This is a genomic window from Streptomyces griseomycini (genome assembly GCF_014203535.1).
In the GTDB taxonomy this organism is placed as follows: Bacteria; Actinomycetota; Actinomycetes; order Streptomycetales; family Streptomycetaceae; genus Streptomyces; species Streptomyces griseomycini.
The window spans coordinates 1-230,686 of sequence record NZ_JACHJI010000005.1; the positions used below are offsets into that span (position 1 = coordinate 1).

Consider the following 230,686-nt stretch of genomic DNA (forward strand, 5'->3'; position numbering starts at 1 on the left):
GGCAGCGGCTCGCTGCTGGTGACCAGCTCCCGCAGCGGGTACCGGGCCAGCACCGCGTCCACCCGAGGCGTCAACGCCGCCGCCAACCGGGTGGCACAGGGCAGGGAGTCGTCGCGCAGGGTCCGTGCCGCGGCGAGGACCACGTCCTGCCCGTCGTCCTGCGGGACGCCGGCGGCCGCCCGCTCGTGGAGGTCGGCGCCCTCCTCCAGGACCAGACCGGTGTCGATGCCCGCCGGAACCTTGATGGCGGCGGTCCTGCGCCAGGTGGCCACGGGGTCGCCCCAGGCCTCGACGCGGTAGGTCCACCGGCCCACGGCGTCCGCGGTGATCTCCGCGCCCCACCGGTCCGTGCCGGGCGCCAGCTCCCGCATCCGGGTGAACGGCCCCGGCCGTCCCTCGGGGTCCTTCAGGACGACATTGGCGGCCACCGCGTCGTGCCCCTCGCGAAAGAGGGTGGCCGTGACCTCGAACGTCTCGCCCACGACGGCCTTGGCCGGACGCCGGCCGCAGTCGACGGACGGCCGGACGTCCCGTACCGGGATACGGCCGATGGCCCGGGTCGTCTTCATGGGTCTGCACCTCCGCCGTGCTCGACGCCGGGCCGGCGCCCGGTCGTGGGGACCAAACTGCGGCGGGAAGGCCCTTACCTTCCCGCCGGGGAGCGCCGCTGAGTCGCCGGCGGGCCCCGTCTGACCGGTGCGACCGGACGGGGCCGGTCGTTCTGCTCCTGCAGATAGGCGGTGGGGGTCGTGCGCAGGTACCGCTCGGCGGCGTCCGCCGCCTCCCGCGCGCAGCGCTTTCCCATCAGGACGCAGAGGGTGTAGCCGGAGTCCTCGAAGGTGGCCCGTACGGTGCGATCGGCCGGTGCGGCGAGCATCACGCGTTCCCAGGCCCGGTAGCGACGCAACTGCCGGGCGACTTCGGCTTTGGCGGGTAGCAGCATGGCGCCGTTCACCTTTCCGTGGCTCGATGGGGGCGCGTTGTCCCGACGGTCGGGCGGTGGCCGTGCGTGCAGCGGCACGGACCCGTAACGGCGATCGAGGTCTTCACACATGGTGCACGGGGGATGACCCGCCGTCTTGTTGGCCTTTCAACCAGCTCGGAGGGCCGCACGTGCCCACCTGTCGGCGCATCCGCCTCAGCCGTGCGCTCGTGTTGCACGAATGGACCAACCCCCTCACTCTGAATGGTGACTCAGAAGCGATGCCCGCTCACGTTCCGTGTCAGGGGTTCGTCCCGCGGGGGCGAAGGAGGAACGGGAGCTTCGCGGTGAGGAGCCGACGACCATGAAGACCGCAGTGCCCTGCTACTACCACCTCGACGTGGAAGTCAGCCCGGAGAGGGTGGGACAGGTCAGCCGCATACTGGCCGCTCACCTCCGGTTCTGGGACCTCGAGAACCTGATGGAGCCCGTCTGCAGCGGCGCCGAGATGCTGCTGCGGGCCATCGACGAGCACGCCACCGACAAGAACACGTCGATCGAGATGTGGTGGAACGGCCAGCACCTCATCACCGCCGTCGGGGACAACGACCGCGCCCTGCGCCCCGACCAGGAGCTGCGCGGCTGCCTGCAGCACATCGCGGCGAGCAGCGACGGCTGGGGCTGCTGCGCCACCGAGACCGGCAGCAAGGTCATCTGGTTCTCGCAGCGCGCCCGCGCCGGCGAGCGCGTCCCGCTGGTGCCGACCACCCCCGACCCGCGCGAGAGCGAGGGCCTGGACCTGCCCCGCGAGGTGTCCGTCGCCCAGCTGACCGGACGGGTCCGTACACCGAACGGCATTCTGGAGGAAGCCCGGTGACCCGGCCGCACGACCGGAAAGGGGCGCCCGTGTGGAGCGGGCGCCCCTACCCGCTGGGTGCGGCCTTCGACGGCGAGGGCACCAACTTCGCGCTGTTCAGCGAGGTCGCCGAACGCGTCGAGCTGGTCCTGGTGGACGACGAGGGCCACCACGACACGGTCCGGCTCGCCGAGGTCGACGGCTTCGTCTGGCACGGCTACCTCCCCGGCGTCGGCCCCGGACAGCGCTACGGCTACCGGGTGCACGGACCGTGGGCCCCGGCGGCCGGCCACCGCTGCAACCCGGCCAAACTGCTCCTCGACCCCTACGCCACGGCCGTGGACGGCCAGGTGGACAACCACCCCTCGCTCCACGAGCGCGACCCCCACGGCCCGGACCCGGCCGACAGCGCCGGGCACACCGTGCTCGGCGTGGTGACCGACCCGGCCTTCGACTGGGGCGGCGACGTCCGGCCCTGCCGCCCGTACGCCGACACCGTGATCTACGAGGCCCACGTCAAGGGCCTGACCCGCACCCATCCCGACGTCCCCGAGGAGCTCCGCGGCACGTACGCCGGGCTCGCGCACCCCGCGGTCGTCGAGCACCTGACCTCGCTGGGCGTCACCGCGGTGGAGCTGATGCCGGTGCACCAGTTCGTCCAGGACGGCGTGCTCCAGGGCCGCGGCCTGGCCAACTACTGGGGCTACAACACCATCGGCTTCTTCGCCCCGCACAACGCGTACGCCGCCCGCGGCACCCGCGGGCAGCAGGTCACCGAGTTCAAGGAGATGGTGAGGACCCTGCACGCGGCCGGGCTCGAGGTGATCCTGGACGTCGTCTACAACCACACCGCCGAGGGCAACGAGAAGGGCCCCACGCTCTCCTTCCGGGGCATCGACAACTCCTCGTACTACCGCCTGGTGGACGGCGACTGGTCGCACTACTACGACACCACCGGCACCGGCAACAGCCTGCTGATGCGCCACCCGTACGTGCTCCAGCTGATCATGGACTCGCTCAGGTACTGGGTCACCGAGATGCACGTCGACGGCTTCCGCTTCGACCTCGCGGCCACCCTGGCCCGGCAGTTCCACGAGGTGGACCGGCTGTCGGCGTTCTTCGACCTGATCCAGCAGGACCCGGTGATCAGCCGCGTCAAGCTGATCGCCGAACCCTGGGACGTGGGCGAGGGCGGCTACCAGGTGGGCAACTTCCCGCCGCTGTGGTCGGAGTGGAACGGCAAGTACCGCGACGCCGTACGGGACTTCTGGCGCGGCGAGGAACACACCCTCGCCGAGTTCGCCTCCCGGCTGACCGGCTCCTCCGACCTGTACGCGCACAGCAGGCGCCGGCCGCGCGCCAGCGTCAACTTCGTCACCGCGCACGACGGTTTCACGCTGCGCGACCTGGTCTCGTACAACGACAAGCACAACGAGGCCAACGGCGAGGGCAACCGGGACGGCGAGAGCGCCAACCGGTCCTGGAACTGCGGCGCGGAGGGCGAGACCGACGACCCGGCCGTGCTCGAGCTGCGCGCCCGCCAGCAACGCAACTTCCTCGCCACGCTGCTGCTGTCACAGGGCATCCCGATGCTCTCCCACGGCGACGAACTGGGCCGCACCCAGCGCGGCAACAACAACGCCTACTGCCAGGACAACGAGATCTCCTGGATCGACTGGCGGCTGACCGGCGAACAGCGCGAGCTGCTGGACTTCACCCGGCGCGTCATCGCCCTGCGCACCGCCCACCCCGTGCTGCGCCGGCGCCGCTTCTTCCGCGGCGAGACCGTGCGGCACGCGGACCAGCCGCTGCCCGACCTGGTGTGGCTGCTGCCGGACGCCCGGGAGATGGCCGACGACGACTGGCAGCGCTCCGACGCCCACTCGGTCGGCGCCTTCCTCAACGGCGACGCCATCGCCGAACCCGACCCGCGCGGTCGGCTGCTGGTCGACGACTCCTTCCTGCTGCTGCTCAACAGCCACTGGGAGGCGGTCGACTTCCGCCTGCCGGACGCCGCCTACGGGGAGCGCTGGACGGCACTGATCGACACGGCCGATCCGGAGGGCGCCCCCGACGAGTCCGAGTACAAGGCCGGCGCGGTCCTCACCGTGGGCCCCCGCAGCCTGGTCCTCCTGTCCCGCCCGTCCCGCCTGTCCCGCACGGCGCGGTGACCGGCCGCGGTCCGGACGGGAGGCGCACCCGGGTCAGCGCTCGCGGCGCGAGGTCACGGTGAACTGGGCGCCCTCGTTGTCGCGCAGGACGGCCTCGTCGTCGGCGAGGGACAGCACGCTGCCGCCGTGCAGCTCGGCCGTGCGGGCGCAGGCGGCCACGTCCTTCACGGCGAAGTGGACCTGCCAGTGCGGCCGGATCCTGGGGTCGGGAGCCGACTCCACCGCCCCCGACCCGATGCGCGCCACCAGGTCCCCGCCGCTGCGCAGCACCACCTCCTCACCCTCGTACTGGACCTGGCAGCACCCGGGTTCGTCGGACGCCCAGTCGAAGACCTGGCCGTAGAAGATGGCGGCGTCGAACGCGTCACGGGTGTGCAGCCTGACGAACGCCGGTTGCGCGCGGCGCCAGGTGGGCCAGTCGGTGAACAGCTCGCCCTCCCAGATGCCGAACGTCGCCCCGTCGCGGTCGGCCAGCAGCGCCGCGCGCCCGGGAGCCAGGGAGATCGGGCCGACGGCCAGGGTGCCGCCGCGCTCCTGCACCCGCGCCGCGGTCTCGTCGGCGCTGCGCACGGCGAAGTACGGCGTCCACGCCACCGCCATCTGCCACATGCCGGCGACCCCCGCGATGCCGGCCACCGGGGCGCCGTCGGCCAGGGCGATCCGGAACCGGTCGCCGAGGCGGACCGGCCGCCATTGCCAGCCGAGCACGGCCCCGTAGAACTCCTCGGTCGTCTTCACGTCACGGCTGGTCAGGCTCACCCAGCAAGGCGCCCCGAACACGGAGTGCGTCGAGAAGACGTCCGTCGCGCCGGCGGGGGAGGGCATGTCGTGGTTCATGGCAGTCGCGTCCTGATCTCGTCGGGCCTGGCAGCCACCGGAATGCCCCCAGTGTCCGCCGTGGTCCGGTCCGGGCGCCTGCCGAGTACCCCGGCGGGGGTGCCGAAACGGTGCGCCGGGCCGCCCTCGGCCCACCCCGGTGGCACAGGACGGGAGGAGTGGCGACGATGGATGGATCGGACACTGGGTGAAGGCACTCAAGCACCATGCGAAGGCACCATGAGAGCGGCACACCGGACCCGGAGGTGACCATGCCCACGGACGGGGGTTCGGACCGGATCCTCCAGCTGGAGGAAGAGGTACAGCAGCTGAGGGACGCGGTCGTCTCGCACGCGGTGGTCGACCAGGCGATCGGCATGATCGTCGCGATCGGGCGGGTCTCGCCCGACCAGGGGTGGACGGTGCTGAAGGAGGTGTCCCAGCACACGAACATCAAGCTCCGCAACGTCGCCGAGATGATCCTCGTCTGGGGGCGCACCGGACTCCTGCCGGCCGAGGTACGGGCGGTGCTGGAGGACGTGCTGGACCGGTTCGGCCCCACCCAGATCCCGGGTGCGCCGCCGGAGCGCTGATCCGCCCGGCGGCGCCGCCCCGTCCGGTCGGCCCCCGTTCAGCCGGCCTCGGCCAGCAGTTCCTCGCGCAGGTGGGCGAAACAGCTGCTGAGCAGCCGGGAGACGTGCATCTGCGAGATGCCGAGCTGCTCGGCGATGGTGCTCTGCGTCATCCCCCGGAAGAACCGCAGGTAGAGGATGAGCCGCTCGCGCTCCGGGAGCGCCTCCAGGCAGGGCCGGACCGCCACCCGGTCGACGACCGTGTCGAACGCCGGGTCCGGTCCGCCGACCGCCTCCCCGAGGGCGTAGCCGTCCGTGCCGGGCATCTCCGCCTCCAGCGACAGCGCGGAGAAGCACTCCAGCGCCTCCATGCCGGTGCGCACCTCGTCCTCCGTCAGCCGGGCGTACGCGGCGATCTCGGGGACCGTGGGGGCCCGTCCCGGCGTGGTCTGCGCCAGCTCCCTGACCGCGTACCGCACGCGGTTGCGCAGGTCCTGCACCCGGCGCGGGACGTGCAGGGTCCACATGTGGTCGCGGAAGTGGCGCTTGATCTCCCCGGTGACGGTCGGCACGGCGTACGCCTCGAAGGCGTTGCCGCGCGCCGGGTCGTAGTGGTCGACGGCCTTGACCAGGCCGAGGGCCGCCACCTGGTACAGGTCCTCCAGAGCCTCGCCGCGTCCCCGGAAGCGGACGGCGATCCGTTCGGCCATGGGCAGCCAGGCCTCGACCAGCTCGTCGCGCAGCATCTTGCGCTCGGGCCCTTCGGGCAGCCGGGCCAGGCGTGCGAAGGCCCCGGCGGTGTCGGGGGCGTCGTCGTGGGGGTGCGGCTTCGTGGGACTGCCGGTACGCATGATGCGCACCTCCCTGAGCAGGTGCCGGGTGGACAGACACCGCGGGAAGCGCCGGCTCGGACCCCGGCGCCGGCTCGGACCACGGCAGGTCCGGGGCCGGCGAGCCGGTTCCCGCGGACGTGCCTCCTGTCCGAAGCACTGAGAATTCCTTTCCCGTGCGCCGCCATGGTGAAACGGTTTTCCGAATGCGGGGGCCGGCATTCAAGAAAGTGCACGTTCCGAGATCGAGGGAATTCAGGGCGTGAATTCCCGGCGGGCGCGGCGCGGGCGGCCGCGCCCGCCTCGCGGCGCACCGGACCGACCGGTCCCCGGCGCCGGTGATCACGGCGCCGGACGTGATGTGCGGCACGCCGTCGCGGTGAGCGGGGCGGCCGGTCCGGGGGATTCCTCCAGCGCAGCGCTTGATCACCGATCAGATGCGGGCGAAGTGCCTGACCACGGCGCATTCCGCTCATTTGACAGTGCCCTGAGCCCACAGATAGGAAGCAGCCACGGAAGTCGAGAGGTGCACTGTGTACGAGCCGAACGTGGTCGGGGACTGGCAGGAGTACGACGAGCATGCCGGTCTGCGGGTCCGCGTCCACCGCCTGGAGGCGGGCGAGCCGCCGCGCGGCCGGGACGACGCCGCCGAGGGGCTGACGTATTTCAGTGTCCGCGTGACCGTCGAGAACCGCGGCGACAGGGCCGTCGGAATTCATCTCGAGGACGGTCAGATCGACGTGCGGATCGGCCCCGACGGGGAGAGCGCCTTCATCGACTGGCGCAACTCGCAGTTCATCGAGGGCTTCGACGTCTACCCGCTGCGCCGCGCCACCGCCGTGCTCTACGCGGCCGGTCCCGAGGCGGCCCTGAGCCATGTCGACGTCCAGGTGCAGCTGCGGGTGGACGAGGAGTGGGCCGGGCGGCGGCTGTGGGCGGGCCGCGTCGGTGTGCCCGGGAGCGCGGCCGGGGCCCCCGTGGGCGCGTGCCGGGACAGCCTCGCGCACCAGGTGAGCGTCTTCCTGCAGGAGCAGGCGGAGGAGGGCACCGCCTGAACCGGCGGCAGCCCGGTCCGGTGTCAGTGCGGGATGCCGTCGATGATCTCGCGGGCGCCCTGACGCAGCAGGGCCACGGCGACCGACGTGCCGAGCGTGGCCGGATCGAGGCGGCCGGCCCATTCGTGCGCGTTCAGCCGGGTCTTGCCGTCCGGGGTGAAGACGCAGGCCCGCAGGGACAGTTCGCCGCTCCGGTCCGCGCGTGCGTACCCCGCGATCGGGCTGTTGCAGTGTCCCTGCAGCACGTGCAGGAACATGCGTTCGGCGGTGGCCTCCCGGTGGGTGTCCGGATGACCCAGGGCACTGACCGCGTCGATGAGCTCGGTGTCGTCCTCGCGGCACTGCAGCGCGAGGATGCCCGCGCCGATGGGCGGCATCATCGCCTCGGGGGAGAGGACCTCGCTGATCACCTCGCTCCGGCCGATGCGTTCCAGGCCGGAGACCGCGAGCAGCAGGGAGTCCACCTCCCCGGCCGCGAGCCTCGCCAGCCGCCGGTTGGCGTTGCCGCGCAGCGGCACGCACCGCAGGTGCGGGTGGGTGGCGGCCAGTTGGGCGACCCGGCGCACCGACGAGGTGCCGATCCGGGTGCCGGCCGGGAGCTCGTCCAGGGTGAGTCCGTCCGGGTGCACGAGGGCGTCCCGGATGTCGTCCCGCTTCAGGAACGCGGCGAACACCGTGCCCGCCGGGAGCGGCCGGTCGGCGGGCACGTCCTTGACGCAGTGCACCGCCACGTCCGCCTCACCGGCCAGCAGCGCGGCGTCCACCTCCTTGGTGAACGCGCCCTTGCCCTCCACCTTCGACAGGTCGCCCAGCCACTTGTCCCCGGTCGTCCGCACGGGGACGACCTCGGTGCGCACACCGGGACGGGCGGCCGCCAACTCGGCCCGGACCCGCTCCACTTGGGCGAGCGCCATGGGCGAGTCGCGGGAGACGATACGGATCAGCTCGGGTAAGGACATGCCGACACGATAGACCCTCCCCGTCGCCTCCGTACCGGACGTGCGGAGAAGACGCGACCGGCCCCGGGCCCCTGCCCCGGGTGCGGTCAGGCGTTCGGGTCGAACGGGATGCCCGCCGGCTTGGCCGCGGCGAGGTGGGAGGCGAAACTCCCGTCCTTGAGGCCGAAGTGGGCGCTGCCGAAGTCGTGGGAGGCGAGCTTGTCCCGCAGTCCGGCCGGGTAGCCGTCCCAGCCGACCAGCGCCGGGTACTGCCAGCGGCCCTCGTGGTTCTCCGGAGGCTCGTCGCCCGGCCCCGCGAGGCGGAAGCAGTGCGTGCCGATGCCGTCCTTGTGGTACACGATCTTCGGGTGCGTCCCGTCGAAGCGGACCGCCGAACGCGCGTGGACCGAGAACGAACCGTGCCGGGACGTCGAGACGTACTGCGCCGTGTTGTCCCGCACCCACACCACGACGTGCTCCCAGTCGTGACGGTGGCCGCCCAGGCTGGTGCCCGGCAGGGCCTGGTCCTTCTCGAAGTACAGGGCGTAGACGATGGCGCACCAGCCGTTGTTGCAGGTGGAGCGCGCGTAGCCGTTGGTGTTGGCCAGGTCCGAGGCGTCACGGCAGTCGCCGTTCAGGGCGCCGGTCGGCTTGAGGCCGGCGTTGACGGTGCCGTCCGGGCCGATCGCCGGTGCGGGGTAGCAGCCGTCGGTGTCGTAGTCGTAGGCGGGCTGGAAGGCCTGCTCGAGGGCGTCGACGTCGGCCGGCAGGGCGGGCGGCGGTGCGGCGAAGGCGGTGGCGGGGAAGGCGATGACGAGGGCGGCCGCACCGGCGAGGCCGGTCAGCCATCTCCTGCGGCGCGTGCGGAACGTGCTCGACGGCACTGCGTCCTCCTCCTGGTCCGGGCGCATCCCAACGGCTTTGGGCGGCAAGGGAGTTCAGCATCCCGGCTGGGCGTGTACGTGCCAAGAGGTCGCAGGTGTACCGATGGTGAAGCCTGGTCCGACGCTCGGTGAAGCCGGCGCCGGGTCGGACCGGGTCGCCCGGAACGCCGGCCGTCACGTGCCCGCCCGCGGGGTCCCGCCGGGACGACGGGGGCGCAGGCACCCGGGCGCGGGCCGGGAGACGGGCTCCGCGATTGATCGCGTCACGCAACGAGACGGTGAAGTGAGGTGCATGTCCACACCCCGCTCCCCGACGCGTCCGCCTCCGCGGAGGCGGACGGGGCCGAGCGTGCGCTCAGCGGCGTCACCTGTCCGATCTCGCGCGCCCGTCGGCACGAGCAGCTGACGGCCCTGGCGGGTGTGCCGCTGGACCGCGCCGCCGTCGCACTGCTGCGGCAGGCGGCCGGCGTCGAGCCGATGCGGCCCGGGGGGCCGGCCGACAGGCCGTCGCCCGGATCCGCGAGGCCGGGGCCCGGGCCGTGCAGGTGACGCCGGCCGACTGGTCGCCCGAGGACCCGCAACAGCTCGCCATCCTCTTCCACCGCATGGTCGACGACTTTCTCGCCCGCTCCGCCGTCGGGGAGGCGGAAGCCGCCCGGCCCCTCTGCCCCCGGCGCCCACCGTGCCGTCCTGCGGGCGACGCCGACGGGCTCCCCGTGGCCGCCGTCGTGCACCGCTGCGGCCGCGACACACGCCGGGTCGGCGGCCCCGCACCTACTTACCGTCCGGTAATATCGCGCGGCAGCCCATCGGAGGAGGAACCGTGCCCCGGTCCGAACGCTCGCCCCTGCTGCTCGCCGGCCTGCCGGCCGCCGCGGGCACCGCCCTCCCCCACAGCCTTGAGGGCATGGGCGGTGCCCCCGTCGCCGCCCCGCGCCAGTTCGACCGCACCGTGCCGCGCTCCCTGCCCGGCTCGCCCCGGACCTGGACCCGCGCGAGCGGCGCCGCGGAGCTCGCGCCGGCCGCCGGCGCGACGCTGCCCCGGACCCGCAGGGCCGCCGCGCCGGCCTTCTTCGTCGGGGTGTTCCCCGCCCACGTGAAGAGGGCCGTCGGCCGGCGGCACCGGCCCGCCCCGCAGCGGGCCGCGGCCTTCGGACGCCCGCCCCTGCACCTGCCGCCGGAGCCGTGGGCGCGGGGCGTCGCCGAGGGCGCGGGGGGCCGGTCGTGAGCGGACGCCCGGAGAAGGGGGACACGGTCGAGGACTTCGCGCTGCCGGACGGGACGGGCACCGTCCGCCGGCTGTCCGAGCTGCTCGCCGACGGGCCGGTGGTGCTGTTCTTCTACCCCGCCGCGCTGAGCCCCGGCTGCACCGCGCAGGCCTGCCGCTTCCGCGACCTGGCCGCCGATTTCGCCGCGGTCGGCGCGCGGCCGGTGGGCGTCAGCGGGGACGCCGTCGAACGGCAGGCGGAGTTCGCCGGACGGCACGCCCTCGGCATGCCGCTGCTGTCCGACACCGACGGTTCGGTCCGCGAGCGGTTCGGCGTGAAGCGGGGGATCTCCCTGGCGCCGACCAGGCGCGCCACGTTCGTCATCGGCCGGGACCGCACCGTCCTCGAGGTCGTGCGCAGCGAGCTGCGGATGAACGCGCACGCCGACCGGGCGCTCGCCGCGCTCCGCGCCCACCGCGCCTGAGACCGCCCGGGGCGCCCGGCCGCGGTTGAGACGGCGCGGCGACGGGATGATCCTGGACCAATGGAGGACGCCTCCGCCGCGGTGGTCGTCGATGCCCGCGGCATCGTGACAGGGTGGAGCGAGGGTGCCCGGCGGCTGACCGGCTACCCGGCCGAGGAGGCCGTGGGGCGGGCCGCGCGGGAGCTGCTCGCCGAGGACGTGCCGCTCGGCACACCGCCCGTGCCGTCGGGCGCCGTGGTGCTGCGCCACCGCGACGGCCGGCTCCTACCGCTCCACCTGACGCTCTGCCCCGTGTCCGGTGCGGGGGGCGCACCGGGCGGGTACGTGATCACCGCCGAGCCCCCCGGCCCCGCCGAGAGCTCACTGGCGGGACAGGCCTTCCAACAGGCGCCGACGGCGATGTCCGTCTTCGACACCGAGCGGCGCTTCCTGCGGCTCAACGATGCCGCCCGCGAGGCGATGGGCCTGCCCGAGGAGAACCTCCTCGGGCGGTTCTTCCTGGACACCGTGGGGCGGACCGAGCACACCCTGGGCATCGACCGGCAGCTGCGCCGCGTCGCCGAGACCGGCGAGCCCCTGCACCACGAGAGCTTCGGCCGGGCGCCCTCCGACCCCCGCCTCCACGCATGGAAGGTGGAGATGTGGCCGGTCCGGAATCCCGCCGGCGAGGTCGTCGGCACCGCGATGGCGGGATCCGACAGCACCGAGCAGTACCGCGCCCGCCAGCGGCTGGCCCTGCTCAACGAGGCGTCCGCCGCCATCGGCACCACCCTGGACGTCGTCCGGACGGCCGAGGAGCTGGTGGAACTCCTGGTCCCGGCGTTCGCCGACTTCGCCGCCGTCGACCTGCCCGACTGGGCCCTCGGCGCCGAGGGCCCACCGGTTCTCCCGGACAGCGGGACCCCGCTGCGCCGCGTGGCGCACCGCTCCGCCGAGGAGGGCGCCCCCGGGACGGCCGTGCACCTCGGCCAGGCGGACGTCCACCCGCCCTTCTCCCCTCCCGCGCGGGCGCTGCGGGAGGGCAGGGCGGTGCTCGGGCGCGCCGGCGAGCCGGACTTCGACCGGTGGGTGCGCGAGCGCGGTGCGTCGCACCCGGCGGACGACGCCCCGGCCCCCGCCGGCGCCCACTCGCTGCTGGCCGTGCCGCTGCGCGCCCGCGGCACGACGCTCGGCGTCGCGCTCGCCGTCCGCACCACCCACCCCGACGCGTACACCCCGGACGACACCGTCCTCGCCGAGGAACTCGCCGGCCGCGCCGCCGTCTGCGTCGACAACGCCCGCCGCTTCGCCCGCGAACGCACCACCGCGCTGACGCTCCAGCACAGCCTGCTGCCGCGGGGACTGCCCGGCCAGGCGGCCGTCGAGGTCGCCCACCGCTATCTGCCCTCCGGGTCGGCGGCCGGCATCGGCGGCGACTGGTTCGACGTCATCCCGCTGGCCGGCAGCCGGGTCGCCCTGGTCGTGGGCGACGTCGTCGGCCACGGCATCCCCTCCACGGCGGCCATGGGCCGGCTGTGCACGGCCGTGCGCACCCTCGCCGACGTGGACCTCCCGCCCGACGAGCTCCTCACGCACCTCGACGACCTGGTCACCCATCTCGCCACCGGCGACCGGGACGACGTCGGCGAACTCGGCGCGACCTGCCTGTACGCCGTCTACGACCCCGTCTCGCGCCGGCTGACCGCGGCCTCCGCCGGACATCCCGCCCCCGCTCTCCTGCCGCCCGGCGGCGTGTGCCGGCCCGTCCCCCTGAGCGCGGGGCCGCCCCTGGGCGTCGGAGGGCTGCCGTTCGAGGCGACGGAGCTCCAGCTGCCCGAGGGCTCCGTCGTCGCCCTCTACACCGACGGCCTCGTCGGGGGCCCCGACCGCGACGTCGACCACGCCGTCGACGAGCTGTGCCGTGTCCTGGCGGTGCCCGCCGACTCGCTGGACTCCCTGTGCGACAGCGTGCTGAAGGCCGTACCGCCGGAGGAGCCCGGCGACGACGTGGCCCTGCTGCTGGCGCGCACCCGGGCGCTCGGCGCCGAGCAGGTGGCCACGCGGGACGTGCCGTCGGACCCCGCCGAGGTGCCCGCCGCCCGGCAGTGGGCCACCGAGCGGCTGACCGCGTGGGGACTGGACGAGGTCGCCTTCGTCACCGAACTCGTCGTCAGCGAGCTGGTCACCAACGCCATCCGGTACGGCGTACCCCCCGTCCAGCTGCGGCTGATCCGCGACCGCACCCTGATCTGCGAGGTCGCCGACGCCAGCTCCACCTCACCGCACCTGCGCCGGGCCCACGCCTACGACGAGGGCGGCCGCGGCCTGCTGCTGGTGGCCCAGCTCACCCAGCGCTGGGGCAGCCGCCAGACCGGCGGCGGCAAGACGATCTGGGCGGAGCAGCCGTTGCCGGACGGGTGATCCCCCGCCCACCCGGTCAGAACTCCTCGTGCGCCTCCGGATCCCCGCCGATCCGCCGGTGGGCGCGGTCGGCGATCGTCCGCATCTGGGCGGCGTCCAGCTCGAACCCGAAGACGTCGAGGTTCGCGCGCTGCCGTCCGGGGTCCGACGACTTGGGGACGGGGAGCGCGCCGAGCTGGATGTGCCAGCGCAGCACCGCCTGGGCCGGGGTGACCCCGTGGGCCTCCGCGACGGCGGCGACGGCCAGGTCGTCCAGGAGCTTCGAGCCCCGGCCGAGCGGGCTCCAGCTCTCGGTGAGCACGCCCTTGTCCGCGTGGTAGGCGCGCAGTTCCTCCTGGGGGAAGAAGGGGTGCAGCTCGACCTGGTTGACCGAGGGCAGCACGCCGGTCTCCTCCTCCAGCCGCTCGATGTGGGCGGGCGTGAAGTTGGAGACGCCGATCGACCGGACGAGCCCGTCGTCGCGCAGCTTGATCATGGCCTTCCAGGAGTCGACGTACCGGTCGACGCGGGGGAGCGGCCAGTGGATCAGGTAGAGGTCGACGTACTCCAGGCCGAGCCGGGCGCGGGACTCCTCGAAGGAGGCGAGGGTCTCCTCGTGGCCGTGGTGCCGGCCCGGGAGCTTCGTCGTCACGACGATCTCCTCGCGCGGGACGCCGGCGCGGGCCACGGCACGGCCGACGCCGGTCTCGTTGCGGTAGTTGGCCGCCGTGTCGAGGAGGCGGTAGCCCGTCTCCAGGGCCGTGGTCACCGCGCGCTCCGCCTCGGCGTCGTCCATCGGCCAGGTGCCCAGGCCCAGGGCGGGGAGCGTCGTACCGTCGTTGAGGGTGTGGGTCGGGATGCTGATCACGACGAGGCCTTCCCGTTGACAGTGTCGTGCGTCCAGCCTCGGGGACGCGGTGGGAACGATCAAGCGGACGGACGGCTGTGCGGACCGGCCGTACGGCCGGCCTCCCGCCGGCGCCGCTCCGTGACGCCCTGTCGCCACGGCGCCGTATCGCTGCCACGATCTTCCCGGGGAGCCGGTCCGTACGGGGGGCCGTACGGACGACGACGGAGCGGACGGAGCGGACACGCATGACGACGGACAGGGACCGCGCGGCGGACGGGGAGCAGCGGGCCGCGGCGGTGGAGGTGCGTCCGGTCGCCGGGCACATCGGCGCCGAGGCCACCGGAGTCGACCTCGCCGGTGAGCTCGACGACGCCGTGGTCGCCGCGATCAGGACGGCGGTGCTGCGCTGGAAGGTGGTGTTCTTCCGCGGGCAGCGCCTCGACCACGCCGGACACGTGGCGCTGGCGCGCCGGTTCGGCGAACCGGTCGTGCTGCCCCGGCGCGGCAAGGCCTCCCCGCCGGACTTCCCCGAGATCGAGACGACCGCCGACCGGCTGGAGCTCGGCGGGCGGTTCGGCATGGAGCACGACGAATGGCTGCGGCGCCGGCGCCACACCCTCCTGCGCGGCTGGCACTGCGACCACGGCGCCCGCGTCGACCCGCCCGCCGCGACGATCCTGCGCGCCGAGACCGTTCCGCCCTACGGCGGTGACACCACCTGGTCGAACCTGGCCGCGGCCTACGCCGGACTGTCCGCCCCGGTACGGGAGTTCGCCGACCGGCTGCGCGCCGAGCACCGGCTGGGAGTCGGCTACCAGCCCCGGCCCGGCGACGACGCCTACGTGCGCCACCTGCTGGTCCGTCAGACCGCCTCCGAGCACCCGCTGGTGCGCGTCCACCCGGAGACCGGTGAGCGGGTGCTGTTCGTCAACGGCTACTACGTCGAGCAGATCTCCGGCCTGTCCCGGCCGGAGAGCGCGGCCGTCCTGCAGATGCTGCTGGAGCAGGCGACCCGGCCCGAGTACACCGTGCGGTTCCGCTGGGAGCCGGGCAGCGTGGCGTTCTGGGACAACCGGGCCACCATCCACCTGGCCCCGGGCGACACCGCCCACCTCGACCACCCGCGGATCATGCACCGGGTGATGCTCGCCGGCGACGTGCCGGTCGGCGTCGACGGCCGCCCCTCGAAGCCTCTCGCCGGCACCGCACCGGGACGCTGGTGACCGGCAGCGCTCCGGGGCGCAGGTGACCGGTCGGGCCCGTGCGCCCGGGCGCGAGCCGCCGCCGTGCCGGACCGGGTGCGGCCGTGCCCGGCCCGGCGCCTACTCGAACCGCGTGATGTCACCGGCGCCGCGCCGCACGATCTCCGCCTCGCCGCCCGAGAAGTCGACCACCGTCGTCGGTTCGGTGCCGCAGTCGCCGGAGTCGAGCACCGCGTCCACCACGTGGTCGAGCCGGTCCTTGATCTCCCAGCCCTGGGTCATCGGCTCGTCCTCGCCGGGCAGCAGCAGGGTGCTGGACAGCAGGGGCTCACCGAGCTCCGCGAGCAGGGCCTGGGTGACGACGTGGTCGGGGATGCGCACGCCGACCGTCTTCTTCTTCGGGTGCTGCAGCATGCGGGGCACCTCCTTCGTCGCCGGCAGGATGAACGTGTAGCTGCCCGGGGTCGACGCCTTGACCGCGCGGAACACGTCGTTGTCGATCCGTACGAACTGGCCGAGCTGCGCGAAGTCCCGGCACATGAGGGTGAAGTGGTGCCGGTCGTCCAGCTTGCGGATCGTGCGGATCCGGTCGATGCCGTCGCGGCTGCCCAGACGGCAGCCGAGTGCGTAGCACGAGTCCGTGGGGTACGCGATCAGGGCGTCGGAGCGGATGCCGTCGGCGACCTGGGCGATGGTGCGCGGTTGGGGATTGTCGGGGTGCACGTCGAAGTACTTCGCCATTCACCGAGCTTATGCCGCCCGTGCGGGACACCCGCACGCACCGGACCGTACACGCCGGACCGTGCCACCGCTCCGGGGCGGGCGCCCGCGCGGCCTGAGCTCCGCGCGCGGGTGGGGTAACGTCCCTGACCTGGGCCGGGGACGGCGGACGAGCGAGGGGAAGGCCGAGGTGACAGGCGGCGGCATCCGGAGGACGGAGACGGCGGTCGGGGAGCCCCCGACGTGGGCTCAGGAACTGCTCGAGCACCTGCGGCCGACCGGGCGGGACGTCCGCAGGCTCGTCGACTGGCTGGCCGCCACCGCGCAGGCGGCGGTGTCCCTCCAGGACTCCGCGGGCACGCTCGTCGCCGGGACCCGGCTGCCGCTGGACGAGGCGCCGGTCGCCGACATCACCTCCGGCCGGATCGCCTCCGCCGCCTGGGAGGGGGAGGGACGCCACCTGCGCCTGGTGAAGGTCGCGCACCCCTCGCGGATCTGTGTCCTGGCCGTCTCCCGCGACGTCCCCTTCGACCGGAACACCTCCGACGTCGTCACGCACACCGCCCAGGTGATCGAACTCCTGCTGGCGGCGCACGAGTCCACCGCGGCCGGGCACCGGCTCCGGCGGGCCACCGCCGATCTGCGGCTGGCGATCCTGCAGCTGCTGATGGTCGAGGACACCGTCGCGGCCCGCCGGGTCGCCGCGGGACTCTGGCCGGGCCTGCTCGACGCCGACACGGCGTGCGTCTACGTCGTCGAGTCCGACCCGGGCCGGCGCGACCGGCTCGTGGAGGAGTGCCTGGACACCACGGGGGAGGAGGCGCTGGTCGTGCGGTGCCCGGCCATGGACGGACACGTGATCGTCGTCAGTCCCCGCGAGGCCACCGCCGGCGAGCTGCGGTCGCTGGTCGAACGGCACCCGGACACCTTCCTCGGCGGCAGTGCCCGGCAGAGCCTCGCCCGGACCGCCACCGCCTACGGGCAGGCCGTCAGCGCGCTCGCGGTGGCGCACTTCCGGACGGACAAGACGGCCGTGTACGCCGAGCGCACCCATCCCGAGCGGCTGGTCGACCCGGCGGCGCTGCGCGGCTGGACGGCCCGGGTGCTGCGCCCGCTCGACGCGCTGCCGCACCACACCCGCGCCGAACTCCTCGCCACCACCCGCCTCGGCCTGGAGTTCACCGCCGTCAACACGGCCAAGGTGCTCGGCGTGAGCCGCAACACCGTGCGCGCCCGCATGGAACGCGTCGAGGTCATGCTCGGCACCGACTTCGACGACCTCACCGCCCGTGCGGTCGTGCACCTGGCACTGCACACCCAGGTCAACCTCCTGGACGGGCAGGCGGGTGCCGACCCCGGAACGGCCTCCCCGTGCCTCGCCGACCTGCTGGCCGGCCCCGCCGTGCGTGCCTGGGCGCAGGACCTGCTGGACCGGCTGAACCGGGACACCCGGAACCTGCGCCGCACCCTGCGCACCTGGATCGCCGCCGGAGGCAACGCCGAACGGGCCGCGCAGGCCCTGGGAGTCCACGCCCAGACCGTCCGCGAGCACGTGCGCGGCGCCGAACCGGTCCTCGAGCGCCAGCTCCTGGCGGCCGGGGCCGACCTGTACGAGGTCGTCCTGGCCCATCTGGCGGTGGGTGACCTGGAACAGCCGGTGCTCACGGGTGCGTCACAGGCGTCCCCACCTGCGTGAACGGCCGGTACCGGCCGGTTCTCCCCGCGCGCCGCACGGGACGAAACCGGGCCTTTCGGACTCAGTTGTGCACGGATGAGCCTTTCGGCCGCCGCAGCGAGCACCGGTGCGATACCCACGCCGTCCCCGGTCCGCATAGGTTCGGGACATCGCGGGGGCACGACCGGAGCGGGGGACCGGTCGGTGCCCCCGCCGCTTTCCGGCCACGCGGCCGCTCGCGTCGATGCTGTGTGCCCCCGGTGAGGGCGGGTACCCGGCCGACGCTGTGGAGGGCCGCCGTCCGGACATCGCGGATCGGGACGGCGGACCCGTGACGAGCACCGCGAACAGGAGGCCTCAATGACCAGTGAGACGGAGACCGGCGGCGTGACCGGTACGCAGGACAAGGACTACAACCTGATCTGGTACGTCGAAGCGTGCCTGAGCAACGCGCTGCGCCTGGAGAGCTACATCCAGGACGCCGAGCGAGCCAAGGACACCGAGGTCGCCGACCTCTTCCGCAAGGCCCAGGCGGACAGCCGCAAGGGCGCCGAACTGGGCAAGGGGCTCCTGCGCGCACGCCTCAACGGCGGCTGAGCACGCCGTTCCTCCGGGCCCGGCCACCGCGGACGGCGCGGTGGCCGGGCCTTCGCCGTCCCGGGGAGCGCGGGGCGCGGCGGGCGGGCGCTGCCCTGCCGGCCGGCAACCGGCCGTGCCCCGGGGGCGACGCCCGTGCCGCGGTCCGCCGTCGACGGCGCGGAACCGGCGTACGACGACGGGGGCCCGTGTGACCCGGAGGGCGTGTCCTGGTGTCCGTCCACGGCTGGACCGCCGACCGGCACCGCCGGGACCACCGGCCGGACCGCTCCTCCGCCGACCGCCGGGTGGTCCGCCCCGGCCTGCGCGGCCACGGCGGGAGCGATCACCCGGGCGGCCGCGCTCGCCCACCCCGAGCGGGTCGTACGCACGGTGCTGGCGGACTCCCCCGGCCGGATGACCCGCAGCCGGGGGGCGAGGGCCGCCGACCGGGCGGTGCGTCCGCGCCTGCGCGGCCACGCCCCGCGAGGCCGGCAAGACCCCGTACGCCGTGATGCGGGCCTGCGGCGTCCTCGACCGGAACGGCGGAACCCGCCGCGACGCCGGACCGGTTCCTCTCCGGGTGGACGGCCGGGCGCGCCCGCGGGCGCGATTGCGGAGCGCGACCCGTCGGGTGCTCCGAGTCGCCGTCCCGTGTGATCCGCGGCAGCATGGCCCTCGTACGCACGCCACCGGCGAAGCGGGCGGCGCCCCCTGCGCGGGCCGCCGGCCCGGACTCCCCGCACGCGGACCGCCGTGGTGTGAGTGACGCGCGGCACCGGGTACCCGGGCTGTCCGCCACGACGGGCCGGCGGCCGGTACCGCACGTTCCGGCCCGCCCGCCACCAGCCATGAGCAGCCGAAGGAGCCCACGATCATGACGGACGTTTCGAGCCAGGGCCCCGCTCCCGGCGACGAGCGCAAGGTACTCACCAACCGACAGGGCCACCCGGTCTACGACAACCAGAACCAGCGCACGGTAGGCGCCCGCGGCCCGGCCACGCTGGAGAACTACCAGTTCCTGGAGAAGATCAGCCACTTCGACCGGGAACGCATCCCCGAGCGCGTGGTGCACGCCCGCGGCGTCACCGCCTACGGCTACTTCGAGGCGTACGGGAAGTGGGGCGACGAGCCGATCTCCCGCTACACCCGCGCCAAGCTCTTCCAGGAGGAGGGCAAGCGCACGGACCTGGCCGTCCGCTTCTCCACCGTCATCGGCGGACGCGACTCCTCCGAGGCCGCCCGCGACCCCCGCGGCTTCGCGGTGAAGTTCTACACCGAGGACGGCAACTGGGACCTCGTCGGCAACAACCTGGGCGTCTTCTTCATCCGGGACGCGATCAAGTTCCCGGACGTCATCCACGCCCTCAAGCCCGACCCGGTCACCTTCGAACAGCAGCCGCGCCGCATCTTCGACTTCATGTCGCAGACGCCCGAGTGCATGCACATGCTGGTCAACCTGTTCAGCCCGCGCGGCATCCCGGCGGACTACCGCCACATGCAGGGCTTCGGCGTGAACACCTACAAGTGGGTCAACGCCGAGGGCGAGACCAAGCTGGTCAAGTACCACTGGATGCCCAAGCAGGGCGTCCGCAGCATGACCGCCGAGGACGCGGCGAACGTCCAGGCCGAGGGACTCGGCCACGCCACCAAGGACCTCTACGAGGCGGTGGCGCGCGGCGAGTACCCGGAGTGGGAGCTGCTGGTCCAGATGATGGACGACCACGACCACCCGGAACTGGACTTCGACCCGCTGGACGACACCAAGACCTGGCCCGAGCAGGACTTCCCGCCGAAGCCGGTGGGCCGGATGGTGCTGAACCGGATGCCGGACAACTTCTTCGCCGAGAACGAGCAGATCTCCTTCGGCACGGGTGTCCTCGTCGACGGCCTGGACTTCTCCGACGACAAGATGCTCGTCGGCCGGACCTTCTCCTACAGCGACACCCAGCGCTACCGGGTCGGCCCGAACTACCTGCAACTGCCCGTCAACCAGGCCAAGAACGCCGAGGTGCGCACCAACCAGCGCGACGGCTTCATGACCTACCACCAGGACGGCGCGGGCGAGAACCCGCACGTCAACTACGAACCGTCGATCACCGGAGGCCTGCGGGAGGGCCAGTACCCGACGCACGACGAGCAGGGCCCGGAGATCCGGGGCCGGCTCACCCGCAAGCGCATCCCGCGCACCAACGACTACCTCCAGGCGGGCCAGCGGTACTGCCTGATGGAGGACTGGGAGCGCGACGACCTGGTGAAGAACTTCGTCACCCTGATCTCCCAGTGCGACCGGGAGGTGCAGGAGCGCATGGTGTGGCACTTCCTGCTGGTGGAGAACGACCTCGGCCGCAGGGTCGGCGAGGGACTCGGGATCATGCCGGAGGACGTCGCCCACCTGGAACCGCTCGCGAGCCAGGACCTCACGGACGAGGACCGCAAGCGACTGGCCAACCTCGGCGACAACCCGCCGCGCGACGTGGAGGGACTCACCATGACCCACTGCGTGCCCGACGAACGGCACGTGGTGACCCGATGAGCGGTCATCCGGCCGCGACCGACCGCGCCGCGGCGAGCGCCTGCTCGGCGTAGCCGCGGCCGAACAGCACGGCGTGCACCAGCAGCGGGAACAGCTGGTGCACGCCGACGCGTGTCTCCCACCCGGCGGCGAGCGGCGCCGTCTGCCGGTAACCGTCCAGCACCGCGTCCAGATGGGGGCAGCCGAACAGGCGGAGCATCGCGAGGTCGGTCTCCCGGTGCCCGCCGTGCGCCGCCGGGTCGATCAGCCGGACGTGTCCGTCGGCGCCCCACAGCACATTGCCGTTCCACAGGTCGCCGTGCAGTCGCGCGGGCGGCTCGGCGGGCCCGGCGAGCTCCGGCAGCCGCGCGCAGACCCGCTCGACCACGCCCGCCTCGTCCGGGCGGACGGTGCCCCGGTCGACCGCCTCGCGCAGGTACGGCAGCACCCGGTGCTCGGCGTACCAGCGGGGCCAGTCGCCGCCGGTGACGTTGCGCATCGGGGCGAGCCCGATGAACGCCTCCACCGGACCGCCCGGCGGCGGCGCCCCGAACGCGGGCGCGCCGGCGGCGTGCAGCCGGGCCAGCTCGCGGCCGAACCGGACCGCCGCCCGCTCACCGGGCCGCCCCCGGGCCACCCGGTCGACGACCAGCCGGCGGGCGTCGTGACCGTGCACGGCCGGCACCCGCACCGTCCCCGTCTCCGCCAGCCAGCGCAGCCCCGCCGCCTCGGCCCGTACCGCGTCCGCGTCCTCGGCGCGCTTGACGATCACCACCCGGCCGTCGTCGAGAGCGACCTCGGTGAGCGAGCCGGACAGCGCGCGCTCACCGGTGACCGTACGTCCGGTGAACCGCGCCGCGACGGCCCCCGGCCCGTCGCCGTCCTGGGCCGCCGAACCGGGACGTACGGTCATGGGCGGGACTCCTCACCTGCGCGGACGGGACGGGCACGGCCCCAGGGTACGAGGCCCTCGCCCCCCACATGCGCCGCCGACCGGTCACGCGGGACGGTGAAAAACCCGCCGCCCGCCGATCGAACGGGACCGTCCCGGGGAGCACTCCGGTATGACGAGTTCACCGTTCCAGCGCACCCTCACCCTGCCCGCCTCCGTGTGCGAGCAGGCCGTACAGCACCTGGAGCAGGCCGCCCGGCGCACCGTCGACGGAGCGGGGATCCCGCTGAAGGCGTTCCGCGCGGCCGCCGACAGCGACTACACCCTTCCGGTCTCCGTGGTGGAGCAGGCGGCGGGCTGCCTGCTGGTCCTGGCCACCGAGACCGCCCAGAGCGTAGGGCCCTCGGCCCTGCGCGCCACCATCGCCGTCGCCCTGCGCCTGCGCGACGCCGCCGAGGCGGTCCACCAGCCCGCGCTCACCACCCGGTTCTGGTGAGGACGCCCACCGCCGTGTGTGGCGGCGGTGCCGGGGGGCACTCCGGCCGTACGGCGGCTGCCGGGGAGGTGTCATGACGGCGCAGGTATCCGGTCACGACGGGGGCGAGGCGCCCCCGGGCGGCTACGCCGCGCTCGCCACCACGTTCGCGGCGGGCGTCGGCCTGTCCGCGGTGGTGGTCCGGCTCCGCGGGGTGCGGCTGCCCGGGACGGTGCCGCCGTGGGACCTCGTCCTGCCGGCGACGGCGACGCTCAAGGGGTCCCGGCCGCCGTCCAAGGACAGGATCACCAGCTTCCTCCGGGCGCCGTTCACCCGCCGGGAGAGGGGGGCCGGGGCCGGTGAGGTGATGGACGCGTCCCGCCGGAACGGGGCGCGCCGGGCCGTGGGCGACCTGGTGACCTGCCCCTCCTGCACCTCCGCCTGGGTGGCAGGCGGCCTGGTCGGTCACCACGCCTGCGCGCCGAGGGCGGCCCGCCTGCTCTGCGCCGGCCTGACCGCCGTCACGGCGGCGGACCGGCTCCAGTACGCCTGGAGCCGGACGGAGCAGTCCGCGGAGGGCTGAACGGACCGGGCCCGCGCCACCGGCATCCCCGCCCGCATTCCCCACCCATCCGCAGCACCACCGACACCCCCAGGAGAAGGCATGAGTCTGTTGCGCGTCGTCGGCCGCCCGATGCTGGCCTCGATGTTCCTCGCGGGCGGGCTGGAGTCCGTCCGCAATCCCCGGGAGGTCGCCCCGGCCGCCGAGCCCGTCGTGCGGCCCCTCGTCGACCGCGTCCCGGTGCTGCCGGACAGCACCGAGCAGGCCGTACGGCTGAGCGGCGCCGTCCAGATCGCGGCCGGGCTGCTGCTGGCCGTCGGGCGCATGCCCCGCCCCGCCGCGCTCGCGCTCGCCGCCACGCTCGTGCCCACGACGCTCGCGGGCCACCGCTTCTGGGAGGAGGAGGACCCGGGCCGACGGGCCCAGCAGCGCATCCACTTCCTGAAGAACCTGTCGATGCTCGGCGGTCTGCTGATCGCCGCCGACGACACCGGTGCCGCCCCCTCGCTGCTGTGGCGGAGCCGGCACGCCGCCCACGACCTGCGCCGCGACGCCCGCCTCGTCCAGCGGTCCCTCCGGGCCGGGGCCCGCCCCGCCTCGGCGGTCGGCCGGGTCCGGGCCGCGCTGCCCCGCTGACGTCCCGCCGCGTTAGCCCTCCGGGGTCCGGGGGACCCGGGTCCGGGTGGGCCCGGCCGGGTGCCACCACGTACCGGAGGTGAAGAGCATGGGACACGGCGGGAACGTCATCGACGAACTGGTGACCGATCACCGGGAGGTCGAGGAACTCTTCGGCAAGATCGAGGCGCTGCCCTCCGGCCACAAGGACCGCAAGACGTACGCGGACCAGGCCACGATCGAGTTGATCAGGCACTCGGTGGCCGAGGAGGAGTACCTCTACCCGGCCGTGCGCGAGCACGTGGACAACGGCGACGCCCTGGCCGACCGGGAGCTCCAGGACCACGCCGAGGCCGAGCGGATCATGAAGGACCTGGAGGGCTGCGACGCGGGCGACGCCGAGTTCGACCGGCTCATCGGCATGCTGATGAGCGAGATCCGCGAACACATCGCCGACGAGGAGCAGAACCTGTTCCCGATGCTGCGCGCCTCCTGTTCCCCGGACAAGCTCGACCAGCTCGGTGACAAGGTCCGGCAGGCCAAGAAGACGGCTCCGACCCGGCCGCACCCGGCAGCCCCGGACAAGCCCCCGGCGAACAAGCTGCTGGCACCCGGGGCCGGCATGGTCGACCGGATCCGCGACGCGCTGAGCGGACGCGGCAAGCTCGACTGACACGACCCGGACACACGTGGCCCGGGACACACGAGCCGGGACGCCGGCCGGCACATCGGACATCGGGGAAGGGGCCCGTCGCTTCGGCGACGGGCCCCTTCCCCGTGCCCTCGCCGCCCCCGGGCCCGGCTACTGTGTCCAACCCCACTCACCGCCCAAGTCCCCGGCACGACGGCGTATTTGATGCGCACGCCACAGTGACGCCAGGGCGTTCGGAACCGACTCGGCGGTCCCTTCTGCCACGATGGTCCGCGCCCTGTCCCGGTGACGGGAGCCGCCGCGCAGCGCAGCCGGCGTTCCGCTTCCCGCACCCTCCCCGCAGAGTCCTCCGACTCGTCTCCGAGTAGCGCACTGTGTCTTCCTCGCCCACCCCTGCCCAGTCCACCCCTGCGCCGGTGCCCGCCGCCCCGGCCGCGTCACGCTCGCCCTGGCGGTCGCTGAGGCACCGCAGCATGCGCTGGTGGTCCGTCGCGAACTTCGTGTCCAACGCCGGTACGTGGATGCAGCTCACGGTCCAGAACCTGCTGGTCCTCCAGATCACCGGATCCGCCGCCGCGACGGGTCTGTCCATGTCCGTCCAGGCCGCGCCGGCCCTGCTCATGAGCGTCCTCGGCGGCGCGGCGGTCGACCGGTGGCCGCGGAAGCTGACGGCCGCCGTCAGCCAGGCGCTGCTCGCCGCCATCGCGTTCACCACGGCCGTCCTGGTGGCGCTGGACCGGCTCGACATGACGTCCCTGATGGCGCTGGCCGCCGTCACCGGCATGGTCGCCACCGTCGACAACCCGGCCTGCGCCCTGCTGGGCAACGACCTCGTCCCGGCCGAGGACGTGCCCTCCGCCATCGGAGTGGGCGCGCTGGTGTTCAACGCGGGCCGGCTCGCGGGCGCCGCGCTCGCCGGGGTGACGGTCGGGTTCCTCGGCACCTCCGCCGCGTACTTCGCCAACGGGTTCTCCTTCCTCTTCGTGACCGCGGTCATCCCGTTCCTGCGCCCGGCGCCGGGCGCGGCCCGGCGCGTCGCCCGGGAGGGCGAGCGCCCGAAGCAGGACATGAGCGTGCGGGAGGGGCTGGCCTTCTTCGCGCGCCGGCCGCGCCTGCTCGCCCTCGCCGGGGTCACCGGGATCAGCGCGGTCTTCGGCCGCAACTACGGGCTCACGCTCGCCGTCCTGGTCACCGGGCCGCTCGCGGGCGGCGCCGGGGCGTTCGGCACCGTGTCCACCGTCCTCGCCGTCGGCGGGATCATCGGCGCGGTGCTCGGCGCGCGGCTGCGCAGGCCGTCCGTGCGCCTCGTCGGCGTGCTGGCGGCGGCGGGCGCGCTGCTGCAGGTGGTGGCGGGGCTGTCCCCGTCGCTGGCCGTGCTGCTGGCGCTCGTCCTGCCCATGGCCGTCGTCGAGTCCGTCTCGGACACCGCCGGAACGGCCGTCCTGCAGACCGACCCGCCCGCCCACCTGCGCGGACGCGTGCTCGGCGTCTGGAGCAGCATCGGCACCGTGTGGAGCCTGGGCGGCCCGCCCGCCCTCGGCCTCCTCATGGAGCTGGCCGGACCGCGCGGCGCCCTGATCAGCGGTGGACTGGTCATCGCCGGGGCGATCGGAGCGGGCCACCTGCTGCGGGCCCGGCGTACCACCACGCCGGTGGCGCTGCGGGCGGGGGAGGGCGGCCTGACCGGCCGTGCCGCACTGGAGACGGTCGCCTGACCCGCTCGGGGCCGCCCCGGCCCCGCCCACCGGGCGACCGGGCCCGCCGCCGTCCGTCCGCGCCGACGGCCGGGGCGGGCCCGTCCCGTTCCACGGCCCGGGGCCCGGTCAGGAACCCGAGGCCTTCAGGGCCACCGTCGCGGCCTTCGCCGCCCTGCGGGCCAGGAGGGTCGTCGAGCGGCCGTCGAGGTAGGGCAGGACGACCGCCTGACCGCCCCAGGTGCGCAGCAGCGCCGCCTCCGGCAGGTCCCGCACGGAGTAGTCCCCGCCCTTGACCCACACGTCGGGACGCAGCCGCGCCAGCACCGCCTCGGGCGTGTCCTCCTCGAAGACCACGACCGCGTCCACGCTGCCCAGCGCGGCCAGCACCCTGGCCCGGTCCGCCGCCGGGTTGAGCGGGCGGCCCGGCCCCTTGCGGCGGGCGACGGAGGCGTCGGAGTTGAGGCACACGATCAGGCAGTCGCCGATCCGCCGGGCGCTCTCCAGCAGGCCGACGTGGCCGGCGTGCACCAGGTCGAAGCAGCCGCCGGCGGCGACCACGGTGCCGCCGCGGGCCCGGACGACCTCCGCCAGCTCGAACGCGTCGGCCGCGGGATCCCCCGCGGGACCGGGACCGGTCCGCGGCCGCCACAGCTCCGGGTTCCCCGCCCCGCCCGCCGAGACGAAGGCGGCGGCCTCGGCGACCGCCCGTTGCAGCGCCTCCTCGGGAAGCAGGCCGTCGGCGAGCGCCGCGGCCGTCGTCGCGGCGAAGCAGTCGCCCGCGCCGCACGGATCCCCCTCCGCCCGGAACGGGGCCGGGACCAGCATCGGCGTCCCCCCGCCGGGCCGGGTCAGCAGCACCCCGCGGTCGCCGAGCGTGACGGCGACGCCCGCCGCCCGCCAGCGCACCGCCAGCTCGGCCCCCCGCTCGGCGTACGCGCCCAGCGAGGACCCCCCGGCACCGGGGCACAGGGCCATCGCCTCCGCGGCGTTGGGGGTGACGATGCGCGCCCCGGGCACGGGCGGATCGCCCCTGGGATGCGGGTCCCACACCAGGGGGGCGCGCCGGGCCACGTCCTGGAGGTGCGCCCGCACGGCCCCGGCGGTGTGCCGCCCGTAGTCCGCGACGAGGACGGCCCGTGCGCCCGCCAGCGCCTCCCGCACCGCCTCGCCCGGTTCGCCGGGGGTGCCGCCGCCCCGGTCGATGCGCACCACGGGCCGCCCGCCCGCCAGCACCCGGGTCTTCACCGGCAGCGTGCCGTGCAGCGGGAGCTCCAGCAGCCGGACCCGGCCGCTCAGGCCCCGGCGTACGGCCTCGCTGGCCGGATCGTCGCCGAGCGCGGTCACCAGGACCACGTCCCGGCCGCCGCGGGCCGCGAGCGCGGCGGCCAGCCCGGCGCCGCCCGGGTGCCGGCGGTCGGCGGTGACGTCGACGACCGGGGCGGGGGCGTCCGGGGCCAGCCGGGTGGCGACCCCCTCGATGTCCTCGTCGAGCAGCACGTCGCCCACCACGGCGAGGGGTGCGGGTCCGGTCACGACGTCCTCCCGGGGGTGGCCGCCGCGCGCCGCGCGGGGGGAGCAGCGCCGAACAGGCCGGTGCGGGTCATGACCGCAGCCGTTGCCCGGCCGCCGGGCGGTGCGCGGGCGCCGGACTCCCGGACCGGCGCGGGGCGCGGGGCGGCGCGGCGCGGTGGACGAGCTGTCCGCGCAGCCAGTGCCAGGCCGCGGCGGGCGGGACGAGCACGCTGGTGAGCACCATGGTGGCGATCTCCTCCGGGGTGCGCGGCCCCGGCAGGATCCGGGCGAGGGCGAACTCGGCGGTCCCCGCCAGCCACCCGGCGGCGCACGCCGCCGCGGCGCGCGGCCGGCCGGACAGGGCGCAGCCCACGGCCGCCAGACCGGCCGACGTCACCGCCAGGTGCGCCGGCAGACGTCCCCGGGGGGCCTCGGCCCGGCGCCACCAGCCGCGTCCGTGCAACCGGGTCATCAGCACGTCGTCGGCGTTGCCCGCCTGGAGCCGGACGGAGATCCAGCGCCCGGCCGGCCGCACCGGATGCGTGGTGGTGCGGCGGCCCTCGGCCAGCGTCCACCCGGCGTCGAGCACCCGCAGGGCGAGGTCGGCGTCCTCCCGGAACGCCCGCCGGAACCGTTCGTCGAAACCGCCGACGGCCTCCAGCACCCGACGCCGGTACGCCATGTCGGCGGTGATCCAGCGGGCGCCGGCGAGACCGGCGGTGTTGCGTTCCCAGTCGGTGGGCCGGCGGTGCGGGGGCAGCGGCACCTCGATCCGGGCGGCGATCCCGGCGGTCGCGACACTCGCCCCGGCCAGGTCGAGGGCCAGGTCGTCGGCCCAGATGGGGCCGGGGACCACGTCGTCGTCGAGGAAGACGATCCACGGCACGTCCCCGGCCGCCCGCCACCCGGCGTTGCGCGCGGCGGCCGGCCCGCGCGCCCCGCCGGGCACGACGAGGGTGCGCGAGCGCAGCGACGGCGGGACGGCGGCGGTCAGCGGCGCACCGGCGGGGTCCGGGCGGTCGTCGACGACCACGACCCGGGACGGGCCGGGCCCCTCGGCCTCGGCCAGCGCCCGCAGGCACACCCCGAGGCCGGGCCGGCCGAGCGTCGGCACCACCACCGCGTACTCCCCGCTCGGGGCGGCGGGCCCGCTCATCGCAGGACCTCGCCGTCACCGACGGCACCGTCACCGTCGCCGCCCGCGCGGAAGAGCCCGCCGCGCCGGATCGCGTACGGACCGATGGCCAGCAGGTCGACGGGGGAGGAGCCGAAGCACTCCAGGGCGTCGCGCGGGTCGTCCACCATCGGCCGGCCCGCCGTGTTGAGGCTGGTGTTGACGACCACGGGCAGCCCGGTCAGTCGTTCGAACTCGTCCAGCATCCGCGCCACCAGGGGCTCGCGCGCCGGGTCGACCGTCTGGATGCGGGCGGTGCCGTCGACGTGCACCACGGCCGGGACGCGGTCCCGCCAGGCGGGGGCCACGTCGTGCACGAACAGCATGTACGGGCTGGGCAGCGGACCGTCGAAGATCCCGGCGGCCCGGTCGGCGAGCACCATCGGCGCGACCGGCCGGAACTGCTCGCGGCCCTTGACGTCGTTGAGCCGCTCCAGGTTGCCCGCGTGCCCGGGGTGGGCCAGCAGCGAGCGGTGGCCGAGCGCGCGGGGGCCGTACTCGCTGCGCCCCTGGAACCAGGCGACGATGCCGTTGTCCGCCAGCGTCCGGGCCACGGTGGCGGCGATGTCCGCCGGCCGCTCGAACGGCACGGCCGCCGTCTTCAGCCACGCGCCCAGCTCCGCGTCGGACCAGTCCCGGCCGAGGTCGGCGCCGGTCATGGGCTCCGGCTCGTCACCGGCGCCGGCGGACAGCAGCAGGGCGCCGCCCAGGGCGGTCCCGGCGTCACCGGCCGCCGGCTGCACCCACACCCGGGAGAACGGACCCTCGCGGGCGATGCGGGAGTTGGCGACGCAGTTCAGGGCGACGCCCCCGGCGAGGGCGAGCACGCTGTGGTGGGTGCGGCCGTGCAGCCAGCGCACCAGGTCCAGCAGCGTCTCCTCCAGAACGGCCTGCGCACTGGCGGCGGCATCGGCGTGGTCCCGGGTCCACGGCTCGTCCGGACCGCGCGGTGCGCACAGCTCGTGCCAGGGCACGCCGGTGGCGTGGAAGCCGCCGTCCCCGGTCGGGTACACGTACCGGCGCAGTTCGTCCCGCATGCGCGGGGTGCCGTGGGAGGCGAGGGCCATCACCTTGAACTCGTCGGAGGACCGCAGGAAGCCGAGGTGCTCGGTGAGTTCCTCGTAGACCAGGCCGAGCGAGTGCGGCAGGTCCTGCGCGTGCAGGGGCTCGAGCCGGTCGCGCACGCGGCGGGCGGCGAGGTGGGAGGCGCGTTCGCCGCGGCCGTCCAGCACGAGGACGGAACAGTCCCCGGCGTCGGGCGCGGCGAAGGCGCCGGAGGCGGCGTGCGCCATGTGGTGCGGCACGTAGCGGACGGCGCCGGGGTCCAGACCGGGCAGCGCGGTGCGCAGGAAGGCGGGGGCCTCGCGGGCGTAGGTGAGCCGCAGGTGGTCCCACGGATCGTCCAGGCCCATCGCGTCGGCGGGGCGGGCGAGGGCGGGGTCGAAGGAGTAGGTGACCGCGTCGAGGTCCTGCGGCCGCAGCCCGGCCCGTTTCAGGCACCAGGCGGCGGCCTGCTCGGGCAGCTCCCAGGCGGAGAACGGCAGCGGTCGCTTGCCGTGCTTGCGGCGGGAGAACCGTTCCTCCTCCGCGGCGGCGACGGTCCGTCCGTCGACGACCAGCGCGGCGGCGGGGTCGTGGAAGAGGGCGTTGATTCCGAGGATGCGCATGGACGGGCGGGCCTTTCGCGGATCGGGGCGGCCGGTGGGACCGCGGTGTCCTGGACCGGGGACGGCCGTGCTCAGTGATCGCCCTGGGCCCGGAACCAGTCGATCGTGCGCCGCAGCCCCTCCCCGGCGTCCACCCTCGGCTCCCAGCCGAGCTTGTCCCGGGCCAGCGTGATGTCCGGGCAGCGCACCGCCGGGTCGTCCACCGGGCGTTCGATGAAGCGGATCTCCGACGCGGAGCCGGCGAGTTCGACGACGAGGCGGGCCAGGTCCAGCATGGTGATCTCGCCGGGGTTGCCGATGTTGACCGGGCCGCGCATCCCGTGGGCGGCGGCCGCGAGGACGCCGGCCACCGTGTCGTCGACGTAGCACAGCGACCGGGTCTGCTGCCCGTCCCCGGTCACGGTGAGGGGCTCGCCGGCCAGCGCCTGCCGCACGAAGGTCGGCACGGCGCGGCCGTCGTGGCCGCGCATCCGCGGGCCGTAGGTGTTGAACAGCCGCACGATGCAGGTGTCGGTGCCGTGGGTCTCGGCGTGGGCGGTGGTCAGCGCCTCGCCGAAGCGCTTGGCCTCGTCGTAGACGCTGCGCGGGCCGACCGGGTTGACGTTGCCCCAGTAGCGCTCGTCCTGCGGGTTCTGCTGGGGGTCGCCGTAGACCTCCGAGGTCGAGGCGAGGACGAAGCGGGCCTCGGCGGCCTGGGCGAGCCGCAGGGCGTTGCGGGTGCCGAGGCTGCCCGTCTCCATGGTGTGCAGCGGCAGCCGCAGGTAGTCGGCGGGGGAGGCGGGGGAGGCGAAGTGCAGCACGAGGTCGGGCGGCCGCCGGACCGGCAGCTCCTCGGCCACGTCGGCCTGTACCAGCGTGAACCCGGGCCGCTCGAGCAGCGGGGAGACGTTCTCCGGCCGACCGGTGCTGAAGTCGTCCACGCAGGTGACGGCGGCGCCCGCGTCCAGCAGGGCGGCGCACAGGTGGGAGCCGACGAACCCGGCGCCGCCGGTGACGACGGCGTGCTCCCAGTTCCGGGATGTGGCGGTGGTCATGTCGCTCGGCCCTCCGTCGGAGGCATCGGGAACCCTTCGGCTCAGCGTGGGCCGACGACGCGACCGAGGCACGGTCGCGTACTGCGATCGGGTGAACGGCGGAGCGTGACGACGCCGGTCGGTCCGCCGTCTCCGCAGGTGGGGCGGGGGGTGGGGCGTCCGCGGTGCACGGCGGGTGAGGGCCTCGGACCCGCCCGGCGCCGACGTGGACGGCGAGCGACGCGCGGGCGCCGGGCGGCAGCCGATGACGGGCGACCGCACCGGACACGGGCGGCCCGGGGGGACCGGAACGCGGCGCAGGGCTTCTTCCGACGCGGGGCGCGGGGCGCGGGCGCGGGGCGCGGTCGGCGCGGGAGGAGGGAGCGGGTGCCGGGGACTCTCCCGGTACGCCCCGGGCGTGGGGGCCGGGTGGTGGTGCGGCCGGTGCGGGCGGGTCCGCCCGGGGCGGGGTGACGGTTCAGGCGATGAGGGTGTGGTCCGGGTCGAGCCGGTCGAGCAGACCGGAGTGGTGGAGCCCGGCCACGGGCGCGAGCAGGTCCGGATGGCGCAGCAGCGCCGCCGCGCGCCGGTCGGCCTCGTCGGGGGCGAGCAACCGCCGGAACTCGGTCGGCATCCCGCCCGCGTGCCCGCCGTCCCGGGCGAGCGCGGCCACCGCGCGGGAGGCCAGCTCCGGGTCGGCGAGCAGGCAGGCGGCCCAGCTGGCCACGACCTCGTCGACCCAGGTGCGCCAGGCGTCCGCCGTGACACCCTCGCCCGTGTCGGCGCCGGTGACCCAGTCGAGCCGCGCCGAACCGCCCGGGCCGGCCAGTCCCAGCAGGGCCGCGTCCATCGCCGTCGGGTACCTGAGCCACGCCGCGACCGTCACGGCCTGCCGTGCCTGCGCCTCGCACAGGGCGGAGGCGAGCGCCCCGCCGGGGGCGGGGAAGGAACGGGTCAGCCACTGCGCGGTCGCCGCGATGACCGGGGAGAGATCTGCTTGCACTGCCGGGCCGTCCCAACGGGTGGGGTAAGGGGAACCTCACCGGAACGGTAGTCCCCGGCTCGCCCGTCCCGACGTGACCCGGACCTCGTTCGGCACGTGGTCTCCGACACACCTGTTGGGGCGACCCGTCCGCTCCCGGAGTGTCCCGGCGGTCCGGCGGGGCACCCGGCGACCATGGACGTACTCAGCCGCCCCTTGATCGACCGCACCCTGCCGCTGCTGGCCGAGGGCTACGCCTGGCTGCCCAACCGGATGCGCGACAGCGCCGGCCCGGTGGTGCGCACCCGGCTCCTGGGCCGGCCCGCGCTCGCGCTGCGCGGACCGGAGGCGGTGCGGTTCTTCTACGACGAGCAGAACGTGCACCGGCATCGCGCGATCCCCGAACCCGTGCTCTCCACCCTGTTCGGCCACGGGGCGGTGCACACCCTCGACGGCGCCGCCCACCGCGTCCGCAAGGCCCTGTTCCTGCCGTTGCTGGACCCCGACCGCATCGCCGGACTGGTCGAGCAGACCACCGCCGCCTGGGACGACGCCGTGACCGCGTGGAGCCGGCGCGGTTCCGTCGTGCTCTTCGACGAGGCGAGCACGGTGCTCACCCGCGGTGTCCACCGCTGGGCGGGGATACCGCTGGACGACTCCGACGCCGGGGCGGTGGCCCGCGACATGATCGCCATGGTCGACGGCTTCGCCACCGCCGGACCGCGTCACCTGCGGGCCCGGCGCGCCCGTGCCCGCCAGGAGGAGCGGCTGGCCCGGCTGGTGCGGGACGTACGGTCCGGCGAGGTCACCGCCCCCGCGGACTCGGTGCTCGACCAGGTGTGCCGGCACCGCGACGCGGACGGCGGGCCGCTCGACGAGAAGGCGGCCGCGGTGGAACTGCTCAACGTCGTCCGCCCGACGGCCGCCGTCGCCTGGTTCGTCGCCTTCACGGCGCACGCCCTGCACCGGTGGCCGGAGCACCGCGCGCCCCTGGCGGACGGCGACACCGCGTTCACCGCGGCGTTCGCGCACGAGGTGCGCCGTTTCTACCCGTTCGTGCCCTTCCTCGGCGGTCTCGCCGCGCGGGACCTGTCCTGGCGGGGCGAGTGGATACCGGCCGGGGGACTGGTGGTGCTCGACGTGTACGGGCAGAACCACGACGCGTCGCTGTGGGGCGACCCGTACGCCTTCCGCCCGCAGCGCTTCCTCGAGCGGCCCGTCGAACGCGACGAGCTGATCCCGCAGGGCGGCGGCGACCCGCGCGCCGGCCACCGCTGCCCCGGCGAGGGCATCACCGTCGGGGTGCTGGAGGCGCTCGCGGTACGGCTGGCCCGGCTGGAGTACACGGTGCCGGAGCAGAACCTCACGATCGCGCTCAACCGCGTGCCGACCCGCCCGCACAGCGGCGTCCTCCTCGCCGACGTGCGCCGGCCCGCCGACGGGACCGGCCTCCGGGCCGGCCGCGGCGCCCGGGCGGTCCGGTAGGCCGGACCCCGGCCGGACCGGGCCTCGGCCCGCACGCCCCTCGCGATGCCGCGCCCGGGCCTCCTGCCGCGGCGCGGGGCGGAGCAGCACGTCCGCCGCCGTGCACGCCAGGGCCTCGGTCGCGGCGGCGAGCACCGCGCGGGCCCGTGAGGAGGCGGCGGCAGCGGCGAACTCGGGAGCGTGGTCGGAACCGTCCGCACCCGTGATCGCGACGAGGGGGGTGGATCGCGGGCACCCGGGCGCTGGCGTTGCCGGTGTCCGAGGACCCGAGGTACCCGCCGGGGCGGGCGGGGCCAGCGCGATCCCCGGCCGGGACAGGCGCGCTGCGAACCGCTCGGGGAGCACCCCGCCGTCACGGAAGTGCTCGTAGCGCACGGTGGCCCGCTCCACCTCGGCGGTGGCGCCGGTGGCGCGGGCGGCACCGCCGGCGCACACCCGCAGCCGGTCCGTCAGCTCCTCCGGGGCCCGGGTGGTGGCCGCGCGGGGCCCGAACAGGCCCTCGGCTCCGCGAGGGCCGCGAGCGCGTCGGTCCCCTCGGTCGGATCGCCGGTGGGGTACGCCGCGCGCCCGTGGAGGGCCACCCGGTGCTGCACCTGCGCGGTCAGCGGCGCCCGGGCGGAGCACCAGCGCCGCGTCGGCCTCGTCGAACACCCCGGCCTCCACCTCGACGGCCTTCCCGCCGCCCTCCCCGGCGGGCGTCCCCACCGCCGGCGCGCCTCCCGCGCCGGTCGCCTCCGGCACGGCCCGCAGGGCGAGCGCGGCTCCCAGCCCACCGGCACCGCGTGGGAGGCCCTGATCACCGGACGGCTGCTCGAACCCCTCGGCCCCACCGGCACGGCGCTGCGGGCGGAGGCCACCGGGCCCGACGCCACCGGGCACGGCAAGGACGGCAGGACACCCGCGCCCGCCACCCGTTCGCGGCCACCGCCCACGCCCTGCTCGCCGAGGAGCGACGGCCGGACCCTCCCGGGGAACGGGCCGGCGCCGGCCGCGGCACGAGGCCGCCGCCGGCGCCGGGGGCCGTACCGGTCACGGGGTCACAGGCGCTGCCACAGGGCCGGTGTGCCGGCGGGCGTCCACGCGTCCTGGGCCTGGTGGGTCTGCAGGCACTGGTAGCGCACGCCGTCGCGGGTCACCGTGGTCCCGGCCTCGTAGACGCGGCCCGCGGCCCACTCCTGCGCGGTGCCGTCCTGCGGGGCGGGCGCCGTCGCCCGCGCGGCGGCCGTGGTCAGGGCGAGCCCGAAGTCCGCGAGGATCGGGTTGACCGGCTGGTAGAACGTCGTGCCGCCGCTGGTGCAGTTCCCGGAGCCGCCGGAGGTGACGCCCTGCGCCTGGGTGCCCGCGACGTACGGTCCGCCGGAGTCGCCCGGCTCGGCGCACACCGTCGTCCGGGTCAGCCCGTCGACCCTGCCCTGTTCGTAGCTGACGCTCGCGCCGTGCTGCTCGATGGTCCCGCAGCGCCATCCGGTGGTCGAGCCGGAACGGCACACCGCCGCCCCGACGAGCGCCTGCACCGAGCCGGTGACCTGCACCTCCTGCCCGCCCTGCGCCTTGACGTCGGGCGTGGGCGTCCACGGGGCGTCGACGGCCACCCACGCCATGTCCTCGCCGGGGAACGTGGAGGCCCGGAAGGTGCCCTGCGCCGTCCGGTCGTACCCGGTCGTCGTGTCGCCCGGACCGCCGCAGTGGCCGGCGGTGACGAAGCCGCCCTGCTCGCCCCTGGTGACGGAGAAGCCGACGGAGCAGCGCGCCGAGTCGTCGATGTAGAAGGCGTCACCGCCGGTGACGTCCTGCAGCAGGCGCGGCCGGTCCTTCGTCATGCGGATCCCGACGTCCTCGCCCTCGAGCCCCGCGGCCTTGACGAAGGCGGATCCCGCCTTCTGGCTCGTCGCCTGCACCACGACCCGGTTCTTCGGCACGTCGACGTACCACACGGGCGTGTCGAGGGTCCGGACGCGGCCGGCCGCCGCGTCCAGCTTCTCCTTGGCCGCCTCGAGCTCGGCCAGTGCCCGCTCCACGACCGCGGCCCTCGCGCCCTGGGCCTCGATGGCCGGCACGTCCTCGGCGTCGGTGGTCGCGACCGTGAGCTCCTGGGAGGTGTCGCCGCGCACCCAGGCCCCGGCGAACCGGTCGCCCAGGGCGAGGCGCAGCCGGCCCGCACGGGTGCCCGCCTCGGCCTCGTTGACCAGCCGTTCGGACGCCTGAGTCGGCGTCAGTCCCAGGTCGCGCCGGAGGGCGTCGAGCAGGTGGGGCGAGGGCCGGTCGGCGCGCAGGGTCTGCGCGGCGCCCGGCACGGGCCCCGCCGCGGCGGCGGGGCCGGCCGCCGCGGCGGAGGGGAGGCCGGCGAGCACGAGGGCGCCGATCGCGGTCACGGCCGACCGGCGCGCCGTCCCGGCATGTCTGTGGGCCATTCGGTACGTCTCCTTCGTTCGGGGTGGGGCCGCACGCCCGGCGGGAGGCGTCGGACACCCCCTAGGCCTAGCCCGCCGCGCCGGGGGTGATGTCGCGGACGGTGCGCTTTCGCGCTTTGGTGGGGGAACGGGCGCCATGTGCAGTACCAGGGCGTGACGGGACACACCCCGGGGCGTCAGGCGGGCTGCAGACCGGGCGAGCCGGCCTCGACGACGAAGGAGGCGGCCGTGGAGACGGGCGCGCCGGGCGTCGTCACGAAGGGGACGATCCGGAAGTCGGCCCGGGCGTGCTCCCGGCCCAGCTCGACCCGCACGAAGCCGCGCCGGCCGTCGTAGAACCTCAGGTGGGGATTGGCCCGCATGAAGGTGTCCCAGTTGGCCGGCCGCTCCGCGCCGTTCCGTCCGCTGGAGACGGAGGAACAGGTCAGCTCGGTGCCCAGGGTGGCGGAGGCGGGGTCGTCGAAGTCGTCCTTGATGTCGAAGGCGTACCCCACGTGGACGTCACCGGTGAGCACCAGCCAGTTGGCGACGCCGGCCGCCTTCGCCCCCGCGACGAGACGGCCGCGGCCTGCGCGGTAGCCGTCCCAGGCGTCCATGGAGAGCCTCGCCCCGGCGCTCAGGTCGAACTTGCGCTGGGAGAAGCACACCTGCTGGGGCATCACGTTCCACAGCGCCGTCGAGGTGGCCCACCCGTCGAGCAGCCAGCGCTCCTGGGCGTCCCCGGTGAGGGTGCGCGCCGGGTCGTCCGACTCGGGTCCGGGCACGTGCAGTCCGTCGCCGTAGGCCTGGTCGGAGCGGTACTGGCGGGTGTCGAGGACGTCGAACTGGGCGAGCGTGCCCCAGTGCAGCCGGCGGTACAGCAGGGCGTCGGGGCCCTGGGGGAGGTGGACGGCGCGCAGCGGCTGGTTCTCCCAGTACGCGCGGTAGGCGGCGGCGCGGCGCACCAGGAACTGCTCCGGATCGCTGCCGTTCTCGTCGACGGCGCCCGCGTAGTTGTTCTCCGTCTCGTGGTCGTCCCAGGTGACGACGAACGGATGGGCGGCGTGGGCGGCACGCAGGTCGGGGTCGCTCTTGTAGAGCGCGTGGCGCATCCGGTAGTCCGTCAGGGTCGTCGCCTCGCGGGCGAACACGTCCGGCAGCACGACGTCGGTGTAGCCGCGGGCCCCGCCCGCGGAGTCCACGGCGTACTCGTAGAGGTAGTCGCCGAGGTGGAACACCACGTCGACGTCCTCCTGCGCGAGATGCCGGTGCACGGTGTAGTAGCCGTCGTGGTACGCCTGGCAGGCGACGGCGGCCAGCCTCAGGCTCGCGGGGTCGCCGCCCGGGGCGGGAGCGGTGCGGGTGCGTCCGGTGGGGCTGATCCAGGTGCCGGTGCGGAACCGGTAGTAGTAGTGGCTGCCGGGGGCCAGGCCGGGTACGTCGACGTGCACGCTGTGGCCGTACTCCGGGTGGGCGGGGGCGGTGCCCCGCTGCACGACCGTGGCGAAGGACTCGTCCAGGGCGACCTCCCAGGAGACCTCGACCCGCTGCTGCCCGAGCCCTCCGTCCGCCTCGAAGGGGGCCGGGGCGAGCCGGGTCCAGATGAGCACCGAGTCGGGCAGCGGGTCCCCGGAGGCGACGCCGAGCGTGAACGGGTCCTGGGTGATCCGGGCCGCCGGGAGCCCGGGTGCGGCGAAGGCACCGCGCGCGGGCGGGTCGGTGGCGAGGGCGAGGGCGGCGGCCGCCGCGGTGACGGTCAGGAACCGACGGCGCGCCAGGTACCGTGCGGCGGCGCGCAGTTCGGTCCCGTGCGGGGGGAAGGCGTGCTCGGACGGTGGCCGGAGACGGCCCGACGGCGCCATCTGGTGTCCTCTCGTACGGGGTCGGGGCGGATCGGTGGACGAACGGCACGACGAGCGGACGGCCCCGGCCCTCGCCCCGCGCGGGCCGACGGCGGGCGCGGGCCGGCGAGCGCGGTCCGCGCCCCGGGCTGTGGTGTGGCGACGCCGGCCACGGGACGCGGAATCTGCATCAAATCAGACAAAATGCATAAAGTGTGCACGCCTTGCGGGGTGTTCACACAAGAGGCGTACGCGTCCGGGAACGTGCCGGAACAGCAGGAAGCGCCGCCGGTGGACACCGGCGGCGCTGAGGGCCGGGAGGGGCGGCGGCCGGGCTCAGCCGGTCGCCGCCCGCGCGCCGGCGCCGGCGCTCACGCGCTCCGGGGCCGGCAGGTGGTAGACGTGGAAGGCGCGGCCGATGACCGGCTGGGCGACGTTGCGCACCCTGACGCCCCCGGTGGTCATGCCGTGCTCCGTGCCGGCGTGCGCGTGCCCGTGCACGGCGAGGTCGGCGCCGGCCGTGTCGATCGCCTCGGCCAGCAGGTAGCTGCCGAGGAACGGGTAGATCTCCAGCGGTTCCCCGGCCAGGGTCTCCGGCACGGGGGAGTAGTGGGTGAGGGCGATCCGCACGTCGCAGCCCTCCCCCTCCAGCCGCTCCAGCGAGGTCCGCAGGCCGTCGGCGCACCGGCGCGAGTGCCGGACGAACTCCTTCATGACCGGCTCGCCGAACTCCCCGGCGCTCCCCCCGACGAACCCGCCGCCGAAGCCCTTGGTGCCGGCCACCCCGATCCGCGCGCCCCCGGTGTCCACGACCGTCCCCTCCCCTTCCAGTACGTGGGCACCGGCGTCCCGCAGGAGGGCCGTGACCTCGTCCGGCCGGTCGTCGTGGTGGTCGTGGTTGCCGAGCACGGCGACCACCGGCACCCCGAGCCCCCGGATCTCGTCGGCCACCACGCGGGCCTCCTCGGGCGTGCCGTGCCGGGTGAGGTCCCCGGCCAGCAGCAGGAGGTCGGCGCACTCCGGCAGGGTCTCGAACGCGGGACGCAGCGCGCCCCGGGTCTCGGGCGCCATGTGGATGTCCCCGACGGCGGCGATCCGGATCATGACAGCTCCTCCGCGTGGTCGGGCGACGAGGTGTCGCTGACCATGATGTCGCAGTGCACCTCGAGCCCGACGAGTTCCTCGCGCACGGAGCCCAGGACCTCCTCGCGGCACTGGGCCGAGGGCACGGTCCCGGTGACCAGCACGGCCCCGCCGCGGACCTCGATGCGCACGCCGAGCTCGCCGAGTTCGCCGGAGGCGAGCCGGTCCTGGAGGTGGGCGACGCGGTACTCCGGGCTCCGCGCCGGTGGCGTGCCGCCTGCGGATCCGGCGTCGTGGGCGTTCATGAGCGTTCCTTCCGCGGACGTGTCAGATGACGTTCAGGCGTTCCAGGAGGAAGAAGAAGGCGGCGGGCATGGGCTCGTCGCCGCAGTCGCGCCGCACCCGCTCCCAGTCGACCTTCTCGCGCAGGGCGCGGGCGATGGGCAGCACCGCACCGAAGTCGCAGTGGTGCTCGGAGAAGGCGGCCATCAGGCTCCACAGCAGATCGGTGGGCGCCAGGACCGGCATCCGCACCGACTCCACCGAGAGCTCCTCCGCCCGGTCGAGCATCTCCAGGGAGACGGGCCGGTGCGCCAGCTCGAAGATGATGTCGACGTCCTGGCCGAAGCACGTGGCCTTGATCAGCCAGTCCTCCGGCGGGGTGTAGACCGTCAGCCCGGCCTCGCGCAGCGTGGCGGCCACGGGTTCGGCGTCCTCGGGGCGGACGCAGAAGTCGACGTCGTGCTGGAGGTTCCCGCTGCCGCCGTGGGCGTAGACGGCGACGCTGCCGGCCAGCGCGAAGTGGTGGCCGCCCCGCTTCAGCACCGCGCCCACCTGCTTGGCCGCCTCCAGGATGGCCTGGTTGCGGTCGCGGGGCAGGTCCGCGCACTCCTCCTCGGGCCGTCCGCCGGGGGCGTCCGTGGCCAGACGGAGGTCCGGGGGCCCCGGGTGCCGGACGAGCGTGGTGTCCTCACCGTTCTGCGTCATGACCGCTCCCTTCACCGACCGGACGGGTCCGCACGCCCGCCGTCCGGTGTCCCTGCCCGGACGGCCCTGTGTGCCGCACTGAGTACCCGGCGCGCCCGCCTCGACACGGGCCGGGGCGCACGGCGTGCGGAGCGCTCGCCGCCGCACCCGGCGCAGCCGCCTCGGGCGTACAAGAAAAGCGCCGGGACGGGTCACGGCTGAATATGGGGCAAAAGGCAGGGAACGTGAAGAACGACCCTGGGTAATGCGCTGGTGGAGGTCGTCATGGACCAGAACACGTCTCGTTCGTCGGATCTTCCGCAGCCGCTGCGGGTCGTCGCCTCGGGGCTGCGGCATCTGCCGGGTGCGGAGCAGGTGGGCAGGGTGGCCGGCGGCGCCCTGGACGCGATCGGCGCCGTCTCCCCGCGCGGGCGCCGGATGGCCGTCTACACGGGAGCCGGCGTGCTCGGTGTGGCCGGCGTCGTCGAGTGGCCGGTGGCGCTGACCGGCGCGGCCGTCGCCTGGCTCACCCAGCCGCGCCCCGGACCGCGCCCGCAGGACGCGGAGTCCTCGGACGGCGGCGCGCCGCCGTCCGAGGACGGCCGGCAGGACTCCCCCACGTGGTCCGGACAGGAGCCGGAGGACGCCTCCGAGCCGCCCGCCGACCGAGGCCCGAGCGACCGGCTGGCCCCCTCCCACCACCGGCGCGAACCGGCGGAGCACCACGTGCACGAACAGCCGGCCAAGGTGGGCGACACCGTCACGGCGTCGGCGCTCAAGCAGGTCGCCGAGGCCACCACGCACCACGGCTCGCCCACCGTCCAGCACCCGCAGCGAACCGGTGCGCACGGGCAGCCGCACGACGACCGGCACACCGGCTGAGCCGGGATCACGGGACGGTCTCCGATGTTCATACGATTCGACATCGCCCCCCTCGCCGGAGCCGTGGCGGGCGCCGCCGCGGGCGCCGCCCGCTCCACGGCCCAGGGCGTGACGTCCGTCCGCGACACGACGCGCCGCGCCCGGCACGTCGCCGGCAACGCCCTGGGCGGCGGCCGGCACTGGCGGGCCGGACACCGCGTCCACCTGGCCCTGCGCAACCCCGACGGCGCCGTCGGCCCGCTCGCCCGCAAGGCCGCCGCCGAGCTGCTCGACCACCCCGACGTCCTGACGGCGTACTGGGACGAAGGGCTGTCCCGCCTGGTGGTGACCGCGGTGACGGACGCGGCGGGCGACCGCGTGACCGAGCGGGCCGTCGCGCTCGCCACCCGCCTCGGACTGACCGAGGACGCCGGCCCGGAAGAGGAGGAGGACGAGGCCGCCCACCCCGGCGACCCCCGCGAGGCGCGGGTCGCCGCCACCGCGCTGCTGCTGGACGCGGCCGGCGCGGCCGGCGCCCTGGCCGGCCGGTCACTGCGCCTGCCGCGCAGCCCCAAGGCGGTCACCGCCGCCGTCACCCTGCTGCGCGAGAACCCCCGCTTCCGCGCCCTGCTGCGGCAGCGGTTCGGCCGCAGCGGCATGGAGCTGGTCCTCGCCGCGGCCAACGCCGCCGCGCACGGCGCCGGGCAGTCCCCGGTGTCGCTGGTGCTCGACGGGCTGCTGCGCACCGGCCAGCTGACCGAGGCGGTCACCAGGGCCGCCGCCTTCGAGACCCTGCACGACGACATCTGCCTCGAACAGCGCACCAGCATCCCCTGCCCCACCGGCATCCGCCCGCCGTTGCGGGTGACGCCCGCCCAGGCCTACGCGGCCAACGCCGGCACCGGCAGCGTCGCGGGCGCCGCCGCCGCCCTCCTCGTCACCCACGACACCCGGGAGGCCGCCGAGGCCGTCCTGGCCGGATCGCCCAAGGCCGCGCGCTACGGTCCGGCCGCCTTCGGCGCGGCCCTCGGGACCCATCTCGCCCGGACCGGTGTCCTCGTGCGCAGCAGGGAGCGGCTGAGGCAGCTGGAGATCGCCGACTCCCTCGTCCTGCACGCCGACGCCCTGCGCAACCGCCCGCGCCGCGACGCCGCCCCCGACGGGGCGCCCGCCGCGTTCCGGGACCCGGTCGACCCCTGCGCCGAGGCCGTCCTCGACGCGGCCCGCAGGGCGGGACTGCACGTGGTGATCACGGGCGGCTCCGACCTGAAGGACATCACCCGCCTGGCCGACGAGGTCGCCCCGGCCGACCTGCCGTTCGCCGACGTCGTCCGGGCGCTGCAGAACGACGGGCGCATCGTGGTGAGCGTCGCCCGCGCGGCCGCGGACGGGGCCGGCGACGTGGCGGAGGGGCTGCCCGCCGGCGACGTGGCCATCGCCCTCACCGACGCGGGCTCGGCCGTCGCCTGGGGCGCCGACGCGCTCGCCCCGAACGGACTCGGGGACGTGTGGCGCCTGCTGACCGCGATCCCGGCGGCACGCCAGGTGGGCCGCCGCTCGCAGGCGCTGGCCCGGGCGGGCGCCGCCCTGTCCGGGCTCATGGTGGCCCGCGGCGGCACGCCCGGCGGCCGTCTGTGGCGGCGGCTCACCCGGCACGCCCCGGTGAACATCGCGGCGGCCACCGCCCTGCTCGCCGGCGTGACCGCGGCCGTGCGCGTGGCCACCGCCACGCCGCCCGAGCCCCGGCTGCACGTGCCCTGGCACGCCCTGGAACCGCACGAGGCCCGCGACCTGCTCAGCACCCCCGAAACCGAGGCCGAGCCCCGCGGACTCGCCCTGATCGCCGACCGTTCGTGGCAGCGGGCGGCACGGCTCACCCGCACGCCCGCGGCGGCCCCCGCCCGCTGGGCCTGGGAGGCGGCCGGCGCCGTCCGCCGGGAGCTCGACGACCCCCTCACGCCCGTCCTGGCCACAGGCGCGGTCGCCTCGGCGCTGCTCGGCTCGCTCGTCGACGCGCTGCTCGTCGTCGGCGCCATGGACATCAACGCGGTGGCGGGCGGTCTGCAGCGGCTGCGCGCGGAGCGGGCCCTGGCCCGGCTGGCCGCCCGGCAGCAGCCCAAGGCACGCCGGCAGGACGCCCGCCGGGGCACGGTCACCGTCGACGCCGCCCGGCTGCGGCCGGGGGACCGGATCAGTCTCGGCGCCGGCGACGTCGTACCGGCGGACGCGCGACTGCTGGAGGCGGACGGGCTGGAGGTCGACGAGTCGGCGCTCACCGGCGAGTCGCTGCCCGTGACCAAGGCCCTCGAACCCACCCCCGGCGCACCGGTGGCCCAGCGGACCTGCATGGTCTTCGAGGGCACCACCGTCGTGGCCGGCCGGGGCGTCGGGCTCGTGGTGGACACCGGCGACCGCACCGAGGCGGGCCGGGCCGTCGCCCTGGCCGCACGCACCCCGCCGCCCGCCGGCGTCCAGGCACGGCTGCAGGAGCTGACCCGCAAGGCCCTGCCGGTGACCCTCACCGGCGGCGCGCTGGTGACCGGGCTGTCCCTGCTGCGCGGCAGCCCGATCCGGCGGGCCGTCAGCGGCGGTGTCGCCGTGGCCGTCGCCGCGGTCCCCGAGGGCCTGCCGCTGGTCGCGACCGTCGCCCAGATGGCGGCCGCGCGCCGGCTGTCCCGGCGCGGCGTCCTGGTCCGCACCCCGCGCACGCTGGAGGCGCTCGGCCGGGTCGACACCGTCTGCTTCGACAAGACCGGCACCCTCACCGAGAACCGGCTCCGCCTGGTCAAGGTGGCCACCGCCGACGGCGCCGTGCTCGCCCCCGACGCCGAGCGGGCCGTCCCGGTCGTACGGCTGGCCGCGCGCGCCTGTCCGCAGGAGGAGACGGGCGAGGGGCGCCGGGTCGCGCACGCCACCGACGAGGCGGTCCTCGACGTCGCCCCGCCCGACGACGCCTGGACCGCCGACGGCGAACTGGCCTTCGAGGCCAGCCGGGGCTACGCGGCGGCGGTCGGACGGGACACCGCCGGCGACGGCGCGGACGCCGGCGGGATCCTCGTCGTCAAGGGCGCCCCCGAGACGGTGCTCCCCGCCTGCCGGGACCTCCCCGACGACGCGACCGGGGCGGCCCACGACCTCGCGGGGAAGGGGCTGCGCATCCTCGCCGTCGCCCGGCGCCCGTGCCGGACGGACGACGCCGACGCCGAACTCGACGCCGACCTCGCGGACCTGGAGTTCGTCGGCCTGATCGCCCTGGCCGACGTCCCGCGCGAGACCTCGCAGGAGCTGCTCACCCAGCTGCGCCGCTCCGGCATCCTGCCCGTCATGCTCACCGGCGACCACCCGGAGACCGCCCGTGCCATCGCCGTGCAACTGGGCTGGCCGGAGGAGACCGAGGTGGTCACCGGGGACGAACTGGTCGCCATGGGCCGGCGCGACCGGGTCCGCGCCCTGCACGGCGCCGCCGTCGTCGCCCGGGTCGCGCCCGAGCAGAAGCTCCACGTCGTGGAGGCCCTGCAACAGGCCGGCCGGGTGGTGGCGATGGCCGGCGACGGAGCCAACGACGCCGCCGCCATCCGTGCCGCCGACGTCGGCGTCGGCATCGAGGCCCGCGGCTCGGCCGCCGCCCGCAACGCCGCCGACATCGTGCTCACCACCGGCGACCTGTCCGTCCTGGTGGACGCCGTCGGCGAGGGCCGCGCCCTGTGGCGCAGCGTCGCCGACGCGGTGAGCATCCTCATCGGAGGCAACGCGGGTGAGGTCGGCTTCAGCGTGCTGGGCACCCTGCTCGCGGGCTCCTCGCCGCTGTCGACCCGTCAGCTGCTGCTGGTCAACCTGCTGACCGACATGTTCCCGGCCATGGCGGTGGCGGTCACCCCGAGCGACGACCCCGCGACGGAGGCGCACGCCGCGACCGGCCCGATGGGGCTCGACGTGCTCGGCGCGCCCCTGCTGCGCGCCATCCGGCGCCGGGGCGTGACCACCTGCCTGGGCGCGGTCACCGCCTACCTGATCGGCCGGCTCACCCCCGGAACCGAACGCCGCTCCACCACCATGGCCCTGTGCGGCGTGGTCGGCGCGCAGCTCGTGCAGACCCTCTCCGGCCGCCGCCACAGCCCTCTGGTGTGGGTGACGGCACTGGGCTCCGCCGCCGTGCTCGCCGCCCTGGTGCAGACCCCCGGCGTCAGCCACTTCTTCGGCTGCGTCCCGCTCGGCCCCCTCGCCTGGGCCGGCGTGGCCCTGGCCATCGCCCTGTCGGCCCTCGCGCCGCGCCTGGAACGCCTGGAGCAGGTACGGCACCTGTACGAGGCGGCGTCCCGGCTCGCCCTGCGCCTCGGCGGCTCCGTGCAGCAGGTCCGCCACCTGCTGCACAGCGGCATCGCACGGCCGGTGGCGTGACGGCACCCGTGGGCCGGCCGTCACCGGCCCACCGGGTCGCCCTCGGCGCCGCCGGACCGGGCGCGCAGCACGACACGGCCGCCGCGCCCGGTGCACCCCCTCGCCCGTGGCCGCGAACACGGTGCCGCCGTACGGGTCGTGGGCGTCCCCGTGGCCGTCGGCCGGCAGCGGGAGTTCCGCGTGCGGGGCAGCCGGGCGGGGCTCCGAGCAGGCCGGCGAAGCGGTGGACGGCGAGGGCCCCGGGTTCCCGGTGCCGCAGGACGACGAGGGGCTCCTCGCCGCCGAGCACCGTCACCCCCGGCTCACCCACGCGCGTGCGGACCCTGGCCGCCTCTCCCGTGGCGAGGTCCACGACCGTCACCGGGTCCGACCACGGCGCGGCGTTCCTCCCCACCCCGGTCGTGACGGCCGGCAGGCGTCCCGAGGGGTCCGCGGCGGGGTGCTCGGCCGGTACGGCGACCGGGACCACGGCCGCGACGGTCGCGCCGCCGAACGGGTCGAGCACCAGCGGCTCGCCCCTGCGGTCGTCGACGCGGGCCACCCGGCCGCCGGGAGGTGCCAGGAGACCGGCGTGCCCGGAGAGGTGACGGACCGTCAGGCGGTGGACCTCGGTTCCGTCCGGCACGGTCAGCACCTGCACCCCCGCCTCGTGGCCGGAGACGAGCAGGAGCGGATCGAGGGTCATCGGGGCCTCCGGGGCGAGAAGTGATCTACTGAAAACGATTATCATGTATCTTCAACGGCGTTCCGGCTCCTGAGAAGAAGCGAGGGCACGCCATGCTGCGCCCCCTGTCGAAACCCGCCCGAAACCGGCTCGCCGTCGCCCTGGCAGGCGTCCTGCTGGCCGGATGCGGAGCGTCCGCCGAACCCGCGAGCCAGGAGAAGGCCGCGGGTGAGAAGACCGACGTCACCGTGGAACCCATCAAGGCGACGCGGGAGTTGACCGACGCGAACGGCGTCAGGATCTCCCTGCCGGAGGAACCCCGGCGCATCGTCTGCCTGTTCGCGCTCTGCGACGACATCCTGACCGAACTGGGCATCGTCCCGACGGCCACGAACAGCCTCCTCCTCGCCCACGAGGACTTCCTGGGGAAGGAGAAGGCCGCGCAGGTCGAGGTCGTCCCCGGCGGGTTCATCGCCCCCGAGGTGGAGGCGATCCTCTCCCACGACCCCGACCTCGTGATCGGCCTGGAGGACACCCACGGCAAGCTCGCCCCCGCACTGGAGGGCGCCACCACCTTCTGGGCCATGCAGCCGGAGACCTGGCAGGACAGCGTGGGCTACCTGCGCGACGTCGCCGCGCTCACCGGGCGCACCGCCGAGGGGGAGAAGGCGGAGAAGGCCTTCCGCACCAAGCTGGCCGCCGCCGAGCGGGCGAGGAGCGACAGGACCGCGCTCGTCATCTACGGCAGCGACGAGAACTTCGGCGTCGCCACCCCCGAGGGGGACGTCGCCGCCAGCCTGTTCCCGAAGATCGCCGACTACCCCTGGAAGTCCCGCGGCGTGGAGGGCAGTTACAGCCTCGAGGAGATCCTCGCGCGGGACGTCGACGTGCTGTTCGTCGAGACCATGAGCTTCGGCGAGCCGGACGGCAGGCTGTCCGAGAAGCTGGCGGAGAACCCGCTGTGGGGCAAGATCCCGGCCGTGCGCAACGGCGACGTCCACGAGGTCGACTCCGAGGTGTGGGCCAAGGGGCGCGGCACCCGTTCGCTCGGCATCGTCCTCGACGAGGCCACGGCCGCACTGCGGTGAGCGCACCCACCGCGACGGGCGGCGCGAGGACGGCCGGCCGGCGGGGACGGTGGCGGCTCCCCGCCGTGCTCGTCCTGCTGGCCGCGGCCTCCGTGTGCGCCCTGTCCCTGGGCACCCCGTACGTGCCGGTCCACCGCCTCCCCGCGGCACTCGCCGACGGGGACACCACACTCGCCGGCGTCGTCGTCGGTGAACTCCGCGTGCCCAGGCTGGTGCTGGCGCTGCTCGCCGGTGCCTGCCTGGGCGCGGCGGGACTCGTGCTGCAGGAGGCCCTGCGCAATCCGCTGGCCGTCCCGGAGATGCTGGGCGTCTCCTCCGGGGCCGCGCTCGGGGTCGCCGCGCCGCTGGTCCTCGCGGTGTCCGTCCCGGCCGCGGCGCAGCCCCTGCTCGCCATCGGCGGGGCCGCGCTCGGCGGCGGGCTGACCCTGCTCGCCGCCGGGCTGGGCCGCAGTCCGTCGGCGGTGCTCCTGACGGGGGCCGCGGTCGCCGCCGCGCTGCAGGCGGCGCTGCTGGTGCTGATGGTGATGGCCGACCAGCTCGATCTCCAGATCGTCTACCGCTATCTGCTCGGTTCCCTGTCCGCCCGCACCTGGGACGACGTGACCGGACTGTGGCCCTGGCTGCTCGTCGCGGTGCCCGCGCTGGTGCTGTGCGCACCGGTGCTCTCGGTGCTGCGGCTGGGCGACGAGGACGCCGAGGCGCTGGGCGTGCGCGCCCGGCGGGCCCGGTTCGCGGCGCTCGCCATCGCCGTCGTGCTGATCGCACCGGTGACGGCGGTGTGCGGGCCGGTGGCCTGGGTCGGCTTCCTCGCCCCGCACCTGGCCCGCCGGATCGACCCGCGGGCGGGCGCGGTGCGGTGGCTGCCCTGGTCGGCGGCGTGGGGAGCCGTCGTGGTGGCCGTCGCCGACCTCCCGGCCCGGCTCGCGCTGGCCCCCGTGGAGACCCCGGCCGGCGCCTGGACGGCGCTGCTGGGCGTCCCCGCGGGCGTCGCCCTCCTGCGTTCCGGGAACCGGCGGCCGGGACGCCGGCGGCGGGGCGGCGCGGGCGCGGCCCCCGGGCCGGGCACGGACCCCCGCCCCGTCCCCCCGGAACAGGTCCGGACGGAACAGGCCCGGGCGGAGGAGGTCCGGTGAACCGGCGCTTCGCCGCGCTCGTCGCGCTCGTCGTCGTGTGCGCCGGCGCCGGACTGGTCGCCGGACGCGGCATGTCCCCGTCCGCGCTCTGGGACGTCGTCGGGGGAGGGGGCAGCCTCACGGAGCGGCACATCCTGTTCCAGCTCCGCCTGCCCCGCCTCCTGGTGGCCCTCGGGGCCGGGGCCTGCCTCGGTGTGGCCGGCCTGGTCCTGCAGTCGGCCCTGCGCAACCCCCTCGCCGGACCCGAGGTCACCGGGGTGACGCCGGGCGCGGTGCTCGGCGCGGTCACCGCGACCGGACTCGGGTTCGCGGGCTGGGAGTCGCCCCTGGCCGTGGTCGTCGCCGCCTGCCTGGGCGGCTGCGCCGGAGCGGCGCTGCTGTGGCTGCTGGCCGGGCGGAGCGCGGGCGATCCCGCGCAGACCGCCGTGCACGGCGTCCTCGTCTCGGCGGTGCTCGGCGGACTCACCGCCATGGTGCTGCTCGTGGCGCCGGGACAGCTGGGCAGCGTCGTCCAGTGGCTCGTCGGCACCACCGAGGGCCGCGTCTGGCAGCACTGGCACCTGCTGTGGCCCTGGGCGCTCGCCTGGACGGCGGCGGCCTGGCTGCTGGCCGGCCCGCTGACCCTGCTGCGCTGCGGCGACGACATCGCCACCGCCGCCGGTCTGGCCACCGGCCGGGCCCGCCGGCTCGCCCTGTTGTGCGCGGTGGCGCTGACCGCGGGTGCCGTCGCCGCCGTCGGGGCGCTGGGCTTCGTCGGGCTGCTCGTGCCGCACCTCGCCCTCGCCGTGTTCGGCGCGGACCTGCGCAGGTCCCTGCCGGGTGCCGCCCTCATCGGGGCGGTCGTGGTGTGCGGGGCGGACGCGGCGGCCCAGCTGGCCACGCGGCTGCTGGCGGCGGCGCCGGACGGCGGCGCGCTCACCCTGCCCGTCGGGGCGCTCACCACCTGCGTCGGGGCCGTGCTGCTGCTGGTCGTCGTGCGCCGCGCCCCGGACCGAACGTTCTGATCGATGTGCCGACGAAGGACAGAGCATGACCGAACCCATGGGGATCCGCGTCGAAGGGGTCCACTTCGGCTACCCGGACCGACCCGTGCTGCGCGGTGTCGACCTGACCGTGCGGCCGGGCGAGCTGACCGCCCTCATCGGCCTCAACGGCTGCGGCAAGTCGACGCTGTTGCGCCTGACCGCCGGCCTGCTGCGGCCGGCGGAGGGGCGCGTGCTGCTCGGCACCGACGACCTCGCCCGGCTCTCCCGGCGGGACACCGCCCGGCGGGTCGCGCTGCTGCACCAGTCGGCCCCGGCCGTTCCGGGCATGACCGTGCACCACCTCGTACGGCAGGGCCGGTACGCGGCGCGCGGCCCGCTCGGCATGCTGCGCGAGGGCGACGACCCCGTCGTCCGGCGGGCGTTGCGGGACGTGGGCGTCGAATCGTGGGCGGAGCGGCCCGTGGACGCGCTGTCCGGCGGCGAGCGGCAGCGGGTCCGGCTGGCGATGGCACTCGCCCAGGACACCCGGATCCTCCTCCTCGACGAACCGACCACCTACCTCGACCTGCACCACCAGCTCGACGTGTTGCGGACCGTGGTGCGGCTGCGCGAGGAACGGGGTCTGACCGTCGTGATGGTGCTGCACGACCTCGCCCACGCGGCCCGGTTCGCCGAGCGGATCGTGGCCCTGCGGGACGGTCGGGTGGCCGCCGACGGGCCGCCGGCGGAGGTCGTGACGCCCGGGCTGCTCGCGGACGTGCTCAAGGTGGCCGGCCGGGTCGGCCGGGACCCGGAGGGCGGGTGGCCGGTGTGTTACCCGGATCACCCTCTCGCGGCACTAGGCCATGAAAATCATATTCATTAGAGTGTGGTGCGGCGGCGGTCATCCGGACGCCGCAGCTCTCCTACGAACAAGGGGGGTTCACGGACGACGGGCAGGTCCTCGCGCCGATCGCCGACCCGGGCCGGCTGGCCCGCGACTCGGCCTCCCACGCCAACGCCCTCGTCGCGAACCCCTTCGACGACACCGAGGAGTGGGGGAGCCGGCCTCCCCCGTCCGCGGGCCCGCCCGTCACCTGCCGGGCGGGCCCACGCCCTCCCCAGGCCCCTCGCCCCTCGTTCCCCGCAGGAGATCAGACGTGTCGCCCAGTCAACCCGCCCCCGGTGCCGAGATGGTCGCCGTACCCGGCCGGGGCCTCGCCGTCCGCACGGCCGACGGGGGGTTCCTCACGGTCAGGACCGGGGACGCGGACGAGGACGCCCTCCTCGGCAGGCTCGCCGGCACCGTCACCGGCCCCGAAGTCGGCCGGCCGGTCCGGGCCTTCGACTCCGCCGGATGCCTGACAGCGGATCAGGGGACCTCCGCGTGGCTCTGCGGGCCGCTGACCGCCCACCTGCGCGCCGCGGGGGCCGAGCCCCGTCCGGGGAACCCCGAGGACCCGGCCGCCGGACCGCCCGCCGTCGTGTGGTGCCTGAACGGGCCCGTGCCCGAAGGGCTCCGGGACGCCGCCGACCGGCTGCCCGCCCGGGCCGGCTGGTGGGCCGCGCACGGCGACCGGCGGGACTCCGACGGGGCGGCCCTGGACAAGGCCCGCGCCCTCGACCCCGGCCTGCTCACGCACCTGCCGCTGACCGGCCCGCCCCGTCGGCTGGGTCGCGCGCTGCCCTCCTGGCCGGGGACCCGGCAGCACCGCGAACGCGGCCGGCTGATCGCACGGGCGGCCGGTGCCCGGGTCCCGCTGCTCGCGGTGGGCGGCCGCCACGACCGCTTCACCGAGGACACCGCCGCCCCCTGGCGGCACGGGAACGGCCCCTCGGCCCGGCTGCTGCTGGGTCCCTGGGGACACGGCCTCGTCACCGCTCTCGCCCGCGCCCGTTCCGCCGAGGAGCCCGGCCCCGACACGCCCGCCGGGCCGGGACCTCGTCGTCCACGGCCTGGCCCCGGCACCACCACCGACGAGGAGAGGACCTCGTGATCGTCCACCCCGAACTGCGCCGCGCCGCACGCCACGCCCGGCGCCCGCTGCTCGCGGCCACCCTCCTGCAGGGCGCCGTCACCCTCACCCACCTCGCCCAGGCCGCCCTGCTGGCCGTCGCCCTCGCCGACGTCGCCCGGGGGGCCGCGGACCGGCTGCCGGCCCTGCTCGGGGCCGTGCTCGGGCTCGTCGCCGCCCGCGCCCTGCTCGGCCACCGGCAGCGGCGCACGGCCGCCCGCGCGGGCGCGGCGGTCAGGGTGCGGCTGCGGGACGAACTCCTCGCCCACCTCGGGCGGCTCGGCCCCGCGCACCTGACGACCGCGCGCGCCGGAGCCGTCCGCACCACGCTCGTCGACGGCGTCGAGGGCGTCGACGCCTACGTCTCCCGCTACCTGCCCCAGCTCCTGGTCACCCTCGCCGTACCGCCCCTGCTGCTCGCCGCCCTCGCCCTGGTCGAACCGCTCGCCCTCCTCGGCCTGGTCCCCGCCCTGCTGCTCGCCCTCGCCGGACCGCGGGCCTGGGACCGGCTGCTCGCCCGGCGCGGCAAGGAGCACTGGGACACGTACGAGTCGCTGGGCGCCGACTACCTCGAGGCCCTCCAGGGCATGCCCGCGCTGCGCGCCGCCGGCGCCGTCGGCCGGACCCGGGAGCGGCTGGAGGAACGCTCGGCCCACCTGCACCGGGCCACCGTCGCCAAGCTCCGCGTGTCCCTCGTCGACACCGGGCTCACCGACCTGGCCGTCCAGGGCGGCACCGCGGCCGCCGCGCTGCTCGCCTGCGCCTCGGCCGCCACCGGCTCCACCGCGCCGACGGGCACCTACCTGGTGCTGCTGCTCGCCGCCGAGTGCTTCCGGCCGGTCCGCGACCTGTCCCGCGAGTGGCACGCCGGGTACCTGGGCGTCTCCGCCGCGGACGGCCTCGCGGCCCTGCGGACCGCGAGGCCCGCCGTCGCCGACACCGGAACGGTCCCGGCCCGGTGGCCCTCCCCGCCCGAACTGCGCTTCGAGAACGTCGAGTTCCGTTACGACGGCGCCGACCGGCCCGCCCTGCGGGGCGTCGGCTTCACCGCCGAGGCGGGCCGCACCACCGCCGTCGTGGGCCCCTCCGGCGCCGGCAAGTCCACCCTGCTCGCACTGCTGCTGCGCCACCACGAGCCGCGGTCCGGCCGGATCACCGCGGCCGGGCGCGACGTGGGCGCGTACACCCTCGACTCCCTGCGGCGCGGCATCGCCGTGGTCTCCCAGCACACCCACCTCTTCCACGCCACCGTCGCCGACAACCTGCGCCTGGCCCGCCCGGACGCCACCGACACCGACCTCGTGCGGGCGGCCCGCACGGCCGGCGTCCACGACGAGATCGCCGCCCTCCCCGACGGCTACGCCACCGTCCTCGGCGAACGCGGCGCCACCCTCTCCGGCGGCCAGCGCCAGCGGCTCGCCCTCGCCCGGGCCCTGCTCGCCGACGCCCCGGTGCTCGTCCTCGACGAGGCCACCAGCGCCGTAGACGAGCGCCGCGAGGCGGACATCGTCCGCGCGCTCCTCGACACCGCGGGGGAGCGCACCGTCCTGGTGATCGCCCACCGCCTCGCCGCCGTCCGGCACGCCGACCGCATCGTCGTCCTCGACGACGGCCGCGTGGACGCCGTGGGCACCCACGCCGACCTCGTCGCCGCCGGGGGCGTCTACGCCGGCCTGGTCCGGGCCGGCCACGCCCACGGAGGAGAACGCGCCGCATGACCGACACCCTCACCACCGGCGCGGCACCGGCCCGCGGCTCCCTGCGCGCCCTGCTGCCCGCGCTCGCCGGACACCGTGCCATGATCGCCCGCACCTGCGCCGCCGCGCTCCTCGAACAGGGCTCGCTGGTCGCGCTGCTGACACTGGCCGCGCACACCGTGGGCACCGCCGTCATCGACGGCCGCGCCCCGTCGTCCGGCACCGTCGCCGCCCTGGCCGCGCTGGTCCTGGTCCGCGCGTGGACGACCTGGCGCGAGATGGACCTCTCGCACGACCTCGCCTACCGGGTGCTGGCCGAACTGCGCGTGCGGATCTTCGACGGACTCGCCCGCAGCGCGCCGGCCCGCGTGGCCGGCCGGCGCAGCGGCGACCTGGCCGCCACCGCCATGGCCGACGTGGAGGCGCTGGAGTTCTTCTACGCCCACACCACCGCCCAGCTCCTCGCCTCCGGCGTCGTGTTCGGCGCGGGTACCGCGGTGCTGGCCGGGGTGGAACCGTGGCTGCTGCTCGCGGTGGCGCCGGCGGCCGCGCTGCTCGCCGCCGCGCCGTTCGCCGACGCCCGCGCCCGCGCGGCGAACGGGGCCCGCACCCGGGCCGCCGCCGCACGGCTGTCGGCCGACACCGTCGAGACCGTGGACGGGCTGCCCGAGCTGCTCTCCTTCGGCCGCCTGGCCGAGCGGCGCGACCGGCTCGCCGCACGCGGCCGGGAACTGGCGCAGGCCCAGCGGTCCGAGGCCGGCCGGGAGGCCGTGGCGGCCGCCGTCCGGGACGCGCTGACCGTACTCGCGGTGCTCGGCGTGGTGGCCGTCGCCGCCCACTGCGTGACCTCCGGCCGGCTGCACGGCGCGTGGGCCCCGGCGGTGATGGCGCTCGCCCTGGCGGTGCTCGGCCCGGTCGCCGAGTCCGCCCGGGCGCTGAGCCAGGCGGTCGCCCTGCGCGCCGCCGCCGCCCGCGTCGACGCCGCCCTGAGCGCCCCCGCCCTCGCCCCGCCGCCCGCCGCGCCCCGGACCCTGCCCCCCGGGCCGCTGGGCGTACGACTGCACGGCGTGCGCTTCGACTACGGCGGGCGGCCCGTCCTCGAGGGGGTGGAGCTGACCGTCCCGGCGGGGCGGACGCTCGCCCTGGTCGGCGCCTCCGGCGCCGGCAAGACCACCTGCGCCCATCTGCTGGCCAGGTTCTGGGACCCGTCCGCCGGAGCCGTCCAGCTCCTCCCGGACGCGGGCGAACCCGTCGACCTCCGCGACCTGCGGGACGCCGACCTGCGCCGGGCCGTCGCCGTCGTCGGCCAGGACACCCCGCTCTTCCACGGCACCCTCGCCGAGAACCTCCGCCTCGCCGCCCCCGAGGCGGACGACGACCGGCTCCTCGCCGCGGTCCGGCGGTGCGGCATCGACCGGTTCGCCGCCCTGGACACCCCGGTCGGAGAGCGCGGCGCCACCCTCTCCGGCGGCCAGCGGGCCCGGATCGCGCTCGCCCGCGCCCTGCTGGCCGAGCCCAGGGTGCTCGTCCTGGACGAGACGACCGCCCATCTGGACAACACCGGCGACGCGGAACTCGCCGCCGCGCTCGGCGGGAGCGGCCGGACGACGATCGTCATCGCCCACCGCCCGGCCACCATCCGCCGCGCCGACCGCATCGCCGTCCTCGAGTCCGGGCGCATCGCGGAGGAGGGCACCTGGCGGGAGCTCACCGCCCGCCCCGGCGGCGCGCTCACCCGGGTGCTCCGGCGGTAGCGGGGCCCCGGGGCCCGGGAGGGGATCCGCCGGGGGTGCGGACGGTGCCCTCCGCGCCCAGCGGATCCCCGGCCTCCGCGCCCAGCGGATCCCGGCCTCCGCGCCCAGACTGGAAGAGGCAGGGCGACGGCCCCGGCACCCCCGGGCCGTCGCGGACGCAGGCGGGTGCGGGCACGCCCGGCGCCCGGGTCCGCCGCAGAGCAGAAGGGGTGAGCACCGGCATGAAGGGTTACGTCTTCCACGGCCCCGGGCAGTCCGCCTGGGAGGAGGTCCCCGACCCGGCCGTCGAGGAACCCACCGACGCGATCGTGCGGGTCGACGCCGTCACCATCTGCGGGACGGACCTGCACATCCTCAAGGGCGACGTTCCCGAGGTCCGCCCGGGCACCGTCCTGGGGCACGAGGCGGTCGGCGAGGTCGTCGAGACCGGGGGCGACGTCCGCACCGTACGCCCCGGCGACCGGGTGCTGGTCTCCTGCATCTCCGCCTGCGGGCGGTGCCGCTACTGCCGCGAGGGCGTGTACGGCCAGTGCCTGGACGGCGGGGGCTGGATCCTCGGACACCTGATCGACGGCACCCAGGCCGAGTACGTCCGCGTCCCGTACGCCGACCTCTCGGTGCACCCGGTGCCCGGCACGCTCACGAACGAGGACGCCGTGCTGCTGGCCGACATCTTCCCCACCGCCTACGAGGTGGGCGTGCTCAACGGGGGGGTGCGCCCCGGCGACACCGTCGCCGTGGTCGGCGCCGGACCGGTCGGGCTCGCCGCGATCGCCACCGCCCGGCTGTTCTCCCCCGAGCGCGTCATCGCCGTGGACCTGGCCGCGCCCCGGCTGGAGGCGGCCAAGGCGTTCGGCGCCGACGCCGTGGCCGACGCGAACGAGGACCCCGGGCAACTGGTCGCGGACCTCACCGGCGGACTCGGCGCGGACGTGGTCGTCGAGGCGGTGGGCGTCCCGGAGACCTTCGAGATGTGCACCCGCATGGTGCGGCCCGGCGGGCGCCTGGCCAACGTCGGCGTGCACGGCGGCCCCGCCACACTGCACCTCGAGGACCTGTGGATCAAGAACGTCACCATCACCACGGGGCTGGTCGACACCCGTTCCACGCCCACCCTGCTGCGGATGGCGGCCGCCGGCCGGCTGCCCACCGGGCAACTGGTCACCCACACGTTCCCGCTCGACCACATGCAGGAGGCGTACGACGTCTTCGGCAACGCCGCCGAGACCGGAGCGCTCAAGGTCGTCCTCGGCGTTCCGCAGCACGAGGTCGTCCCCGTCCACCCGACGTCCTGACGGGCCCGCCGCCGGCCTCGGCGGCCGGGTCCGCACCGCGCCGCGGAACGGGCCGCTCGGCCCATGCCGGTGCGGGCCGCGAGGGTCCACCCTGGAGGAGTGACGCCGTGGTCCCGGCGGGCCGGCCCCGGCCCGGGCCCGCCGCGACGTCCGGTGCGTGCGCGAGGAGGTGACGTCCCATGGCGAGGACGCACGGGACGGGGGTCCGCAAGGTGCGGCTGTGGCGCTGGCGGAGGAACCCGCTGCGCCGCCGCAGCGATCTGGTCGAGGCCTGGGTCCTGCTCGCCGTACTCGTCCTCACCCTGTCGGCCGCGGTGCTCGTCGGCCTGGCCGCGGCCGCAGCGGTGGACGACTCGCTCGCCGAGCGCCGGGACCGGACCCGCACGGTCCCGGCCGTGCTGGTCGAGGACGCCGCCCACGCGGCGCCCGCGTCCGTGTCCGAGAACGGGGACGGCGCCGTGTGGGCCCCGGTGCGGTGGACCGCCCCGGACGGTACCGACCGCACGGGCCGGACGGAGGTCGAACCGGGGAACAGGGCGGGCACCGCGGTCACCGTGTGGACGGACCCCGGGGGCCGGCTCGTCCCCCCGCCGCCCGGCGGCGCGGAGGCCCGGTTCCAGATCGTCATGGCCGGAGTCACGACCGGCGTCGCCGTCGCGGGTCTGGGGCTGCTCGGCGGACGGCTCGTCCGGAGCCGGCTGCAGCGGCGGCGCCTGGGGGAGTGGGAGGCCGAGTGGCGGCTGGTCGAGCCGTCGTGGCGGAAACGGATGACGGGCTGAGGGAGGGCCCGCGCCCGTCCTCCGGGAACCGTCGGCCCGCGTCCCACACTCTCCCGACCTGCTGAATTGCAAAAATTAGCAAGTAACTACATGCTTGCCTCGTCCTACCGTCGTAGGTCATGCGGCTCCGTCCCGTCTCCGCGCGTCCCGTGCGACGGGCGCCCCGGTCGTCGGGAAGTCGAGGAGCCGTGTCCGTACCGCTGTCACCGGCCGGAGTCCGGTCCCGGATCACATCGCTGCTGCCCACCCGTGCCGACGTGGCCCAGGCGCGGCGCGATCCGCGCCGGGACCTGCTCGCCGGTCTGACCGTCGCCGTCGTCGCGCTGCCGCTCGTGCCCGGTTTCGGTGTCTCCTCCGGACTGGGCGTCGAGGCGGGACCGGCCACCGCCGTGGTCGCCGGGGCGCCGGCGGCCGTGTTCGGCGGTTCCGGCCTCCGGGCCTCCGGGCCTCCGGGCCGACCGGGGCGATGACGGTGGGGCTGGTGCCCGTCGTCGCCGGCCACGGTCCCTCGGGGGTGCTCACCGTCGGGCTGACGGCGGGCGTGATCCTGGTCGCGCTGGCGCTGCTGCGGCACGAGGGCCGGGAGTACGCCACGACGCCCGAGGCGATCGCCGCGGCCCGCGACCACCTGGAACGCACCGGTGCCCTGACGGAGGCACCGGTGCCCGCGCCCGCCCGGGAGGCGCCGTGACCCGCGCACGCCTCCGGCCGCGGGCCGTGCCGCGCCACCCCCTGCCCGCGGAGCGGCCGTGACGCCCCGACTGGACACGCTGCCGTACCGCCACGTGCTCACCCTTCCCACCGAGCCCGCCGCCGTCCGTCTCGCCCGGGAGACCGCCGAACAGGCCCTGGCGGAGTGGGGCGTCGCCGCACACCATCCCGTGGTGGGCCCGGCACTGCTCATCCTGAGCGAGCTGGTGACCAACAGCGTCCGGCACGCGGCCGCGCCGCAGACGACCGTGATCTACGCGGCGAGCCCCGAGTGCCTGGTGTTCGCCGTGCACGACCGCCACCCCCACCGGCCCCGGCTGTACGGACCGTCCGGCACCGGCGCGGGCGGACTGGCCACCGTCGTCGAGCTGACCCACGGACCGGGCGGCACCGCGGTGGTCAGGGGCGACGCCGACGGCCTGGGAAAGAGCGTCTGGATCACGCTCCCGCTGTGACGTCACCGGGCACGGCCCCGGACGGCGCGGACGTATGAAGTTGCTGATGTCGGAAAACGTCGAGGCGGGTGTCGACGAACAGATGAGGCCGGGGAACCGGGGTCCGGCCGTCCGGGCCGTGCTGCCGCGCCGGAAAGGGGACGGCACGATGACCACGCCGCTGTACCAGCTGAAGGCCGAGTTCTTCAAGACGCTGGGCCACCCCGCCCGCATCCGCGTGCTGGAACTGCTCGGCGAGCGCGAGCACGCGGTGGGGGAGATGCTGCCCGAGGTCGGCATCGAGCCGGCACACCTCTCCCAGCAACTGGCGGTGTTGCGGCGGGCGAACCTGGTGGTCGGCCGCAAGGAGGGCTCCACCGTGTACTACTCGCTGACCAGCCCGCACGTGGCGGAGCTGCTACGGGTGGCGCGCACCATCCTGTCCGGCGTCCTCGCGGGCCAGGCGGAACTGCTCGCCGACCTCCGGGCCGCGCAGGGCGAGGGCGGGCCGCTGCCGTAGCGAAGCCCGCGGCCCCCGCCGGAGGGCGGGGGCCGCGGGCGCACGGGCCGCACAGGACCGGGGCCGGGAACGCCGGCGCCCGGTCCCGGGGGGTCACACCTCGCCGCGCCAGGCGCCCGTCTCCTGCCCACGGCGCTCGATGAACTCCTTGAACCGCCTCAGGTCCCCGCCGACCTGCCGCTTGACGAAGCCGAGCTTGTCACCGGCGCTTTCGGCCACGCCCTGGGGATCGAAGTCCATCTGCAGCATCACCTTGGTGGTGGTGTCCCGCAGACGGTGGAAGGTGACGACACCGGCCTGCCTCGCCTCGCCGTTCACCGTGGTCCACGCGACGCGCTCGTCCGGGATCTGCTCGGTGATCTCGGCGTCGAACTCCCGCTCCACGCCCCCGACCTTCGTCACCCAGTGGGTGAGCCTGTCGGTGCGCTGCTCGACGCGCTCCACGCCGTCCATGAACTCCGGGAAGCTCTCGAACTGGGTCCACTGGTTGTAGGCGGTGCGGACGGGGACGTCGACCTCGATCGATTCCTCTACCTGCGACATGGATCAGGTACCTCGCTTTCCGATGGGGACACAGGTGCGGGTACCGGGTTCCGCGCCGATCAGTCATGGCGATCTCGTCGACCGGTCGTCCCCGCCCGGGCCGTCAGCCGGTCCTCCCCGCCCGGGCCGTCAGCCGGCCGGCTCCGTCCCGTCGCGGCGGCAGTGCAGGAAGAGCTGGGGCTCCGGCCGGGCGTCGGGATGGGTCGGGGTGAACATCACGCTCTCCTCCCGCAGCACCGTCAGCCCCGCTCCACGCGCCAGGGCGCTGACGTCCCGGGCGGCGAAACTGGTGACCCGCACGGCCTGCCCCATGAACACCCCGTCGAAGTCCTCGACGTCCAGCGGCACGGTGGCCAGCACGAGAAGCCCGCCCGGCCGCAGCGCCCGGACCAGCCGGCGGACGAGACCGGACTGCTCCGCCCGGGACATCTGGAGCAGCGCGAAGTAGACGCAGACCGCGTCGAACGCCCCGTCCTCGAGCGGCATCCGACGGATGTCGGCGCACCGGAACTCGCCCTCGGGCACCTGCCGGGAGGCGATCTCCACCATGACCGGGGACACGTCGACGCCCAGCACCCGGTGACCGGCCCCGGCGAGCGCGGCGGCCGTGGGGCGTCCCGTCCCGCTGCCCACGTCCAGCACCCTGCTGCCGGGCCCGAGCCGTTCGAGCAGCCACTTCAGCGACGCCCGGTGGGCGGCCGAGCCGGCGAACGCCTTCTCGTACTCGCCGCCCAGCGCGTCGAACACCGCCGCCGCCGGTGACCTGCGATCCTCGTCGACCACGACGCACCCCGTCTCCGTGTACCGATGCGGGGCATCGTGCCATCTCCGGACCGCCGTCACAACGGCACACCGGCCCGGACACGGTCCCCGGGCCGGCTTGCGGGTGCGGGGACCGGCACGGCAGGGTCGGGGTGTGCCGACTCTGCTGATCGTCCACCACACGCCCTCGCCCCACTGCCAGGCGATGTTCGAAGCCGTCCTCTCCGGCGCCACGGCCCCGGAGATCGAGAACGTCCGTGTGGTGCGGCGGGCGGCCCTGTCCGCCACCGCCACCGACGTCCTGGACGCCGACGGCTACCTCCTCGGCACCCCGGCCAACCTCGGCTACATGTCCGGCGCGCTCAAGCACTTCTTCGACCAGGTCTACTACCCGTGCCTGGACACCACCCGCGGCCGGCCCTTCGGTTTCTACGTGCACGGCGGGAACGACGTCACCGGGGCGGTGCGGGGCGTCGAGGCGATCACCACGGGCCTCGGCTGGCGCCGCGCCGCGGACTTCGTGACGGTCACCGGCGAACCCGGCAGGGCCGACGTCGAGCGGTGCTGGGAACTGGGCGCCACGCTCGCCGCCGGCCTCATGGAGTGAACACGCGCGAGGGCCGTCAGGTCTCGTCCATCCGGCGCCGGTCCTGCTCGTCCCAGGCCCGGGTGTCGCGCGGCTGGGTGTACGGCTCCGCCTCGGGCGGATGACCGCCGGCGATGGCCCGCTGCCGGGCGATCTCCGCGTCGAACTCCAGCCCCAGCAGGATCGCCAGGTTGGTGATCCACAGCCAGACCAGGAACACGATGACACCGGCCATCGTGCCGTACGTCTTGTTGTACGAGGCGAAGTTGGCCACGTAGAACGCGAACCCGGCGGACGCGATCAACCAGATCACCAGGGCCAGGAAACTGCCCGGGGTGATCCAGCGGAACCCCCGGATCCTGGTGTTCGGGGCCGCCCAGTACAGCAGCGCGATCATCATCGTCACCAGGAGGACCAGCACCGGCCACTTGGCGATGGACCACACCGTCATCGCGGTGTCGCCCAGGCCGAGCATGTCGCCCGCCCGGCGGGCGATCCCTCCGGTGAAGACCACGATCAGCGCGCTGGCCACGGCCAGCACCATCAGCACCACGGTCACGCCGACCCGCAGGGGCAGCACCTTCCACACCGGGCGCCCCTCGGGGATGTCGTAGACCGCGTTCGCCGCGCGGATGAACGCCGCCACGTAGCCGGAGGCCGACCACACGGCCAGGACCAGACCGACGACCGCCACGATCGAGCCGACGCCCGAGGTGCCCTGCAGCTGCTCGACCGCCTGGGTGATGATGTCGCGGACCGCCCCGGGAGCGAGCTGCTGGAGGTTCTCCATCACCTTGTCCGTGGCCGACTCGCCGGCGACGCCCAGCAACGACACCAGCACCAGCAGCGCCGGGAACAGCGACAGCACGCCGTAGTACGTGAGCGCGGCGGCCCGGTCGGTCAGCTCGTCGTCCTGGAACTCGCGCAGACTGCCCTTCAGCGCCGCGCCCCACGACCGCTTCGGCAACTTGGCCGGTGAGTCCGGCGCCGCCCGTTCCACCTCGTCGCTCGGCCCGGGTTCCTCCGTAGCGCGCTCGGCCGGGGAACCCGGATCGGGCTCGTTCGTCGCGGATCCGCCGTCGGTCCGGCCGTTCCGCCCCGGGATATGCAGCTTCATGGCCGCCGGGTAACCAGGGAGCGGCCCGCTAAGCCACGGGCCCGGGCGGGCCCCCCGCCCACAGAGGTTGTGGGAGCGCTCCCAAGGCAGGCAGGATCCCGGGCATGACCGCGTCTCCCGTGATTCGCCCGTACCGCCCCGACGACCGGCCGGCCCTCGACGACATCTGCGTCCGCACCGCGCACAACGGCGGGGACAGCCGCCCCTTCTACTGTGACCCCGGCATCTTCCCCGTCACCTTCGCGGCTCCCTACGCCCACCTCGAGCCGGAGCTGGCCTTCGTCCTGGACGACGGTCGGGGCCGAGCGGTCGGTTACATCCTCGGCACCGCCGACACCCCCCGCTTCGCCGAGGCCTTCCGTACCGCGTGGCTGCCCCTGGTCGCCGACCGCCACCCCGAGCCGTCCGGACCGCCGGACACCCCGGACGAGGCGATCGCCTGGCTGCTGCACCACCCCGAGCGGATGGTCGTCCCGGAACTGGCCGCCTATCCGGCGCACCTGCACATCGACCTGCTGCCCGAGTGGCAGGGGCGCGGATACGGCCGGGAGCTGATACGGACGTTCCTCGCGGCCCTGCGGGACGGGGGAGTGCCGTCCGTCCACCTCGTCATGGCGACCGCCAACGAGCCGGCCCGGGCCTTCTACGACCGCATGGGCTTCCACGAGATCGACGCGCCGCTGGACGATTCGGTCGTCTGCCTCGGGCGTGCGACGGAGGGCGCCGACCGGCTCTGACGCACCGGTCCCGGCCGGCTCCGGCGGGCCGGGACCCGGCGTCGAACGCATCGAACGCGCCACGGCCCGTCCGGAAGTGGCGCAAACGAGCATTGCCGCTTCCGCTTCAGGGGCGCAGCCTGTCCGCCGGGAGCGCTCCCATGCTCCCGCGATCCGATCACCCCACACCCCTGCACCGGAGAGAAGGTCCTCGTGACTTGGCATGGTCATGACTTACTAACCGCCCGGTCCCGGCTGATGCTCGCCCTGAGCGCCGCCGTCGCGGCGCTGCTGTGTCTGATCCCCTGGAGCGGCACCGCCGTCGCCCACGGCTCGGTGGTCGATCCGGCGTCCCGCAACTACGGCTGCTGGCAGCGCTGGGGGAGCGACTTCCAGAACCCGGCCATGGCCCAGGAAGACCCCATGTGCTGGCAGGCGTGGCAGGACAACCCCAACGCCATGTGGAACTGGAACGGCCTCTACCGCAACGGCTCGGGCGGCGACTTCCGGGCCGTAGTCCCCGACGGCCGGCTGTGCAGCGGCGGGCGCACCGAGGGCGGCCGTTACAACTCCCTGGACGCGGTGGGCGCCTGGAAGACGACGAACGTGGGCGACGACTTCACCGTGCGGCTGTACGACCAGGCCAGCCACGGCGCGGACTACTTCCTCGTCTACGTCACCCGGCAGGGCTTCGACCCCACCACCCAGCAGCTGGGCTGGGACGACCTCCAGCTGGTGGCCCGCACCGGCGCGTACGCCCCCAGCCAGAACTACTCGATCCCGGTGAGCACGTCCGGGCTCAGCGGCCGGCACGTGGTCTACACGATCTGGCAGGCCTCGCACATGGACCAGACGTACTTCCTGTGCAGTGACGTGAACTTCGGCTGAGCCGGGGGAACCTCACCGCAGCCGTCCCCGAGTCCCCGCCGGAGCAGGAGAGTCCGGCGGGGACTCGACGTGCGCGGGCCCGGAACCTCCGGGATTCCGCGAAGAAACCGCGGGCCCTTTGAACGCGCGGCGGCCCGTCTGCGTATGGGGCGTGGGAATTCCCTGCCGTCCCCCGCGACAGAAGCGTAGGAGTACTGCCTTGGCACGCAACACACGCAGACGCCCCAAACAGCGCGCGACTCTCGCCGCGTTCGCCCTGATCCTGGGTGGAGGCGGGATGATGGCGGCCAACGTCTACGCTTCCGCGACGGAGGAGGGCGGGACGGGCGCCGGTCAGGCGCAGGTGTTCTCGGGCGCCACGATCGACTGCCCGGACGTGGCCACCGAGCTGACGTCGGTGCCCCAGGAGGCGCGGGCGGAGGTGGACAAGGAGCTCGCCGCGCTGGACGCGCAGATCGCCGATGCCTACAAGCGGCTCGGCGAGTCGGCCGACGCACTTCGGCAGGACCCGGCGTTCGCGGACAACGCGATCGCCAAGCCGCTGGAGGAGAAGCGTTCCGCGGTCCTCGCCCGCATCGCGACCGCCATCGACCGGGTGGGCGACCGGCCCGAGGGCCTCGAGGAACTCGCCGCCTGCGCCGTGCGCGAGTCCGGCAACGCCCCCGAGCAGCAGAACGCCGGACAGGGAGGCGACGGCGACGAGGGCGAGCGGGCGGGCGACGGAGGCGGCGGCCAGGACCAGCAGGGCCAGGACCAGGGCGGGAACGGCGGCCAGGCCGGCAACGGTCCCGTCGCCGGTGACTACGTCGACATCAAGAGCGTCCAGCCCAACGTCTCCGAGCCGAAGCAGACCGCGAACGCCTCCCGCGGCACCTTCACCAGCGAGTGCGGCGTCAACGAGAACGGCCTGTTCAACTCGGACAACGTGATCGCCGCCCCGGGCGTCAGCAACGGCGCCCACCACTTCCACGACTACATCGGCAACCAGGCCACCAACGCGTTCTCCAGCGACGAGGAGCTGGCGCAGGCGGACACGAGCTGCGAGGACCAGGGCGACAAGTCGTCGTACTACTGGCCGGTGCTGCGCCTGCAGAACGGAACCCGGGAGCAGGACGCCGACTCCCCGGGCGGCGGCATCGAGGGCAACGTCGGTGAGATCGTCACGCCCAAGGAGGTCACGCTGACCTTCGTGGGCAACCCGCAGGGCGAGGTCACCGCCATGCCCCGGCTGCTGCGCATCATCACCGGCGACGCCAAGTCGTTCGTCAACGGCCCCGCCAACGCCAACGCGTCCTGGAGCTGCACCGGCTTCGAGGACCGGCAGCTGACGGACAAGTACCCGCTGTGCCCGCAGGGCAGTGACGTGGTGCGCACGTTCGACTTCCAGAGCTGCTGGGACGGCCGCAACATCGACAGCGCCAACCACCGTACGCACATGGCGTTCACGGACGCCGAGGGCAACTGCCCGTCCGGGTTCGAGCCCGTGCCGCAACTGGTGCAGCGCATCGTCTACGACGTCGACGCGCCGAGCCTCGAGGACGGCGGCAGGACCACACCGCTGTTCGCGGTCGACTCCTTCCCCGAGCAGCTGCACAAGCCGATCACGGACCACGGCGACTTCATCAACGTCTTCGACGAGGACCTGATGAACGAGATGGTCGACTGCATCAACGAGGGCCGCACCTGCGGTTCCGGCGCCGGTGGTGGCGGCAACGGCGACGGCGGCGACGGCGGCGACGGTGGCGGCGGCGAACCGACCGAGGAGCCGCAGCAGCCGGAGGAGCCCACGGCCACGCCCGACGACCCGGGCCAGGGCGGTGACGGCGACCAGGGCGAAGGCGGCGGCGAGCCCGGCGACGGCGGCGACCAGGGCGACGGCGGCCAGGAGCAGCCGTCGGAGACCCCGTCGGAGACCCCGGTGGAGAACCCGGCGGAGAACCCGGCCGCCGAGGAGCCCGCGGACGGCGACGGCACCGCACAGCCCGAGCAGCCCGACGTGAAGGCCTCGCTCCCGGCCGCGGACGGCGAGGACGCCGGCACCGGGAACCAGGGCGGTGACAAGGGCGGCAAGGGCGGCAAGGACGACGGCGGCCAGGCGGCTCAGGCCGCCGAGGTGCCCGGCAGTCTCCCGGAACCCGGGACCGGGGACCGGACCGAGGCACAGGCCGGGACCGGAAGCCTCGCCGAGACCGGAGCCCAGCTGTGGCCCGCCGCACTGGGCGGGGTGCTGGTGCTCTTCGGATTCTTCGTCCTGCGGAGCGTGAGGCGCGGGGCCTGACCCTCCGCGGCACGTGAACGGCGGCAGGACCCCTCAGGGGCCCTGCCGCTTCGCGTCCGCCCCGTGTCCCGTCCGCCACGGCGGAGCGCGGTCCGGGGACCCCGGCGTCGACCAGGGCGCTGCCCACCGCCTGGGCCGGGCCGCAGGACCCGGTGCCGACGAGCGGCGCGGTGCGGGCGGCCGCCACCGGGAGGAGCTCGGGGAGCGGAGCGGCGCGCTCGGTGCCGATCCGCTGCAGGCCCGTGCACCAGCGCACGAACCCGACGGCGGTGACCACCGCCTGCCGCAGCAGTGCCGCCGTCCCGACCGCGCCGGTCCCGCACACCACGGTGGACGGCAGCCGGGGTCCGGGGGCCGCAGCACGGGAACGGCCGGCACGGCGAATCCCACCTCGCCGAGGGGCGCCCGGCCGCCGCTCCGGCCCCCGTGCGGCACGCCCACGACCCGGACGACCGGCTGGTGCGCCACTGTCTGTGAGCCGTCCCGGCGACGTCGACGCGCGGACCCGGCCCCTTGCCCGTCGTGAGCGGAGCCGAAGGGACGGAGGCCGACCGGGCCGTCCCCGAGGGGGCCGGCATGACCCGTTTCCTCCGCGGCCACCTGGGCGGCGCGCTGTTCGGCGGGGCAGCGGCGCGGGAACAGCGGCGGTGGGCCGGAGCCCGCGGGACCGGGCCGCGACACGGAACGGGGACCGCTGAGGTCACCCCTGCGTGTGAACGCCGTGCGGGCGGCGTGCCCGCGGGGTGCGTCAGGCCCGGCGTACGGGGGTAGGAGCGGCGTACGCCTCTGGCGGTACAGCAGGCGCGTACACGACTCCTCTGGCGGGCGGGCAGCCCTCCCGTCACCGGCGCGGAGGACACCATGTCCGGGACCAACGAGCCTCTCCTGAGCGCCGTGTCGCTGGACGACGCCCTGGGGGCGTCCCTGGCCGACACGGTGCGGGGCACCGGTGCCTCCGTCGGGGCGCTCTACCTGTCCGAGGGGGCGACCGGCGTGCTGCGCCTGGTCTGGCTGTGCGGCCTGCCGGCGGAGTTCTTCGCCCCCTGGCAGCGTCTGCCGCCGGCCGGCCCGGCGCCCGTCGCCGACGCCGTGCGCGAGGACCGGCTGGTCTGGATCGGCGGCCAGGAGGAGATGGCCCGGCGGTATCCGCGGACCGCCGCCGTCCTGCCCTACCCCTTCGCGCTGGCCGCGGCCCCGCTGACCGGGGTGCGCCACTGCTGGGGCGGCCTCCTCCTGATGTGGCCCGCCGACCGTCCGAGACGGCCGACCGCCCGCGGACGGCGAGCCGTCACCACGGGCGCCCGGAACCTCGCGCGCCTCCTGGACGACTCCGACCAGTCACCGACCCTGTCCGACCGGCCGCGGCTCGTCCCGCCGGAGGCCGTGACCCGCCCCGCGCAGACGGACCTGGCCGCCTCCGACTACCTCGAACGCCTGCCCGAGGGGGCCGTCTCCCTCGACCTGGAGGGCCGCATCACCTACCTCAGCACCGCCGCCGCCCGGCTGCTCGGCCGTGGCGCGGAGCGGCTCCTCGGCACCCGCCCCTGGGAGGCCCTCGCCTGGCTGGGCGACCCCGTCTACGAGGACCACTACCGCACGGCGGTGGTCAGCCGTTCACCGGTGGCCTTCACCGCCCGCCGCCCGCCGGACCGGTGGCTGGTCTTCGAGCTCTACCCCGACACCAGCGGCATCAGCGTCCGCGTCACCCCGCGCGCGGAGCACCTCACGGACGGCGGCCCGCCGCCCGGCACCGCACGGAGCCCCTCGCCCGCCCCCACGGGACGTCTGCACCAACTGGTCCACCTGGCCGCCGCGCTCACCGAGACGGTGACCGTGCGGGACGTCGTCGAGCTGATCGCGCACCAGATCCTGCCCGCCTTCGGGGCCCAGGGCCTGGTGCTGTCCGCCGCCGACGCCGGCCGTCTGAAGATCACCGGCCACCACGGCTACGACCCCGGCGTCGTGGAGCGGCTCGACGCCCTGTCCCTGGACACGCACCTCACCCCCGCGGGCGACGTCCTGAACAGCGGCACCCCCGCCTTCTTCGCCGACCGGGCCGAGATCGCCGTCCGTTACCCGAAGGCACCCCTGCTGAGCGACAAGGAGGCCTGGGCCTTCCTGCCCCTGGTCGTCTCGGGCCGGCCGGTGGGCTGCTGCGTCCTGTCGTACGACCGGCCGCACCCCTTCACCGCCGACGAGCGCGCCGTCCTGACCTCCCTGGCCGGTCTGGTCGCCCAGGCCCTGGACCGCGCCCGCCTGTACGACACCCAGCACCACCTCGTCCACGAACTGCAGCGGGCCCTGCTGCCCCGCGCCCTGCCCGCCCTGCCCGGGCTGGACGTCGCCGCGCGCTCCCTGCCCGCCGGGCACGGCCTCGACGTCGGCGGCGACTTCTACGACGTCCTGCGCCTCGACGACACGACCGCGGCCGCCGTCATCGGGGACGTGGAGGGCCACAGCGTCACCGCGGCCGCGCTCACCGGCCAGATCCGCACCGCCATCCACGCGCACGCGACCGCGGGCGCGGCACCGGACGAGGTGCTGGCCCGCACCAACCGGCTGCTGGCGGACCTGGACTCCGAACTGCTGGCGTCCTGCCTCTTCGCCCACATCGACCTGGCGCGCCGTCAGGTGTCCCTCGCCAGCGCGGGTCACGTGCCGCCGTTGCTGCGTCACGCGTCCGGCCGGGCCGAGGTGCTGGCCGTCGAGCCGGGACCGCTCCTCGGCATCGACCTGCGCACCCGCTACCCGGTCACCACCGTCGCGCTGCCCCCGGGCGCCGTCCTCGTCATGTACACCGACGGCCTGGTGGAGATCCCCGGCACCGACGCCACCCGGGCCACCCAGCACCTCGCCGAGCGCCTGGCCACCGGCGGCGACTTCGATCCGCACCACCTCGCCGACCACCTCCTGCACCCCGCGGGCAGCGGTGCCCAGCACGCCGACGACATCACCGTCCTCCTGCTGCGAGCCGCGGGCGCACCCGTCGCGGGACGACCGCCGGCCCGGACCGGACGCCGGCCCCGGCCGGAGGCACACCTGTGAGCGGGGAGCTCGACCGGGCCGCCCACCGCATCACCCGCCGCCGGCCGGCGGACCGCGGCGGGGCCGCGGTCAGCGTCCGTCCTCCCCGCGGTACGCGGTGAGCAGCAGCGCCACGTCGTCCGGCCGGTCCTCGGTCCGGCGGGCGGTCCTGACCAACTGGTCGGCGAGCCGCTCCACCGAGTCGGTGCGGCTGTCGGCCAGACGGCGGCGGACCGCCCGGATGCCCGTCTCGATGTCGCTGCCGGGCATCTCGACGAGCCCGTCGGTGTACAGCGCGAGGACGCTGCCGGGCGACAGGGCGAGCGACGTGACGGGATAGGCCGCGTCGGGGTGCACCCCGAGCATCACACCGCCGGCCAGCTCCAGGGCCTCGGTGCGGCCGTCCGGGTGGCGCAGCAGCGGCGGGGGATGACCCGCCCGGACCGCCAGGGCGCGGCCGGTGCGCGGGTCCAGTTCGACGTAGCAGCAGGTGGCGAAGACCTCCGCCTCCAGCTCGGCCAGCAGCCGGTTGGTGTGGGCGATGACCTCCTGCGGCGGCCGGCCGCTGGCGGCGAAGGCGTGCACCGCGCTGCGCAGCTGGCCCATGACGGCCGCGGCGCCGACGCTGTGCCCCTCGACGTCGCCGATCACCAGGGCCACCCCGCGCTCCGTCCTGATCACGTCGTACCAGTCGCCGCCGATGGCCATGCCCTGGGTGCCGGGCAGGTAGCGGCCGGTGGTGAGCAGCCCCTCGATGGCGGGCAGCCGGTGCGGCAGCAGCCCCTCCTGCAGCCCGCGCGCGACGGCGGACTCCGCGTCGTACAGGCGGGCCCGCTCCATCGCCTGGGCGGCCAGTCCGCTCAGCGCGGTCAGGGCGCTGCGCTCCTCGGGGGTGAACCGGTGCGGCGCGTCCCAGCCGAGGATGCAGGAGCCGACCGGATGGCCGGAGGCGATCAGCGGCAGGAACGACCAGGCGTGCATCCGGTCGAGGAGGATCCCCGGGTAGGCGCTGACCAGCTCCTCGGGCGACTCGAAGAAGAGCGGGAGCCGTGTGGTCAGGGCATGTACACCGGGCAGCTGCCGGTCGAGGGGAACCCCCTCGAACGGGTCGAGGAACCCCTCCGGGTAGCCGGCCTCCCACAGCAGGTACATCCGGTTGTCGCGCACCGTGTACAGGGCGACCTCCTGGGCGCCGAACGCGGGCAGCAGCTGCTCGGAGACGGCCCGGCACACGTCCCGGACGGTGACCGCCTCGGTGAGCACGCTGGCCATCTGCACGACGTGGTAGAGGGCTCCCGCGCGGGCCGTGGCGGCCAGCCCCGACGGCGCTGTCGCGGTCGCCCCGGTGACCGGCGCCGGGGCCCGGCCCGGTGGCGCGGCCTCGGCGCCGACGGGTGCGCTGGTGCGGAAGACGCGGCCGGTCAGCCCGTGCACGCCGGGATAGAGCACGAACCCCAGCCAGGCACCGTCCGGGTCGTGCACCAGGTACGACACCGGCTCGTGCGACAGCATCGCCGCCCGGTAGCGGTCCTCGTAGGCCGGATCGCGGAGCCAGGTGAGCACCTCCCACGGGTAGTGTCCGAGCAGGCTCTCCAGCTCGCAGCCCAGCAGTTCCTGGCAGCGGCGGTTGGCGTAGACGAGCCGGCCGTCCTGGTCCAGGGAGAACAGCCCGTCGGGCAGCCGCTCGGCGGCCTCGGCCGCGGTGACCCCGCCGGCCGCGTCCACGAGTGCGCCCACCAGCAGCCGGGCGGTGCTCTTCGCCGGTACGACGTGCCCCCACAGCTCGACCGGCCGGTAGCGGAGCTGCCCGTCCTCCGCGGTCTCGTCCAGCACCCTGAAGCGCCGGGACCTGACCTGTCCGGTGGCCGCCGCGTCCCGCCGGCTCGCCCGCAGTTCGTACAGGTCGTCCGGGGACACCCGGGCCTCGACCTCCGCCATGGTGCCGCCGAAGTCCCCCCGGGCGACGCCCAGCAGGCTCAGCGCGTCGTCGTCCCCGGCCCACCGGTCACTGTCCAGGTCCCACTCGACCATGCCGACCCGGACGGCCGGGGCCGGCGGCGTGGGCAGCCGCACGCCGACCGGCTGGTCGTCGTACTCGATCCCGTACGCGACGGCGTCCGGGGCCGTCCGGCCGGGCGCCCGGCGGGCGAACCCGGCCAGGCGTTCCTCCATGTCCCGCCCGGCGCCGTCCAGCGCGGCCCGCACGGTCCGCTCGCTCACCGGTTCCCGTGCGACCGAGCGCAGCACGACCAGGACGCCCACGGGCTCGCCGCCGACCCGCACGGGACGGCAGGCGGAGGCGAACGAGTACGGCAGCGCCGCGGTGAACTGGGGGAAGCGCAGCATCGTCGCCCGCTCGTCCGGCAGCCACAGGCTCTCGTCCCGGCGGTACGCCTCGGCCATGGGCAACGCGCCGCCCACCGGCACCCGCCACCAGGAGCTCAGCAGCGACCGCGGGACGCCGGTCACCACGCAGAGCACCAGCGAGCGACGGTCCCGCGAACGCAGGTACACCAGGCCGCCGTACCCCCCGATGTCCTCGACCGCCGCCACCACGGGCTCCGCGAGCGCGTCCTCGATCCGCGCCGTGCCCCCGTTCCGGTCCTCTCCCGCGCCCCGCCCGAGCACGCCTGCCGGCCGCTCCCCGCACGGTACGGCGGCTGACTCATCCATGTCGCGTCCTCCCGGTGCGGACGCACGGGACCTCGTTCGCTCCCCACCAGGATGTGCCATGCGGGCCGCTCCGGCGCGGCGGATGCGCCGCCCTCCGCGGTCCGGCCGTCGGTCCGGCCGCTTCCGCCGCGCGGCGACGCACCGGGGACCCCGCCGGGAACAGCGCAACCTTCGCCCGAACCCGGTCGTCTCACCCGATATCAGAGCGATGTGAGCCCAGGGGGCGGAAATGCTTCGAACCAGAACGATCTGCGCGACCGTCGTGCTCGTCGGCGCCACGCTGGGCACGGCCGCGGTCCCGGCCGTCGCCACCCAGGCCGCGACCGCCCGCGCCACGGCGTGCCCCACCGGCTGGGGCAGCCCGGCCAAGACCGACGACGACACCACGGCCACGCCGGTGCGCGGCATCAGGACCGGCCGCCACGACTGCTACGACCGGATGGTCGTGGAACTGCCCGGCGCCGGGCGCAGCGGCCTCGGCTACTCCGTCCGGTACGTCGACCGCCTGCACCAGGACGGATCGGGCCGGCCCGTCCCCGTCGCCGGCGGCGCCGTGCTCGAGGTGCGGGTGGCCGCGCCCGCCTACGCCCCCGGGACCGGCGGGCCCACCTATCCGGCGCGGGCCGGGCGCCCCCTGCCGGGCGTGGACCTCACCGGGTACCGGACCTTCAGGGACGCACGGTTCGCCGGCAGCTTCGAGGGCGAGACCCAGGTCGGCCTCGGAGTCCGCGCGCGCCTGCCCTTCCGGGTCCTCGAACTCCGGGACCGCGTCGTGATCGACGTCGCCCACACCTGGACCGGCGGGCGCTGAACGCACCTTCCGGAAGCGCCGGGGCGCCTGCGCGGCACGGGCGCCCGGAGCGCCCTGCCGGGCCGCCCGGCAGGGCGCTCACCGCTCCGCGGCGCCGGTCTCGCAGATCCGGCGGGCCACGTCACGCAGCTTGGTGTTGGTGCGCTGGGACCGGGTGCGCAGGATCTCGAAGGCCTGGTCCTCCGTGATGTGGTGACGGCCCATCAGGATGCCCATCGCCTCGCCGATCGTGTGCCGGGTGGAGATGGCCTCCTGCATCTGGGCGTCGGTCAGGGCGCTGGAGAAGGCGATTGCCGCGTGGGAGGCCAGCAGCCAGCCCGCCGTCTCGCTGTCCTCGGTGAACGCCCCCGGCCTGTGGGAGTACATGTTGAGGGCCCCCAGCTCCTCCTCCCGCGTGTACAGCAGGAACCCCATCATGCTGCCGAGCCCCAGCTCCCGGGCGCGGGGCACGTAGTGCGTCCAGCGCTCGGCGGGCCGGGTGAGGTCGGGGATGCGGAAGACCCGTTCGTCCCGGTCCGGCCGGGCCGCGTCGAAGCAGGGTCCTTCCTGCAGGCGCTCCTGGAGGCGGTCGCTGTCGGCCACGAGCTGCTCGGTGGGCGCCAGCGAACTCACCCGGTTCCCCTTGAGGACGAGGATCCCGGAGGCGTCGCAGCCCTCGACGAGTTCCACGGCCGACTTCGTGATCTGCTCCAGGGTCGCGTCGAGGGTGTGCTCGGCCAGGAGATCGCGGGCCAAGGAAGCCATCTGCTGAGCGAAGCCCCGCCAGTCCACCGTCCGCCTCCCTGCCCGATCCGGTCCGCACCACTGTCCATCCTGGCACGTCCGTCCCGGCCGCATCCCCCGGCGCCGGAGGTTTGAGGACCGCGTCGTCGGCCACCCGACCGACGACACGGAACGCACGCCGACATCACCGGGAGTGAGTGAGTGTGGCTGAGGACCAGAAGGCCAAGGCGAAGGCGGAACAGATCAAGGGCAAGGCCAAGGAGGCGGCCGGCCGCGCGGTCGGGAACGAGCGGCTCGAAGCCGAGGGCCGGGCCGAGCAGTCCAAGGGTGACGCACGGCAGGCGAAGGAGAAGACGAAGGACGTCTTCCGGCACTGACGACCCGTACGCGCCCACTGACGTCCCCTCCGGGCGGGGTCCCTGCTGCAGCAGGGACCCCGCCCCTGTGTGCGGCACGCCGGTGAACGGGCCGATCCCGGGCAGACGGCGTACGTGATCTCCGGGGCCGCACGGCCCCGGCACGCACTCCGTCACGGCCGCCACAGAGAGGACCCACCACGGTGACCATGTCCGAGCGCCGTACGCGTCCGCCGGACCGCGGGCGCCGCTTCGACCTGCGCGCGACAGCCATGTTCTTCGCCCTGCTCGCCACGGCCCTGATCGCCGGGGGCTTCGCGGTGCGCGCGCTGGCCGGAGCCGCGCAGCGGCGCCCGGCGTGGGGCGCCGTCCTGCTGTGCGTGGCCGTCGCGGTCGTCCTGGCCCGCGGACGCGGACGACGGAAGCGGTCCGCGGCGAGGATCGCCCGCCGGACCGGCGAGGCCCTGGAACAGGCCACGGTGACGGCGCTCGACGCCCTGGACGCACCCGAACCGGCTCCGCCCGCGACCGCGGCCCCCGCCGAGCGGTACGAGGAGGAGACCCTCCGCACGGCCGGGGCGCCCGGCGCCCCCGACTACGACACCCTGGACCCCGGGGAGTTCGAGGAGGCGATAGCGGCCCTGTGCGCGCGGGACGGCTGCTCGGACGTGCGGGTCGTCGGCGGAGCCGGCGACCTGGGCGCCGACGTGGTGGCGCTGTCCCCCGAGGGCCGCCGCCTCGTCATCCAGTGCAAGCGCTACGGCGACGACAACAAGGTCGGCTCGCAGGACCTGCAGCGCTTCGGCGGCACCTGTTTCACCGTCCACGAGGCGGACGTCGCCCTCGTCGTCACCACCAGCGGTTTCACCGCACCGGCCGAGGAGTACGCCGCGCAGTGCGGAATCGTGTGCGTGGACCGCGGCGGCCTGCTCGCCTGGAGCGACGGTTCGGCACCCCGGCCCTGGGCGGCGGGCGCCGGCGGGGCGGACGCGTAGGCGGGGCGGACGCGGCGGCGGGACCGGTTGTCAGTGGGGGCTGCCACCCTGCCGGTATGGACGAACTGGAGTTCCTGCGCGGCCGGGTCTACGGGGCGGACCACGACGACCCCGGGCCGCGCGACGGACGGTCGTACGTGGAACTGTCGGGCGGACCGCTGGACGGCCTCCTGCTGGACGTCACCGACCGCAGCGAAGGGGAACTGAGGGACGGCGTCGGCCTGCCCACCGAGATAGGCCGCTACGGCGCGGGCGGACGCGCGGTCTACGCACCCCGCGACACGGGCGGCCGGGTGTTCGACTGGCGGGGCGACGTCCCCTGAGCGCGGGGCCGCACCCGGCGCGGCCGGTGACGTGGACGAGCCGCCCGCCCGGGTAACCGGGCAGGGTACGGGGCAGAGGCAGCCGTAGGGCGCCGCGTCGACCGGTCGACGCGGGCGTGAGGAGGACGAAGCGGCCATGGGACTCCTGGCGGAAGGCGAATCGGCGCTGCGCGGCCGGATCGGCCGTGCGATCTTCTCCCGGGTGGCCGGGCCGGACGGACCGGACAACCGCGCGCGCATCCACGGCACGCCCGGTCCGCGCTGGTTCGGACCCGAGCGGCCGGTCAGGAGGGTGCACGGGGACGCCTCGATGTTCATCGGCGGACTGTCGGCCCTGCTGCTCCAGTCGCTCCACCCGCTGGCCATGGCCGCCGTCGCCGGGCACTCCGGCTTCCGCGGCGACCCCTGGGGGCGCCTGCAGCGGACCAGCACCTTCCTGGCCGTCACCACCTACGGGACCGCGGACAGCGCGCAGCGGGCCGTCGACCGGGTGCGGGCCGTCCACGAGACGGTGCGCGGCACCACCGCCGACGGCGAGGAGTACCGGGCCGCCGACCCCCACCTGCTGTGCTGGGTGCACACCGCGGAGGTCGACTGCTTCCTGCGCGCGCACCAGCGCTACGGTGCCCGCCCCCTGGACGACGAGGGATGCGACGGCTACGTCGCCGACATGGCGCGCGTCGCCACCGCGCTCGGCGTGCCCGACCCGCCGGTGAACCGCGCCGAACTCGCCGAGCGGCTGACCTCCTACCGCGCCGAGCTGCGCGCGACCCCCGAGGCCCGCAGCACGGCCCGTTTCCTGCTGCTCGACCCGCCCGTCCCGCTCCTGGCCCGGCTGCCGTACGGGGTCCTCGCCGCCAACGCCGTGTCCCTGCTGCCGACCTGGGCCTCCCGGGCGCTGCGGCTGCCCCGCGTGCCCCCGGTCGAGGGCGTGTGCGTCCGTCCGCTGGGCGCCGCCGTCACCGCGGGGATCCGCTGGGCCCTGGCCCCGGCCCGCGACCCGGCGTGACACCGGCGCCGTGCCGTCGGCCCGACCCGCGCACCGTCCCGGGGCCGCCGGTTGACGTGTGCCGGAGGGGGCACTCAGTGGTCACTGGTACCGCTTCGGACACACAGGAGGCCGACGTGGCGGTTCGTCATCGTCTGATCCGAACGAGCCCGCAGACCGTCTGGGACGTCCTCTCGGACGGCAGCCGCTACGCCGAGTGGGTGGTGGGCACCTCGTCGTCGGAGCCGGTGCGGGGACAGTGGCCACGACTCGACGCGGCGATCCGCTACGAGGTGCGCGTCGGGCCCCTGAGCCTGACCAACGAGACCGTCGTCCGGCGGTGCGAGCCGGGCGCGAACCTGGAGCTCGAGGCCAAGGCGGGGCCGCTCGGCACGGCGAGGATCGCCATCGAGACGCGGCCCTGGGGCGACGGCTGCCTGGTGTTCGTGGACGAGCACCCCCTGCGGGGGATGGGCGGAACGGTGCACAACGTGGCCGTGGAGGCCCTGATCCAGATCCGTCACCGCACCATGCTCGCCCGGCTGGCGAAGATCTGCGAGGCCGAGGCCGCCGAGGAGGAGCGGCGTCGCCCCCTGGGCCAGGTCGTGACGCCGGAGCCCGACGCGGGAGGGTCCCGTGCCTGACGCCGTGGTGATCGGGGCCGGCCCCAACGGGCTGGTCGCGGCGAACCTGCTGGCCGACGCCGGCTGGAGCGTGGAGGTGCTGGAGGAGCAGCCCGACCCCGGCGGCGCGGTGCGCCACGACCGGGGCGTCGACCCAGGTTTCGTCAGCGACCTGTGCAGCTCCTTCTACCCGCTCGCCGCCGCCTCCCCGGTCCTCGCCGGGCTGCACCTGGAGGAGCACGGGCTGCGCTGGAGCCACGCACCGCACGTCCTCGCCCACCCGCTGACCGACGGCAGGTGCGCGGTGCTCGACCGCCGCGTCGACGTCACCGCCGCCTCCCTGGAGGCCTTCGCACCGGGCGACGGAGCTGCCTGGCGCCGGCTGGACGACGTGTGGCAGCGGCTGCGCCCGGACCTCCTGGACGCCCTGTTCACCCCGTTCCCGCCGGTCCTTCCCGCGGCCCGGCTGGCCGTCCGGCTGCGCGGCACGGGCGGGCTGCGCATGGCGCGCACCCTGGTGCTGCCGGTACGCCGCCTGGCGGAGGAGGAGTTCCGGGGGGAGGGCGGCGGGCTGCTGCTGGCCGGCAACGCGCTCCACGCCGATCTGGCCCCGGAGGCCGCCGGCAGCGGCGGCTTCGGCTGGCTGATGTCGATGCTCGGCCAGACCTACGGCTTCCCCGTCCCGGCCGGCGGCTCCGGCGCCCTCACCGAGGCCCTGACCCGCCGCCTCCGGGCGCGCGGCGGCGTGCTGCGCTGCGGACAGCGGGTCGACCGGATCGTGGTGCGCGGCGGCCGGGCGGTGGGGGTGCGCACGGCGGGCGGCGAGACGGTCGCGGCCGGCCGCGCGGTCCTCGCGGACGTGGCCGTGCCCGTGCTGTACGGCGGACTCGTGGAGCCCGAGCACCTTCCCGCCCAGACACTGTCCGATCTGGAGCGCTTCCAGTGGGACTTCGCCACCTTCAAGGTCGACTGGGCGCTCGACGGCCCGGTGCCCTGGAGCTGCGAACAGGCCGCGGGTGCCGGAACCGTCCACCTCGCGGACGGCATCGACGAGCTCACCCGCTTCGCCGCCCAGATCGCCACGGGCCGGATCCCGGACCGCCCCTTCTGCCTGTTCGGCCAGATGACGACCGCGGACCCCTCGCGCTCCCCCCGGGGCACCGAGTCCGCGTGGGCCTACACCCACGTACCGCACGACGTCGTCGGCGACGCGGGCGACGGAGGGCTCACCGGGGCCTGGGACGCCGGGGAGCAGGAGGTCATGGCCGACCGCGTCGAGCGCCACGTCGAACGCTTCGCGCCCGGCTTCCGGGACCGGATCCGGGCCCGGCGCGTCCTCGCTCCGCCGACGCTCCAGTCCCTCGACCGGAACCTGCACGGCGGCGCCATCAACGGCGGCACCGCGGCCATGCACCAGCAGCTGTTCTTCCGCCCGGTCCCCGGCACCGGACGCCCCGAGACACCCGTGAAGGGCCTGTACCTGACGTCCGCCGGAGCCCATCCGGGCGGCGGCGTCCACGGCGCACCGGGCGCCAACGCAGCACGCGCCGCGCTGCGCCGGCACAGGGCCCCGGGCCTGGCCCGGGCACAGCGGCTGCTGGCGCGCCGCGACCGCAGCGGCCGCAGGCGACCGGCCGCGGGCGAACGGGCCGGCGGCGGATGACCGCCGCGCCGGAACGGCACCGGCGCGGCAGGCTGGTGCGGACGGCCCCGGCGACCCGGCGGCACACCGGACCGGCCGCGGCCCGTCCGCGACGGCGGGCCCAGGACACCATCGACCACAGGCGGAGGCGAGACGATGACCGGACACGACGACGGCCCCGACCGCGCCCACCGGCGCCCCGAAGGCGTCAGCGACGAGACGGTGGAGGCACTCGGGTCGCTGTCGAAGGCACTGGAGACCACCGAGCGCGCCCGGGGCCACCTCTACAGCTTCCACCAGCTCACCGGCACCGCGGACCTGGAACTGGACCGGGCGGTCGCACTGCTGCACAAGGCCGGGCACCCGGACTGGGCCGAGACGGTGCGCACCCAGGTGCTGGGCCGCAACGTGATCCCCGGCCACTGGACGTTCCAGGTCGTCGAGGCCTACGACGCCACCTACTACCAGCCGTTCAAGGAGATCGAGCAGGCGGCCGTCGAGGAACTGGCCGAGGGACGGGACCACCTCTACGAGGCCGAGATGAAGGAGGCCCGCCGCACCGTCGGGCACCCCGACCACGCCGCCCGCCCCGACACCACCCCGGAGACCGGGACCGGAGCCGAGGAACGCGACCGCTTCGGCCGGGAGTGAGCCTGCGAAGGGAACGGCCGATGAAGGACAGCCCACTGCGTGACCGCACCGTCGTGATCACCGGCGCCGCACGCGGCATCGGAGCGGCCCTGGCCCGCGACCTGGCCCGGCGCGGCGCCCGGCTGGCGCTGCTCGGCCACGAGGAGGCGCTCCTGGAAACGGTGGCGGACGGCCTGCCCGCGCCGGCCCTGGTCCGCGCGGTCGACGTCACCGACGAGGCCGCGCTGGCGGACGCCGCCGACCTGGTCAGAACGCGCCTGGGCGCCCCCTCCGCCGTCGTGGCCAACGCGGCCGTCGCCGAGGGCGGCCCGTTCGTCACCTCCGACCCCGCCCGCTGGCGGCGCGTGATCGACGTCAACCTGACCGGCAGCGCGGCGACGGCCCGCGCCTTCCTGCCGGACCTGCTGGCGACGAAGGGCTACCACCTCCAGGTCGCCTCCCTGGCCTCGATCGGCGCCGCGCCGATGATGAGCGCCTACTGCGCCTCCAAGGCGGGAGTGGAGGCGTTCGTCCACTCCCTGCGCGCCGAAGTGGCGCACCACGGTGTGGCCGTGGGCATCGGCTACCTGACCTGGACCGACACCGACATGATCCGTGACGCCGACCGCTACACCGCCCTGCGGGAGCTGCGCGGCCACATGCCGCCGCCGCTCCGGCGCGTGTACCCGGTGGACCGGGCCGCCGCCCGGCTCGCGTCGGCCGTGGAGCACCGCAGTACGGCCGTGTACCTGCCCCGCTGGCTGCGCCTCGTGCAGGTGACGCGGGCCGCGGTGCCCCCCGTGGTGCTGCGGGTGGCCCGCCGCGAACTGGCCCGTCTGGAGGCCGGGGACCCCCTGCGGCACAGCGGACTCCTGGGCGCCGGAGGGGAGGCCGACCGGGCGGCCGTCCGGTCGGACCGGTGAGGGGGACGGCCGCCCGGACGGGCCGGCGGGGACGGGCGGCCGCACGGGAGGTCAGCCCGGGAAACGCCCCGTGGCGCGCAGCGCCCAGCGCCGTTCGGCGTAGGCCAGGTCGTCGCGCCACAGCCGGCCGGCCGCGGCCCGCACGAGCGGACGCAGCAGCGGGGCCGCACCCCGCGCGACGGCGAACCCCGGACGGCCGGAGGCCGCCACCACCGCTTCGACGACCGCCGTACGCGGCCGCCCCCGGTCGTCCGGGCCCAGGGGGACGGCGTGCGTCTCGACCACGGACCCCGCCCCCTCGCCCTCGGTGATGCGCATGACGACCGTGCGCGGTCCGGGAGCGGTGAACACCGCCCGCACCGGCACCACCAGCCGTCCCGCGACCTTGAAGGACACGTCCACGGTGAAGCGGTCCTCGTCCTCGTCCTCGTCCTCGTCCGGGCCGTCCGGTGCGCCGACCACGGTGAGGTCGACGAACGCGTAGGGGTGGAACCAGGCCCCGTGCCAGGGATCCAGACGGTTGGCCACGACGTCCTCGGGCTCGCAGGTTCCCACCCCGGTGTACACGGCCGACAACGCCCGCGCCTCGGCGGGCCGCCGCGGCACCACCGGCGCGTCCAGCGGCGGCTCGCCGCCCACCGCGTCCAGCCGCACCCACACCAGTACGCCGTCGTCGTGCGCCGGGAACGGCTCCCAGCCCGCGAAGGGGCCGCCGTCCAGGGCGAGTCCGTGCCAGTGGCACACCAGGGTGCCGCACCGCACGGGACTGTCCCGCAGGGGTGCCCCCAGATGCGGGCAGATCCCGGGCCCGGCGACCGCGCGGCCGCCGGCGTCCCGCCAGACCACCACCTCCCGGCCCGCCACGGTGCGCGCCAGCGGACGGTCGCCGCGCACGTCGCGGGAGGCCCCCACGACGTACCAGTTGCCCGACGGACGCGCCCGGGCCCGCTTCAGCGCCCCGGCGATCACGGCGGGCCGTGCCTCGCGCCAGGTGGGACGCTGCCGCTCCCACGGCACCGCGCGCCTGCGCAGGGACAGGGGCAGGCGTCGGCGCCCGCTCGTGGATCCGGTGTTCACGCGACCTCCTCGGGAACCGGCGGGTACGGCCCGTCGCAGGGGACGGACACGAGGGCGGCCGGGCGCCGGGCGGCACCGCGGGCACGCAGCCGGGCGGCGACCACCCGGGCCAGCCCGTCGGCGGCGACCGCGGCACGGCGCCGGCGGGGAACCGCCGCGCGGCGGTGCACCGCCGCGTACCCGCCTCGGGCCACGGCGTCCAGGATGCCGCCGTACAGGACGAACGCGGTGCGGATGCAGGGGCGGGAGACCGGGTCGAGCATCGCGAGTCCGGGCGCCGCGTCCCGGTACACGGCCCGCGTCAGCGCCTCGAACTCCTTCAGCGCCGCGGTGATGCGCCGGTCGCGGCGTCCGGTGTCGCGGCTCCACTGCAGCAGCGCCCGGTCGGCGCCGTGTGCGGCGAGCAGGTCCGCGGGCAGGTACACGCGTCCCCGGTCGAGGTCCTCGCCCACGTCGCGCAGGAAGTTGGTCAGCTGGAAGGCCACCCCGAGGGCGGCCGCGTGCGGCGCGGCCTCGTCCCGGGGGACGACCGTGCCCAGGACCGGGAGCATCTGCAGTCCGATCACCGCCGCGGAGCCGTGCGTGTACCGGCGCAGGTCCGCGTAGCAGGCGTAGTCGGTGACCACCAGGTCGGAGCGCATGGCGGCCATGAAGTCGGCGAAGTGGCCGTGGTCGATGCCGTACCGGCGCGCCGTGTCGGCGAGGGCCCGCACCACCGGCTCGCCGCTGTCGCCGTCCCGCAGCCCTCGGTCCAGCTCACGCTGGAGCGCGGACAGCTCGGCGTCCCGGCGCGCGGCGGACGCCCCGGTGCCGAGCGCGTCGACGATGTCGTCGGCCCAGCGGGCGAAGCCGTACAGGGCGTGCACGGCCGGCCGGCGTCCGGCGGGCAGGAGCCGGGTGGCGAGGAAGTACGTCCGGCCGTGCCGGGCGTTGAGCCGGCGGCACCGGTCGTACGCCTCGCGCAGCACCGGATCGGTGACGCCCGCCGCGTCGAGTTCCCGAGCGGTCATGCCGAGGCCTCCTGCGCACGGGGGAGAGGGGCGCGGGACCGTCCCGGGCCGCCGGTGATCCGCGCCGCGGCCAGCTTCCCGGACAGCAGCACGGTCGGCACGCCGACGCCGGGAGTGGTGCCGCAGCCGGCCAGGACGGCGTTCTCGGTGCCGCGGACCAGGTTGCGGGGCCGGAACGGGCCCGTCTGGGCGAAGGTGTGGGCCGCCGAGAACGGCGTGCCGGCGGCGTGCCCCTGCGCGTGCCAGGTGGCGGGTGTGACCAGGCACTCCGCCTCGATCGCGGACCCGATGCCGTCCAGGCCGCGCCGTTCCAGTTCGCGCAGCAGTTCGTCCCGGTAGCGCGGGGCGAGGTCGGTCCAGGCGGCGGCGCCCGGCCCGATGTCGGTGTTGGGACACGGGGCGAGGACGTAGTGCAGGTGGCGGCCCGGCGGGGCGAGGGACGGGTCGGTGGCGGTGGGCCGGGTGATGAGCAGCGACGGGTCGCTCATCAGCCGGCCGGTGCGGGTGAGCTCGTCGAAGGTGGTGCGCCAGGCGGCGCCGAAGGAGAGGGTGTGGTGCGCCAGGTGCGGCCAGGTCCGGTCGGTGCCCAGGTGCAGCACGACCGCGGACGGGGAGTGCCGCAGCCGCGCCGGACGCCGGGGCGCGCGGCCGAGCAGCCCGTAGGCGACGGGCAGGTCGGGGGTGAGGACGACCGCGTCGCAGGGGATGCGGTCCTGCCCGGTGACGACGGCGGTGACCTGCCCGCCGGAGCGTTCCAGCCGGGTCGCCTCGTGCCCGAACCGCAGCTCGGCGCCCGCGTCGGCGGCGGCGTCCGCCATGGCCCGCGGCAGTGCGTGCATCCCGCCCCGCGGGAAGTACACGCCGGCGACGGTGTCCATGTAGGCGATGACGGCGTACGCGGCCAGGGCCCGGGCCGGCGGGACGCCCGCGTAGAGGGCCTGGAAGGAGAAGACGCGGCGCAGCCGCTCGTCCCGCAGGAAGCGCCCGATGCGCGCGTCCAGCCGCCCGAACCCGCCGAGCGCCGCGAGACGGGCGAGGTCGGCGCACAGCAGTCCCAGGGGCGAGTCGAAGTTGGCGTCGATGAAGCGGCGCATCTGGGCGCGGTGGAGCCGTTCCAGCCAGCCGCGCAGCCGCAGGTAGCCCCCGGCCTCACGGGCACCGGCGAAGCGCTCGACCTCCGCGGCCATCGCCTCGGCCCCGGTGTGCACGTCGAGGCTGCTCCCGTCGGCGAAGCGGGCCCGGTAGGCCGGGTGGAGCGGGACGAGGTCCACGCGCCCGCGCAAGCTGTCACCGACGGCGGCGAACGGTTCGTCGGCCAGGTCGGGCATGGTCAGCACGGTGGGGCCGGTGTCGATCCGGTACCCGCCGAGCTCCATGCGGCCCGCGCGTCCCCCGGGCAGCGGGTCCCGTTCGACGACGGTGACCCGGCGGCCCGCGCCCAGCAGGTGCAGGGCCGCCGACAACCCGGCCAGCCCGGCCCCCACGACGACGACGTGATCGGTGCGGCCCGGCACGGTGCGGGTCATCGGCCGGCCTCCTCGGTCCCGTCGGCGTCCGGCGGGGGCACCGTCCCGTCCGCCGCGGAGGCCAGCAGCAGCCGCAGCCGCCGCCCGCCGTCCGGATCGAGGGGGACGCCGTCGGCGTACCGCAGCCCCCGGGCCACCAGCCGGCCGATCCTCGCCTCGACCGCGCCGCGGGCGCCGGTGCCCGTCAGGACCTCCCGCACCTCCTCCAGACCGGCCCGGGTGAGCGCGCCGCGGCCGAGTGAGCGGTCCAGCACGTCCAGGGCGCGCCGGTCGCCGGCGGCCGTGGCCCGCGCCCGGGCCACGGCGACGAGGTACGTCGGCTTCCCCTCGCGGATGTCCCCGCCCACCGGTTTGCCGGTGTGCCGCGGATCGCCGAACACGTCGTCGAGGTCGTCGCGGAGCTGGAAGGCCAGGCCGGCGCAGCGGCCGGCCGAGCACAGCGCCTCCGTCGTGGCGTCGTCCGCGCCCGCGAGGGCGGCACCGAGGGCGATCGGCCGTTCCACGGAGTACAGGGCGCTCTTGAGGCACGCGGCGCGCAGCGCCCGCGGCAGGGAGCGCGAGTCCGTGGCCTGGCCGTGCAGGTCCAGGTACTGGCCGGCCACCATCTCCGTCCGCATGTCGGCCCACAGACGGCGCACCGCGACCGCGCTGCGGGGCGTGAGCGGGGTCTCGGCCAGGAGGTCGTCCGCCCAGGCGAGCGCCAGGTCCCCGGCGAGGATCGCGGCCGAACGGCCGAGGCGCTCGGCGCGTGCCGACGGTGTCCCGCCGCCGTACTGGGCGGCGACATCGGTGTGGAGGGCGGGCCGCGCGCGGCGCAGTGCCGAGTCGTCCATCACGTCGTCGTGGACGAGCGCACAGGTCTGCAGGAGCTCGAGCGCCGCACCGATCCGCAGGGCCGCCGCGACCGTGGGCCCGTCCCCGCCGCCGCAGGCGCGCAGCGCCCACCAGACGAAACGCGGGCGGGTGCGCTTGCCGCCCGCCCGCGTGAAGCGCGCGACCCGCCCGGCCAGGTCGTCGCCGAACAGCGGGTCCACGGCCCGCGCGCGGGCGATCCGGTCGGCCAGCACGTGGTCGAGCACGCGGCCGACCGCGGCGGGCACGTCCCGGTCCACGGCGCGTGCGTCACCGACACCCGCCGGAAGCGGGTCCCGCGCCGCGTCCGGCGGCGTGCCGGGTCCCCCGTCCGGCGGCGTGCCGGGTCCCCCGTCCGGCGGCACGTCGGATCCCTCGTCCGGCGGGTCGTCGGGCCCCTCGTCCGGCGGACCGGCGGGCCACGGCCGGCCGGCGGGCGCCGACAGGGGCACCGGGCGTGCGACGAGCAGCGGCCCCTCCGCGTGGTGATCCTTCGCCTGTGTGCGGCACATCCCGGTTCCTCTCGTCCTGGCCACGGATCGCTCCGCCACCCCCGGTCCTTCCGCCCGCACCCCGTACGCGGATGCGGAACGGGCCGGACCGGCTGCCGGCGCATGCCTTCCCCGCACACCCCACCGCCTCACCGGGCCCCGTCCGTCACACGTCCGAGTGACCCGCATCCGATCGGGCACACAGGCAGGAATGCTGGCCAGGTGAGTGCGAGCCGAAGAACGGAAGGAGGACGCCGTCGTGCCGGAGGCGGAGGTGGTCATCATCGGGGCGGGAGCCGCCGGACTGTCCCTGGCCCACCGTCTGGCGCGCACCGCGCCGGGGAGGCGCACGCCGTCGGTGGTCCTGGTGGACGCCCCACCCGGTCCGCTGCGTCCGCCGCGCCGGACGTGGTGCTTCTGGGAGCCCGGCGGGGGCCGTTTCGACGCCGCGCTCACGTCGGACTGGCGGCACCTCAGGGTGCGACCCCCCTCGGGCGCCGCGGTCGAGGGGGACATCGCCCCGCTGCGCTACAAGATGATCCGCTCCGACGACTTCGAGCACCTGGTCGCGCACGACCTGGCCGGGAGCACGGCCGTACGGCGCCTGGAGGCGACCGTCGAGGCCGTGGAGGACGTCCGCGGGGGAGCCCACGTCCACCTGCGGGACCCGGCCGGCCGGCCGGACGTCCTGCGGGCCCGCTGGGTCTTCGACTCACGCCCCCCGGGCAGCCTGCCCGCCGCCCGCACCACGCTCCTGCAGCACTTCCACGGCTGGTTCGTCCGCACCGCCCGCCCGGCCTTCGACCCCCGCACCGCGGAACTGATGGACTTCCGCACCCCCCAGCCCGCGAGGGGCCTGTCGTTCGGCTACCTCCTGCCCGTGAGCCGCGACGAGGCGCTGGTGGAGTACACGGAGTTCTCCCCGCGCCCCCTGACGGCGAGCGGGTACGAGGCGGCGGTGCGGCAGTACGCCGAGGAAGTGCTCCGTCTCGGCGAACTCCAGGTCCTGTCCACCGAGACGGGCGTCATCCCGATGACCGATGCCCCGATGCCCCGGCGGGTCGGCGAGTCGGTCTTCCGCATCGGTGCCGCCGGCGGCGCCACCCGCCCCTCGACCGGCTACACCTTCGCCGGGATCCAGCGGCAGACGAGCGCCGTCGCCGCCGCCCTCCGCCGGGGCCGCCGCCCGGTGCCGCCGCCCGCGCACCCGGCCCGCTCCCGGGCCATGGACGCCGTACTGCTGCGCACCCTGGACAGCGGCCGGACCGACGGTCCCGCGCTCTTCTCCCGCCTCTTCGCCCGCGTGCCCATGCGGCAGCTCCTGCTCTTCCTCGACGGCCGCACCCGGTTCCACCAGGACCTCGCCGTCGGCCTGCGCGCCCCCGCCGGCCCGATGCTCCGCTCGGCGCTGGAGCTCCCCCTGCTGCCCCGCCGCCCGTTCGACGACGGCCCCTGACCCGCACCCGCCCGCCCCTCTGCTCCGGGAGACCGCATGACCCTGCTGCGCGACGAGGACCTCGCCGCCGCGTTCGACCACGCCGCCCGCAGTTACGACGCCCTGGTGGCCGCCAACCCCGGCTACCACGCCCAGCTGCGCCGCTCGGCACGCCGGCTCGGCCTGCCCCGCCAGGGCCGGGACCTGCACGTGCTGGACCTCGGCTGCGGCACCGGCGCGTCGACCGCCGCCCTCGCCGCCGTGCTGCCGAAGGCGCGGATCACCGCCGTGGACGCCTCCGCCGGCATGCTGGAACGGGCCGCCGCCAAACCCTGGCCGGACGGCGTGACGTTCACCCGGGCGCCGGCGGAAGGACTGGCGGAGGCAGGCGTGAAGGGGCCGTTCGACGCGGTGTTCGCCGCCTACCTCTTCCGCAACGTCCCCGACCCCGACGCCGTGCTCGCCGCGGTGCGCGCCCTGCTCGCCCCCGGCGGACGGCTCGGCGTGCACGAGTACACCCTCGGCGGGCGCCGGGTGGACCGCGCGGTGTGGACCCTGGTGTGCCGCGGCATCGTCCAGCCGGCGGCCACCGCGCTGGGGGACGGCGCGCTCTACCGCCACCTGTGGCGCAGCGTCGTGGAGTTCGACACCGCCGGCCGTTTCGGGGACCGGCTGCGCGCGGCCGGGTTCGACCGCGTGCGCTGTCTGCCCCTGCCGGGCTGGCAGACGGGCATCACCCACACCTTCGTCGGCCGCCGTCCCCTCACCGGGCCGGAGGGAGCGCGATGACCCCCCTCCACCGCCCGGACGCCGCCCGCCGCGGCCGGGACCGCCGCGCCCGCGTGCTGACGCCGCCGCCCGGGGCACGGCGGATCGAGGGCGCCCGTCCGACGACCGCCGTCGTCGGCGGCGGCATCGCCGGTCTGGCCGCCGCGACCGCGCTGGCCGAGCGCGGAGCGGCCGTGACGCTCTACGAGCGCGAACCCTTCCTGGGCGGGCGGGCCGGAGGGTGGCCGGTCGACCTGGACGACGGCACCCCGGTCACCATGAGCCGCGGTTTCCACGCGTTCTTCCGCCAGTACTACAACCTGCGCGGTCTGTTGCGCCGTACCGATCCCGGTCTGGAACGGCTCACCGGCCTGCCGGACTACCCGCTCCGCCACAGCGGAGGGCCGCGGGACGGCTTCCGCCGCGTCCCGCGCACCCCGCCCTGGAGCGCGCTCGGCTTCGTGGCGCTCAGCCCCTCCTTCGGCCTGCGCGACCTGCGCCGCATGAACCCGGTCGCCGCGCTCCCGCTGCTCGACGTCCGCGTTCCCGAGGTGTACGAACGCCTCGACGGCACCAGCGCCCACGACTTCCTCGAAGCCGTCCGCTTCCCGCCCGCCGCCCGGCACCTGGCGTTCGAGGTGTTCTCCCGCAGCTTCTTCGCCGACCCGCGGCAGCTGTCGGCGGCCGAGATGGTCCTGATGTTCCACATCTACTTCCTCGGCTCCGCCGAGGGCCTGCTGTTCGACGTGCCCCGTGCGCCCTTCCCCGCGGCCCTGTGGGAACCGCTCGCCGGGTACCTGCTCCGGCACGGCGCCGAGATCCGCACCTCCACGGCCGTCGAGACGATCGTCCCCGCCGGGGACGGCGGCCACGAGGTCGCCACCGCCGACGGGGCACGACGGCACGACACCGTCGTGCTCGCCCTGGACACCGCGGGACTGCGGTCCCTGGTCGCCCGCTCCGGCCGCCTGGGCGACGGCCCTTGGCGAGAACGCGTCGCACGCCTGCGCAACGCCCCGCCGTTCCTCGTCACCCGCCTGTGGCTGGACCGGCCCGTCGCCCCTGACCGGCCGGGCTTCCTGGGCACCAGCGGGTACGGCGGCCTCGACAACATCAGCGTGCTGGACCGCTACGAGGACGAGGCGGCCCGCTGGGCCGCGCGCACCGGGGGCTGCGTGGTCGAACTCCACGCGTACGCGGTGCCCCCCGAGGCCTCCCGGGAGACCGAGCAGAAGCGGCTGATCGACCAGCTGCACCGCGTCTACCCGGAGACGCGCGGGGCCGGGATCGTCGACGCCCGGCACGAGTGGCGGTCCGACTGCCCGCTGTTCCCCGTCGGGGGGTACGCCGACCGGCCGACGGTGCGCACACCGGATCCCGGCGTGGTGGTGGCCGGCGACCTGGTGCGCACCGACCTGCCCGTGGCGCTGATGGAACGTGCGGCGACGACCGGGTTCCTGGCCGCCAACGCCCTGCTGGAGCGCTGGGGGGTGCGCGGACAGACGGTGTGGACCGTGCCCGACCGGGGACGCGGCGCCGTGCTGCGGGCCCTGGCCAAGTGGGGGAGACGATCGTCGTACTGACGAAGCGTCAGCCGGTGGGCCGCCGGTCGCCGGAGGCCGGACGGGCTGGGCCTCCGGTCGCGGCCCTCCCTTCCTCCCGCGCCCCGCCCTCCGCGACCGCGGCGGTGAGATGCCCGAGCACGTCGGTCCGGTGGAGGACGCGGTCGAGGACCCCGGGCCGGTTGTCCAGGCGCAGGGTGACGCGGGCGGCGCTGGTGTGACGGTGGATCACCAGCAGCGCGGACAGGCCCAGCGGACCGATGCGCACCAGGTCGCGGAAGTCCAGCCGCACCTCGCGCGGCGGCGTCTCCCCGGTGAGGTGGGCGACCACGACGTCGATCAGCTCCGAGCCGCTGACGTCGTCGGGTTCCCCGGCCACGGACACGGTCAGCGTGGCGGTTTGCGGAACCGGGTGGAGGCGGGTGCCGGGAGACCGGCTCATACGGGGGCGGCGGGGGCGGACCGGCCGCCGAGGTGCGCCGCGCCCCCGCGGACCAGGCGGAGGCCGCGGGGGAGGTCGTGCACCTGCTCGGCCAGGACGGCCAGTCCGGTCACCAGGGAGTGCACGGGAACGCCCCGCGCCGACAGGACCTCGGCCGTCCAGCCCAGGAAGCCGGTGAACACCTCCGCGTCGTCCACGTACAGGGCGGTGGCCAGGAAGTCGACGATGTGGCCGAGGTCCTCCGCGGTCCGCTCCCGTTGCGCGTCGCTGTGGCGGCGCATGGCCGGGAAACGGTCCTCCAGTTCCGTCAGCACCTGCTTGACCAGCCGGCTGCGCGACTGGACCACCGTGGTGTACTCCTGGTCGGCCAGGTGCGGCAGGTCGTCGACCGCCTGTCTGATCGTCCTCGGCCTCGGCAGGCCGGCCTCCAGCACGGCGGCCGCGCCGCGGGCGTCCGAGGCCCACGCGTCGGCACCGAGGACCCGGGCGTACCGGCCGTCCCGGCCGAAGGCCCTGCCCCCGGCCAGGACGGATACGCCGACGGCCTGGCAGGCGGTGATGGCCGCGTGCGCCGTCGGCAGGTGGGTGGGGACCGACCCGGAGAGCAGGACGGCGTCGGAGCTGGTCCGGTGCTGATGGGCGACCAGGCGCGGCGTGGGGGTCTGGGCGCCGAGGTAGTCGACCTGCCAGCCCCGCAGCCGCAGGACCTCGGCGACGAGACGGGCCGGGAAGGCGTGCCATTCGCCGTCGACGCAGCTGACCGTCACCCGCCCGCGGCGGGGAGGGGAAGTCCTGTGCGCCGCCGGACGGTGGACGAGGGCGGTGATCACCCGCTCGTTGATCGCCGTGGCGGCGTGCTCCCGGGCCACGGTGATCCGGTCCGCGGCCCACTCGGCACCGATCCTCTCCTGCACCGCCGCGACGACGTCGAGCAGCAGGTCCTCCTCCTCCCACCCCGCGCCGGAGCCGGCACGGACCACGTCGACGGCGTCGTGCTCGCTGCCCTCGATCACCGCCTGCCAGAGCCCGTCGCGCAGATCGGCGGCCGACGCGCGGATCCCGCTCACCCGGTCCTCCTCACACCTGTCCGCCGGGGACGGCCGACGGGGCCCTCCCGGGCGCGCCGATGGCGACGGTCGCCATGTCGTCGTGGCTGCCGGAGCCCAGCCACTGCGCGGCCAGCATCTGCACCCGCTCCACGATCGCCTCGCCCGGCATGCCCGCACACTCCGCCAGCGCCCGTCGCAGGCGGTGCTCCCCGAACAGTTCGTCGCCCAGTGGTCCGCCGCGGGCCTCGGTGATGCCGTCGGTGTACAGCAGGCACGTCTCCCCGGGGCCGAGCACCACCTCGGCCGTCCGGGCCGTCACCGAGGGCAGCGCACCGACGAGGGTGCCGTGGGTGGCCACCTCCTCGACCCCGCCGCCCGCGCGGACCACGAGCGGGGGCATGTGCCCGGCGCTGGTCAGCCTCAGACGCACGTCGCTGCCGTGCCGCTTCACGGAGGCCAGCACCATGGTGGCGAACCGGGTGTGGTGCGAGGTGAGCAGGGCTCCGTTGAGCAGGCCGAGGACCTGCTGGTGGTCGGACGCCAGCGGCAGCAGCGTGTGCAGCGTGTTGCGGATCTTCCCGGTCAGGACCGCCGCGTCCAGGCCCTTGCCGGCCACGTCGCCCAGTACGACGAGGGTCTCCTGGGAGGCGTCGGCGCCGGGTGGACGTCGTAGAAGTCCCCGCCGACCCGCTCGTGGTCCGCGGCGGTGCGGTAGCGGCCCGCGTACTCCACTCCGTGCACGGCGGTCAGGACGGGCGGCAGCAGCTCCCGCATGAGCGTGGCGGTGATCGAGGTCTGCTCGCCGTACAGGCGGGCGGCCGACAGCGCGGTACCCGCGCGTGCGGCGAAGATCCGGGCGAACATCTCCTCGTCGGGCGTGAACGCCCGCTCGGCGCTGGACCGGAGCAGGATCAGCGCGCCGGCGGGCACCCCGTGACCGGGGAGCGGGGTGACGATGACGGAGCCCACCGGTCCGGCGAAGCCCGCCGGGACCGCCCAGCCGGGAATGTCGCCGGGATTGACCCAGCGCGCCGGCACCGGCGGGAACCCCTGGAGGGCCTCGGCCAGCCCCGGGACGCTGTACGGATCGACCTGGCGCGTCTCCTGGACCACGGGCTCCCCGCGCCGGGCACGGGTCACGCCGTGACGGCGGCCGACGGGCGGGGTGACGAGCACGGCGGCGTCGGCGAGATGCTCCGCGGCCATCTGCGCGGCGACCTCGGCGCAGCGCGGCACGTTCAGGGACGACAGCAGTGCGCTGAAGAGCGCGGCGAGGGTGTCCGCCCGCTCCCGGGCGCCGTGCAGCGCCGCCTCCGCCAGGTGGCGGCCGGTGCCGTCGACCAGCCACCACACCACGCTCCCGTCCGCGGCCGGGGCGGGATGCGCCTCGTAGACACGGTCACCGATCTCCCCGGTCAGCGGTTCCGCCGGCACTCCGCCGCTCTCCTCGGCGAGGCGCCGGTGCGCGTCCGACAGCCAGGCCGGCACCGCGTCCGGGGAAGGGCTCCCGCCGCACGGGCCCGGCAGCAGCAGGGCGGCCCGGTTCCGGTCCACGACCGTGCCGTTCGCGTCGAGGACCAGGACCGGGTACGGGGCGTCGCCCCACGAGGGGCCGGCACCGGGGTCCGCGCCGCGTGGATCGGTGGGTGAACCGGGGGAAGGAATCACAAGCGGAGGCACGCGCCGTGCGCACCCCACCACCTCTCTGGCCGGGAAGAAGACGTCCAGCGGCAACCGTCCCCCATCCTGGCCCGCGAGGCAACCCGCCCCGGTCGGCGACGCACACCGCAGGCCGGCTGCGCACCCCGGAACGCGCGTCCCACGCCGTCCTCCCGCCGCTCGCGGGGTGACGGACGCCCGGCGGGCGGCGGCCGGCGTCAGGATGCGGCCGTGGCCTCCAGAACGGCGCGGTGGACGGCGCGCGCCAGCCGTGCCCCCCACAGGGAACGGGGCCCGGCGAAGGCGTGCTCCTCCTCACCCGGACCGGGAGTGCGGGCGGCGACGCACACCGCGTCGGTGGGGGTGCCGGAGCAGTCGTGACCGGCTTCCAGAAGGGCCTGTACCTTCGCCTCCGTGGCGGTGGCCACCGCGTTGACCAGGGCGGCGTCGGTGAGTGCCACGGGCAGGGAGACGACGATGTTGATCGTGCCCGGCGCCTGGGGTCCGCTCGTGCCCCCGTCGGGCCGTGCGGCCCAGCCGCGCACGTCGATGCCCGCCGTGACGAAGGCCTCCGCGCCCGTGTCGTGCGCGGAGGCGTACGCCGAGACGTCCGCCGCCGTCATCAGTCCCACCCCCGGACCTCGCACGCCCGCGGCGGCGGCGAGACCGGCGAGGTGCCGGTCGGGATCGGTGCGCCGGTAACCGTGGGAGACCTGGGCGTTGAGGACCCAGGCCCGCTCGCCGATGCCTCCGCCCAGCACCGCGCTGCTGATCATCCGCCGGCCGGGCCCCGCGGTCCAGAGCAGCGAGTGCAGTCGTTCGCCGTTCTCGACGCGGGTCAGGCACCGCGGCTGCGGCAGCGTACGGGGGGCACGGGGCGGCGGGAGGACGGCGGTCACCGGGCAGGGCTCCTTGCGGGGTCGGACCGGCCGATCGTACGGCGCGGCCGGCCGTCCCTTCCGCACGGGGGCGGGTCAGCTCCGCGGCCCGTCCGCCCCGGGCCCCCGGAAGCACGCGGTGACGGTCTTGCCGTGGGGGCACGGGCGGGCCTCCCACGCGTCGGCCAGGGCGTCGACCAGGAACATGCCGCGTCCGCCGACGCGTTCGGTGCTCGGTCCCCGGGGCGCCGGCAGGGTGGTGGAGGTGTCGTGCACCGAGATGTGCAGACAGCGGTTGTCCCAAGACATGATCAACTGTGCGGTGCTGCGGGCGTGGGTGTGCGCGTTGGTGACCAGCTCCGAGACGGTCAGCAGCACGGCGTCCGCCGTCTCGGGGTCGGTGGTGGTCCAGCCCAGTGCGTCGAGGTGCTCGCGTGCCCAGTCCCGGGCCGCCTTCACCCCGCGGTCCATCGGCAGTGAACGCGCCCAGCCCACGGCCCGGACCGACGATTCGTTCATGGTGGTCCTTCCCGGTCACGGCCGCGCGGCCCGGGCAGGTGCGTGCCGGGCCGCGCGGAGGCAGGAGCGGAGTGGGTCAACGGTGGCCGCCGCGGAGCCTGCCCAGCAGACGCTGGGCCTGGGCCCGGCGCCGCGGGTCGGCCGCGGCCCGCCGCGCCTGCTCGGCCGTACGCCGCCCCTGAGGGCTCCTCGCGAACCGCTTGATGCGTTCCATCATGCCCGGCATGGCACGACTCCTTTCCTAGGTGTCCGCTCGCGTCCTCGACGTCCTACCGGATACCCCCTGCGGGCGGACTCAGCCCCCGGGCCCGCGGACGGGCTCACGTCTCCTTCAGCGGCTCGTACACCTCGGCCCCCAGGCCGAACGTCCACGCTACCCCCTCCCGGGCCGTCCGCGTGTCCGGCGGAACGCGGAGCCAGTACGTGCGGTGGGTGCCGTCCGGCTCGGGTGTGGAGTTGAGGACCTCGACCATGGCGACCGGCTCGTCGCCGTCCAGTTCGATGCGCCAGAGCGTGCCCGTGCCGTCCCGGTGCACCGGCCTGGCCCCGGAGTCGGCCAGGTAGCGGTCGTAGCCGTAGTGCTCGAGCATCACCCGCCGCAGTTCGGCGTTCTCCTCGGCCCGGACCCGCTCCGGGGTGAGGGTGCGCAGCTCCTCCAGGAAGGCGCGCGGCACCGGCATGCCCCGCCAGGCGCACAGGGCGAAGCCGTCGGGGAACTCCAGGGCGGGGCCGTCACCGCGGTCCAGCCGGCCGGCCTCGTCCCGGTGCAGCGCGACGGGGCGCTCGCACACCACCGCCACCTTCTCGAACGGCCACCACCAGCCGGCGCTGCGGCACACCCGGGCCAGCCCCTCGAGCGGGGAACCGTCGGTGTGCAGGGCGGCCAGCCACGGCGCGTCGTGCTGTCCGAGCAGCGCGTCCAGCAGGATCAGCCGTGTCCCGGTGCGGGCGTCCCGGTCGTCGGCGGCGAGGTCGTCGAGCACCCCGGTGCGGATCCGGTCGACCAGCGCCTGCGTGGCGTCCCACAGGGCCCCGCCGGTCCGCGCCCAGTGCCGGGACCAGCCCGCCGCACCCAACTCCTCGTGCAGACGACGGCGTTCGGCCGCCCACGGTGCCGTGCGCACCGCCTCACGCACGCTCGCCCCGAAGTCCGCCCCCTCCCGTACCAGCGTCACGCCCTCGCGCGGCGACCCGGCCCAGATCACGCGGTCCGGCTCGGCCAGCCCGGCGCTGCGGTACGCCGCCCGGACGCCCTCCTCCGCCGCGGCACGGTCGGCGGGCACGGCGGCCGCCGCCCACGCGCGCCAGTGCCCCGCCCGGTCCGCGTGGCCCGCGTGGCCCGCGTGCGTCCCGTCCTCGAAGCCGCCGGTCCCGGCCGCCGCGCCGCTCTCCTGCGTGATCGTCATCGTCAACGTCCCCTGTCCTGTGCTCGGTCGGTCTCTCGTCCGGTCGCCGCGCCCGTCAGTCGGCCACCAGCCGCACCGAACCGGGGACGTACTCCCGCTGGCGGATCACGCGGTACCACCCCTTGGGCAGCGCGATCGCGGCGTGCTCCTCGTGGACCACCCGGCCGCCCTCCGGCAGGTGCAGCAGGAACGGCCCGAAGGGACCCGGCTCCCGCACGAGTTCGCCCCGGCCGACCACCGCGTGGGCATGTCCGGTGACCTCCCCGAGGGCCAGCACGAGCCGCCCCCGGGCGTCGCGCGGCTCCTTGGGCGCGTCCGGGACGTGGGACGGCACCGCCTCGTCCGCGACGGGCACGATCAGCACGTCTCCCTGCCGGTACATGACTCTCCCCTCCGCTCCGGCGCACGGTGCTCCGGAGTCCACGCGCAGACAGTACGAACCGCCACTGACAACGGACCGTCACCGCCCCCGCCGCCGGGTGTTGTCAGTCCCTGTTGGTAGAACTTCTGCCCGACCCGCCGAACGGCTCGCACCCGTGCTCCGTGGCGGCTCCGCACGCGCACCACCCCGTTCCGCCCGGCACACGACAGGAGCAGTCCGTATGACGATCGGTGGCCACCTCGAGGAGCTGTACGGCCTCCCCGCCTTCACCTTCCCCGGGACCGGCGAGACGACGGGACTGCCCGAACCCGACGCCGTGGCCTGGCGGATCGCCGCCGCGACGTACGACGCCGGGAACGCGTGGACGGAGGTCTTCGCCCGCTTCTGCGCCGCGGTCGACACCACGCGGGTCCGCGCCCTGATCGTCGGCGTCTGGGAGGACGCGTACGACTCCGCTCCCTCCCACGTCATCGAGGCGCTGGTGGCCGCGCGCGACCGGCTGCCCGCCCTGCGGGCGGTGTTCCTCGGGGACATCGTGTTCGAGGAGTGCGAGATCTCCTGGATCACCCAGGGCGACGTCGCGCCGCTGCTGGCCGGCTTCCCCGAACTGGAGGAGTTCGGTGTGCGCGGGGGCCAGGGGCTGGTGTTCCCCGCCCTGCGCCACGACGGGCTGCGCAAGCTGGTCGTGGAGACCGGCGGCCTGCCGGTGGAGGTCGTCCGCGGCGTCGGGGCCGGCGAACTGCCCGCGCTGGAACACCTCGACCTGTGGCTCGGCACCTCCTGGTACGGCGCCGACAGCGAGGTTGCCGACCTGGCGCCGATCCTGTCCGGGGCCCGGCTGCCCCGGCTGCGGCACCTGGCCCTGCGCAACAGCGAGATCCAGGACGAGGTCGCCGCCGCCGTGGCGTCGGCCGCGGTGGTCGCCCGGCTCGACGTGCTCGACCTGTCCATGGGCACCCTGGGCGACGACGGCGCCGCCGCCCTCCTCGGCGGCCAGCCGCTGACCCACCTGCGGAAGCTGGACCTGCACCACAACTACATCGGCGAGGCCCTCCGGCAGCGCCTGCGCGAGACGCTGGAACCCGCGGGCGTCGAGGTGGACCTCGACCAGGACGACGCCGAACGGGACGAGGACGACGACGGCACCGTCCACCGCTACGTCGCCGTGGGGGAGTGAGCGCGAAGTGAGCTACCACCCCTCTCGTCTGACGCACTTCCACGGACTGCCCGTGCATCTCCTCGACGCCGACGGCGAGGAGGGCACCGGCGCGGAACTCCCCGCTCCGGCCTCGGTCGCCTGGCGGCTGTCGACCGAATGGGACGTCCCGTTCGAGCGACGGTGGAACCGGTTCCTGGACCGGGTCCGCACCGACGAGGTCGTGGCCCTGGTCGTCGGTGCCTGGTGGGAGGAGTGGGACGAGCACGGGATCGAGCCCGTCCTCGACCTGCTCACGGCCGAGGCGCACCGGTTCCCGAGGCTGCGGGCGGTGTTCCTCGCGGACGTCGTGTCCGAGGAGTCGGAGATCTCCTGGATCAAGCAGGGCGACGTCAGCCGGGTGCTGCGCGCCTGGCCCGGTCTGTGCGAGCTCGGCCTGCGCGGCGTCGAGGACCTGGTGATCGAGCCGCTGCGGCACGAGGCGCTGCGCAGGCTGCGCGTCGAGTGCGGCGGCCTGCCCTCCGAGCCGGTGCGCGCCCTGGCCGCCTGCGACCTGCCCGCCCTGCACCACCTGGAGCTGTGGCTGGGCACCGGCTGGTACGGCGGTGACTGCACCGCCGCCGACGTCCGGGCACTCCTGGCCGCGCTGGACCGCAGCCCCGGACTGCGCCACCTCGGCCTGTGCAACAGCGACATCCAGGACGAGATCGCCGCGGCGGTGGCCGCCGCGCCCGTCGTCGCGGGCCTGGACTCCCTCGACCTGAGCATGGGCACCCTCAGCGACGAAGGGGCGACCGCGCTGCTCTCGGGACAGCCGCTGACCCATCTGCGGGCGCTCGACCTCGGACACCACTTCATGAGCGAGGAGATGGCCCGCCGCGTGCGCGAGGCGCTGGGACCGCACGTCCCGGACCTCGGCCTCGGGCCCGCCCGGCGCAGCACCCACCGGCCGGAGGAGCGCTATGTCGCGGTCGGGGAGTGACCGGGCGCCGGCCGGCCCGGCACCGCGCTTCGCCGTCGTGGGCAACCCGGACAACCGCAGGGTGACCCTCTTCGCCGACGCCGTCCGCGCGGCCGGACTGCCCGCACCGCGCGTCGTGCCCTGGGAACGGGTGCTGCGCGCGGACGGAGCCGAGTTCGCCGCCGACGAGACCGTCCGGCTCGACTCACCCGGCGAGAACCCCGAGGTCGACCGGCTGCTGCGCGGTGTGCAGGACCCGACCCGGGTCGAGGGCTCGGCGCTCTGGTACGCGCGGTTCACCGAGGCGGTGCGCGGTCTGCGGGGCGGGGTCCGTCTCGACGACGCGGACGAACTGGCCGTCCTGTTCGACAAGCGGCGCTGCCACGCCGCCCTCGCCGCGGCGGACGTCCCCGTGCCCCCCTCACCCACCTCCGGACCCGGTGCCGTACGGGTGACCGGCTGGGACGACGTGCGCGCCGTCATGCGCGACCACCGCATGCCGAGGCTCTTCGTCAAGCTCGCGCACGGCTCCTCGGCCTCCGGGGTGCTCGCCGTGGAGGCGGCGGGCGGCGGTCGCGTCCGGGCCACCACCTCCGTCGAACTCACCCCGGACGGAAGGCTGTTCAACTCCCTCGAGGTGCGCCGCTACGAACGGGAGCGGGACGTCGCCGCCATCGTGGACACGCTCGCCCCGGACGGTCTCCACCTCGAGCGCTGGCTGCCCAAGGCCTCCCAGCGGGGGCGCGCCGCCGACCTGCGGGTGGTGGTGGTGGCCGGCCGCGCCACCCACGCGGTCGTGCGCACCAGCGCCTCACCGCTGACCAACCTCCACCTCGGCGGCAGCCGCGGCGACCTCGACGCGGCACGCGACGCCGTCGAGGCGGCCGGTGCCCGCTGGGCGGACGTCCTCGCGGTGTGCGAGCGCGCGGCGGCCTGCTTCCCGCGCACCCTGTGCGTGGGCGTCGACCTGCTCCCGGCCGTCGGCTGGCGCCGGTTCGCGGTCGGCGAGGTCAACGCCTTCGGTGACCTGCTGCCCCGCCTCACGGGACTGCCGGGCAGCGGAGCGGAGGGCCTCGACACCTACGCGGCCCAGGTCGCGGCGGTCCTGCGCCGCACCGCCGATCCGTCCCACCCGCACCATCAGCACCACGCGCACAGCCACTCGCACAGAACGGGAAGCACCCATGTCAGCGCCTGAACCGATGTCCTCGACGCCGCCCGACCCGGACATGAACGAGATCGTCGGCAGCCACGACATCCTGCTCGTCACCCTCGACACCCTGCGCCACGACGTCGCCGCCGAACTCGCCGCCGCCGGCCGCATCCCGAACCTGGCCCGCCATCTGCCCGGCGGGCGCTGGGAGCAGCGGCACGCCCCGGGCAGCTTCACCTACGCCTCGCACCAGGCGATCTTCGCCGGCTTCCTGCCGACCCCCGCCGCGCCCGGCCCGCACCCGCGCCTGTTCGCGGCGCGCTTCGCCGGCAGCGAGACCACGGCGGGGAAGACCTTCGTCTACGACACCCCCGACCTGGTGTCCGGCCTGGCGGAGGAGGGCTACCGCACGGTGTGCATCGGCGGGGTCGGCTTCTTCAACGGACAGGGCCCGCTCGGCTCGGTCCTGCCCGGCCTCTTCCAGGAGTCCCACTGGGAACCCGAGTTCGGCGTGGCCTCACCCACCTCGTTCGAGGCACAGGTGGCCCGCGCGGAACACGTCGTACGCGAACTGCCGGACGAACAGCGCCTGTTCCTCTTCGTCAACGTCGCCGCCCTGCACCAGCCCAACTGGTTCCACCGGCCCGGCGCGACCCGCGAGGACGGCGACACCCGGGAGACGCACGCCGCCGCCCTGGAGTACGTCGACCGCCACATCGGCCGGCTGTTCGCCGCCGCGGGCAGCCGGCGCCGCTGCTTCGCCATCGTCTGCTCCGACCACGGCACCGCGTACGGCGACGACGGCTACACCGGCCACCGCATCGGCCACGAGTCCGTGTGGACCGTGCCCTACGCCCACTTCTTCCTGGACCGCACCCCCGCGGAGGCAGCCCGATGACCACCGCCACCCGTCCCCGGCCCGGCACCGACGACGCGGGCGCGGCGGGCCCGTACCAGAGCTACGTCTACGCCTACCCGCACAAGACCGCCTACCGGAGGCTCCCCGAGCGCCCCCGCCTCGCCGCCCTCTGGGCCGCCGAACCCAAGAACGCCCTCTCCCTCTACCTGCACGTCCCGTTCTGCGAGATCCGCTGCGGCTTCTGCAACCTGTTCACCCGCATCGGCGCCCCGGACGGTCTGACCGGCGCCTACCTGGACGCCCTGGACCGGCAGGCGAGTGCCGTGCGGGAGGCACTGGGGGAGCGGGAGCCGGTGCGGTTCGCCACCGCGGCCTTCGGCGGCGGCACCCCCACCTTCCTCACCGCCGCCGAACTGGAGCGGCTGTGCGACATCGCCGAGCACCGGATGGGCGCCGACCTGCGCGCGGTCCCGCTGTCGGTGGAGGCCTCGCCCGCCACGGCCACCGCCGACCGGCTGGAGGTCCTGGCCGCGCGCGGCACCACCCGCCTCAGCCTCGGCGTGCAGAGCTTCGACGACGCCGAGGCCCGCGCCGCCGTGCGACCGCAGCGCCGCGCCGACGTCGAGGCGGCCCTCGGCCGCATCCGCGACGCCCGGATCCCCGTCCTCAACATCGACCTGATCTACGGCATCGACGGCCAGACCGAACGGACCTGGCTGCGCTCCCTGGACGCGGCCCTCGCCTGGCACCCCGAGGAGCTCTACCTCTACCCCCTGTACATACGCCCCCTCACCGGCCTCGGCCGCCGCGCCGGCGACCCCGACCCGGCCTGGGACGAGCAGCGGCTGCGCCTGTACCGCCTGGGCCGCGACCACCTCCTCGCGCACGGCTACGAGCAGCGGTCCATGCGCATGTTCCGCCGCGCGGACGCACCGCCGCAGGGCGCGGACGACTACGCCTGCCAGACCGACGGCATGATCGGCCTCGGCTGCGGCGCCCGCTCCTACACCGCAGGCCTGCACTACTCCTTCGACTACGCCGTCGGCATGCACGAGATCCGGGGGATCGTCGACGACTACGTCTCCCGCCCGGCCGCCGACTTCGCCCGTGCCGAGTACGGCCGCCGCATCGACACCGACGAGGCCCGCCGCCGGCACCTCCTGCAGTCCCTGCTCCAGGCCGACGGGCTCGACGTCGCCGACTACCGGGCCCGGTTCGGCGGCCGCGCGCCGCGGGACGACTTCGCCGCCGAGCTGTCCCGGTTCGCCGGCCGCGGCTGGCTGGAGGACGCCGGTCCGCACGCCGCACGCCTGCGTCTGACCCCCGAGGGCCTGGCCCACTCCGACGCCGTCGGCCCGGAGCTGTTCTCCCCGGCCGTGCGGTCCGCCATGGCCGCCTACGAGCGGAAGTGAGACCCGCCCCGATGGACCTGACCCTCCTCTACCGGGGTCCGCTGGCCTCGTGCGACTACGACTGCCCGTACTGCCCCTTCGCCAAGCGCCGCGACAGCCGCGAGCAACTCCGCACGGACCGGGCCTGCCTGGAGAGGTTCGCCGGCTGGGCCACCGCCCAGACCACCGACCGGCTCTCCCTCCTCTTCACCCCCTGGGGCGAGGGACTGGTCCGCTCCTGGTACCGGGACGCCCTGACGCACCTGTCCCACCAGCCCCACGTCCGCCGCGTCGCCGTCCAGACCAACCTCAGCTGCCGCACCGACTGGCTCGCCGACGCCGACCTCGGCACCCTCGCGCTGTGGTGCACGTACCACCCGGGGCAGACCCCGTACGACCGCTTCCTGGCCAAGTGCCGCGAGCTGGTCCGCCTCGGCGCCCGGTTCAGCGTCGGCGTCGTCGGCCTGCCCGAGCACCTCGAGGCGGCCCGGCGGCTGCGCGCCGACCTGCCCGACCGGGTGTACCTGTGGGTCAACGCCGCCGAGGGCCACACCTACGACGACGCCGAGGCCGGCGTGTGGACCGCGCTGGACCCGCTCTTCCCCTACAGCCGCCGGCCCCACGCCAGCGCGGGCCTGCCGTGCCGCACCGGGGAGTCCGTGATCTCGGTCGACGGCGAGGGCACGGTCCGCCGCTGCCACTTCGTCCGCACGGAGCTCGGCAACCTCTACGACGGCACCTACCGCGCGGCACTGCGCCCGCGCCCCTGCCCGCTCACCACCTGCGACTGCCACATCGGCTACGTCCACCTGGAGACGCTGCCGCTGTACGACGTGTTCGCGGGCGGTGTGCTGGAACGGATACCGGCGTCGCCCGGGTGAGCGCGGGCCGCGCGACCGGACGTGTTTGCCGCGGGGGTCAGCGGCAAGTCGGTGTCCATGAGCGAACAGAACAAGAGCCCGAATCGGAAGACCACCACCACCCGGTCCGCCGCGTCCAGGGCCCGGAAAGCGACGGACCGGGCGACCGCCCCCGCCGCCGACCGGGCGGGTGACGCGGCGTCGGCCGCCGCGTCGGGCGCCGAGCGCGCGGCCGGAGCGGCGAACGGCGCCGTGCGGAGCGCGGCCAAGGGCGTCGAGGCGGGCCGCCGCGCGGTCGTCGCCACCTCGGGCCAGGTCGCGGCCGGCGCCAGGACCGCCTGGACCGTCATCGCGCAGCGCAAGCTCGTCGCCGCAGGTGTCGGCGCCGGCCTGACCGTGCTGAGCGCCGCGTCCTACGCGGTGGGCCGCCGCGCGGAACGCCACACCCACGGCCCTCTCACCCGGATGACCGGCGGACGGATCTGACACCGGGACGGCCGGGCGGGCCGGGCCCCACTCGCGCGGCGCCGCCCCGAAGAGGAAAGATGTGTCCGCAAGCGAAGAACCAACCCCTGCCAAGGAGTGGGCACATGCAGCACGAGCGAGCGGGCGGCCCGGCCGGCCCCGAGGATCTCGTCGACGTCGCTCGGCTGGTCACGGCGTACTACGCCCTGCACCCCGACCCCGAGGACCCGGGCCAGCGCGTGGCGTTCGGGACCTCGGGACACCGCGGCTCGTCCCTGGCGGCCGCGTTCAACGACGACCACATCGCCGCGACCAGCCAGGCCATCTGCGAGTACCGCGCCCGGCAGGGCACCGACGGCCCGCTCTTCCTCGGCGCCGACACCCACGCGCTGTCCGAGCCCGCACGGGTCACCGCCCTGGAGGTGTTCGCGGCCAACGGGGTCACGGTGCTCATCGACAGCGCCGACGGCTACACCCCGACCCCGGCGGTCTCGCACGCCGTCCTCACCCACAACCGGGGCCGCGCCACGGGCCTCGCGGACGGGGTCGTCGTCACCCCGTCCCACAACCCGCCCGCCGACGGCGGATTCAAGTACAACCCGCCGAGCGGCGGTCCCGCCGGCTCCGAGGCGACCGGCTGGATCCAGGACCGGGCCAACGACATCATCCGCGGCGGCCTCCAGGACGTCCGCCGCATCCCGTACGCCCGTGCCCTCGCCGCACCCGGAACGGGCCGGTACGACTTCCTCGGCACCTACGTCGCGGACCTGCCGAACGTCCTGGACCTGGACGCGATCCGCGCGGCCGGCGTGCGCATCGGCGCCGACCCGCTGGGCGGGGCGTCCGTCGCCTACTGGGGCCGGATCGCCGAGCAGCACGGCCTCGACCTCACGGTGGTCAACCCGCTCACCGACCCCACCTGGCGGTTCATGACCCTGGACTGGGACGGCAGGATCCGCATGGACTGCTCGTCGCCGCACGCCATGGCGTCCCTCATCGGGCAGCGCGACCGCTTCGACATCGCCACCGGCAACGACGCCGACGCCGACCGGCACGGCATCGTCACCCCGGACGCCGGGCTGATGAACCCCAACCACTACCTCGCCACGGCCATCGGCTACCTGTACGCGCACCGCGAGCAGTGGCCGTCCGGGGCGGGGGTCGGCAAGACGCTGGTGTCCTCGGCGATGATCGACCGGGTCGCCGCCGACCTGAAGCGCGAACTGGTCGAGGTGCCCGTCGGGTTCAAGTGGTTCGTGGACGGACTCGCGGGCGGCACCCTCGGCTTCGGCGGCGAGGAGTCGGCCGGCGCCTCGTTCCTGCGCCGCGACGGCTCGGTGTGGACCACCGACAAGGACGGCATCATCCTCGCGCTGCTCGCCTCCGAGATCACGGCGGTCACCGGCAGGACCCCCTCCGAGCACTACGCCGCGCTCACCGCCCGCTTCGGCGAGCCCGCCTACGAGCGGATCGACGCCCCGGCGACCCGCGAGGAGAAGGCACGCCTGGCGAAGCTCTCGCCGGCCCAGGTCACCGCGGACACCCTCGCCGGGGAGGCGGTCACCGCGGTGCTCACCGAGGCCCCCGGCAACGGCGCGGCCATCGGGGGCATCAAGGTGACCACCGACAGCGCCTGGTTCGCCGCCCGCCCGTCGGGCACCGAGGACGTCTACAAGATCTACGCCGAGTCGTTCCAGGGCCCCGACCACCTCCGCCGGGTGCAGGAGGAGGCCAAGGCGGTGGTCCTCGCGGCACTGGGCGGCTGAGCAGGCGCCCTGCCCGGGCCGTCCCCGTACCGCGCGGTACGGGGACGGCGGCGCGTCAGCCGGACCGGTCCGTGGAGGCGGACGGGGACGGGGAGGTCAGACCGACCGGCAGGGACGTCGCCGTGGGCAGTTCCGCAGGGGCGTCCTCCGACTGCTGCAGAACGGTGTCGCCGGGCCCCTCGGCCGGTGTGCCCGCGCCGGTGGACAGCTGGGACCAGGCGCCCAGGGCCAGGGCGATCGCGGCGGCCGTGCCCACCACACGGCCGACGCGGCGCAGCCTGGCGCGCCCGTCCAGGTCCCGCCAGGACGGGCCCTCCCACGGATCGTCCGGGTGCCACAGGTCGCCGACCGCGTCCGCCGCGTCGTACCGCTGCTCCGCGCCGTCGCCGGTGCGCGGCGGCCGCGGCCACCGCCCCGACGCCCGCTGCCGCGCGGAGGGCTCCCTGGGGGCGGAGGCCCGGATGGCGTGTTCGTCGTCCGTGAGGAACCGCTGCCAGACGTCCTCGGGCAGGGACGGCACGTCGTCCCGGTCCCTCGGCGTTCCGCCGTCGTCCGGCCTCTGCGCGGTCACGTCCGTCCATTCCTCTCGTGTGCCGGAGCCCGCCGACGACGCCACGGCTCACGCGCACCAGGGCCCCGCCATGATCATTGCACAGCGCAAGAAGGTCGGAACAGCGGGCCGGACCGCTCGCTGCCGTGCAACGGCCGATCCCGCCGATTCCGCTCGGAAACCTTACGGGCGGCGGACGTTGCCCGCACCCGCCTCGCCCCACCGGCCGCACATGTCACTCTGGTGGCACCACAGCACCACAGCACCACAGCACCACAGCACCACGGGCACCGCGGCACACGGGGAAGCGGCTGCCGCGGGAAGGCGCCCCGGACGTCCCGTCCGGGGCGCCGCGCCGTCCCGCGGAGGAGTCCGGGAGGCGGCGGTCGCCGGACGCGGCCGGACTCGATTGGATAAAGGTGTGTCCCACCGGCCGCGACGCGCCTCTGACCTTTGCATAGTCTAAAGGTGGGGGAGGGGCGTCTGCGGAGGAAACGGGCGGCTCTCGAGCGCCCTCGACATCCGCTGGAGCAGGCCATGACCGACAAGAACCCGCCGCCGAACCGGACGGCGCTGTCCTGGATGCCGCTCGCGGTGATGGCGGTGATCGCCGTCGTCGACGTCGTGGCGGGCCCGGGGATCGGGCTGCTGCCGCTGGTGTCGCTCGGGCCCGCCTTCGCCGGACTGGTCGGCGGCTGGCGCCGTACCGCGGTGATCGGCGCTCTGGCGCTGCTGCTCTGCGTCGGTCTGGGCCTCTACAACGGGCTGTTCCCGGCACCCCGCGGTTACACCGCCATGGCGTCGGTGGCCGGAGTCACCGGCGTCGGCATCGCGGCCGCGCTGGCCCGCTCGCGCCGGGAGGCGGAACTGGCCAGCGTCCGCTCGATCGCGGAGGTCGCGCAGCGCGTGCTGCTGCGGCCGGTGCCGCTGACCGCCGGCCCGGTCCAGGTCGCGGTGTCCTACACGTCCGCCGTCGCGGAGGCCCGCATCGGCGGGGACCTCTACGAGGTGGTGGCCTCGCCGCACGGCGTCCGGGTCATCGTGGGCGACGTGCAGGGCAAGGGACTGGCCGCGGTGGAGACGGCCGCCGTGGTGCTCGGCGCCTTCCGGGAGGCCGCCTACGACGAGCCGGACCTGCTCGGGCTCGGCGAGCGGGTCGAGCGCAGCGCGGCCCGCGAACTGGAAGGCGAGCGGTTCGTCACCGCGATCCTCGCGGAGATCCGCGCCGACCGGGAGGTCGTCTTCCTCAACTACGGCCATCCGGCCCCGATGCTCGTACGCCGCGACGGCGGCGCGGACTTCCCCGAGCCGCCGTCGTACGCGCTGCCGCTGGGCCTGTCCGCGCACGGGGCCGACGGCCCGGAGCCCTTCCGCGTGGCGTTCGCACCGGGCGAGCAACTGCTGCTCTACACGGACGGCGTGACCGAGGCCCGCGACCGGGACGGGCACTTCTACCCGCTGGGCGAGCGCACGCACCTGCTCAAGGAACCCGACGCCAACCGCGCCCTGGAGGCCCTGCGCGAGGACCTGGTCCAGCACGCCGGCGGGCCGCCCGGCGACGACGCGGCGATGCTCCTGCTCCGCTATCACCGGCGCGGGGACCGGGGCCCCGCGTCCACCGGGTGAGCGGGCGCCGGCCCCGGCGGGGTGCGGGCGATGTACAAAGGACACATGCCGGAGCGTGAGACACCCGTCGGGACCGTGGACGACGTCGAGGCGGTCACCCGCGCGGTCCTGACCGCCTCGCGCCTGCTGGTGGCCGTCTCGGCGCGGTCGCTGGCCGCCGTCGAGGACCGGGTGACGCTGCCGCAGTTCCGGATGCTGGTGGTGCTCTCCACCCGCGGCGCGACCAAGCTGGTCGCACTCGCCGACCTGCTCCGGGTCGCCCCGTCCACCGCGATGCGCATGGTCGACCGGCTGATCGCGGCCGGGTTCGCCGACCGGCAGACCAACCCCGCCAACCGCCGGGAGACGCTGCTGCGCCTCACCGACGAGGGCCGGCGCATCGTCGAGGACGTCACCGCGCGGCGCCGCGCCGAGATCGCCGCGATCGTCGAGCGGCTGGCGCCGCGCCAGCGGGAGGCGCTGGTCAAGGCGCTCACCGCCTTCAACGAGGCCGGCGGCGAACCGACCGCCGCCGAACCCGGCGGCACGCAGGTGCACCCCCTCGGGTGGGCGGTGGACGGTGCCGGGGCGCGCGACACGTGAGGGCGACGACCGGGGCACCGGAGAGCTTCGGACGTCCCCCGCAGGGCCCGGGCCACCGCACTCCGCGAACGGCCCCGCACACCGGCCCGTCCCCTCGCCCGCGGGCCGGCCGCACGTGGCGGAGCAGGGCGCCGGCACGCTGACGCTGTGCTCGTCCGCGGCTTCCCGGGGCCCGGTGCCCCCGGCGCCGCCGACCGCCCCGGCCGTCCCTGTCCGTCGGAGGCGGCCCGTACGCGTCCACCGCGTGGAGGGCCGACGCGATCGGGGCGTTCCCCGCAGGCTCCCCGGACCGACGGGGCGTCACCTCCTCGACGGCCGCGGCCACCGGCTCCGGCGGGAGGACGACCCGCGGAGACCGGCCGCGTCCTGCCGGACCGGCCCGCGGACCTGCCCGGACCGGCGTGCTAGGTTCCCCTCCGGAGGACGGCCGCGGGCGGCCGGCGCGGTCGGGCACACGGGACGGTGACACCGGATGACGGCAGACGGCAGCGAGGTCCGGGGCACGCCGGGCGGCGACGTCCCGCTCCCCCGGATCCTGTGCGACACGGCTTCGCTGGCGGCCCTCGGCGACGCGCCCGCCGGCGCCCTGTGGCGGCTCGCCGAGTCCGGCCGGCAACTCGACGCCAACGTCGTCCGCGTCCCGCCCGGACAGCGGGTCGACACCCACCGCGAGCCCGACCTCGACGTCCTCCTGCTCGTGCTCGCCGGCGACGGCACCCTGACCGCCCCCGACGGCACCCACCCCCTCCCCGCCGGCGCCCTGACCTGGCTCCCGCACGGTTCCACCCGCGCCCTCACGGCCGGCCCCGAGGGCCTGACCTACCTCACCGTCCACCGCCGCCGCCCCGGCATGCGGATCCAGCGCCGGGACCCGGCCCCGGGCGCCGGGGCCTGACGCGGTCCCGGGGTCACCGCGTGACGCCGCCGTCGGTGCCGTCGGTGCCGAGCGAGTCGAGCAGCGCGAGGGTCCGCTCCAGGTGCGAGGGGTGGACCTCGATGTCCCGGTAGACGTCGAGGGCCTGTCGCAGTGCCCGTCCCGCGGCGTCCCGGTCGCCCAGGGCCCGGTGGGCCTGACCGAGGTGCACCAGGGCCTCCGCCTCGTTGAAGCGGTGGCCCAGCGCACGGTGGAGTTCCAGGCCCCGCCGGTGGCAGGCGAGGGCTCGCGCGTGCTCCCCTAGCTGCTGGTAGGCGCAGCCGAGCGTGTCCAGCGTGTCGGCCTGCCCGCGCAGGTCACCGAGTTCTCCCTGGATGGCCATGGCCCGCTCGCAGTGGGCCACGGCCGTTCGGTGGTCGCCCTGCTGGGCGTGGTCCCAGGCCACGGCGTTCAGGGCGCGGGCCAGCCCGGCTCGGTGGCCCAGCCGTGTGAACAGGAGTAATGCCTGCTGGTCGTGGTGCAGCGCCGCCGACCGGTCGCCCGTGTGCTCGTGGAGCCATCCGAGAGCCAGGTGGGTGTGGGCCTCGGACCGTTCCTGACCGCTGTCCTCGGCCAGGGACAGCGCCCGGGTCAGCAGGCGGTGCGCCGTTTCGTGGTCGCCCGCTTCGATGCGCTCCCAGGCGAGCGCGCGGTGGGACTCGGCCTGGGCGTCCGCGTCACCGAGCCGGACCGCGGCCTCCAGCGCCGCGGTGTGCACGGCCGCGACGTCGCTCCACCGTCCGCTTCGGGTCAGGAAGGTCGTCAGGGCCCAGGCCAGTCGCCAGGTGTGGGACGCGTGGCCGTGGCGCGCGGCCTGGTGCACGGCGGCGACGAGCGCCGGGCGCTCCCGGGTGAACCAGGCCATGGCCTGGTCATGGGTCGTGAGCTCCTCCGGTCGTACGCCGTGCACGGCGGGCGGCAGACGGACGGGGTCCCGGTGCGGGTGCAGGACGCGGTCGGCCGACCAGGCGGTGTGCAGGTAGTGGTCGAGGACCCGGAGGCGGGCCGCCCGGCCTTCCGCACCGTCCACGGACCCGGCCACTTCGAGGGCGTACGTGTGCAGCAGGTCGTGGCAGCCGAACCGGCCGGGAGCGTGCTCCTGGAGAAGGTGGGCGGCCCGGAGCCGGTTCAGCGCCCGGTGCGCCTCCGCCCGGGGAAGGCCCGTGAGGCTGAGGGCCGCCGGCCGGGCGATGTCGGGGCCGGGTGCCTGCACGAGCTGGCGGAACACCCGGGCGGTGTCCGGATCGAGGGCGCGGTAGGAGGAGGCGAGGACGGTACGCACGTCGGTGGCGCTCTCGCCGGTGTCCAGCGCGTCGAGGCGGGTGCTGCTCTCGCGCAGTTCCTCGGTCAGGTCGGTCAGGGTGCACACCGGGTTGGTGGTGATCCGCGCGGCCACGACGCTCAGGGCGAGGGGGAGCCCGGCGCACCGGCCCACCAGGGTGGTGACGGCGTCGGGTTCCGCGGCGACCCGTTCGGCACCCAGCCGGCCGGTCAGGAGCTCGCGCGCCGTGGCGGAGTCGAACCCGTCGACCGTCAGGTGGGCGACCTGGTGCGACGCCGTCAGTCCGGTGAGCTGGGCGCGGCTGCTGATCAGGACGGTGCAGGCGGGCGTGCCCGGCAGCAGCGGCAGGACCTGCTCGCCGTCACGGGCGTTGTCCAGGACGACGAGCATGCGCCGGTCCGCCAGGAGGCTGCGGTACAGGGCCGCCTGGGCGTCGGGGGCGGCCGGTGTCCGCCCGGGCGCGACGCCGAGGGCCTCGAGGAAACCGCGGATCACCACGAAGGGGTCCACCGGGTCCCCGGAGGGCGTGAAACCGCGGAGGTCGGCGAAGAGCTGCCCGTCGGGGAACTGCTGCTGCCTGCTGTGTGCCCAGCGCAGCGCGAGCCAGGTCTTGCCGACCCCGCCGGCACCGCAGATCACCGACACGGGCATGGCGGTGCGCGGTTCGGTCTGGGGAGCGAGCAGCTTGTCCAGGACGGCGAGTTCCGCGTCACGGCCGACGAAGAACGCGGGCGGAGCGGGCAGCTGGCGGGGCACCGACCGCGTCGCCGCGCCCGCGGCAGGGCGCCGCGGGGAGGCCTCGGGAGGGGACAGTGCCGGGTCGTTGGCGAGGATCTGCCGGTGCAGACCGCGCAGGCGCGGCCCCGGGTCGGTGCCCAGCTCGCGCGCCAGCCGCCGCCGGATGTCCTCGTAGCAGGCGAGGGCGTCGGCGGTGCGACCGGTGCGGTACAGGGCGAGCATGAGCTGACCGGCCAGGCGCTCGTCCAGCGGGTGTTCGCGGGCGCGCACGGTGAGCTCGGGCAGCAGTTCACCGTGGTGACCGGTGCGCGACCGGATGTCGATGTGGTCCAGTTCGGCCGAGAACCGCTCGCGCTCCAGGGCCCGGCGCAGATCGGAGAACCACGGGACGTCCACGGTGGCGAAGGGCTCGCCCCGCCACAGCCCGAGCGCCTGCCGCATCAGGGCCGCCGCCCGGGTGTCGTCGGCCTCCCGGGCACGCACGACCAGGTCCCGGAACAGGTGGAGGTCCACGGACAGCGGGTCCGCTTCCAGCACGTAGCCCCCGGGATGCCGCGAGATGGCCACCCCCGGTGCCGTCCGCAGAGCCCGGCGCAGTCGGGACAGGTACCCGTAGAGCGTTTCCCTGACCCGCTGCGGCGCCCGCTCGCCCCACACCCGGTCGATGAGCGCCTCCACCGGAACCGCACGGTTGACGTCCACGAGCAGAGCGGCCAGCACACACCGTTGCCGCATGTGGCCCACGTTCACCGGAAGTCCCTCGACGCGCGCCTCGATCGTGCCGAGCAGACCGAACTCCACCACCATCCGTCCCCCTCCGTCCCGTTCACGTTAGTCACCCGGCAACCGCCCCCACCAGGCGATTCAAGGCCGTCCCAAGGTTCGTCCCCGGCCAGGGGCACAAGGTGGGACCGACCAGAGGGCAGCAGGACCGGACCCCCGACGCGTCCGGTCCCGCCGGTGCCCGGGGCACCCACGGAGGGCAGGGGAGCGTGATGCGACGTATCGGCCGGGCAGTGGGAGCCGCCGTGTTCCTCGTGTGCTGTGCCGGGGGATGCAGCACCGAGCCGGGGGCGGGGAACGCGGAGCCGGGGGCGGGGAGTTCGCGACACTCCCCGGCTCCGCTGCCGCCGACGGAACCGGGGATCGGCCTCCCGCTGGACGCCTACGAGACCTCCCCCGAGGAGCAGGGCCGGTCCGACCGGGCGCAGGCGGCGCTGGAGCGCGCCTGTCTGGCCCGCTTCGGACTCCGCTGGGAGGGACCGGGCAGGACGGCTCTGGAGACCGGCCGGCGAATGGCCCTGTCGCGGCAGGCGGCACGCCTCGGGGTGGTGGATCCGGAACACGCCGAACGGCACGGGTACCACCCACCGCCCTGGAGCACGTACGACCCTCGGGTGGCGGCGCTGCTGGACCAGCACCGGGACATCCCTCCCGCCGTGCGGAAGGTGCTCCACGGCCTGGTCACGGAGGCCGGCGGCCGGCCCGTTCCCCGGAACGGGTGCCGCGGGGAAGCGGCCCGGCGACTCGTGCGGGGCGCCCCCTCGGCGGACCGGAACCTTCCCGGCCGTCTGGCGGAACAGGCGGCCGCCGCGAGCCTCCGGGACCCCCGGCTGTCGGCGGTCCTGCGCGACTGGCGCTCCTGCATGGCCGGCGCCGGCCGCCGTTACGACTCGCCGCAGGCCGCCGCGCACGATCCCCGCTGGAAGCGGGACCGGGACCCCACCGAGGAGGAGATCGCGGTGGCCGTGGCGGACGTCCGGTGCCAGGGGAAGGTCCGCTACCTGCCCACGCTCGTGGACGTGACGGCCGGGCACCAGCGCGAGCTGATCAGCCGTCACGCCACCGGACTCGGCCGACTGAAGCGCCTGAAGGACGTACGGGCGGAGAACGTCGCCGAAGCGCTCGCCGCGCAGCCGTCCGCCCCCGGGCCCTCGCAGGAGGGCGGCCGGGACGGAACGGGATGAGGGCGAGCCGGAAGTCAGCACGATCCGCAACCGGAGAGAGGAACTGGACATGCGACGCACGATCACCGCGGTGCTGGGCACCCTGGCCGTCAGCGCGGCATCCGTCGGCCTGTGGGCGGTGCCGGCCAGCGCGAGCGACGTCTACCAGGGGAGCGACTGGGCGACCCACGCCTACGACGGGACGTGGTTCGACTACTGCGACGGCGAGGACGACAACCACTCGGTGTGGGGCGGTTACTACACCACCTCCTCCAGCGCCTACCAGACCTCCAGCCCGGTCAACGGGTACTGCGGCACCGAGTTCGTCGACGGGGTGCTGACCAACCTGAGGATGGTCGAGGACAACCCCGCCAGCAGCACCAACTACTACGGCGCCTGGCACGGCTACCCGGTCGCCGGCTCGTAACCGCCGGGGATCACGGGGATACGGGGGATCACGGGGGATACGGGGGATCGCTCCGGCGACCGGCCTCCACGAGGCCGGCCGCCGGAGCGGCCACAAAGTGATAACAGCGGACAACTCCTGAACGCTTCATGGGGTCTAGAGCTCCATGAAGATCTCTTTCCTGATCCACAACGCCTATGGGATCGGAGGCACGATCACCACCACGTTCAACCTGGCCGGTGCCCTGACGGAGCGTCACGACGTGGAGGTCGTCTCCGTGTTGCGGCACCGGGAGCACCCCAACCTCACGCCGCACCCCGACGTGAGGCTGCGCGCACTGGTGGACCTGCGCCGGGAGAAGGACCATCCGCTGCACCGGAGACCGGCCAGGGTGTTCCCCTCCGCCGAGTACCGCCACCACCAGTACAGCGAACTGACGGACCAGCGGATCGCCGAGTACCTGGAGGGCACGGACGCCGACGTGGTCATCGGCACCCGCCCGGGCCTCAACGTGCACCTCGCGCTCCAGGCCCCGCAGCGCGTCGTGCGCGTCGGCCAGGAACACCTCACCCTCGACAACCATTCGCCCGCGCTGCGCACCGCGCTGCGCCGCGCCTACCGCCGGCTCGACGTGCTCACCACCGTCACCGAGGCGGACGCCGGCGCCTACCGGCGCAAGATGCGGCTGCCCGGCGTACGGGTGGAGGCACTTCCGAACAGCGTCCCCGACCCCGTCCTGCCCGCCGCGGACGGCAGCGCCAAGATCGTGATCGCGGCCGGCCGGCTGGTCCCGGTGAAGCGGTACGACCTGATCGTCGAGGCGTTCTCCCAGGTCGTGGCCGAGTACCCCGACTGGCAGCTGCGCATCTACGGCAAGGGCGAGGAGCAGGACCGGCTGCGCGCGCAGATCGAGACGCTCGGCCTGTGGAACAACGTCTTCCTCATGGGCTCGGCCAGCCCCATGGAAGCCGAGTGGGTCAAGGGATCGATCGGCGCGACCGCGTCCGACTTCGAGCCGTTCGGCATGACCATCGTCGAGGCGATGCGCTGCGGGCTGCCCGTCGTGAGCACCGACTGTCCCTACGGACCGGGCGAGATCATCAAGGACGGCGAGGACGGCCGGCTGGTCCCGGTCGGGGACAGCCGGGCCTTCGGCGCGGCGCTCCTGGAGCTGATACGCGACGACGAGCGCCGCCGCCGCATGGGCACAGCCGCCGTCGAGCACGCACGCCGGTTCGCCCCCGGACCGGTCGTGGCGCAGGCGGAGCGCCTGTTCGAGGAGGCGGTGGCGGCCAGAAACAGCGGACGGCGCGGCGGACCCGGCCGGGCCGGTACGTCCCACGCCCTGATCAGCCGGGGCCACGCCGCCCGTGACCTCGCCCACGCCGCCGCCTCCGGAGCGCTGCGCACCGTACGGAAGGGACGCCGATGAGCACCGCACCCACCACGGAAGTCCGCACCGACTGCTCCGCCGACACCGACGGCCGGATCACCTTCCGCCTGCGGCTGCCGTCGGCCGACCGCCCCCGGCTGCTGCTGGTGCTGCGGCCGAAGAAGGGCCGGCCCGAGGAGCAGTCGTACACCCTCGACCTCGAAACCTGCGGCGAGCACGGCCACGTCCGCGCCGTGCTGGAACCCCGGCCCGCGCTCGCGGAGGGCCGCTGGGACGCGTATCTGCTGCGCGCACCGGACGCCGCCCGTGAGCGGCTGCGCCCCGGTCTGCGGGACCTGCGCCCGCTCGTCGACGGGGGCACGCGCGCGTGGACGTCCCCGGTGACCGTCAGGGTGCCGTACGCCACCAAGGACGGTTTCCTCGCCCTCCGGGCCTGGCGGCGCACCGCCCACGTGGAGGCCGGCCCCGTCGACATCGCGGACGGGGCGATGACGGTGCGCGCGCGCCTCCACGGCGCGGAACTCGCCGAGGACGCCGCCGTGCGGCTGCGGCTGCGCGGCGGCGGGGGGACGGAACGCTCGTACCGGCCGCACCCGGCGGGGGGAGGGGCCTTCTCCTTCACGGTCGACTGCGGGGAACTGGCGGCGGCGGCCGCCGGTTCCCGGGTCTGGGACGCCTTCCTCCGGCCCGCGGCCGACGCGCCGCCGGTCAGGATCGGCCGCCTGTTCGACGACGTGGCGGACCGCAAGGGGGTGTACGTGTATCCGCGGGTCACCGTCGGCGGGGCCGCCGTACGGCCCTACTACACCGTCGACAACGACCTCGCCGTGGAGGTGACCGCGGCCGGCTGACGGCGGGGAGCGGGCCCGACGGGCCGGCGGTGACGGTTTCCGCGCCCGGACGATCGTTATGATGCCCGTATCGTTCAAACGAACATCAGGCGCGGGGAGGCCTCATGCGGGAACCGGTCGAGGTGCGGAGGCAGCGGATCCTGGCCGCGATCGAGGCCCGCGGGGCCGCGCGGGTGAGCGACCTCGCCGCCGAGCTGCAGGTGTCGGCGGTGACGGTGCGGCGGGACGTCGAGGAACTGGCCCGCGAGGGCAGGCTGCGGCGCGGGCACGGCGTCGTCCGTTCCGCGCTCGCCGCGCAGGAGCTCCCCGCGGCGACGCCACCGGAGGGGGACACGGTGGCCGTCGTCGTCCCGGAGCGGCACTCCTACCTGTACGAGGCCCTGCACGGCGCCCGCGCGGTGCTCGAGGCGGCCGGCAGGCGCATCGCGCTGCACATCGCCCCGCAGGTGGCCGGGGCCGAGCGGCCGCTGGTGGAGCGGGCCCTCGCGGACGGCGCCGCGGGCCTGCTGCTGGCCCCGCGCTGGCGCACCCGCGCCGACGAGGAGGGCGACTACGCCTGGCTCGCCGCGCTGGGCGTGCCGGCGGTGCTGATGGAGCGGCGGCCCCGGCCGGGCAGCGCGCTGCACGCGATGGACTCGGTCTGCACCGACCACGGCTACGGCGCCCATCTCGCCGTGGAGCACCTGGTGGGGCTCGGCCACCGGCGGATCGTGTTCGCCACGCGGGACGACAGCCCCACCGCGCGCACCCTGCGGTCCGCGTTCGCGGCGATCGCCGAGGCGCACCCGCTGGTGGAGGCCTGGGCGTGGACGCTGAGCGCTCCGGAGGCGGGCCGGGACGGACCCTACACGGCCGGGGAGACGGCGGAGCTGCCGGCGCTGCTGCGGGAGGTGGGGGCCACGGCGGCGGTGCTGCACGGCGACGTGGACGCGCTGATGCTGGTGCAGCAGCTGGCGGACGACGGGGTGCGGGTGCCGCACGACTGCTCGGTCGTGGCCTACGACGACGTGGTGGCCGGGCTCGGGACCACGCCCCTGACGGCCGTCGCCCCGCCCAAGGGGGACGTCGGCCGGGCGGCCGCCGAGCTGCTGCTCCAGCGGCTCGCCGCACCGCGCGGCGCCGCGGGCCCGGTGCGGCGGGTCGAACTGCTGCCGGCGCTGAGCGTGCGCGGGTCGACCCGGGCGCGGTCCGGCGCCGCCGCATCAGCAGGGTGAGCGTTTGAACGTTTCATTTTCTTCTGATCGATCTATTGACCGTTTGTCGGTCGGGCGTTGAGGATTCCCGTGTCCCGAACAGCCGTGTCCCAGACACGCAGGAGCCGCGGGAGGCACCATGCCCGGTCGACACCCCCGTCGATCCGTGCTCGCCGCGATGGCCGCCGTGCCGCTGACAGGAGCCCTGGGCGCCTGTAGCGGGGGCACGGACACCCCGTCACGCAGCACGACACGAGCAGGCAAGGCCACACGCATCACCTTCTGGTCCGCCCTGCGCGGCAGCCAGGAGGTGGTCGACGCCTTCAACCGCACGCACGACCGCATCCAGGTCGACTTCCAGCAGATCCCCTCCGGCGGCCAGGGCGGCTACGCCAAACTCAGCAACGCCGCCCGGGCCGGCAACGCCCCCGACGTCGCGACGATCGAGTACCCGCAGGTGCCGGGCTTCGCCATCGACGGCGTCGCCCGTGACATCACCGACCTCGTCAGCGACTCCCTGCGGACGAGGCTGCTGCCGCAGGCCTTCGGCCTGACCACCTTCCAGGGGCGCGTGTTCAGCGTCCCGCTCGACGTCGAGCCCATGGTCCTGCACTACCGCGCCGACCTCTTCGAGCGGTACGGGCTCGAAGTCCCCGGCACCTGGGAGGAGTTCGCCGCCCTCGCACCCGTGGTGCGCCGCAAGGCGCCCGACCGGCGGATCGTGCTGTTCCCCACCGACGGGGCCACCCAGTTCGCCGCCTACTCCTGGCAAGCGGGCGCCCAGTGGTTCGACACCCGCGACGGTGCCTGGAACGTCTCCCTCGCCGACGCGCCCACCCGGCGCGTGGCGGCGTACTGGCAGGACCTCATCGACCGCGACGACGTCTTCATGAACGCCGTCGAGAGCAGGCAGTCCGACGCGCAGATCGGCGACGGACTGGTCCTCACCCGTCTCAGCGGCGCCTGGGACGCCGGCGCCCAGATGAACGCGCGCCCCGGACAGAAGAACCAGTGGCGCATCGCCCCGCTGCCGCAGTGGGACCCCGACCGCCCCGCCGTCGGCACGCACGGCGGCTCCACGTTCGCCGTCACCAAGGACAGCCGCCACCCCGAGGCCGCGATGGAGTTCATCGCCTGGCAGGTCTCCCACCCCGACGCCCTGCGCGCCCGCCTGTCCAGCGGCACCAGCAGCCAGTACCCGGCGGCCTCCGCCCTCGTCGCGGTCGGCCGGGACGCCTTCGACCGGTCGTACTACGGCGGCCAGGACATCTACACCCTCTTCCGGCAGGAGGCGGAGAAGATCCGCGACGGCTGGGTCTGGGGCCCGCGGATGACCGCCACCGGCAAGGTCATGCAGGACTCCTTCGCGCGCGTCAGCGCGGGCCGCGGCTCCCTCATCGACGCGGTGCGCACCGCCCAGGACGGCACCATGCCCGACCTGAAGGCCCTCGGACTGTCCACCACCCAGCACAGCACCTGAGCCGCCCGAAAGGCAGGTGACACCCCTCATGACCGCGACCACCGGGCAACCCGTGCGGGTCCCCGCACCGCGCGCCGCCGCCCCCGCCGACCGCGGCCGCAAGGCCGCCCGACGCCGCCGACTGGGCGCCTGCGGCGTGCTGATGGCGCCCTTCTTCCTCCTCCTGGTCACCGTCTTCCTGATCCCCGTCGGCACCGCCGCGTACCTCAGCTTCTTCAGCGACGACCAGCCCGGCCTCGGATTCGGCCCCGAGCGCACCGTCTTCGTCGGACTGCGCAGCTACGCCGCCGTGCTGACCGACCCCACCTTCCTCGGCGGCCTCGGCACCGTCGCCCTGTACTGCCTGATCTACATCCCGCTCATGGTCGTCGGCGCCCTCGCCCTCGCCCTGCTGCTGGACTCCGGAGCCGTCCGGCTGCGCGCCTGGGCCCAACTGGGGCTGTTCCTGCCGCACGCGGTGCCCGGCATCATCGCGGCCCTGATCTGGCTGTACCTCTACACGCCCGGCATCAGCCCGGTCATCGACCTGTTCTCCCGCGCCGACATCACCGTCGACTTCCTGGGCGTGCACACCGTCCTGCCGTCCATCGTGAACATCGCCCTGTGGAGCAACCTCGGCTACAACATGGTGGTCTTCTACGCCGCCCTGCAGGCCGTCCCCCGCGAGGTGATCGAGGCCGCCGTCGTCGACGGCGCCGGCCCGGTGCGCACCGCGCTCCGTGTCAAGGCCCCGCTGGTGCGGTCCTCCATCGTGATGGTCGCCATGTTCACCCTGATCTGGGCGCTGCAACTGTTCACCGAGCCGATGCTGCTCAGCCAGTCCTCACCGATGATCAACTCCCGGTTCTCGCCCAGCATGTACATCTACGACGCGGCCTTCACCCGCAACAACTACAGCCTGGCCGCGGCCGCCTCGGTCGTCCTGCTGCTGTGCACCATCGCCCTGTCCTACGGCGTCACCCGCTTCACCAGCCGCAGCGCCGCCGTCGAGGAGGCCCGATGAGCGCCACCGACAGCACCCTGCCGCGCCCCCGGCTGCTGGGCCGGGCCACCGTCAACGCCGTGGTCGGTCTGTCCGTCCTCTACACCCTGCTGCCCGTGCTGTGGCTGGTCCTCGCCGCTGCCAAGAACCGCGACGCGCTGTTCGGCAGCGACCTGCTGTCCCCGAGCGGCTTCTCCTTCTCCACCAACCTCGGCGACCTGTTCGCCATGGAGGGCGGCCAGTACGGACGCTGGTACGTCAACAGCCTGCTGTACGCCGTACTCGGCGCCGCCGTCGGCTCCCTGGTGAGCGTGGCCTGCGGCTACGCCTTCGACAAGTACCGCTTCCGGCACAAGGAGAAGCTGTTCGGGCTGGTGCTCGCCGCCGTCATGGTGCCGCAGACCGTCCTCGCCCTGCCGCTGTACCTGATGGCCTCCGAAGCCGGAGTCGTCAACACCTTCTGGGCCGTGTTCGTCCCCGTCCTGTTCAACCCGTTCGGCGTCTACCTCGGCCGCGTCTTCAGCCAGGGCTACGTGCCCGACGAGGTGCTGGAGGCCGCGCGCATCGACGGCGCGGGCGAGCTGACCGCCTACGTCAGGGTGGCCCTGCGCATGCTCGGCCCCGGTCTGGTCACCGTCTTCCTGTTCCAGCTCACCGCCATCTGGAACAACTTCTTCCTGCCCATGGTGATGCTCTCCGACCAGGACCTCTATCCGGTCAGCCTCGGCCTGTACGCGTGGAACAGCTCCGCGTCGGTCTCGCCGGAGTACTACCCCGTGGTCATCATGGGGTCACTGCTCGCCGTGCTGCCCCTCATCCTCGCCTTCACCCTGCTCCAGCGCTTCTGGCGCAGCGGTCTGACCGCCGGCGCCGTGAAGTAGCCCGTCCCTGCAAGGAGTTGCGTCACCTCATGACCGAGCCCACGCCCGGCCCAGGCTTCCGCCCCCGCGCCGCGCTGGCCATGTCCCCGGACGTCGCCCCGGCCGTCCTCGACGCCGAGTCCCTCGCGGCGCTGGCCGCGCTGTGCGACCTGGCGCCCCCGCCGGCGCTGGACGACCTGACCACGCCCCGCGCCCGCACCCTGCTCGCCGACGTCGACCTGCTGGTCACCGGCTGGGGCTGCCCGCCCCTGGACGCGGACGTGCTGCGGGCGGCGCCACGCCTGCGGGCCGTCGTGCACACCGCGGGCAGCGTCCGCGGCCACGTCACCGACGCCTGCTGGGAGCGCGGCATCGAGATCTCCTCCGCCGCCGCGGCCAACGCCGTACCGGTCGCCGAGTACACCCTCGCCATGATCCTGCTCACCGGCAAACAGGTCCTGGAGACCGCGTGCGAGTACCGGGCCTCCCGCACCCGGCCGGACTGGCTGCGCACACCCCGCTCGGTCGGCAACCACCGCCGCACCGTCGGCATCCTGTCGGCGTCCCTCATCGGCCGCCGGGTCGTCGACCTGCTGCGCCCGCACGACATCGACGTGCTGCTGCACGACCCGTACCTGGCGGAGCACGAGGCGCGCGAACTGGGCGTGGAACGGGTGGGGCTGGCCGAGCTGTTCCGGCGCTCCGACACCGTCAGCGTGCACACCCCGTTGCTGCCCGAGACCCGCGGACTGGTCGGCCGCGAGCTGATCGACTCCATGCGGCCCGGCGCCGTGCTGATCAACACGGCGCGCGGCGCGGTCGTCGACCAGGACGCGCTCACCGACGCCGCGCTGGCCGGCCGGATCCGCGCCGTGCTCGACGTGACCGATCCCGAACCCCTGCCCCCCGACCACCCGTTGTGGCGGTGCGAGCACGTCCTCCTCACCCCGCACCTGGCGGGCTCCCAGGGCAACGAATGGCGCCGCCTGGCCGATCTCGCGCTCGCCGAGATCGCCCGCTGGGCGTCCGGCGACGGCTTCCTCCACCCCGTACGACGCGAAAGGCTGGCCTTCCTCGCATGAGCATCCCGTTCGAACTGCCCGCCGAGAACCGTGACCTGAGCCCGCGCACCGGTTACACCCGCGCCCACTGGGAGGCCGTGGCGGACGGGCTCCTCACGGCGGCCTGGCGCTGGAGCACCCCGGGCCGCGCCCTGCTGGACCTGCCGGGGCGCCCCTCCCGTTCGGGCGTGCGCTCCGACGGCCTCGAGGGCTACGCCCGGACGTTCCTCGCCGCCGCCTTCCGCGTCGCCGGAGCGGGCGGGGACGACCCCCACGGCCTGCTGGAGCGCTACGCGCAGGGCCTCGCCGCCGGCACCCGCACCCCCGGCCGCGACGACACCGAGTCCTGGCCGCTGATCCTCGACCACGACGTGCAGGGCCAGCCGATGGTCGAGTCGGCGTCGGTCGCCCTCGGCCTGCGGCTGACCGCGCCCTGGCTGTGGAAGCAGCTCGACGCCGGCGTGCGGGACCGCGCGGAGGACTGGCTGCGGGGCGCGCTGCGGCACACGCCCGCGCCCAACAACTGGTACCTCTTCCCCTATACGGTCGCCGGGTTCCTGGAGTCCGTCGGCCGCGGCGACGCCGAGACGGCGGCGGCCCGCCGGCGCGCGCTGGAACTGCTGGAGGGCTGGTACCGGGGCGACGGCTGGTACGCCGACGGGGACGGCCGCGCCTTCGACCACTACAACGGCTGGGCGCTGCACCTGTACCCGGTGCTCGACGCCCACCTCTCCGGCGACGCGGACGCCCTGGCCCACCACGGGGCGCGGCTGCGCACCCACCTGGAGGGCCTCTCCCTGATGTCCGGCGCCGACGGGGCACCGCTGCACTTCGGCCGGTCGCTGACGTACCGCTTCGCCGCCTCGGCGGCCGTCGCACTGGGCGCGGTGACCGGCCACACCCCGCTGACGCCGGGCGCCTCGCGCCGCATCGCGAGCGGCGGCCTGCGGTACTTCCTGGACCGGGGCGCGCTGACCGCCGACGGACTGCTGGGTCCGGGCTGGCACGGCCCGCACGAGGCCACCCTGCAGAGCTATTCGGGCCCCGCGTCGCCGTACTGGGCGTCGAAGGCGTTCGTCGCCCTGCTCGCCCCCGCCGACGACGCCCTGTGGACGGCCCGTGAGGAGGCCGCCCCGGTGGAGGAGGCCGACCGCGTGCTGGCGCTGCCCGCGCCGGGGCTGCTCGTCCAGGCCACGCGGGCCGACGGGATCGTGCGGCTCCACAACCACGGCAGCGACCACGTGCGCCCGCACGAGGGGGAGACGGCGGCCGGGGACGACCCGCACTACGGACGCCAGGCCTACTCCACCCGCACCGGCCCCACGGCACCGGGGAACGTCCCGGACAACCACCTGTCGGTGGAGACCGGCGGCCGGCGCAGTGCGCGCCGCCGGATCCACCCCCTGGGCGCCGGACACGGTGACGGCTGGGGCTGGGCGGCCTCCTGGCACCGACCGGTCTTCGCCGAGGGCCCGCCGATGGTCCCCGGCCTGCGGGTGGAGAGCGTCACGGTGGCGCACGGCCGGTACGAGCTGCGGGTGCACCGGGTCACGGGAGCGCCGGAAGGGGCCCGTCTCACCCACACCGGCTGGGCCACCGGTCCGGAGGAGCCCCTCACCTCCGCCCTGTACGGACTGCACGGCTGGGACGACCCCGTCCCGGAACTCCTGCGCGCCCCCCAGGGCACGGCCTGGACCCGCTGGGCCCGCGTCCCGCGCCTCACCGGACGCTGCGCCGGCACCTCCGTGCACGTGAGCCTGGCGTCCCTCACCGCGGACACCGACGCCGTGCCCCTGCGGGCGGCGGTCGGGGAGGTCCGGGTGCGCGAGGGGACGGTCGAGGTCGCCTGGGTCGGCACGGGAGCCCGCACCCGGATCGCCTTCGAGCCGGTGGAGGTGCGGCACGGGGAGCGGTGAGCGCGGGACGGGGAGGGTGCGTTCCGGGCGGGGCCGACGGATCCCTCCCGCGCGGCCTCGTGGTGAGGCCGTGTCAGGGCCGGGCGCCCTCCTCGTCCTCCGGGGACTGCTCGGCGCCGTCGGCCGCGGTGTAGAAGACCGACGTGCCCTGCTTGGTGCGCTGGGCCCGGTTGCGGGCGACGAGACCCTCGAGCGTGCTGCGGACGACCGTCGTCCGGACGGGGCGCTCGGGGTGGGCCTCGCCGAGGGCCGCGGTGATCTCCGCCGCCGAACGGGGCTCGGTCTGCTCGGCCAGGTGCCGCCGGACGAGTTCGACCAACTTCGGCCCGTCACTCTTGGGCCCGTCGGTCTTGGGCCCGTCCGCCCCGGTCCGGTCCGCCCCGGCCCCGGACGACGCGCGCACCGACTTCCCGGACGCGGCGCGGGGGGACGCCGCCGAGGCCTTCTTCCCGCGCTTCGGCCTGCCCGCCCCGGACGCGGCGCGGCTCCTCCGCCGCGGAGCCGGTACGGTCGCGCCGTCGGACACCGCGCCGTCCCCGGGCGCGGCGACGGGTTCCGCGGGCGCCGGTGCGATGCCCAGCGCCTGCTGCATGTTCACCAGGACGGCGTGGTCGCGCTGAAGCACGGTCAACTGCTCCTGCAACGCGGCGATCTCCGCGGCGACGCGTTCCTGTTCCTTGACGTTGCGTTCCAGGTCGCCCGCCACCTGGGCGGTGTACTGCGAGGTGAGGTCCGTGGCGGCGATCGTGTTCTCGGACATGGCGGTGCCCCTTCTCTCGGTTCCCCGGTGGCCAGCCATGGTACGGCCGCGCCGCCCCGCGAAGGGCCCGTACGCCACCCGGGGGACGGCCCGTCACACGGACGGGCGCCGTGGTTCGGTCTTCGGGACCCGGGCGGGGGCGCCCCCGGGAAGTCGAAGTCACGCTGAGGACATGGCCTCATCGATCGACTGCCCCTCCCGCGCGCGTCACCGCGCTCCGTCCCGGGGCGACCGGCAGACCGGCGTCCTCGTCCGGACGCGCGGCCGGCTGCCGCTGCCGGCCGTCCTCCTCGTCCTGCTGGCGGCCCTCACCGGATGCGGGGCGACCGCCGACGGCACGGCGCGCGACGCCCCGGCGGCCACCGTGCCGGTGGGCGGCCCACCCGGCGCCGAGGGCACCGCGCGGGGCGGGACCGGCGCCGTGGCGGAGACGACGGCGCCCGCCCGTCTCCCCGGCCTCGGCCCCCGCACGCTGGCGCAGATCCCCGGGGACACCGGCCAGGTCGTCGTCGTCACCGGCCCGGACAGGAACGCCAACCACTCCGAGGCCGTGCTGTACCGGCGCACCGCCTCCGGGTGGGAGGCGGACACGGCGTGGCCCGCGCGCAATGCCCTCAGGGGATGGACCGACGATCACCGCGCGGGCGACCTCCGCTCGCCCATCGGGGTGTTCACCCTCAGCGACGCCGGGGGACTGCTGCCCGATCCCGGCACCGAACTGCCGTACGACCAGTCGGAGGGCTTCAGCGTCGGCGGCACGGGCTTCGAGGGCGAGCCGCTGGCCGGGTCCTTCGACTACGTCATCGCCATCGACTACAACCGCGAGCCGGGCACCTCCCCGCTGGACGAGACCCGCCCGCTCGGCGCGGACAAGGGAGGCGGCATCTGGCTGCACGTCGACCACCAGGGCCCCACCCAGGGGTGCGTGAGCCTCGGCAAGCGGCACATGAGGGAACTCCTGCGCGCACTCGACCCCGACCGGCACCCGGTGATCGTCATGGGCGACGCCCACTCACTGCGCCGGTGACGCGACCGCGGCCGGGGCCCGTTCGGGCGGCGCTCACGGCCGTGCGCCGGTCCGCACGCCGAGGTGCCCGCACCGTCACCGACGCCGGGTCCGGGGCCGTGTCCGCTCGCTCGGACCCGTTGCCGAAGGCCCTCGTCGGTTTCGCGCTCGCCGGAGCGGACGGGCCGGCGCCCCGGAAGGACGCACCGTCCTCCGGCAGGACCACCGCGTCGAGGGCGCGCCGCAGCAGGGGCATCCCGTGGACGCCGGCACGGTGCCGCACCCGGGAGCGGCGGGCACGGCCGTGCCCCGTGGCACCCTCGCCGGCTCGGGGAGCGGCCGGGGCGGCCGACTCGTCCGTCATCACTCACCAGCACCTCCGGCCCCTCGGCCACGACGGTCAGGGCGCCACCGGGCCGTGCGGCGGGCCGCGGCGCCCGTGCGTTCACCCGTCGTCGTCCCGCTGCCGTCCGTCGTCGTCCCGCTGCCGCCCGTCCTCGTCCCGCGGGGCCCGGTTGGACGCGGTGTCCCCGGCCGTCAGGTGCTCCAGCACCTCGACCAGTTCCTGGCAGGCGCGTTCCACGGAGCGTCTGGTGTTGCGCTGTTCGGTGATCACCGCGGACAGCAGCAGGGCGGTCAGGGCCATCGTCCCGTTGAAGGCCTGGAGCTTGACCATGACCCCCACGGAGGAGAGCCGATCGAACGACCCGACGTGGTCGGTCGCAGCGAGGGTGGCCATGACGGAGGCGAACAGGGCGCACAGCATGCTGCCGGCGAGCTGGAACCGCAGGGCCGCCCAGATCAGCAGCGGGTAGACGAGGAACAGCAGGCTGAGGGGGCCGTGTGTGGCCAGTGGCACGGAACAGCCCGCGACGACCGCCAGGACCACCGCCTCCACCGACCGGGACCAGCGCATCGCGGGGCGCGCGCGGTGGACCAGGAGCAGCAACGGGGTGACGATCAGTACGCCCATGGCGTCCCCCACCCACCAGGCCAGCCACACCGTCCAGAAGTCGTGTCCCGGCAGATCGCTGGTGGCCACGAGGAGACCGGCGCCGACCGAGGAGCTGATCAGCATGGCGCCCAGGGCGCAGAGGAACACCAGGGCGAGACCGTCCCGCAAGCGTGCGAGGTCGCTGCGGAATCCCACCCTGCGCAACAGGAGGTACCCGCACACGGGTGCGGCGGTGCTGCCCGCGAGGACACCCAGCGAGGACCACCGCAGCGAGGTGAGCGTCATGAGGACGGACAGGGCGCCGAGTGCGATCCCCACCCAGCAGCGCAGCCCGAAGAACAGCAGGGAGGCGACCGCCACTCCCGTGGGCGGCCAGATGGGACTGACCACCGCACCCTCGACGATCAGGTTCCGCAGCAGCCCCAGCCGTCCGGCCGCGTGGTAGCAGACGGCGACCGCCAGCGTCTCGAGCATGAGGACGACCGGTGCACGCGGATCCTGGCTAGCCACCACACCAGCCATCAGACACCGGGGCCCGCACGTCGGCGAGGCGAGGAGCGCGGACCTGCGGCCCTATGGCTGAGTGACCGGCCGGTCGTGCCCGATCACCAGAACGGCCGCGTCGTCGTCGTGCCCCACCCGCTCCGCACCCTTGATCACGGCGGCGGCGAGCGCGTTCGCGTTCATTCCCGCGACCGCCGCGATGCCGGCGAGCCGTACCACCTGGTCCAGTCCCTCGTCGAGCGGCATGGAGGGGCCCTCCACGACACCGTCGGTGAGCATGACGAACACACCGCCCGTGTCGAGCCGGTACCGGGTGACGGGGTAGGACACACCCGGCAGGATGCCGAGGGGAGGGCCCCCTTCGTCCTCCGTGATCCCGGACCGGCCGTCCGCGGTGGCCCACACGCACGGCAGGTGCCCGGCCCGTGCGCTCTCCAGCACCCGGTTGGACGGGTCGAGCCGTATGAAGGTGCAGGTGGCGAACAGGTCCGAGCTCAGGGACAGCAGCAGGTCGTTGGTCCGGGAGAGGAGCTCGCCCGGGTCGCTGTCGACGGAGGCGAGCGCCCGCAGCCCGACCCGCACCTGTCCCATGAAGGCGGCCGCCTCGATGTTGTGTCCCTGCACGTCGCCGATGGACAGACCGATGCGGCCGTCGGGCATCGTGAACGCGTCGTACCAGTCGCCGCCGACGTTGAGGCCCCGGTACGCGGGCGCGTACCGCACGGCCAGCCGCACCCCGTCGCCGGTCGGCAGTCCCCTGGGCAGCATGCCCCGTTGCAGGGCGATGGCCAGCTCGACCCGGGAGCGTTGCACCTCCGCCTGCGCGCGCGCCTGCGCCGTCAGCGTCCGGAGCCTGGCCAGCAGCTCGTCGCCGTCGTCCGTGGAACCGGTACGGGACATGGATCACTCACCCGGGCGAGGAGACCCGCGCGGAAGTCGCCCTCGGAACAAAACGCCCATATATATGCAAAGGGATGATAGCCGTAAGTGATGAGACCGGGCCAGTCATCACTCGCGACCGTCGAACACGCCTAGGCTGTGCGCATGGAGCAGCGCGAGATCATGCAGCGGGGCGTCGGCATCCTCACCGAGGCCCTCGAGATGCGGCGGCGGCTGAGGGAGGACCCGGACGCCGACGTGACCAGGAACGGGGCGGTCGCCGCGCTCCTGGAGGAGATGCTGCCGCACATCCAGCTGCCGGCCGACGCGAGCGCCCGTGAGGTGGCGGGCATCGTCACCGAGAAGCTGGGCCCCGCCATCGTGCAGATCGCCTCCGCCCTGACCTTCGCCTTCGTGCAGCTCGCCGAGGTCCACGACGAGGGCCGCACCGACGTGTCGTCCGCCGACGTCCTGCGCTCCATCTCCCTGCACTACGAGACGGGCACGGAGCGGTAGTCCCGGTGCTCCGGGCGGGGCCGTCCCGCCGTTCGTCTGCCGTGGACGGGTGCGGGCCGGGGAGTGCCCGGGCGGTTCACCCGCGTCCCCGTGACCCCGTGCCGCACTCGGGTGAACCCCGAGCCGCGGCGCACGGGGACGGAACCGGTCGCGGCCGGAATCCGGGAGGCGGAGGCGCCGGGCGCGGATGACGCCCGCGCTCTTGACGCCGTACGCGCCAGTAGCGATTCTCTGCCCATATCTTGCACCGGCCATGACAACTCCGTCGCCGGAGGGACGTGCGCAATGACCACGGATCACGGACGGCGCCGCGTCGCCGTCGTATCGCTGCTCCTCCTCGTGCTGGCCGCGGCCTTCGGTCCCACGCCCAGTTCCGCGGCCGACGGCGACTGGTGGGAGCCGGCCGCGCGGCCCGCACCGGACTCCCGGATCGGCGTCACCGGCGAGCCGTTCAAGGGCACGGACGCCGACGGCGAGGTGCGCGGGTTCGTCGACGCGCACAACCACGTCATGTCCAACGAGGCCTTCGGCGGCCGGCTCATCTGCGGCAAGCCGTTCTCGGAGAAGGGCATCGCCGACGCGCTCGAGGACTGCCCCGAGCACTACCCCGACGGATCGCTGGCGATCTTCGACTTCATCACCAACGGCGGTGACGGCAGGCACGATCCGGTCGGCTGGCCCACGTTCGCGGACTGGCCCGCGCACGACTCCCTGACCCACCAGCAGAACTACTACGCCTGGATCGAGCGCGCCTGGCGCGGCGGACAGCGCGTACTGGTGAACGACCTCGTCACCAACGGCGTGATCTGCTCCGTGTACTTCTTCAAGGACCGCGGCTGCGACGAGATGACGTCCATCCGGCTGCAGGCGAGGCTGACGTACGACATGCAGGCCTACATCGACGGGATGTACGGCGGCCCGGGCAAGGGCTGGTTCCGGATCGTCACCGACAGCGCGCAGGCCCGGGACGTCGTCGAGCAGGGCAAGCTCGCGGTCGTCCTCGGGGTCGAGACCTCGGAGCCGTTCGGGTGCAAGCAGATCCTGGACGTCCCGCAGTGCGACAAGGCCGACATCGACGCCGGCCTGGACGAGTTGTACGCGCTGGGCGTGCGCAGCATGTTCCTGTGCCACAAGTTCGACAACGCGCTGTGCGGGGTCCGCTTCGACGAGGGCGCGCTCGGCACCGCGATCAACGTCGGGCAGTTCCTGTCGACCGGCACCTTCTGGAGGACGGAGCGGTGCACCGGCCCCCAGCACGACAACCCCGTCGGCCTGGCCGCCGCGCCGGAGGCCGAGAGGAGGCTCCCGGCGGGCGTGGAGGTCCCGTCGTACGACGAGGACGCCCGGTGCAACGTCCGCGGGCTCACCGAACTCGGCGAGTACGTCGTGCGCGGCATGATGGAACGCAACATGATGCTCGAGATCGACCACATGAGCGTCAAGGCCACCGGCCGGGTGCTGGACATCTTCGAGGCCGCGTCGTACCCCGGTGTCCTCTCCTCGCACAGCTGGATGGACCTGGACTGGACCGAGCGGGTCTACGGCCTCGGCGGGTTCGTCGCCCAGTACATGCACGGCTCGGAGGGCTTCATCGCCGAGGCGGAGCGCACCGAGGCACTGCGCGACGAGTACGGAGTGGGCTACGGCTACGGCACGGACATGAACGGCGTCGGCGGCTGGCCGGCCCCGCGCGGCGCGGACGCCCCGAACCCCGTCACGTACCCCTTCCGCAGTGTCGACGGCGGGTCCGTCCTCGACCGGCAGACCACCGGCGAACGCACCTGGGACCTGAACACCGACGGCGCCGCGCACTACGGCCTCGTCCCCGACTGGATCGAGGACATCCGGCGCGTGGGCGGGCAGGAGGTGGTGGACGACCTCTTCCGGGGTGCCGAGTCCTACCTCGACACCTGGGGGGCCTCCGAGCGGCACCGGGCAGGCGTGAACCTCGCCGAGGGCGCTGCGGCCACGGCCAGTTCGACGGAGTGGAACCCGTTCACCGGCTACGCGCCCGGCAGGGCCGTGGACGGCGACCGGGGCACCCGCTGGGCCAGCGACTGGAGCGACGACCAGTGGCTCCGCGTCGACCTCGGCGCCACCCACCGGGTCGGGCGGGTCACCCTGGACTGGGAGCGCGCGTACGGGACGTCGTACCGCATCGAGCTGTCCGTCGACGGCACGGGCTGGCGCACCGTCTGGTCCACCACCGCCGGCGACGGCGGCCTGGACACGGCCGTGTTCACCCCCTCACCGGCCCGCCACCTCCGCGTCCGGTTCCTGGACCGGGGTACCGAATGGGGCTACTCGCTCCACGAGGTCGGCGTCCACGGACGGTGACCGGGCGCTCGACCGTCCTGTGCCGACTCCCCGTCCAGGAGCGCGCGCACCGCGTCCAGGGCCCCGGTCCGGTCGGCGGGGACGAGCCCGATGCGGGTGCGGCGGTCGAGGACGTCCTCCTCGTCGAGCGCCCCCTCGTGGCGCAGGGCCCAGAGCAGTTCGGCGCCGGTGACCGGATACCCGGGCAGCACCGGCTCGTCGAGGCGGGGATCGCCCGCGCCGAGCGCCCGGACGGCCGGGGCCTCGGTGCCGTAGAGCCGCACGAGCCGACGCGGTGCGGGCAGACCGGCGAGGACGTGCGGCGCTGCGGCGCCCACCAGGGGCAGGGACGTGGTGGGGGACGGCCCGGCCGTCAGCCCGCGGACGCGGACGGCGGTGTCGACGGCGTCCTCGGCCATGCGCCGGTACGTGGTGAGCTTGCCGCCGACGACGGTGATGACGCCCTCGGACGAGGTGAGCACCGCGTGCCGGCGTGAGAGGTCGGCGGTCCTCGGAGCCGCGTCCGGGTTCCCCGCCGTGGTGTCGAGCAGGGGGCGCAGACCGGCGAAGGCACCGACCACGTCGGCACGGTGGACCGGGACGTGCAGGACGGAGCAGAGGACGTCGAGGAGGAACCCGATGTCCGTCTCCGGTGCCTGGGGCACGTCGGGGACGTCGCCGTCCACGGGTTCGTCGGTGAGGCCGACGTAGACCCGGCCGTCGTCCTGGGGGAGGACGAGGACGAAGCGGTTGCTCTCCCCGGGGACCGGGATGTGCAGGCCCGCGGTCAGGGGGCCGAGGCTCTCGGGACGCAGGACGAGATGGGTGCCGCGGGAGGGCCGTATCCGGACGCCGTCGACGAGGGCGCCCGCCCAGACACCGGACGCGTTGATCACCGCGCGGGCGCGGATCTCGCCCTCCTCGCCGGTGAGTTCGTCACGGACCCGGGCCCCCGTCGAGGTCAGCTCCAGGGCTCTGACCCGGGTGAGGATCCGCGCTCCGCGCGCGGCGGCCGTCCGGGCGAGGGCGGTCACCAGGCGGGCGTCGTCGGTGAGCCGGCCGTCCCAGGACAGCAGACCGCCGCGCAGTCCGTCGCACCGCAGGGCGGGGGCGAGGTGGCGGGTCTCGACCGTGGAGAGCCGGCGCGGCGGGGGCAGGGTGGCCCGGGCCGTGCGGGCGGCGAGCCGCAGCGTGTCGCCGGCCCGGAGGCCGGCCCGCGCCAGGGCGGCCTGGCCGCGGGAGACCAGCGGGGTGAGGGGCAGCACGAACGGCTGTGCCTGTACGAGGTGGGGGGCGGTGCGCTCCATCAGCACCCCGCGTTCGACCGCGCTCTCGTGGGCGACGTCGAGCCGCCCGGAGGCGAGATAGCGCAGCCCGCCGTGGATGAGCTTGCTGCTGAAGCGGGAGGTGCCGAAGGCCAGGTCGTGGGCGTCGACGGCGACCACGCTGAGCCCGCGGGCGGCGGCGTCCAGCGCGGCCCCCGCGCCGGTGGCGCCGAGGCCGACGACCAGCACGTCGACGACGGGACCGCCCACGGAGTCGGTCAGTTCACGCGCGCGCCGGGCGGCGGACAGGGAGGAGGCGGATGCGGGGGCGCCGGGGGGGTTCATGGCGTGAGGGTCCTCTCCAGGATGCCGCGCAGTTCGCCGAGGAAGGCCTCGGTGGCGAGTTCGGGGTCGTCCTCGTCGGTCATGGTGCGCAGGGACAGGGTGAAGGACTGCACGACCAGCAGCACGGACCGGGCCTGCCGCTCCGGGTGGGCGGCGCGCACCGAGCCGTCGGCGTGCCCCTCGCGCAGGGAGCCGGCCAGCAGCTCCAGCAGGGCCTCCTGGCTCGCCCCCCGACGGTCCAGCACATAGGGCAGGAGCAGTTCGGGGTCCACGTCGAGGATCTTCCGGAAGAGCGGATGGGCGCCGAAGGCGCGCACCGCCGCCACCAGCCCTTCGGTGAGCACCTCACGCGTGGGCACCCCCGGTCCGCGCTCGGGGATCGCCCCGGTGGCGACCGCGATCCACTCCCGGGTCATCAGGTCGCCGACCAGCGACCGCACATCGGGCCACCGCCGGTACAGCGTCATCCGGGAGACCCCGGCACGGCGGGCCACGTCGGTGAGCGTGGTGCGGCGGACCCCCACGGCCAGGACGCAGTCCCGCACCGCGTCGAGCACCGCGTCGTTGTCCGAACCGCCGGAAGCGTTGTGACGAATAGGCGTCATGTGTAACAGTGTAACGCCATGTGAGGCCGTCCGGCGACGGCATCGCTCATCCCGACCTGTGAGGACGACAGTCATGGACATGCTGTGGAGCGGCTGGGGCGACCCGGCCAAGGCGACGCCGCTGCCCGACACGGTGATCGGGCTGTTGCGCGATCTGCTCGGCGTGAAGCCGCGCGAGGCCGGGCCCGTCGCCCTCGAGGACATGGCCGTCCCCGGGAGCCCCCTGGCACCGGACGCGCGCCGCGCCCTGATCGCGGCCCTGGGCGACGAGGCCCATGTGCGCACGGACGCGGAGACCCGCGTCCGGCACACGCGCGGCAAGTCCACCCCCGACCTGCTGCGCATCCGCGAGGGCGACGTCGCCGCGATCCCCGCGGCCGTCCTCCTGCCCTCGGACCACGACGAGGTGCTCGCCGTCCTGCGGGTGTGCGCCGAACACGGCCTGCCGCTGGTGCCGTTCGGCGGCGGCACCTCCGTGGTCGGAGGCCTCGCCCCCGAACCGCGCGGCGCCTTCCTCGCCCTTGACCTCCGGCGCATGGACGGCCTGCTCGACCTCGACCCCGTCTCCCGCACCGCCACCCTGCAGCCCGGCCTCCGCGCCCCGCAGGCCGAGGCGCTGCTCGCCGCACACGGCTTCACCCTCGGCCACTTCCCCCAGTCCTACGAGTGGGCCACCATCGGAGGCTTCGCCGCCACCCGCTCCAGCGGCCAGGCGTCCGCCGGCTACGGCCGGTTCGACGAGATGGTGCTCTCCCTCACCCTCGCCACCCCCGAGGGCACCCTCGACACCGGCCGCGCCCCCCGCTCGGCGGCCGGACCCGACCTGCGTCAGCTCGTCCTCGGATCGGAGGGCGCGTTCGGCGTCATCACCTCCGTGACCGTCCGCGTCCGTCCCGTCCCGCAGACCGCCGTCTACGAAGGCTGGCACTTCCCCTCGTTCGAGCAGGGGGCCGCCGCGCTGCGCCGGATCGCCCAGGACGGACCGCGGCCCACCGTGCTGCGCCTGTCCGACGAGACCGAGACCCTGGTCGGCCTGGCGAACCCGCAGGCCATCGGCTCCGACGCACGGCAGGCCGCCGGCTGCACGGCCGTCGCCGGTTACGAGGGCACGGACGAGGACACGCGCTACCGCAGGGAGCGCGCCGCCGCCGTCCTGCGCGCGTGCGGCGGCACGCCCCTGGGCGAGGAGCCGGGCCGGCGCTGGGTGCACGGCCGCTACTCGGCCCCGTACCTGCGCGACGCGCTCCTCGACGCCGGGGCGTTCGCGGAGACGCTGGAGACGGCGACGTTCTGGTCCCGCGTCCCCGGGCTGTACGCCTCCGTCCGCGACGCGCTCACCGCGACGCTCACCGAGGCCGGCACCCCGCCGCTGGTCATGTGCCACATCTCCCACGTCTACGAGAACGGCGCCTCGCTGTACTTCACCGTGGTCTCGGCCCAGGGCGAGGACCCCGTGGCGCACTGGACCCGCGCCAAGCACGCCGCCAACGAGGCGATCCTCGCCGCCGGCGGCACGATCAGCCACCACCACGGGGTCGGCACCGACCACCGGGACTGGTACGTCCGCGAGGCGGGCCCGCTGGGCGTCGACGCCCTGCGCGCCGTGAAGCGGCGGCTGGACCCGGCGGGACTGCTCAACCCCGGCGTCCTCCTGCCCGCCGACTGATCCGGAACCCCCTCAGGCCACCCGCCCGTCCCCATCCCGTCGGCCCGCCCCGGAGGCATCCCGATGCGACAGTTCACCGCCGTCGTCAACCCCACCGCGGGCGCGGCCACCGGAGCGGCCGCGCTGCTCGCCGTGGCCCGGCACCTCCGTGAGGAGGGCGCCGAACTGCGGACCGAGTACAGCCGCAGCCTGGCCCACGCGCGGGAACTGGCCCGCGACGCCGGGGACCGGGGGCGGATCGTCCTCGCCGTCGGCGGTGACGGCATCGCGGGCGGCGTCGGCGGCGCCCTCAGCGGAACCGGGGCGGCCCTCGGCCTCGTCCCGGCCGGCCGGGGCAACGACTTCGCCCGCGCCCTGGGACTGCCCCGGGACCCGGAGGCCCTGGCCCGCGTCCTGCTCCACGGCGAGCCGCGGCCGGTCGACACCATCGAGGTCGACTCGGCCGTCCACGACCGCACCGTCGTCCTCGGCAGCGTGTACGCCGGTGTGGACGCGCTCGCCAACCGCCACGCCAACCGGTCCAGGCTGCTGAAGGGGTCCGCGTCCTACTACGCGGGCGGTCTGCGGGCCGTCACGACCTGGCGTCCCGTCCGTTACCGGGTCACCGTCGACGGCGAGGAGCACCCCCACACCGGGTACACGGTGGTGGCCGCCAACTCCGGCTTCTACGGGTCCGGCCGCATCATCGCCCCCGACGCCCGCGTGGACGACGGCCTGCTGGACGTCGTGATGATCGAGGAGGCGCCCCGGCGGCTGTTCTTCACCCTGATGAACGAGCTCAGGACCGGCGCACACGTCCGCCGGCCCCAGGTGCGGATCCTGCGGGGCGGCGAGATCCGCATCGAGGCCGACCGGGACGTCCCCTACGGCACCGACGGGGAGGTCGACGCGGTCCTCCCCGTCACGGTCAGGGTCCTGCCCGGAGCGCTGCGCGTCCTGTACTGACCGCCCGTCAGGCCCGGTTGCCGTCGTAGTGCCGGGCCAGCCGCGCCAGCGCCACCGCGCCCAGCAGCAGTCCGAAGTCGCGCAGCGCGACGTCGTAGTGGCCGGACAGCGTGAGCAGGTCGACGATGACGCCCGCGAGCCAGCCGGCGACCAGCCAGCCCCCGAAGCGCGGCGCGATGCCCACCACGACACCGGCCACGATCTCGATCACCCCCACCGCGTACATCGCCGACTGCGCGCTGCCCGGGACGATGCCGTCGATCCACGGTGCGAGGTAGACGGGCCAGTCCACGAGGAGGTTCGCGAACTTGTCCAGTCCGAACAGGATCGGCGCCACGGTGAAACCGGTGCGCAGGATGACGTACGCCTGGTAGCCGGGGTCGGTGAGCGCGGCCCGCCGAGGCGTGACCGGCGCTCCGCTCGTGGTTGTGGAGGCCATGGCCTGCACCTTTCTTCTATTGACAACTCTCATTGACGATAGAAGCGCGGATTCTCTCTTTAGTCAATGGCCGTTGCTTTTACACTGGTGTTCGTGGACGACACGGAAGAAGTACGGGACAGGGGCATCTCCGCCATCGCCGCTCTCGGCGAGCCCACCCGCCGGCGGCTGTACGACTACGTGACGGGCCGGCGCCACCCGGTCGGCCGGGACGAGGCGGCCGAGGCCCTGGGGTTGGCCCGGCAGACCGCGGCCTTCCACCTGGACCGCCTGGCCGCGGAGAACCTGCTCGACGTGCTCCACGTCCGGCGCAGCGGACGCAGCGGACCCGGCGCGGGCCGTCCGGCCAAGCTCTACCGCCGCTCGGCCGCGCAGATCGCCGTCAGCCTCCCGGACCGGCGCTACGAACTCGCCGGCCGGCTGCTCGCCCAGGCCGTGGAGGAATCCGCTGCCGGCGGGGAACCCGTGCGCGAGGTGCTGCACCGCAGGGCGCGGGAACTGGGCGTACGGCTCGGGACGGACGGCGAGGAGACGGAGGTCCTCCAGGTGCTGGAGCGGTACGGCTTCGAGCCGCGGCGCGACGGCGGATCCGTCGTCCTGGGCAACTGCCCCTTCCACGCGCTGGCCCGCGCGCACACGGAGACGGTGTGCGGCATGAACCTGCACCTGATGCGAGGAGTCCTCGAAGGGATCGGGGACACGGGGTTCGAGGCCTGTCCGGCGCCGGAACCGGGCCGGTGCTGCGTCCGCCTGGACCCCGCCGCCTGACCCGGCCGCCAGGAGGTGCCCCATGACTCCGCGCGAGTTGTCGACCTTCGGCCACGGCACCGCGGACCGGGAAGCGCTGGCCGTCCTGCTGCACGACGCCGGGATCACCGCCGTCGTGGACGTCCGGATCGGCCCCGGCAGCCGCCGCGATCCCGACCTGGCACGGGCCCGGCTGGCCGGATGGCTGCCCGAGGCCGGCATCGCCTACCGGTGGGAACGGGACCTGGGCGGCTTCCGCAAACCGCCGCCCGACTCGCCCGACACCGTCTGGCGCAACGAGTCCTTCCGCGGCTACGCCGCCCACACCCGCACCCCTGAGTTCGTCACCGCGATGGACACCCTGCTGGAACAGGCGGCCCGCGAGCCGACCGCGGTGATGTGCAGCGAATCCGTGTGGTGGCGGTGCCACCGGCGGCTCATCGCCGACTTCGCCCTCCTCGCCCGCCGCGTGCCGGTACGTCACCTGATGCACGACGGGCGCCACACACGGCACAGCCCCACACCGGGTGCACGCCTGCGCGACGACGGGCTGCTCGTCTACGACGACACCGCCGCCGCGTCGGCGTAGACGGCGCGGCGCAACCCGGGAGTCACCCGCAGTTATCGGACACGACCCAAGACTGGACTGGTTCGTTCTCTGGAATTATTCGCGTCTGGGCCTATAGGTTCGGCGCATGACCGCATCCCGGCCGTCGACCACCGCCGAGGAGCTCCGCGGTGCGGGCCTCCGCGCGACGGCGCACAGGGCGTGTCTCCCCGCAGGCGGTGCACGGAGCGCTCCACGCGCTCACCGAGGCAGGGCCGGTGCGCCCCGTGTCGCACCGGCCGGCGCCGCCCGCCACGGGGACGCGTCGGGGACCACCACCGCCCTCCGGGGTGCCGGTCCCGCGGCGTGGCCGCCGACGTCGACCGCGCGGTCGGGGACGCGCCCCGCCCGGCCGCGTCCCACGGTCACGGCCTCGTGATCGTCGGGGCCGGGGTCGTCCGTCGGGGCCCGCGCCCCGGCTGTTGCCCTCCCGCAGTACCCGAACTGCGCGAACCTCTTCGTCCGGAAGGACTCCCATGACCGAGAACCACGACGCGATCGTCACCGACCCCAAGGCGGAGGAAGCGGGTGGCTGCCCGGTCGCGCACGGGCGCGCCCCGCACCCCACCCAGGGCGGCGGGAACCACCGGTGGTGGCCCGAGCGCCTCAACCTGAAGATCCTGGCCAAGAACCCGGCCGTGGCGAACCCGCTCGGCGAGGACTTCGACTACGCCGAGGCGTTCCGGGCCCTCGACCTCCCGGCGGTGAAGCGGGACATCGCCGAGGTGCTGACCACCTCCCAGGACTGGTGGCCCGCCGACTTCGGCCACTACGGCCCGCTCGTCGTCCGGATGGCCTGGCACAGCGCGGGCACCTACCGCATCAGCGACGGGCGCGGCGGCGCCGGGGCCGGCCAGCAGCGCTTCGCCCCCCTCAACAGCTGGCCGGACAACGCCAACCTCGACAAGGCCCGGCGCCTGCTGTGGCCCGTCAAGAAGAAGTACGGCAGGAGCCTGTCGTGGGCCGACCTGCTGATCCTCTCCGGGAACGTCGCCCTGGAGTCGATGGGCTTCAAGACCTTCGGCTTCGCGGGCGGCCGGGAGGACGTCTGGGAGCCGGAGGAGGACGTCTACTGGGGCCCCGAGACCACCTGGCTCGGCGACGAGCGCTACACCGGCGACCGGGAACTGGAGGACCCGCTCGGCGCCGTCCAGATGGGCCTCATCTACGTCAACCCCGAGGGCCCCAACGGCAACCCGGACCCGATCGCGTCGGCCCGCGACATCCGCGAGACGTTCCGCCGGATGGCGATGAACGACGAGGAGACCGTCGCCCTGATCGCCGGCGGCCACACCTTCGGCAAGACCCACGGCGCGGGCCCGGCCGACCACGTCGGCCCCGACCCGGAGGCCGCCGGCCTCGAGGAGCAGGGTCTGGGCTGGCGCAGCACCTTCGGCACCGGCAAGGGCGCCGACACGATCACCAGCGGTCTCGAGGTGACGTGGACCAACACGCCGACCACCTGGGACAACAGCTTCTTCGAGATCCTCTTCGGCTACGAGTGGGAGCTGTTCAAGAGCCCCGCAGGCGCCCACCAGTGGCGGCCGAAGGACGGCGCGGGGGCGGGCACCGTGCCCGACGCCCACGACCCGTCGAAGAGCCACCAGCCGACGATGCTGACCACGGACCTCGCGCTCCGCTTCGACCCCGTCTACGGCCCGATCTCCCGGCGCTTCCTGGAGAACCCGGACGAGTTCGCGGACGCCTTCGCCCGTGCCTGGTTCAAGCTGACCCACCGCGACATGGGCCCGAAGTCGCTGTACCTCGGTCCGGAGGTCCCCGAGGAGACGCTGCTGTGGCAGGACCCGCTGCCGGAGCGGACGCACGACCTCGTCGACGCCGCGGACGTCGCCGTACTCAAGGAACGAGTCCTCGCCTCCGGCCTGTCGGTGTCCGAGCTGGTGTCGACGGCGTGGGCGTCGGCCGCGTCCTTCCGCGGCAGCGACAAGCGCGGCGGCGCCAACGGCGCGCGCATCCGCCTGGAGCCGCAGCGCGGCTGGGAGGCCAACGACCCCGACCGGCTGGCGACGGTGCTGCGCACCCTGGAGGGCATCCAGGAGTCCTTCAACTCCGCGCAGGACGGCGGCAAGCGGGTCTCGCTCGCCGACCTGATCGTGCTGGCCGGCGCCGCGGGCGTCGAGAAGGCCGCCAAGGACGGCGGCTTCGACGTCGAGGTGCCGTTCACGCCGGGCCGCGTGGACGCGTCGCAGGAGGAGACGGACACCGAGTCGTTCGCCGCGCTCGAGCCGACCGCCGACGGCTTCCGCAACTACCTGGGCAAGGGCAACCGCCTGCCGGCCGAGTTCCTGCTGCTGGACAAGGCCAACCTGCTCACGCTGAGCGCCCCCGAGATGACCGTCCTCGTCGGTGGCCTGCGCGTGCTGGGCGCGAACCACCGGCAGGCCGCGCACGGTGTGCTCACCGAGACCCCCGGCACCCTGACGAACGACTTCTTCGTCAACCTGCTCGACATGGGCACCACCTGGAAGGCGACGTCCGAGGACCAGGCCCTCTTCGAGGGCCGGGACGCGGCCACCGGCGAGGTCAGGTGGACCGGCACCCGTGCCGACCTGGTCTTCGGCTCGAACTCCGAACTGCGCGCGCTCGCGGAGGTCTACGCGAGCGACGACGCGAAGGAGAAGTTCGTGCGCGACTTCGTCAAGGCCTGGGACAAGGTCATGAACCTCGACCGGTTCGACCTCGTCTGAGTTCTCCGCCCGACCGGTCCGCACGGCGTCCGGGCCGGTCCCCGAGGGCCGGCCCGGCGGCCTCCCACGACCCGCGAGGCCCGGGCAGGCCGGCCGCCAACTCCTTTTCCGTGCACAGGAACCAGCGGATGATCTTTCGCTGGTGGCTTATCCGGCCGTGTCGTCGTGACGTTGTCGGTGCGAGGTTGCACAATGATCGGAAAAAGAGATCAACACCGGCGCCTCGCTGGGTAGACGGTCGGCGGTCTCGAGTCCCGGCTCCGGAAAGGTACTGCTGATGCTCTCCACCGTCGACCAGGCGAACGCCCTCGTCGTCCTCCCGACCGCGCGCCGCCGGCGCTCCCGGGTGACCGGCGACCAGGGCGCGGCCCCCACCGGCCCCGGCGCGAGGCACGCCACGGCCGTCAGCCCGCCCGGCGCCCCCATAGGCGGCCCGGCCCGCAGGGGACCGTCCACGTCCGTGCTCCGGACCGCCCCCTCCCGGCCGCGCGCCCCGCTCGGTGCCGACCGCGTCGACGTACTGCGCATCGTCTCCGATCCCCGCACTCCCACCTACGTCACCGTGTACGCGAACGGCCGCCGCCGGTACAGCTACTGGCGCCCGATCGACCCCGCCACCGGCACGGGGGGCTGCTACGCCGCCCTGCCCACCGCCGAGTGCGACGAGCTGCACGCAGCCGGACGGATCACCCTCGGGGAGCCCGTCGTGGACCCCCACCGGACGACGTACCGTGTCCGCACGGCCGCCCGCGTCCAGCAGCAGCCCGTGTCGATGCGCGCGGCGAAGGAGCGCCGGTACGCGGCGTGATCCGGGCGGACGCCGCGACGACGCCCGCCCCGTCGAGGCCGCGGCACCGCCGTTCAGCGGTGCCGCATCCAGACGCCGGGCTCGGCACGGGCGGGGGCAACGGCGGTGACACGGGAGGCGACACCGGCGGCGGCCCCGGCACTCCGGGTGGCGCCTGCACCGCCACCCACCGCACCGTCAACAGCTGGTCCGGCGGCCTCCAGGGCGAGGTCTCCGTACGCGACGACGGCACCCGCGCGCTCGACGGCCGGACCGTCGGCATGACGCTCGCGCCCGGCCGGTCCGTCCGCAGCCTCTGGAACGGTCTGCACTCCGGAACCACCGGAGCCGTCACCGTGCGCAACACCGCCCGGAACGGCACCGTCGAGCCGGGCTCCACGGCCACCTTCGGCTTCACGGCCACCGGCGGCTCGTCGACGGCGCCGCACACGCTCACCTGCCACAGCCCCTGAGCGGCCCGGGCCGGCCGGACACGCGGGTCACTCGGCCGCGAGCTGGTGGTCGGCCCAGACGTAGCTCTCCGGCAGCAGGTCGGTGACGGGGACGGACCGGACGCGGTCGCCCCCGCCGACGATGACCTCGAGCGTGGGGAAGTAGTCGAGAAGGACCTGACGGCACCGGCCGCACGGGGGAACGACCCCTCGGTCGCGGTCGCCCACGGCGACGACGGTGTCCAGCTCGTAGGCGCCCTGGGCGGCCGCCGCGCCGATGAGGACCAGTTCGGCGCAGGGGCCACCCGTGAAGTGGTAGGCGTTCACCGCGGTGACGATCCGGCCGTCCCGGGCTCGGGCCGCGGCCGCCATGGTGTGGTTGTCGCCCCGGCAGCGCGTGCGGGCGACGTGGGCCGCGGCCCGGACGAGCTCGTGGTCGACGGGGCGGGACTGCGTGGTCATCTTCTCTGCCTCCCTCGGGTGCCAGGAGACACTGACCCGGGTGGCGGGGGCGCGCAAGCGAATATCGGCGGTGTGCTCGTTCCGCCGGGCGACGCAGCGGCGGACCGGGCGGGCGAACCGGGCCGTCCGGCCACGGGGCGGTTCCGGAGGGCCGCCGCCGTCCCGGCGCCCACCCGGCCGGAACGCAGGACGTCCGGCTCCCGCGGACGGCACGGGAACCGGACGGACGACGACGGCGCCGAAGCGGCGAGGAGGGCCGGTGTCAGGCGATGCACGCCGAGACGACGGCGGACACCGCGAGGTTGCAGGACGCCGTCACCCAGACCGCGGGGTGGGGTTCCGGGTCGACCAGCGTCGCGCCCAGGCGCCCCGGCGTGATGAGGTCCACCACCAGGAACGCCACCGCCATCATCACCAGCCCCAGCAGCCCGAACGCCGCGGTCGACACCAGCCCCTTGCCGAAGTCCTCGTACGTCGTCCAGATGGACGTGAACACCACCCCGCCGATGCCGAGCAGGGCGGAGCTGAGCACCACGGCGGCGTTGCGGTTGCGCTCCTCCCAGATCTGCCGGCCGAGCTTTCCGGGCGTCAGGACGTCGACCAGGACGATGCCGAGGACCAGCAGGACCAGGCCGAGTGCGCCGTAGGCGGTGGCCCGGCCGAGGCCGTTGACGATGTCGCTCATGGGATGTGCCGGCTCCGTAGCGTGAGGGATCGTGAGTGATCGCGGTCGAGGGCGAGCAAAATGTAGCGCACCCGTTCGACCCCCGGACCGGCGCGGTCGCCGATGCCGTCCGCCGGACCGAAGGCCGCTCTCCGCACGGCGCCCTCCAGGGGCGCCGCCGACGGTCCGCACCGAGGACGGCACCCTCGGCCGGGTCCCCCGGCACGGCTCGCCTTCGCGGAACCCGACGCCGAAGTGGCCGGACCGCACGCCGGATTCGCGTACGGAGGCCGCGCCTCGGCCCGCGGCCCCGCCCCTTCCCCCTCCGCACGGGTCCGCCCGCTCCCGGCCGTCGCGGACACCGTGGCCGGCCGTGCCGGCGGCACGTCGTGCTCCGGAGTCATGGCGGCGCACATCGAGGGCATCAGAAGTCCAGTCGGAGCCGACGGGGCGCGGTGGTGGGCCGGTCGGCACGATCCACGAGGGACCGAGAAGGAGAACCGCCATGAGCAGAGGCAGCCGCACGCTCACCGTCCTCTACGTCGCCGTCGCCCTCTGGCTGTCCTTCTGTACCGTTCGGACCTGGGGCGCCGTCCCGGTCTGGAGCACCCTCGCCATGGCCGCGGCCGCCTTCACCCCGGTCCTGGGGATCGTCCGCGAGACCGTCATCGCCGACGAACGGCGCGCTGTCGCCGTCCTCAGGGAGCGGGAGGGGCGCCGGGCGGCGTGGCGTGACGAGGCCGTCGCGGCGCTCGCCCGGGCCGAGGTGCAGGCCGCGTGCTGCGAACGCTGGTGGACGTCGTGCGCGACCGAGCACGACCCCGGCTGCGCCCACCGGCCCTCGTGGGGCAGCACGGCCTGACCGGGCCCGGGCCGCGGGGAGGCGCGCCGCGGACTCCTGGTCCGTGCCAGGGTGGTGACGCCCTTTCGGTGCACACCCTGGATCAAGGGACGTGCCTCTGCCCCCTACCACTCCGGTCGGCGTACCCGTGCACACGGGTGCGCCGTACGGAAGGGGGAGCCGTGTCCTCTCCGCGCACGTTCCGCAGACGGCTGACCGCCGCCCGGCGGTGGACCGCGGGCGGTGACGGCACGATCCGCGCGCTCGGCAAGTGCCTGGACGTCACCTCGGGCGGCACGGCCGACGGCACCCCCGTCCAGCTGTGGGACTGCAACGGCGCCGCCGCCCGGCAGTGGGTCGTCACCGCCGCGCGCGACATCGTCAACCCGCGGGCCGACAAGTGCCTGGACGTGACCGGCAACAGCCCGGCCGACGGCACCCGGCTGCAGATCTGGACCTGCACCGGCGGCGCGAACCAGAAGTGGACGGTGGGCTGAGCAACGGCAGCCTCCCGGAAGGGACCTGCGGCCGCCCCGGTCGTCGCTACGATCACCGCGTGCGATTCCCCCGCTCAGCCTCGGGCTGGACCATGGCCGTCTTCGGCGTGCTCGCCGCCGCGCTCGGCGCGGTGGGCCTCGTCTCGCCGGCCGCGCAGCTGTCGATGCTCGGCCTCGCGACGCCCGGCGGGCGGGGGAGCGGTGACCACACGTCGGCCTTCGTGACGGCGTCCTCGACGGCGGCGCTCAACATGGGCGTGTACTACGTCCTGGCGGCGCTCGCCGACTGGCGGGCCTTCTTCCGCTGGACGGTGCCCTTCAGGCTGCTGACGTGCACGGTGTTCACGGCCGCGGTGATCGGCGGAAGGGCACCGGAGGTGTTCATCGGCGTCGGGGTCTGGGAGGGCCTCGGCGCCGTCGCGACGGCGGTGGCGCTCCGGTACGAGCGGCGCGCCACCGGCACCGGCGCGGCCCACGGCCGCGCCGGGACGACAGCGGCGCCGGACCGCGCCGAGGCCTGACCCGGCCTCACGTCCGTTCGGTCACCGGGCGGCGGAAGGCCCAGTCCGGCTTCGGTTCCACCACCCACCGGAAGACCCGCCGCACGGGCGCCGTGCACAGAGCGGTCACGACCACCGCGGCGACCAGGGTGACGACGACCGCGCCGAGCGGACGGTGCAGCCAGCCGGGTTCGTACCAGCCCCAGTACTTGCTGACCTGCGCGACGAAACCGTGCAGGAGATAGCCGTACAGCGTGGCCGCGCCCAGTGCGGTGAACCACGTCCGCCGCCCCGGCACCCAGGCGAGGAAGCACGCGACGAGCAGCAGCGAGGAGGCGAAGAGGACCAGGGTCACCACGGGGCCGTACCAGGCGGGAGCGGACAGTTCCTGCGCGCTGTCGCCGTGGTGGAGCCAGGCGGACGTCACCCGGGGGACCGCCCAGTACGCCACGGCCAGCGCCACGGCGAACACCGGTACGGCCAGGACCCGCACCCGGCGCCGGCGCACCGCCCGGAAGTGCTCCGGCCGCAGGAAGAGACCCAGCACGAAGTACGGCAGGAACTGCAGGGTGCGCTGCACGTCGAGGTCCTCGCCGAGGGAGGGGGAGAGGGAGGCCGCCATGGCGACGACGAGCGCCAGCGGCACCGGCCACCGCACGAGCTTCCACAACGGCGTGGTGAGCCGCCACACGAACAGGGCGGCCAGGAACCACGTCAGGTACAGCGGCTCCAGAAGGGTGACCGGCCGGTCGGGCACGCCGTCCGTCCACCGGGTGAACAGGGTGTACGCCGTCTCGAACACCACGTACGGCAGCGCCACCCCGGTGAGCAGGCGCTTGACGCGCCCCTCGCTGCCGTCGAAACCGCGTGAGTGGTGACCGGCGATGACGATGAACGCGGGCATGTGGAAGGCGTAGACGAGCATGTACAGCGCGCTGACGGCCCGGCTGTCGTCGCGCAGCGGTTCCCACGCGTGCCCCACCGCCACCAGCACGATCGCCAGGTACTTGGCGTTGTCGAAGAACGCGTCACGCCGGGGCGCCCGCCGGGACTTCCCGTCCCCTCCGGCGCGCGCCTCCTGTGCCGCCTCGCTCGCGGCGGCCGCGCGGACCGGCTGTGACGCGGCGGGACGTCCCGTACGGGATGCGGTGGCGGAGGTGCGGGGCGACGACATCCCAGCCGCCTCACCCGTCCCGCGACGGCTAAACCTCCGACCGGTCCGGCCGCTGACCGGGACGCCGGAGCTTCCGCTGCTCCGGCGTGCGGCGTCCCTTCATCCGATGAGCCGAGGATTCCCCGTGCGGGAACACGGCCGCGACCGCGTCCGTTGATCAGGCGGACCGCGAAGATCCGGGACTGACCGCCAGGACCGGACGGACAGCAACAGAAGCCGAGGTGGCACCAGTGGCGATGTGGGACCGGCTCAAGGACCAGGCCAGGACTCTCCAGCAGGCGCAGAGCGCGCGGTCGGGGGGCGCGCGGCAGCAGGGACCCTTCGGGCAGGGGCAGAGCGGTGGGCACGGCCACGGCTCGTCCTCCGGCGGCTCCAAGGCCCAGCTGATCGGGCTGCTGAAGACGCAGCTCGCCTCGGCCAGGACCGAGCTCAAGAGCGGCGCCTACCGGGACGCCAGCATGGCGATGTGCGCGCTGGTCGCCGCGGCCGACGGGTACGTGGAGCCGGCGGAGCGGCAGCGGGTGGAGGAACTGATCGTCACCAACGAGGTGCTGCAGAACTTCCCGGCGGACCAGCTCCGCAAGCGGTTCAACGAGCACGTGGACCGGCTCACGGCCGACTTCGAGCAGGGCAAGGCGCGGGCGCTGGAGGACATCGCCAAGGCGGCGAAGAAGCCGGTCGAGGCCAGGGCGGTCGTCCAGACCGGCATCGTCGTCGCCGGTGCCGACGGCAGTTTCGAAGCCTCCGAGCAGTACGCCGTCCGTGACGCCTGCGCGGTGCTCGGCATCTCACCGGCGGAATTCGGCGTCTGACGCGGGCCGGGTGCCCGCCCTCCCCAGGGCGGGCACCCGTGCCCGTGCCGACGACGGACCTCAGTCCGTCGCCGGCACTGCGTCCGGCAGCCCCGCGCCGACGGTGTGACCGAGCAGGTGCAGGGGGGCCGCCGTGACCCCGGCTCGTTCCACGGCCTCCCAGTGGGCCCGCGCCACCGCCGCGTCCACCAGGCCGTGCACCAGCGGCAGTCCGTGCCCCGCGGCGTGCAGCAGGGACTCGGTGCGGCAGGACGCCAGGGTGCCCTCGATCCAGGGCTGGGCGAGGTACCCGGCCGCGGCGGCGGCCGGGAGGTCCGCGGCGACCTCCCGGTCGGTGGGCCCGACCCGCAGCAGCCCGCCGCCCAGGACCAGGACGTCCCTCCGTTCCCGCATGCGGGCGAGGGCCCGCCCGGTGTCGAAGCAGTGGGGGAAGGAGTCGTCGACCACGACGGCCCCCGGCCGGAGCCGGTCGACGTCGAGCACCGCGGCGGCCCCGCTCACCGCCGTCACCAGAAGATCCGCCCCGTGGACCGCGTCCGGCAGCGTCCCCCGTGTCTCCGCGACCTCCACGTCGCGGGCCAGTCCCCGCTCGCGCAGCCGGCGCCCCAGCTCCCCCAACCGCGGCCCGCTGCCGCGCACGTCGCACAGCAGCAGACGGCGCGGCGGGCGGGCGGCCAGCTCCAGCAGCAGTTCGAGCGAGGACGCGCCGATCGAACCCAGCCCGGCGAACGCCACCTCGAGGTCCGCCAGGTCCCGGCCCGTGGCCGCGAGCGCCGCGTGCACGGTCCTGACCACCGACACCACCGTCGTCGCGTGCCCCGTCGTCACGGCCGTCGGATACCGCCGGAACCGCAGCACGTCGAACCCGTAACCGGTCAGCGACGGGATCATCCCCGCGAGCGACACGCATCGCGCGCCCCGCGAGGCGGCCAGTGACACCGCGCGAGCGGTGTGGGACACCAGGGCGGTGTCCCGCCCGAGTTCGTCGGCGAAGAGCGGGACGCAGACGAAGCCCGACCGGCCCAGCGGCGTCCGCACCGTCTCCAGCAGCCGCGGGGCGCCGTCGGGGAACAGCAGGGCGCGCACCTCGTCGCGCGGCAGCGACGCCTCCGACAGGCCCGCCAGACGCGCCAGGTGCCCCGGCGCGGGCAGATAGCCGACCAGCGCGGCGTCCACCGTCTCCCGCCGTGTCCCGGTCCGGGGCACCCCGGTCCGGGCGCCCGCGGCGGCCCGCACCAGACGGCCGCGCACCGAGCCGGCGAAGTCGTCGAGCGCGGCCGGCGGGAACGCCGCGGCACAGCCGCGGACCGTCACCCGCAGGCCGTCGCCGTCGGGCCGTACCGCCATGAACACATCCGTCGCGGACGACGGCGGCAGGAACACGCCGTCCCCCGCCTCCCACGACACCCGCAGCGCGCCGCCGTCCACCGGGGCCAGTGCGGCGAAGTCGAGGAAGGTGAAGAAGAACTGCGAGGCCGACGGCAGCCCGTCGGCGCGCCGCGGGACCACGTCCTCGTGGGCCCGCGCGTCCTCCGCCTCGGCCGCGATCCGGCGCAGGGCGCCGGCGAAGTCCCCGTCCGCGAGCGGCTTCTCCGCCGCCCCTGCGGGCCGTACCGGCACGGCGGCGGCGAACGGCCCGAAGACCCGGTGCGCGTCGGGCAGCGCCCGGTCCCGGCCGCTCACCGCCAGCCCCACGATCAGGTCCGGCCGGCCGGTCACCGCCGTCAGCTCCTGGTAGTAGGCGGTCAGCAGCGGCGCGTACAGCGTGGTGCGCGCGGACGCGGCCAGCGCCCGCAAGGCGGCCGTCAGCGGTGCGTCGAGCGTGAACTCCGCCGAGCGGAACCGGGAGTCGCCGTCCCGCGCCGCACCGCCCTCACCCTCCACGGCGGTACGCAGCACCGGCGGCCGGTACGGGGCGCACACCCGGGCCGTCCGGGCCCGGTGCTCCGCCGTGGCCGGCGCGTCGGCGCCGGTCTCCCGCGAGGCCCCGGCCCGCGCCAGGACGTGGTCGCGGAAGTCCGACCGCGACGCGGGCGGTCGGGGTGTGCCGCCGCCGGCCAGCAGGTCGTACGCCTCGGTCAGTTCCCGTACCAGCAGCGCCGCGCTGTACCCGTCGCCGATGAGGTGGTGCGCGTGCACGAGCAGGACGTGTTCGTGCGGGGCCAGGGTGAGCACCCTGAGGCGCAGCAGCGGCCAGGCCCAGGGCTCGAGGCGCCGGGCGGCCTCGGCCGCCGCGCGCTCGTCCACCTCGGCGGGACCGGTGACCGTCTCGAAGACGACCGGCAGCCGCAGTGACCGGGGCAGTTCCTGCTGGACGGGCGGCCGGGCACCGGCCGGGAAGACGGTGCGCAGCATGCCGTGCCGCTCCACCAGCAGATCCACCGCCGTCTGGAAGACCTCCGGCTCCAGCGGTCCGGACAGCCGCAGCCGCGCCAGCCACGTCCCGTCGCCCGGCGAGAGCTCCTCGGCGAGCAGGAATCCGCGCTGGCCGGGGGTGACGGGGAACGGGCCGGCGGGGGAAGGGGCGACACGGGCGTCGCCCGCCGGACGGGCCGGGGCGGCGTCGACCGTGGAGTTCCGCTCCGCGGCGACCGCGTCCACGGCCGAGGCCAGCGCGGCCAGGGTGCGGTGACGGTAGATCACCGTCGGCCGGGGCAGCGGCCCCTCCCGCTCCGCGAGCCGGGCGAACACCTGGAGGACGAGCAGGGAGTCGCCGCCCAGGTCGAAGAAGTCGTCCTCCCGGTGGACGGGGGCCACCCGCAGCAGCTCGGACCAGATCGCCGCCAGCCGCCGCTCGGTCGCCGTGGCCGGCGCGGTCCCCCCGCCGCCGGACCGGTCGTCGGGGTCGAGCAGACCGGTCAGCGCCGAGCGGTCGACCTTGCCGGTACCGGTCAGCGGGAGCGCGTCGAGGAACACGACCCGTGCCGGGACCATGTACGACGGCAGGAGCCCGGCCAGTCGCCGTCGCACCTCCCCGGCGTCCCGCCGCCCCGCCCGGGCGGTGACGAAGGCGACCAGCCGCCCCTCGTGCGCGAGCACCGCGGCCCGCGCCACACCGGGGCACCTCTGGAGCGCCGCCTCGACCTCTCCCGGCTCCACCCGGTTCCCGCGGATCTTCACCTGGTCGTCGACCCGGCCCAGGAACTCCAGGGCGCCGTCCGCCGACCGGCGCACCCGGTCCCCGCTGCGGTACCAGCGCCGTCCCGCGCGCCACGTGAACGCCCGGGCGTTCAGCTCCGGTTCGTCCAGGTAACCCGGCGTCAGGCCGACTCCGGAGATGAGGAGTTCGCCCGGCTCGTCCGTTCCGCACGGGGTGCCGTCGGCGCCGACGACCTCCAGCTCGGCACCGGCCACGGGGCGTCCGATCGGCAGCCGCCGCACCTCGTCCCCGGGACGCGCGTCGATGACGTGGTACGTGGCGTTGACGGTCGTCTCGGTCGGCCCGTACAGGTTCGCGATCCGCGTGCCGTTCCCGAACAGGTCGAACCACCGGCGCACATGCTCCACGGGCAGTGCCTCACCGCCGACGTGCACCCAGCGCAGCGCGGACAGGTCCGCCGTCCCCGCTCCGCGAGCCCTCCGCTCCTCGGCGGCGGACAACAACTGCTCCCACAGCGTCGGTACGGAACTCCACACGGTCACGCGCGCCCGTTCCACGTGCTCCAGCAGCAGTTCCGGATCCCGCAGCAGGTCACGTTCCACGGTCACCACGGTGCCGCCGGCCAGCAGCGGCGCGAGCAGCTGGCGCACCGAGGCGTCGAAGCACGGCGACGCGGTCTGGGCGAGGCGGTCGTCGGCCCCGTAGCCGAAGGCGGTGACGGCCCAGTCGAGGTAGTTCTCCATCGCCCGGTGGGTGACCGGCACCGCCTTCGGCCGTCCCGTGGAGCCGGAGGTGAAGATGACGTACGCGATCGCCTCGGCGTCGGGCACGGCGTCGGCGGGCGGGGCGGAGGGCGCCGGGGCGGCAACGGGCCCCTCGTCGTCCGCCGGGCCGTCGAGCCGCACCGCCCGCGCGCCGGCGAGGGCCTCGGCGGCGCGCCGGGTGGGGGAGTGGCACACCACGGTGCCGGCGCCCGTACGGGCCAGCTGGTCGGCGAGGCGCGGCGTGGGATGGTCCGGGTCCAGCGGGACCCAGCCGGCCCCGGCCCGCAGAATGCCCACCACACCGACCACCGTGTCCGCGCCGCGCTCGGTGAGCAGCCCGACCAGGTCGCCCGGGCCCACGCCGAGCGCGCGCAGCCGCGCCGCGAGCAGCCCGGAGGCGCGGTCGAGCGCCCGGTAGGTGAGCGACGCGTCGCCCGCGTCGACGGCCACCGCGTCGGCCCTGGCCCGGAACCGGTCGAGCAGCCGGGTGACCAGGGGAAGGCTCCCGCCGGCTCGCGCGGCGGTGACGCCGTCCCGGTCCGGCGACGGCACGGCCGGCGCTCCCGGACCGTGCGGGGCCGGCGCTCCCGGCACGCGCAGGGCCGCCGCCAACTCCGCGCGGAACTCACGGTCCAGGCGCGCCACGGTCGTCCGCTCGAACAGCGGCGCCGGGAAGTTCCACGACACGCGCAGCACCGGGCCGTCCGCCCAGCACAGCAGGCTCAGCCGGGTCGCGGCCGACCCGGTGCCGGCCGCGGTCGCCCGTACCTCCACCGGGCAGCCGGCGGCGAGGCCGGCCGGGAAGCGGGCGAAGCTGAAGCCCGCCGGGCTCACCGTGCGAAGCCCGTCACCGGCGCCGGGCAGCAGCCCGGCCAGGTCGAGGCTGCTCGGCCCGGCGTGCCGCTCGCACTCCAGCCACAGGTCCCGCACCCGCCCCGCCAGCACCACGACCGGTTCGTCGTCGGCCACCTCGCACAGCAGCGGAAGGGTGTCGGCGAGCGGACCGACGAGTCGTTCCACGCCGTCGAAGCGGCCCTCGCGGCCGGCCCTGGCCACGTTCACGGCGATGTCCCGGCGCCCCGTCCACCGGGCCAGGCAGCGCACGTACGCGGCGAGCAGCAGGTGGAACAGGGACACGCCGTGCGCGGCGGCCAGCCGCTCCAGACCGGCGCCGGACCCGGCGTCGAACTCGCCGTGGTGCTGCACGACCGGACCGGTCGCGGGCGCGTCGGGATCACCGTCGTAGGGCAGCCGCAGCGGCTCGCCGCGCGCGGCGAGCCGCTGCGCCCAGTAGCGCCGGTCGGCGTCCGGCACGCCGCCGGGGCCGAAGCGCCGCACGCTCGCCGCGTACCGCGCGAAGTCCGGCGCCGGGGACGCCGCCCACCGGTCGCGCTCCCCGCGCCACAGCGCGGTGTAGGCGGCCCACAGCTCCTCGGCGAGGACGTTGAGGCTGTACCCGTCGGCCGCCGCGTGGTGCACGACCAGCAGCAGATGCGCGAGTTCCGGTTCCTGGCGGAGCAGCGCGGCGCGCACCGGCGGCCGGGCGGTCAGGTCGAAGGGCCGGTTGCACACGGCCGCCTCGACGCCGGCCACGTCCTCGGCGGCGCACTCACGCACCTCGAACCAGTCCGTCGGCGGCACCGGCGGCACCACGCGCTGCGTCGGCAGCGCGCCCGAGTCGTCCACGCGCAGCCGCAGCACGCCGTGCCGTCCGGCCAGCGCCGACAACGCCCGGACGAGGAGGCCGGTGTCCAGCGGACCGCGGATCGTCAGCCGCAGATGACCGCGCGCCGGGACGTCCGGGTGGAGGCGGCTGCTCGTGTACAGCGCGAGCTGCACGGGCGTCAGCGCGAAGGGCTCACCGTCCTCACCGTCCCCGGCGGGCGCGGAGGACGCCACCGCCGGGGCGGGCCGGTCCGGGGCCCCGAGGTCGAGGTGGGCGGCGAGTTCCCGCACCGTCCGGTGCTCGAAGAAGAGCGTGGCGGGCATGTCCCGCCCCAGCTTCCGCTCCAGCCGTCTGACGAGATCGACGGCGCCCAGCGAGTCCAGGCCGAGGGTCAGGAACGGCGTGTCGTCGTCCACCGCCGACACCGGGATCCCCAGGGACTGCGCGAGCAGTTCGCGCAGCGCGGCGGCCGTACCGGACGCGGCCGGGGGCCGGTCCGCACCCTCGGCCCCCTCCACGGCCGCGGGCCGCCCGGCCGGAGGGACGGGCGCCGGGCGAGGCACGGGCACCGGACGCGCCACGGACGCCGGATCGGCGAGGACCAGTTGGGGCGCGTCCGTGCCGCACGCCGACCGCAGCGCGGCCAGCGCGGGCGCGGTCGGCAGCGGCCGGCCCGCACTGGCCGCCGGAGCACCGGCGCCCGCGGCGGCGGCGAGGCCCGTCTCCGCGAACGGCCCGAGGTTCACCGACAGCCACGGCCGGCCGGCCAGGCGCTCCGCTCCGGCGAAGGCGTCGAGGTAGGCGTTCGCCGCCGCGTAGGAGCCCAGCGCGCCGGCCAGGCCCGGCAGCACGGACACCACCGACGAGAACGCGACACACACCCCGGGACGCTGCCCGTGCCGCTCCAGCGCCTCGGCCAGCAGGGCGGTGCCGAGGGTCTTCGCCCCCAGCGCGTCCACCAGCTCCCGCAGGTCCGTCCCGCGCAGGCTGCCCGGCCGGACGACCCCGGCCGCGTGGAAGACGGCGTCCAGCGGCGGCAGCGCGGCGACGAGCCGTTCGACGTCGTCCTCCGCGGTGAGGTCGGCCGCGACGTACCGGGCGTCGGCGCCCAGGCCGGCGAGCTCCTCCAGCAGGCCCCCGGACGGGCGCGGAGAGCGCCCCGCCAGCACCAGGACGGGCCTGCCCCGGCCGGCGAGCTCCCGGGCCAGAGCCGACCCGATCCCTCCGGCGCCCCCGGTGATCAGGAACGTGCCGTCGGCGGGCAGCCGGTCCGCACCGGCCGGCTCCCTCCGCGCCTCGGGCACGACGTGCCGCACCAGACGCTCTCCGCCCCGCCAGGCCACCGCCCCGGCCGCCCGTGGCGCCGCCGACTCGGCGACCAGTGCCCGCAGCCGCTGCTCCTCGCCGTCGAGGGAGGAGAGGTCGATCCAGTCCGCGACCACCCCCGCGGACTCCTCGGGCACCGCCAGGGCCAGCCCGCCCAGGACCGCCTGCGCCGGGTCCGCGCGCTCCGTGCCGTGGCCGGTGACGTGCGCGTCCTCGGTCACCACCAGCAGCCGGCGCGCCCCCGTCCGGTCGAGCAGCGCCAGCGCCCCGCGCAACGCCGTGACCGCCCGGAGCCGTCCCGCGCCGAGGTCCGCGGCCGTTCCCGGCCGGGCCGGTCCGCCGAGCAGGATCACGGTCCGCGGGGCGCGCACGCCGTCCGCCTCCGTGACCGCCGGTACGCCCCGGGCCGCGAGACCGTCCGCCAGCCGGCGCACCGCCGCCGCGTCCACCCCGCTCACCACCACGGGGCCGGCCGGTCCGGCACCGGGCGGCGGCGCCGGCCGCCACACGACGTCGTGCAGCAGCCCGTGCGCCGCCGGTCCGGGCCAGTACCCGCGCCGCCGGTACGGGTAGGGCGGCAGCGGCACCCGCCGGCGCCCCGCGTCGAACGCCGCACGGTCCACCGCCACGCCCCGCACCCACAGCCGCGCCACGGTCTGCGCCAACTCCCGCGCCCCGCCCGGCGGACCGTCCGCTCCGTCCGGCTCCACGGGGGCGGACACCACGAGGACCCCGCCGTCGGGCGCCTCTCCCCGAGCACGGTGCGGTCCGGTCGCCGTGCCGTCCGCTCCCCCCGCCCGGTGGCGGGCGGCGACCGCGCGGATCGCACCCGTGAGGTTCTCCCCCGCACCGAGCTCCACGAAGGTGTCGTACCCCTCGTCGACCAGGCGTGCCACGGCCCGGCCGAACAGCACCGGCCGCAGCGCGTGCTCCCGCAGGTGGTCCGGGTCCATCGGCGGCTGCCACGCGGCGGTGAGCGTGCTCATCACCGCGAACACGGGCGCCGACGGCGCCAGTTCCCGCGCGGCGTCCGACAGCGCCCGCGCCACCGGCTCCATCAACGGGGAGTGGAAGGCACGCGACACCCGCAGCGGGCGGACCGTCGCGCCCCGCCCGGTGAGCAGTCCGGACACCCGGTGGACCGCTTCGGGGGTACCGGAGAGCACCAGACGGCCGGGCCCGTTGTACGCCGCGACCGCGAGCTCACCGGGGAAGGCGTCCACCAGGGCGGCCACCTCCCGCTCCTCGGCGCCCCGCACCGCCGCCATGGCGCCCGGCGCCGTCGACTCCGCCATGAGCCGGCCCCGTTCCACCGCGAACGTCACCGCCTCGCGCAGCGACAGCATCCCGCCGGCGCACGCGGCCGCGAGTTCGCCGACGCTGTGTCCGACGACCGCGTCGGGCCGGACGCCCCACGCGACCAGTTGCCGGGCGAGGGCGACACCGTGCGCGACCAGCAGCGGCTGGGCCACCTCGGTCGCGGTCAGGTCCTCCGCGGTCACGTCGCCGTCGACGCACCAGGCCGTCAGCGCGCGTCCCCGTACGTCCCCGGCCAGGGCCGACGCCTCGTCGAGCGTGTCGCGGTAGACCGGTGCCGTCGCGTACAGCGCCCGGCCCCGGCCCGGCCGCGGATCACCCTGGCCGGGGAGGACGAAGACGGTCCGGGGCCGGTGCGTCACGGTCCCGACGACCACTCCCCGCCGCGCCCGCGCATCGGCGGCGCACGCCGCGGCGAGCCGTTCGCGCAGGTCGCCGGAGGCCACGAGCGCGAGGCGGTGGGACCGTTCGTCACGGGCCGCACCCGCCGTCAGACAGACGTCGCCCTCGTCGAGCCCCGGGCGGTCGCGCAGATGCTCCGCGAGGCGCGAGGCCCATGCGCGCAGCCCGTCCGCGCTGCCCGCCGACAGGGTCAGCAGGTTCGGGCCGTCGCCGCCCGGGCGCGGGGGACGCGGCGGGGCGGGCGGGGCCTGCTCCAGGACGGCGTGCGCGTTGGTGCCGCCGAAGCCGAAGGCGTTGACGCCCGCCCTGCGCGGCCCGGGCGACTCCCAGTCGCTCAACTCGGTGACCAGCGCGAACCCCGCCTCCGCCACCGCCGGGGAGGGGGGACCGTGGTGCAGCGAGGCCGGCAGCCGACCGTGTCCGAGGGCCAGCACCACCTTCGCCAGGGAGGGCAGCGCGGCGGCGTTCAGCAGGTGCCCGAGGTTGGTCTTCACCGAGCCGAGCAGCCGGGGCCGGCCGTCCGGGCGGCGCGGGAAGGCGTGGGCGAGGGACCGCAGTTCGATCGGGTCCCCGACGGCGGTGCCCGTGCCGTGGGCCTCCACGTACGTCACCGACGCCGGGTCGACGCCGCAGTCCTCGTAGGCCCGCTCGATCACCTCGCGCTGGCGCAGCGGGTTGGGCGCCAGCAGACTCAGCGACGTGCCGTCGTTGTTGACGGCGGTGCCGCGGACGACGGCCAGGACCTCGTCGTCGTCCCGGTGGGCGTCCGCGAGGCGCCGCAGCACGAGGGCCGCGCCGCCCTCACCCGGCACGAATCCGTCGGCGGACGAGGCGAAGGCGCGGCTGCGGCCGGTCGGCGACAGCGCCCGCGCCGCACGGAGCGCGTCGTGCGCGGCCGGGGTGAGGTGCAGATTGACCCCTCCGACCACCGCGACGTCGCACTCGCCGTCCGTGAGGCTGCGCCGGGCGAGGTGCAGGGCCACCAGGCCGGAGGAGCAGGCGCTGTCCACGGCGAGCGCCGGGCCGTCCAGGTCGAGGCAGTGCGCCACCCGGGCCGCGACGAGGTTGGGGAGGTTGCCGGTCAGGGCGGCGGTCCCGGCGGACGGCGCACCGCCGTGACCGGCGTCGGCGAGGATCTGCCGGTAGCCGCTGTCGCCGACGGCGGCGAAGACGCCGATCCGCAGGCCGCGGCGGCGGGGACCGGCGTACCCGGCGCGTTCCAGTGCCTCGTGGGCCAGCTCGAGGAAGACGCGCGCCTGCGGGTCGAGCGCGCGCGCCTCCTCGGCGCCGATCCCGAAGTGGTCGGCGTCGAAGGCGGCGGGGTCGTCCAGGAAGGCGCCCCGGTGCCCTTCGGCCGTCGCCGCGGCCTCGTCGGCCGGATGAGCCGTGTCCCAGCGGCCTTCGGGCACCGGGGTCACGGCGTCGCGTCCGGCGGCGAGCAGGTCCCAGAACTCCTCCGGCGTGCTCGCCCCGGGGAACCGGCAGGCCAGACCCACCACGGCGGTCACCGGTGCCCGCCCGCCGGAGGACGGTCGCGACGGCCCGTCCGGCGCCCCACGGCCGGACGCCCGTCGCCCCGCCGTGCCGGCGAGGGCCTCCAGGAGGTGGTCGGTGAGGCCGGCGACCGTGTCGTCGCGCAGCACGCCCGGTGCGAGGGTCACGCCGAGGGCCCGTTCCAGTCCGGCGAGCGCCTCCATGGCCTTCAGCGAGCCGCCGCCCAGTTCGGCGAACCGGTCCCGGTCCCCGAACGACGCCTCCGGCAGCCCCAGCACCCCGGCCCAGACCTCCCGCACCACGCGCCGCACCTCCGCGCGCGACCGGGGCGCCGACGCCCCGGCCCCGGGCAGCCGCCGGGACGCTCGCACGGGCCCACCGGTCGATCCGCCCCCCTCCGGCCCGGAAGAGGCCGCAGGGCGGTACCTCCCCGCCTCGAACCGCGCCCGCATCCGCTGCCGCTGCACCTTGCCGCTGGTCGTGCGGGGGAAGGCGGACGGCGGCAGCGCCAGCACCCGCACGTCGTCGTGGCCCAGCGCCGCGCGGACCCGCCGCGCGACCCGGTCGAGCACCTCGGCCGCGGAGCGCGGCGGCCGGGCCCAGGAGACGAACACCACCACCCGCTCGCCGCCGGTCACCGGGTCGGTCGACCCGACCACCACCGTGGTGCCCGGCGGTACCCCGGGCGTGGCGGCCGCCACCTCCTCCATGTCCGGGGCGTGGAACGTACGGCCGTTGACGAAGAGGACGTCCTTGTGCCGCCCGCTCACGCACAACCGGCCGCCCCGCAGGAAGCCCAGGTCACCGGTGCGCAGCCAGCCGTCGGCGAAGGCCGCGGCCGTCGCCTCGGGCAGGCCGTGGTAACCGCGTGCGACCTGCGGGCCGCGCACCTCGATGTGCCCCACCCGCCGGTCGCCCAGGGGCCGGCCGGCGTCGTCGGTGATGCGCACCGAGCAGCCCGGCACCGGCAGGCCGACGTCCATCAACTCCACCGTGTCGCCGCCCGGTTGCCGTTCCACCGCCCGGCCGCGGCTGAGGGCGTCGCGCTCCAGCGCCACCGGCACGGCCACCTCGCCCGGCGGCGGGAACGCGACGGCCAGCGTCGCCTCGGCCAGCCCGTACACGGGCGTCGCCGCGCGCGGGTCCAGCCCGGCCGCGCGCGTCCTGGCCGCGAAGTCCCGCCACACCGTCGCCGAGATCGGCTCGGCCCCCACCAGGACCAGCCGTACCGCGCTCAGGTCCAGCCCGGCGAAGACCTCTTCGGGGACCCGGCGGACGGTCAGGGCGAGGGCGAAGTTGGCGGCCGACAGGATCGTGGCCCGGTGCGCGGCGGCCACGTCGAACCACAGCCGGGGGTTCTTCGCGAACGAGAGCGGACCGATCCTCACCTGCTTGGCCCGCGCGGCGAGCGGCGCCAGATGCGTGCCGATGAGGCCCATGTCGTGGAAGTACGGCATCCAGCTGACCACCACGTCCCGGTCCGTGAGGGCGGAGGACTCGGCCAGCTGCCGCAGGTTCGCCAGGACGGCCGCGTGGGTCAGCTCCACGCCCTTGGGCGCCCCCGTGCTGCCGGAGGAGAACTGCAGGAAGGCCAGGTCCTCCGGGGCGGGCGTGGCGGGGGACGCGAGAGGACGGCCTTCCCGCAGCGACTCCAGCCGCAGGACGCGGGCGTCCCCGGGGAGCCGGTCGGCCACGTGCGCGCAGCCTTCGTCCACCGCGACCGGGGGACGGCCGAGGTGTTCCCACACCGGGCGGACCCGCCGCACGTCGGGTGCCAGGGGCACCGGCACCAGCCCGGCCGCGAGAGCGCCCCAGAACAGGGGCTGGAAGTCCTCGCCGCGGTCCGCGAGCACCGGTACGCAGGTGCCCGGCTCCACCCCCGCGTCGCGGTACCCGCCCGCGACGCGCAGGGACTCCTCCAGAAGCGCCCGGAAGGTGACGGCCACCTCGCCGCCGTCACCCCGGACGTGGACGACCACCTGTTCGGGGGATCGGCGGGCGGCGTCCAGCAGGACGTCCAACAGCGTTGCGGCGTTCATGGATCCGTTCGTTCATGCGTGGGCGACCGACGCTCTGTGGGACGGTCCGGACCCGGACCGGGTTGCTCCCGCCCGCGAACCGTCGCCCACCATGATCACGTACTGACCGCCGACCGCTGTCGCGGGCTCAGACGCCGCAGGTCGGCGCCGACCAGTACCGGCTGCCGCGGTGGTCGACGTGGGTGTGGTCGTCGTGCCCCGGGTAGCCCGGGCCGAGGATGCCGCGGAAGCCGTGGTACCGGGCCTGCTTGGCCAGGGTGCACAGGGAGTGCGGCCCGGCGCCTAGGTCGGCCGCGTCGCCGTACAGATGGCGGCTGCCGCTCGCGCCGCCCACGGCGTCGTTGCAGGCGTGGGAACGGAAACCGCTGGTGACCCGGATCGGCTCGTCGCCGAGCGCGTGGCGCAGGGCCTCCAGCTTCCACATCGTCCGCAGGGCGTTGGCCTTGGCCGTCGCGGCGCCGACCGCGCCGCCCGACCAGGTGGAGTTGCAGTCGTTCAGCTCGCTGTAGGAGAAGTGGACCGGCGTGCAGTCGTCGTCCTGGAGGGCGTACAGCTTGTTGTAGGTGGCGGGGCCCGCCACGCCGTCCGCGGCCAGGCCGTACGCCGACTGGAAGCGCTTGAGGGCGGCCGCGGTGGCCGGTCCGAAGCTGCCGTCGACGGCCAGCACGGAACCGTAGCCCGGGTAGCCCCCGAGCCGGATCTGGAGCTGGGTGACATCGGCGCCCGAGGCGCCCTGGGACAGCGTGCGGGTCCAGGTGTAGCAGCCGTCGGCGTGCGCGGTCCCCGCGGTGGCGACCGTTCCCACGACCGCGGCAGTCATGAGCATGACAATAGAGAGAACGAGGCGCAGAGCGCGTCCGAACATGTGATCTCCGGTTCCGGAACGTGTGGTTCGACTGGGTGACGGGCCATGTGACGCGTGTCAACCATGGGACACACGCCCGACCGGACGCAAGGTCCCCGCGCGACCCGGCGGGCGCACGCGGTGCACGCGTGAGCCCTGGACGCGCCCCCGCGGCCGTACGGACAATGCAGTGCCCCTGATCACCCCGCGAAGTGCCGTGCCCAGCCGCCGATGCCGAGGAAAGCAGGTCGACCGCCGTGCTGTTGCGTCTGCCCACGTCCCTGTCCGAAGCACAGCAGTGTCTGGCCGAGGGAGCGGTGCCCGTCGGCGGGGCCACACTCGTGTGGGCCCTCTGGCAACGGGACGGCTTCCCCGAACAGGCGATGTCCCTGCGCTGTCTTCCGGAGGCCAACGTGATCGGACGTGAGGCGCTGGGCGCGGCCGTCCTGCTGCACCAGGCGGACGCCCGCCTGCCGGAGGTGCTGCGCCGTGCGGCCTCCACCGTGGGCACCGGTGCCGTGCGGCGCACGGCCACGGTCGGCGGCAACATCGTGGGCAGCACGCTGCGCTGCCTGCTCCCCGCGGCCCTGGCGCTGAACGCGCGGGCGACCGTGCTGGACCGGGACGGAAGCTACGAGACCGATCTGGCCGAAGTGGTGTCGAAGCGTCACCTGCTGCTCGGCCTGCGCTGGCAGGCCCCCGTGACCAGCGGCTACCACAAGGCGGCCGCGGAGCCGGGCGGACCGCCGCCGCTCGTCGTCGCCACCGCCGTCCACGCCGGGAGCGACGGGCGGCACCACCTCACGGTCGCCGTCCGTGACGGTTACGAGGTCGTCAGCGGGACCACGCCCTGCCACACCGGGTCCGAGCAGGCGCTCCACTCCCTGGACCGCACGGACCTCGGCGCACTCCCGTCGACGGCCCGGGACGCGGTGCGCCGGGAGGTGACCGGCGTCCTGGCCCGGTCCGCCGGCTCCTGACGGTGCCACCGCCCGCGCCGCTCCCGGCGCTTTTGCCTGCCTGCGGGGGGCAGCGCGGGGAGTCAGCGGACGAACAGACCCGTGAGGGTCCCCAGTGCGCAGGCGCAGGCGAGGACGGCGCAGGCACAAGCGACGTGGCGCCTGAACAGGCCACGCCGCAACTGGAGGTACCGGGCCTCGTACTCCTCCCGCAGCTGCGCGGCGCGTTCGACCGTGCTCCGCAGCATGCGGCGGGTGAAGTCGAGACGCCGCTGCACGTAACGGTGCGTGAGCTCCTCGGCCTGGGTCGACGTCAGCCACGGCAGCCCGGCGCACAGTTCGTCGGCCTCGCGGCGCGCCTCGTCGAGGTGCGCCTGCGCCATGAGGTGGCCCTCCGCCTCCGCGACGAGCGCCGAGACCTGACCGGCCTCCGGGCGGGGGCCCCGGCCCCTGATCACGATCTGTCGCTCTCGTGCCCGGCGGCGTCGATCACGTCGCGCCTGTGGACGTTCTCCTTCTCGTCCAGCCGGGCCACGGCGGGGTGGTGCAGGTCGAAGGCGGGGGACTCGGAGCGGACGCGGGGCAGCGTGACGAAGTTGTGGCGCGGCGGCGGGCAGGAGGTGGCCCACTCCAGGGAACGCCCGTATCCCCACGGGTCGTCGACCTCGACCTTCTCCCCCTTCTGCGCGGTCGCCCACACGTTGTACAGGAAGGGCAGCGTGGACAGACCGAGCAGGAAGGCGCCGATGGAGGAGGCGGTGTTGAGGGCGGTGAAGCCGTCGGCGGCCAGGTAGTCGGCGTAGCGCCGCGGCATGCCCTCGGCGCCGAGCCAGTGCTGGATGAGGAAGGTGGCGTGGAAGCCGACGAAGAGGGTCCAGAAATGGACCTTCTCGAGGCGTTCGTTGAGCATGGTGCCGGTCATCTTCGGCCACCAGAAGCTGAATCCGGCGAACATCGCGAAGACGATGGTGCCGAAGAGGACGTAGTGGAAGTGGGCGACCACGAAGTAGCTGTCGTGGACGTGCCAGTCCAGCGGGGGCGAGGCGAGGATGACCCCGGTCAGCCCGCCGAAGAGGAAGGTGACCAGGAAGCCCACCGCCCAGAGCATGGGGGGTTCGAAGGACAGTGAGCTATTCCACATGGTGCCGATCCAGTTGAAGAACTTCACGCCGGTGGGGACGGCGATCAGGAAGCTCATGAAGGAGAAGAAGGGCAGCAGGACGGCACCGGTGGCGAACATGTGGTGGGCCCACACGGTCGCGGACAGACCGGTGATGGCGATGGTGGCGCCGACCAGCCCCATGTAACCGAAGATGGGCTTGCGGGAGAACACCGGGATGATCTCACTGATCACGCCGAAGAACGGCAGGGCGAGGATGTAGACCTCGGGGTGGCCGAAGAACCAGAACAGGTGTTGCCACAGGATGGGTCCGCCGTTCTCGGCGTTGAAGACCTGGGAGCCGAAGCGGCGGTCGGCTTCCAGTACGAGCAGGGCGGCGGCCAGGACGGGGAAGGCGAGCAGGACCAGCACCGAGGTGAGCAGGACGTTCCAGGTGAAGATGGGCATGCGGAACATGGTCATGCCGGGAGCGCGCATGCAGATGATGGTGGTGATGAAGTTGACCGCGCCCAGGATGGTGCCGAAGCCGGAGAGCGCCAGTCCCATGATCCACAGGTCGGCGCCGGTCTGGGGGCTGCGTGTGTGGTCGCTCAGCGGGGGGTAGGCCGTCCAACCGTAGTCGGCTGCCCCTTCGGGGGTGAGGAAGCTGGCCGTGACGATCAGGCCGCCGAGGGCGAACAGCCAGTACGACAGCATGTTCAGCCGGGGGAAGGCGACGTCCGGGGAGCCGATCTGCAGCGGCATGATCGCGTTGGCGAAACCGGCGAACGTCGGCGTGGCGAACAGCAGCAGCATGATCGTGCCGTGCATGGTGAACGACTGGTTGTACTGCTCGCTGGACAGCAGCTGCAGGCCGGGGCGGGCCAGTTCCGCCCGGATCGCCATCGCCAGCACTCCGCCGATCAGGAAGAAGATGAACGACGTGATCAGGTAGAGATGCCCGATCTTCTTGTGGTCCGTCGTCGTCAGCCAGGAAACGATCACCTGACCCCTGGTGTGACGTTCGCCCGCCGGAACGGGGGCCACCGGCTCGGTGTGTGTCGCCATCGATTTCCTCAATATGCAGCGGTCGGTACACAGCCCGTACGGGCGGAGAGTCAAAACCAGTGCGTCACAACAGCCTGTACGGTCGGGGAGTCACGACCGGTGCGTCGTGCGGCCGGTCCCCGCCTCGGACAGTGTGTGACCAACTCAGGGGAAACTAGTCCCGCCGGTGCCGTGCGGCCGCCGCGCGCGGGCCGACGTTGGGCCGTGCGGGCGAATGATTCATTCGCCCGAGTGAGTGTTCGCAGAGCCTGCGGTTCCGAACCGTCGCGGGCCGCGCCGGCGCGGTGACCGGAACGGTGCGGGGTACTCCGGAGGAAACCGGTACGGGCGGATGGTGCGGCGGGGGCCTCCGCCCCCGACGGACGGGATGGCCATGGCACGGAACCAGGGCGGCCACACGGACGACGCGGTCGCCGTCACGTTCATCGGCAACGCCACGCTCCTGCTGAGGTACCAGGGGCTCACCCTGCTCACCGATCCCAACTTCCTGCACCGCGGGGAGTACGCCCACCTGGGATACGGACTGCTGAGCCGGCGCCTGACCGAGCCCTCGGTCGGCATCGGCGACCTCCCCCGCCTCGACGCGGTGGTGCTGTCCCATCTCCACGGTGACCACTGGGACCGCCGGACGAACCGGCACCTGGACCACGAGGTGCCGGTCCTCACCACACCGCACGCGGCCCGCCGCCTCAGGGTCCTGCACGGCTTCCGCCGTACGGCGGGGCTGCGCACCTGGCAGGGACTCGTCGTGGAGCGCGGGGGCCACCGGGTCACCGTCACGGCGCTGCCGGGCCGGCACGCCGGTCAGCCCCTGCTGCGCGGGCTGCTGCCCCCGGTGATGGGCAGCATGCTGGAGTTCGGTCCCGTGGGAGGACCGGTCCGGCTCCGGCTGTACGTGTCCGGTGACACGCTGGTGTACGACGGCATCGAGGAGATCGCGCGCCGCTTCCCGGCCGCCGATCTGGCCGTGCTCCACCTGGGCGGCACGAGGCTCCCGGGCGGCTTCGTGGTGACCATGGACGGTGCGCAGGGAGCGGAACTCGCCCGGCGCCTCGATCCGCGGCTGATCCTGCCCGTTCACTACCACGACTACACGGTGATGCGCTCTCCGCTGTCCGCGTTCCTCACCGAGGCCGGCCGGATCGGCCTCGACGACCGGATCGTCCACTGCGGCCACGGGCAGAGCGTCCGCCTGACCGCCGAGCGGGGCGCGGCGCCGGTGGCCTTCTGACCCGGCGCGCACACCGTGCGCTCAGCCGGCCGGCCGGTCAGTCGAAATAGGATTCGAGCGTGCCGCGGCGCCGGACGTCGAGTGTCGCGCAGTGGAACGAGCCGCCGAACGCCGCGTAGTGCAGCAGGTCGCACGGGATCGGTTCGAACCCCCACCGCTCGAGCGCGCGCAGCATGCCGGTGTGGTTCCGTTCCGCGATCACCCGTTTCTCGTCGACCATGAGGACGTTCATGCTGAGCCACCTGCCGCACATGGAGGTGATCCTGAGCAGGCGGTCGGTGATCGGGTCCGGCTCGGGAGCGACCAGGATGTCCCAGGAACTCAGCACCTCGGGCAGGCGGTCGACGTCGACGTACTCGGGATTGACCAGCGCCTTGCCGGGCGCGAGCGGGACGAACGTCGTGTCGATGTGCATCGGCGTGCGGCACCGGCTCTCGATCTCGTGGATGCGGTAACCGGGGCCCAGGTGGCGGCGCAACCAGTCGATGCCCATGCCGTTGGTGACATTGCTCCGCGTGACGAACAGATCGCGTCCGGCGCGCACAAAATCCGCCGCGTCGAACACCGGCTCGAACTCGGTGAGGATGTAGCGCATGGGCTCGCCCGCCGCGGGCACGCTGAAATCCGCCTCGAACAGGTCGTCGGTGAGCTGCGGCTTCGGCGCCGCCGTCCAGCGCGCGCCGCGTCGGAAGTAGTCCTTGAGGATCGCGCGGTAGGAGTGCGTTTCGAAATACCGGCACGGCCATGCCATCGGTGTCTCGATGATCTCGTCGCCGACGACGAGCATGCTGTCCCGCGGACAGCTGTTGCAGAACCCGCGCGACGACCAGTCCGGAGTACCGAAGCGCTTCCGGTGGTCGACCGCGTCGGGGCGTCGGACGGTGATGTCGAGGGACCGCAGGAGTGCGATGAACCGGTCGAGCTCCCGCTGCGCCCGCTCGACCAGGACCCGCGGGTACCTCAGGCCGGCGGCGCGCCCCTGCACGCGCGCCGCCCACGGGGGAATGTTGCAGGTCACGACGGGATGGTTCGACGGGATCGTCGCGCCCTCCAGGCGCCCGACGATGATTTCCTCCAGCGGGTCCCACTCATTGTGCGAATTGACCGGGGAGGCGCCGGGTTCCGGGGAAGGGGCGGTCGCGGCCGCCGTCGTGGCATCGGGCCTCTGCACAACCGCCATAGCGAACCGCTTTCGATCACAGAAGTGAGTAACTCAGTATAATCAAATCATTACTCAGCGGATGTGCGGAAGTCGTTCTCCCGTCGGCACGTCCTTGCGGACGAAGGCCCGGCGCAGCGCGTGGTAGGGAGCCTCGGGATCGAAGAAGACCCGGCGCATGTGCGCCAGTTCCCGCTCGCGCACCGTGCTCAGCGGGGTGGCGGCCTCCCGGCGCTCGCACTCGTCCTTCTTCGCGACGAGGCGCGCCTGTGCCCCGGGCGGGTGCGCCTCGTGGTGAGCCAGCCGGGTGACCTCGGCGGCGAAGTCCGCGGGGGCGCACTCGACCACCCGGTCGGCCAGGCCGATGTCCCGGGCCCGCTCGGCACTGAGCGGCAACGCGTCCTCGGTGAGCCGCAGTGCCGTCGCGGCGCCCACCCGGCGCGGCAGGCTGTACGTCCAGTACTCGGACCCGTACAGGCCCATGAGCCGGTAGTGCGGGTTGAGCACGGAGCCGGAGCGGCACCACACCTCGTCGGCGGCCAGCGCCAGCATGACCCCGCCGGCCGCCGCGTTCCCGCCGATCGCGGCGACGACGAGGCGGTCGGTGGTGGTCAGGACGGCCTCGACGAGGTCGTTCATGGCGTTGATGTTGGCCCAGGACTCCGCGGCGGGGTCGGGCGCCGCCTCGATGACGCCGAGGTGGATGCCGTTGGAGAAGAAGTCCCGCGCACCGCCGAGCACCAGCACCGTGGTGGGCCGCTCGCAGGCCGCCCGGTAGGCGTTCAGCAGCCGCCGGCAGTGGTCGGTGGACATCGCGCCGCCGGGGAAGGAGAACGACAGCACCCCCACCGGGCCGTCCTCCCGGTACCGGACGTCCGACCAGGTGGCGTCGGAGTCGGGGCACAGGACGGGCGCGGGCAGGTCCGGCACGTGCGGCATGCGTCCGGCCAGGGCGAGCACGGCGGGCAGCTTGCAGGCGCGCGGGGCGCCGGGGCCGGTCCGGGCCCGCAGTTCCGGGAGCCACACCGCGCCGTCCGCCGTGGCCCGGCAGACCGCGCCCGCCCGGGTGGCCAGCAGCTCGCCGGGACGCCCGCGCAGGCGGTGCTCGGGATGACCGCCGTGCAGGAACCATTCCCCGCCGAGCAGTTCGTCCCTGACGCCGGGCTGGGAGTCGGCGGCGCGCAGTTTGCGCAGCACCGTCTCGGTCGGATCGTCGGCCCAGGCGATACGGCGCGTCTCCTGGCGCATCGGGGGACGGCGCCGGGCGCCGGGTGCGCTCGGCGGGCCGCTCCGGTCGGCGGGGGAGCGGCTGCCGGAGGCGAACCGCTCGACGGCCGTCAGGACGGCGTCGAGGGCCGCGTCGGACAGCTCGTTGCGGTACAGGTCGCTCTTGGCCACCCGCGGCACGGGGAGGTCCGCCGTGGCCCACACGGGCCCCGCGCCCACCTCCTCCTCGGCCTGGAGAACGGTGACCCCCCACTCACCGGCGCCCTCGTGGATCGCCCAGTCCAGGGAGGACGGGCCCCGGTCGCCGACCGGCCCGGGGTGCACGATCAGACACGTCCGGGTCGCCCACACCTCGCGGGGCACGACCGCCTTCAGCATGGGTGCCACGATCAGGTCGGGCTCGTGCCGGCCCACGGCGCGGACCACGTCGTGGCTCTCGGGCGTCACCTCGACGGCGACGGCGTGCCCGTGGTCGCGCAGTTCGGCGTGCACCCGCTGCGTGAGGCTGTTGTAGGCGCCGGCGACGAGCAGGATGCGCATGGGGACGGCCCTTCCGGAGATGCTCTGGCCGTCGGGGGTGGGCGGCCCGGCTGTCTGCGATGGTCGGACACACCGGGCCGGGAACGTCGACAGGAATCCCACTTGTCACCCGTGAGGGTGGATGTCGCGGCCGCTTGGCGGGCAGCCGCCGGTTCCGGGCCACCGGCCGGGTCAGTCGACGGGCCAGGTGTGGACCGGGGCGTTGAGGTGCATGTAGTCGATGTACTGCTGCGTCATCCGCCGCAGTGCCTCGTGGCGGCCGCAGTGGGCGGTGGCGTCGATGTGATGGAACATCTCCTTCTGCCACACGGCTCCGTTGCGGCCGGTGACGCACCGCTGCTCGATGATGCCGAGCAGCGGCTCCCGCCAGGCCTCGTCCATGCCGGAGCGTTCCAGCCCGAGGTGCGCCAGGGGCAACAGCCGCCGCAGGACCAGTTCGGCCGTCGGCACCTCGCCCATGCCGGGCCAGTACAGCCGGGCGTCGATGCCGTGCCGTGCCGCCGCGTGCAGGTTGTCCTCGGCCGCCGAGAAGGACATCCGTGACCACACGGGGCGGTCCTCCTCCACCAGGGCGCGGGTGAGCCCGTAGTAGAAGGCGCCGTTCGCGAGCGTGTCGGCGACGGTCGGGCCGGCCGGCAGCACACGGTTCTCCACCCGCACGTGGGGCTTGTCGTGGGCGACGGCGTAGACCGGGCGGTTCCAGCGGTAGATCGTGCCGTTGTGCAGGGTGAGTTCGGCCAGTTCCGGGATGTCGCCCCGGCTCAGGGTCTCCGCGGGGTCCTGCTCGTCGCACAGGGGCAGCAGGGCCGGGAAGTAGCGCAGGTTCTCCTCGAAGAGGTCGAAGACACTGGTGATCCACCGCTCCCCGAACCACACCCGGGGCCGCACCCCCTGCACCTTGATCTCCTGCGAGCGGGTGTCGGTGGCCTGCTCGAACAGCGGGATCCGGGTCTCGTGCCACAGTTCCTTGCCGAACAGGAAGGGCGAGTTGGCCGCCAGGGCGACCTGGACCCCGGCGATCGCCTGCGCCGCGTTCCAGTAGTCGGCGAACTGCTCCGGGGACACCTGGAGGTGGAACTGCGTGCTGGTGCACGCGGCCTCCGGAGTGATCGTGTCCGCGAAGGTCCGCAACCGGTCGACGCCGGTCACCTCGATGTGCAGGTCCTCGCCGCGCGCCGCGAAGATCTGGTCGTTGAGCAGCCGGTAGCGGGGGTTCTCCGACAGGGCTCCCTCACCGACGTCCTCCTGCCGCAGGGTGGGGAGGATGCCGGTCATGATCAGACGTGTGCCGATCGAACCGGCGCGCTGCTCCGCGTGGTTCAGCGCGGCGCGGATCTCGGCCTCCCAGGAGTCGGGGCCGCCCGCCGTGAGGCGCCGGGGCGGGATGTTGATCTCGAGGTTGAACCGGCCCAGTTCCGTGGCCCAGGCCGGGTCCGCGATCGCCTCGAGCACCTCCGTGTTGCGCATCGCGGGCTCGGCCCGTTCGTCGACCAGGTTCAGCTCGATCTCCAGCCCCACCTGGGGCCGCTCGGACTCGAAGTGCGACTCGCGGAGCATCTGCGCGAACGCCTCGAGGCACTCCTGCATCTTGATCCGGTAGCGGCGGCGGTCCTCGCGGGTGAAGGTGAGCGCCGGGACGTCCCGTCCCATCGGTCTCCCTCCCGGGGTCTGGTCCTCGGACACCCTGTCCACCCCAGCGTCGCACCCCTGGACGGACCCGACCACGCGGGACGGCGCCGCGGGTGAGGCCCGCGACGGTGTCTCACCCGCGCCGGCCCCGTGCCCGCCCTGTTCGCGGGCCGGTGCCCGCGCGAACGCTCAGGCCGTCGAGCCCTCGGCGAGGAAGGCGCTCAGGCCGTCGAGGAGCATGGTGCTGCCCTGCTCGGCCATGTCGCGTTCCTCCGCCGTGTCGCACGTCTGGCGGAGCGCGATCCGCGTCCGCCGGCCGTCCTCCTCGTCGAGCTCCATGGTCATCTCGACGGGTGCGGGCCTCCCGGGCACGTCCATGCCGAGCACCAGCAGGCGGTTCTCGGCGACCGCGAGGTAGGAGCCGGTCAGCGGGAACCGGCCGCCGTCGGGCGTGAGCATCGTGGACTTCCAGGCGCCGCCCGGCCGTACGTCCATCTCCACGGAGCCGGGGACGGCGTGGGCCCACAGGGCGTACTGCTCGGGGGTCGTCCAGGCCTGCCACACCTTGTCCGCGGGGGTGTCCAGCGTCCTGGTCAGCGTGTAGGAGAAGCCGTCGCCCGTGGTGGTCTGCTCGGTGCTCATGTCGTCGTCCCCTCGTCTCGTTGTCCCGTTGTCCCGTCCGGAACCGGGATCCGTCACACCTGTAGACGTGCGAGGGCCCGGAAAGTCATCGGTCGCCGGCCGGCTCGTCCACGGCCCGTGCCGCCTGCCGCCAGGCCGCGGTGACCGCCCGGTGCGCCACCGCCGTGCCGTCCGACGCCCCGGCCGGCAGGTGCACGGGGCGGCCGATGTGGACGTGGAGGCGGGGACGGCGCAGCGGGGCGGTGAGGACACCGGCCAGCTGCTTCGCGGCCGGCCCCGAGGCCAGCCGCCGGGCCCCCGCCTGGCCCACCGGGACGACCGCGGCCCGGGTGGCGGCCGCGAGCCGCGCCGGACCCGTGCGGAAGGGCCGGGGAGCGGCACTCGCCGCGTCCCCGCGCCGCGGAAGCCCTCCCTCGGCGTAGATCAGCACGTGGCGTCCCGACCGCACCGCCTCCGCCGCGGCCTCGAGCGCTTCCGCCGCGCGGGCCGTCCCCCGGTGGACGGGAACATGCCCCTCCTTCGCCAGGGCGCGCCCGAGCACGGGCATGCGCCAGAGGCCCGCCGTCGCCAGGACGACCGGTGTCACCCCCACCCTGCGCAGAGCGGCCAGCACGAGCGCGGGATCGGCCACCGAATCGTGGTTGGCGACGAAGACACTGCCCGCGGCGAAGGGACCGTCCGTTTCGCGGGTGACGGTGAGCCGCCCGAACAACGGCAGCAGGGCGGCGGCGGCACGGCTGAGCAAGAGACGTCCTTTCGGCACGCGGGAACCTCGCCCGCCAGCCTCGTGCACGGCCCGCTCCCGCCGCCTGAGTACGCGTACTCGGAGGGGAGGGCCGGACTACTCGGTCCCCGTCCCGGGGAGAGCCGAAGGAGGGGGGCCGGAGAAGATCTTTCCTCCGGGGCCCGTCCGGTGTCATCACCCCCCGGTGCCCTGGGTACCCGTGACGTCCTCGCGCGGGTCCACCGCGCCGTTCCGGGACGGGAGGCTCCCATGGCCGACGTCAGCCCGATCGATCTGCAGAGAGCCCTCAAAGGCGCCGACTACCCCGCCAGCCGTGACGATCTCGTCTCGCCGGCCAGGAACAACGGCGCGGACGACGATCTCGTCGAGAAGCTGGCGCAGTCCGGGACCCAACGGTTCGACGGCCCCGACGAGGTGCAGAAGGCGGTCTCCGGCAACCAGTAGTGCCCCGCGTCGAGGCCGCCGGCGCCGTACGCCCGGGGAGGGCGCGCCGGGCGGCCCCCGGCCGGCCGAACACCCGCCCTGCCGTTTCGACCCCGCACCGAGGAACCGAGGAGCGGTACCGCAATGACCGAGTACGAACGTTCACGCACGATGCCCGCCGCACCGGAGCACGTCTTCGACCAGGCGGCCAACGTCGGCCAGCTGGGCAGCTGGCTGCCGGAAGCCCTGCACGTGCACGCCGAGGACCTGCCCGCCGTCACCGTGCACGAGGACCGCTCCGACGAGGACACGGCCGCCCTGCTGCGGGCCCAGCGGGACCAGATGCGGCTCGAATGGGGGACGCGCGACCAGGGCAGCTACGCCGGCTGGCTCCAGGTGGCCGGCATCGGCAGCGGGGCCAGTGAGGTCACGGTGCACCTGTCCTTCTTCGAGGACAGCCACGACCCGGGCGAGAAGGCCGTGGGCGACGCCCTGGACACCAGCCTCCGGCGGCTGGAGGAACAGGTCCGGCTGCGCGTCGACAACGCGGCCGGCTGACCGGGTCCGGCACGACGAGATGCCTCGCACGAAGCAGTACGCGGTGGCCGCCTCCGGACAGTGGACCGACGAGGAGGAGGGCCGGCGCAGGTTGCCCGCCGGGGAGGTCCACGCCTGGGAGCCGGGCCTGAACCAGACCGTCTGCGGGCTGCCCCTCAGCCGCGCGCGGCTGATCCGGTTCCCGCACGTCTCCTGGTCGGACACCTTCCCGGAGTCCGGGGGCGCGGCGGACCGGGTCCGGCGCCAGTGCCCGCGCTGCGCGTCCGTCGCCGGACGCCGCGGCGGTGACGCACGCCCGCGGTGGCAGCGCACCAACCCGCGACCGTGAACGCGGGGAGGGACGGCCCGCGGTTCCGGCGCGTGGAGACCGTCGGTGCCGCGGCGCCCCCGCGGCCGCTCAGCCGGCCCGCCGGTTCCGCGCGGCCGTCCTCGCCCTCCACCGGTGCGCGGTCATCCGGCAGACGACGTCGATGCCCACCTCGCCGGGAGCCGTCGGCCCCGTGGGAACCGGTACACGTCCCACTTCGACGAACCCCAGGCGGCGGGCGACGCCCCCGCTGGCCGGGTTGGCGGCGTCGTGGTGGATCTCGATGCGGTCGATGTCCGCCAGCCGGAAGCCCTGCCGGACCAGAGCCGTCGCGGCCATGGTGGCCAGCCCCCGCCCGGTCCAGCGGGGGTGGAGCCAGTAGCCGATGTCGAGTCCGCCCGCACCGATGCGGCGGTAGAGCCCACAGCTGCCGGTCATCGCGCCGTCCGACGTGATGGCGTAGGCATAGGCCTCCCCGGTCCTCCACTGCTCCTGGTTCCGGGCGAGGAAATCGGCGAGCTGCTGACGGTCGGGCGGGTCGGACGCCCAGGGCATCCACGGCACGAGGTGGTCCAGGGACTCGTGGATCGTGCGCTCCAGGGCGTCGAGGTCGCTCATGCGCCACCGGCGCAGTTCCACCCGCTCGCAGCGGAGGATGTCGGCAGGTTCTTCCACGTACCGGATGTTCTCGCGGCCGGCGGACGCCGACAACGCATTTCACCGGGGGTGCGCCGCCGCCCCCGGTCAGGTGCCCGGGCGACGGCCGGCGGGGGCGAGACCCCGCCGGCCGGCGTGCCGGTGAACGCCCCGGCAGAGTGACCGGCCCGCCCGTCCTTGCCCGGTCGAGTGCCGGGATCAGCGCTCCGGCGGCCGGGATGCGGACGATCTCCAGCCGGGCCTCCCGCTCCGGGAACCCGGGGGACAGCGCGGCCGCGACCTCGCCGTGGCGCGTGCCGGCTCCTCCGGCGGGCACCGTCGCGGTCGGCGCGCCCCCGACGAGGACGCCGGTGACGGGGACGAGCGCGGTGCCCCGGACCGGGAGCGGCCCGATGGCCACGAGCGGCACGACGACCGGGAGCACGGCGACGCCGATCGGCACGGCCGCCCACCACCACGTGCGGTTCGTGGTGACGCGGCGGCCGGCGGTCCGGGTCGCCACGGCGAACACCATGGCGAGGAACGCGCGGAGCGGCGGGCGGGAGCCGACCGCCCGCTCGACGACGACCGCGACCGCGGTACCCACGACGAGCAGGACCGCGAGCGCAACTCCCGCCCCCCACGGGTATGTTCTGGTGATCATCCCGAGGGTGGCACGGCGGAGGTCGAGGGAGCGCATGGACACGGCAACGGTGAACTCGCGGTTGGACGGGGCACGCTGCGTCGACGCCGGAACACGCGACCGCATCTGCGAGGAGACCGCCGCGGCGTTGCTGGCGGCGGGGACGGTACCGTCCTTCGAGGTGCGCTCGGCGGACCTGCGCGCGGACCCCTACTTCAGGTGTGCCGACCGCTACTGGCGGAGTCGTTTCCTGCACCGGCCCACCGCGCGCACGGCCTTCGAGTGCGCGCGGTGGATGGCGGACCACGTGCGGGACGAGAACTGGGGCGAGGTCGCCGAGCAGTGGGCTCTGGGCAACGGGTTCCTGAACAGGGGGAGCGTGGAGTCCGCGGAACAGGTCGCGGAGGCGGTGGGAGAGGCGGGCACCGGCCCGGAGGCCGAGCGGATCGGGTTCTTCCTCACGCTGTTCCAGGCGGGCAAGCTGCGGGCGAACTTCTGCTTCGACGAGTTGCACGCCTTCCTGGAGTTCTCCTCCCCGGCCGCGGCCGCCGGCTCCCTGCGCGAGAGACCCGTCTTCGTGGCGCTCCGGTCGTTCGCCGCGTTCGGCAGCCGGACACTGACGGCCGCGTACGCCTGTGAGCTGCTGGAGCAGGCCTGGTCCGCGGCGGGGCGCACCCGGCACACGGTGGACATCTGCCTCAACGGCCTGGCCTTCGCCGCCCCTTTCGAAGGCCAGGGCGAGCTGCTGCGCGACCGGGCGGCGGAGGCGGTGGAGGCCTACCCCGACGACCACATGTTCCACGGGCGCCTGGCCGCCGGGCTGCACCTGTGCGGGCAGTACGACGCGGCGCTGCGGAGCATCGACACCGCACTCGCCCTGCTGGCGACGAGTCCCACCGCCAGCCTCGGCGTGCTGCAGGACCAGTACCTGACGAAGCGGGAGGCGATCCGTGAGGGACGTCTGCAGGCCCTGCGGGACGCGGAGCAGCAACGCCGCTGGGAACGGCAGACGGCGGCCAACACCCGGGTGGAACGCTCCCTCCACACCTCCTCGGTGCGCGCCGTCGAAGTCGTCGCCGTCTTCACGGCGGCCATCGCCTTCGCCGTGGGTTCCCTCCAGGTCACCCTCACCGGAGACCTCACGCTGTCGGACCGTCTGTGGCTCCTGGCCGCGCAGGGCGTGGGCCTGGCGGTCTTCGCCCTGCTGGTGGTCGGCGGGACCTGGCTCATCACCCGCAGCCACCACGGACCGGACCACAGGGAGGAGTGAGCGTTCCGCCGCACGCCTCCGGGCGTGGCCGATCCGTCAGCCGAGTGCGATCCGCGCCGCCACCGGCAGGTGGTCGCTGCCGGTGGCGGGCAGGGCGCGGATCCGGACGACGGTCGCCGAGCGGGCCATGACCTGGTCGATCCGGGCCAGTGGGAAGGCGGCGGGGAAGCTGAAGGCGAAACCCCGCTCCGCCGCGTTCATCCGTGAGGTGATCGGTGCCAGGCCGCGGTCGTCGACGGTGCCGTTCAGGTCGCCCAGCAGGATGACGGTCCTGAGGTCCTCGGCGGCGACGGCCTCGCCCAGCAGACCGGCGCTCTCGTCGCGCAGGGAGGACTCGAGGCCGCTCGCCCGCACGCGGACCGAGGGCAGGTGCGCGACGAACGCCGCGACGTCGCCGTACGGCGTGCGGACCACGGTGCGCAGCCCGCGGTTCCAGGCGTCCGTGACCCCACGGGGCCTGATGTCCAGCAGCCGGGCGCCGGTGAGCGGATACCGCGACCAGAGCCCGACGGTCCCCCGGACCGCGTGGTACGGGTAGCGTGCGGCGAGGGTCCGCTCGTAGACCGGCAGCGCCCCGGGCACCAGTTCCTGCAGCGCGATGAGGTCGGGCCGGGCGTCGGCCAGGGCGCGGGCCGTGCCCGCCGGGTCGGGGTTCTCGTCGCTGACGTTGTGCTGCACCACGACCAGGTCGCGCGTGCCCGGCCCGTCCCCGGGCAGCACCAGCCCGCCGAAGAGGTACGTCCAGGCCGCGACCGGCAGGAGCAGGGCCACCAGCGCCGTCGCGGAACGGCGCAGCAGCGCCAGGCCGAGCAGCGCCACGACCACGAGCCCCAGCCACGGCAGGAACGACTCCAGCAGACTGCCCACGCGGCCCACGGAGTTGGGCACCGTCCGGTGGAAGGCCAGCAGTCCGGCGGTCACCGCCGCGAGCCCGGCGATCACCCGCCCCCGCGTCCAGGCCGACCGTTCCCGCGTCCTCTTCGCGGTGCCCCCGCCCGGTGCCCGCCACCCCGCCCGCCGACGCGGAGCCGCCCCCACCGCCGACGCCGTACCCCTGTCCACCCGATCCGCCATGACTTCCCGTCCACTCGGTCCCGTCTGTCAGGACGAGCCCGTGGACGCGTCGGTTTCCCGGAGACCGACCCCACCGCGCCGCGGGCCGGGTCGGACCGGCGGCGCGGGCCGTGCCGCGAGGACGGCGATGTCGTCGTCGCTGTCGGCGCCCAGCCCGATGAGCAGCTCGTCGCAGAACACGTCCAGGGGCTCGCGGGCCAGAGCGGCGGCGTGCCGGCGGAGCCGGTCCAGCGCGCGGTCCAGGTGCTCGTCGCGGCGCTCGACGAGCCCGTCGGTGTACAGCAGCACGGTCGAGTGGGCCGGGAGCGCGTCACGGGCGTGGGGGCGGGGCGTGTCGGGGTCCACGCCGAGCAGCAGCCCCGCGCCGTCCTCCAGATAGCGGGTGCGGCCGTCCGCGCCGACGAGCAGCGGCGGCAGGTGCCCGGCGGAGGAGTGCACCAGCTCCCAGGGGCCGTCCGCCGGCCCTTTGACCAGGCCGTAGAGGCAGGTCGCGGTGACCTCCCGGTGGAGGCTGTGGTTCGCCAGGTCCAGGCGGCGCAGGACGGTTTCGGGCGGCTCCTGGCGGTCCACGGCGATGCCGCGCAGCATGCTGCGCAGCTGGCTCATGGCGATGGCCGCGTCGAGGTTGTGCCCGGTGACGTCGCCGATGACCAGCGCCGTGTCCCCGCTGGGCACGACGAAGCTGTCGTACCAGTCACCGCCGACCTGGGCGGTGGTGGAGGACGCCGCATAGCGGGCGGCCAGCTCCAGGTGCTCGACCTCCGGCAGCACCGGCAGCAGTGAGCGCTGGAGGCGTTCGGCGATGTTGTGCGTCTGCTGGTGGAGCCGGGCGTTGTCCACGCCCAGGGCGATGTTGCGCACCAGGTCGTCGATCAGGGGCAGGTCCTCTTCCGTGAACGGCCTGCCCCGGCCGCCGCGGGCCACGGTGAGGACGCCGATGACCTCCCGCCGCGCCCGCAGCGGGACGACGACCGCGCTGTTCGCGCCCATGACCCGGAACAGCCCGACGTAGTGGGCGTCCAGCGGGCTCGTCACCTGGTCGGGTGACGGGGGCCCGTCGAGCAGCAGCGGACCCGCACCGCGCAGTGCGCGGGCCAGGGGCCCCCGGGCGGTGTCGGACACCGGCGGAAGCGGGCCACCGTACTCCTCGGGCCACGGACCGTGCGGGGAGCGGTGGACGATGCAGACCCGCTCCACCGAGGAGCCCTCGGTGACCAGGTCCACCGCGCACCAGTCGGCCAGCCGTCGGGTGAGGAGCTCGCCCACCCGCTGCAGGCCCTCGTCCAGGGTCGGGGCGTTGCCCAACGCCGTCCCCGCGTCGGCCAGCAGGGCGAGCCGCTCGAGCGCCGACGTGTCCGCCCGGCTGCGGCCCGCTTCCTCCCCGGCGGCACGCGGGGCGGCCGACGGAGGCGGCCGGACGGGTTCCTGAAGGGCCGCGGGCCGGACGCGGCCGGGCGGGCGTGCGGAGGGGCCGGGAGCGGCCGCCCTCGGGGCGAGCTGGGCGACGAACACCGTGCGGCCGTCGGTCGCCTCCTGCGTCTGGATGAACAGGCGGACGGGAATCAGGCGCCCGTCGCGGTGCAGCGCGGGCAGTGGCACCGAACGGTCCAGGATCCGGGACTCCCCGCTGAGCAGCAGGGAGAAGAACCCCACCAGGTGACGTTTTCGGAGGTGCTCCGGGACGAGGGCGGTGAGGGGCTGCCCCACGAGGTCCTCCTCCTGCCAGCCGAGCATGTCCGCGGCGGGCCCGTTCGCCGCGATGATCCGGTTCCGCTCGTCGGCGGCGAGCGTCGGGACCCTGCTGGCCCGCACCTGGCCGGCGTCCCACGGCACCAGTGCCGAGGGGCCGGTACCCGGCTCCCGGGGCATCACCGTCCACGCCGTGGGGGCCGCCCCGGCGAGCTGGCCGACGATCTGATCGAGCAGCCACCGATGGAAGGCACGGTGACGCGGGAGGAACGGGAGGGTCAGCAGGCGCTCTCCGCGGGCGGCCTCCTCCACCAGGTCGAGGACGTCGCGCAGGTCCCGCAGCCGCGGCCCGGCGTCCGGCGGCACCGACAAGGACAGGGACCCCGTCACCACCTCGGCGCTCCACTGCCGCAGCGCCGCCGTCACACAGGCGGTGAGCACGTTGCTCGTGTCCTGGGCGACGACGAGGTCCTCCGCCGGCACACCGAGGTCGTGCCCGTCGGCCACGGCCAGGGCGACCTCGCGCAGCAGCGCGTGCCGTTGCTGCTGGGACGCCCGGTAGAGCGCCACCGGCACGTCGACCAGGGTCACGGTCGTCCCGTCGGAAGCGGGGGGAGGTGCGGTGGTCTCCCACCCGTTCTGCCGCCGTGGCGCCGTCCCGGGCCGCAGCTCGAACCACACCGTCTTGCCCGCTTCCTCCACGGTGACGCCGTGCCGGGACGACAACTGCCCCACCAGGGCCAGGCCCCGTCCCGTACCGGCGTACGGCGAGGCCCCCTGCGGCACGAGCCCGCGGTCCGGCCGCCGGTCGCCCACCCGCACATGGACCGCGTCCTCCTCGGCGCGGGCCGACACCTCCACCTCCGTGCGGGCGTGCAGCACGACGTTGGTCACCAGCTCACTGACCAGCAGCCGGGCGGTGTCCACCACGTCCGGTGCGACACCGCCGAGAGCGGACCGCACGAAGCACCGAGCCTCCGCCACGCTCTGCGGCGCTCCGGGGAACCGGCGTGACGGTGCTCCCCGGGCCTTGGGGTCGCCCATGAGCCCAGTCTGCCCCAGGGCGCCCGCCCCGCCCGTGTCCGTGCCGCCGGTGTGTGCCGGACGGGTGAGGCGGGCCGCGCCCGGTCGGCTTCCGCACCGGTTTCACCCGCCGAAGGGGGATACCCGGTCCCCGACCCGTTCCCCGCACACCCAGGGAGGATCCATGGCGACAGGCGAAACGGGGTTCAGCGACATCGTGTACGACCTCGTCTCCGTCCAGTACCACTCACTGAAGGCGGGGCACGACTACGGCCAGTACGTACGCGACGCGGAGAACGCGGACGAGAAGGAGATCGCCGACTTCTTCCGGTCCGTCATGGAACAGGACGCGGAACGCGCGGCCCGCTGCCACCGGTTCCTGGTCCGGCTGTCCGGCACGGAGAAGGCCGGCCCCGCGGTTGACTGACCGGTAGGGGGCGTGGAACGCCGGGGCCACAAGAAGGACCGGTGGCTTTCACGTCATAGTGAAAGACGGCTCTTTCCGGCCGGACGGAACGTCCTTCCCGCACGGCCCGCCACGCGGTGAGCGGCCCTCCGGCCGGGCCGTGCTCCGCCCCGGCCAGGGCAGCGGTCCGGTCGTCACCGCACGGCCCGGTCCTCCCGCCCCACGGTTTCCCGCCACTTTCCGCGCGGTCGCGCCCCGCTCTCCCGCCCTCTCCGCGGCGCGGAAAACGGCGTGTTGGTTCCGGTGCACCCGCCCTGTCCGGCTCTGCCGTGTTCCCGTGGCGCGGAAGGGGGCACTTGGCCGGGTGGCACGGGAGGGCGTCCGGTTGGCCGACGGAACAGCCGGTGAAGAGGGGCGGGGTGGGAATGGTTCGGGTTCTCGTGGTGCACGACGAGGGACTCCTTCGTTCGGCGTTGGTCCAACTGCTCAGGTCCGACGACGCGCTGGAGGTCTCCTCCCTGTGCCCCCGTGCCGGCGCACCGGACCACCGCGCGGAGCCGACGGACGTGTGCGTGGTCGACGGGGACCGTCTGGAGGGGTCGGGCGCGGCGTACGGCGCGTCCCTCCGGGCGCTGTGCGGGGACCGGCTCGTCGTGCTGGCGGCCCCGGAGCGCCCGGGCGTGCTCCACCGGGCCTTCGACGGCGGAGCGCTCGGCCTCGTCGACAAGAACGCCTCCGCCCAGCGGCTGATCACGGCGGTGCACACGGTCGCCAAGGGCGAGCGGTTCCTCGACGAGACGCTCACCGTGGCCCTGCTCAAGGGGGCCCGGATGCCGCTGACCACCCGCGAGCTGAGCGTCGTGTCCCTGGCCGCCCAGGGGGCGCCGGTGGCCGAGATAGCGGCCCGTCTGCACCTGTCCCGGGGCACCGTCCGCAACTACATGGCCACGGCGATCCGGAAGGTGGGGGCGCGCAACCGGGTGGACGCGATCCGCATCGTCCAGAGCGCCGGCTGGACCTGACCTGACCTGACCTGACCGGGCGTGGTGCGCGGGAGCGGGCGCACCGCGCCCGGTACGGCGGACGGCCGCCGCGGTCAGCGGTGCGAGCCGCCGTTCCAGTGGCCCGTCAGGTCGCGGTAGAGGGGGGAGCGGGCGAGTACCTCCCGGTGCGTGCCGCACACCGTCCGTACGCCGTCCAGCACCAGGACCCGGTCGGCCCGGACGGCGGACGACAGGCGGTGTGCCACCACCAGGAGCGTTCCCGGCCGCCGTGCGAGCGCCTCCTCCGCCCGCGCCTCCGACGCCGGGTCCAGATGGCAGGTCGCCTCGTCGAGCAGCAGCAGCGGTGCGGCCGACAGGTGGGCGCGCGCCAGGGCGACGAGCTGCCGCTCGCCCTGGGACAGCTCGTCCGGCCGCAGCGGCGCGTCCAGCCCGCCCAGACGCTCGACCAGCGGCCGGAGGGCGAGGGAGCGGACGGTGGCGTCGACGTCGGCCCGGCACGCGTCCGGTCGCAGGTAGGTGAGGTTCTCGCCCACCGTGCCGGCGAAGACGTACGCCTCCTGGGGCACCAGCACGCGCAGGGCGCCGAGCTCGTCGGCGGTGCCTCCGGTGACCGGCCGGCCGGCCACCCGCACCTCGCCGCTGCTGGGCGCGAGCATTCCCGCGACGAGGCGGGTGAGCGTCGACTTCCCGATGCCGCTCGGCCCGACGACGGCGATGTGCTCGCCGGGGGCGACGCACAGGTCGAGGGAGTCGAGGACGGGCTCCGCGCGCACGCCGTAGGACAGGGTGACCGCCCGGAACTCCACCGCGGCGGCCGGTCCGCGGGCGGTGGGGACCCCCGGGCGCGCGGCCCGGGCGGACCGCGGCGTGCCCGCGGCGCCGGCCCCGGCCGCCGCGGGTGCGCCGCGGTCCTCCGGGGAGACGGACGCGCCGTGGTCCCCCGGCGAAACGGCGTCGGCCGCCGGGGGGCGCCCGGACGGGTGCGCGGGCTCCTGCGGTGCGGGGCCGGCGATCCGGTCCACGACGACCAGCAGCCGGGACCCCGCCGCGCCGAGCGCGGTCATCAGCGTGTGCACGGCGGGCAGCAGGGACTGGACGAGATAGGTGAAGGCCCCCAGCAGCGCACCGGCCGTCACGCCCCGCTCGCGCAGCCAGGGCACGGTCACCAGCAGCGTCAGGACGGGCAGGTGGCCCGCGACACCGAGCGCCGCCGTGCGCACCGCCGCCCAGCGGGCCAGGACCCGCGCCGACGCGGCGGCGCCGGCGACCAGTTCCGCGGCACGCCGCTCCACCTCGGGCCCGGTTCCGCAGGCCGTGAGGTCGCGCAGCGCCGCCCGTGCGCGGGCCGCGTGGTCGCCCAGCGCCTCGTCGGCCGCCAGGGCCCGCCGCTGGGCCGCGGCCATGGGCCGCAGCGTGGCCAGGAACAGGGCCAGACCCGCGAGCAGGGGCGGCAGGACCACCACGAGCAGGGCCGGGTGCAGCGACAGCAGCCCCAGCAGGGCTCCGGCGGCGGTGAAGACGAACGAGCGCAGGGTGAGGACGAGACCGGCGAAGCTGTCCCGGGCGATCTCGACCTGGTTCGTCAGCCGGGAGACCGCCGCCCGGTCCGTCCCGCCGGGCCGGGCCAGGGCCCCGGCCAGGGACCGGTCGACCGCGCGCCGCACGAGGCCGTCGCGCAGCGGCTCCGTCAGTCCGGCCAGCTGGGCGAACACGCCCCGCATCACCGGGGCGCCGAGCAGCACGGCCACCGCGGCGACGGCGAGCCACCCCAGGCCCCGGCGCGTGTCGGAGGCGAGGAATCCCTGGTCCACGGCGTGCGCGACGCCGTAGCCCACCACGAAGGCCTGACCCGCCTCGGCCACCGACCAGAGCGCGAGCCGGGCCAGCACCCCCTTCCGGCGGGCGAGGAAGCGACGGGCCGGCGGCACGGTCCGGCGCAGGGCCCCGGATCCGGTGTCCTTCGCCTCCCCGCGGCTGCCCGCGGCGCCCGTCACGGTCGTGCCCCTTCGGGCAGGGGCCCGTGCTCCCGGTGCGGCACCGGGCCGCCGTGCCCACCGCCCCCGCCGGCGCCGAACAACGCCCGGTAGCGGGCCTCCTGCCACAGCTCGCGGTGCGGCCCGACCGCGCGCACGCGTCCGTCCTCCAGCCAGACCACCTGATCCGCGCGCGCCGCGACCGACGGGCGGTGCGCGACGACCAGGCGGGTCCCGGGCCGCACCGAGCGGCGCAGCGCCCGGTCCACCTCGTACTCCGTGGCGGTGTCGAGACTGGACGTCGCGTCGTCCATGACCAGGAGCCGTCCCGCGTGCGCGAACGCCCGTGCCAGCCCGAGCCGCTGGTGCTCGCCGCCCGAGAGGGGAGCCGACGGCAGCGGGGTGTCGTGGCCGCGCGGCAGGCGGCGCACGAAGGCCTCGGCGCCCGCGGCACGGACGGCCTGCCGCACCTGTTCGGGCGACACGCGCCGCGGCCCGGCGGCGACCGCCTCGGCGACGGTGCCCTCGCCCAGGACCGGACGCTCGAAGGCGAAGGCGACCTCGGTGCGCAGTGCCTCGCGGGTCAGCCGGTCGAGGCGGACGCCGTCCAGCAGCACATGGCCCTCGTCGGGGTCGATCAGCCGGCCGGCCACGGCGGCCAGGACGGACTTGCCCGCCCCGCTGCGGCCGACCACGGCGGTGGTACGGCCGCCCGGCACCCGCACCCCGTCCACGCGCAGCACCTCCCTGCCGTCGCGCAGCACCCGCACTCCGCGCAGTTCGAGGTCGCCCGGACCGTCCGGGGGCAGGCCGCACGGTCCGTACGCCAGGGCGGGCAGCCGTTCCAGGGCCAGGGTGCGCTCCCGCGCCCCGCGCCCCCGCACGACCGCGCCCAGCAGCGTCGCCGCGCCGCCGACCCCGGCGGCCAGCTGGGCGTAGCGGCAGGCGGCGAGCAGGCCGCCGACGCTGAGGGAGCCCGACGCCAGGCGCACGCCGCCGACGGCCGTGGCGGCCAGCACCAGGAGCGGCACGAGGACGCCGCTCCTGGCCAGCGCCCGCCCGTGCAGCGCCCACATGCGCCCGCCCAGCGCGCCGAGTTCCGCCAGCGGCGCCAGCACGCGCCGCCGTTCCCGTGCGACCGTCCCGGCGGCGGCGATGGTGGCCGCCCCCTCCATGGCCTCCAGCAGCCGGGACGCGATCTGCGCCTGCACACGCTGGTACGCGGCCACCGACGCACCGGTGTCGCGTGCGAACGCCCGCAGCACCAGCGCCAGCGCGGGCAGCCCGGCCAGGACGCAGGCCGCCACCCACAGGTCCACGAAGGCCAGCGCCACGAGCGCGCCGGCCGGGGTGACGAGCGAGGCCGCGAGCGCCGCCCGGGCCGCGGGGGCGCCTCCCGCGTCGGCGGCGTTGAGGGTGAGGCGGGTCCCGACGTCGCCGGGGGAGTACGGCCGTGCGCGGTCCGGTACGCCGCGCAGCAGACCGGTGAAGGCGCGGGACCGGATCGAGGCCGTCCACCCGGCGTTGCAGCGGCCGGTGAACAGCGCGGTGAGGCTGTCGAGCAGCACCTCGCCGACGAGCAGCGCGGCGCTCAGGGCCGGCCAGTGGCCCGCGTCGCCGCCGCGCAGCAGCAGGTCCAGGGTGTGGCCGAGGACGAGGGGCTGGGCCACCGCCGCCGCTGCCGCCGCGACCGAGCACAGCAGCACCAGCAGTGCGGGCGCGGGGCCCGGGCCGGTGCCGTCGGCCCCGTCCGGCACCGCGTGCGCCTGCCGCGGCCGGGTCTTGGTCGTGCGCACCAGCCGGCTTCCCTCCGTCCGTCCCACGGTCCTGAGGCGCCGGCCGAACATCGGCGTCCCGGCCGGCGCACCGCACCGGCGCCCCGGGCGGGAAGCCCGGGGCGCCGGTGCCGGGCGACGCGGTCGACCGCGTCGCCGCGGCAGTCAGCTCGAACGTCAGTTGCAGGTCGTGACGCTCAGGCTGCTGTCGCCGCAGAGCAGCAGGCTCGCGCGGCTGCCCGACTCCACGTCCCCCATGGCCTCGTCCTTGGGGGTCTCCAGCGACTGCAGTTCGAACAGGTTCATGACATCATCCCTTCGTTCGGCAACGGGTTCTCTTTCACGGCCCCGGGTGGGGCCGGCTCTGGGGCCGCTGCCCTCCGGGGCAGCGGCGGGAGGAACGGCAGCCCGGCCGGCGGGCCGCCGCTCACGGAGGCGACGGCCAGCAGGCATCCGGCCGTCCCGGTGGAGAGGTCCATGGACAGGCGCATCATCTGCTCGCCGGGGAAGGCGAGCCGGCCCCGGTAGGACAGGGCGTGCCAGGACAGCGCGTCGAGCTGGCGCCGGACGGCCTCGCGTCCGGTGCCGGGCCCGGTGGCCGCGGTGCGCCCGAGGAAGAGCACCATCCCGGCCACCCCCCGGTACAGCCCCGGCTGGGCGTAGAACATGGCCTGTGCCGCCGCCACGATCTCGTCCCTCGCCCGGGCGAACTCCTCGTCGTCGCGGTGGGCGAGGTAGTCGTCGAGCACCATGCCGATGCCCACGCTGCCCGCTCCCAGGTAGGGCATGGTGCGCCAGCCCTCGTCGACCTGGAGGGCGCCGCCCGCCCCCCGGACGCAGCGGGCGAGGTCCTGGCGCAGCGCGTCGGCCGCGAGCTCCAGCAGGCCGGCGTCCCCGGTGCGTTCGTACAGGCGCACGAAGAGCAGGGCGCGCCCCGCCGCTCCGTACAGCAGTCCCGCACGGGGCCGGGCCGGGGCCTTGCCCGGGGCCGGCGCACCGCGTGCGGTCAGCTCGGCGCAGCGCAGGGCCGCCGAACGGAGCGCGGTGTCGCCGGTGGCGGCGGCCAGCGAGTCCAGCGCCAGGCCCAGCCCGGCGGTGCCGCCGTGCAGGTCCGCGGAGAGGTGGTCGAAGGACTGGTCGAGCAGCAGCTCGGCGAGATCGAGCGCACGGTCGCGATGGCCGAGGTACTCCAGTGTCCAGGCGATCCCGGCGAGCCCGTCGTGGAAACCGAGCGGCATGCCCGACGGCGGTTGCTTGGTCCGCTCCAGCAGCCACTGCTCACCGTCCCCGTGGCGTCCCGCCCCGCTCTCGGCCAGGGCGTACAGCACGCCGGCCGCGCCGTGGCCGAACGCCAGTCCGCCGCCCGCCGTGGCGAACTGCGCGATGTCCCCGGGGAAGAGGCGGTCCGCGCGGGACGGCGTCGCCGACGCGCGGATGGCCGCGGCCATCGACTCCCGGCTGCGGGGCCAGTCGCCCGGCTCGACGGGGACGACCGGCTCGACGGGCGCGGCCGGTTCCGCGCCCCGCCGGGCCGCGGGCGGATCCGCGGCACCGTCCGTGATCTCCTCGACGGCCGCGTCCAGGAAGCCGCGGTCGACCGGGAACTGGCGCGCCACCAGGTCGGCGAGGTGTCCCGCCTTGCGCCGGTCCAGCGCGAGCAGACTGGTGAGCGGGAGGAACAGCGCCAGCCGCAGACAGGCCAGCGCGTACCGGTCCACCGCCACCCCCCGCCGGTCGGGAGGCGCGACGAACCCGGGGTTCGCGACGGTCTGCCGGCCCGGCTCGTCGACGTGGTGCGCAGCCTCGAAGTCCAGCAGCGCGACGTCGCCGTTCTCGCGGACCATGATGTTGAACAGGTGCAGGTCGTTGAAGACCACACCCCGCGCGTGGACGTCCGCGACGGCCCGTTCCACCCGGGCGTGGACGTCGAGGGCCCAGGCGGTGTACTCGGCCAGCCGCTCCTCGCCCGGGTCGGCCTCGATGAGCGGATGACGACGCGCGAAGAACGTGTTGAGCGGCTTGCCGTCGATGTGCTCCAGCACGAGGAAGTGGTGCTCCCCGACGGTCAGGTGGTCGAGCACCTCGGGCGTGCAGCCGAGACCCGACAGGCGTTCCAGCGCCCGGCGTTCGCGGTGCAGCCGGGTCACCGCGTCGGCGCCGTCGGCGGCCAGCCCGGCGTACGGGCGGGCCTCCTTGAGGACCACCCGCGCGCCGGTACGGGTGTCCCGGGCGAGGTAGACGCCCCCGCCGTTGGAGAAGTGCAGCGCCGACTCGATCGTGTACGGCAGGTCCGCCACGGTCACCGCGGCGCGGGCGTCCAGGTGCGGGCGCAGGAAGGCGGGCGGGGTCACCCAGTCCGGCACGCGGAAGACGGGACCGCGCGGGTCGGGCACCAGCACCCCGTCGGGACGGGCCACGGCGGGCCGCAGCTCACCGTTCTCGTCGTAGCAGTCGCGTCGGGTGAAGCCGCCGTACCGGACGTGCACGGGGCCGTCACCGAGTCTCAGGTCGCTCAGGATGCGGGGGCCGGGCTCCCCGGCCAGCAGGTCCGACAGCTCGCCCGCGAGGCGTTCGAAGCGCGCCTCGTCCGCCGGGTACACGGTGATGAACTTGCCGCTGCCGGCCCGGTCGGCGTACTTGGCGTTGCGCTGGTGCAGCAGGTAGCGGCTGGGGACGAACTTGAACGCCGTCCCGTGGGCGAGGCAGTGGTCGCGGACGCGCTCCAGCACGGACTCCGCGTTGTCGAGGCACGCGGAGACGTGGATCTTCCAGCCCTGGTCGGGCAGGTCGGCGTCCACCGGCCGCAGGGCGAGCCAGTCCCCGCTCTCGTTCTGCTGCCACCCCTCCGGGACGGGCAGACCGGCCGCGGCGTACCGGGAGTTCCCGGCACCGGTGCCGGGGGCCGTGCGATGCGGAGCGTCGTAGAAGTACGGGTCCGCGTCGCAGTACACGGCGTAGCCCTTGTTCACGCCCTCTCCCTTCCACCGGCGGGTGACGGGGAAGACGCTGTCACGGGGCGCACCGTCGTCGACAGTCACCGCTGTCATGACTCCGATGTGCGGAACGCACGGGTAACTTCGCGGGACCGGACGGCGGGCGCACCCGGGAGCACCGTGCCGGTCCCGCCGGTGACGGCTCCACCGCATGCCGCTCGTCCCCCGCGGGGGTACCGTCCTTCCATCGGCGAATCCGCGCGGGATTCCCAGAGCCACGGTGGAGCAGATGACGGCCCGCAGCCGGCGGGGGACCTTCCCCCGTGACGCCGGGGGCGCCCCGTGACCGGAACGGACGGTCCGGCCGCCGGCACCGAAGCGCTGGACGCCGCCTTCGCGGAGGCGGTGCGGGGCACCGGCGCGTCCATCGGCGCGCTCTACCTGCTCGTGCCGGACGAGCCGCTGCTGCACCTGGACGTGCTGTACGGGGCGTCGGCCGGTCTCGCCGCCCCGTGGACGCGGCTCTCGCTGGCCGCTCCGGCCCCGGTGGCCGACGCGGTCCGGGAGGACCGCCTGGTGTGGGTGGGCGACCAGGAGGAGATGGCCCGCTCCTACCCGCGGACCGCGATGGTGCTGCCCTACCCGCTGGCGCTGGTCGCCGCGCCGGTCACCGGCGCCCGCCGGTGGGGTGCCCTGCTGCTGATGTGGCCGGCCACCCGACCCCCGCACATGACCGGGCGGGAGCGCGGCCACATCATGTCCCGCTGCCGGAGCCTGGCCCGGCTGCTCGAGGAAGCCGCCGGACACGGTGCGCCCCCGCAACATGCCGACCGGCCCCGCGTCCTGGGCGCCGGTACCGCCCGGCGGATGACGAGCCCGACGATGGCCGTCGCCGACTTCGCCGAACGCCTGCCCGGCGGCAGTTGCGCCCTGGACCTGACGGGACGCTTCGTCTACGTCAGTTCCGGCGCCGGCGACCTGCTGGGCCGGGACGCCGAGCAACTGCTGGGCACACTGCCGTGGCAGTCCCTGCGCTGGCTCGACGACCCCACCTACGAGGACCGCTACCGTGCCGCGGTCATCAGCCGGGAGCCCGTCGCCTTCACCGCGTGCCGCCCGCCGGACCGGTACCTGGATTTCCACCTCTACCCGGACGCCAGCGGCATCAGCGTGCGCATCGTCCCCAGCGGTGCCCAGCCCCCGCCCGCGCCGGCGCCCTACCACCGCACCGGCGTCTCGCCGGCCCGCGCGGGGCAGATCTACCAGCTCACCCACCTGGCCGCGGCGCTGACCGAGGTGGTCGGGGTCCAGGACGTCATCGACCTGGTCGCCGAGCAGATCATGCCCGCCTTCGGGGCCCAGGGGCTGGTGCTGTCCACCGCCGAGGCCGGCCGGCTGCGGATCACCGGTCACCGCGGTTACGCCCCCGACACCATCGCACGCCTGGACGGCCTCCCCCTGGACACCGTCCTCACCCCGGCGGGGCAGGCGCTCGACAGCGGCAGCCCCTCCTTCTTCTCCGACCCGGAGGAGATGCGGCGCGCCCACCCCGAAGCACCACAGATCAGCGGCAAGCAGGCCTGGGCCTTCCTGCCGCTGGTCGTCTCCGGCCGCCCCGTCGGCTGCTGCATCCTCTCCTACGACGAGCCCCACGCGTTCCACGCCGAGGAACGGGCCGTCCTGACCTCGCTCGCCGGACTCGTCGCCCACGCCCTCGACCGCGCCCGCCTGTACGACGCCAAGCACGACCTGGCCCGCAGCCTCCAGCAGGCGCTGCTCCCGCGCACTCTGCCGGCGGTCACCGGCCTGCGGGTCGCCGCCCGCTACCTGCCCGCCACCCGCGGCATGGACATCGGCGGAGACTTCTACGACCTGATCCGGCTCGGTGACTCCGCCGCCGCCGCCGTCATCGGAGACGTCCAGGGGCACAACGCGGCGGCCGCCGCGCTGATGGGACAGGTCCGCACGGCCGTGCACGCGCACGCGACCTTCGGCACGCCCCCGGACCGGGTTCTGTCCGGGACGAACCGCCTCGTCACGGAGCTGGGCCCGGACCTGTTCACCAGTTGCCTCTACGCCCACCTCGACTTCGCCCGCCGCCGTGCCACCCTGGCCACCGCCGGCCATCCGCCGCCCCTCCTGCGCCTCCCCGGCGGCGAGACCCGTCCGGCCGACGTCCGACCGGGACCGCCCCTGGGCATCGATCCCGGGGCGGTCTTCCCCACGACCGGGATCCCGCTCACCCCGGGCCTCACCCTCGTCTTCTACACCGACGGACTGGTCGAGACGCCGGGAACCGACATCGACGACTCCATCGCCCGGCTCGCGCGCCGTCTCGCCCACGCCGACGACCGGGACCTCGATCTGCTCCTCGGCGAACTGCTGGCGCAGGCGGGCGAGGCCGGACAGCGCGCCGACGACATCGCGCTCCTCGTCCTCCACCTCGAGGCCGGTCGGCACCGGCGGGGCTGAGCCGGCCCGCGTACCGCCGACCGCCCCGCCGGTGCGTACGCGGGGGCAGGAGGCCTCGGGACGGCCGGGCCCCATAAGGTGCCCCCATGTCTGCGACGTTGAATTCGAGGAGAACCCGCGAAGCGCTCCGCGCGTCGGCGCGGGTCTCCGGCGAGCTGCTGCTGGTCCTGGTGATGGCCGCGGCGGTTCTGTGGGTGCTGGGCCGGATGTGGTCGGTGGTCTGGCCGCTGATAGTCGCCCTCCTCCTCACCACGCTCACCTGGCCCCTGACCCGCTTCCTGCGCCGGCGCGGTCTGGCCCCGGCGCTCGCCGCGTCCGTCGTGACCGTCCTGTTCCTGCTGGTGGCCACGGGCACCGTGGCGCTGATCGCGGTGCCCGTGGCGTCGGAGTCCGGCGAGCTGGCCGACGGTGTCGTCGAAGGCATCCAGAGGCTGCGCGAATGGGCCGCCGGGCCGCCGCTGAACATCGACGACGCCCAGATCGCCGGTGCCTTCGACACCGCGGTCGCCCGCATCCAGGACAGCGCCGGATCCATCGCCACCACCGCGGTCACCGGCGTGAGCACCGTCTTCAGCGGTGTGGTCACGGCCGTTCTGGCGCTCTTCCTGATGTTCTTCTTCCTCAAGGACGGTCCGCGCTTCCTGCCGTGGCTCGGCCGTCAGCTCCCCGGCCGGCTCGCCACCGACGTCCCGGCCGTGGCCGCGCGGTGCTGGGACACCCTGGGCGCGTTCGTACGGTCCCAGGCGCTCGTCGGTCTGCTCGACGCCGTGCTCATCGGACTGGGCCTGTGGATCCTGGACGTCCCCCTGGTGCTCCCGCTCGCGGTGCTGACCTTCGTGTCCGCGTTCGTGCCCATCGTGGGTGCCCTGTTCGCCGGCTTCGTGGCGGTGCTCATCGCGCTCGTGTCGAACGGCCTGACGGACGCGCTGATCGTGCTGGCGATCATCGTCGTGGTGCAGCAGCTCGAGGGCAACGTGTTCCAGCCGATCATCCAGAGCCGGGGACTCGGCCTGCACGCGGCGGTCGTCCTGCTGGCGGTGACGCTGGGCGGAAGCCTGACCGGCATCGTCGGCAGCCTGCTCGCCGTACCGGTCGCCGCGCTGATCGCGGTGGTCTGGAACTACCTGCGCGAGCAGCTCGGCGACCCGCCGCAGGCCCCGCGGACCGACGGCCCGGGCACCGGTGCCGGCGCCCCGTCGTAGCGGGCCCGCCCGCTCCGGCGGCCGGCACGTCTCCGGCACGCCGGCACAACCCCACCCGCCCCAGGTCCGACAGGAAGTCCCCATGACGTACGACCTCACCGCCCTGCGCGCCCAGGTTCCCGCGCTGGCCGCCGGCACCGCGCACTTCGACGGCCCCGGCGGCACCCAGATGCCCCTGCCCGTCATCGAGGCGATCGGCACCGCGCTGTCCCGCCCCCTCTCCATACGGGGGGAGGGCCTGCCCGGCGAGCGCAACGCCGAGGACATCGTCACCGGCACACGCCGCGCCATGGCCGACCTCCTGGGCGCCGATCCGGCCGGCATCGTCTTCGGACGCAGCGCCACCCAGCTCACCTACGACTTCTCCCGCACCCTGGCCGGTGGCTGGTCGCCCGGCGACGAGGTGGTCGTCACGCGGCTGGACCACGACGCCAACATCCGCCCCTGGGTACAGGCGGCCGAGCGGTCCGGCTGCACCGTCCGGTGGGCGGACTTCGACCCGGCCACCGGCGAGCTGACCGCCGACGACATCCGGGCCGTGCTCTCCGAGCGCACCCGGCTGGTGGCGGTCACCGCGGCCTCGAACCTGATCGGCACGATGCCCCCGGTCGCCGAGATCGCACGGATCGTGCACGAGGCCGGTGCGCTGTTGTACGTCGACGGCGTCCACCACACCGCGCACGCCCGCGTCGATCTCGAGGCGCTCGGCGCGGACTTCCTCGTCTGCTCCCCGTACAAGTTCCTCGGGCCGCACCACGGCGTCCTGGCCGCCCGCCCCGCACTCCTGGAGACCCTGCGCCCGGACAAACTGCTGCCCTCCACGGACGCGGTCCCCGAGCGCTTCGAACTCGGCACGCTGCCCTACGAGTTCCTGGCGGGCACCCGCGCGGCCGTCGACTTCCTGGCCGGCCTGGCGGCGCGGGCGTCCGGCGGCCGCCGCGAGCGCCTCGACTCGGCGTTCGAGGCGATCGGGGAACACGAGGACACGCTGCGGGGCCGGCTCGAGGAGGGACTGGCGGCCTTCGGGGAGGTCACCGTCCACTCCCGCGCGGCCCGGCGCACCCCGACCCTCCTCCTCACCCTCGAGGGCCACGACACCGCGGACGCCTACCGGTTCCTGGCGGAGCGCGGCGTCCACGCGCCCTCCGGCACCTTCTACGCGCTGGAGGCCTCCCGCCGGCTCGGTCTGGGGGACACCGGCGGCCTCCGCGTCGGCCTCGCCCCCTACACCGGCACCGAGGACGTCGAGCGGCTTCTGGAGGGACTGTCGGCCTTCCTGGGGCGGACGCCGCGGACCGCTCGGGGCCGGGGAACACCCGGCGCGCAGGCCGTGCCTGCCGGACGGTGCGGTGCGGGGGAGTGACGGATGGGCGACGACAGGACCGCGGGCCGGTCCCCCTCGGCGCCCGGCCGCCCCTTCGGGGGGCTGACCTACGGCACCCCGGGGGCGACCCGTCCGCAGGCCCCGCTCTGGGGGGAGGCCCCGCCCGGGTTCCGCCGGTTCGAGAGGACCGTGGTGATCGGACGGGGAGAGGGCGCCTGGACCGCGGCCAGGGACGCCGTGACCCGCTGGGAGGTCAAGCGGCGCAGCGGGTTCGCGGTCGCCCCGGCCGACGGGGGAGGCGCCGGGGTGCGCGCGGGAGGGCGTTACCGCATCACCGCGGGCCTCGGCCGGTTCGTCGTCCGGGAACCGGTCGAGGTCGTCGCCGTGGTGGACACCGCGACCCGGTGCGGTTTCGCCTACGGCACCCACCGGGGGCACCCCGTCAGCGGGGAGGAGGCCTTCATCGTGCACCGGGACGACGACGGCCGTGTCTTCCTGACCCTCCGGTCCCTGACCCGGGCGGCTCCGGCGGCTCCGTGGCGGTTCCTCTTCCCCTTCCTGCTCCTGGCCCAGCGCTGCGTCCGCGAGCGGTACCTGCGCGCGTTGGCGTGAGGCAGGACGGCGCGGCCGCACGCCGAGGCGCCGCGGGTCCCGCGGCGCCGGGTGACCGGCGGCCGGCGCCGTTCCCGGGGCTCAGCCCAGGACCGCCTCCCAGGTGTCGACGGCGTAGTGGACGGTCATCCCGTGGCGGTCGTACAGCCGGGGTGCCCCGGTGGCGTTCGCCGTGTCCACGCCGAGCCCGACGACGTCCCGCCCCCGCGCGGCGAAGGCCGCGAAGGCGTGCCGCAGCAGGAAGCCGCCGAGGCCCCGGCCACGGGCCTCGGGCAGGACGCCGATGCTGCGGATCCAGCCCATGGCCTCCCGGTCGTCGCGCGCGATCAGGAAGCCCACGTCCCCCAGGTCGTCGTCGGTGACGATCCACACCAGGGACCAGTCCAGACCTTCGGCGTCGATGTCGTGCAGCCACGGCTCGTAGGCGCGCGGCTGGAAGTCGAAGTGGCCGGCGAAGGAGGCCTGGTACAGCGCGTGGACGCGGACGCGGTCCGCCTCGGCGGCGCAGTCGCGGATCCGCAGGCCGGAGGGCACCTCGGGCACCGGGTCCTGCGCGGGGTCCAGCGCGCGGCGCAGGACGTGGTACCGGCGCACGACCCGCCAGTGCCGCTCGCGGAGCAGGCGGGTGTCGAGGGTGGGCGCCGTGTTGAGGTGCAGGTGCACCACGGCCCTCGCGGCACCGTTCTCCCGGGCCTTCTCCAGCGCCCGGGCCTCCATGGCCGCCAGCACGGGCGCGGCGGTTTCCTGGTGGTCGGGCAGCACGTAGTGGTCGACGTCGATGCGGTCGCCGCCGGACTCGTCCCACAGCAGCCCGTAGGCCACCAGCCGGTCCTCGTCGAAGACGAGCCAGGAGTCGCGTCGCAGGTCGACCTCGGGATGCTTCAGGTCGGCCTCGACGGTGTGGAGGTCCGTCTCGGGCCGGCCGATCTCTATCTCGTCGACCCTGTTGAGCAGTTCGGTGATGGCGGGCGCGTCATCGAGTGTGGCGGGACGCAAGGAGTAGGGCATGAGGACAAAGAATCCGCGGGCGGGGCGGGAGGCGCAACGGCATTTCGCCGGCGGACCGGTCCCCGGCCGGGGCGGTCCGGCCGCTCGTACGGCCGGACCGCCCCGTCCGGGCAGGCGTCAGCCGGGGCCGCGGAAGCCGGCCGGCGCGTGGTGCAGCTCGGTGACGACCGCCGCCATCAGTTCGGGATCCAGCACCGATGCGTCGGCGAGGCGGGTGGGGGCGGTGAGGGAGTTCAGCAGTGTCTTGGTGACGCGCAGGGCCGCCGCCGGCCGGCGCAGGACCGGTTTGGCCCAGGCCGTGACGGCGGCGTCGAGGGCGTCCTCGGTCACGACGTTCTGCAGGATCGACAGCCGGTGGGCCTCCCGGGCGTCGAAGGCGCGCCCGGTGAGGACGAGTTCGCGCACGCGGGCGGCGCCGGCCTCGCTGACGAGGCGGGGCAGGAGCCCGCCCCAGGCCGTGGGCAGGCCGAGCGCGAGCTCGGGCAGCCGGAAGGTGGCGGTGTCGGCGCCCACCCGCAGGTCACAGGCGAGGGCGAGGGCGAGGCCGGCACCGACGGCCTTGCCCTGGACCCGGGCGATGGTGACGGCGGGGTTGGAGGCGAGGGCGTCGCACACGCGCCGGGCCCGGACCCCGGAGGCGCGGATGCCGCCGCCGGTGGGGTCGTGGGCCAGGTGCTCGGCGAATTCGCCGCGGTCCCCGCCGAGGCAGAAGTCGTCACCGGCGGCGGCCAGCACGACGACCCGTACCGCGGGGTCCTGTTCGTCGAGGACGGTGAGGAGGTCGTCCAGCATGGTGTCGGTGACGACGTTGCCCTGCTCGGGCACGTTCAGCTCGACGGTGAGGAGCGGACCCCGCTGGTGGACGCGCAGGGTCTTGAGGACCCGGTCCGCGGGGAGTTCGGTGAGGGGCGTGCTCATGTCGTGACCTTCAGGGAGGAGACGCGGCGGAAGACGACGCGGGAGGTGTCGTACACGGGGGGCGCGGCGGGCCGCAGGGTGGGGAATCGTTCCAGCACCTGACCGAGCAGCTCACGGGCCTCCAGCCGGGCGAGGGCCGCTCCGAGGCAGTAGTGGGCGCCGCCGCCGAAGGCGAGGTGGGACCCGTTGCGCAGGATGTCGAAGACGTGGGGCCGCTCGTTGCGGCGGGGGTCGTGGGCGGCCGAGCCGTACAGGACGTGGACGGTGGTGTCCTTCGCGAGGGGCACGCCCGCGAGGACGGTGTCGTCGGCGGCGATGCGGGAGTTGACGACCACGGGCGGGTCGTAGCGCAGCGTCTCCTCGATCGCGTCGTCGATGTGCTCGGGGTGCCGGCGCAGCCAGGCCGCGCGGGAGGGCTCCTGGGTGAGGAACCACACGGCGTTGGTGAGCAGGACCGCGGTGGTCTCCAGCGAGGCGATGGTGATGAACATCGTCAGGTCGTAGACCACCTGGTCCGCGGCCGCCCGGTCGTCGGGGTACCGGGCGTCCCAGTGGTGGATCCAGCCGGTGAGGACATCGTTGCCGGGGTGGGCCCGCCGCTGCCGGACGAGCTCGGTGAAGAAGGCCCGCATCTCCAGCGTGGCCTGGGCCGATACGGCCAGTTCGCTCTTGGTGGGCAGCAACTCCTGTGCGTAGACCTGCCGGTGGGTGAAGTCCAGGATGTGCGGGAAGTGCTCCGGGGCGATCCCGAGCCACTCACCGACGGTCCGCATGGGGAGCTGCTCGGCGACGGTGCGGACGAAGTCGGCCTCCCCGTCGGCGCGCAGCCGGTCCCCGAGGTCGTCCAGGAGCCCGGAGGCCAGGGCGGCGATCCGGGGACGCATGGCCTGGAGGGTGGTGCGGTCGAAGGGGTTGCCCAGGGCCCGTCGCTGACAGGTGTGGGTGGGCGCGTTGAGACGGGGCAGGGTGCGTGTCATCTCCCGGGTGGCGGGGGCCTGCCAGCGCTCCGGGTCGGGCTGGCGCTCCTGCCAGGCGAAGTCCGGCACGAGCCAGTTCCTGCCGCGCAGGACCTGGCTGCATGCGTCGAACCCGGTGACGAAGTAGCCGCCCCAGGGGGCGGGCACGACGTCCCCCAGGGAGCGCATCTCCTCCCAGACGGGCAGGGGGTCGGCCTGCCCTTCGGGGGAACGCAGGCGGCGGAGGAGGGAGATGACGGCTCGGCGGTCGGTGAGGGTGCCGCGTATGTCGCCAACGGCGGTCACGCATGGCTCCTTTGGCTGGTTCTACCGGTACCGCCGGAACCTACCCTTCCATACTCCGGTGTCATGCGCCTCTGTGTGTTGCTCCTGTCACATGCCGTGCATCAGACGCGGAAGATGTCCAGGAAGCTGCTCCAGAACCCCTTCCTGCGTGCCGGGTCCTGCCGGACCGGCGCGGACGCGGCCACGGGGAAGGGCTGCTCCGCGTCCGGCGCCGGGGCCCGGTTCTGCAGTGCCGCCGCCATGCGGGTGGCCGGCGTGGGGGTGAAGGTCACGGGCAGCGCGACGAGGGCGCGGTGGAACGGCCCGGGCCGCCACTGCAGGTCCTCCTCGGGCACGGCGAGCACCAGGTCGGGCAGCGCGTTGAGGAGCCGCTCGATCGCGGTGCTCGCGATGACCTGGGCCGGGTCCTTGGCGGGGCAGGCGTGCGGGCCGGCCCCCCACGCCAGGTGGGCCCCCCTGCGGTGCGCGCGGCGGGCCTCGGCGAGCGCGGGGTCGCTGTTCGCTCCCGCGAAGGAGATGACGACCGGGGTGCCCGCCTCCGCCACGTGACCGCCGAGGTCGACGTCCTGGAGCGGGTAGTGGGTGGCGTAGTTGGCGATGGGGGTCTGGTTCCACAGCACGTGGTCGAGCGCCTCCTCGATCAGCATGCCGCTTCCCCGGCCGCCCGCCCCGGACAGCAGCAGGACCAGGGCGTTGCCGATGAGGTTGCGCTCGGGCTCGACGCCGGCGCCCATCAGCATCACCAGCTGGTCCTTGAGCTCCTCGTCGGTCAGCCCGGCGGGGTGCTGGATCAGCCAGGAGGTGACGTCGTCGCCGGGCCGGCGCCGCTTGAGGGCGATCAGCTCCATGAGGCAGGCGGTGAGGTCCTCGTTGGCGCGCAGGGCGTCCTTGCCGTCGAAGATCGCCGACATGGAGGTGGTGAGGGTGTCCCCGATGTCCGGAGGGCAGCCGAAGAGCTTGTTGAACAGCAGCAGCGGCAGCAGCTTGGCGTAGTCGTTGAGCAGGTCGGCGCGGCCCCGCTCGCTGAACCGGTCGAGGAGGTAGTCGGCGATCGGCTCCACGTCCCGCCGGATCCGGGTGATGTTGAGCCGGGCCAGACTGTCGGTGACGGCCTTGCGCAGCCGCAGGTGCACCGCGCCGTCGGTGAACAGGCAGTTGGGCCGGTAGGCCATCATCGGCAGGACCGGGTTGTCCATGCCGATGCGGCCCTCGTTCAGTGCCTTCCAGCGGCGGGCGTCGCGTACGAAGAGCTCGGTGTTCTGCAGCACCCGCAGCGCCGTCTCGTACCCGACGACCAGGGTGGCGTCCGCGCCGGGGGCGAGTTCGACCGGGCCGGCCGGGGCGTGGGCGCGCAGCCGGTCGTAGACCTGCTGGGGGTCGGCGGCGAACGCGGCGTCGTGCATGGGGCATCTGCCCACGGCGGGCGGAGAGGTTTGCTGGAGATCCATGACGTCTTCCTTAGTGAACCGGGAACCTCCGCTCCCGGGCCGGGTGGGCGCGGGGCGGTCAGGCCGCGCGGTCGAGCAGGTGCCGGACCAGGGCGATCAGGGCCTCGGCGGAAGACCGCTGGTCGCGTGCGTCGCAGTAGACGACGGGGGTGTCCGGGAGCAGGTCGAGCGCCTCACGCACCTCTGCCTCGTCGTAAGTGGCCGACCGGTCGAAGCAGTTGACGGCGATGGCGTACTCCAGGCCGTAACGCTCGACGAGGTCGATGACGGGGAACGTCTCCTCCAGCCGCGCCGGATCGACCAGCAGCAGCGCCCCCAGCGCGCCGCGGGCCATGTCCTCCCACAACTGCATGAAGCGCTGCTGTCCCGGTGTCCCGAACAGGTACAGCACCAGATCGTCGCTGAGCGTGAGACGGCCGAAGTCCAGCGCGACGGTGGTGGTGGTCTTGTCCGCCACGCCCCGCAGGTCGTCCACGTGGACGGACGCCTGCGTCATCTTCTCCTCGGTGCGCAGGGGAGTGATCTCCGACAGCGAACCGATGAAGGTCGTCTTGCCCACGGCGAAGTGCCCGACGACCAGGATCTTGGCGGCGTTGGTCACCGCGCTGGAGACGTAGATGGACCTCTGGGCCGTCTCAGCCGATGAGGGATTGGAGTCCATTCAGAACCTTCTCGAGGGTCGCTCTGTCAACGTTCTGGGCCCGGGGCGGCTCGGCACGGCGCAACAGGTGCCCCTGCTCGAATAAATCGGTCAGCAGCAGCCGGGCCACCCCGACCGGCAGGCCGAGGTGGCCGGCCACCTCGGCGACCGACAGGTAGCCCCCCGCACACAGGTCCCAGATGGCCCTGACTTCGGGCCCGGCCCCCAGCGGAAGGGTCCGCTCGGGGGCCAGGGTGACCAGGGTGTGCAACGCCAGATCGTCCGAGGACGGCAGGCTCCGGCCGCCGGTGATGACGTAGGAGCGGACGAAGTCGCTGGTGACGGATGCTTCCTCGCCGGGGGTCGTCATGCGCCGGCGCCGTTGTCGGAGTTGCCGGAACGCGGCGCCACGCTCATCGCCTTGCTCAGCGCCGCCACGGTCTTCTGCATGCGGAACGACATGGCCTCCATGTCGACGTCCAGGGCGGCGGACACGGCCAGATAGGCGCCCTGCCCGGCGGCGATGAGGAAGATCCAGCCGCCGTCGTACTCCAGCAGTGTCTGCTTCCAGATGCCGTGCCCCGCGCCGACGAACCCGGCCACCGCCCGGCTGAGGGACTGCATGGAGCTCATCGCGGCGGCGTTCGTCTCCGCGTCGTCGCGCGAGATGTCGTCCGAACGCTGCAGCAGCAGGCCGTCGCCCGAGACGAGGACCGCGTGGCGGGCACCACGCACCTCGAGCACGTCGTTCAGCACCCACGACAGGTCGGTGTTCACTGGTGGTCAGGTCCTTCCGTGGTGTTCGTGGTCCGCCCGAGCTGGGTGCCGCGCGCGAAAGCCCCCAGGCGGGACGCGGTCACCTCGCCGGCCGACTCGGACGTCTGCTCGTCGATCCCGGGCGCGGGGTCCGGCGGGGGCACCACCGCGATGGGCCCCTGGCGCCGACGGCGCTTGGGCAGCCCGCCGGACGTCTTGCCCACGACGTGCGAGGGGCCCACCGGCACGGGAGCCAGCCGCTGGGGCGCGGTCTGCTGACCCTCGGACTCCCGGGCCGGCTCGGCGGGCGCCGGCCCGTCGGCCGACAGGAGGCTTTCCGGCACACGGATCACGGCACGCACTCCGCCGTAGGGGGACACGGAACCGACCGAGACGGCGAAGCCGTAGCGCGCGGCGAGCATGCCGCACACGGCGAAGCCGAAGTGGGGCGGGTCGCCGAGGCCGGTGATGTCGACCGGTCCGTCGGCGGAGAGGAGGGCCGCCGCCCGGTCCTTGGTCTCCTGGTCCATGCCCAGCCCGGCGTCGTCGACGATGAAGCACACGCCCGTGGGGACGGCCTGGATGTTGACCTCGACCGGCGTGCCCGGAGCGCTGTAGGTGGTCGCGTTGTCCAGCAGCTCGGCCAGGACGACGGCCATCGGCTCGACGGCCTTGCTCGAGACGGAGACGCTGACCTGCGCGTGGATGCTGACCCGGTCGAAGTCCTTGATCCGTCCCTGCGCGCTGCGGGCCACGTCGTAGACGGTCGCCGCTCCCTCGCGCCGGCCCAGCCATCCGCCGCACAGCACCGAGATGCCCTTGGCCCGGCGGCTGAACTGGCTGCCGGTGTGGTCCACCGACATCAGGTCGGCCAGCACCTCGGCGTCGTCGCCGTACTTCTTCAGCAGCCCGTCCAGCAGCAGTTGCTGCTCCTCGGCGAGCGACTGCAGCGTTCCCATGGCCGACTTCAGCACGGCCTTGGTCGACGACTCCGCGTCGGCCCGGACGTCCGCGAGGTCGTCCTTGTGCCGGGCGTTCAGGGAGGCGATGTGCTCCTGGAGCTGGACGATCCGCCCTTGGGCCTGGCCCAGCCCCGTCTCCAGGTCGTTCTTCGTTCTTCGGAGCGCCAGGTTGGTTCTCCGTGCCCGCATCACCGCGAACACCGCAGCGACGAGCACCACAAGCAGGACCCACAGCAGTGGGTCCCGGATCAATGACGTCATGAGACTCTCTTGGAAGTCGCATCGCGCCAGGGGTGCGGAAGGTCCACCGAATCCTGCCGAGGGTCCGTGCCGCCGAACGGCGCGGGCCACGGGCGGACCAAGCCTGACTCCTTAGCGATGGGGCTTAGAGACTGTCCCCCGTACGCGTTCATGACGCGCCGCCAGCCTGCTGAACGTGCGATGATCTTATCAGGCGCCCAGGGGCAACACGCTTGTTTCAGCGACTGGTTGGAGAAGCTCACCAGACCCCCACACCCTGGCGCGCAACCGTGCCGGGAAACACCCGGTTCCGGTGATCCATCCGGTGAACAGGCGGCGAAGAACAGGGGTGAGGGCGCGCCGCGGGCACGACGGCGGCCCGAGCCGGCCGCGGCGTGCCCGACGCGGGGAGAGCGGTGCCGGCGGCCGCGCCGACGTCTTCGGCACGATGCGGCTTCCGCCCCGGAAAGAGGACACGCCCTGACCGCATCGGCTGCGACGGTTCTCCCGTACCCCGACCAGATCGACCGGAAGGACCGGATCACCGTGACCGCCGTCACCCCATCCCGCTCCGCTCGGCGGCGAGCGGGCCGGCGAACGCCCGACGGACGCACCGCGGGCGGGACCCCGTGACCGTTCTCGACGCCCGTGCGCTCAACCGGGCCACACTGGCCCGGCAGTTGCTGCTCGAACGCGCCGACCTCCCCGGCGCCGACGCCGTCGCGCACCTGTGCGGACTGCAGGCACAGGAACCGCAGGAACCGTTCGTCGGGCTCTGGTCGCGGCTGCGCGCCTTCGACCCGGCGGTCCTGTCGGGCCTGCTGACCGGGCGGCGCGTGGTGCGCACCCACCTCATGCGCCGCACCGTCCACCTCGTCACCGCCGACGACGCCCTGGCCTGGCGCGGCCGCCACGCCACCATGCTGCGCCAGAAGGTCCTCGGCGTCTACCGCCGCGAGTTCGACGGGGTGGACCTCGACCGGCTCGCCGCGGCGGGCCGGTCGATGATGGCCGACGGCGCGCCGCGTACGACGGCCGAGCTCGCGCGGGCCCTCGCCGAGCACTGGCCCCGGCCGGGGCGGCGGGCGCTGGGGGAGATGGTGGTCACCGCCCTCGTCCCGGTGGTGCAACTGCCACCGCGCGGACTGTGGCGCACGAAGGCCGGGGTGCGCACCGTGCTGCTCTCCTCCTGGCTGGGGCGCGAGATCGACCCGCTGCCCCCGGACGGGACCGATCCGGTCGGCCGGGCGCTGGTGCGGCGCTACCTGGCCGCGTTCGGCCCCGCCGCCCCGGCCGACCTGCGCGCCTGGTGCGGCCTCGCCGGACTGCCGGCCGCGATCGCCGCGATGCGCGGGGAACTGGTCGCCTTCCGCGACGAACGAGGCCGGGAACTGCTGGACCTGCCCGACGCGCCGCGTCCCGATCCCGGCACACCCGCCCCGGTGCGGTTCCTGCCGGCGTTCGACAACGCGATCCTCGGCTACCACGACCGCGGCCGGATCGTCGACGACGCCCACCGCGGTCTGTCGGTCGCCGGCGAGCGCGCCGTCCTGGTCGACGGCCGGGTCGCCGCGACCTGGACCGTCGACGCCGGTACCGTGACGGTCACCCCGCTGCGCCGCTTCTCCCGGGCCGACCGCGCCGCCGTCGCCGAGGAGGGGCGGGCACTGGCGTCGTTCCTCTCCGACGGCGACAGCCGTCGCGTCCGGATCGCCGCCTCACCCCGCTGAGCGGCACACCTGCGCGGCCCCTCCGGGCGACGACCCCGGGCCCGTTCGCCTACTCCGGGGGCGTGGGCGTGTCGTGGGTGCGGTACATCGCCTGCACGTCCAGCTCCAGCTGGACGGTGGGGCCGACGACCGCGATGCCGCGGGCCAGCATCGAGCGCCAGTTGAGCGTGAAGTCCTCGCGGTGCAGTTCCGCCTTCGCCAGTGCGGCGCAGCGCAGTTCCTGCCCGTAACCGCCGTTCACCGTCCCGAGGTAGGTGGTGTCGAGGCCGACGGAGCGGCTGGTGCCGTGCATGGTGAGCGTGCCGTGCAGGGTCCACTTGGAGCCGCCGCGGTAGACGAAGCGCGTACTGACGAAGTCGATGTACGGGTAGCGCTCGACGTCCAGGAAGTCGGCGGAACGCAGGTGGTTGTCACGGGTCTTGTTGCCCGTGGCGATGCTGGAGGCGTCGATGCGCACCGAGACCTGGGAGTCGGCCATGTCCGGCGCGACGCGGATGCCGCCCTCGAAGCGGGTGAAGCGGCCGTGGACATGGGCCATGCCCACGTGCTTGGCGATGAAGCGGATCGCGGTGTGCGGCGGGTCGAACAACCAGGTTCCGGACGGCGGGAGTTCCAGCTGACGGGCGGACTCCAGCGTGATGCGGGTCGGGGGGAGGGCCGCACCGGCGGTTATGTCGACGGTCTCGCGGGCGGGTGACAGACCCTCGGCCACGGTCATCACGCTGTAGGTGCCCGGGGGGAGCGTCGCCATGAAGAGGCCGTACGGGTCGGTGGTGCCGTGGGCCACGACCCGGTGGCTGTCCAGCGCGGTCACCGTGACCTCGACTCCGCCCACGGGCTGCCCCGTGAAGTCGACGACCTCGCAACCGAACGCACCGGCGCCGGACGGCAGGGGGACCGTCAGGCCGGGCGCGGCGTCGGAGGCGCTGCGGGACAGCCTGCGTCGGAGCACTCCGAGGACCATGGCGTTCACCTTTCTTGACACGTGTCACCATCGCGGACCCGCCCGCCGGCCGTGTTCGCGGTCGCCAAGAACCACCGGAAACGGAAAGCGGGCTCGAGGGGCGCGGTTCGTCGACGATCATAGAGGCGTCGGTGCGGAGCGTTTGCTCCCGGTGTCGGATCAGGTGTGATGCCTTCCCCGGTGGTCCCGCCCCCGTGGCCCGGCGTGTTCACCGGTTGCGACGCCGCGGCCGACCTCGATGCTTTGCGTGAATGCTGCGGCAAAGAACACCTGAAGTTTCACAACATTCCCGCACGGCCCCCACTCCCGGGGCGCCGTGGCCGTGGCCGTGGCCCGGAAGGGGCGGGCACCAGCCCTCTTCCCTCTCGTCCTCGGCGAAGTCACCGACCCCGTCGACGACTTCGCCGCGCCCGTCGTGGTCGTACCCCGTGTCCGTACGCGGACGGGGGTCCGTGCGTCCCCCGGTGCCCGGCCGACGGCAGGATCCGTCCGTCGGCCGGGACGCCCCGGTCCCGGAGCTCCGCCCCGAGGCGGGACACGGTGGAGCGGGCCGGCGCGTCGCGCCCCTCGGAGAAGAGGCCGCCTCGCCCGCTGGCCTCCCGGGCGGGCGGCGGAGTGGCGGGCGGGGCGGTCGAGCGCACGGCCGAGTTCCCGGTCCGCACGGCGATGTCGGCCACGGGCCCGGGGGCGGTGTTCCCCCGGCGTCGCGGCTCCCCGCGCTCGTCGGGACCACCCTCACGACCACATCGAGGAGGCGGCCGGCCCGTGGTGCGGGCGAGGGACGACCGCCGAGCCGCGCCGGCGAAGCACCGGCCGCCCCCCTCGACGAGAGGCGCCGCGGCACCGTGCCGCGGCGTCCGACGCCGCCGACCCGGCCGCGTCCCGTGCCCACCGGTGCCCGGGCGGGGCGTCGAGGAGGAAGGCCTCCTCGTCGTGCCTCGTCGTGCGCCGGGGCCCGGGCCTCGTGCCGTCGCTGGAGGGCGATGACGCCCGCGGGCCCGCCCGCGTTCAGTCGATGACCGCCGTGGCCTCGACCTCGACCAGGTGCTCGGGCACGTCCAGCGCCGCGACGCCCAGCAGCGTGCCCGGGGCGGCCGGGGTCACGCCCAGCTTCGCCGCCGCCCGGGCGATGCCCTCCAGGAGCAGGGGCATCTTGTCCGGGGTCCAGTCGACGACGTGGACGGTCAGCTTCGCCACGTCGTCGAAGGAGCCGCCGGCCCCGGCCAGGGCGGCGCCGACGTTGAGGTAGCACTGCTCCACCTGGGCGGCGAGATCCCCTTCGCCGACCGTGACCCCGTCGGCGTCCCAGGAGACCTGTCCGGCGACGAAGACCAGTTTCGACCCGGTCGCGATCGACACCTGGTGATACGCGTCGATCTCCGGCAATCCACTGGGATTCACCAGGGTGATGGCCATACCGTCCTGCCTCCTTGCCGTGAGAGCCCGAGGGTCCGCCCGGTGCGCACCCGATCCGTACGTGCTCTCTCGTGGTTACTCGGGAACCGTAGGAGAGTGGCGGCTGACATGGAAGAACGCACTTTCCGGTGACTGGGGAACCTGAGGGTGACCAAGCAGTCCAAGGGCTCGCCCGAGGACGCGGACCTGAGGCGCGCGGACTCGCCGGCGCGGGAGACCCTCCCGGACGTCGCCGGCAGGTGGGCGCTCCCGATCACCGAGGCACCGGGCGAGCGCACCCCGCGCTCCAGCGAGCTGCGGGGCGAGGCCGGGGGCACCGGCCACGAGGTGCTCCCCCGGAACCTGAGCGCGCTGGAGCGCGACGGCCCGGTCGACCGGAAGGAGCACCCCACCGTGCCGCCGCGGGCCGGGCACACCCCCACCGAACCGGGCCGGGCCCTGCGGGAGACGGTGCGCACGATGTGCGACCGGACCCACCGGTTGCCTCGCGCACGTCGGGGCGTCCCGCCGCCGCTTCGGCACCTGACGGCTGAGACGCCCGGACCCGGAACCCCGGGCCACCGGACCTCACACGGCCCCGGCCCGCGCTGTGAGAGTGGCCCGGTTCACATGGCGTACCGGACGTGCCGCCGACACGATGGTCTTCGTCACCGCCGGCTGAAGGGATCACGAATGTTCCGCAAGGTGCTGGTCGCCAACCGCGGGGAGATTGCGATCCGGGCGTTCCGCGCGAGCTACGAGCTGGGCGCCCGTACCGTCGCGGTCTTCCCGCACGAGGACCGCAACTCGCTGCACCGCCTGAAGGCCGACGAGGCCTACGAGATCGGCGAGCCGGGACATCCGGTGCGGGCCTATCTCTCCGTCGAGGAGATCGTCCGCGCCGCGCGCCGCGCGGGCGCCGACGCGGTCTACCCGGGCTACGGATTCCTGTCCGAGAATCCCGAGCTGGCCCGCGCGTGCGAAGAGGCGGGCATCACGTTCGTCGGACCGAACGCCGGCATCCTGGAGCTGACCGGGAACAAGGCGCGCGCCGTGGCCGCCGCCCGGGAGGCGGGCGTGCCGGTCCTGGGCTCCTCGGCGCCCTCCACCGACGTGGACGAACTCGTCCGCGCCGCCGACGACATCGGCTTCCCCGTGTTCGTCAAGGCGGTCGCGGGCGGCGGCGGCCGCGGGATGCGCCGTGTCGAGGACCCCGCCCAGCTGAGGGAGGCCGTCGAGGCGGCGTCCCGGGAGGCGGCGTCCGCGTTCGGCGACCCCACCGTCTTCCTGGAGAAGGCCGTCGTCGAACCCCGCCACATCGAGGTGCAGATCCTCGCCGACGGGAACGGCGACGTCATTCACCTGTTCGAGCGGGACTGCTCGGTGCAGCGCCGCCACCAGAAGGTGATCGAGCTCGCGCCCGCACCGAACCTCGGCCCGGCGCTGCGCGAGCGGATCTGCGCCGACGCCGTGCGGTTCGCCCGCCGGATCGGCTACCGCAACGCCGGCACCGTGGAGTTCCTCCTCGACCGCGACGGCAACCACGTCTTCATCGAGATGAACCCGCGCATCCAGGTCGAGCACACGGTGACCGAGGAGGTCACCGACGTCGACCTGGTGCAGGCGCAGCTGCGCATCGCCGCCGGCGAGACGCTCGCCGACCTCGGTCTCGCCCAGGAGACCGTCACCCTGCGGGGCGCCGCGCTGCAGTGCCGCATCACCACCGAGGACCCGGCCAACGGCTTCCGTCCGGACACCGGCCGGATCAGCGCCTACCGCTCGCCCGGCGGCTCCGGCATCCGCCTGGACGGCGGCACCACCCACGCCGGTACCGAGATCAGCGCGCACTTCGACTCCATGCTGGTCAAACTGACCTGCCGGGGACGGGACTTCACCACCGCGGTGGGCCGTGCCCGGCGCGCGGTGGCCGAGTTCCGCATCCGCGGCGTGGCCACGAACATCCCGTTCCTGCAGGCGGTGCTGGACGACCCGGACTTCCAGGCCGGGCACGTCACGACGTCGTTCATCGAGCAGCGCCCGCAGCTGCTCACCGCACGCCACTCCGCCGACCGCGGCACGAAGCTGCTGACCTACCTCGCCGACGTCACGGTGAACAAGCCGCACGGCGAGCGGCCCGAGCTGGTCGACCCGCTGACCAAGCTGCCGCCGCTGCCCGCCGGCGAACCGCCGGCCGGCTCCCGGCAGCGGCTCGCCGAACTCGGCCCGGAGGGCTTCGCCCGCTGGCTGCGCGCCTCCCCGACCCTCGGCGTCACCGACACCACCTTCCGCGACGCCCACCAGTCGCTGCTGGCCACCCGGGTCCGCACCAAGGACCTGCTCGCCGTCGCCCCGGTGGTGGCCCGCACCCTGCCCGAGCTCCTCTCCCTGGAGTGCTGGGGCGGCGCCACGTACGACGTCGCCCTGCGCTTCCTCGCCGAGGACCCGTGGGAGCGCCTGGCCGCCCTGCGGGAGGCCGTGCCGAACATCTGCCTGCAGATGCTGCTGCGCGGCCGCAACACCGTCGGCTACACCCCGTACCCGACGGAGGTGACCGACGCCTTCGTCCAGGAGGCGGCGGCCACCGGCATCGACGTCTTCCGCATCTTCGACGCGCTGAACGACGTCTCCCAGATGCGGCCCGCCATCGACGCCGTACGCGAGACCGGCACGGCCGTCGCCGAGGTGGCCCTGTGCTACACCGCCGACCTGTCCGACCCCTCCGAGCGGCTCTACACCCTCGACTACTACCTGCGCCTGGCCGAGCAGATCGTCGAGGCGGGCGCCCACGTCCTGGCCGTCAAGGACATGGCCGGCCTGCTGCGGGCCCCCGCGGCGGCGACGCTGGTGTCGGCCCTGCGCCGGGAGTTCGACCTGCCGGTCCACCTGCACACCCACGACACCGCCGGCGGTCAGCTCGCCACCTACCTCGCGGCGGTCCGGGCCGGGGCGGACGCGGTCGACGGAGCGGTGGCCTCCATGGCGGGCACCACCTCGCAGCCGTCCCTGTCGGCGATCGTCGCCGCGACCGACCACTCGGAGCGGCCCACCGGCCTGGACCTGCGGGCCGTCGGCGACCTGGAGCCCTACTGGGAGAGCGTCCGCAAGGTCTACGCCCCCTTCGAGGCCGGCCTGGCCTCACCGACCGGCCGCGTCTACCACCACGAGATCCCCGGCGGGCAGCTCTCCAACCTGCGCACCCAGGCCATCGCGCTCGGCCTCGGCGACCGCTTCGAGGAGATCGAGGCGATGTACGCCGCCGCCGACCGGATGCTCGGCCGCCTGGTGAAGGTCACCCCCTCGTCGAAGGTGGTCGGCGACCTGGCCCTCCACCTGGTGGGCGCGGGCGTCTCCCCGCAGGACTTCGAGGCGGAGCCCGACCGGTTCGACATCCCCGACTCCGTCATCGGCTTCCTGCGCGGCGAGTTGGGCACCCCGCCCGGCGGCTGGCCCGAGCCGTTCCGGAGCAAGGCGCTGCGGGGCCGCGCCGAACCCAAGCCCGTGCGGGAACTGACCGCCGACGACCGCGCCGGGCTGGCGAAGGACCGCAGGGCGACCCTCAACCGGCTGCTGTTCCCCGGACCGACGCGCGAGTTCGAGACCCACCGGCAGTCCTTCGGCGACACCAGCGTCCTGGACAGCAAGGACTTCTTCTACGGGCTGCGCCCCGGCAAGGAGTACAGCGTCGACCTCGACCCCGGCGTGCGGCTGCTCATCGAACTCCAGGCCGTGGGCGACGCCGACGAGCGCGGCATGCGCACCGTGATGTCCACCCTGAACGGTCAGCTGCGGCCGATCCAGGTCCGCGACCGGGCGGCGGCCTCCGACGTGCCCGTCACGGAGAAGGCCGACCGGACCAATGCCGGCCACGTCGCGGCGCCCTTCGCCGGTGTGGTGACCCTCGCGGTCGCCGAGGGCGACGAGGTGGCGGCCGGGGACACGGTGGCCACCATCGAGGCGATGAAGATGGAAGCCGCGATCACCGCACCGAAGTCCGGCACGGTCGCCAGGCTGGCCATCAACCGCATCCAGCAGGTGGAGGGCGGCGATCTCCTCGTGGAACTCGCCTGACCCCTCGACCGGGCGCGCACCGCGGCGCGCGCCCGGGTGCCCGCTCCGGCCGGCCGCCGATCCGCGTCCGGCGAGGAAGCCCGTGGACCACCCGCTGCACCCCGACCGCACCCTCGACGAGCCGGACCCGCCCCGCCGGCCGGCGCCGACCGCCGACGCCACCCCCTGATCCGCGGGGTCCACGGGCCGCGGTGCGTGCCGCTGGACGAACTCCGTCCTGCGGGCCCGCGCGTTCTCGTCCCGCAGGGCGCGGCCCCGCCGTAGGTCCCGCCCCTCCGCGGTGCGCCCGCTGCTCGAGGAGCCGCTCCTGGACGCCTCCCACGGTCCGGGAGACCCGCTGTTCGCGTCCGTCGCGGCACCGGCGCGGGCCCGGGCCGTGCTCCCGGACCCGCGCCGAGCGGTTGTGCACCGTGACCGCGGCCCTGCCGGCCCGGCAGGCGAAGAAGTCCCCCGGGCCGTCGCCGCGGGCGTTTCCCGGGGTCGGAGCGGTACCACCGGTGAAATCCCCCGGAATGCGAACAGGCCTGCGACAGCAGGCCGTCGGGCGTAGGTTGTGGTCGACCGGACCATTCCCCGACTGACGACGGACGGTACCCATGACCGACCCTGCGCCGACGCACGGACCAACGCACCAGCAGATCGACACGTCGGTGCCGCACTCGGCCCGGATCTGGAACTACTGGCTGGGCGGGAAGGACAACTACCCCGTCGACGAGGAGGCCGGTGACGCGTACACGGCCGTCTTCCCCGGAATCGTCACCATCGCCCGCAGCAGCCGTGCCTTCCTGCGCCGCACCATCACCTACCTGGTCGGCGAGGCGGGCATCCGGCAGTTCCTGGACATCGGGACCGGCCTGCCCACGGCCGACAACACGCACGAGGTCGCCCAGCGCATCGCCCCCGAGTCCCGGATCGTCTACGTCGACAACGACCCGATGGTCCTCGCCCACGCCCGTGCCCTGCTCTACTCCACCCGGGAAGGTGCGACCGCCTACGTCGACGCCGACGTGCTGGACCCGGACCGCATCCTCACGGCCGCCGCCGAGACACTGGACCTCACCCGTCCCACCGCCCTCATCCTCAGCAACATCCTGGGCCATGTCGCCGACTACGACCAGGCGCGCTCCATCGTCACCCGCCTGATGGACGCACTGCCGTCCGGCAGCTACCTCGCCGTCAACGACGGTTCGCGGGGCATCGACCCGGTCTTCGAGCGGGCGCAGGACGCCTACAACGAGAGCGGCGCCGTCCCGTACCACCTGCGCACCGTCGACCAGATCACGGCGTTCTTCGACGGCCTGGAGCTCGTCGACCCCGGCGTCGTCCCGGTGCCCCTCTGGCGCCCGGACGACACCTCTCCCGCCCCGGAACCCATCGGTGAGCACGGCGGCCTCGCCCGCAAGCCCTGACACCCCGCTCGTACGAGGGCGGGGCGGCCGGATCCGCCCCGCCCGCCCGCGTACGACGGCACCGCGTCCTCGAGGCCTGCCGATTTTCGTTGGACAGCACCGGGTGCCGGCGGCGAGGGTGGACGGCATGCAGCAGGAGGAGATCTGGGACGCCGAGGCCGCCCGGCGCTACGACACGCCCGGCACCGGCATGTTCGCGCCCGAGGTGCTGGAACCGACGGTGGACTGCCTCGCCCGGCTCGCGGGGGAGGGGGCGGCGCTCGAGTTCGCCGTCGGCACCGGCCGGGTGGCCGTCCCGCTCGCCGGCCGAGGAGTGCCCGTCACCGGTATCGAGCTGTCACGGCCGATGGTGGAGCGGCTGCGCACCAAGGCGGACGAGGCGACGATCCCCGTGGTCATCGGTGACATGGCGACGACCGCCGCCCCCGGGGAGTACACCCTGGTCTACCTCGTCTACAACACGATCTCCAACCTGCTCACCCAGGCCGAGCAGGTCGAGTGCTTCCGCAACGCGGCCCGCCACCTCGGACCCGGCGGCCGGTTCGTGGTCGAGCTCTGGGTACCCGAGCTGCGGAAGCTCCCACCGGGCCAGACGGCCACCGTCTGGCACTCCGACCCGGGCTACATCGGCCTGGACACCTATGACGTCCTGCGCCAGCACGTCGTGTCGCACCACTTCCACTTCGACGGGACCGAGCAGGCCCGGCTGTTCCGCAGCCCTCACCGCTACGTCTGGCCGGCCGAGCTCGACCTCATGGCCCAGCTGGCCGGATTCGAGCTGGAGACCAGGCACGCGGACTGGAACGGCGCCGCGTTCACCGCCGAGTCGCGCTCCCACGTCTCCGTCTACCGCATCCCGCCCGCCCCGGTGGCGGCACCCGGGCAGGGAGTACCGCGGCGCCGGGGCGGTCAGTCCTGACGGCCGCGGCCGGTGAACATGTCGCGCAGGCGGTCGACCATGCCCGCGCCGGGGGCCATGAGTCTGTTCGCGGGCGGGGTGTCGGGAGCGGCCGGGTGGGGCCGGGTCGGGGCGGTCCTCTTCGCCGAGCGGACCTTGTCCCCGAGGTCGTCCAGCAGCCCGGCGGGGCTCGCGTCGGCCAGCAGGGGGAAGAGCCGGTCCTCCTCGTCCCGCACGTGCGCGGTGACCGACTGCTTCAACTGCGCGACGAGGGCGTCGAACCGGCCGTCGCCCGGGGTGCAGCTCTCCAGCTCCTTGAGCATCCGCTCGACCTCGGCGTGGTCGGCGATCTCCTTGTCGGCCAGGTCGTCGCCGTCGTCGACGTACCGGCGCACCGCCGGGTACAGGTGCGCCTCCTCGGCGACGGAGTGCCTCACGAGTTCGATGGTGAGCTGATCGGCGATCTCCCGCTGCCGGTCGTCGCCGGAGGGGAGCGCCTGGATCTTCTCGAAGAGCGCGTCGACCTCGCGGTGGTCGGTGGTCAGTTCCTCGATCACGTTTCCGCCGTGTCCCATCACGTCTTCCGTTCTCCTCGAGCCTGGACGGCTGTGCCGCAGCGGATCTTCCGGGTGTGCGTGGCGCCCAGCGCGATGCCGTCTCCCACCCGTCCCGCTGGTGCGGCAGGGAGTCGCTGTTCGGAGGCGCTGCGCACCACTACAGCAGCGCCGCGCGCCGTGTGCATCGTCGGCAGGGCCCGTTTGAGTTGCGCACGTGCGCCGGCCGGTGCGGGGAAACGGGGCGGGACGTGACCCCGCGGACCGGGCACGGACACCGCAGCCGACGGCCGGGCGAATCCCCCGCCGAGCGTCACGCCCCGTTCCCCCCGAGCTGACAGCACGGTCGTCGCCGGGGCACGGCGGGCACGGCCGGGGGAGGGACGCCCGGCCGCAGGGAACGGGCGGCTTGCTCGCCCCCGTCGGCCGGAGCCGGACCGCGGCGGGTGCCGAGGACCAGCGCGGCGAACGCGAGCGCCACGGGGGCGAGCCCGCGGCGGCGCCCGTCACGACGGGACGCGGGCGGGCCGGAAGCGGATCCGCCGCGTGGCGCGGCCGCCCCGCCAGGACGACGGGACCGACGGGCGGTTGTCAGTGGCGGGTGTCACGCTGGGGTCGGAGCGGACCTGTGAAAGGACATCGCGATGATCACCACTGACTTCGCCCCCGGTTCCCCCTGCTGGCTCGACCTGGGCGCCCCCGACGTCCGGGCCGCCGCGGCCTTCTACGGCGCGGTGCTGGGCTGGGACTACGAACCCATGGGGGAGGGGGAGGACGTGGAAGGCGGGATGTTCCGCAAGGACGGGAAGATCGTCGCCGGACTCGGCAAGCTCACGGAGGAAGGAGCGCGTTCGGCCTGGATGATCTACTACAGCGTCACCGACGCGGATGCCACGACCCGGGCCGTCGAGCGCGCGGGCGGCACCGTGCGCGTACCGCCGACGGACCTCGAGGAGTGGGGCCGGATGGCACAGTACAGCGACCCGCTGGGAGGCCAGTTCGCCGTCTGGCAGCCAGGGGACACCAAGGGGGTCGACCTGGTGGACGAGCCGGGCTCGCTGTCCTGGACCGAGCTGTACACGAGCGACGCGGCGGCCGCCAAGGAGTTCTACGGCGGTGTCCTCGGCTGGCGGTTCAGCGACACGGAGCTGCCGGGAGGCGGTGGCACGTACTCCCTCATCACCCCCGCGGAGCTGCCCGAGGAGCGGATGCACGGCGGCCTCATGGAGGTCCGCGAGGAGGACCTCGCCCTCGCGAACGGGCGGCCGTACTGGCACCCGGTCTTCGCCGTCGCCGACTGCGACGCCGCGGTCGCCGAGGTCACCGGGAACGGCGGGCGGGTGCAGATGGGCCCGGAGGACGCGGAGGGCGTCGGCCGGCTGGCCGTCTGCCTCGATCCGTCCGGCGCGGATTTCGTGGTGCTCACCCCGGCCCGGAGCTGAACCCGGCACGTCACTCCGGTGCAGGGCGGCCTCGAGGGGGCGGACGCGGTCGGTCCGCCCTGCCGGGGTCCGAGCAGCCCGGTGACCGGGGCCTCGCGCCGTCCGCGGCAGACCCGTCCGCGGCAGACCCGTCCGGGGACCGTCTTGCCCCGCCGGTCCCGCCGGGCGGACCGCCTCGAAGACCTCCGTGCCGCGCTCGTACGCGCGTGCCCGCACCCCACGGAGTGCGGGAGGACGACGATGACCGTCACCGCACAGGACGCGACCGAGGCGCTCGGGAGCCGGAGCGGTGCCTGCCGGACCTGTTCACGGTCGAGCCCGGTGCCACGGACGCCGAGCTCACCGAGGCGGAGCCCGCGCTGCCCGATGACGTACGCACCCTGCTGCGCGGCGTGACCGCCGTCCGGACAGGCGGGGACGGCCACCTTCACCTCGATCCCCGGCTCGCCCGAGTCGAACGCCGGTGGATGCGGGGGCCGGGCGAGGGGACCCGGGGGATCCCCTCCCTCGTGGCCGGTGACCACTCCTTCGTCGACGTGCACCCCGGAACCGGTGCGTGGGGCGCGGTGTTCTCCCGGGCCGCGGACTCCTTCGCGGGACGGGAGGGCGGAGGTCTCCGCTACCCCCTCGTCGACCTGCGCGCGCCGGAGCCGCCCCCGCCGATGGAGCCGGGGCCGACGGGCGGAAAATCCGAGGAGTCCGTGGGGCTCGGCCCGCAGCGGCGGTTCACCGTGGCCGTGCCCGACGGAGTCCGAGGGGCACGCCCCCGACGGGAGCGTGCGGTTCCTTGAAGCGTGCCGCCGGTCCGGCGGTCAGCTGACGTGGGCGGCGATGGTGCGCGCGCACAGCAGGGACTCGGTGTGCGTCGTGTCCACCTCCAGGTCGTAGAGCACCCCCTCGTGAACCACGTCCGCCTGCGACGCCGCCATCCCCGGGACGCGGTCTCCGCGCGCGATCTCGCGGCCCGCGGCGACCGTGCTCTCGCACCTGACGCCGACCCACAACACGGCCAGCCTGCCCAGCGCCTTCTGCCACCGCTGCTGGGACGCCGCCCCGCCCAGGAAGACGTCGTCGACGATGATCCTGGCGCCCGCACGGGCCATCGCCACGATGCCCTCCGTCCAGGCCGCCTCCAGCGTCCGGAAGTCCGCCCCGACGTTCACCCCTCCGTCCGCGGCGAACGTGATCCCCTCGTCCGACGCCTGCATTCTCGCGGGCAGGGAGTCGACGAACGAGTCGCACCCGAACGCCAGCCACGGATCCGGCAGTACGGCCTGCAGACACCGTACGATCCCGGACTTCCCCGAGCTGGAACCACCGTTGAGGATGATCATCTGAGTCGTCACCGTGCCACAGTAGGGCGTGTCCCACCCGGCACGAAACGGATTTCGGCGGAGCGGCGACGGCGGACGGTTCGGCGCGCACATCGAAGGCCGGAGCCTCGTCCCGGAAGACAGGACGGTGTGATGCTCGATGTCACACGGTCTCTCCCGCACTGCTCTCCGTCGACGGCTGAGGGCCGTGTGCGAGCCGGTGGTCGTGACGGACCACGAGACCGGTCCGCCCGTCGACGGAACGGGTGTGCAGGGCGGTGCGCGGACGGCGGGCCAGCACGGTGAGCAGGCTGCGGGCGGCCCGGGCACTGCCGTGCACCGGCTCGACCAGAGCCCGGACCTTGCCCTGCGCCCGGAGACCGTGGGAAGCGGCACACCTCCCCTGACCCGGTGGGACACACCGTGTCACTTCTTGTGTCCGGCCTTCCCGGCTCGGCTCGGGGCACCGCGAGCACGCCAGGCCCGGGCGTTGCGGCTGATCCCGGCGCAGCAGGGCGAGTGGACGGGTGCGTTGCCGCCGCCCGCCTTCGCCTCGGCGGACGGCAAGACGCGCCACTCGGTGCCGACGCGGGCGAGGACCGGATGGACGTCAGCGGGCTGCGGCAGGTCGGCCACGACATGCGGGGCGGCTCCCGGCCGGTCCTGATGACCTTCGACGACAAGGACGCCCGCAGGCTCGCGGAACCGGCCGCGCGGGCGGCGGGACGGCAGCCGCCCCGCGACCAGGACGCCCTCCCGCTCGGTGACCGGCTGCTCAGCGCCCCGCGGTCGCCGAGGGCGGGAACCACAGCGGACGGGGCCGGCCCGGCCGGACGGACCCCGGCGCCGTGCCCCACCCGCGGAACGCGAGTGGACGGGCGTCCACCGGAGCAGAATGCAGTGGTGCGTGAGACGGCGTCAGGAACGTGGTGGCCGACTCCGGGACGTCGTGACGTCGGGGCGCGGGAGGAACCGGGGACGGGTGCGGACCCGGACGCCGCGTCAGGTGACGGAGGGTCACTCACGGTCCGCCTCCCGCCCGGTGACGGTCCCACCCCTACTCGACCTGGAGAAGGCATGAAGCCCAGATCCCGACCTGCTCTCCGCGGCGGCCGTGTCACCGCCGCGCTCGCGGCCGTCCTGCTGGCGACGTCGGCACCGGCGGCAGCCGCGGATGCCGACGCCCCCGGTGCCCATGCCCCGGCGGTGCCGCTGCGGGTGGCGACCTACAACATTCACGCCGGGGCCGGCGAGGACCAGGTCTTCGACCTCGACCGCACCGCGGAGGCCATACGTGGTCTGCGCGCCGACGTGGTCGGCCTCCAGGAGGTCGACGTGCACTGGGGCGCCCGCAGCGACTTCGTCGACGAGGCCCGCGCGCTGGCCGAGAAGCTGGACATGCGGGTGTTCTTCGCACCGATCTACGACATGGACCCGGCCACCCAGGGCGGGGAGCGGCGGCAGTTCGGCGTCGCCGTGCTGAGCCGCTATCCGTTGCTCTACGCCGAGAACCACGAGATCACCCGGCTCTCCACCCAGACGCCCGACCCGGTGCCGGCCCCGGCGCCCGGCTTCGCCGAGGTGGTGGTCAACGTGAGGGGCTCGCACGTGCACGTCTACACCACGCACCTGGACTACCGGGCCGACCCGTCGGTCCGCGCGGCCCAGGTGGCGGACATGCTCGATGTGCTCGCCGCCGATCGCGGACCGAAGGTCCTGGTCGGCGACTTCAACGCCGAGGCGGCGGCTCCCGAGTTGGCACCGCTGTGGCGGCACCTGCGGGACGCCGCCCCCAGGAGCGGCGGGACGTACCCGGCGATCGACCCGGTCAAGCGCATCGACCTGGTCACCGTCTCGCCGGACATCACGGTGGCCGGGGCCCGGACGGTGGCGAGCGCGGCCTCGGACCACCGTCCCGTGGTCACGGACCTGAAGCTCCACCGGCGCGGCCGCTGAACGAGGACGGCGGGAAGGCCGGCCGGTCGGGCGGGCGGATCACTCCTGCTCGGAGACGCTCATCTCGCCCAGCAGCGACCAGTCGTCCTGCGGGATCGACGTGTTCACGATCCGGGGCGTCTCGGCCAGATGGGGCGGCAGGGTCCGCTGTGCGGTCCTGAAGTGCTCGGACTGCACGTGGGCCGCCCCCGCCTCGTCGTTGCGGAAGGCCTCGACCAGGACGTACTCCGTCGGGTCCTCGACACTGCGGGACCAGTCGAACCACAGGCAGCCCGGCTCACTGCGGGTGGCCGCGGTGAAGTCCGCGGTGATCTGCGGCCACTGGTCGGCGTACTCGGGACGGACACGGAACTTGGCGGTGATGAAGATCATCGGACTCCCTCATCGGTTCTCTGCACCGCCGGTCCGGGCCGGCTCCGGCTCGACGAATCCGGCGGAACACCGTCGTAGCCGCGAGTCGGGTCGGACACGGCAGGCTGCGATGATCGTAACCGACGTGGGATCCACCGCGGCGGTTCCCTCCCGGCGGTGTCGAACCGGCGCACGGCCCCCGGCCCGGCGCCCGGCCCCGGTACGGCACGCAGGCGTACGGGGGCGGTGACCGCGGATCCCGGCAGGCGTGGGGCCCGGCAACCGGGGACTGCCTCCCGCCGGAGCGTCGGGCCGGCCGGGACGAGGCGGCCTGCGGCGCCACCGCACCCGAAGGGCCGGGAACACGCCGGGCAGACCGTCGAGCCCGTCTTCCAGCCAGGGGAAACACCCGTGGGACCGCGACCGCGACCGCGCCGCGGCGAACGGCGTGTCCCGTGACGTGAAGGGCCTGCGGAAGGTGCGACACCGTGTCGGCCGAGGACGCGGCCCCCGTGTACGGGACCGGCGGGCATCACGGGCCGGCGAGCTGGGGGACAGTGGCCGGGACGCTCCGGGAAGCCTGGTCGTCCACCGTTCCCGAGGGCGCCCCGGTGACGACCACCGAGCCCGAGCGCGTCGTCGAGGCCGACGGGGAGAGGACCGGCAGCCGTCCGGTGGCGCCGGCGGGCTGCCGGTCGATGACGTTGACGCGGTTGCAGGCGTTGATGACGGCGATCAGGGAGACCGACGCGACGAGCCGGTCCTCGTCGTAGTGCTCGGCCGCGTCCGCCCAGGCCTCGTCCGTGACCCCACCGGCGGCGTCCTCGGTGTGCATGTCGGCGCAGAACCCGCAGCCGTTGATCTGGCCGGCCCGGATCTTCACCAGTTCCTGGGTCGCGGCCGGCAGCCCCGAGCCGGCCACCACCTTGTTCGCCGAGTTGGTGTGCTTGAGGAGCTTGGCCCCGAGGGCGTTGCCGAAGAAGTCGAGACGCGCGTCCACGGTGTGCTCCTCCTCGCAGTGTTGCGGTTGCGCCCTGATGACCGGACAGCTCCGCACACCGTGACGGCGACCGGGGTGTGACCTGTGTCTGATCGGTGCGGTCGTCGGCGTAAGGGGCCCGCCACTTTCGGACGCCTGGCGGGTGCGGGTGCCGAAGACGCCTTCCAGAATCAAGTGGCTGACCGGAAGAGAGTTTCGAAGACGGATGGGCCGGGCGGCCCGGAGGACGCTCACGGACATCCGCGCAGAGCCCTCGAAGCCGTGGCCGCCCGACGCATCGGCCCCCATCGCACAGCAAGGCCCGAGCGCACCATGACCCAGAACAGACACCACGACACCGCTGCCGCCATCCTCCCCCTGGTCGGAGGCGCGCAGAACGTGACGTCGGTGGCCCACTGCATGACCCGGCTGAGGCTGGGGTTGCGGGATCGATCCCTCGTGCAGGACGAGCGCCTCAAGGCGCTTCCCGCGGTCATGGGCGTCGTCGAGGACGACACCTACCAGATCGTGCTGGGGCCGGGGACGGTGGCGCGCGTCACCCCGGAGTTCGAGGCCATGGTCGAAGCGGCGGGCGCCGGGGCCGGGGCGGCCCCTCCCGGGCCGACCGCCCCGGACCGCGGATCCGGTCCCATGGCGGCCGAGGCGCTCGCGGCGCGGGGAGCAGCGCTCAGGGCGGAGCGGAAGGCGAAGAACGCCACGCCCCTCAAGCTCTTCCTGCGCCGCATCGCGAACATCTTCGTGCCGCTGATCCCCGCGCTCATCGGCTGCGGCATCATCGCGGGTCTGAACGGCCTCCTCGTCAACCTGCACTGGCTGCCGGGAGTCACCCCGGCCCTCGCCGCCGTGGCTTCGGGGTTCATGGCGCTGATCGCCGTCTTCGTCGGCCACAACACGGCTGCGGAGTTCGGCGGTACCCCGATCCTGGGTGGAGCCACCGCGGCGGTCATCGTCTACGCCGGAGTGGCCGACGTCGAGGCGTTCGGCCGGCAGCTCTCACCGGGACAGGGCGGTGTGCTGGGCGCCCTGGGCGCCGCATGGCTCGGCGTGTGCGTGGAGAAGTGGTGCCGTCGCCGGGTTCCCGAGTCCGTCGACGTCCTGGTGACGCCCACAGTCACCGTACTCGTGGCCGGACTGGCGACCCTCTTCGGGCTGATGTTCCTCGCCGGTGCGGTCTCCACCGTGACCGGCGAGGCCGCCGACCGGCTCCTGTCCCACGGCGGGGCGGTCGCCGGGTTCCTCCTCGGAGGACTCTTCCTGCCGCTGGTCATGCTGGGGCTGCACCAGGCCCTGATCCCCCTGCACACGACCCTGATCGAGGGGGCGGGCTTCACCGTCCTGCTGCCGGTCCTCGCGATGGCGGGTGCGGGACAGGTCGGTGCGGCGATCGCGATCTACTGCCGGCTTCCCCACAGCACCTCGATCCGGAGCACCGTCAGGTCCGCACTCTGGCCCGGCTTCCTCGGCGTCGGGGAGCCTCTCATCTACGGAGTGACCCTTCCCCTGGGGCGCCCGTTCGTCACGGCCTGCACGGGCGGCGCCTTCGGCGGCGCGTTCGTCGGCCTCTTCAACCAACTGGGCACGGACGTGGGTTCCACCGCGATCGGGCCCTCGGGCTGGGCGCTCTTCCCCCTGCTCGACGGCAACCACGGCCCGGGACGGACGGTCGCCGTCTACGCCGCCGGTCTGGCCGTCGGTTACGCGGCCGGCTTCCTCGCGACCTATTACTTCGGTTTCACGAAGACCATGCTCACGGAACTCGACGCGGCGCCGGCCCCTCCGGCGGACGGGGGCGCCGCTCCCGCGGACCGGGTGGCCGAGGGGACCTGACGGACCGGGGCGTCGCCGAGGCCGGCAGCCCCCACGAGCCGCGGGTGGGGCTGGGGACGCGCCGGTGGCAGGCGAGCGTGGTGGACGCCGAGACCGCCGGCACCCCGAGTTCGCGGGCGGCGACCGCGTCCCACGGGCAGGCGCTGCCGTGGACGATCAGGCCGGGCCGGACGCGGCGCAGGCCGGTGAGCACCGTGGGCAGCACGCGGACGGCGGTGCGTGCGAGCGCGTCCGTCAGGGTGACCGGCATCGACGGATCGGGGAGCGCCGGACCACCGCCCGGCACCACCTCGGACCTCGTTGTCAGCGGCCTGCTCTACAGTTCCCGGCACTTGATCACTGCGGGTGCGGGAGGCACGCATGGGGTGGGTGTCGGCCGGCGGCTACGAGGTCGCCCTCGACGACGGCAAGGTGGTGTGCCGCAACGCGGCCGGGCGGCGGCTGAAGTCCGTACCGCCCAGGATCGCCGACGATCCGGCGGTGGTGGGGCTGCGTCAGCTCGCCGAGTGGCTGGAGCGGCACGAACGGCAGTGCCTGGCCGACGTGGAGCGGTGGATGGTGCGCTCGCTGCCGGTGCCGTTCGAGGTCCTGGCGCGGGTGTGGCCGGACCCGGCCTGGCAGGCCGCCCTGCGCGACCTGGTGGTCACGGGAGCGGACGGCACGGTGGCCGGGTTCCTGCGGGACGCCGACCCCGAGCGAGGCCTCGGCCTGGTCGACCTCGACGGCGACACCGTACGTCTCACCCCCGGCCTGGTCCGCCTGCCGCACCCGGTGCTCCTCGACGAGCTGGAGGAACTGCGTGAGTTCGCCGTCGAGATAGGCATCGAGCAGCGCGCCCGGCAGCTCTTCCGCGAGGTGTGGCACCGGCCCGCGGCGCTCGACGCCGAGGCCGACTCCGTCGAGGACTACGCGGGCGGCGCCTTCAAGGAACTGAGGTTCCTGCACGGCCGCGCGACCCAGCTGGGTTACCGCGTGCGCGCGGGCCACGCCGTGTGCTCCGTGCTGGAGGACGGCCGCGCAGTCGAGGCCCGGGTGTGGGTCGGCGACTACGACGGCTACGAGGAGACGGAGACCGGGCCCCTGGTGTTCACCGACCCGGCGGGCCGGGTGCTGAAGCTCGGCCGGGTCGGGCCGGTGGCCTGGTCGGAGGGCATGCGCATGGCGGCCGCGCTGTACGCCGGGCGTGACATCGAGGACGAGGAGCGTGCGGCATGACGACGTACGACGGCATCACGTACGACGAGGCCACCTCCGCCGCGCTGCTCGACGCCGGCGCCGTACTGCCCCCGGGCACCACGGACCGCGAGGACGCCGACGTCCTCACCGTCCGCACGTACACCCACACCGCGCTGGACGGGCGGAAGGTCGTGCGACTGGTGCCGGGCACGCTCGGCGAGGCGGAGGACCTCGCCCTGGACTTCCTCGGACTGGCCCGCGAGCCGGAGACCCGCGAGGTCGGTCAGGTGCGCCGGGAGACCCTCGGCTTCCCCGCGTGGGCGCTGGTCAACGACCCGGCGAACGGACACCACGCGCTGGCGCTGGTCAAGGACGTCGAGCGGCTCGCCCGGCAGGCCAAGTCCCGTCCCGGCACCGCCAAGGAGGGCTTCGAGGCGCTCGGGGAGCGGCTCGGCCGGGCCGTGCCGCACTTCCTGCCCACTTTCTACGAGCAGGCCGCCCGCGTCTTCCTCCAGCACGAGAACACCACGTACGCGGCGGCCTTCTTCGGCAAGGCCCGTGAGGCGGAACGGGTGCACGCGCTGACCGTGGACGAGGAGCGGCAGCGGGCCGTGTTCCTGGAGTTCGCCTTCGCCGGGGCGCTGACGGTCAAGGCGCTCAAGGAGCACGTGAAGGCCCTCGCGGCACGGCTCACCCCGGCCGAGGCCTGGACGCAGTTCCGGCAGCTGACCGTGGAGCGCTGCGCGGCCGGCACGCCGCCGTACGCGTCGCTGCCCCAGGACGCGCGCGCCCTGATCAAGGCGGCGGGACTGAACCGGGTCACCGAGGAGTGCGCCCTGGTCGCGGACCTGCTCGCGTCACCCGCGGCGGTCCGGGCCCCCGCGTCCTTCTGGAACGCCTACCGGGCGACGCTCGTCGTCCTGGCCGGGCAGCAGCCCGCCGTGCGGACCCGGCTGCTGGAGATCATGCCGGCCGGGCTGGGCCGCTCCACCGGGGACGACGAGTTCTGGCTGGAGCTGCTCGCCGAGACCGGCGCCGACCGGCTGCTGACGGGCGAGGACGGGGCGGCGGACGCGGTCGACGCGGCGGACTGGCTCAGCCGCTGGGCCCTGCACCGCAAGCACGGCGGCACGGTCAGCGACCGCTCGCCCGCCACCCTCGCGCTCGTGGAGCGCATGGCTCCGCGCCTGCGCGACCAGGGCCGCCCCGTCGACCTCTTCACCGGCCGCTGGCACGCCGGCGCCGACCTCGACCTGCTGGACCTGTGCGTGGCGCAGGACGTGCCGCTCACTCCGCCCGGTGCCGACCAGGGCGTCCACCTCGCCCTCGACCGGTGGCTGATGGACACCCGGCCCGGCCGGCGCGACCTGACGGCCGTCGCGGCGGACCGGCACGGCCGCCGCATGCTCTACGACGCCGTCGGCAACCGGCACCGCCGGCACACCGGCCGAGGGGCGCTGGAGGGGATCGCCGGCCACCCCGTGCTCGCCGACGTGCTCCGGGAGTGGCTCGACGACGCCGCCGGCGAACTGGACGGCGCGGCCGGTCTGGCGGCCGCCCGCGCGGCGCTCGAGCGGCTGAGCCCGTTCCGCGGGATCGCCGCACGGATCAGCCCGGGGGCCGTCGCCCGGGCCGCCGCACTCGACGTCGCACCACTGCTCGGCAACACCCTGCGCGCCGGGATCCCGGACGAACTGGGCTGGCCCGCCCTCGACGAGGCGCTGCGCCGGCTCGACGCCGGGACCCGGCGCGACGGCGAGGACACCCTCGCCGTCCACGAGGCCTGGCCGGCCCTGGTCCTCTCCCGCAGGCACAAGGCGATCGTCGTGGGTCCGCAGGACGTCCTGCTGGAACACGACCTGCGGCTGCCGGTCGAGCTGGGCCGCTGGCAGCGGCCGTCGTTCCGCTACGCGGACGGCGAACTGCTGGTGATGTGGCACCACGACGGCAAGCAGTACGGCTACTGGTCGTCCCGCCCCACCGAGGTGTTCCCGCTCGGCGGCGAGAAGCTCCCGCACTGGTACGGCGGCGGCGACGCGGGCGAGACCTCGATCCCGCTGCCGGGCGGCGGCCGCGCCACCGGCGGGCGCGCCCTGCACGCCGGCGACACGGTCGTGCCGCCCGGCCGCCGCGTCCTCGGGGACGGCACCTCGTACTGGCGCCAGGGCCGGCAGGGGCGGCAGCAGGTGTGGCTCGAGTACGACCCGGCCACCGGCACGCACGGGCGTGCCTCGCTGCCCGCGTTCCTGAGGTCCGGCATCCGCGAGGGCGCCACCCTGCTCCAGCAGCACTGCGCCGTGCTGCCCCTGCAACCCGGCCTGGAGCACAGCCCGTTCGGCACCGACGGCACGGTCCTCGGCCGCTGGGTGCGCGCCGAGGGCGACGGCGACGAGGCCCGTACCACCGTCGGCACGCCGGACGGGCGTACCGTCACCCTCCCGACGGCACACGGCCGGACACCGGGCGTTCCGGTCGGTGCGCTGCGGCTGCCCGGTGGCGTCGAGCCCCTGGTCGTCGCCCACTACCGCCAGGTCATCCTGTACACGACCGACGACACCACAGGTGTGCGGGAACTGGGCCGGCTGACACCGCTGGAACGCGGCGGCGAGTTCGCCGCCGGCACACGACTCGTGCCGCCGGTCGACTTCTGGCACGCGCTGCGGCCGCGCGACGAGGGTGCCTCGGCGCTCCTGCGGGCGCTGAGCGACGAGCAGGCGGACGAGCTGCTGCGCGCCGGGGCCCGGGCGCTGGCGGAGTGGCGGGCTGAGGCCGCGGCGGCGGCCGAACGGGCGAAGGCGGCGGGCGGCCCGGGGACCGGGGCACGGAACACCGCGGGGACCACCGCCGACGAGCCCGCCGTCCCCGCCGCCGACGAGGTCCTGCGGGAGACCGTCTCCCGCTGCCTGCCCGCCCTCACCGAGCCCCACCTGCTCACCGGTGTCGCCGCCCTCGTGCGCGCGGTGCTGCGCCTGGCGGAGTCCGTCGCCACGTTCGTGACGCCCCCGGTGGAGCAGTCCGAGGCGGACCGCAGGCGTGTCGAGGGCATGTTCGTCGACTACAGCCCCGAGAACGGCGACGACCAGACGCTGCGCGAGGCGACCACCGGTCTCGCCGAACTGCAGGGCTGGTGGGGCGGCGGGCAGCGCTGGAGCGCGCTGCGTCAGATCCGCGCCGTGAACCACGTCCTGTCCGGGAAGCCCGCCGACGGCAAGCCCCTGCCCGGGTCCGCCCGGCTCGCCGGGACCGCCGACGGGTGGCGCAGCGACGAGTTCACCGTTCCGGGCATCGGCGCGGTGTGGCCGTCCGTGCTGAGCGTGCTGCGCCCGCTCGCCTACCGTGCCGCCTCACCGACCGTGACGGAGACGCACCGCCAGGCGCTGCTGCTGCTGTTCGAGGCGGTCACGGAGGGTCCGCTGGCCGCGCCCGGGGGCGCGCTGCGCGAGGTCGTGCTGAGCGAGCCGTACGGCAAGCAGGAGCGTGTGGGCCAGGTGCTGCGCCGGGAAGGCCGCACCGTCGTCGTCCTCGGCTGCCAGAACGCCGACCGCCACAACGGGCGCGTGAGCTGGCTGGCACTGGACCACGACCCGGCCGGCGTGTTCGGTGCGGTCGCGCACCTCACGCTGGAGAGGGAGAGCGCGTACCCGCCGGTGTTCCCGGCCGACGCGCTGGCCGCGGTGACCGGGCTGATCCGGGAGAAGGGGCCCGCGCCCTGGCAGCCGGAGGCACCCGCGCTCCTGGCCGCCGCGACACGGGGCGGGCTGGGACCCGCGCAGGCGGCCCTGCTGCTCGCCGGGAGGCCGTCCCAGCTCACCGACGAGGTGATCGCCGCCACCGGACTGAAGCCGCGTCAGAAGCAGCTCGGCGACGCGCTGCTGGGCTCGCTGGAGTCCCGTGACCGGGCGGCGCTCATCGGCGCGCTGCTGCCCGAGGACCCCGCCGACCTGTGGACGGCCGGACCGGACACGGAAGCGGCGGCCCGGGTGTGGGCCGAACGCCTCGACGGGATCGTCCGCCTGCCCGAGGACCTCGCCGGGGAGCTCTCCCTGGCGGGACTGTCCACCGGCTCCGCCGAGGAGGTGCTCAACCCGCACCGCACCCCCTGGATCAGCCGCACCACGGTGCAGCGGCCCGACAAGGACGGCAACCTGGCGCCGGAGGACCCCGCGGCGCTGCCCGGGCGGTACGGCCTGACGCATGCCGTGACCGCCCTGGCCGGGCTCGCCTACTCCCTGCCGTACGGGCACCCCCTGCGCGCCGCCTTGCCGGAGGGGCTCGCCGCGCTGCGCCGCCGCGTCGCGGACCCCGGGCTGCTGCTCGACCTCGACCTGGGGTGGACCGAGAAGGGCACGTCGACCGCCGCCGAGCTGCGCAAGGCGTACGGACTGCCCGCCACCGGCGGCGCCGACGCGCACGGCCTGACCCACGTCGGCGAGGCGCTGGTGCTGCGCCCCTGGTACGGCGACCAGGAGGCCGTCCTGGTGCGCGCAGGCGCCCTCACCAGGGCGGACGACCCCGTGTTCGGACTGGTCGAGGGACTCGTCGGGCCCGGGCGGGGCGAGGGCGTGCGGGCGCTGCGGACGATCCTGGACGACGGACTCGCCCGCGCCCTCGCGGCCGGAACGGATCCCGAAGGACCCACCGGATACGCCCAGGACCCGACCCTCGGCGTGCCCGACCTGGTCGCCGAGGTCGCCGGGACCCACGGCCTGGGCGAGGACGCGGCGGCGCTCTACCTCCAACTGCTGGCCCTGCCCGACCCGACGGACCGCAACCGCGCCCGCTGGACGGGCTGGAAGCCCGCCCGCGCCAAGAAGGCCCGGGCCGAACTGGCGGCCACCGGCCTGGTCGTGGAGGCGAAGCGGTCCCGCGCCGGACGCACCCTCTTCCTGCCGTGCGGCTGGCTGGACCTGAGGTCCCCCGCGCTGCCGGTGGAGATCTGGAAGCAGGGCCTCTACCCGATCCGCGGCCACTCCCGCGCGGTGCCGCTGCTGCCGGTGCCCGAGCTGTTCACGCGCGCGTGGGACCGCGTCCGCGCCGGTGACGCCCCGGCCTACGAGGAACTCACCACCCGCGCCACCCGCAAGGGCCGCCGCCGATGACCACCGTCCACCCGCACCCGGAAGAACCCGCACCGATGACCACCACCCTCCCTCCCGCCCCGGCCCGCCAGATCGTCCCGCCCGAGGACCGGTACGCGGCCGAACTGGCCTTCCTCGCCGCGTACGACGACGGGCCGCGCCCGCCCGCGTGGCGGCTCACCCCGCGCGCCGTCGTCACGTTCGTCATGGGCAGCGACGGCCGGGCCCTGAAGCTGCCCGACGGTGCCGAGGCGCCCGACGGGGTGCCGCGCCGCCTGGTGATCGAGGGCAAGTTCGTCGGTGACCGGGCGCTGGTCGAGCGGTGCGTGGTGACCCTCGCCGGGGAGCGCGGCCTGCTGCTCGTCGGCGAGCCCGGCACCGCCAAGTCGATGCTGTCGGAGCTGCTCTCCGCCGCCGTGTGCGGCACCAGCGGCCTGGTCGTGCAGGGCACCGCCGGCACCACCGAGGACCAGCTCAAGTACGGCTGGAACTACGCGCTGCTGCTGGCGCAGGGGCCCACCCGGCAGGCGCTCGTGCCGTCCCCCGTCATGACCGCCATGTCCCGGGGCGCCGTCGCCCGCGTCGAGGAGGTCACCCGCTGCCTGCCCGAAGTGCAGGACTCGCTGGTGTCGTTGCTCTCCGAGCGGCGGATCGCCGTGCCCGAACTGGCGGGCACCGAGGACGCCCTGGCACACGCGGCGCCCGGCTTCACCCTCATCGCCACCGCCAACCTCCGCGACAAGGGCGTCTCCGAGATGTCCGCGGCCCTCAAACGCCGCTTCAACTTCGAGACGGTCGGCCCCATCGGGGACCTCGACGCGGAGACCGCGCTGGTGCGCGGCCAGGCGCGGGCGTCCGTGGAGCGGGCCGGGGCGCCGTTCCAGGTCGACGACGCCGTGCTGGAGGCCCTGGTCACCGCGTTCCGGGACCTGCGTGAGGGCCGGTCGGCGGAGGGCTGGGAGGTGGAGCGGCCGTCGACGGTGATGAGCACCGCGGAGGCCGTGTCCGTCGCCGGCGCGCTCGCTCTCGCGGCGGCGTACTTCCCGGGTGACCGCGACGTGCTCGGACTGCTGCCCGGTCACCTGCTCGGCGTGGTCCGCAAGGACGACCCCGCCGACGCCGCCCGGCTGCGCGGCTACTGGGACGGCCCCGTCCGGCGCCGCGCCGAGCAGGGGTCCGCCACCTGGCGCACCCTGTGGGACCTGCGCACGGTCCTGGAGGGCTGACGGCCGTGTCCCTCTCCCACGGGGCCGCCCCCGCCCCGAGCGGTTCCCCCGTCCCCGGCGGCTCGCCCGTCCCGCCCGACGAGGCGCTCGCCGTCCTCACCGGTCCGTCCGCGCCCTACCTCGTCGGCGTGCGGCACCACGCGCCCTCCCTGGCCGCCGCCGTGCCCGCGCTGCTGGACGAGGCACGGCCGGAGGTGCTGCTCGTCGAACTGCCCGCCGAGATGCAGCAGTGGCTGCCCTGGCTGGGGCACGAGGAGACACGGGCCCCGGTGGCGCTCGCCGCCGCTCCCGGTGACGGGAGCGGCGGGGGACCGGCGTTCTATCCGTTCGCCGACTTCTCGCCCGAACTGGCCGCCGTGCGCTGGGCCGCCCGGCACGGCGTGCCGGTGGTCGCCTGCGACCTGCCGCTCGCCGACCGTGCGTGGACCGGAGGACGACGGACCGCGGGGCCGCGGGCCGGCGGCCCCGGTCTCGCCACCGCCGTGCGGGCCCGGCTGACGGGCCGCCCCGGGGACGACCTCTGGGACCGGCTCGTCGAGGCGACCGCACCCGGCTCCCCGCCCGAGGCCCTGCGCCGGGCCGCCCTGCTCACCGGGTGGGCCCTGCGCGAGGACGCGGTCGCCGCGGGCGGCGTACCGGAGCTGGACCTGCGGCGGGAGCGCTGGATGCGGGCCCGGCTGGCCGAGGCCACCGCACGGGGCGAGCGGGCCGCCGTGGTGGTCGGCGCGTTCCACGCCCCGGCGCTCGCAGGGCAGGACGCCGGGGGAGAGGCCGGGGAGGAGGCCGGAACGGCCGCCGACGCGCGGCGGCCCGCCTGGACCACCTCGCTGATCCCGTACACGTACGCCCTCCTCGACGAGCGGTCCGGTTACCCGGCGGGCATCCGGGACCCGGAGTGGCAGGACATGGTCCTGCGCGCGGCGGGCGACCCGGCGGCGCTGGAGGAGGCGCTGACCCGGGCGGCCGTGCGCATCTGCGCCGAGCTGCGGGACCTCGGTCACCCCTCGGGACCCGCCGACGCGCGGGAGATCAGCCGGCTCGCCTCGGACCTCGCCCGGCTGCGCGGCCTGCCCGCGGCGGGCCGCGGCGAACTGGTCGAGGCCGTGCAGACGGTGCTCGCGCAGGGTGAGCCGTACGGGCGGGGGCGGGCGGTGGCGCGGGCGATGGAGCGGGTGCTCGTCGGCACGCGCGGCGGGAGGCCCGCCCCGCAGGCGCCGCGCAGCGGCCTCGCCCCCGCGGTCGAGGCCGAGGTGGCGCGGCTCGGCCTGCCCGGTCCCCGGGCGGACGGTCCCGGCCCCGCACGGGACCTGCGGCTGGACCCGCTGCGGTCCGGCCTCGACCGGCGCCGTGAACTGCTGCTGCGCCGGCTGACGGTGTGCGGGGTGCCCTACGGGGAGGCCGAGGAGGTCGTCGGTGCGGGCGGCGCCGAGGCCCTCACCACCCGCTGGGAGGTGCGTTGGACCCCTGCCACGGCGGCCATGCTGACCGCGGCCGGTGCGCGCGGAGTGACCCCCGCGCAGGCCGCCGAAGGAGTCCTGCGCGAACGGCGCCGCCTGGAGCGCGACGAGGGCGGGCCGACGGCCGCGCAGGCCCTCGAAGGGCTCGAACGGGCGGCGGAGTGCGGCCTGACCGGACTCGCGGACGAACGGCTCGACGACGTCGCCGACGTCCTGCCCCGGGCCGGCACCCTGCCGGAACTCCTCGCCGGCCTGGCCCTGCTGGACCGGCTGCGGGCCGGTCACGTCCCCGGGCTCGGCGCCGAGCCGGACCGTGAGGCCCGGGCGGCCGCCGTCGCGGAACTGCTCACGGCGGCGGCGGTGCGGCAGGTGGACGGCCTGACCGGTTCCGAGGACCCCGCCGACGCCCGTGCCCTGCTCGAACTCTCCCACCGGGCCGATCTGTCGGGCGGAATCCGGCTCGCCGACGCCCTAGACCGCCTGTCCGCCGGAGGCTCCCCGCTGATGCGGGGCGCCGCCGGGGCCGTCCGCGTCCTGCTCGGACACGAGGACGCGCGGGTCTTCGGCGACCGCGTGGCCTCCTGGGTCGACGGGGCAACCGGTCCCGACTCCCGCGCCGCGCTCACCGCCCGGCTCGGCGGACTGCTGACCGCCGCGGGCCCGCTGCTGGAGACGGCGGCGCCCGCGCTGGAGCCCCTGCTCACCCGGGTGTCCGAGCTGCCCGACCGGGCGTTTCTCAGCCGGCTCCCCGCGCTGCGCGGCGGCTTCGACACGCTGAGCCCCGCGGCCCGCGACCGTCTCCTCGCGGCCGTCGAGGAGCGCCTCGGCACCGCGCACATCGCCGACACGGGCGGTGTCGGCCCGGCAGCGCTCGCCACCTGGACCGGGGCGGACCTCGCGGCCCGCGAGACGCTGCGGTCGCTGGGGCTGCTGCCGGCGCCGGGCGGCGGCCCGGCTGAGGACGGCCCGGTGAGCCCGGAGAGCGGCGTCCCGGGAGGCGGTGACCCGGGAGACGGCGTTCCGGAGGACGGCACCGCCGAGGCCGCAGCGCCCCCGGCCGAGGACCGCCTCCTCGCCCCCGCCGACCGCTGGCGCCTCCTCCTCGGCCGCCGCGCGGACCGGCTGCCGCCGTCCGCCGCACCGCTCGCGACCGCGCTGGACGAGCTGTACGGCAGCGGACGCGGCGAGGGCAGCCGGGGGGACCTCACGGGTCCGGGAACCGGCGGCGGACGTGAGGCGCCGTACCCCGGGGTGCGGGAGTGGTCCGAGGAACTGGCCGCGCTGTTCGGGCCGGGCATCCGGGAGGAAGTGCTGGCGGCGGCCGCCGCGTCGGGCCGCAAGGACGTCCTCACCGAGCTGGACGCGGACGGCGTGCGGCCCTCGGTGGACCTGCTGCGCACCGTGCTGCGGCACGCGGGCGGACTGCCCGAGGCGCGGCTGGCCGCGTTGCGCCCGCTCGTACGGCGGCTGGTCGACGCGCTGACCCGGCAGCTGGCCACCCGTCTGCGCCCCGCCCTGCACGGCACGGCCCTGCCCCGCCCGAGCAGACGGCCCGGCGGCGGCCTGGACCTGCCCCGCACGCTGCGGGCCAACCTGGCCACCGCACGCCGCGGCCCGGACGGCACGGTGCGGGTGATCCCCGAACGCCCGGTCTTCCGCACCCGGGGACGGCGGGCCGCCGACTGGCGGCTGATCCTGGTCACCGACGTGTCGGGATCCATGGAGGCGTCCACGGTGTGGGCCGCGCTGACCGCCTCGGTGCTGGCGGGGGTGCCGACGCTCTCCACCCACTTCCTCGCGTTCTCCACGGAGGTCATCGACCTCACCGGGCACGTGGAGGATCCGCTGTCGCTCCTGCTGGAGGTCAGCGTGGGCGGCGGCACCCACATCGCCGCGGGACTGCGGCACGCGCGCGAGCTCGTCACCGTGCCGTCGCGCACCCTCGTCGTGGTCGTCAGCGACTTCGAGGAGGGCCATCCGCTCGGCGGTCTGCTCGCCGAGGTCCGCGCGCTGGTCTCGGCCGGCTGCCACGTCCTGGGCTGCGCGAGCCTCGACGACACGGGCCGGCCCCGCTACTCCACGGGAGTCGCCGGTCAGCTCGTCGCCGCGGGCATGCCCGTCGCCGCCCTCAGTCCGCTCGAACTCGCCCGCTGGGTAGGGGAGAAGATCGCATGAGTCCGGACCTGCCTCCGGTCGTCCCGTCCGTCACCGCCGAACTCGTCGCAGCCCTCTCGCCCCGGCTGCGCAAGCGGCTGGACGCGGGCGTCACCAAGCTCCTGGCACGTCCGGCCGTCCGCGAGGGCGACACCGTGCGGATCACCGTCGACGACGGGACCGACGTCGTCCTGCACGCGCCCGGCGGGACGGTGACCGGCGCGGACGCGATCCGCTGCGGATGCCTGCTGGCCCCCGGCTGCCTGCACCGCGCGGCGGCGGCCTCGGCCGCGCCGGTCGCCGACGAAACCGTGCCCCCCGACCCTGCCGGGGCCGCGGAGGAAACCGGGACGACGGAGGAAACGGGGGCGACGACGCGGCCGGGCCGGACGAGCCGGACGGCACAGGAGGAGACCGAGACCGCCACCGCCGAACAGCGCGCCGCGGCCCGCGCGGTGTCCGACGCGGCGGCCGCCGTCCTGGAAGCCGGGACGGACGGCGCCGGCGCCGTGCTCCAGGCGGAACTCCTGCACGCCGCGCACACCGCCCGCCTCGCCGGCCTCCCACGGGCCTGGGCGGCGGCGGTCTCCGTGGTGACCGAGGTGCGGGCGGCCCGCTCCGCCGACCCCGGCCACCGCCTCGCCGACCTCGCCGGCGCGCTGGCCGGTGTCCTGGGCGTCGCCCACCGCCTCCCGCACGCCACCGGACCGGACCTGACCGAGCTGCGCGGCACGGTCCGCCAGCCGTACCGCCCGGACGGCTCGCTGCGCCTGTACGGGCTCTTCTCCGAACCCGTCCTCACGGCCACCGGCTACGCGGGCGCGGTCACCTGGACCGCCGACGCCGACGGGCGCCTGTACACGGTGTCCGACGTGGCACCGGGCGGCCCCGCCCGGGCGACCGGCGCCGCCGACCGGGCCGTGCGGATCGGGGACACCGCCCTGACCCACCGCGAACTGTCGCGCGCGGGTCTGGCCGTGTCCGGTGCCACCGTGTCCCCGACCGGCCGTCTCGGTGCGGGGGCCGGGGTGCGGGCGGTCCGCGCGTCCGGCGTCGCCTGGCACGCCGAGCCGCTGGACCGGTTGTGGGCCGTACCCGCCGCCGAGCAGGTGACCCGGGCCCTGAACGGCGGGCGGGACCTGCTGTTCCTCGAGGTGACCCTCACGGGCACGGTGCGGGAGACGACGGGCGACTGCCTGCTGGCCGACTGCGCGGGCCTGCCCCTGCGACTGGCCACCGCCCACGACGACCCCTCCCTCCCCCACCGCGACAACCTCCGCCTGCTCGCCGCCGCCGGGGGCAGCCGGCTGCGGATCGTCGCGCGCCTGGTGCCCGGACCGCTGCCCCGCGCCCTGCTGCTCGCCGTCGAACACCCCGCCGACCCCGCCGCCCGGGTGGACCTCGGCCTGGACCGCCTCCAGCACGCGGACCTGCCCGCCGGGGCGGACACTCCGCCGGCCGCGGCCGTCCCCACCGGGGACGAGGCCCCGCTGCACCTGCTGCGCCGCCGCGTCCACCAGGCGGTGTCGGGGGGCCGCCGTGTCCTCGCCTCTGCCGGGAGCACGTCGGGCGACGGCGCCCGCCTGCGCCGTCTCGGCCTCGCCACGGCGGGCGATCTCCTCGACGACCTCCACGCCGCCGCCGCGGACCGCTCCCGCGACGCCTTCGGCCGCCTGCTCCCGGCCGACCCGGACCGCTTCGCCCGGGCCTGGCTCGCCGCCGCCGTCTACACCGACGCGGTCGAACGGGCGCTGTGCGCGGACGCGTGGGGAGCCGCCGCGACCGAGGTCTCCTCCCCGGCCTCCCTCCTGCGCCTTCGGGCCGGGACCGGGGGGTGAGCCGGTGCGTCCGCTGCCGCCGGCGGGCCCCGCTGCCGCCGGCGGACGCGGACGGACCGCTGGCCCCGTGTGCCGCGAAGCCGCACCGCCGCCGGCCACCGGTCGGCCTCACGGTGCTCCGGCGCCGACGGCGGGACGGTCCTCGCCGGTCAGGGCACGGGCGAGCGACATCCTCGAGAGCGCGAACACGCCCACGACGATCAGGACGACGCCCAGCAACTGGGGGAGGAGCCACCAGCCCGTCCGCACGTACTCGGCGTAGACCGCGATCCCGAGGGCCAGGCTCATGCTCGCGTCGCCGAGCGTGATGGCGGGCTGGGACGCCACCAGCGGTCCGGCCTGCATCGCGTTCTCCAGGAGGAACAGCGCGGCCCCTCCGAAGAGGGCGAAGCCGTAGGTCTGCCAGGTGGTGAGGAACGCGGTCACGCCGCCGTCGTCGAGCGTGTGCATCGACGTCTTCATCAGTGCCGCCGTCATCGCGTACGCGACAGCGGTGGCCAGCCCGAAGCAGGCGGCGCGGGCCCGCCCCTCGGGCCGGCGGAGCGCCACGACCACGAGACCGACGATCGCGGCGGCGCAGACGGCGAGGGCCGGGACCCATCGGTCCATCGGCGCGTGCGTGCGGTCCCCCGCGGGGGACGCGGCGACGAGGGCGACGGCGAGCCCGGCCACGACAGCGGACACGGCCGCCCAGCCGAGTCGGGACATCCGCCCGTGCAGCAGCACGGTGGCGATGACCAGGGCCAGCGGCAGCTCCAGCACGAACAGGGGCTGGACGACCGTCAACGGCCCCGTCGCGAGTGCCACGGCCTGGCAGACGGCCGCGGCGGCGACGGCGACGATGCCGGCGAGCCAGACGGGGTGCCGCAGCAGGTCGAGCATGAGCCGGGCCCGCAGCGTGTCGGACCGGGGCACGCTCAGCGCGGCCTTGCGCTGGAGGACGGTCGCGAGAGCGTTGCTGAACGCACCGCCCAGCGCGAACAGGACCGGCACGAGGACGTCCACCGTGGCCCTCCGGGATGACGAGACGGCCCACCCCCGGTCCTGCCATGGTGACGTGCCGCTCCCGGTCCTCGCGAACCGGGCGGGGCGTGTCGCGGAGCTGCGGTGGGCGGGCCTTCGGGGAGCGGTCGGCGGCCGGGGCGGCGGGCGGCTGACCGGTGGGGGACTGGCGGCGTTGGCCGTGGTACCGCTCCCGACGCCGAGCAGCGGAGGTCCCCGCGCCACGGTCCGGTGGCCGTGACGGCTCGTCCCCAGGCAGACGGCCTGGTGCGACAGGCCGTGGTCGCCGGGTCGGTCCGGCTCGCCCGGTCAGACCCGGGAGCCGGTGCCCCATCGGGGGTTCCGCCGGTCTTCGGTCCCGGTGACGGCAGTCTCGCCGACTGCCTGGGGGACGGCCGACGGGTACGGGTCGTCGACTTCGAGGACTCCGGCCTCAGCGACCGCCCGTTCGAGTCGGCGGAGATCACCGGGCACGTGGGGTGCCGGGTGGAGCACCCGCCGGATGCCGCTGCCTTCCCGGACCGGTTCGATCCCTCCCGGGCGGAGACAGCCCGTCTGCGGGAGTGCCGTCGACTGCTCGCGCTGGTCTGGCTGTTCCTGCCGGCGGCCGACGATCCGGAGAACCCCGGGAACCCGCCCGGCACCGCCGGGCGTCAGGCCGACCGGCTGTCGGAGCTGCCGGCCTGAAGACGGCGGATCGTCGAGTGTGCCTCCGCCCACCCGTACCGGTTCCGCCGTCCGAGGATCAGCTGGGGGCGACGGTCCCGGCACCGGGACGATCGTCGTACGGATCCCTCCACGGGGCGTTGCCGGCCGGGGCGGCGCGCGGCCGACGGAAAATCCGTGCCGCCTCGCCCGTGCAGGAGCAAAATCACTCCCATGGCGGATGTGCAGACGTTCCGGGACGCGGTCACCGGCTGGGCGGCGGGCGGTCCCGGCGGGCCGGCGGGTGAGCTGGCCGTGCGGCTGCGCGTGCGGACCGCGGTGCTGCTGGAAGGGCTGAGCGACCTCGCGGCCGTCGAGACGCTGGCCGCGCGCCACGGCCGGGACCTGCCCGCCGAGGGAGTGTGCGTCATGTCCATGGGCGGGGCGATGAACGTCGGCCGCTACGCCGACCTCCTCGGCCCGCCGGGCCTGGGGCTGCGCCTCACCGGACTGTGCGACGAGGGCGAGCAGCGCTTCTACGACCGTGCCCTCGAGCGGGCCGAGGCGCCGCGCCGGGGATTCTTCGTGTGTGTGACGGACCTGGAGGACGAACTCGTCCGAGCGCTGGGCGTGGCACGGGTCGAGGAGATCGTCCGGGCCGAGGGCGATCTCCAGGCCTGGCAGACCTTCACGCGTCAACCCGCGCAGCAGGGCCGGCCCCCGCAGCAACAGATGCGGCGCTTCCTCGGCACGAAGAAGGGCCGCAAGATCCGCTACGGCCGCCTCCTGGCCGAGGCCCTCGACCCTGAGCGGGTACCTGCTCCCCTGGACAAGCTGCTCGCGAGCCTGTGACCGGAACGCAGGCCGAGGCCGGCGGCAGCGGCTGAGGCCCCGGCGGCCGCCGCGTCACCGGCCTCGGCCGGCCAGGGGCTTCTGACGGAGTCTCCCCGACGGGCCGAAGTCAGGAGGGCCGGACCTGTGGGACGTCCCTGACGAACACGATGCCGTCGCTGTCCGCCACGTGGGCCGGGTCGAGCGGGGCGTAGCCGAACCAGGGGGACACGCGGGGCGCGGGCCGCGCGTCGCCGAGGACGGTGGCCAGCCGGGGGGCGTCGACGAGGCAGCGGTCCTCCGGGAGCGCGTACAGGAGTCCTTCGAGGGTGTCCGGGGGAGGGGCGTGCACTCCCTGGTGCCGGACGGTGCCGAGGGCCGTGGCCACGAAGGCGTACTCCTCGCCGAGCCGGGCGCTCACCAGCGCACCGGCGCTCCACCACTCCACCGGCCCCTGCCACATCCGCATCGTGTTCTTCCGCCGCTGGAGGTGGGAGTTGTGGGCGTGGACGAGTGCGGGGCCCCGGGCGGCGACGGCGAGGAGGTTGTGGGCCATCATCACGTCCCGCAGCGCGCACAGCCGCGTCATGCGGGCCGGTGAGGCGTCGGCCATCCGGGAGTGGTAGCGCAGCAGGCCGGTCGCGGTGCGCCCGTACAGGCACGCCCGGTCCCAGTCGTCCCGCGAGGTCGCCGCGCGCAGGTGCGGCGCCTGCGCGTCGAGCAGCGTCACCAGATCGTCGGCGAGCAGCCGCAACTCCCTGGCCTCGGCCGACCGCCCCACGGACCGGTCCGGGTCGTGCATGGCCGCGGGATCGGTCCACCGGTCGTCGGTGCCGAGCAGGCGGTCGAGCGTTTCCGCGGTGCAGGGGAGCAGGTCCGGGTCCACCCGGGCCGAGAGGTAGCCGTGGAGTGCGGTGAGGGCCTGCCGGGGGCTCGCGGCGCCGGTGATCTCCAGCGGGCCGTCGAAACCGGCGAAGCGGAGCTGCTCGGAGGCGGGCCGGCCGTCGTTGTGGGCGCGCATCCAGGCCACGAGCTCGCGGTTGGCCGCGAAGGCGCCCCAGCCGTGGCTGAACCCCTGCTCCATGACCTCGTCGAGGGTGCCCGTGCCCGAGGTGACGTAGTCGTCCACGACCAGGCCCGCCAGACAGTCGCTCTCGATCGCGATCGTCCGGTAGCCCTCCTGCTCGACGAGCTGCCGGAAGAGCCCGTTGCGCAGGTCGAGCAGGGCGTCCTCGCCGTGGGTGGGCTCACCCAGGGCGAGCAGCCGCGGCCGGGCCGGGAGCAACCCCGTGACGGCGGCGGCCTCGACGGCATGGACGGTGTCCTTGATGTCAATGACCATGCCTTAAACGCTATCGTTGAATCTTCGGTTGAAACCTTTCCACGATTTCGGCAGGTCCATGGGACGGAACCTTCAAAAGGGAGAACAGCTCAGGCCGGTCGATCTGGCGCGTGGGCACGGCCTGTCCACGCAGGCGGTCAGGAACTACGAGGAGGCCGGCATCCTTCCGGCCGCCGGTCGCACCCCCCACGGCTACCGCACCTACACCCCGCTGCACGCGGGGGCCCTGCGCGCGTTCCTCGCCCTGGTGCCCGGCCACGGCCACCGGACGGCGGCGTCGATCATGCGGGCCGTGAACCGGGGCGTGGTGGAGGAGGCGTTCCGCCTCATCGACGAGAGCCACGCCCAGCTCCTCGACGACCGGCGGACCCTCCAGGCCGTGGAGCGTGCTCTTCGCGGCCTGGGGTCCACCGCGGCGTCCGGGGCCACCGCGGCGTCCGGTCCTGCCGGCCGGTTCATCGGACCGCTGGCGGGGGAGCTCGGCATCCGGCCCGCGACGCTGCGCAAGTGGGAGCGCGCCGGGCTGGTGCGCCCGCGCCGCGATCCGCGCACCGGGTACCGCGTCTACGACGAGGCCGACGCGCGGGACGCCCGGCTGACGCACCAGCTCAGGCGGGGCGGCTACCTGCTGGAGCAGATCGCCCCGCTGATCGCCCAGGTGCGGGCGGCAGGCGGACCGGAGCCGCTGGAGGCCGCCCTGCGCGACTGGCACGGCCGGCTGTCCGCCCGCGGGCGCGCGATGCTGGCCG

Annotated in this window: 187 protein-coding genes and 9 pseudogenes (1 of these 196 cut by a window edge); 113 read left to right on the forward strand and 83 right to left on the reverse strand. The window is 75.0% G+C overall.

Annotated elements, in window-relative coordinates; all coding sequences use genetic code 11:
• A partial coding sequence (locus tag FHS37_RS14660; RefSeq protein ID WP_184821161.1) for a maltotransferase domain-containing protein occupies positions 1-569 on the reverse strand: 569 nt, incomplete at its 3' end.
• A gap of 74 nt (positions 570-643) precedes the next feature.
• Positions 644-943, reverse strand: coding sequence for a DUF5133 domain-containing protein (locus FHS37_RS14665; RefSeq protein ID WP_184821163.1), 300 nt, complete (start codon positions 941-943; stop codon positions 644-646).
• 343 nt (positions 944-1,286) lie between these two features.
• Here FHS37_RS14665 and FHS37_RS14670 point away from each other — a divergent pair, with 343 nt between their 5' ends.
• Positions 1,287-1,799, forward strand: a complete 513-nt coding sequence (locus FHS37_RS14670) for a pep a2 (RefSeq protein WP_184821165.1) — start codon at positions 1,287-1,289, stop codon at positions 1,797-1,799.
• A complete protein-coding gene (gene glgX, locus FHS37_RS14675) occupies positions 1,796-3,949 on the forward strand; it encodes a glycogen debranching protein GlgX (RefSeq protein WP_184821167.1) in 2,154 nt (717 codons plus the stop codon). Before FHS37_RS14670 ends, glgX begins: the two co-directional genes overlap by 4 nt.
• Before the next feature lie 33 nt (positions 3,950-3,982).
• Here the strand turns inward: glgX and FHS37_RS14680 are convergent, their stop codons facing one another.
• The gene (locus tag FHS37_RS14680) at positions 3,983-4,786 is read right to left on the reverse strand and encodes a VOC family protein (RefSeq protein WP_184821169.1); all 804 of its coding nucleotides are present in this window, start codon (positions 4,784-4,786) and stop codon (positions 3,983-3,985) included.
• Positions 4,787-5,037: 251 nt separating this feature from the next.
• On the opposite strand from FHS37_RS14680, the gene FHS37_RS14685 reads away from it, so the two are divergent.
• Positions 5,038-5,358, forward strand: a complete 321-nt coding sequence (locus FHS37_RS14685; RefSeq protein WP_221499871.1) for an ANTAR domain-containing protein — start codon at positions 5,038-5,040, stop codon at positions 5,356-5,358.
• A gap of 38 nt (positions 5,359-5,396) precedes the next feature.
• On the opposite strand, the gene FHS37_RS14690 is transcribed toward FHS37_RS14685, so the two are convergent.
• Positions 5,397-6,188, reverse strand: a complete 792-nt coding sequence (locus FHS37_RS14690) for an RNA polymerase sigma factor SigF (protein WP_184821171.1) — start codon at positions 6,186-6,188, stop codon at positions 5,397-5,399.
• 512 nt (positions 6,189-6,700) lie between these two features.
• Between FHS37_RS14690 and FHS37_RS14695 the strand changes: the two genes are divergently transcribed.
• Positions 6,701-7,222: a hypothetical protein gene (locus tag FHS37_RS14695; protein WP_184821173.1), complete on the forward strand. Its 522-nt coding sequence runs from the start codon at positions 6,701-6,703 to the stop codon at positions 7,220-7,222.
• A gap of 23 nt (positions 7,223-7,245) precedes the next feature.
• Here FHS37_RS14695 and hemC read toward each other — a convergent pair whose 3' ends face one another.
• Entirely contained in the window at positions 7,246-8,181 is a 936-nt protein-coding gene (gene hemC, locus FHS37_RS14700; protein WP_184821175.1) for a hydroxymethylbilane synthase, read from the reverse strand.
• Between the two features lie 86 nt (positions 8,182-8,267).
• Positions 8,268-9,044 (reverse strand): NPP1 family protein, encoded by a 777-nt coding sequence (locus FHS37_RS14705; RefSeq protein ID WP_184821177.1) that lies wholly within the window; start codon positions 9,042-9,044, stop codon positions 8,268-8,270.
• A gap of 823 nt (positions 9,045-9,867) precedes the next feature.
• Between FHS37_RS14705 and FHS37_RS14710 the strand changes: the two genes are divergently transcribed.
• Genes FHS37_RS14710 through FHS37_RS14720 form a run of 3 tightly spaced genes read left to right on the forward strand, consistent with a single transcriptional unit; the run spans position 9,868 to position 13,136 of the window.
• The gene (locus tag FHS37_RS14710; RefSeq protein ID WP_184821179.1) at positions 9,868-10,272 is read left to right on the forward strand and encodes a DoxX-related protein; all 405 of its coding nucleotides are present in this window, start codon (positions 9,868-9,870) and stop codon (positions 10,270-10,272) included.
• Complete coding sequence (locus tag FHS37_RS14715) at positions 10,269-10,736, forward strand: peroxiredoxin (protein WP_184821181.1); 468 nt, start codon at positions 10,269-10,271, stop codon at positions 10,734-10,736. Before FHS37_RS14710 ends, FHS37_RS14715 begins: the two co-directional genes overlap by 4 nt.
• Positions 10,737-10,796: 60 nt before the next feature.
• Positions 10,797-13,136 (forward strand): SpoIIE family protein phosphatase, encoded by a 2,340-nt coding sequence (locus FHS37_RS14720; RefSeq protein ID WP_184821183.1) that lies wholly within the window; start codon positions 10,797-10,799, stop codon positions 13,134-13,136.
• Positions 13,137-13,152: 16 nt separating this feature from the next.
• Here FHS37_RS14720 and FHS37_RS14725 read toward each other — a convergent pair whose 3' ends face one another.
• A complete protein-coding gene (locus tag FHS37_RS14725) occupies positions 13,153-13,983 on the reverse strand; it encodes an aldo/keto reductase (RefSeq protein WP_184821185.1) in 831 nt (276 codons plus the stop codon).
• 227 nt (positions 13,984-14,210) lie between these two features.
• Between FHS37_RS14725 and FHS37_RS14730 the strand changes: the two genes are divergently transcribed.
• On the forward strand, positions 14,211-15,188 hold the full coding sequence (locus tag FHS37_RS14730; protein WP_184821192.1) for a TauD/TfdA dioxygenase family protein: 978 nt from the start codon (positions 14,211-14,213) through the stop codon (positions 15,186-15,188).
• A gap of 99 nt (positions 15,189-15,287) precedes the next feature.
• Here the strand turns inward: FHS37_RS14730 and FHS37_RS14735 are convergent, their stop codons facing one another.
• Positions 15,288-15,908 carry an L-threonylcarbamoyladenylate synthase gene (locus FHS37_RS14735; protein WP_184821194.1) on the reverse strand — a complete coding sequence of 207 codons (621 nt, stop codon included), beginning with the start codon at positions 15,906-15,908 and terminating at the stop codon, positions 15,288-15,290.
• Positions 15,909-16,077: 169 nt separating this feature from the next.
• Between FHS37_RS14735 and FHS37_RS14740 the strand changes: the two genes are divergently transcribed.
• From FHS37_RS14740 to FHS37_RS14750, 3 genes are all read left to right on the forward strand, one after another.
• Complete coding sequence (locus FHS37_RS14740; RefSeq protein ID WP_184821196.1) at positions 16,078-17,583, forward strand: helix-turn-helix domain-containing protein; 1,506 nt, start codon at positions 16,078-16,080, stop codon at positions 17,581-17,583.
• Between the two features lie 339 nt (positions 17,584-17,922).
• Positions 17,923-18,159: a hypothetical protein gene (locus tag FHS37_RS14745; RefSeq protein WP_030869562.1), complete on the forward strand. Its 237-nt coding sequence runs from the start codon at positions 17,923-17,925 to the stop codon at positions 18,157-18,159.
• Between the two features lie 856 nt (positions 18,160-19,015).
• Positions 19,016-20,674, forward strand: a complete 1,659-nt coding sequence (locus FHS37_RS14750; RefSeq protein ID WP_184821198.1) for a catalase — start codon at positions 19,016-19,018, stop codon at positions 20,672-20,674.
• A 4-nt stretch (positions 20,675-20,678) separates the two neighbouring features.
• Here FHS37_RS14750 and FHS37_RS14755 read toward each other — a convergent pair whose 3' ends face one another.
• The gene (locus FHS37_RS14755) at positions 20,679-21,566 is read right to left on the reverse strand and encodes a fructosamine kinase family protein (protein WP_184821200.1); all 888 of its coding nucleotides are present in this window, start codon (positions 21,564-21,566) and stop codon (positions 20,679-20,681) included.
• Between the two features lie 151 nt (positions 21,567-21,717).
• Between FHS37_RS14755 and FHS37_RS14760 the strand changes: the two genes are divergently transcribed.
• From FHS37_RS14760 to FHS37_RS14780, 5 genes are all read left to right on the forward strand, one after another.
• Positions 21,718-22,041 (forward strand): hypothetical protein, encoded by a 324-nt coding sequence (locus tag FHS37_RS14760; protein WP_184821202.1) that lies wholly within the window; start codon positions 21,718-21,720, stop codon positions 22,039-22,041.
• A 73-nt stretch (positions 22,042-22,114) separates the two neighbouring features.
• The gene (locus tag FHS37_RS14765) at positions 22,115-22,603 is read left to right on the forward strand and encodes a DUF1360 domain-containing protein (protein WP_184821204.1); all 489 of its coding nucleotides are present in this window, start codon (positions 22,115-22,117) and stop codon (positions 22,601-22,603) included.
• An 81-nt stretch (positions 22,604-22,684) separates the two neighbouring features.
• Complete coding sequence (locus FHS37_RS14770; RefSeq protein ID WP_184821206.1) at positions 22,685-23,218, forward strand: DoxX family protein; 534 nt, start codon at positions 22,685-22,687, stop codon at positions 23,216-23,218.
• A gap of 88 nt (positions 23,219-23,306) precedes the next feature.
• Positions 23,307-23,870 (forward strand): hemerythrin domain-containing protein, encoded by a 564-nt coding sequence (locus tag FHS37_RS14775; protein WP_184821208.1) that lies wholly within the window; start codon positions 23,307-23,309, stop codon positions 23,868-23,870.
• Between the two features lie 452 nt (positions 23,871-24,322).
• On the forward strand, positions 24,323-25,564 hold the full coding sequence (locus tag FHS37_RS14780) for an MFS transporter (protein ID WP_221499842.1): 1,242 nt from the start codon (positions 24,323-24,325) through the stop codon (positions 25,562-25,564).
• Positions 25,565-25,672: 108 nt separating this feature from the next.
• Here the strand turns inward: FHS37_RS14780 and FHS37_RS14785 are convergent, their stop codons facing one another.
• The 5 genes from FHS37_RS14785 to FHS37_RS14805 form a co-directional block, all read right to left on the reverse strand.
• Complete coding sequence (locus FHS37_RS14785) at positions 25,673-27,079, reverse strand: PfkB family carbohydrate kinase (protein WP_184821212.1); 1,407 nt, start codon at positions 27,077-27,079, stop codon at positions 25,673-25,675.
• Positions 27,080-27,146: 67 nt separating this feature from the next.
• Positions 27,147-28,214, reverse strand: coding sequence for a glycosyltransferase family 2 protein (locus tag FHS37_RS14790; RefSeq protein ID WP_184821214.1), 1,068 nt, complete (start codon positions 28,212-28,214; stop codon positions 27,147-27,149).
• Positions 28,211-29,899, reverse strand: a complete 1,689-nt coding sequence (locus tag FHS37_RS14795; protein WP_184821216.1) for a carbamoyltransferase family protein — start codon at positions 29,897-29,899, stop codon at positions 28,211-28,213. Before FHS37_RS14795 ends, FHS37_RS14790 begins: the two co-directional genes overlap by 4 nt.
• A gap of 71 nt (positions 29,900-29,970) precedes the next feature.
• Positions 29,971-30,933, reverse strand: coding sequence for an NAD-dependent epimerase/dehydratase family protein (locus FHS37_RS14800; RefSeq protein ID WP_184821218.1), 963 nt, complete (start codon positions 30,931-30,933; stop codon positions 29,971-29,973).
• A gap of 457 nt (positions 30,934-31,390) precedes the next feature.
• Positions 31,391-31,915: a hypothetical protein gene (locus FHS37_RS14805; RefSeq protein WP_184821220.1), complete on the reverse strand. Its 525-nt coding sequence runs from the start codon at positions 31,913-31,915 to the stop codon at positions 31,391-31,393.
• A gap of 174 nt (positions 31,916-32,089) precedes the next feature.
• On the opposite strand from FHS37_RS14805, the gene FHS37_RS14810 reads away from it, so the two are divergent.
• Complete coding sequence (locus FHS37_RS14810) at positions 32,090-33,379, forward strand: cytochrome P450 (protein WP_184821222.1); 1,290 nt, start codon at positions 32,090-32,092, stop codon at positions 33,377-33,379.
• A 33-nt stretch (positions 33,380-33,412) separates the two neighbouring features.
• On the opposite strand, the pseudogene FHS37_RS39335 reads toward FHS37_RS14810, so the two are convergent.
• The 6 genes and pseudogenes from FHS37_RS39335 to FHS37_RS14835 form a co-directional block, all read right to left on the reverse strand.
• A pseudogene (locus tag FHS37_RS39335) lies at positions 33,413-34,156 on the reverse strand (zinc-binding metallopeptidase family protein); the annotation flags it as partial.
• Positions 34,157-34,416: 260 nt separating this feature from the next.
• Positions 34,417-35,790 (reverse strand): alpha-lytic protease prodomain-containing protein, encoded by a 1,374-nt coding sequence (locus FHS37_RS14815; RefSeq protein ID WP_184821224.1) that lies wholly within the window; start codon positions 35,788-35,790, stop codon positions 34,417-34,419.
• A 176-nt stretch (positions 35,791-35,966) separates the two neighbouring features.
• Entirely contained in the window at positions 35,967-37,631 is a 1,665-nt protein-coding gene (locus tag FHS37_RS14820; protein ID WP_184821226.1) for an alkaline phosphatase D family protein, read from the reverse strand.
• Positions 37,632-37,946: 315 nt separating this feature from the next.
• Positions 37,947-38,714 (reverse strand): metallophosphoesterase family protein, encoded by a 768-nt coding sequence (locus FHS37_RS14825; RefSeq protein ID WP_184821228.1) that lies wholly within the window; start codon positions 38,712-38,714, stop codon positions 37,947-37,949.
• A complete protein-coding gene (locus FHS37_RS14830; protein ID WP_184821230.1) occupies positions 38,711-38,998 on the reverse strand; it encodes a BON domain-containing protein in 288 nt (95 codons plus the stop codon). The genes FHS37_RS14825 and FHS37_RS14830 overlap by 4 nt, the downstream gene beginning before the upstream one ends.
• A 22-nt stretch (positions 38,999-39,020) precedes the next feature.
• Complete coding sequence (locus FHS37_RS14835) at positions 39,021-39,680, reverse strand: nucleotidyltransferase family protein (protein WP_184821232.1); 660 nt, start codon at positions 39,678-39,680, stop codon at positions 39,021-39,023.
• Positions 39,681-39,944: 264 nt separating this feature from the next.
• On the opposite strand from FHS37_RS14835, the gene FHS37_RS14840 reads away from it, so the two are divergent.
• Both FHS37_RS14840 and FHS37_RS14845 read left to right on the forward strand, forming a co-directional pair.
• Positions 39,945-40,541 (forward strand): hypothetical protein, encoded by a 597-nt coding sequence (locus tag FHS37_RS14840; protein ID WP_184821234.1) that lies wholly within the window; start codon positions 39,945-39,947, stop codon positions 40,539-40,541.
• A gap of 24 nt (positions 40,542-40,565) precedes the next feature.
• Entirely contained in the window at positions 40,566-44,918 is a 4,353-nt protein-coding gene (locus FHS37_RS14845) for a cation-translocating P-type ATPase (protein WP_184821236.1), read from the forward strand.
• Positions 44,919-44,996: 78 nt separating this feature from the next.
• Here the strand turns inward: FHS37_RS14845 and FHS37_RS39340 are convergent.
• A pseudogene (locus FHS37_RS39340) lies at positions 44,997-45,603 on the reverse strand (hypothetical protein); the annotation flags it as partial.
• Positions 45,604-45,695: 92 nt separating this feature from the next.
• On the opposite strand from FHS37_RS39340, the gene FHS37_RS14855 reads away from it, so the two are divergent.
• From FHS37_RS14855 to FHS37_RS14910, 13 genes and pseudogenes are all read left to right on the forward strand, one after another.
• Positions 45,696-46,670: an ABC transporter substrate-binding protein gene (locus tag FHS37_RS14855; protein WP_184821240.1), complete on the forward strand. Its 975-nt coding sequence runs from the start codon at positions 45,696-45,698 to the stop codon at positions 46,668-46,670.
• A gap of 77 nt (positions 46,671-46,747) precedes the next feature.
• Positions 46,748-47,803: a FecCD family ABC transporter permease gene (locus FHS37_RS14860; protein WP_184822099.1), complete on the forward strand. Its 1,056-nt coding sequence runs from the start codon at positions 46,748-46,750 to the stop codon at positions 47,801-47,803.
• On the forward strand, positions 47,800-48,807 hold the full coding sequence (locus FHS37_RS14865) for a FecCD family ABC transporter permease (RefSeq protein ID WP_184821242.1): 1,008 nt from the start codon (positions 47,800-47,802) through the stop codon (positions 48,805-48,807). Before FHS37_RS14860 ends, FHS37_RS14865 begins: the two co-directional genes overlap by 4 nt.
• Before the next feature lie 25 nt (positions 48,808-48,832).
• A complete protein-coding gene (locus tag FHS37_RS14870; RefSeq protein WP_184821244.1) occupies positions 48,833-49,654 on the forward strand; it encodes an ABC transporter ATP-binding protein in 822 nt (273 codons plus the stop codon).
• An 86-nt stretch (positions 49,655-49,740) separates the two neighbouring features.
• Positions 49,741-49,800 (forward strand): annotated as a pseudogene (locus FHS37_RS41030) (streptamidine family RiPP); the annotation flags it as partial.
• Positions 49,801-49,928: 128 nt separating this feature from the next.
• Positions 49,929-50,765, forward strand: a complete 837-nt coding sequence (locus FHS37_RS41035) for a hydrolase CocE/NonD family protein (RefSeq protein ID WP_373304251.1) — start codon at positions 49,929-49,931, stop codon at positions 50,763-50,765.
• The gene (locus tag FHS37_RS14880; protein ID WP_184821246.1) at positions 50,762-52,501 is read left to right on the forward strand and encodes an ABC transporter ATP-binding protein/permease; all 1,740 of its coding nucleotides are present in this window, start codon (positions 50,762-50,764) and stop codon (positions 52,499-52,501) included. The genes FHS37_RS41035 and FHS37_RS14880 overlap by 4 nt, the downstream gene beginning before the upstream one ends.
• Complete coding sequence (locus FHS37_RS14885; RefSeq protein ID WP_184821248.1) at positions 52,498-54,234, forward strand: ABC transporter ATP-binding protein; 1,737 nt, start codon at positions 52,498-52,500, stop codon at positions 54,232-54,234. The genes FHS37_RS14880 and FHS37_RS14885 overlap by 4 nt, the downstream gene beginning before the upstream one ends.
• Positions 54,235-54,455: 221 nt before the next feature.
• Positions 54,456-55,529 (forward strand): zinc-dependent alcohol dehydrogenase family protein, encoded by a 1,074-nt coding sequence (locus tag FHS37_RS14890; protein WP_184822101.1) that lies wholly within the window; start codon positions 54,456-54,458, stop codon positions 55,527-55,529.
• Positions 55,530-55,708: 179 nt separating this feature from the next.
• Positions 55,709-56,308, forward strand: coding sequence for an Rv1733c family protein (locus FHS37_RS14895; protein ID WP_184821250.1), 600 nt, complete (start codon positions 55,709-55,711; stop codon positions 56,306-56,308).
• Positions 56,309-56,496: 188 nt separating this feature from the next.
• Positions 56,497-56,879, forward strand: a pseudogene (locus FHS37_RS14900) (SulP family inorganic anion transporter); the annotation flags it as partial.
• A gap of 178 nt (positions 56,880-57,057) precedes the next feature.
• On the forward strand, positions 57,058-57,474 hold the full coding sequence (locus FHS37_RS14905; RefSeq protein ID WP_184821252.1) for an ATP-binding protein: 417 nt from the start codon (positions 57,058-57,060) through the stop codon (positions 57,472-57,474).
• Positions 57,475-57,622: 148 nt separating this feature from the next.
• Entirely contained in the window at positions 57,623-57,973 is a 351-nt protein-coding gene (locus FHS37_RS14910) for an ArsR/SmtB family transcription factor (protein ID WP_184822103.1), read from the forward strand.
• A gap of 93 nt (positions 57,974-58,066) precedes the next feature.
• Here FHS37_RS14910 and FHS37_RS14915 read toward each other — a convergent pair whose 3' ends face one another.
• Positions 58,067-58,516, reverse strand: a complete 450-nt coding sequence (locus FHS37_RS14915) for an SRPBCC family protein (RefSeq protein WP_184821254.1) — start codon at positions 58,514-58,516, stop codon at positions 58,067-58,069.
• Between the two features lie 129 nt (positions 58,517-58,645).
• Positions 58,646-59,299, reverse strand: coding sequence for a class I SAM-dependent methyltransferase (locus tag FHS37_RS14920; RefSeq protein ID WP_184821256.1), 654 nt, complete (start codon positions 59,297-59,299; stop codon positions 58,646-58,648).
• A gap of 133 nt (positions 59,300-59,432) precedes the next feature.
• Between FHS37_RS14920 and FHS37_RS14925 the strand changes: the two genes are divergently transcribed.
• Entirely contained in the window at positions 59,433-59,885 is a 453-nt protein-coding gene (locus FHS37_RS14925; RefSeq protein ID WP_184821258.1) for a flavodoxin family protein, read from the forward strand.
• Between the two features lie 16 nt (positions 59,886-59,901).
• Here FHS37_RS14925 and FHS37_RS14930 read toward each other — a convergent pair whose 3' ends face one another.
• Entirely contained in the window at positions 59,902-60,981 is a 1,080-nt protein-coding gene (locus tag FHS37_RS14930) for a YihY/virulence factor BrkB family protein (RefSeq protein ID WP_184821260.1), read from the reverse strand.
• 104 nt (positions 60,982-61,085) lie between these two features.
• On the opposite strand from FHS37_RS14930, the gene FHS37_RS14935 reads away from it, so the two are divergent.
• The 4 genes from FHS37_RS14935 (at position 61,086) to FHS37_RS14950 (ending at position 67,908) form a co-directional block, all read left to right on the forward strand.
• Positions 61,086-61,718, forward strand: coding sequence for a GNAT family N-acetyltransferase (locus tag FHS37_RS14935; protein ID WP_184821262.1), 633 nt, complete (start codon positions 61,086-61,088; stop codon positions 61,716-61,718).
• Positions 61,719-61,955: 237 nt separating this feature from the next.
• Positions 61,956-62,585 (forward strand): lytic polysaccharide monooxygenase auxiliary activity family 9 protein, encoded by a 630-nt coding sequence (locus tag FHS37_RS14940; RefSeq protein ID WP_221499843.1) that lies wholly within the window; start codon positions 61,956-61,958, stop codon positions 62,583-62,585.
• Positions 62,586-62,865: 280 nt separating this feature from the next.
• A complete protein-coding gene (locus FHS37_RS14945) occupies positions 62,866-64,863 on the forward strand; it encodes a DUF1996 domain-containing protein (RefSeq protein WP_184822105.1) in 1,998 nt (665 codons plus the stop codon).
• An 861-nt stretch (positions 64,864-65,724) separates the two neighbouring features.
• Positions 65,725-67,908 (forward strand): SpoIIE family protein phosphatase, encoded by a 2,184-nt coding sequence (locus FHS37_RS14950; protein WP_184821266.1) that lies wholly within the window; start codon positions 65,725-65,727, stop codon positions 67,906-67,908.
• A 69-nt stretch (positions 67,909-67,977) separates the two neighbouring features.
• Here FHS37_RS14950 and FHS37_RS14955 read toward each other — a convergent pair whose 3' ends face one another.
• The gene (locus tag FHS37_RS14955; protein WP_229889880.1) at positions 67,978-70,560 is read right to left on the reverse strand and encodes a SpoIIE family protein phosphatase; all 2,583 of its coding nucleotides are present in this window, start codon (positions 70,558-70,560) and stop codon (positions 67,978-67,980) included.
• A gap of 229 nt (positions 70,561-70,789) precedes the next feature.
• Between FHS37_RS14955 and FHS37_RS14960 the strand changes: the two genes are divergently transcribed.
• Positions 70,790-71,371 (forward strand): AMIN-like domain-containing (lipo)protein, encoded by a 582-nt coding sequence (locus FHS37_RS14960; RefSeq protein ID WP_184821269.1) that lies wholly within the window; start codon positions 70,790-70,792, stop codon positions 71,369-71,371.
• 78 nt (positions 71,372-71,449) lie between these two features.
• Here FHS37_RS14960 and FHS37_RS14965 read toward each other — a convergent pair whose 3' ends face one another.
• Complete coding sequence (locus FHS37_RS14965; RefSeq protein WP_184821271.1) at positions 71,450-72,115, reverse strand: GAF and ANTAR domain-containing protein; 666 nt, start codon at positions 72,113-72,115, stop codon at positions 71,450-71,452.
• A 182-nt stretch (positions 72,116-72,297) separates the two neighbouring features.
• Between FHS37_RS14965 and FHS37_RS14970 the strand changes: the two genes are divergently transcribed.
• The 8 genes from FHS37_RS14970 to FHS37_RS15005 all read left to right on the forward strand — a co-directional run bounded on the left by FHS37_RS14970 (position 72,298) and on the right by FHS37_RS15005 (position 78,574).
• Positions 72,298-72,471, forward strand: coding sequence for a CsbD family protein (locus FHS37_RS14970; protein ID WP_184821273.1), 174 nt, complete (start codon positions 72,298-72,300; stop codon positions 72,469-72,471).
• A gap of 182 nt (positions 72,472-72,653) precedes the next feature.
• The gene (locus FHS37_RS14975) at positions 72,654-73,445 is read left to right on the forward strand and encodes a restriction endonuclease (protein ID WP_373304250.1); all 792 of its coding nucleotides are present in this window, start codon (positions 72,654-72,656) and stop codon (positions 73,443-73,445) included.
• 56 nt (positions 73,446-73,501) lie between these two features.
• The gene (locus FHS37_RS14980; RefSeq protein WP_184821275.1) at positions 73,502-73,768 is read left to right on the forward strand and encodes a hypothetical protein; all 267 of its coding nucleotides are present in this window, start codon (positions 73,502-73,504) and stop codon (positions 73,766-73,768) included.
• Positions 73,769-73,904: 136 nt separating this feature from the next.
• Positions 73,905-74,777 (forward strand): oxygenase MpaB family protein, encoded by an 873-nt coding sequence (locus FHS37_RS14985; RefSeq protein ID WP_184821277.1) that lies wholly within the window; start codon positions 73,905-73,907, stop codon positions 74,775-74,777.
• Between the two features lie 116 nt (positions 74,778-74,893).
• Complete coding sequence (locus tag FHS37_RS14990; RefSeq protein ID WP_184821279.1) at positions 74,894-75,400, forward strand: SRPBCC family protein; 507 nt, start codon at positions 74,894-74,896, stop codon at positions 75,398-75,400.
• Positions 75,393-77,042: a phytoene desaturase family protein gene (locus FHS37_RS14995; RefSeq protein WP_184821281.1), complete on the forward strand. Its 1,650-nt coding sequence runs from the start codon at positions 75,393-75,395 to the stop codon at positions 77,040-77,042. The genes FHS37_RS14990 and FHS37_RS14995 overlap by 8 nt, the downstream gene beginning before the upstream one ends.
• A 135-nt stretch (positions 77,043-77,177) precedes the next feature.
• Positions 77,178-77,672 carry a hypothetical protein gene (locus FHS37_RS15000; protein WP_184821283.1) on the forward strand — a complete coding sequence of 165 codons (495 nt, stop codon included), beginning with the start codon at positions 77,178-77,180 and terminating at the stop codon, positions 77,670-77,672.
• 20 nt (positions 77,673-77,692) lie between these two features.
• Positions 77,693-78,574, forward strand: a complete 882-nt coding sequence (locus tag FHS37_RS15005; protein WP_184821285.1) for an SDR family oxidoreductase — start codon at positions 77,693-77,695, stop codon at positions 78,572-78,574.
• A gap of 51 nt (positions 78,575-78,625) precedes the next feature.
• Here the strand turns inward: FHS37_RS15005 and FHS37_RS15010 are convergent, their stop codons facing one another.
• Genes FHS37_RS15010 through FHS37_RS15025 form a run of 4 tightly spaced genes read right to left on the reverse strand, consistent with a single transcriptional unit; the run spans position 78,626 to position 83,551 of the window.
• Positions 78,626-79,651: a Rieske (2Fe-2S) protein gene (locus FHS37_RS15010; protein ID WP_184821294.1), complete on the reverse strand. Its 1,026-nt coding sequence runs from the start codon at positions 79,649-79,651 to the stop codon at positions 78,626-78,628.
• Positions 79,648-80,661, reverse strand: coding sequence for a phytoene/squalene synthase family protein (locus FHS37_RS15015; RefSeq protein ID WP_184821296.1), 1,014 nt, complete (start codon positions 80,659-80,661; stop codon positions 79,648-79,650). Before FHS37_RS15015 ends, FHS37_RS15010 begins: the two co-directional genes overlap by 4 nt.
• Entirely contained in the window at positions 80,658-82,187 is a 1,530-nt protein-coding gene (crtI, locus tag FHS37_RS15020; RefSeq protein ID WP_184821298.1) for a phytoene desaturase family protein, read from the reverse strand. Before crtI ends, FHS37_RS15015 begins: the two co-directional genes overlap by 4 nt.
• Entirely contained in the window at positions 82,184-83,551 is a 1,368-nt protein-coding gene (locus FHS37_RS15025) for a polyprenyl synthetase family protein (RefSeq protein WP_184821299.1), read from the reverse strand. The genes crtI and FHS37_RS15025 overlap by 4 nt, the downstream gene beginning before the upstream one ends.
• A 238-nt stretch (positions 83,552-83,789) precedes the next feature.
• Here FHS37_RS15025 and FHS37_RS15030 point away from each other — a divergent pair, with 238 nt between their 5' ends.
• The 3 genes from FHS37_RS15030 to FHS37_RS15040 are packed head-to-tail and all read left to right on the forward strand — an operon-like array spanning position 83,790 to position 87,316.
• The gene (locus tag FHS37_RS15030; protein ID WP_184821301.1) at positions 83,790-84,986 is read left to right on the forward strand and encodes a lycopene cyclase family protein; all 1,197 of its coding nucleotides are present in this window, start codon (positions 83,790-83,792) and stop codon (positions 84,984-84,986) included.
• Between the two features lie 36 nt (positions 84,987-85,022).
• Complete coding sequence (locus FHS37_RS15035; RefSeq protein WP_184821303.1) at positions 85,023-85,754, forward strand: methyltransferase domain-containing protein; 732 nt, start codon at positions 85,023-85,025, stop codon at positions 85,752-85,754.
• Positions 85,751-87,316, forward strand: coding sequence for an FAD-dependent oxidoreductase (locus FHS37_RS15040; protein WP_184821305.1), 1,566 nt, complete (start codon positions 85,751-85,753; stop codon positions 87,314-87,316). Before FHS37_RS15035 ends, FHS37_RS15040 begins: the two co-directional genes overlap by 4 nt.
• A 7-nt stretch (positions 87,317-87,323) precedes the next feature.
• Here FHS37_RS15040 and FHS37_RS15045 read toward each other — a convergent pair whose 3' ends face one another.
• The 8 genes and pseudogenes from FHS37_RS15045 to FHS37_RS15080 form a co-directional block, all read right to left on the reverse strand.
• Positions 87,324-87,674: an STAS domain-containing protein gene (locus FHS37_RS15045; RefSeq protein ID WP_184821307.1), complete on the reverse strand. Its 351-nt coding sequence runs from the start codon at positions 87,672-87,674 to the stop codon at positions 87,324-87,326.
• Positions 87,675-87,733: 59 nt separating this feature from the next.
• Positions 87,734-88,804, reverse strand: coding sequence for a cobalamin B12-binding domain-containing protein (locus FHS37_RS15050; RefSeq protein WP_184821309.1), 1,071 nt, complete (start codon positions 88,802-88,804; stop codon positions 87,734-87,736).
• Positions 88,805-88,814: 10 nt separating this feature from the next.
• Positions 88,815-90,454 (reverse strand): annotated as a pseudogene (locus FHS37_RS15055) (PP2C family protein-serine/threonine phosphatase).
• A gap of 209 nt (positions 90,455-90,663) precedes the next feature.
• A complete protein-coding gene (locus FHS37_RS15060; RefSeq protein WP_184821311.1) occupies positions 90,664-91,344 on the reverse strand; it encodes an adenosylcobinamide amidohydrolase in 681 nt (226 codons plus the stop codon).
• A 75-nt stretch (positions 91,345-91,419) separates the two neighbouring features.
• Positions 91,420-91,842, reverse strand: coding sequence for an ATP-binding protein (locus FHS37_RS15065; protein WP_184821313.1), 423 nt, complete (start codon positions 91,840-91,842; stop codon positions 91,420-91,422).
• Positions 91,843-91,918: 76 nt separating this feature from the next.
• Positions 91,919-92,068, reverse strand: a complete 150-nt coding sequence (locus FHS37_RS15070; RefSeq protein WP_184821315.1) for a hypothetical protein — start codon at positions 92,066-92,068, stop codon at positions 91,919-91,921.
• A 94-nt stretch (positions 92,069-92,162) separates the two neighbouring features.
• Entirely contained in the window at positions 92,163-93,248 is a 1,086-nt protein-coding gene (locus FHS37_RS15075) for a DUF6745 domain-containing protein (protein WP_184821317.1), read from the reverse strand.
• Positions 93,249-93,303: 55 nt separating this feature from the next.
• The gene (locus tag FHS37_RS15080; protein WP_184821319.1) at positions 93,304-93,630 is read right to left on the reverse strand and encodes a DUF8820 family protein; all 327 of its coding nucleotides are present in this window, start codon (positions 93,628-93,630) and stop codon (positions 93,304-93,306) included.
• A gap of 220 nt (positions 93,631-93,850) precedes the next feature.
• Between FHS37_RS15080 and FHS37_RS15085 the strand changes: the two genes are divergently transcribed.
• The 8 genes from FHS37_RS15085 to pgm all read left to right on the forward strand — a co-directional run bounded on the left by FHS37_RS15085 (position 93,851) and on the right by pgm (position 102,241).
• The gene (locus FHS37_RS15085) at positions 93,851-94,807 is read left to right on the forward strand and encodes an STM4015 family protein (protein ID WP_184821321.1); all 957 of its coding nucleotides are present in this window, start codon (positions 93,851-93,853) and stop codon (positions 94,805-94,807) included.
• 7 nt (positions 94,808-94,814) lie between these two features.
• Positions 94,815-95,768: an STM4015 family protein gene (locus FHS37_RS15090; RefSeq protein ID WP_184821323.1), complete on the forward strand. Its 954-nt coding sequence runs from the start codon at positions 94,815-94,817 to the stop codon at positions 95,766-95,768.
• Positions 95,749-96,945: an STM4014 family protein gene (locus tag FHS37_RS15095; RefSeq protein WP_184821325.1), complete on the forward strand. Its 1,197-nt coding sequence runs from the start codon at positions 95,749-95,751 to the stop codon at positions 96,943-96,945. The genes FHS37_RS15090 and FHS37_RS15095 overlap by 20 nt, the downstream gene beginning before the upstream one ends.
• A 31-nt stretch (positions 96,946-96,976) precedes the next feature.
• A complete protein-coding gene (locus FHS37_RS15100; RefSeq protein ID WP_184822109.1) occupies positions 96,977-97,798 on the forward strand; it encodes an STM4013/SEN3800 family hydrolase in 822 nt (273 codons plus the stop codon).
• Positions 97,795-99,171, forward strand: coding sequence for an STM4012 family radical SAM protein (locus FHS37_RS15105; protein ID WP_184821327.1), 1,377 nt, complete (start codon positions 97,795-97,797; stop codon positions 99,169-99,171). Before FHS37_RS15100 ends, FHS37_RS15105 begins: the two co-directional genes overlap by 4 nt.
• A gap of 11 nt (positions 99,172-99,182) precedes the next feature.
• On the forward strand, positions 99,183-100,031 hold the full coding sequence (locus tag FHS37_RS15110; RefSeq protein WP_184821329.1) for an STM4011 family radical SAM protein: 849 nt from the start codon (positions 99,183-99,185) through the stop codon (positions 100,029-100,031).
• A gap of 57 nt (positions 100,032-100,088) precedes the next feature.
• Positions 100,089-100,496 carry a hypothetical protein gene (locus FHS37_RS15115; protein WP_184821332.1) on the forward strand — a complete coding sequence of 136 codons (408 nt, stop codon included), beginning with the start codon at positions 100,089-100,091 and terminating at the stop codon, positions 100,494-100,496.
• Between the two features lie 104 nt (positions 100,497-100,600).
• On the forward strand, positions 100,601-102,241 hold the full coding sequence (gene pgm, locus FHS37_RS15120) for a phosphoglucomutase (alpha-D-glucose-1,6-bisphosphate-dependent) (RefSeq protein ID WP_184821334.1): 1,641 nt from the start codon (positions 100,601-100,603) through the stop codon (positions 102,239-102,241).
• A 55-nt stretch (positions 102,242-102,296) separates the two neighbouring features.
• Here pgm and FHS37_RS15125 read toward each other — a convergent pair whose 3' ends face one another.
• Positions 102,297-102,812: a hypothetical protein gene (locus tag FHS37_RS15125; protein ID WP_184821336.1), complete on the reverse strand. Its 516-nt coding sequence runs from the start codon at positions 102,810-102,812 to the stop codon at positions 102,297-102,299.
• Positions 102,813-103,328: 516 nt separating this feature from the next.
• On the opposite strand from FHS37_RS15125, the gene FHS37_RS15130 reads away from it, so the two are divergent.
• The 3 genes from FHS37_RS15130 (at position 103,329) to FHS37_RS15140 (ending at position 105,894) form a co-directional block, all read left to right on the forward strand.
• Complete coding sequence (locus tag FHS37_RS15130) at positions 103,329-104,417, forward strand: PP2C family protein-serine/threonine phosphatase (protein ID WP_184821338.1); 1,089 nt, start codon at positions 103,329-103,331, stop codon at positions 104,415-104,417.
• Positions 104,418-104,462: 45 nt separating this feature from the next.
• Positions 104,463-104,999, forward strand: a complete 537-nt coding sequence (locus FHS37_RS15135) for a MarR family winged helix-turn-helix transcriptional regulator (protein WP_184821340.1) — start codon at positions 104,463-104,465, stop codon at positions 104,997-104,999.
• Between the two features lie 472 nt (positions 105,000-105,471).
• The gene (locus FHS37_RS15140; protein WP_184821342.1) at positions 105,472-105,894 is read left to right on the forward strand and encodes a hypothetical protein; all 423 of its coding nucleotides are present in this window, start codon (positions 105,472-105,474) and stop codon (positions 105,892-105,894) included.
• Positions 105,895-105,907: 13 nt separating this feature from the next.
• Here the strand turns inward: FHS37_RS15140 and FHS37_RS15145 are convergent, their stop codons facing one another.
• Positions 105,908-108,739: an AfsR/SARP family transcriptional regulator gene (locus FHS37_RS15145; protein ID WP_184821344.1), complete on the reverse strand. Its 2,832-nt coding sequence runs from the start codon at positions 108,737-108,739 to the stop codon at positions 105,908-105,910.
• Positions 108,740-108,927: 188 nt separating this feature from the next.
• On the opposite strand from FHS37_RS15145, the gene FHS37_RS15150 reads away from it, so the two are divergent.
• From FHS37_RS15150 to FHS37_RS15195, 10 genes are all read left to right on the forward strand, one after another.
• Positions 108,928-109,899, forward strand: a complete 972-nt coding sequence (locus FHS37_RS15150) for a hypothetical protein (protein ID WP_229889879.1) — start codon at positions 108,928-108,930, stop codon at positions 109,897-109,899.
• 49 nt (positions 109,900-109,948) lie between these two features.
• Positions 109,949-110,305, forward strand: coding sequence for a hypothetical protein (locus FHS37_RS15155; protein WP_184821346.1), 357 nt, complete (start codon positions 109,949-109,951; stop codon positions 110,303-110,305).
• 145 nt (positions 110,306-110,450) lie between these two features.
• A complete protein-coding gene (locus tag FHS37_RS15160) occupies positions 110,451-111,716 on the forward strand; it encodes a glycosyltransferase family 4 protein (RefSeq protein WP_184821348.1) in 1,266 nt (421 codons plus the stop codon).
• On the forward strand, positions 111,713-112,528 hold the full coding sequence (locus FHS37_RS15165) for a transferase (RefSeq protein WP_184821351.1): 816 nt from the start codon (positions 111,713-111,715) through the stop codon (positions 112,526-112,528). The genes FHS37_RS15160 and FHS37_RS15165 overlap by 4 nt, the downstream gene beginning before the upstream one ends.
• A gap of 104 nt (positions 112,529-112,632) precedes the next feature.
• Positions 112,633-113,742, forward strand: a complete 1,110-nt coding sequence (locus FHS37_RS15170) for a substrate-binding domain-containing protein (RefSeq protein WP_184821353.1) — start codon at positions 112,633-112,635, stop codon at positions 113,740-113,742.
• Positions 113,743-113,860: 118 nt separating this feature from the next.
• Entirely contained in the window at positions 113,861-115,201 is a 1,341-nt protein-coding gene (locus tag FHS37_RS15175) for an ABC transporter substrate-binding protein (protein ID WP_184821355.1), read from the forward strand.
• Between the two features lie 28 nt (positions 115,202-115,229).
• Positions 115,230-116,204, forward strand: a complete 975-nt coding sequence (locus FHS37_RS15180; protein WP_184821357.1) for a carbohydrate ABC transporter permease — start codon at positions 115,230-115,232, stop codon at positions 116,202-116,204.
• Positions 116,201-117,064 carry a carbohydrate ABC transporter permease gene (locus FHS37_RS15185; RefSeq protein ID WP_184821359.1) on the forward strand — a complete coding sequence of 288 codons (864 nt, stop codon included), beginning with the start codon at positions 116,201-116,203 and terminating at the stop codon, positions 117,062-117,064. Before FHS37_RS15180 ends, FHS37_RS15185 begins: the two co-directional genes overlap by 4 nt.
• Positions 117,065-117,093: 29 nt before the next feature.
• On the forward strand, positions 117,094-118,125 hold the full coding sequence (locus FHS37_RS15190) for a hydroxyacid dehydrogenase (RefSeq protein ID WP_184821361.1): 1,032 nt from the start codon (positions 117,094-117,096) through the stop codon (positions 118,123-118,125).
• On the forward strand, positions 118,122-120,020 hold the full coding sequence (locus tag FHS37_RS15195) for a DUF2264 domain-containing protein (RefSeq protein ID WP_184821363.1): 1,899 nt from the start codon (positions 118,122-118,124) through the stop codon (positions 120,018-120,020). Before FHS37_RS15190 ends, FHS37_RS15195 begins: the two co-directional genes overlap by 4 nt.
• A 73-nt stretch (positions 120,021-120,093) precedes the next feature.
• Here the strand turns inward: FHS37_RS15195 and FHS37_RS15200 are convergent, their stop codons facing one another.
• A complete protein-coding gene (locus FHS37_RS15200) occupies positions 120,094-120,780 on the reverse strand; it encodes a hypothetical protein (protein WP_184821365.1) in 687 nt (228 codons plus the stop codon).
• A 172-nt stretch (positions 120,781-120,952) separates the two neighbouring features.
• Here FHS37_RS15200 and FHS37_RS15205 point away from each other — a divergent pair, with 172 nt between their 5' ends.
• The gene (locus FHS37_RS15205) at positions 120,953-121,807 is read left to right on the forward strand and encodes a hypothetical protein (protein WP_229889877.1); all 855 of its coding nucleotides are present in this window, start codon (positions 120,953-120,955) and stop codon (positions 121,805-121,807) included.
• Between the two features lie 424 nt (positions 121,808-122,231).
• Here the strand turns inward: FHS37_RS15205 and FHS37_RS15210 are convergent, their stop codons facing one another.
• Positions 122,232-123,254, reverse strand: coding sequence for an MASE1 domain-containing protein (locus FHS37_RS15210; RefSeq protein ID WP_375372303.1), 1,023 nt, complete (start codon positions 123,252-123,254; stop codon positions 122,232-122,234).
• A 60-nt stretch (positions 123,255-123,314) separates the two neighbouring features.
• A complete protein-coding gene (locus FHS37_RS15215; protein ID WP_184821369.1) occupies positions 123,315-124,145 on the reverse strand; it encodes a PP2C family protein-serine/threonine phosphatase in 831 nt (276 codons plus the stop codon).
• 144 nt (positions 124,146-124,289) lie between these two features.
• On the opposite strand from FHS37_RS15215, the gene FHS37_RS15220 reads away from it, so the two are divergent.
• Together FHS37_RS15220 and FHS37_RS15225 are read left to right on the forward strand one after the other, a co-directional pair.
• Positions 124,290-124,640, forward strand: coding sequence for a hypothetical protein (locus FHS37_RS15220; protein WP_184821371.1), 351 nt, complete (start codon positions 124,290-124,292; stop codon positions 124,638-124,640).
• Between the two features lie 285 nt (positions 124,641-124,925).
• Complete coding sequence (locus FHS37_RS15225) at positions 124,926-126,977, forward strand: discoidin domain-containing protein (RefSeq protein ID WP_184821373.1); 2,052 nt, start codon at positions 124,926-124,928, stop codon at positions 126,975-126,977.
• Here the strand turns inward: FHS37_RS15225 and FHS37_RS15230 are convergent.
• Positions 126,941-128,566: a glycerol-3-phosphate dehydrogenase/oxidase gene (locus FHS37_RS15230; protein WP_184821376.1), complete on the reverse strand. Its 1,626-nt coding sequence runs from the start codon at positions 128,564-128,566 to the stop codon at positions 126,941-126,943. The two genes, FHS37_RS15225 and FHS37_RS15230, sit on opposite strands and share 37 nt — an antisense overlap.
• Positions 128,563-129,171 carry a TetR/AcrR family transcriptional regulator gene (locus tag FHS37_RS15235; protein WP_184821378.1) on the reverse strand — a complete coding sequence of 203 codons (609 nt, stop codon included), beginning with the start codon at positions 129,169-129,171 and terminating at the stop codon, positions 128,563-128,565. The genes FHS37_RS15230 and FHS37_RS15235 overlap by 4 nt, the downstream gene beginning before the upstream one ends.
• A 73-nt stretch (positions 129,172-129,244) precedes the next feature.
• On the opposite strand from FHS37_RS15235, the gene FHS37_RS15240 reads away from it, so the two are divergent.
• On the forward strand, positions 129,245-130,837 hold the full coding sequence (locus FHS37_RS15240; RefSeq protein ID WP_184821380.1) for an FAD-binding oxidoreductase: 1,593 nt from the start codon (positions 129,245-129,247) through the stop codon (positions 130,835-130,837).
• Between the two features lie 63 nt (positions 130,838-130,900).
• Positions 130,901-131,782 (forward strand): YegS/Rv2252/BmrU family lipid kinase, encoded by an 882-nt coding sequence (locus FHS37_RS15245; RefSeq protein ID WP_184821390.1) that lies wholly within the window; start codon positions 130,901-130,903, stop codon positions 131,780-131,782.
• Between the two features lie 7 nt (positions 131,783-131,789).
• On the opposite strand, the gene FHS37_RS15250 is transcribed toward FHS37_RS15245, so the two are convergent.
• Entirely contained in the window at positions 131,790-132,221 is a 432-nt protein-coding gene (locus FHS37_RS15250; RefSeq protein ID WP_184821392.1) for a hypothetical protein, read from the reverse strand.
• A gap of 66 nt (positions 132,222-132,287) precedes the next feature.
• Between FHS37_RS15250 and FHS37_RS15255 the strand changes: the two genes are divergently transcribed.
• From FHS37_RS15255 to FHS37_RS39360, 5 genes are all read left to right on the forward strand, one after another.
• Complete coding sequence (locus FHS37_RS15255; RefSeq protein ID WP_184821393.1) at positions 132,288-132,989, forward strand: helix-turn-helix transcriptional regulator; 702 nt, start codon at positions 132,288-132,290, stop codon at positions 132,987-132,989.
• Between the two features lie 22 nt (positions 132,990-133,011).
• On the forward strand, positions 133,012-133,557 hold the full coding sequence (locus FHS37_RS15260) for a DUF488 domain-containing protein (protein ID WP_184821395.1): 546 nt from the start codon (positions 133,012-133,014) through the stop codon (positions 133,555-133,557).
• Between the two features lie 494 nt (positions 133,558-134,051).
• Positions 134,052-136,283: a catalase/peroxidase HPI gene (katG, locus tag FHS37_RS15265; RefSeq protein ID WP_184821397.1), complete on the forward strand. Its 2,232-nt coding sequence runs from the start codon at positions 134,052-134,054 to the stop codon at positions 136,281-136,283.
• Between the two features lie 277 nt (positions 136,284-136,560).
• Entirely contained in the window at positions 136,561-137,091 is a 531-nt protein-coding gene (locus tag FHS37_RS15270) for a hypothetical protein (RefSeq protein ID WP_184821399.1), read from the forward strand.
• Positions 137,092-137,150: 59 nt separating this feature from the next.
• Complete coding sequence (locus tag FHS37_RS39360) at positions 137,151-137,543, forward strand: cellulose binding domain-containing protein (RefSeq protein WP_184821401.1); 393 nt, start codon at positions 137,151-137,153, stop codon at positions 137,541-137,543.
• 27 nt (positions 137,544-137,570) lie between these two features.
• Here FHS37_RS39360 and FHS37_RS15280 read toward each other — a convergent pair whose 3' ends face one another.
• Together FHS37_RS15280 and FHS37_RS15285 are read right to left on the reverse strand one after the other, a co-directional pair.
• Positions 137,571-137,984, reverse strand: a complete 414-nt coding sequence (locus FHS37_RS15280; RefSeq protein ID WP_184821403.1) for a cytidine deaminase family protein — start codon at positions 137,982-137,984, stop codon at positions 137,571-137,573.
• A gap of 262 nt (positions 137,985-138,246) precedes the next feature.
• A complete protein-coding gene (locus FHS37_RS15285; RefSeq protein WP_184821405.1) occupies positions 138,247-138,669 on the reverse strand; it encodes a DUF350 domain-containing protein in 423 nt (140 codons plus the stop codon).
• A gap of 484 nt (positions 138,670-139,153) precedes the next feature.
• Between FHS37_RS15285 and FHS37_RS15290 the strand changes: the two genes are divergently transcribed.
• The 3 genes and pseudogenes from FHS37_RS15290 to FHS37_RS15300 all read left to right on the forward strand — a co-directional run bounded on the left by FHS37_RS15290 (position 139,154) and on the right by FHS37_RS15300 (position 140,507).
• A complete protein-coding gene (locus FHS37_RS15290; protein WP_184821407.1) occupies positions 139,154-139,510 on the forward strand; it encodes a hypothetical protein in 357 nt (118 codons plus the stop codon).
• Positions 139,511-139,704: 194 nt separating this feature from the next.
• Positions 139,705-139,986 (forward strand): annotated as a pseudogene (locus FHS37_RS15295) (ricin-type beta-trefoil lectin domain protein); the annotation flags it as partial.
• 92 nt (positions 139,987-140,078) lie between these two features.
• Positions 140,079-140,507, forward strand: coding sequence for a hypothetical protein (locus tag FHS37_RS15300; RefSeq protein ID WP_184822115.1), 429 nt, complete (start codon positions 140,079-140,081; stop codon positions 140,505-140,507).
• Positions 140,508-140,514: 7 nt separating this feature from the next.
• Here FHS37_RS15300 and FHS37_RS15305 read toward each other — a convergent pair whose 3' ends face one another.
• Positions 140,515-141,660, reverse strand: coding sequence for an acyltransferase family protein (locus FHS37_RS15305; protein ID WP_184821409.1), 1,146 nt, complete (start codon positions 141,658-141,660; stop codon positions 140,515-140,517).
• Positions 141,661-141,890: 230 nt separating this feature from the next.
• Here FHS37_RS15305 and FHS37_RS15310 point away from each other — a divergent pair, with 230 nt between their 5' ends.
• Complete coding sequence (locus FHS37_RS15310) at positions 141,891-142,472, forward strand: tellurite resistance TerB family protein (protein ID WP_184822116.1); 582 nt, start codon at positions 141,891-141,893, stop codon at positions 142,470-142,472.
• A 60-nt stretch (positions 142,473-142,532) separates the two neighbouring features.
• Here the strand turns inward: FHS37_RS15310 and FHS37_RS15315 are convergent, their stop codons facing one another.
• A complete protein-coding gene (locus tag FHS37_RS15315; RefSeq protein ID WP_184821411.1) occupies positions 142,533-154,580 on the reverse strand; it encodes a non-ribosomal peptide synthetase/type I polyketide synthase in 12,048 nt (4,015 codons plus the stop codon).
• Between the two features lie 127 nt (positions 154,581-154,707).
• Positions 154,708-155,445 carry a D-Ala-D-Ala carboxypeptidase family metallohydrolase gene (locus FHS37_RS15320; RefSeq protein ID WP_229889874.1) on the reverse strand — a complete coding sequence of 246 codons (738 nt, stop codon included), beginning with the start codon at positions 155,443-155,445 and terminating at the stop codon, positions 154,708-154,710.
• Positions 155,446-155,681: 236 nt separating this feature from the next.
• Here FHS37_RS15320 and FHS37_RS15325 point away from each other — a divergent pair, with 236 nt between their 5' ends.
• Positions 155,682-156,404, forward strand: coding sequence for an FAD binding domain-containing protein (locus FHS37_RS15325; RefSeq protein ID WP_184821422.1), 723 nt, complete (start codon positions 155,682-155,684; stop codon positions 156,402-156,404).
• A 62-nt stretch (positions 156,405-156,466) separates the two neighbouring features.
• On the opposite strand, the gene FHS37_RS15330 is transcribed toward FHS37_RS15325, so the two are convergent.
• A complete protein-coding gene (locus FHS37_RS15330; protein WP_184821424.1) occupies positions 156,467-156,841 on the reverse strand; it encodes a hypothetical protein in 375 nt (124 codons plus the stop codon).
• On the reverse strand, positions 156,838-158,550 hold the full coding sequence (gene ctaD / locus FHS37_RS15335; protein ID WP_221499844.1) for an aa3-type cytochrome oxidase subunit I: 1,713 nt from the start codon (positions 158,548-158,550) through the stop codon (positions 156,838-156,840). Before ctaD ends, FHS37_RS15330 begins: the two co-directional genes overlap by 4 nt.
• Before the next feature lie 373 nt (positions 158,551-158,923).
• Between ctaD and FHS37_RS15340 the strand changes: the two genes are divergently transcribed.
• On the forward strand, positions 158,924-159,781 hold the full coding sequence (locus tag FHS37_RS15340; RefSeq protein WP_184821426.1) for an MBL fold metallo-hydrolase: 858 nt from the start codon (positions 158,924-158,926) through the stop codon (positions 159,779-159,781).
• A gap of 37 nt (positions 159,782-159,818) precedes the next feature.
• Here the strand turns inward: FHS37_RS15340 and FHS37_RS15345 are convergent, their stop codons facing one another.
• The 5 genes from FHS37_RS15345 to FHS37_RS15365 form a co-directional block, all read right to left on the reverse strand.
• Entirely contained in the window at positions 159,819-160,961 is a 1,143-nt protein-coding gene (locus FHS37_RS15345; RefSeq protein ID WP_184821428.1) for an amidinotransferase, read from the reverse strand.
• 54 nt (positions 160,962-161,015) lie between these two features.
• On the reverse strand, positions 161,016-162,707 hold the full coding sequence (locus tag FHS37_RS15350; protein WP_184821430.1) for a hydrogenase maturation protein: 1,692 nt from the start codon (positions 162,705-162,707) through the stop codon (positions 161,016-161,018).
• A gap of 171 nt (positions 162,708-162,878) precedes the next feature.
• A complete protein-coding gene (locus tag FHS37_RS15355) occupies positions 162,879-164,357 on the reverse strand; it encodes a glutamate-cysteine ligase family protein (RefSeq protein ID WP_184821432.1) in 1,479 nt (492 codons plus the stop codon).
• Positions 164,358-164,525: 168 nt separating this feature from the next.
• A complete protein-coding gene (locus FHS37_RS15360) occupies positions 164,526-164,978 on the reverse strand; it encodes an SRPBCC family protein (RefSeq protein ID WP_184821434.1) in 453 nt (150 codons plus the stop codon).
• Between the two features lie 85 nt (positions 164,979-165,063).
• On the reverse strand, positions 165,064-165,723 hold the full coding sequence (locus tag FHS37_RS15365) for a lysophospholipid acyltransferase family protein (protein ID WP_184821436.1): 660 nt from the start codon (positions 165,721-165,723) through the stop codon (positions 165,064-165,066).
• A gap of 249 nt (positions 165,724-165,972) precedes the next feature.
• Between FHS37_RS15365 and FHS37_RS15370 the strand changes: the two genes are divergently transcribed.
• The 3 genes from FHS37_RS15370 (at position 165,973) to FHS37_RS15380 (ending at position 167,032) form a co-directional block, all read left to right on the forward strand.
• Complete coding sequence (locus tag FHS37_RS15370; protein ID WP_184821438.1) at positions 165,973-166,167, forward strand: DUF2795 domain-containing protein; 195 nt, start codon at positions 165,973-165,975, stop codon at positions 166,165-166,167.
• Between the two features lie 123 nt (positions 166,168-166,290).
• Positions 166,291-166,704, forward strand: a complete 414-nt coding sequence (locus tag FHS37_RS15375; protein ID WP_184821440.1) for an SRPBCC family protein — start codon at positions 166,291-166,293, stop codon at positions 166,702-166,704.
• A 19-nt stretch (positions 166,705-166,723) separates the two neighbouring features.
• Positions 166,724-167,032, forward strand: coding sequence for a hypothetical protein (locus FHS37_RS15380; protein WP_184821442.1), 309 nt, complete (start codon positions 166,724-166,726; stop codon positions 167,030-167,032).
• A gap of 69 nt (positions 167,033-167,101) precedes the next feature.
• Here the strand turns inward: FHS37_RS15380 and FHS37_RS15385 are convergent, their stop codons facing one another.
• Together FHS37_RS15385 and FHS37_RS15390 are read right to left on the reverse strand one after the other, a co-directional pair.
• Positions 167,102-167,686 carry a GNAT family N-acetyltransferase gene (locus FHS37_RS15385; protein ID WP_184821443.1) on the reverse strand — a complete coding sequence of 195 codons (585 nt, stop codon included), beginning with the start codon at positions 167,684-167,686 and terminating at the stop codon, positions 167,102-167,104.
• Between the two features lie 190 nt (positions 167,687-167,876).
• Positions 167,877-168,416: pseudogene (locus FHS37_RS15390) on the reverse strand (hypothetical protein); the annotation flags it as partial.
• On the opposite strand from FHS37_RS15390, the gene FHS37_RS15395 reads away from it, so the two are divergent.
• The gene (locus FHS37_RS15395; protein ID WP_184821445.1) at positions 168,346-169,560 is read left to right on the forward strand and encodes a hypothetical protein; all 1,215 of its coding nucleotides are present in this window, start codon (positions 168,346-168,348) and stop codon (positions 169,558-169,560) included. The pseudogene FHS37_RS15390 and the gene FHS37_RS15395 sit on opposite strands and share 71 nt — an antisense overlap.
• 36 nt (positions 169,561-169,596) lie before the next feature.
• On the opposite strand, the gene FHS37_RS15400 is transcribed toward FHS37_RS15395, so the two are convergent.
• A complete protein-coding gene (locus FHS37_RS15400; RefSeq protein ID WP_184821447.1) occupies positions 169,597-170,634 on the reverse strand; it encodes an endonuclease/exonuclease/phosphatase family protein in 1,038 nt (345 codons plus the stop codon).
• 27 nt (positions 170,635-170,661) lie between these two features.
• Positions 170,662-173,367 carry a SpoIIE family protein phosphatase gene (locus tag FHS37_RS15405; protein WP_184821449.1) on the reverse strand — a complete coding sequence of 902 codons (2,706 nt, stop codon included), beginning with the start codon at positions 173,365-173,367 and terminating at the stop codon, positions 170,662-170,664.
• Positions 173,368-173,530: 163 nt separating this feature from the next.
• Here FHS37_RS15405 and FHS37_RS15410 point away from each other — a divergent pair, with 163 nt between their 5' ends.
• Together FHS37_RS15410 and FHS37_RS15415 are read left to right on the forward strand one after the other, a co-directional pair.
• The gene (locus FHS37_RS15410; protein ID WP_184821451.1) at positions 173,531-173,773 is read left to right on the forward strand and encodes an acyl carrier protein; all 243 of its coding nucleotides are present in this window, start codon (positions 173,531-173,533) and stop codon (positions 173,771-173,773) included.
• A 404-nt stretch (positions 173,774-174,177) separates the two neighbouring features.
• Positions 174,178-174,774, forward strand: coding sequence for a response regulator transcription factor (locus FHS37_RS15415; protein WP_221499846.1), 597 nt, complete (start codon positions 174,178-174,180; stop codon positions 174,772-174,774).
• 74 nt (positions 174,775-174,848) lie between these two features.
• Here the strand turns inward: FHS37_RS15415 and FHS37_RS15420 are convergent, their stop codons facing one another.
• The 4 genes from FHS37_RS15420 to lanKC form a co-directional block, all read right to left on the reverse strand.
• Positions 174,849-176,750 (reverse strand): ATP-binding cassette domain-containing protein, encoded by a 1,902-nt coding sequence (locus FHS37_RS15420; RefSeq protein WP_184821461.1) that lies wholly within the window; start codon positions 176,748-176,750, stop codon positions 174,849-174,851.
• Positions 176,747-178,525, reverse strand: coding sequence for an ABC transporter ATP-binding protein (locus FHS37_RS15425; RefSeq protein WP_184821463.1), 1,779 nt, complete (start codon positions 178,523-178,525; stop codon positions 176,747-176,749). Before FHS37_RS15425 ends, FHS37_RS15420 begins: the two co-directional genes overlap by 4 nt.
• 156 nt (positions 178,526-178,681) lie before the next feature.
• Positions 178,682-178,810 (reverse strand): mycelium formation morphogenetic lantipeptide SapB, encoded by a 129-nt coding sequence (ramS, locus tag FHS37_RS15430; RefSeq protein ID WP_184821471.1) that lies wholly within the window; start codon positions 178,808-178,810, stop codon positions 178,682-178,684.
• On the reverse strand, positions 178,807-181,473 hold the full coding sequence (lanKC, locus tag FHS37_RS15435; protein WP_184822120.1) for a class III lanthionine synthetase LanKC: 2,667 nt from the start codon (positions 181,471-181,473) through the stop codon (positions 178,807-178,809). The genes ramS and lanKC overlap by 4 nt, the downstream gene beginning before the upstream one ends.
• A gap of 306 nt (positions 181,474-181,779) precedes the next feature.
• On the opposite strand from lanKC, the gene FHS37_RS15440 reads away from it, so the two are divergent.
• The 4 genes from FHS37_RS15440 to FHS37_RS15455 all read left to right on the forward strand — a co-directional run bounded on the left by FHS37_RS15440 (position 181,780) and on the right by FHS37_RS15455 (position 187,047).
• Positions 181,780-183,909: a SpoIIE family protein phosphatase gene (locus FHS37_RS15440; protein WP_184821473.1), complete on the forward strand. Its 2,130-nt coding sequence runs from the start codon at positions 181,780-181,782 to the stop codon at positions 183,907-183,909.
• 86 nt (positions 183,910-183,995) lie between these two features.
• Positions 183,996-185,111 (forward strand): AI-2E family transporter, encoded by a 1,116-nt coding sequence (locus tag FHS37_RS15445; protein WP_184821474.1) that lies wholly within the window; start codon positions 183,996-183,998, stop codon positions 185,109-185,111.
• Between the two features lie 82 nt (positions 185,112-185,193).
• Entirely contained in the window at positions 185,194-186,474 is a 1,281-nt protein-coding gene (locus tag FHS37_RS15450) for a cysteine desulfurase-like protein (protein WP_184821476.1), read from the forward strand.
• A gap of 3 nt (positions 186,475-186,477) precedes the next feature.
• Positions 186,478-187,047 (forward strand): DUF1990 domain-containing protein, encoded by a 570-nt coding sequence (locus FHS37_RS15455; RefSeq protein WP_184821478.1) that lies wholly within the window; start codon positions 186,478-186,480, stop codon positions 187,045-187,047.
• A gap of 81 nt (positions 187,048-187,128) precedes the next feature.
• On the opposite strand, the gene FHS37_RS15460 is transcribed toward FHS37_RS15455, so the two are convergent.
• From FHS37_RS15460 to FHS37_RS15495, 8 genes are all read right to left on the reverse strand, one after another.
• A complete protein-coding gene (locus tag FHS37_RS15460; RefSeq protein ID WP_184821480.1) occupies positions 187,129-188,055 on the reverse strand; it encodes a GNAT family N-acetyltransferase in 927 nt (308 codons plus the stop codon).
• Positions 188,056-188,172: 117 nt separating this feature from the next.
• Positions 188,173-188,973 (reverse strand): enoyl-CoA hydratase/isomerase family protein, encoded by an 801-nt coding sequence (locus tag FHS37_RS15465; protein ID WP_184821482.1) that lies wholly within the window; start codon positions 188,971-188,973, stop codon positions 188,173-188,175.
• Entirely contained in the window at positions 188,970-190,235 is a 1,266-nt protein-coding gene (locus FHS37_RS15470; protein ID WP_184821484.1) for a cytochrome P450, read from the reverse strand. Before FHS37_RS15470 ends, FHS37_RS15465 begins: the two co-directional genes overlap by 4 nt.
• A gap of 101 nt (positions 190,236-190,336) precedes the next feature.
• Positions 190,337-191,638: a cytochrome P450 family protein gene (locus tag FHS37_RS15475; RefSeq protein WP_184822122.1), complete on the reverse strand. Its 1,302-nt coding sequence runs from the start codon at positions 191,636-191,638 to the stop codon at positions 190,337-190,339.
• A 103-nt stretch (positions 191,639-191,741) separates the two neighbouring features.
• Entirely contained in the window at positions 191,742-192,344 is a 603-nt protein-coding gene (locus FHS37_RS15480) for a GTP-binding protein (protein WP_184821486.1), read from the reverse strand.
• Positions 192,319-192,693 carry a DUF742 domain-containing protein gene (locus tag FHS37_RS15485; RefSeq protein WP_184821488.1) on the reverse strand — a complete coding sequence of 125 codons (375 nt, stop codon included), beginning with the start codon at positions 192,691-192,693 and terminating at the stop codon, positions 192,319-192,321. The genes FHS37_RS15480 and FHS37_RS15485 overlap by 26 nt, the downstream gene beginning before the upstream one ends.
• Positions 192,690-193,100, reverse strand: coding sequence for a roadblock/LC7 domain-containing protein (locus FHS37_RS15490; protein WP_184821490.1), 411 nt, complete (start codon positions 193,098-193,100; stop codon positions 192,690-192,692). The genes FHS37_RS15485 and FHS37_RS15490 overlap by 4 nt, the downstream gene beginning before the upstream one ends.
• Entirely contained in the window at positions 193,097-194,302 is a 1,206-nt protein-coding gene (locus tag FHS37_RS15495) for an ATP-binding protein (protein ID WP_184821492.1), read from the reverse strand. The genes FHS37_RS15490 and FHS37_RS15495 overlap by 4 nt, the downstream gene beginning before the upstream one ends.
• A 608-nt stretch (positions 194,303-194,910) precedes the next feature.
• Between FHS37_RS15495 and FHS37_RS15500 the strand changes: the two genes are divergently transcribed.
• Entirely contained in the window at positions 194,911-196,011 is a 1,101-nt protein-coding gene (locus FHS37_RS15500; RefSeq protein ID WP_184821494.1) for a winged helix DNA-binding domain-containing protein, read from the forward strand.
• Positions 196,012-196,060: 49 nt separating this feature from the next.
• Here the strand turns inward: FHS37_RS15500 and FHS37_RS15505 are convergent, their stop codons facing one another.
• The gene (locus FHS37_RS15505; RefSeq protein ID WP_184821496.1) at positions 196,061-196,975 is read right to left on the reverse strand and encodes a YceI family protein; all 915 of its coding nucleotides are present in this window, start codon (positions 196,973-196,975) and stop codon (positions 196,061-196,063) included.
• Between the two features lie 1,008 nt (positions 196,976-197,983).
• Positions 197,984-198,391 carry a RidA family protein gene (locus tag FHS37_RS15510; protein ID WP_184821498.1) on the reverse strand — a complete coding sequence of 136 codons (408 nt, stop codon included), beginning with the start codon at positions 198,389-198,391 and terminating at the stop codon, positions 197,984-197,986.
• 147 nt (positions 198,392-198,538) lie between these two features.
• Here FHS37_RS15510 and FHS37_RS41040 point away from each other — a divergent pair.
• From FHS37_RS41040 to FHS37_RS15525, 4 genes and pseudogenes are all read left to right on the forward strand, one after another.
• A pseudogene (locus FHS37_RS41040) lies at positions 198,539-198,850 on the forward strand (winged helix-turn-helix transcriptional regulator); the annotation flags it as partial.
• Positions 198,851-199,063: 213 nt separating this feature from the next.
• Positions 199,064-202,438, forward strand: coding sequence for a pyruvate carboxylase (locus FHS37_RS15515; protein WP_229889873.1), 3,375 nt, complete (start codon positions 199,064-199,066; stop codon positions 202,436-202,438).
• A 596-nt stretch (positions 202,439-203,034) separates the two neighbouring features.
• Positions 203,035-203,847 (forward strand): SAM-dependent methyltransferase, encoded by an 813-nt coding sequence (locus tag FHS37_RS15520; RefSeq protein WP_184821501.1) that lies wholly within the window; start codon positions 203,035-203,037, stop codon positions 203,845-203,847.
• A gap of 127 nt (positions 203,848-203,974) precedes the next feature.
• Positions 203,975-204,766, forward strand: coding sequence for a class I SAM-dependent methyltransferase (locus tag FHS37_RS15525; protein WP_184821502.1), 792 nt, complete (start codon positions 203,975-203,977; stop codon positions 204,764-204,766).
• On the opposite strand, the gene FHS37_RS15530 is transcribed toward FHS37_RS15525, so the two are convergent.
• The gene (locus FHS37_RS15530; RefSeq protein ID WP_184821503.1) at positions 204,757-205,320 is read right to left on the reverse strand and encodes a hemerythrin domain-containing protein; all 564 of its coding nucleotides are present in this window, start codon (positions 205,318-205,320) and stop codon (positions 204,757-204,759) included. The two genes, FHS37_RS15525 and FHS37_RS15530, sit on opposite strands and share 10 nt — an antisense overlap.
• Before the next feature lie 623 nt (positions 205,321-205,943).
• Here FHS37_RS15530 and FHS37_RS15535 point away from each other — a divergent pair.
• Positions 205,944-206,741: a VOC family protein gene (locus FHS37_RS15535; RefSeq protein WP_184821504.1), complete on the forward strand. Its 798-nt coding sequence runs from the start codon at positions 205,944-205,946 to the stop codon at positions 206,739-206,741.
• 206 nt (positions 206,742-206,947) lie between these two features.
• Positions 206,948-207,532: a hypothetical protein gene (locus FHS37_RS15540; protein ID WP_184821505.1), complete on the forward strand. Its 585-nt coding sequence runs from the start codon at positions 206,948-206,950 to the stop codon at positions 207,530-207,532.
• A gap of 21 nt (positions 207,533-207,553) precedes the next feature.
• On the opposite strand, the gene cpt is transcribed toward FHS37_RS15540, so the two are convergent.
• Together cpt and FHS37_RS15550 are read right to left on the reverse strand one after the other, a co-directional pair.
• The gene (cpt, locus tag FHS37_RS15545; protein ID WP_229889872.1) at positions 207,554-208,087 is read right to left on the reverse strand and encodes a chloramphenicol phosphotransferase CPT; all 534 of its coding nucleotides are present in this window, start codon (positions 208,085-208,087) and stop codon (positions 207,554-207,556) included.
• Positions 208,088-208,217: 130 nt separating this feature from the next.
• Positions 208,218-208,394 carry a hypothetical protein gene (locus FHS37_RS15550; RefSeq protein ID WP_184821506.1) on the reverse strand — a complete coding sequence of 59 codons (177 nt, stop codon included), beginning with the start codon at positions 208,392-208,394 and terminating at the stop codon, positions 208,218-208,220.
• A 737-nt stretch (positions 208,395-209,131) separates the two neighbouring features.
• On the opposite strand from FHS37_RS15550, the gene FHS37_RS15555 reads away from it, so the two are divergent.
• Positions 209,132-210,010, forward strand: coding sequence for an endonuclease/exonuclease/phosphatase family protein (locus FHS37_RS15555; protein ID WP_184821507.1), 879 nt, complete (start codon positions 209,132-209,134; stop codon positions 210,008-210,010).
• 39 nt (positions 210,011-210,049) lie between these two features.
• On the opposite strand, the gene FHS37_RS15560 is transcribed toward FHS37_RS15555, so the two are convergent.
• Entirely contained in the window at positions 210,050-210,382 is a 333-nt protein-coding gene (locus FHS37_RS15560; protein WP_184821508.1) for a putative quinol monooxygenase, read from the reverse strand.
• 658 nt (positions 210,383-211,040) lie between these two features.
• A pseudogene (locus tag FHS37_RS39365) lies at positions 211,041-211,361 on the reverse strand (carboxymuconolactone decarboxylase family protein); the annotation flags it as partial.
• 312 nt (positions 211,362-211,673) lie between these two features.
• Here FHS37_RS39365 and FHS37_RS15570 point away from each other — a divergent pair.
• The 6 genes from FHS37_RS15570 (at position 211,674) to FHS37_RS15595 (ending at position 226,117) form a co-directional block, all read left to right on the forward strand.
• Positions 211,674-213,188 (forward strand): PTS transporter subunit EIIC, encoded by a 1,515-nt coding sequence (locus tag FHS37_RS15570; RefSeq protein WP_184821511.1) that lies wholly within the window; start codon positions 211,674-211,676, stop codon positions 213,186-213,188.
• Between the two features lie 360 nt (positions 213,189-213,548).
• Complete coding sequence (locus tag FHS37_RS15575) at positions 213,549-214,403, forward strand: DUF4132 domain-containing protein (RefSeq protein ID WP_184821513.1); 855 nt, start codon at positions 213,549-213,551, stop codon at positions 214,401-214,403.
• Positions 214,400-219,463, forward strand: coding sequence for a hypothetical protein (locus FHS37_RS15580; RefSeq protein ID WP_184821515.1), 5,064 nt, complete (start codon positions 214,400-214,402; stop codon positions 219,461-219,463). The genes FHS37_RS15575 and FHS37_RS15580 overlap by 4 nt, the downstream gene beginning before the upstream one ends.
• 35 nt (positions 219,464-219,498) lie before the next feature.
• Positions 219,499-220,668: an ATP-binding protein gene (locus tag FHS37_RS15585; RefSeq protein ID WP_184821517.1), complete on the forward strand. Its 1,170-nt coding sequence runs from the start codon at positions 219,499-219,501 to the stop codon at positions 220,666-220,668.
• A 5-nt stretch (positions 220,669-220,673) separates the two neighbouring features.
• On the forward strand, positions 220,674-224,300 hold the full coding sequence (locus FHS37_RS15590; protein WP_184821519.1) for a vWA domain-containing protein: 3,627 nt from the start codon (positions 220,674-220,676) through the stop codon (positions 224,298-224,300).
• Complete coding sequence (locus FHS37_RS15595) at positions 224,297-226,117, forward strand: hypothetical protein (protein ID WP_184821521.1); 1,821 nt, start codon at positions 224,297-224,299, stop codon at positions 226,115-226,117. Before FHS37_RS15590 ends, FHS37_RS15595 begins: the two co-directional genes overlap by 4 nt.
• A 108-nt stretch (positions 226,118-226,225) precedes the next feature.
• Here the strand turns inward: FHS37_RS15595 and FHS37_RS15600 are convergent, their stop codons facing one another.
• Positions 226,226-227,122 (reverse strand): DMT family transporter, encoded by an 897-nt coding sequence (locus FHS37_RS15600; RefSeq protein WP_184821523.1) that lies wholly within the window; start codon positions 227,120-227,122, stop codon positions 226,226-226,228.
• Between the two features lie 234 nt (positions 227,123-227,356).
• On the opposite strand from FHS37_RS15600, the gene FHS37_RS15605 reads away from it, so the two are divergent.
• Entirely contained in the window at positions 227,357-227,806 is a 450-nt protein-coding gene (locus FHS37_RS15605) for an aminoglycoside phosphotransferase (protein WP_221499849.1), read from the forward strand.
• A gap of 192 nt (positions 227,807-227,998) precedes the next feature.
• Positions 227,999-228,616 carry a TOPRIM nucleotidyl transferase/hydrolase domain-containing protein gene (locus tag FHS37_RS15610; RefSeq protein ID WP_184821525.1) on the forward strand — a complete coding sequence of 206 codons (618 nt, stop codon included), beginning with the start codon at positions 227,999-228,001 and terminating at the stop codon, positions 228,614-228,616.
• A gap of 109 nt (positions 228,617-228,725) precedes the next feature.
• Here FHS37_RS15610 and FHS37_RS15615 read toward each other — a convergent pair whose 3' ends face one another.
• A complete protein-coding gene (locus FHS37_RS15615) occupies positions 228,726-229,937 on the reverse strand; it encodes an erythromycin esterase family protein (protein ID WP_184821527.1) in 1,212 nt (403 codons plus the stop codon).
• 58 nt (positions 229,938-229,995) lie between these two features.
• Here FHS37_RS15615 and FHS37_RS15620 point away from each other — a divergent pair, with 58 nt between their 5' ends.
• Positions 229,996-230,686 carry the 5' portion of a TioE family transcriptional regulator gene (locus tag FHS37_RS15620; RefSeq protein WP_184821529.1) on the forward strand. Its footprint extends 41 nt past the window's final position, so the window shows 691 of its 732 coding nt (coding positions 1-691); it begins with the start codon at positions 229,996-229,998; the stop codon falls past the right edge of the window.

What these genes read in the sequence shown, in the direction of transcription:
- FHS37_RS15555 (WP_184821507.1), top strand. Translation starts at nt 209,132, where the DNA reads ATGAAGCCCAGATCCCGACCTGCTCTCCGCGGCGGCCGTGTCACCGCC.
- FHS37_RS15315 (WP_184821411.1), bottom strand. Translation starts at nt 154,580, where the DNA reads ATGAACGCCGCAACGCTGTTGGACGTCCTGCTGGACGCCGCCCGCCGA.
- FHS37_RS15205 (WP_229889877.1), top strand. Translation starts at nt 120,953, where the DNA reads ATGGCCTCATCGATCGACTGCCCCTCCCGCGCGCGTCACCGCGCTCCG.
- FHS37_RS15195 (WP_184821363.1), top strand. Translation starts at nt 118,122, where the DNA reads ATGAGCATCCCGTTCGAACTGCCCGCCGAGAACCGTGACCTGAGCCCG.
- FHS37_RS14770 (WP_184821206.1), top strand. Translation starts at nt 22,685, where the DNA reads ATGAGTCTGTTGCGCGTCGTCGGCCGCCCGATGCTGGCCTCGATGTTC.
- FHS37_RS15255 (WP_184821393.1), top strand. Translation starts at nt 132,288, where the DNA reads ATGGCCGTTGCTTTTACACTGGTGTTCGTGGACGACACGGAAGAAGTA.
- FHS37_RS15345 (WP_184821428.1), bottom strand. Translation starts at nt 160,961, where the DNA reads ATGGCGGTTGTGCAGAGGCCCGATGCCACGACGGCGGCCGCGACCGCC.
- FHS37_RS15520 (WP_184821501.1), top strand. Translation starts at nt 203,035, where the DNA reads ATGACCGACCCTGCGCCGACGCACGGACCAACGCACCAGCAGATCGAC.
- FHS37_RS15405 (WP_184821449.1), bottom strand. Translation starts at nt 173,367, where the DNA reads ATGGGCGACCCCAAGGCCCGGGGAGCACCGTCACGCCGGTTCCCCGGA.
- FHS37_RS15115 (WP_184821332.1), top strand. Translation starts at nt 100,089, where the DNA reads ATGAGCGAACAGAACAAGAGCCCGAATCGGAAGACCACCACCACCCGG.
- FHS37_RS14960 (WP_184821269.1), top strand. Translation starts at nt 70,790, where the DNA reads ATGCTTCGAACCAGAACGATCTGCGCGACCGTCGTGCTCGTCGGCGCC.
- FHS37_RS15070 (WP_184821315.1), bottom strand. Translation starts at nt 92,068, where the DNA reads ATGCCGGGCATGATGGAACGCATCAAGCGGTTCGCGAGGAGCCCTCAG.
- FHS37_RS15560 (WP_184821508.1), bottom strand. Translation starts at nt 210,382, where the DNA reads ATGATCTTCATCACCGCCAAGTTCCGTGTCCGTCCCGAGTACGCCGAC.
- FHS37_RS15175 (WP_184821355.1), top strand. Translation starts at nt 113,861, where the DNA reads ATGCCCGGTCGACACCCCCGTCGATCCGTGCTCGCCGCGATGGCCGCC.
- FHS37_RS14890 (WP_184822101.1), top strand. Translation starts at nt 54,456, where the DNA reads ATGAAGGGTTACGTCTTCCACGGCCCCGGGCAGTCCGCCTGGGAGGAG.
- FHS37_RS14820 (WP_184821226.1), bottom strand. Translation starts at nt 37,631, where the DNA reads ATGGCGCCGTCGGGCCGTCTCCGGCCACCGTCCGAGCACGCCTTCCCC.
- FHS37_RS15250 (WP_184821392.1), bottom strand. Translation starts at nt 132,221, where the DNA reads ATGGCCTCCACAACCACGAGCGGAGCGCCGGTCACGCCTCGGCGGGCC.
- FHS37_RS15525 (WP_184821502.1), top strand. Translation starts at nt 203,975, where the DNA reads ATGCAGCAGGAGGAGATCTGGGACGCCGAGGCCGCCCGGCGCTACGAC.
- FHS37_RS15570 (WP_184821511.1), top strand. Translation starts at nt 211,674, where the DNA reads ATGACCCAGAACAGACACCACGACACCGCTGCCGCCATCCTCCCCCTG.
- FHS37_RS15300 (WP_184822115.1), top strand. Translation starts at nt 140,079, where the DNA reads ATGGCCGTCTTCGGCGTGCTCGCCGCCGCGCTCGGCGCGGTGGGCCTC.
- FHS37_RS15075 (WP_184821317.1), bottom strand. Translation starts at nt 93,248, where the DNA reads ATGACGATCACGCAGGAGAGCGGCGCGGCGGCCGGGACCGGCGGCTTC.
- FHS37_RS14830 (WP_184821230.1), bottom strand. Translation starts at nt 38,998, where the DNA reads ATGAACGCCCACGACGCCGGATCCGCAGGCGGCACGCCACCGGCGCGG.
- FHS37_RS15575 (WP_184821513.1), top strand. Translation starts at nt 213,549, where the DNA reads ATGGGGTGGGTGTCGGCCGGCGGCTACGAGGTCGCCCTCGACGACGGC.
- FHS37_RS15220 (WP_184821371.1), top strand. Translation starts at nt 124,290, where the DNA reads ATGGAGCAGCGCGAGATCATGCAGCGGGGCGTCGGCATCCTCACCGAG.
- FHS37_RS15505 (WP_184821496.1), bottom strand. Translation starts at nt 196,975, where the DNA reads ATGGTCCTCGGAGTGCTCCGACGCAGGCTGTCCCGCAGCGCCTCCGAC.
- FHS37_RS14845 (WP_184821236.1), top strand. Translation starts at nt 40,566, where the DNA reads ATGTTCATACGATTCGACATCGCCCCCCTCGCCGGAGCCGTGGCGGGC.
- FHS37_RS15495 (WP_184821492.1), bottom strand. Translation starts at nt 194,302, where the DNA reads ATGACGTCATTGATCCGGGACCCACTGCTGTGGGTCCTGCTTGTGGTG.
- FHS37_RS15305 (WP_184821409.1), bottom strand. Translation starts at nt 141,660, where the DNA reads ATGTCGTCGCCCCGCACCTCCGCCACCGCATCCCGTACGGGACGTCCC.
- FHS37_RS15200 (WP_184821365.1), bottom strand. Translation starts at nt 120,780, where the DNA reads ATGTCCGAGAACACGATCGCCGCCACGGACCTCACCTCGCAGTACACC.
- FHS37_RS15040 (WP_184821305.1), top strand. Translation starts at nt 85,751, where the DNA reads ATGACCCCCCTCCACCGCCCGGACGCCGCCCGCCGCGGCCGGGACCGC.
- FHS37_RS15150 (WP_229889879.1), top strand. Translation starts at nt 108,928, where the DNA reads ATGCGACGTATCGGCCGGGCAGTGGGAGCCGCCGTGTTCCTCGTGTGC.
- FHS37_RS15455 (WP_184821478.1), top strand. Translation starts at nt 186,478, where the DNA reads ATGGGCGACGACAGGACCGCGGGCCGGTCCCCCTCGGCGCCCGGCCGC.
- FHS37_RS15260 (WP_184821395.1), top strand. Translation starts at nt 133,012, where the DNA reads ATGACTCCGCGCGAGTTGTCGACCTTCGGCCACGGCACCGCGGACCGG.
- ramS (WP_184821471.1), bottom strand. Translation starts at nt 178,810, where the DNA reads ATGAACCTGTTCGAACTGCAGTCGCTGGAGACCCCCAAGGACGAGGCC.
- FHS37_RS15145 (WP_184821344.1), bottom strand. Translation starts at nt 108,739, where the DNA reads ATGGTGGTGGAGTTCGGTCTGCTCGGCACGATCGAGGCGCGCGTCGAG.
- FHS37_RS15225 (WP_184821373.1), top strand. Translation starts at nt 124,926, where the DNA reads ATGACCACGGATCACGGACGGCGCCGCGTCGCCGTCGTATCGCTGCTC.
- FHS37_RS14760 (WP_184821202.1), top strand. Translation starts at nt 21,718, where the DNA reads ATGACGAGTTCACCGTTCCAGCGCACCCTCACCCTGCCCGCCTCCGTG.
- katG (WP_184821397.1), top strand. Translation starts at nt 134,052, where the DNA reads ATGACCGAGAACCACGACGCGATCGTCACCGACCCCAAGGCGGAGGAA.
- FHS37_RS15135 (WP_184821340.1), top strand. Translation starts at nt 104,463, where the DNA reads ATGCCGGAGCGTGAGACACCCGTCGGGACCGTGGACGACGTCGAGGCG.
- FHS37_RS14670 (WP_184821165.1), top strand. Translation starts at nt 1,287, where the DNA reads ATGAAGACCGCAGTGCCCTGCTACTACCACCTCGACGTGGAAGTCAGC.
- FHS37_RS15580 (WP_184821515.1), top strand. Translation starts at nt 214,400, where the DNA reads ATGACGACGTACGACGGCATCACGTACGACGAGGCCACCTCCGCCGCG.
- FHS37_RS14800 (WP_184821218.1), bottom strand. Translation starts at nt 30,933, where the DNA reads ATGACCACCGCCACATCCCGGAACTGGGAGCACGCCGTCGTCACCGGC.
- FHS37_RS15480 (WP_184821486.1), bottom strand. Translation starts at nt 192,344, where the DNA reads ATGGACTCCAATCCCTCATCGGCTGAGACGGCCCAGAGGTCCATCTAC.
- FHS37_RS15215 (WP_184821369.1), bottom strand. Translation starts at nt 124,145, where the DNA reads ATGTCCCGTACCGGTTCCACGGACGACGGCGACGAGCTGCTGGCCAGG.
- pgm (WP_184821334.1), top strand. Translation starts at nt 100,601, where the DNA reads ATGCAGCACGAGCGAGCGGGCGGCCCGGCCGGCCCCGAGGATCTCGTC.
- FHS37_RS15285 (WP_184821405.1), bottom strand. Translation starts at nt 138,669, where the DNA reads ATGAGCGACATCGTCAACGGCCTCGGCCGGGCCACCGCCTACGGCGCA.
- FHS37_RS14810 (WP_184821222.1), top strand. Translation starts at nt 32,090, where the DNA reads ATGGACGTACTCAGCCGCCCCTTGATCGACCGCACCCTGCCGCTGCTG.
- FHS37_RS14965 (WP_184821271.1), bottom strand. Translation starts at nt 72,115, where the DNA reads ATGGCTTCCTTGGCCCGCGATCTCCTGGCCGAGCACACCCTCGACGCG.
- FHS37_RS14795 (WP_184821216.1), bottom strand. Translation starts at nt 29,899, where the DNA reads ATGCGCATCCTCGGAATCAACGCCCTCTTCCACGACCCCGCCGCCGCG.
- FHS37_RS14915 (WP_184821254.1), bottom strand. Translation starts at nt 58,516, where the DNA reads ATGTCGCAGGTAGAGGAATCGATCGAGGTCGACGTCCCCGTCCGCACC.
- FHS37_RS15380 (WP_184821442.1), top strand. Translation starts at nt 166,724, where the DNA reads ATGCCTCGCACGAAGCAGTACGCGGTGGCCGCCTCCGGACAGTGGACC.
- FHS37_RS15290 (WP_184821407.1), top strand. Translation starts at nt 139,154, where the DNA reads ATGAGCAGAGGCAGCCGCACGCTCACCGTCCTCTACGTCGCCGTCGCC.
- FHS37_RS15110 (WP_184821329.1), top strand. Translation starts at nt 99,183, where the DNA reads ATGGACCTGACCCTCCTCTACCGGGGTCCGCTGGCCTCGTGCGACTAC.
- FHS37_RS14730 (WP_184821192.1), top strand. Translation starts at nt 14,211, where the DNA reads ATGACGACGGACAGGGACCGCGCGGCGGACGGGGAGCAGCGGGCCGCG.
- FHS37_RS15080 (WP_184821319.1), bottom strand. Translation starts at nt 93,630, where the DNA reads ATGTACCGGCAGGGAGACGTGCTGATCGTGCCCGTCGCGGACGAGGCG.
- FHS37_RS15230 (WP_184821376.1), bottom strand. Translation starts at nt 128,566, where the DNA reads ATGAACCCCCCCGGCGCCCCCGCATCCGCCTCCTCCCTGTCCGCCGCC.
- FHS37_RS15465 (WP_184821482.1), bottom strand. Translation starts at nt 188,973, where the DNA reads ATGAGCACGCCCCTCACCGAACTCCCCGCGGACCGGGTCCTCAAGACC.
- FHS37_RS15170 (WP_184821353.1), top strand. Translation starts at nt 112,633, where the DNA reads ATGCGGGAACCGGTCGAGGTGCGGAGGCAGCGGATCCTGGCCGCGATC.
- FHS37_RS15370 (WP_184821438.1), top strand. Translation starts at nt 165,973, where the DNA reads ATGGCCGACGTCAGCCCGATCGATCTGCAGAGAGCCCTCAAAGGCGCC.
- FHS37_RS14780 (WP_221499842.1), top strand. Translation starts at nt 24,323, where the DNA reads ATGCGCTGGTGGTCCGTCGCGAACTTCGTGTCCAACGCCGGTACGTGG.
- FHS37_RS15350 (WP_184821430.1), bottom strand. Translation starts at nt 162,707, where the DNA reads ATGCGCATCCTGCTCGTCGCCGGCGCCTACAACAGCCTCACGCAGCGG.
- FHS37_RS15415 (WP_221499846.1), top strand. Translation starts at nt 174,178, where the DNA reads ATGGTTCGGGTTCTCGTGGTGCACGACGAGGGACTCCTTCGTTCGGCG.
- FHS37_RS15180 (WP_184821357.1), top strand. Translation starts at nt 115,230, where the DNA reads ATGACCGCGACCACCGGGCAACCCGTGCGGGTCCCCGCACCGCGCGCC.
- FHS37_RS14940 (WP_221499843.1), top strand. Translation starts at nt 61,956, where the DNA reads ATGCTCGCCCTGAGCGCCGCCGTCGCGGCGCTGCTGTGTCTGATCCCC.
- FHS37_RS14765 (WP_184821204.1), top strand. Translation starts at nt 22,115, where the DNA reads ATGACGGCGCAGGTATCCGGTCACGACGGGGGCGAGGCGCCCCCGGGC.
- FHS37_RS14735 (WP_184821194.1), bottom strand. Translation starts at nt 15,908, where the DNA reads ATGGCGAAGTACTTCGACGTGCACCCCGACAATCCCCAACCGCGCACC.
- FHS37_RS15240 (WP_184821380.1), top strand. Translation starts at nt 129,245, where the DNA reads ATGGACATGCTGTGGAGCGGCTGGGGCGACCCGGCCAAGGCGACGCCG.
- FHS37_RS15360 (WP_184821434.1), bottom strand. Translation starts at nt 164,978, where the DNA reads ATGAGCACCGAGCAGACCACCACGGGCGACGGCTTCTCCTACACGCTG.
- FHS37_RS15100 (WP_184822109.1), top strand. Translation starts at nt 96,977, where the DNA reads ATGAACGAGATCGTCGGCAGCCACGACATCCTGCTCGTCACCCTCGAC.
- FHS37_RS14690 (WP_184821171.1), bottom strand. Translation starts at nt 6,188, where the DNA reads ATGCGTACCGGCAGTCCCACGAAGCCGCACCCCCACGACGACGCCCCC.
- FHS37_RS15000 (WP_184821283.1), top strand. Translation starts at nt 77,178, where the DNA reads ATGACCGGACACGACGACGGCCCCGACCGCGCCCACCGGCGCCCCGAA.
- FHS37_RS14930 (WP_184821260.1), bottom strand. Translation starts at nt 60,981, where the DNA reads ATGAAGCTGCATATCCCGGGGCGGAACGGCCGGACCGACGGCGGATCC.
- FHS37_RS15280 (WP_184821403.1), bottom strand. Translation starts at nt 137,984, where the DNA reads ATGACCACGCAGTCCCGCCCCGTCGACCACGAGCTCGTCCGGGCCGCG.
- FHS37_RS15445 (WP_184821474.1), top strand. Translation starts at nt 183,996, where the DNA reads ATGTCTGCGACGTTGAATTCGAGGAGAACCCGCGAAGCGCTCCGCGCG.
- FHS37_RS15515 (WP_229889873.1), top strand. Translation starts at nt 199,064, where the DNA reads ATGTTCCGCAAGGTGCTGGTCGCCAACCGCGGGGAGATTGCGATCCGG.
- FHS37_RS15155 (WP_184821346.1), top strand. Translation starts at nt 109,949, where the DNA reads ATGCGACGCACGATCACCGCGGTGCTGGGCACCCTGGCCGTCAGCGCG.
- FHS37_RS15140 (WP_184821342.1), top strand. Translation starts at nt 105,472, where the DNA reads ATGACGGCAGACGGCAGCGAGGTCCGGGGCACGCCGGGCGGCGACGTC.
- FHS37_RS14665 (WP_184821163.1), bottom strand. Translation starts at nt 943, where the DNA reads ATGCTGCTACCCGCCAAAGCCGAAGTCGCCCGGCAGTTGCGTCGCTAC.
- FHS37_RS15095 (WP_184821325.1), top strand. Translation starts at nt 95,749, where the DNA reads ATGTCGCGGTCGGGGAGTGACCGGGCGCCGGCCGGCCCGGCACCGCGC.
- FHS37_RS14935 (WP_184821262.1), top strand. Translation starts at nt 61,086, where the DNA reads ATGACCGCGTCTCCCGTGATTCGCCCGTACCGCCCCGACGACCGGCCG.
- FHS37_RS14755 (WP_184821200.1), bottom strand. Translation starts at nt 21,566, where the DNA reads ATGACCGTACGTCCCGGTTCGGCGGCCCAGGACGGCGACGGGCCGGGG.
- FHS37_RS15400 (WP_184821447.1), bottom strand. Translation starts at nt 170,634, where the DNA reads ATGGCGGATCGGGTGGACAGGGGTACGGCGTCGGCGGTGGGGGCGGCT.
- FHS37_RS15530 (WP_184821503.1), bottom strand. Translation starts at nt 205,320, where the DNA reads ATGGGACACGGCGGAAACGTGATCGAGGAACTGACCACCGACCACCGC.
- FHS37_RS15245 (WP_184821390.1), top strand. Translation starts at nt 130,901, where the DNA reads ATGCGACAGTTCACCGCCGTCGTCAACCCCACCGCGGGCGCGGCCACC.
- FHS37_RS15025 (WP_184821299.1), bottom strand. Translation starts at nt 83,551, where the DNA reads ATGTGCCGCACACAGGCGAAGGATCACCACGCGGAGGGGCCGCTGCTC.
- FHS37_RS15535 (WP_184821504.1), top strand. Translation starts at nt 205,944, where the DNA reads ATGATCACCACTGACTTCGCCCCCGGTTCCCCCTGCTGGCTCGACCTG.
- FHS37_RS15065 (WP_184821313.1), bottom strand. Translation starts at nt 91,842, where the DNA reads ATGAACGAATCGTCGGTCCGGGCCGTGGGCTGGGCGCGTTCACTGCCG.
- FHS37_RS15395 (WP_184821445.1), top strand. Translation starts at nt 168,346, where the DNA reads ATGGACACGGCAACGGTGAACTCGCGGTTGGACGGGGCACGCTGCGTC.
- crtI (WP_184821298.1), bottom strand. Translation starts at nt 82,187, where the DNA reads ATGACCCGCACCGTGCCGGGCCGCACCGATCACGTCGTCGTCGTGGGG.
- FHS37_RS15160 (WP_184821348.1), top strand. Translation starts at nt 110,451, where the DNA reads ATGAAGATCTCTTTCCTGATCCACAACGCCTATGGGATCGGAGGCACG.
- FHS37_RS14680 (WP_184821169.1), bottom strand. Translation starts at nt 4,786, where the DNA reads ATGAACCACGACATGCCCTCCCCCGCCGGCGCGACGGACGTCTTCTCG.
- FHS37_RS15015 (WP_184821296.1), bottom strand. Translation starts at nt 80,661, where the DNA reads ATGACCGCTCGGGAACTCGACGCGGCGGGCGTCACCGATCCGGTGCTG.
- FHS37_RS15450 (WP_184821476.1), top strand. Translation starts at nt 185,194, where the DNA reads ATGACGTACGACCTCACCGCCCTGCGCGCCCAGGTTCCCGCGCTGGCC.
- FHS37_RS15610 (WP_184821525.1), top strand. Translation starts at nt 227,999, where the DNA reads ATGGCGGATGTGCAGACGTTCCGGGACGCGGTCACCGGCTGGGCGGCG.
- FHS37_RS15005 (WP_184821285.1), top strand. Translation starts at nt 77,693, where the DNA reads ATGAAGGACAGCCCACTGCGTGACCGCACCGTCGTGATCACCGGCGCC.
- FHS37_RS15340 (WP_184821426.1), top strand. Translation starts at nt 158,924, where the DNA reads ATGGCACGGAACCAGGGCGGCCACACGGACGACGCGGTCGCCGTCACG.
- FHS37_RS15355 (WP_184821432.1), bottom strand. Translation starts at nt 164,357, where the DNA reads ATGGGACGGGACGTCCCGGCGCTCACCTTCACCCGCGAGGACCGCCGC.
- FHS37_RS14835 (WP_184821232.1), bottom strand. Translation starts at nt 39,680, where the DNA reads ATGACGCAGAACGGTGAGGACACCACGCTCGTCCGGCACCCGGGGCCC.
- FHS37_RS15105 (WP_184821327.1), top strand. Translation starts at nt 97,795, where the DNA reads ATGACCACCGCCACCCGTCCCCGGCCCGGCACCGACGACGCGGGCGCG.
- FHS37_RS14985 (WP_184821277.1), top strand. Translation starts at nt 73,905, where the DNA reads ATGGGACTCCTGGCGGAAGGCGAATCGGCGCTGCGCGGCCGGATCGGC.
- FHS37_RS15375 (WP_184821440.1), top strand. Translation starts at nt 166,291, where the DNA reads ATGACCGAGTACGAACGTTCACGCACGATGCCCGCCGCACCGGAGCAC.
- FHS37_RS14825 (WP_184821228.1), bottom strand. Translation starts at nt 38,714, where the DNA reads ATGATCCGGATCGCCGCCGTCGGGGACATCCACATGGCGCCCGAGACC.
- FHS37_RS14910 (WP_184822103.1), top strand. Translation starts at nt 57,623, where the DNA reads ATGACCACGCCGCTGTACCAGCTGAAGGCCGAGTTCTTCAAGACGCTG.
- FHS37_RS14745 (WP_030869562.1), top strand. Translation starts at nt 17,923, where the DNA reads ATGACCAGTGAGACGGAGACCGGCGGCGTGACCGGTACGCAGGACAAG.
- FHS37_RS15190 (WP_184821361.1), top strand. Translation starts at nt 117,094, where the DNA reads ATGACCGAGCCCACGCCCGGCCCAGGCTTCCGCCCCCGCGCCGCGCTG.
- FHS37_RS15475 (WP_184822122.1), bottom strand. Translation starts at nt 191,638, where the DNA reads ATGCACGACGCCGCGTTCGCCGCCGACCCCCAGCAGGTCTACGACCGG.
- FHS37_RS14945 (WP_184822105.1), top strand. Translation starts at nt 62,866, where the DNA reads ATGGCGGCCAACGTCTACGCTTCCGCGACGGAGGAGGGCGGGACGGGC.
- FHS37_RS15235 (WP_184821378.1), bottom strand. Translation starts at nt 129,171, where the DNA reads ATGACGCCTATTCGTCACAACGCTTCCGGCGGTTCGGACAACGACGCG.
- FHS37_RS15595 (WP_184821521.1), top strand. Translation starts at nt 224,297, where the DNA reads ATGAGTCCGGACCTGCCTCCGGTCGTCCCGTCCGTCACCGCCGAACTC.
- hemC (WP_184821175.1), bottom strand. Translation starts at nt 8,181, where the DNA reads ATGTCCTTACCCGAGCTGATCCGTATCGTCTCCCGCGACTCGCCCATG.
- ctaD (WP_221499844.1), bottom strand. Translation starts at nt 158,550, where the DNA reads ATGGCGACACACACCGAGCCGGTGGCCCCCGTTCCGGCGGGCGAACGT.
- FHS37_RS14855 (WP_184821240.1), top strand. Translation starts at nt 45,696, where the DNA reads ATGCTGCGCCCCCTGTCGAAACCCGCCCGAAACCGGCTCGCCGTCGCC.
- FHS37_RS15185 (WP_184821359.1), top strand. Translation starts at nt 116,201, where the DNA reads ATGAGCGCCACCGACAGCACCCTGCCGCGCCCCCGGCTGCTGGGCCGG.
- FHS37_RS14870 (WP_184821244.1), top strand. Translation starts at nt 48,833, where the DNA reads ATGACCGAACCCATGGGGATCCGCGTCGAAGGGGTCCACTTCGGCTAC.
- FHS37_RS15085 (WP_184821321.1), top strand. Translation starts at nt 93,851, where the DNA reads ATGACGATCGGTGGCCACCTCGAGGAGCTGTACGGCCTCCCCGCCTTC.
- FHS37_RS15165 (WP_184821351.1), top strand. Translation starts at nt 111,713, where the DNA reads ATGAGCACCGCACCCACCACGGAAGTCCGCACCGACTGCTCCGCCGAC.
- FHS37_RS14955 (WP_229889880.1), bottom strand. Translation starts at nt 70,560, where the DNA reads ATGGATGAGTCAGCCGCCGTACCGTGCGGGGAGCGGCCGGCAGGCGTG.
- FHS37_RS14775 (WP_184821208.1), top strand. Translation starts at nt 23,307, where the DNA reads ATGGGACACGGCGGGAACGTCATCGACGAACTGGTGACCGATCACCGG.
- FHS37_RS14980 (WP_184821275.1), top strand. Translation starts at nt 73,502, where the DNA reads ATGGACGAACTGGAGTTCCTGCGCGGCCGGGTCTACGGGGCGGACCAC.
- FHS37_RS14840 (WP_184821234.1), top strand. Translation starts at nt 39,945, where the DNA reads ATGGACCAGAACACGTCTCGTTCGTCGGATCTTCCGCAGCCGCTGCGG.
- FHS37_RS14815 (WP_184821224.1), bottom strand. Translation starts at nt 35,790, where the DNA reads ATGGCCCACAGACATGCCGGGACGGCGCGCCGGTCGGCCGTGACCGCG.
- FHS37_RS15485 (WP_184821488.1), bottom strand. Translation starts at nt 192,693, where the DNA reads ATGACGACCCCCGGCGAGGAAGCATCCGTCACCAGCGACTTCGTCCGC.
- FHS37_RS15615 (WP_184821527.1), bottom strand. Translation starts at nt 229,937, where the DNA reads ATGGTCATTGACATCAAGGACACCGTCCATGCCGTCGAGGCCGCCGCC.
- FHS37_RS14790 (WP_184821214.1), bottom strand. Translation starts at nt 28,214, where the DNA reads ATGAGCGGGCCCGCCGCCCCGAGCGGGGAGTACGCGGTGGTGGTGCCG.
- FHS37_RS15130 (WP_184821338.1), top strand. Translation starts at nt 103,329, where the DNA reads ATGACCGACAAGAACCCGCCGCCGAACCGGACGGCGCTGTCCTGGATG.
- FHS37_RS15410 (WP_184821451.1), top strand. Translation starts at nt 173,531, where the DNA reads ATGGCGACAGGCGAAACGGGGTTCAGCGACATCGTGTACGACCTCGTC.
- FHS37_RS14750 (WP_184821198.1), top strand. Translation starts at nt 19,016, where the DNA reads ATGACGGACGTTTCGAGCCAGGGCCCCGCTCCCGGCGACGAGCGCAAG.
- FHS37_RS14895 (WP_184821250.1), top strand. Translation starts at nt 55,709, where the DNA reads ATGGCGAGGACGCACGGGACGGGGGTCCGCAAGGTGCGGCTGTGGCGC.
- FHS37_RS15510 (WP_184821498.1), bottom strand. Translation starts at nt 198,391, where the DNA reads ATGGCCATCACCCTGGTGAATCCCAGTGGATTGCCGGAGATCGACGCG.
- FHS37_RS14950 (WP_184821266.1), top strand. Translation starts at nt 65,725, where the DNA reads ATGTCCGGGACCAACGAGCCTCTCCTGAGCGCCGTGTCGCTGGACGAC.
- FHS37_RS15270 (WP_184821399.1), top strand. Translation starts at nt 136,561, where the DNA reads ATGCTCTCCACCGTCGACCAGGCGAACGCCCTCGTCGTCCTCCCGACC.
- FHS37_RS15035 (WP_184821303.1), top strand. Translation starts at nt 85,023, where the DNA reads ATGACCCTGCTGCGCGACGAGGACCTCGCCGCCGCGTTCGACCACGCC.
- FHS37_RS15460 (WP_184821480.1), bottom strand. Translation starts at nt 188,055, where the DNA reads ATGCCCTACTCCTTGCGTCCCGCCACACTCGATGACGCGCCCGCCATC.
- FHS37_RS14885 (WP_184821248.1), top strand. Translation starts at nt 52,498, where the DNA reads ATGACCGACACCCTCACCACCGGCGCGGCACCGGCCCGCGGCTCCCTG.
- FHS37_RS14720 (WP_184821183.1), top strand. Translation starts at nt 10,797, where the DNA reads ATGGAGGACGCCTCCGCCGCGGTGGTCGTCGATGCCCGCGGCATCGTG.
- FHS37_RS15320 (WP_229889874.1), bottom strand. Translation starts at nt 155,445, where the DNA reads ATGTTCGGACGCGCTCTGCGCCTCGTTCTCTCTATTGTCATGCTCATG.
- FHS37_RS15585 (WP_184821517.1), top strand. Translation starts at nt 219,499, where the DNA reads ATGACCACCACCCTCCCTCCCGCCCCGGCCCGCCAGATCGTCCCGCCC.
- FHS37_RS14685 (WP_221499871.1), top strand. Translation starts at nt 5,038, where the DNA reads ATGCCCACGGACGGGGGTTCGGACCGGATCCTCCAGCTGGAGGAAGAG.